Source organism: Thomasclavelia ramosa DSM 1402, assembly GCF_014131695.1.
Taxonomy (GTDB): domain Bacteria; phylum Bacillota_I; class Bacilli_A; order Erysipelotrichales; family Coprobacillaceae; genus Thomasclavelia; species Thomasclavelia ramosa.
Genome location: NZ_CP036346.1, coordinates 115,343 through 346,028 on the forward strand (window position 1 = coordinate 115,343; position 230,686 = coordinate 346,028).

The window sequence follows — 230,686 nt, forward strand, 5'->3', positions numbered from 1 at the left end:
TATAGCGTATGGTATGTTTTTTGTATATCAAGCAAAAGAAATTCAATTTATAGATATACTAATATATGGATTTTCTGGATTAATTCTACTAGCAAATAAAGGCTCAGCATATGCTTTTATATTAGTTATTCCTATTCTCGCAAAATACTTTAATCCTGGTGGAGATAGGATAGCCAAAAAGACAAAAATAGTTATTTTTTTAATAGTAGTGATATGCATCTTGATACTAAACTATCACTCATTTACAAATAATAATCAAGTTACTGCAATTGAATCGGTTTCTAGTGCAGGAATTGTTCCGTGGGCTGGAACGCCATCATATACGTTAAATGCAATAATTGGGGATATCCCTGCAACTTTTTCTCTATTTTTGAATACATTTCTTCAAAAAGGGATGTGGTATATCAATACTGCCATTGGAAGTGAGTTGGGTTGGCTAAATATTTTAATGCCAAATTGGATAATTAATATTTGGGGAATAATATTAATTATTAGCACATTTTCTGAAAAATCAAATAATGATGTATTTACCCACGAACATAAGATACTTTATTTTTTCATTGCTGTGACAATAATTTTAATTGTAATGCTAGCTATGGCATTAGCTTGGACACCAAATGGGTATAGTACGATTGAAGGTGTGCAAGGGAGATATTTTATACCGATTATTTTTTTATTACTAATCTGTTTTCAAAATAGTAAACTATACATGAACGAACGTATTACTAAAGTTGTATTAATGATTATTGTTATTTTACCTATTCTTACTATAGGAAATTTAATATTACTAGTATTGTAGATTGAAATAATAGTGATTATTTCAATCTTTTTCTTTTGTTTATTATTAGAGTTAGATATGATAAAATAGAAAGGAATTATTTATGAGGTACATATGAAAAAAATAAAAACAATAGAAAAAAAGTATATAGTAGGCGTTGTTCTAATTTTTTTAGGCTGTCTAATTGTAACATCAATAATATGGGGCAATCGTACTTTTTCAGTAAAAACATTAAATCAGATTATATTTCATTTAAAAGTTCCTATGGAAGGCACAGACAATGGAATTTATTTAGACTGGTTCATTTGGGCGGTACCTATTAGTATTGTTGCAGGATCATTAATAGTTGCTCTTATTTTTAATATTCATAGATTATGTAAGCGAAATAATGAAAAAATATCTCAGTCAATAAAAAAACATTTTATCAAAGGAGGTATTTTATGTATAATAATTTCTTTAATCTTTGCAATTTATAATTATGATATATATGGCTATATTAATAACGTAGTACAGGAAACAGATATATATGAAAAATATTATGTTGATCCAAGCACTGCTAAAATTAGCTTTAATAATGGCAAGCGTAATATTATTCATTTATATTTAGAATCAGTGGAGAATACATATGCCAATACTACCTTTGGTGGTGCAGAGGAAATTAACTATATACCTGAGCTGTCACAATTAGCAAAAAATAATATTAATTTTTCTAACAATGACAACATTGGAGGAAGTAGAACTATTGATGGAACTCAATGGACTATTGCCTCTCAAGTATCGCAAAATATGGGTATTCCTTTAAAATTATCAATAAAAAGTCAAAAGTATGATAATGATACAGCTTTTTTGCCTGGTGGGTATTCATTAGGTGAAGTATTGGAAGCGAACGGATATATAAATGAATTCATGTGTGGTTCTGATGCAAACTTTGGTGGAACTTCAAATTTCTATAAACAACATGGCAATTATATAATCAGAGACTATAATAGTTTTAAGGAAAACCAAGAAATACCAGAAGATTATTTCGTTTTTTGGGGTATTGAAGATGCTAAACTATTTGAGTTTGCTAAAAAAGATATTACTAAGTTAGCGAGTGGAGAAAAACCATTTAATATGGAAATTACAACTATTGATACTCATACACCAGATGGCTATTTATGTGATCAATGTAAAAATACTCACAAAAATCAATATGCCAATGTGATTGAATGCCAGTCAAAACAAATTAATGACTTTATTAATTGGTGTAAAACGCAAGAATGGTATGAAAATACAACAATAGTGATTACTGGTGATCATAATAGCATGTCAGAAAAGTTTTTTGTGGGAATTGATACTGATTATGTTAGAACACCATATAATTGCTTTATTAACAGTGTTGTAGAACCTGTCAATAATAAGAATAGATTATTCAGCACAATTGATATGTATCCAACAATGTTAGTGGCGATGGGGGCAAGTATTGAAGGAAATAGATTGGGATTAGGAACTAATTTATTTTCTGATAAAAAAACAATAATGGAAGAGATAGGGTTTAATGAACTGAATAATGAAGTTCAAAAAACGTCTCGATTTTATGACTACACTATATTAGGATTAGAGAAGTAGGAGGGCAATCAGATGAAAACAGGTATTGTTGTCTTAAACTATAACGATGCAATTGAGACAATTGATTTTGTGGAAAAAATCAGTACTTTTAATGCTGTAGATATTATTTGTGTGGTTGATAATTGCTCAACTGATGATTCAGTAAAACAACTAAAGAAATTGAAAAATATTGAATTAATTGCGTTAGATACCAATGAAGGATATGCTGCTGGTAATAATGCAGGATTAAAGTATCTTTATGAACAAGAGTGCGATAATTATATTATTTCTAATCCTGATATTATTATTGATAAACGAAACCTAATGGATTTTATTGCACATATGAATGCAGATACTAACTATCATTTATTCGGTCCAACTATTGAAGAACAAGGGACAATAAATCGTGGTTGGAAACAAAGAACGATTGCGTATGATATTCATGATAATTATCCTATTGTAAATAGGTTGTTCAAAAATAAGATTAAATATCGAAATTCATATTATAAAGGAGCAACAACTCCTGTAGATTGTATTTCGGGATGTTTTTTTGGAATAAAAAAAGCCTTAATAGATAGAATAGGTTTCTTAGACGAAGGAACGTTTCTTTTCTATGAAGAAGATATTTTATGTGCAAAAGCTAAGAATGCTGGATTGCATGCTTGTGTTTTAAATAATGTTAAGGTGATTCATAATCATTCAATAACAATTGATAAAAATATTAATCATTATCGTAAGCTAAGAGTTTTAAAAGATTCTCAAATGTATTACCATAAAACATGTTTTAAACATTCTGCTCATAAGCTAAAGAGGTTGCAAAGAACCGCTAATTGGGCTTGTAGCTTTGCTCGGCTAAGGACAAAAAAAGATATTATTAGTCAACATAATGGTCCAAAACAAAAAATATCTATATTATCATTACATTTACAGGTTGGAGGAATTGAAAAGGCAATTTGCTCACTTGCTAATATGTTAGTGGATAATTATGATGTTGAAATTATAAATGTATATAAATTGTGTGAGCCATCTTTTTATATTGATGAACGTGTTAATGTTAGCTATTTATCAACAGACTTAAAACCAAATAAAGAAGAATTTAAGTATGCTCTAAAAAATAAGCGATTTATTAAAATAATCAAGGAAGGGTACAAAGCTTTCAGAATAATTTTAAAGAAACGGAGCTTAATTAGGCAATGTGCGAAAGTAAATGATGCTGATATAATTATTTCAAGTACCCTCGCTTTTGATAAAGCATTTTCAAAACATCAGAAAAACAAATTATTAATTGCATGGGAGCATTGTCATCCAGATCGTGATCCAAAATATCCTAAAAAAGTATATCGTGCTGTTAAAAAGTTTGACTTATTTATTCCAGCCTCAAAATCAATCTATGAATTTTATAAAGAATACTTAACAGGACCTCAGTGTATTTATTTACCATTGTGTATCGATGAGATCCCAAGAAATCGTGTTTCTTTAAATACAAATCAGATTACAGTAATGGGACGACTATCCAAAGAAAAAGCCTATGATGATATGTTGAGGGTATTTAAAAAGGTATTGGAGCAAAATCCTGATGCTAAATTGAATATTTTGGGGGATGGTGAAGAAAGAGCTTCATTAAGTATATTGGCTGATCAATTAGCTATTAGTAATTCAGTAATTTTTCATGGAAATACAGTAGGTGAAGCTAAAAATGAGATTATGAATAATACAAGTGTGTTTGTTACAACATCACATTATGAAAGTTTTGGTCTAGTCTTATTGGAGGCAATGAGTTATGGTATTCCATGTGTGTCTTTCGATAGTGCGAAAGGTTCTTTAGATATTATTGAAGATGGGAAAGATGGTTTTATTATTAGAGATCGTAATCTTGATGAGATGGCAAATAAAATAGTTGAACTTTTAAACAAAACAACTAAAACATTGCAAAATAATGCTATAAGAAAAGCTAAACGTTTTTCTTATCAAAATGTAAAAAAGCAGTGGTTAAAAGAATTTAATAATTTCAATATTCACGATTTAAAAACTAGAGTAATTTTTACATCCTCTGCTGGTGGGCATTTTAGTGAGTTGTGTGAATTAAGTGAACTGATGGAGCGGTACAACTCATTTTTGATTACGGAAGATCATGAGATGATGAAGGAGTACAAAAAAACTAATAAATCTCGTTCTTGGTATATGCCAGCAGGAACTAAGGAGCATTTATTTAAGTTTTTGTGTAATTTCCCCATAAATATTTTTAAAAGTTTTAAGGCTTATTTAAAAGTTAAACCAGATGTTATTATTGCAACAGGGGCGCATACGACTGTACCAATCTGTTACATTGCGAAATTATTTGGCAAAAAAGTAATTTTTATCGAAACGTTTGCGAATATCACTACTAAAACTTTATCTGGAAAGCTTGTTTATCCAATTGCAGATTTATTTTTGGTTCAATGGGAAGAAATGTTGGAATTATATCCAAAAGCTAAATATCGAGGAGGTCTAAAATAATGAGAATATTTGTCATGTTTGGAACTCAAGATAAAAGATTTGATCGTCTCTTAAATGCAATTCTTAACTCTAACTTTGTTAATGAGAATGAAGTGCATGTTCAGCTGGGATATACAAAAGGTGATTATTCAGGAATTAATGGCCAAGAGTACTATACTGAAGATGAATTAAATCATCAAATTGAAATTGCGGATTTAATTATTACCCATGCTGGAGTAGGGGCGATAGTATCTGCACTTAAGCTAAAAAAAAGAGTTATTGTTGTACCTCGTCTTGGACAATATAAGGAACAAAATAATGATCATCAAGTACAAATTATGGAGAGGTTTGATAAGCAGGGGTATATTATACCATGTACTGATTTAAGTAAGCTTGACGAAACTGTTAATAATGCTTATAATTTCGAACCGAAAGAATATGTAGCAGATAAGCAGGGAATTATTGATGAAATAACAGATTTTATCAATACCCTTTAGGAGGTAATTTATGCACACTTTTGTGGTTTTAGCTTATAAAGAATCATCATATTTAGAAGAATGTATTAAATCTGTTTTGAATCAAAAATATCCTAGTAAAGTTGTTATAGCAACTTCTACCCCTAATCAATATATTGAAAATATTGCAGATAAATATTCATTAGCTATTAAAGTTAATCCCAATCCTGGAAAAGGAATAGGCTATGATTTTGATTTTGCTGTTTCATGTGGCGAAACAGAACTGACTACTGTTGCTCATCAGGATGATATTTATGATTACGAATATTCTGATTGCATAGTAAAAGCATACCTTAAAAATCCTAATTCGTTAATTGTATTTAGTGATTACTATGAAATTAGGGATAAAGGGAACGTATATAGCAATATTAATTTGAAAATAAAACGAATTCTTTTATTGCCGATGAGGAGTAAAAAGATATCATCCACAAAGTTCGGTAAACGATTATCATTGCGTTTCGGTAATTCAATATGCTGTCCAGCAGTAACTTTTGTTATTGATAATATTAAATCCAAAGATATTTTTAAATGTGACTTTGTTTGTGATGTTGATTGGTTTGCATGGGAAAAGCTGTCATTAAAAGATGGTAAATTTACTTTTGTGAATAATCCGTTAATGGGACATCGTGTTCATGAAGAATCTACGACTACAGAAATCATTAATGATCGAATTAGAACAAAGGAAGATCTAGTAATGTTTCAAAAATTCTGGCCTAAGTTTATATCAAATCTAATTAATAAGTTTTATGTAAAAGCAGAAAATAGCAATAGTTAAGAAAATATAAGATTTAAATTTAAAAAATAGTAGATTAAATCGAAAAAAGTATTTATAATAAAATCTGTATATGTATAAATAAAAAAGGAGAAAGTCTATGCTAAAAAAATTATTAACGGTTGGTTTAGCACTAACAATGATGTTTGCTGTAACAGCGTGTAGTTCTAAGGATTCTGATTCAGACAAACCAAATGATAATAATACTTCTGATAACACAAAACAAGAGAGACCCTTTACGGAATCAAATGGATTAATTAAGTACTTTACTATTAATGATGAAAAGATATGTTTGCCTGAAACAGTCGGCGAGTATGTTAAATATTTAGAAAAAATTGGAACTAAAGTAGAATTGGGTGATACTGGTAAATCAGTTGATGAGGCGCCTAAGGTAGATGCTGGTGGTATTTCATCTATGGTAGCTTACTTAAAAGTTTATTTAGATGATTCTGATTGGCAATGGTTTGGAATTCGTTATAAAAATGATACAGATAAAAAGCAATCAGTTGCGGACTGTAAAGTAACGCAAATTACTTTAGATTATGATACAATTACGGAAGAAGAGAATCATTACGGTATAAAGACAACAGTATTTATTACTAAGGATGACCAAGAAATACCAATGAATGGGAAAACAACAAGCAGTAATTTGTTAAAATGGATTGGTAGCCCGCAACAAAATACAGATGGACATTGGCATTATACAGATTACCAAGGATACAAATATGAGTTTGTTACAGAAAATCAAAAGGGTATTTTAACTAGATTAGCAATAACATATCCAACAAATTAATTCTTATATAAGAGACTTAACTAGAAATAAAGGTTCTTACCCTAAGCCGGATAAGAACTGAAATAAATAGTAAGTCTCTTTTTTTGCTTTAAATAATTATATTTCCCAAATTGATTGAACAAATATTATAACATTGTTTGTTTTACTAAATAAAGCATGCCATAATTATTATGTGATTAGTAGCAGTAAAATTTTATCGATTGGAAGTGATAGTAATAAGATTAAAATAAATTCATAAGTTAAGCAGGGAAAGGGAAAAAATATGAAAAAACTTATAAAAATTTTAATGGTATCAATGATCTGCTTGGGTTTAACAGCTTGTGGTGAAAAGAAAGCAGCTAAAGCAGAAACTACTGATGATGTTGCTAAGATTGCCGAAGATAATGATTTAAATGATGAAGGCTTTGACAATTCAGGTTTGTTTTGGAAATTTAGTTTTGCTGGAATGGAGTTTAGTGTGGCATTTAATGTTGGAGATGATCCAAAGTTCTACTATGTAACTAATACATTAACGCTTGCTAATATTGATCGTATTAAAATAAATCCAGATAAAGATATAGGGAGTCAATGGATATATCTACGACCAGTAAATGGAGAATTTGTTGTAGATGAAGAAGATATTAAAACTTATAATGATAAGGGAAGAAAAGAAGCTTATGAAGCATATCAAAAAAAATTTGAAAAATTGGGATTAACTTCTGAGTTATTAGCTAAATGGACAATAATTCAATTTAACCAAAATACTCGAACTGATTTGATAAAAAATATACAAAAAGATGCTGATACAGTCCTCACGAAAATTAAAGAAAATGGCTATAATTATGAAAAGGATAATAAGGGAAGACAGATAATAAGTTCAACCGAAGCTTATAAGATTGTCATTTCTAATAAAAAATGTATGGTAATTGATGCTGCTTTCGATCTTGAAGCAAAAACTGGATATATGTATCTTCCAGAACAAGGAACTTGTGGTTACTCAATAAATGGGGCAACACAATTTATTTATCAGTATTCTGATAATACATTCTTAAAAGGCGAGCCGACACTTGAACAATATGCTGAAATGAAGAATATAAAAAATTGGTATGATGAATTTTTAAACCAATTCTCCACTAAGACAGAAATCTTACAATTAATTAAATAACCTTTATGTGTCTAAGTTATTTAATCAAAATATTACAATTAGCCATCTATTTTGTTAAATAGATGGTTTTTATTTGAATATAGTAAAATAGAATAAATTAAAACTAAGTTATGAATACTTTGAAAAATCTAGTAATTTTACTAGTGGATTGATATAATTAATTAGAAAGGGGCTAAGATTATTATGAATAGTTATGCTAAAATAAAAGAGGCACAAAGCAGCTATACATCAACTGAAAAGGTTATTGCTAAGTATATTTTGGAAAATGCTGCTGATGTTTTAAAGTGTTCAGCGCAATCTCTGGGGGAGAAAACGGGTACCTCTGCTGCTGCAATTATTAGATTTTCAAAAAAATTAGGTTATAACGGTTTTAGTGAATTGAAAATGAGTTTAGCGCAGTCTAAACGTGCTCCTGAAGAAAAAATAGATTTTATTATTGATGAAAATGACGATATCGTAACTTTAGCTGATAAATGTTGTCGTTTAAATATGAATACTGTTTTAAAGACATACCAGTTGATCGATACTAATCAATTAGACAATGCAATCAAAAAATTGATTGCTGCTAATACAATATATTTATTTGGTGTCGGTGGCTCGGCGATTGTCGCACAAGATGTGGAACAAAAGTTAACAAGAATTGGAAAAAAGGTAATCTATAATAAAGACTTACATGTTCAACTAACATTTAGTGAAAGTATGAATAAAGAGGATGCAGCATTATTTATTAGTTATTCGGGTACTACAAAGGGACTTGTTGAAATTGCTAAAATGATAAAAAACAAAAATGTACCAATTATATCAATTACTCAATTTAAGCCTAATCCACTTTCGAAATTAAGTGATATTATTTTACAAGTTCCTAATGAAGAAAAGGAAATAAGAATGGGAGCTATTTCATCAAGAATCTCATCACTAGTAATGACAGATTTATTATATTATGGTGTATTTAAAAATGATCTAACAGGAAATAAAGATAAGCTTATTGAAACAAAAAGAATTGTTTCTAAAATATAGGCTTTTCTTTTTTTGTTTATAGTGAAATAATATTTTAAATAATTTAACATTTATATTGAAATAATATTTCAATAGATATATAATAAATATGGAAGGAGTGGAATGGATGAAATTAAGTCAATTAGATACAGAACAAATTAACAGCAATTCTTTGCACATTGATGAAATGACAACAGAGGAAATTTTAACGGTTATTAATCAAGAAGATCAAAAAGTAGCAATTGCGGTAAAGGACGTCATACCACAAATTGCAAAAGCTGTTGACTGTATCTATGAAAAAATGTGTATGGGTGGTAGATTGATTTATATGGGTGCCGGAACATCAGGACGTTTAGGGGTGCTAGATGCATCGGAATGCCCGCCAACATATGGAGTTGATCCTACTCTTGTCCAAGGTCTAATCGCTGGTGGTAAGGAAGCATTTACAACCGCAATTGAAGGTGCTGAAGATTCTAAAGAAATAGCAGTTGATGATTTAAAAAAAATAGAACTTAGTCCATTGGATGTTGTTTGTGGAATAGCTGCTTCGGGAAGAACACCATATGTTGTTGGCGCTCTAGCGTATGCGCGCAAACTAGGATGTTCAACAATATCAATATGTTGTGTTAAAAACGGAGCAATATCTCAACATGCCCATTTCCCAATCGAAGCAGTTGTTGGCCCTGAAGTTATTACAGGGTCGACGAGAATGAAGGCTGGTACAGCACAAAAACTAATCCTTAATATGTTATCAACATCTGTAATGATAAAAAAAGGAAAAGTTTATAAAAATTTGATGGTTGATGTACAGCCAACAAATGAAAAACTAAGAATTCGAGCTATAAATATTGTTCAGCAAGCTATTAGTGTTGATGAGGGAACTGCAAAAGAATTATTAATTGAAGCAGATAACAATGTAAAAATAGCAATTTTAAAGGGTCTAACTAATATGAGTAAAGAAGAATGCCTAAAAGCATTGAAAGATAGTGATGAAAATATTAGTCAAACTATAAGAACGATAACTAAAGGAGAATAAGTATATGAATAAGTATGTAGTCAAAAACAATACCAAAAAAGAATATAAAAATATATTTGGCAAAACAGATTATGATATCCCAATGTTTGGATTTAAAAGTGCTTTATTCATTCTAATGACGACTATGTTGTCATTATTGATTTGTATAAACATATTAAATTATTTAAAAATAGATTTTCGTATTCCTAATGCTTTAATTTCTGGTATTGTTTGTGGCTTTAGCGTAGCTTATTCACAATTTTTTATTGAGCGAAAAAAAGGAGTATGCAAAAACTTTTGGATTGTTGGAACTATATTTAGTTTGATTGCTTTTATGGTTATATTCATGATTAAATAGGAGGAAAATAAGATGTTTACAAAAATATCTAATTTGATAGAAGGAAAACTAGCAGGACCACTTGAAAAACTTTCTAATCAAAGACATTTACGGGCTATCCGTGATGGAATTATAGCAACCTTGCCATTAATTATTGTTAGTTCATTATTAATGGTTGTAGCATTTTCATATAATCAAATGCCCGCAGATTGGGGCATTACCCAATTTATTAAAAATAACGCAGTAGCAATTTTATTGCCATATAGAATGTCAATGTATATTATGACGCTATATGCAGTGTTTGGAATAGGTTATTCACTTGCTAAATCATATAATTTGGATGGCTTGAGTGGTGCGATTTTAGCTGAATTAACTTTTTTATTGACAATTGTACCAGTTTCGATGCCAGATATTACAGAGTCAATTAGTGCATTAGCTAGTAAAAATGCCGAATTAAATGCTTTTTTACAAGGTTTGCCTTCAGGCTATGTTATTCCAGCAGAAAATCTTGGTTCGGCGGGAATGTTTATTGGAATTATCTCGGCTTTTATCGGGGTAGAAATTTATCGTTTTACACAAGTTAAAGGTTTGAAAATCTCAATGCCGGCGGCAGTACCCCCTGCAGTAGCAAGATCTTTTGAATCGTTAACTCCTACGGTTATTATTATTTTAGGAGTTTCTACAATTACAATGTGGTTAGGTATCAATGTGCATACTATCGTTGGTAACTTAATCAAGCCATTGATAAATGCAACAGATACCTTACCATCAACATTACTAATCATATTTTTAATTATGTTTTTCTGGTCATTTGGTATTCATGGAGATTCGATTGTTTCTTCGCTAGCAAGACCAATCTGGTTAATTTTATTAGATCAAAATACAGCTGCAATTGCAGCTGGTAAAGCGGCTACTCATATTGGTGTAGAACCATTCTTACAATGGTTTGTTCATATCGGTGGTTCAGGAGCAACATTGGGATTAGCAATACTATTCTGTGTAAAAGCAAAATCTAAATATGGTAAAACATTAGGAAGAACAACGATTTTACCGTCAATATTTAATATCAATGAGCCGATGATTTTTGGGGCTCCAATCGTTTTAAACCCAATGCTACTAATTCCATTTATTATTATTCCGCTAATTTGTGCAACTATTGCCTGGATTGCAACTTCTATGCATTTAGTCAATTGTGCTGTTACAATAGCTCCATGGACATTACCAGGACCAATTGGTGCATACTTGGCTTGCGGTGGTGACTGGCGAGCTGCGGTATTAAATATTATCTTAATTATTATATCAGTGATTATTTATTATCCGTTCTTTAAAATGTACGATAATGAATTATTAGCAGAGGAAAAATCTAAAGAAGCAGTAAGTGCATAGAAAATAGGGAGTTATTTATGTTGTATATCGGTATTGATGGTGGTGGAACTAAAACAAAGATGGCACTCTTTGATGATGCAGGAAGAAAATTAAAAGAAATAATAAAGCCATCAGTACATGTTTTAACACAACCAAGAGAAATATGTATTCAAATTTTAAAAGATGGTGTGATGGGATTAGATGCAAATTTTCAAGCAAAAGTGATTGCAGGGCTGGCTGGATATGGAGAACAAAAAGAAGTTAGAAATAAAATTGCGACTATTTGTAAGGAAGCATTTGGAAATCGAGAATTCTCCTTATACAGTGATGTTAGGATTGCTATTACTGGAGCTTTAGGTGGTGGTGATGGGATTGTAGTTGTAGCTGGAACAGGTTCAATCGCATTATCATCTAAAAATAACCATATTACTAGATGTGGAGGATGGGGCTACCAGCTAGGTGATGAAGGAAGTGCTTATTGGATTGCCAAGCGCATGTTAGCCCTCTATTGCCAACAAGTTGATGGTCGACTAGAAAAGACACAGTTATACTATTTAATTAAAGAAAAATGTAAACTAGAAAATGATTACGATATTATCACTTTTATTAATAAACTTAATCATGATCGAACATCAATTGCTTCATTAGCAAAACTAAACGGTATAGCAGCTAAAGATAATGATAAATATGCTTTACAAATATATAAAGAGGCAGCTTATGAAATTGCTGTTCTAATTAAAGCATTGGCCAAAAACTTTACTTCTCCCTTTAAAGTATCGTATATTGGTGGAGTTTTTGAATATGGAGAAGATTATGTATTAAAGCCATTGAATAATTATCTCCAGCCACTATCATGTCAGCTTGTTGCCCCTTTATACAGTCCAGAATATGGAGCATACTTGTTAGGTAAAAAATAAAGGTGATTTTTATCACCTTTATTTTTAGAAGGAGGAGGACAAATGAATATAAAAAGAAAAATACTATGGGGTGGAGCTACTGCAAGTAGTCAATATGAAGGTGGCTATAATTTGGGTGGTAAAGGTTTAGATACTCAGGACTGTCGACCTTATTTAAAAAGAACGTCTAATGCTACAACTTCAACAAGGTTATTGACACAAGATATAATTGATGAAGCAAAATCATGTAAAGAAATTGGTAATTATCCATTCCGCCAAGGATCAGATGGCTATCATCACATTGATGAAGATATTCAGTTATTGAAAGAATTAGGAATTGATATTTATCGTTTTTCTATCAGCTGGGCAAGATTGTATCCACATGGTGATGAAGAAATGCCAAATGAAGAAGGAATACGTTTTTATGACCATATTTTTAAAAAGGTTCATCAAGCAGGAATGAAGATTTTTCTAACCATGAATCATTATGCTGTACCATTGTATTTAGTTGAAACCTATGGTGGTTGGACAAACAATATATTAGTCGATTTTTACTTAAGATTCGCTAAAACTGTATTTGAACATTGGGGAGAATATATTGATTATTATTTACCATTCAATGAAATAAATGCTGGTTATTTTAGTCCATATAATGGAGTTGGTTTAGTAAAAGAGAAAGATCGACCATACGATCAAAGTCTAGTATTTCAATCATTGCATCATCAATTCGTTGCTAGTGCTAAGGTTATTGAATTAGGGCATAAAATAAGTTCTCAAAGTCAATCTGGCTGTATGGTAGCTTGTTTTTGTTACTATCCGTTAACACCGCGCCCAGAAGACAATCTTAAAGCAGTGAGAGATGAACAAATTCATCAATGGTTCGCAGTAGATGTTTTGGCTAATGGCTATTATCCTAGTTATATGAATCGTTTTTTTCAAGAAAATAAGATTAATATCATAATAACTGAGGAAGAACGTAAGCTGCTAAGAGATAATACCTGTGATTTTGTAAGCTTTTCATATTATTCTAGTGCCGTCGCAACGGTTGAAGAGAGCAGTGAGCAAACAGCAGGTAACTTAGTTGTTTCAACTAAAAATCCTTATTTGAAAGCAAGTGACTGGGGTTGGCAAATTGATCCAATTGGATTACGAATCATGTTAAATAAAATGTATGATCGCACCCGCAAGCCCGTATTTATTTCTGAAAATGGTTTTGGGGCTCATGATAAGTTTGAAGAAGATGGCTCTATTCATGATCAATATAGAATAGATTATCTAAACCAGCATTTCCAACAAATTGATGAAGCCATCAGAGATGGTGTTGATGTCATTGGCTATATTATGTGGGGAATCATTGATATAGTCTCAGCAGGCAGTTGTGAAATGGAAAAACGTTATGGTGTAATTTATGTTGATGGTGATAATGAGGGTAAAGGAAGTTATCAAAGATATAAGAAAGATAGTTTTGCCTGGTATCAAAATTATATAAAACAGTATAAAAATAATTAAGATAAGAAAGATAGGTTCGTTTCATTAATATCCTATCTTTTTATCTTGTTTTACGTAATAAACCGTATCTTTACGACAAAAATATCGTGAATTTTCATAAGTAATAGTATAATGATTATGTGAATTTATGGGAGAGTAAAGATAAAATGAAGAAAATAAAAGACTATATTTTAGCTCATAAGATCAAGGTAACGATCATAATTATTATTTTATTAGGTATTATTGGTGCATTGGGGAAAGAGCAACCGAAATTAATACTTAAACAGAATACTGTTAATCTAGAATATGGAGAAAATTTTAATTATTTAGATTATGTTGATAAGAATAAATTTGATGAAGAAGATATTTCATATAGCTGTGATGGTTTTGATGAAGATAATCCAGCAGTAGGTAAATATACTATCACTTATAAATATGGTAATAGTAAAAAGAAATTAACGCTTAATATCAAAGATACGACAGCACCGCAATTAATCCAAACAAAAGAAATTGATATTATTGAAAATGATGAAATAGATTATCGTGATTATTTAGAAATAAAAGAACTATCAAAATATGAGCTTGAAATTGATGATAGTGGTGTAAGTTATTTAGCAGCTGGAAATTATAATGCTAGTATTAAGGCAAGTGATAAATACGGAAATACATCTACCTTGATCATGCCAGTAAGTATTAAGGCATTAGAATTAGAGCTTTCAACTACTACATTAAATCTAGAAGAAAATCAAAATAATACTATAAATATAAAAACAAATAGTACTCAACCGGTAGTTTATACATCTAGTGATGAAACGATTGCGACAGTTGATCAAAGTGGAAATATTAAAGCATTAAAATCAGGAACGGTAAAAATAACAGCAGCAATTAAAAATAAATCAGTTACATGTAATGTGACCGTAAAAGGAAAACCGGTAGAAACATCCTCTATTCGAACTCCTGTGGCAGATGATAATATTTCTACAACTGTTTATATTACTAAGACAGGAGACTGCTATCATTCAAGTGGTTGTGGCTATTTATCACGTAGTAAAATAGCTATCTCAAAATCTACTGCAATAAATACAGGATATCGCCCTTGCAGTAGATGTCATCCATAGTGTAACATGATCTCATGAAAGTGAGATCGTTTTATATTTTAAAAATAATAAAAGACACTTAAAAAGTGTCTTTCAGACTATGAATTTAAAGATTTTCCTTTATCTTCATGGACTTGAAGGGCATAGTTTACTAGATCATCTATAGATAAATCTAATTTTTTTAATATTTTTTTAGCTTCCTTTTGGGCACTTTCACTAATAATATTATCATCATTTTTGTCGACATAGATAAAACCAATAATCGTTTTATCGATATTACTATTATCGGCAGGTAAGACAATATATGAAATAGAAGTAACAACCTTCTTTTCTAAATAAGCACAAAATTGAATGCGGTCTTTATCCTTTTCTGTCTTAGTAATATTTACAGCTGTGAAATCATCGGTTAAATAAGAAATATCATATCCAGCATCTTGAAGCTTTTTAGTTACTTTACCCATGGCATCATTAGTGCAGCCAATCATTAAAAAGCATAATCCGATTATTAATAAAGATTTTTTAAACTGTTTCATAAATCTCCTTTCCCAAGCTAATAAAATAATTATACAAAAAAGTATAATAAAATACAAAAAAATAAATTTTTTTGCATTTTTTCGATAATTAGATAAAATAAAAATATAGGAGGTGATTATATGGATGAGGATTTAATTTTTCAAGTATTAGCAATCGTGTCTGAAATACCTTGGGGGAAAGTTGCCAGCTATAAACAAATAGCATCGTTGGCAGGACGACCCAAGAATGCGCGATTAGTGGGAAAAATTTTAAGTCATGCTTCTATGTATGGAGATTATCCATGTCATCGAGTTGTAAATAGCGCAGGAAGACTTGTACCTGAATGGTACGAACAACGTGATTTACTTTTAGAAGAAGATGTATGTTTTAAAGATAATGGCAATGTTGATATGAAAAAATGTAAATGGCAGTTAGATTAAATCTAATTGTTTTTTTGTAAGAAATTGCCTTATCAAACTATAAAAATGAAGGAAATTAGCAATGTTAAGATAATGTAAAGATGTTTTTTTTAAAAAACTTTTTTTGTCGTGAAAATATCTACGAAATATCTACAAATTTTCAATTATTTATTGTATAATGGGGCAAATGAGGTGATTCCATGAATACAGTTTCAGTCGAAAAAAATGCCATTGAAGAAGTCGCTAAGTTAGTTAGCGATAGTCGAGTTGTGGCTTTTCCAACTGAGACTGTTTTTGGGTTAGGAGTTAAGTTTGGCTCACATCAGGCATTGGATGCACTATATGAATTAAAGCACCGCGATAAAGGAAAAGCAATTTCTATGATGATTAGTAAGGCAGAGGATATTGAAAAATATGCTTATGTTGATGAAACTGCAAAAAAACTTATTGCGGCTTTTATGCCGGGAATGATCACTATCATTTTAAAGAAACGCCCACATATTGATGATTATTTTACGGCTTCACTAGATACTATTGGAATCAGGATACCAGATGATCCATTTGTTTTATCATTATTAGATAAAACAGGACCAATGTTAGTAACTAGCGCCAATCTTTCTGGAGAAAATAGTCTTGTTGACGACAAAGCAGTAATGAAAGTATTTCATGGAAAGATTCCTTTAATTGTTAAAGGTGAAAGCATCAGTAAGGAGGCAAGTACAATTGTTGACTTAAGTAAGGGTAAAGTGGAAATATTAAGATTAGGTGATATTTCTAAGGAACAAATAGCGGAGGTAATTGAATGAAAATTGCAATGGCTTGTGACCATGGTGGCTTAAGACTAAAAAATGTTTTAAAAGATTATTTAGAAGCTAATGGTTACATAGTAGAAGATTTCGGAACATACAGCGAAGATAGTTGTGATTATCCTGATTATGCAGGAAAAGCAGCTAAAGCGGTTGCTAGTGGATCGTGCGACAGAGGGGTTGTCGTATGTGGAACTGGTATCGGTGTAAGTATTACTGCTAATAAAGTGAAAGGAATTCGCTGTGCGTTATGCCACGATGTATTTAGCGCCAAAGCAACTCGAGCACATAATGATACTAACATGATTGCTATGGGGCAACGAGTTATTGGTGAAGGTTTAGCTTTAGAAATTTTAACAGCCTGGTTAGAAGGCAAATATGAAGGTGGTCGACATGACCAGCGGATTGCAAAAATGATGGCTTACGAGGGGGAAGAGTAAAATGAAAGACATCGCAGTATTTGAAAGTGTAGAGAGAGAATTAAATCGTCAAAGAAACAATATTGAGTTAATTGCTTCTGAAAACTTTGTTTCACCAGAAATCTTAGAATTGGCAGGAACTGTATTAACTAATAAATATGCAGAAGGTTATCCAGGAAAAAGATATTATGGTGGATGTAAATTTGTTGATGAAGTGGAAACACTAGCTAAAGAAAGACTATGTAAGATTTATGGTGCTGAGTATGCTAATGTTCAGCCTCATAGTGGAGCGCAAGCAAACACAGCGGTATATATGGCGTTATTAAATCATGGTGATAAGGTATTAGGAATGTCTCTTGCTGATGGTGGACATTTAACACATGGACATCCATTAAACTATTCAGGAATCAATTATGAATTCCACAGTTACGGGGTAACTAAAGAAACTGAAACTATTGATTATGAAGATTTTAAGAAAAAATGCCAAGAGGTCAAACCAAAATTAGTAGTAGCTGGTGCTAGTGCATATTCTAGAACGATTGATTTTGAATACATGGCAAAATGCGCGCATGAAGTTGGGGCGATGTTTATGGTTGATATGGCACATATCGCAGGGTTAGTGGCAGCGGGACTGCATCCATCACCATTTCCTCATGCTGATATTGTAACAACAACGACTCACAAAACTTTACGTGGACCTCGTGGTGGGGTAATTATGTGTAAAGAAAAATATGCAGCTGATATTGATCGTGCGGTGTTCCCAGGAATGCAAGGTGGTCCATTGATGCATATTATTGCTGCTAAAGCCGCTTGTTTTTATGAAGCAATGCAACCAGAATTTAAAGAATATGCAGCTCAAGTAATTAAAAATGCTAAAGCATTAGAAACAGCATTAAAAGAAGAGGGATTCAGATTAGTTGCTGATGGAACTGATAATCATCTGATTTTAATTGATGTAAAAGCAAGTTGCGGTATTTCAGGTAAAAAAGCAGAACGTTTATTAGATGAAATTAATATTACTGCAAATAAAAATGCTATCCCATTTGATACAGAAAAACCATTTAAAGCAAGTGGTATTCGGGTTGGGACCCCTGCAATGACTACTAAAGGATTTACAGAAGAAGATTTTAGAGAAGTAGGTAAGATTATTGCTTATCGCTTAAAAAATGAAGAAACTGATGAAATCAAAGAAGAATGCTTAAAGAGAGTTAGAGCATTAACTGATAAAGTAGAAATGTATCATGATATAAAATACATTTAAGGAGTGAATTTATATGGCAACGACCATCCTCAATCATGCATTAATTGATCATAAATTAACAATTATGCGTGATAAAGATACGAAAACAATCGTATTTAAAGATAACCTAGACGAAATTGCAATGTTAATGGCTTATGAGGTAACTAAAGAATTACCATTAGTTGATAAGGAAATCGTCACACCAATTTGTCCAATGATTGGAAAAGAATTGAAAAAACAAATTATTCTTGTTCCAATCTTAAGAGCGGGGATTGGTTTAGTCGATGGTTTTAGAAGAATTATACCGACTGCTAAGATTGGTCATATAGGAATGGCTCGGAACGAGGAAACTTTAATTCCCGAAGAGTATTATGCTAAATTTCCTAGTGGTTTAGAAGATTCTATCGTAATCATTGTTGATCCGATGTTAGCAACTGGTGGTAGTGCTAGTGCAGCGATTACAAATATTAAAGCCCGTGGTGCTAAAGATATTCGTTTAGTCTGTTTAGTAGGTGCCCCTGAAGGTGTTAAAGTAATTGAAGAAGATCATCCTGATGTTGAATTGATTTTAGCGACGCTTGATGAAAAACTTAATGAAAAAGGCTATATTGTGCCTGGTTTAGGTGATGCCGGTGATCGTTTATTTGGTACTGATTAATATTTGAGATACTTCAAAAGTGGTTAAAACGTCTAATTATGAAATTAATTATAGTGTTTAGTACTGAAATACTTGTTCTATAAATAAATTATCATAGTGTTAAATAATTATTACAAATTTTTATAAGAAGTTTACATAACCAAAAGACTATAGTAGAATACAAGAGGGATTATGGATCAAGATAAGAAGAAAATGTTAAAAGATTTATTCTTTTGCCTACAATTGGGTTTTCAGGTAATTGGAGCATTTCTATTAGCTGTGATTGTTGGGCTGCGCTTAGATAAGTATTTTAATACCCATCCCACGATTCTACTAATTTTATTGTTTTTAGCCTTTGGCTACGTTATTAAAATACTTTTAGGAGCAGGTAAAGAATGAACGAAAAAGATGTTTTAAAACAATCCGTAAAAGTATTTATTGGCGGATTAGTTATCTTTTCTATCGTAGGATTTGTCCTAAAACAAATTAGTTTTCCACTAGGATTTATCTTAGGATATGCGGTCAGCGTTTTATCATTCTATATTATCATTGTAATGAGTGATGTGATCTTAAAAATGGGTCAGGCGATTCGATTTGTTGTAATGATGTTTATAGCTAAGATGTTATTGTATATTGCAGGTTTCATGCTAGCAATCAAATTTGATGATATCTTTAATTTGATCAGTGTTTTCTTTGGATATTTTGTGACCAAGATTACGATCAATATTTTAGGATATATAAAACGCTAAATATTTTAAGGAGGTGAAATGGGTGACAATTCAAGTAGAATTAATTTATTCACTAGTCATTATGGTTTGTTTAGGCGTGTTCTTTGTCTATGCTGGAAAAAAAGTAGCATTGGCGGATCCAACTGTCAAACCAAAAGGAATTGTATTGGTTGTTGAAACGGGAGTTAAAGCTATTGATGATTATATGAAATCAATCATGCCTAAGAAATTTGCCAAGAACTATTATCCATATTTTGCAATGGTATTTTGTTACATATTGGTCAGTAACTTATCAAGTTTGATTGGGTTTGAATCACCAACCTCAAACTACTCTATTACCTTTGCGATGACATTTATTACTTTTATATTGATTCAATATAATGCGTTGAAGAAAAAGGGATTTTTTAAATATGTGTGGGATACTGTGTGGCCCCCAACTAATATTTTAAGTGTCTTATCACCATTAATTTCAATTTCAATGCGTTTATTTGGAAATATTTTGAGTGGATCTATTTTAATGACGTTGATTTATCAATTTACAGCATGGATTTCATTCCATGTAATCAACTTTAACTTTTTAGGTCCAATTATTGCCCCTGTATTCCATTGTTATTTTGATATTTTTGCAGGGTGTATCCAAACATTAGTTTTCGTAACTTTATCATCAATCTTAATTATGATGGAAAACGAAGACGACGAGTAAGCTCTAATCTAGGTATCCTAGTTAGATATAAATTACAAAAAAATATATAGAAAATATTGGAGGAAATTTAAATTATGACAGATGTAGGTTTAATTGCAATTGGTGCAGGTATTGCAGTATGTGCTGGTTTAGGAACAGGTATCGGAGAAGGAATTTGTGCGAGTAAGGCGGTAGAAGCTTTAGGTAGAAATCCTGAAATGGAAGGTAAAATTAGAACGTTAATGATTCTAGGGATTGCATTAACTGAAACTGCAGCTATCTATGGTTTATTAATTTCATTAATTTTATTATTTGTATACTAATATTAGCTAAGGAGGAATACGTATGCCAGATATAGCATCGAAATTATTCCCTAATGTAACTACAATTATTATTCAATTACTTTCAACAGGAGTTTTGCTTCTTGTCTTTAAAAAGTATTTATGGGTTCCCGTTCAAAATTATTTTGCTAAACGGGCAGAATTTATTGAAGGAACTGTAGACGAAGCTAAAGATATGAATGAAAAAGCTAGAGCACTGATGGAAGAAAGTGAAGAACAAGCACGCCAAGCGGCAGTTCAATATCGTGAAATTGTTAATTTAGCTAAAGAAGATGCTTTAAAAACAAAGGCAACGATTCAAGAACAAGCTAATCAGGAATATAAAGCTAAACTTGATCAAGCACGTCGTGAGATTGAGGCTGAAAAAGCGCAGGCAAAAGCAGCGATGAAACAAGAAATTGTTGAGGTTGCGATTGATGTAGCGACTAAAGTTATGAACAAAGAAATGGATACAAAGACTAACAAAGCTTTGGTTGAAGACTTTGTTGAAGAAGTGGTTAACTAATGGATGCAGTAGCAGTAAGATATGCAGAATCACTATTTGATTTAGCTAAAGAGATGAATCAAGTTGAAGCATATTCTAAAGATATTGATTTAATTAGAACTGTTTTTGAAAGTGATCCAAGTTTTGTTCCGTTCTTTAGTCATGTTTTAATAGAAGATGAAGCTAAATGTGCATTATTAGATAAGAGTTTTAAAGGACAGGTTAATGATTATGTCGTTAATTTTCTAAAACTTTTAGTTAGAAAAAGAAGAATGCGTTACGTTATGGAAATAATTGAAGCATTTAAAGCGTTAACGAATGAGCATTTTGGAATCTTAGAAGGTATTTTATATGCTAACTATGATATCAGTGTGCAAGAAGTTAAAGAAGTGGAAGATGCTTTAAGTAAAAAGGAAAATAAAACGATTCGTTTAAGAGTAGTTAATGATCCATCACTGATTGGTGGAATTAAAGTCGAAATAAATAATCGTGTTTTTGATGGCTCTATCAAAAACAAAGTTGCATTATTGAAAAAAGAACTATTAAGAAAGTAGGTGAAAATAGTGGGGCTTAGACCAGATGAAATTAGTGCTTTAATTAAAGAACAAATTAAGCACTTTGATGATGTAATCGAACTTAAAGACGTTGGAACAGTCATGACTGTTGGCGATGGTGTTAGTTTAATTCATGGTTTAGATAATGCCATGCTAGGTGAATTACTTGCCTTCCCTAATGATGTTTATGGAATGGTAATGAACTTAGATGAAGATTGCGTCGGAGCCGTACTACTTGGATCTGAAAGTACGATTAAAGAAGGAGACGAAGTTAAACGTACTGGAAAGATTATGGAAATACCAGTTGGGGATGAGATGTTAGGTCGAGTTGTAAATCCTTTAGGACAAGCAATTGATGGTAATGGAGAAATCATTACAGCACATACTCGCCCAATTGAAAGAGTTGCCAGCGGGGTTATGACAAGAAAGTCAGTTGACCAACCGTTACAAACAGGAATTACTTCGATTGATGCAATTATTCCAATCGGTCGGGGTCAACGTGAGTTGATTATTGGAGATCGTCAAACAGGAAAGACTGCGATTGCAATCGATACTATTTTAAATCAAAAAGATCAAGATATTTATTGTGTTTACGTAGCAATTGGACAAAAGAATTCAACTGTTGCCCAAATTGTTGAAAAGTTACGTAAAGGTGGCGCAATGGAATATACAACAGTTGTGTCAGCATCTGCTAGTGAACTTGCACCAGTGCAATATATTGCACCGTATGCAGGATGTGCAATTGCTGAAGAATGGTTAGATCAAGGTAAAGATGTTTTAATTGTTTATGATGATCTATCTAAGCATGCCGTTGCTTATCGTACGGTATCATTATTATTAAAAAGACCACCAGGGCGTGAAGCTTATCCTGGAGATGTCTTCTATTTACATTCGAGATTATTAGAAAGAGCATGCCGCTTAAATGAAGAGAATGGTGGGGGTTCAATCACAGCCTTACCAATTATTGAAACACAAGCAGGTGATATCTCAGCATATATTCCAACTAACGTAATTTCAATTACAGATGGACAAATTTTCTTACAACAAGAATTATTCAATGCTGGATTTAGACCAGCAATTGATACTGGACTTTCGGTAAGTCGGGTTGGTTCAGCTGCACAAATCAAAGCAATGAAGCAAGTATCAGGTTCATTAAAACTTGAATTAGCGCAGTATGCTGAAATGCAAGCATTTGCTCAATTTGGTTCAGACTTAGATGCTGCTACGAAAGCAACTTTAGATCATGGTGCAAAAGTGCGTGAGGTTTTAAAACAAGCACAATATTCACCACGAACTGTATCAACGCAAGTAATTACATTATTTGCTTTAAAATATGGATTTACTAAGACATTAGAAGTGGAACAGGTGTCTGCTTTTATGGATCAGTTAGTTGAACATATCAATATGACGCAAAGAGATATTATTGATGAAATCAATGAACAAAAAGCAATTTCTGCTGATTTAGAAAAACGCATGAAAGATGTTATGAGTGCTTTTGTAACACAATTCGAAAAAACTCAAACAAAGGGGTAGTTAACTATGCCTGGAGGAATGCAAGAAATTAAGCGGAGAATTAAATCAGTTGAATCGACTAAAAAAATTACTAAAGCAATGGAATTAGTCGCAACTTCTAAACTTCGTAAAACAAGAAATCAATTAGAACAGTCGAAACCTTATTATACTAATGTTGCTCAAACTGTAGCGGAGATCTTAGCTAATTGTAAGGGTAATAATGATAGTATCTATTTAGTTGAAAATAAAGATATTGAAAAAGAAGTATTTATTGTTATTGCTTCAAGTCTAGGACTATGTGGTGGATATAATGCCAATATCTTTAAAGAAATTAAAGGTGCAATCAAACCAGGTGATTATGTTTATAGTATTGGTTCAAAGGCAACTAGTTATTTATTAAAAAATCATCAAGGGGTAACGGATCATAAGTTTGATGATTTAAATACAACTTTTGATTTTAAAGATGTAACTAAGTTAGTTGCTGAATTAACTAAAATGTATCGTGAAAAAGAAATTAGTAAAATTAAGATCGTTTATACGGAGTTTGTTAATAACTTAACATTTAGACCAAGAATTGTTACGTTATTACCTGTTGATCCAAGTGATTTTGACCATATTGAAATCTCAAAGAAATCAACATTATTTGAACCAAGTCCAGAGGAAGTATTAGATAGTTTGATTCCAATGTATCTTCAAGCAGTGATTTATGGTTATATCATTGAATCAGCTACAAGTGAAAATGCCGCACGAAGAACATCAATGGAAAATGCTAATGATAATGCCGATGAACTTACAGAACAATTATTATTAAAATACAATCAAGCTCGTCAAACTGCGATTACTAATGAAATTAGTGAAATCGTAGCAGGAGCTAATGCACAATAAGGAGGTGCCGTATGTCACAAAATATTGGTAAAATAATTAGTGCCAAAGGGCCAGTAATTGATATCCAATTTGATGGTGATAACAATTTACCAGCATTAAATACGGCGATTGAAATCCAAAATGGTGATGAACTTCTAGTAGTTGAAGTCGCTCAACATATCGGAGATGATGTAGTTCGTTGTGTTGCAATGGGACCAACTGATGGGGTAAAACGAGGAATGGATGCTCTTAATACGGGAAATCCAATTTCTGTACCTGTCGGAAATGAAACTCTAGGAAGAATGTTCAACGTTTTAGGACAACCAATCGATGGTAAAGAAGCATTAGGTGATAGCACTAAGAAAATGCCAATTCACCGATCTGCACCGACATATGCCGAACAAAGAACAGAAACTGAAATTCTTGAAACGGGAATTAAAGTAGTTGATTTGATCTGCCCATTTATCAAAGGTGGAAAGATTGGATTATTCGGTGGTGCCGGAGTAGGTAAAACAGTATTGATTCAAGAATTCATTAATAACATTGCTACAGAACATGGTGGTTTATCAGTTTTTGCTGGAGTTGGTGAACGTAGCCGTGAAGGTAATGATTTATATTATGAAATGAAGGAAAGTGGTGTTTTATCTAAAACAACACTAGTATTTGGACAGATGAATGAACCCCCAGGAGCTCGTTTAAGAGTTGCTTTAACGGGTCTTACTATGGCAGAAGAATTCCGTGATGAACAAGGTCAGGATGTCTTATTATTCATCGATAATATTTTCCGTTTTACTCAAGCTGGATCTGAAGTATCTGCCTTACTTGGACGGGTACCATCACAAGCTGGGTATCAGCCAACTTTAGCAACCGAAATGGGTGCTTTACAAGAACGGATTACATCAACTAAAAAAGGATCTATTACTTCAGTTCAAGCGGTATATGTACCTGCTGATGACTTAACTGATCCTGCTCCAGCAACAACATTTGCTCATCTTGATGCTAAAGTAGTATTAGATCGTTCAATTGCGGCTTTAGGAATTTATCCTGCCGTAGATCCATTAAATTCTTCATCAAGAGCCCTTGATCCATTAGTTGTAGGGACTGAACACTATGAGGTAGCCCATGGGGTTCAACAAATCTTACAACGGTTCCAAGAATTACAAGATATTATTGCTATTTTAGGAATGGATGAGTTAGGTGAAGAAGATAAATTAACAGTAGCTCGGGCTCGTCGTGTCCGTAACTACTTATCACAACCATTTACAGTAGCTAGTCAGTTTACTGGTATGGATGGTAAATATGTCCGTGTTGCTGATACAATCAAAGGATTTAAAGAAATCCTGGAAGGTAAGCATGATGATTTACCAGAGCAAGCATTCCACAATGTAGGTACAATTGAAGAAGCTATTGAAAAAGCGAAGACATTAGCAAATGACTAAATTTAAGCTTAAGATAGTAACACCAAGTGGTATCTACCAAGAAGTGGAAGTTAATCAGTTAAATCTTCGCACAACAGCAGGACAGGTAGGAATCTTGGCTCATCATATGCCTTTAGCAAGCGGGATTGAAATCTCGGAGATGAGTTATATCATTGATAAACAACGTCATATATTTGCCATCGGTGGTGGATTTATATATGTTAATGATGATGAAACAAAAATAATTGCTAATTCAATTGAATCTAAAGAGGAAATTGATTTGAACCGTGCTAAAGAAGCTAAACGTCGGGCGGAACAAAGAATTAAGGAAGTAACCGAAAAAACTGACTTATTGCGGGCTGAAATTGCACTTAAAAAGGCAATTACTAGAATAAATGTTAAAGAATTATAATTATAAAAGTCTGACTTAGGTTAGACTTTTTAATATAAACGGTATTTAATTAATTATAAATTATATTTGATTGATAAATTAAACTGATTAAGTTACAATAATATCAAGAAAGTGATTAATATGTATACAGTAATTATTGGGGATACTAAGAACTAGTATTAACAGCAAGGTCGATTGCATGTTATAATAAGATTGCAGAAGATAGTGATTTTGCCGAATATTATCTGATTGGGACACTTTATAGTGTCCTTATAACAATTTTATTTTATATTATTTTGTTTAAAATATAATACAAAAGGTTTATAAAATGATTCAGGTGAGAGCCTGGATTTTTTTATAAATATGTTGAATATCCTAGTTTTATTAATTTAATTATTCTTTTTAAAGAAATTTATTATAATTATATTTTTATCAAAAATATTTAGTATATTAAACAATAAATTTTATTTTATAAAATTAGGATTGCTTTTTAAAAACTAATGATTTATAATTTAGATATTGCAAAAGGAGTTATCTATTTTGCGGGAATCTTTTGACCACTCTTAGGAGTTAAAGCCATACGGACAGCTAGGTCAAAGGCCGGACCGGCAACTTTGTTGCCTTATTGATAGAACGAAAGTTCGAATTTTATAAGTTGATGCTAAATTCCTTAGCATTGAGTTGGTGACTATACAACCGTGTGCTTAGGCACATCACACTTGTGAAACAATCAATAAGAGTAGTAAAAGTAATTCTTGCTATATAGACTCTGACGCTAATAATATAGGATATTTTTTGATGTTCTAATAATATGTCGTATTGATACTCAAGTGGGATTGTACCTGCTTGAGTTTTTTTTATGGAGAAGGGGAAACTGGTATGAATGAGAAATTAAAATTATATGGTTTTAATAACCTAACTAAATCATTAAGTTTTAATATTTACGATGTTTGCTATGCTAAAGGTCAGAGGGAACAAAAAGATTATATTGCTTACATTGATGAGCAGTATAATTCAAAGCGATTGACTGATATTCTTTATGAAGTAGCTAATATGATTGGAGCCCATGTATTAAATGTTTCAAAACAAGATTATGATCCCCAAGGCGCCAGTGTAACAATGTTATTAGCGGAAGAAGAGATGTTAGAAAGTCGTCAAGGAAAAATGGAAGAAGTTGATGATCGAGTTATTTTAGGGCATTTAGATAAGAGTCATATTACTGTTCATACGTATCCTGAATATCATCCAGAAACAAGTATTGCGACATTTAGGGTAGATATTGATGTGGCTACTTGTGGAGAAATATCACCGTTGTCAACGTTAGATTTTTTAATTAGCAGCTTTGACTCTGATATCATTACAATGGATTATCGGGTCCGCGGTTTTACTCGGGATATTAAGGGAAAGAAACTTTTTATGGATAGCCCAATGACTTCGATTCAACAGTTTATTGATGTTAAAACATTACTTAACTATGATGCTACAGATATTAATGTATATCAGGCTAATTTGTACCATACGAAGATGTTAATCAAAGAAATTGATTTACAAAATTACTTATTTAAAACAGATATCTATGAATTGCCGCCAAAGGTAAGACTTGAGATAACGAATAATTTACGACAAGAAATGATTGAGATTTACAGTGGAAGTAATATTTTTTAGGAGGCAATATGAAAGTAGATCAAAGTAGAATGCCTATTTATGAAGCTTTACAGCAAATGAAAAGAGAACGTTTAGTTCCCTTTGATGTTCCTGGCCATAAACATGGTAAAGGAAATCCAGAATTGACAGATTTTTTAGGTGAAAAGTGTATGAGTATCGATGTTAATTCAATGAAGCCATTGGATAATTTATGTCATCCAGTTTCGGTAATCAAAGAAGCAGAAGAATTAGCAGCTGATGCTTTTAGTGCCGCTCATGCTTTTTTTATGGTAGGCGGAACGACTTCAGCAGTTCAAAGTATGATTATGGCAAGTGTAAAAGCAGGAGAAAAAATTATTATGCCACGTAATGTCCATCGTAGTGCCATTAATGCGATGATCTTGACTGGGGCGGTTCCGATTTATGTAAATCCTGATGTTGATAAACGATTAGGAATATCTCTAGGTATGTCACTTGATCAAGTAGAGCAAGTAATCAAAGATAATCCCGATGCAAAAGCAATCTTAGTAAATAATCCTACGTATTATGGGATATGTTCAAATTTAAAAGCGATTGTTGCATTGGCACATAAGCATAATATGCTTGCTTTGGTAGATGAAGCACATGGAACACACTTTTATTTCAATGATGATTTACCGATGTCAGCGATGGAGGCTGGAGCAGACATGGCGAGTGTCAGTATGCATAAATCAGGTGGAAGCTTGACGCAAAGCTCTTTCTTACTGTTAGGAGAAAATGTAAATGCTGATTATGTACGTCAGGTTGTTAATTTGACACAAACAACAAGCGGTTCGTATTTATTGATGGCAAGTCTAGATATGTCACGTAAAAATTTAGCTATACATGGTAATGAGATTTTTAACAGGGTTCGTCGCCTTGCGGGATACGCACGCACAGAAATCAATCAAATTGGTGATTATTATGCTTATTGTAAGGAATTGATCAATGGGGATAGTGTTTATGATTTTGATGTAACGAAATTATCAATATTTACACTTGATATCGGATTGGCTGGAATCGAAGTATATGATTTATTAAGAGATGAGTATGGGATTCAAATTGAATTTGGTGATATTGGAAATATTCTTGCTTATATCTCAGTCGGTGATAGTGAAGCAAATATTGAGCGTTTAATCGGAGCACTTTTGGAAATACGCCGGCGGTTTAAGAAGGATCGGACAGGAATGTTTGATCATGAATATATTAATCCTGAAGTAGTTATTTCTCCTCAAGCAGCTTTTTATGGAGAAAAAGAATCGTTGCCGCTTTATCAAAGTATTGATCGAGTCTGCAGTGAATTTGTTATGTGTTATCCTCCGGGAATTCCAATTTTAGCACCGGGTGAAAGGATCACGAAAGAAATTCTAGATTATATTCAATATGCTAAAGAAAAAGGGTGCTTTATGACTGGTCCTGAAGATATGGCAATAAATAAACTTAATGTTTTAAAGGGGAGATGAAATAAATGGAATTATGGTTTACGGAGAGACATACAAATGGTGTGAATTTTTCGATTAAAGTAGATTGTCAGTTATTTAGTGGTCAAAGTGAATTCCAGAAAATTGATATTTTTGACTCAAAAGAATTTGGACGATTTTTAGCGCTAGACGGTTATATGATGCTAACGGAAAAAGATGAGTTCATTTATCATGAAATGATTGTTCATGTTCCTATGGCAGTTCATCCTGAAGTCAAAAAAGTATTAGTAATTGGAGCAGGAGACGGGGGTGTAATTAGAGAATTATGCCGTTATGAAACGATTGAAAAGATTGATATGGTTGAAATAGATGAGTTAGTTGTTGAAGTAAGTAAAAAATATTTACCGATGACAGCATGTTGTTTTGATGATCCGCGATTACAAATCTATTATCAAGATGGGTTAAAGTTTGTTAGAGGTAAAGAAAATGAATATGATTTGATCATTGTTGATTCAACAGATCCTTTTGGACCGGGGGAAGGACTGTTTACAAAGGAATTTTATGGTAACTGTTATAAAGCATTAAATGATACAGGAATTATGGTTAATCAACATGAAAGTCCTTTTTATCAAGAAGATGCTGTTGCAATGCAACGGGCTCATAAACGAATTGTTGAAAGTTTTCCGATTTCTCGAGTCTATCAAGCGCATATTCCTACCTATCCTTCAGGGCATTGGTTATTTGGTTTTGCTTCAAAAAAATATCATCCCATCAAAGATTTTCAAAAAACAAAATGGAATGCTCGAGGGATGAAAACAAAGTATTATAATACCGGCATTCATGTAGGTTCGTTTGCATTACCAAATTATGTAGAGGAGTTATTAAGAGATGTGGAATAAAAATATACAGACGTTTATTGGACTAGAGGCATCGTTTGATGAAGCTGAGTGTGTAATCTTTGGAGCCCCAATGGATAGTACCACCTCATATCGACCGGGAACTCGTTTTGCTTCATCTTCAATGCGCCAAGAGTCATTTGGTCTAGAGACATACAGTCCCTATCAGGATAAAGATTTAGAAGATATTAAAGTTTTTGATGGTGGTGATCTTGAATTACCATTTGGAAATCCCCGCAAAGCATTAGATATAATCAAAGTAACAACAAAAACAATTATTAAAGCAAATAAATTACCATGTATGATTGGTGGCGAACATCTTGTTACGTTAGGAGCTTTTGAGGCAGTATTTGAGAAATATCCAGAGATACGTGTTATTCATTTCGATGCTCATACCGATCTACGTGATGAGTATTTAGGTGAAAAACTTTCCCATGCTTCTGTGATTAGACGAATATATGATTTAATTGGTGATAATAAAATATATCAATTTGGAATTCGTAGTGGTGAACGAGAAGAGTTTTGCTTTGCTAGAGAACATACTAATTTAAATAAATTTAATTTTACAGGACTATCAAAAGCAATTGAGGCATGCCGCGGGTATCCGGTGTATTTTACAATTGATCTAGATGTCTTGGATCCCAGTGTATTTCCAGGAACAGGAACGCCCGAAGCAGGAGGCGTGACTTTTATGGAACTATTAGAGGCGATGATTGTTGTAAGTGAGCTAAATGTAGTAGCTATGGATATTAATGAATTATCACCTGTTTATGATCAAAGTGGAGGATCAACGGCAGTCGCTTGCAAAGTATTAAGGGAATTATTATTAGCAATGAATAAAGGAGAAAATAAATGAAAAGAACGTTAATTATTGGTTGTGGTGGAGTTGCAACAGTAGCGATTCACAAATGTTGTCAAAACAGTGAGATATTTGAAGAAATTATGATTGCGTCAAGAACAAAAAGTAAATGTGATAAACTAAAAGCGCAGTTAGATGGGAAAACAAAAACAATTATTCATACAGCACAAGTTGATGCTGATAATGTTGAAGAGCTAGTTGCTTTAATGAAAGATTTCCAACCAGAGGTAGTTTTGAATCTTGCATTACCATACCAAGATTTAAAAATTATGGATGCTTGTTTGGAAGCTGGTTGTCATTATGTAGACACCGCTAACTATGAGCCGGAAGATACAGCAAAATTTGAGTATAGCTGGCAATGGGCATACCGTGAAAAATTTGAACAGGCGGGATTAACAGCGATTCTTGGATGTGGTTTTGATCCTGGGGTAACTGGTGTATTTAGTGCTTACGCTTTAAAGCATGAATTTGATGAAATTAATTATATTGATATTTTAGACTGTAATGGTGGGGATCATGGATATCCATTTGCAACAAATTTTAATCCAGAAATTAATATTCGCGAAGTATCTGCCAACGGAAGTTATTGGGAAGATGGACATTGGGTAGAGACAAAACCAATGGAAATTAAACGTGAATATGATTTTGCCCAAGTTGGTAAAAAAGATATGTATTTGTTGCATCACGAAGAGCTGGAGTCATTGGGTTTAAATATTCCGGGAATCAAACGAATTAGATTCTTTATGACTTTTGGCGAAAGCTATTTAACACATCTAAAGTGCTTAGAAAATGTAGGAATGACATCGATTGAACCAATTGAATATGAAGGTAAACAGATTATTCCATTGCAATTTTTAAAAGCAGTTCTACCAGATCCTGCCAGCTTAGGACCACGAACAGTTGGCAAAACAAATATTGGATGCATTTATCAAGGGAAAAAAGACGGTCAAGAAAAAAAATATTATTTATATAATGTATGCGACCATCAAGAATGTTATAAGGAAGTTGGGTCTCAAGCCGTTAGTTATACTACAGGAGTTCCGGCAATGATTGGAACGATGCTGTTATTACAAGGTCAATGGAAGAGAGCCGGTGTTTATAATGTTGAAGAATTTGACCCGGATCCATTTATGGAAGCATTAAATAAATGGGGATTGCCATGGATTGAAGATCATAATCCGGTATTAGTAGATTAATGAAGACACCATATTATTTAATTGATGAACAATTATTAGAAAAAAATTTAAAAATACTTTATACGGTTAAAGAACGAACTGGTTGTAAAATTCTATTGGCTCAAAAATGTTTTTCAATGTTCAGTGTTTACCCTCTAATAGCTGAATATTTAGATGGGACAACTGCTAGTGGACTATATGAAGCTAAGCTTGGCTATGAAGAGATGCATAAAGAAAATCATGTTTTTAGTACCGCCTATCGTGATGATGAAATTGAAGAAATCATGAATATATGTGACCATGTAGTCTTTAATTCATTTAATCAGTGGCAAAAATATCAAAATCTAGCAAAACAAACAAGTACTTCATGTGGAATTAGAATCAATCCTGAATGTTCAACTCAAATAGGTCATGAAATCTATGATCCTTGCGCAAAGTTTTCACGAATGGGGGTAACATTAGAAAACTTTAAGGAAGAACTGCTTGAGGGAATAGAGGGACTGCATTTTCATACTCTATGTGAACAAAACAGCGATGATTTAATAACTACTATTAGGGCTGTTGAAGAAAAATTTGGTAAGTATTTAGGACAAATGAAATGGTTGAATTTTGGTGGTGGTCATCATATTACTCGTAAAGACTATGATCTTGAAAAATTAATAAAAATTATTAATGAAATAAAAGAAAAATATCAAGTACAAGTATATTTAGAGCCAGGTGAAGCTGTGGCTTTAAATGCTGGGTTTCTAGTTTCCAGTGTTCTAGATATTATCCACAATGGTATGGCTATCGCAATTATGGATACTTCAGCAGCTTGTCATATGCCAGATGTATTAGAGATGCCGTATCGACCAGAAATTATCGATAGTGCACTACCAAATGTTAAAACATACACATATCGCTTAGGAGGACCAACTTGTTTAGCTGGAGATATTATTGGTGATTATTCATTTGACCAGCCTTTACAGGTAGGACAACAGTTATGGTTTAAAGATATGGCAATTTATTCAATGGTAAAAAATAATACTTTTAATGGGATGAACTTACCTAGTATTGTTTTAAAACAAAAAGAAAAACTTAAAATAATCAAAGAATTCAATTATTGTGATTTTAAAAATCGGTTGTCATAAAAAATTAGGCTGTTAGCCTAATTTTTATCTTTAATAAGATCATCAAATAAATATTCTAACATATTTAAGACACCCTCATGTCGATTATTTTTGAAAGTAAGATAGGTAGCTTTTTTCTTTAATGAGGAAAGACCATTTTTCATAATAATCCCAATACCGGCATTGTTTAATAATTCTTCATCATTACCACTATCTCCAAAAGCTAAGACATTTTCTAAATTTAAATTATTTAACTGACATAAATATTTTACAGCATAACATTTATTGACTTCTGCTTTAACAACTTCAACACAGTAACGGTTGGTGTAATAATATTGATATAGTCCAGGAAATTTTGTTTGTGCAGCAGCTTCAAAAAGCTTTAATTTTCTAGGTGAAGAAAGTAAACAAATTTTTCCAAGTTTATTCCAAGGTACTACAGCAGTATTTTTATAAAAAGTGAGGTCGGGATAACGTTTAGTAAATATTCGAATCAAGGGGATTAAAAAGTATAGCCAATTATTTAAAATCATTTGATATTTATGATCAAAATTAGCACGTATATTTAACCGGTAATAAAGGGATAATTGAAGTAGTTCGTTAATTTCTATTTGTTCTAAAAAAGAAAAAGATCTACACTTATTGTGAGTAAGATCATAAATCTCTATTCCATTACAGCAAATCACATAGCCATGATATTTTTCCAGCTGTAATTGTTCAATGTATGGCTTTAATTCATAAAAGAAGCGACCTGTTGCAAGAACAAGAGTATAACCATTTTCTTGTAATTTAATTAAATAAGTGATTGTAGCTGATGATATTTCTTTTTTATGGTTAAACAGTGTGCCATCAAGATCACAAACAATCATTTTTATTTTATTTAACTGCTTTTTTGTTATTTTCATTATTCTCGATCCCTTTGTTATTTAATGATTCCATTTTAGCTAATATTTCTTAAATCATCAAGATAAGGATTATAAATATTATGTTAAGACAAAAACAGCGCTTTATTTTTGTATAATTGAGCGTATAATAGAGAAATAAGTTTGAAATTATATAAGAATATGGTAAACTAAACAAAGTCTATATAAAAGTTATGCTAGTCTAACAATTGAGATAGGAGTGATTTAATGGAAATATTATTAGAACCAATTCAAGAATCCCTGATGACAGTACCAGTATTATTTTTGGCCTGCTTATTAGTAGAATACATATCTAATCGTGATGTTGTCAATAAGGTAATGGAGTTTGGAAAAGTCGGTCCTTTTATCGGAGCGATTTTAGGAAGTATCCCTCAGTGTGGTTTTTCAGTTATTGCGGCCCGATTATATTCGATGCGTTACTTGACAATGGGAACTTTATTATCAATCTTTATTGCCACAAGTGATGAAGCTTTGGCTATTTTAGTAGTACATCCTGATTTATGGGAAATGTTAGTTGTTTTAATTGTTTTAAAAATTGTTTTAGGTACAGTTACCGGTTATGTAGTAGATCGTTTGAATCATCGAAGTCATGATGATTATGAATATTTACAAGTAGAGCCTTGTGATTGTGGTTGTCAAAATGGTATTTGGTTACCGGCTTTACGACATACACTCAATATTTTTATCTTTATTTTATTAACAAATATCGTCTTTACATTAATTATTGCGGGGATTGGTGAAGAAACAGTAACCAACCTTTTAAAAACAAATTGGATATTCCAGCCAATCATTGCGGGAGTTATTGGTTTTATCCCTAATTGTGCTGGTTCAGTTATACTGACACAATTATATGTGTCCGGTGGTTTAAGTTTTGGTGCATTACTGACAGGTTTAACGACAAGTGCCGGTGTAGGAACATTAGCTTTAATAAAATATAATGAGAATAAAAAAGACACATTTAAAATATTATTTATTTCGTATGTTATTGCTTTAGTGGTTGGTTATATAGCCTCATTAGTAATGCTATAGATTAAGAGGTTCTTAATTAGTAAGAACCCTTTTTGGTTACAAAATAAATTATTTATAGTTGAAAAAGAATCTATTTAAAAGATAGTGGTTATAGTATGTTATTAAATAATACTATAACCTTTTATTATACTATCATGGATTTAGAAAGATTCGTTACCACTTATTAATTTGTAAGAAATTTTATGACTAAAGAATTGTTATCCTGGTTTAATTTTATAATAAATGAGTACAATAAATTAATAGAGCATATCAAATGACAATTTTAGTAATAAATACTATTATGGTTTTGTAAGGAGGAACTAACAATGAGACAAGATGATGATTTGAAAAAGGTTGTATTAGTAGGGACTGGTTTTGTAGGAATGTCAATGGCATATTCTATTTTAAATACTGGTGGTATTGATGAACTTGTATTAATAGATGTGGATCAAGAAAAAGCAATTGGAGAGGCAATGGATATTAGCCACGGTCTACCATATAGTAAAAGTAGTTTAAAGGTTAAAGCTGGTGGTTATGATGAATGTAAAGATGCTGATATTGTTGTAATTACTGCTGGAGCTGCTCAAAAACCAAATCAAACAAGATTGGAATTAGCTAGTGTTAATGCAAAAATTATGAAATCTATTACTGAGCAAATTATGGCTAGTGGATTTGATGGAATTATTATCGTTGCAAGTAATCCTGTTGATTTGATGAGTTATGTAGTCCAAAAAGTATCAGGATTACCAACAAGCCGTGTAATTGGTAGTGGGACTATTTTAGATACAGCTAGATTACGTTATTTATTAAGTGAGTATTTGAACATTTCCTCAACAAATATTCATGCGTATATATTAGGTGAACATGGTGATTCTTCATTTGTACCATGGATGAATACTTATATTGGCTGCAAGAGTATGATGGAATATATTGTGGAAATGAATATCGATATGAACGAGATGCATAAAATTTATAAAGAAGTACAACAAGCTGCATATGAGATAATTAAACGTAAAAATGCAACTTATTATGGTATAGGTCTATCTTTAAATCGTTTAATTACAGCAATTTTAAGTGATGAAAATGCCGTATTAACAGTTTCTGCATATCAACAAGGTGAATATAAGCAAGAAGGGCTATATATCGGGGTACCTGCAATCATTAATCGTCAAGGGATTAGTAAGATCATGACACTGCATTTAAATAATGTAGATCAACATAAATTTGATCGTAGCTGTGAAACTTTAAAAGAGATGATTGATGGTGAATTAGAGGCAATTATTAATAGCTAATCTATGATATAATGAGGAAGAGTGGGTGAAATAATGAAGAAATTACTCAGTATTTTCCTAATTATGTTATGTTTTAGTGGCTGTAAACAAAATAATGATTCTGAATTAATCAAAACTGAAGCAGTTGAAGCTCAACAAACGGCATTTGTTGAAAAAGAAGGCGAAGTACTTGTTCCGGAATCTTTGCGAACAGTTCAATTACCAATCGTTGGTGATAGTCGTGTAATTGTGATTGACGCAGGACATCAACGACGTGGCGATAGCAACAAAGAGCCAATTGGACCTGGAGCTAGTCAAACAAAAGCTAAAGTAACAACAGGAGCAACGGGAATAAGTACAGGTAATTTAGAATCAGCAATTAATCTTGAAGTTGCATTAAAGTTACAAAAAAAATTAGAAGATTCGGGTTATCAAGTAATTATGGTTCGGACAAGTCAAGATGTGAATATTTCTAATCAACAGCGTGCGGAGATTGCTAATAAAAATAATGCTGGAGCATTTATTCGACTGCACTGTAATAGTGATGACAGTAGTAGTATTCATGGAACTTTAACTATGGCACCATCGGAATCTAATCCATATTGTAGTCAAATTGCTACAGCTTCTCAACGATTGTCAAAAACGGTTGTAAATAGTATTTGTAATCAAACAGGCAGCAAAAATCGTGGCGTTATTATTACTGATGTGATGAGTGGAATAAACTGGTGTCAAGTACCTGTAACAATAGTAGAAATGGGATTTATGTCTAATCCAGATGAGGATAGGTTATTAGGAGACAGTACTTATCAAGATAAAATTGTTACGGGAATTGTTTTAGGAATAAATGAATATTTTAAAAACTAGAGTTGAAAGTATTAGGAAAGTTCCGAAACTTTCAGCTTTTTTGTATAATATTTTTTTAATATAGTAATAAAATTTAGTTTAAAATAGAACTAATTGGAGAATGTATGATAAAGTTATTAAGAATTCTAAATGATGTAAAAAACTTATGATTATTTATATCAAAATGTAATTAAACAGTATCAAATCATTTGCAGTGAACTAGATATTTTGCTTTTCCTATACAATAATTCCGTGCTTGATAGTGCTAATAATATTGTTGAGCAGCAGGGGATGATTAAAATTTGTCACATAATATTTTATAATGTTTTTTAAGTTTTACTAAAAGTTATTAATTTTTTATGCTAAAATGTAGTAATGTGAGGTGTAGACATGGAAGACTTTATTCGCCCAAATCATAATCCGGAGCCAAAGTTGAAGCCAAAGAAAACAAAACATATTAGAGAAACCCTATTCATTGTTTGTATGATTGTTTGTTTGGCAGTTGGTTTTGTATCTGGTTATGTAGCAAAAAAAACAGTTCCGACTAACAGTACTAGCAAAAATGCAGAATCAATTATTGATGAAGCTTATGAAATATTAGATGAAGCTTGGTTAAATCCTAATGATAAGGATGTTGACATCAAAGGGAATACTATTACCGCCTTAGTAGAATCGCTGGGGGATATGCATTCTTCATATTTTACATATGAAGAATCTAAGACATATAACCAAAGCGTTGATGGGAACTATGAAGGTATTGGTGTAGCACAGCGAACTGTTAGTGAAGGTACAATGGTAATGCAGGTGTATAAAAATTCGCCAGCAGAAAAAAGTGGTTTACAAGTTGGAGATATTATTACAGGCGTTGACGGGAATAGTGTTGCTGGTAAGAGTGCTGATGAAATTTCTGATTTAATTCGTGGTGAAGCGAATACTAAAGTTAAGTTGACAATTATACGTAATACTGAACAACAAGAAGTTGAAGTAGAGCGAGCCAATGTAGATAGTGCGGTAACTAGTGAAATAAGAGATAATGATGGTAAAAAATTTGGTTATGTAAAAATTAATACTTTTGGAAGTACTACAGCTGATGATATTGAAGCAGCTTTACAGACTTTTACTGCTGAAAAAATTGATACTTTGGTCTTAGATCTGCGAGATAATGGCGGAGGATATCTTACAGCTGCCACTGATGTATTAAGTTTATTTATGAAAGAAGATAAACTGCTTTTCCAAATGGAAACTAAAAACGGTGCAATCGAGAAATATAAGGCTAAAGATTGTCAAAAATATAATTTTATAAATGGATATATTCTTGTAAATGGAAATACTGCATCAGCATCAGAAGTTGTTGCAGGAGCATTACAAGAAAAAATGAATTATAAATTAGTCGGGGATCAAACTTATGGTAAGGGAACGGCGCAGACGCAAAAACAGCTCAGTGACGGATCAGTCTTAAAATATACTTATGCAAAATGGTTATTACCAAGTGGTACATGGATAAATGGAAAAGGATTGACACCTGATTATTCTGTAAGTAATACGGATACAAGTGGTATTTATACCAAAGCACTGGAAACTGATATGGGATATGATAGTGTTGGTACAGCAATTGCCTCAATGCAAAAAATGTTAAGTATTTTAGGTTATGACTGTGGACGTAATGATGGATATTTTTCACAACAGTCAGTGGAAGCCTTAAAACAATTTGAACAAGCTAATAATTTAACTGTTGATGGTATTTATACTAATAGTGATCGGCAGAAATTAGAGGCTGCGGTAATCATGTATGCTAATAGTGAAAATAATGATTATCAGTATAAAAAATTAATGGAATTGATAAAATAACTATGCCTGGCATAGTTATTTTCATCATGGGCATAATTCTTTTAACTTCGCTGTTTTCTTGGTATAATAGAAAGGACTTATAGGAGGTGTTACAATGCAAAAATTTAAGCTTGTTTCTCCGTTTTCTCCAATGGGAGATCAAGAGGAAGCAATTAAACAATTAGTTGCAGGAATTAAAGAAGGAAAAAAAGAACAGGTCTTACTGGGAGGGACCGGTACTGGGAAAACCTTCACTGTTTCTAATGTTATTGCTGCTGTGAATAAACCGACACTTGTCTTGGCTCACAATAAAACATTGGCAGGACAATTATATTCGGAATTAAAAGAATTTTTTCCTGAAAATAGAGTTGAATATTTTATTTCAAACTTCGATTTCTATCAACCGGAAGCTTATATTCCTGGGCGAGATTTATATATTGATAAAAATGCTAAAACAAACTATGAAATTGAGATGCTGCGCAGTGCGGCAATGAATTCGTTAATAGAACGGGAAGATGTCATTGTTGTTGCTTCAGTTGCTTCAATTTATGGATTAGGAAATCCTGAACAGTACAAAGAAATGATCTTTTCACTGCGGGTCGATCAAGACATTGATCGTAAAGAGTTACTAACATATTTAGTTGATCGGCAATATCAACGCAATGATATTGAACAGACTAAAGGAACATTTAGAGTTCGTGGGGATGTCATTGAAATAGTTCCAGGACATACTGAAAGCTGGTTAATTAGAATTGAATTATTTGGTGATACAGTTGAAAGAATCAGTGAAGTGGATCCTCTGACTGGGCATGTCTTGGGCGTATACAATACATATACGATCTATCCAGCTTATGGATATGTAACGAAAAAAGAACAAATTTTAAAGGCTTGTGATACGATTACGGCAGAATTAGAGAATCGTTTAGAAACATTCAAAGCAGAAACTAAATTACTAGAACATGAACGTTTGGAACAACGAACGCGCCATGATGTTGAGATGCTGCGGGAAGTGGGGATGTGTCCTGGAATTGAAAACTATTCACGGCATATTGATGGTCGTGATGAAGGACAACGCCCTTATACGTTGATTGATTATTTTCCTAAAGATTTTTTAATGATCGTCGATGAAAGTCACGTTATGTTGCCTCAGGTTCGAGGAATGTATAATGGGGATCGTTCACGTAAAGAGACATTAGTTGAATATGGTTTTAGATTACCAAGCGCGCTTGATAACCGCCCATTACGCTTCGAAGAGTTTGAAAAAATTATAAATCAAGTCATTTATGTATCAGCAACACCTGGGGATTATGAGTTAGAACATGTTGAAAATAAAGTAGTTGAACAAATTATTAGGCCAACTGGACTACTTGATCCGGTTATTGAAGTACGACCAACAAAGGATCAAATTGATGATATTATCAGTGAAATCAAAATTCGTCAAGATCGTAATGAGAGAGTTCTAATAACAACATTGACTAAACGAATGGCTGAGGATTTAAGTGCTTATTTGAAAGAACTTGGAATCAAGGTAGCTTATCTACATAGTGACACAAAGACTTTGGAACGAACCGAGATACTAAGGGATCTACGACTTGGCAAGTATGATGTTTTAGTCGGAATTAATTTATTACGAGAAGGTTTAGATTTACCAGAAGTAAGTTTAGTATGTATTCTTGATGCTGATAAAGAAGGGTTCTTAAGAAGTAACCGTTCATTGATTCAAACGATTGGTCGGGCTGCCCGTAACAGTAATGGTGAAGTAATCATGTATGGTGATAAGATTACTGATTCAATGGCTTATGCGATTGAAGAAACTAATCGTCGTCGTAAGATCCAAGATGCTTATAATAAAGAACATAATATTACCCCAACAACTATTCATAAGGAAATTCGTGATGCAATTCGTGGTCAAGAGGTCATCGATGATGCTGCAAGTCTAGTTAAAAAAGGTAAGAAAGCAAGCAAGAAAGATAAACAAGTTATGATTCAAGAATTAGAAAAACAAATGAAAGATGCAGCGAAGGTACTTGACTTTGAACGTGCGATGGAACTTCGCGATATCATCATGGAGCTTCAAGGTGAAAAATAGGTATACTTTCAGTCCACTTGCTAAAAAGATCTTTAAGGATATAGACGAGCACCATGGTAGAGCTTTTCTAGTTGGAGGAATCGTTCGGGATATGTTGATCTACAATAGGGTTGATTATCATGATGTAGATGTTGAGGTATATGGGCTTAGTGTCGATGAATTGGAAGAATTATTAGCTAATTATGGCAATGTCAATAGTATTGGTAAATCATTCGGAATTTTAAAATTAGATGTTTTACCAAATTTTGATTTTGCTTTGCCGAGAACGGAAATAAAGACAGGTGAGAGTCATCAGGATTTTGATGTTACAGTAAATCAAAATTTAGATTTAAAAGTTGCGGCATCACGACGTGATCTAACAATCAATGCGTTGATGTATGAAATAAAGACAGGAAAAATCTATGATTTTTTTCATGGTCAAGAAGATATTGAAAAAAGAACATTACGAATGGTTAGTGAAACAACTTTTATTGAAGATCCGTTAAGAGTCTTGAGAACAGCACAATTTGCTTCACGTCTTGATTTCTGTATTGAGACGGCGACTAAATTAATGTGTAAAAAAATGGTTCAAAATAAAAGTTTGGATAAACTAAGTAAAGAGCGGGTATTTCAAGAATATAGTAAGCTCCTCTTAAGCCAGCAGCCTTCAATTGGGTTAACTTTTTTAAAGGAGATCAAGGCTTTGTGGCCATGTTTAGATGTATTATCGAAAACTATGCAACGGCTTGATTACCACCCTGAAGGAGATGTATGGCGGCATACTTTATTAGTAACTGATTTAGCGGCTTTATGCTGCCATAAAACAAGTAATCCATTAGGTTTTATGTGGAGTGCTTTATTACATGATATTGGTAAAGCTACAGTAACAACTAAAGACGGTCATGCTCCGGGTCATAATGAAGCGGGGGTAAAGATTTTTAATCAAGAAGTAAAAGCATTTATCCCAGATAAACAGTTACAAAAATATATTAAAACAATGATTTTCTATCATATGCATTTAATGAATATGGTCAGAAATGAAGCAAAGGATTATAGCTATTTTAAAATTCTTAAAGGAATTGATGGAATAGTTACGATTGAAGACTTAATTTTAATCACAAAATGTGATAAACTTGGTAGATACAAAGATGAACATGAAAATATTAATCGCTTTGATTATGTTATGAAAGAAAAGATGGCACGGCTATCAACCAAAGCTCAGTTGCCATTAGTTGACGGATATGATTTAAAGGCGTTAGGGATTGAACCGTCATCCAAGTATAGCGAGCTATTAGATTGGGCTTATGATCTTCAATTACGGGGGCACAGTAAAGCAGCAATCTTAAAGATGGTAGAAGGTAGGTAAAATATGGAACATGATAAACTAGTCATTAAAGGGGCTAGAGAGAATAACTTAAAAAATATTGATATCGAGATTCCAAAAAATAAATTAGTTATTATGACGGGATTATCTGGTTCAGGAAAAACATCGCTGGCATTTGATACAATCTATGCCGAAGGACAGCGGCGTTATGTGGAATCGTTAAGTGCTTATGCACGCCAGTTCTTAGGAAACATGGAAAAACCGGATGTTGATAGTATTGAAGGTTTGTCACCGGCAATTGCAATTGATCAAAAAACAACATCAAATAATCCGCGTTCAACGGTAGGGACGGTTACTGAAATTTTTGACTATTTAAGATTACTTTATGCGCGTATTGGTAAGGCATACTGTCCAGAGCATGGAATCGTGATTGAATCGCAGACAATCAAACAAATGGCTGATACAATTGATAAATATCCAGATGGTAGTAAATTACAAGTATTAGCACGAGTAGTAAAGAATCAAAAAGGTACTTTTAAGGATTTATTTGAGGATTTATTGAAAGATGGTTATATTCGAGTTCAAGTTGATGGTGAAGTTAAACTATTAGATGAAGGAATTGAACTTGATAAAAATAAGAAACATAACATTGATGTCGTAATTGACCGAATTATCAAAAAAGAAGGTTATCGTAGTCGTTTGATTGATTCACTTGAAGTAGGTTTAAAACTAACAGGTGGAGAAGTAGTTGTAGCTAATTTAAGTGATGGCAGTGAAGCTTTATTTTCTGAGCATTTAGCTTGTCCAGAGTGTGGTTTTAGTGTTCCTAAACTAGAACCAAGATTATTCTCATTTAATAATCCACTAGGAGCTTGTCCGGATTGTCGCGGTTTGGGAATAAAAAATGAAGTTGATGATGATTTATTGATTCCTAATTGGGATTTGAGCATAAATCAAGGTGGAATTAGATATTTTAAAACTTCAGTAGGAACTGACCGAATTGAATGGCAGCGCTTTTTGATCCTATGTAAAACATATAAGATTGATTTAGATAAACCATTGAAAGACTTTACTAAAAAAGAATTAAGAATTATCTTAGAAGGCTCAGATAAACCAATTTCTTATGAGATTGTTTCTAGTAGTGGTAATGTTTCTAAAACTAATCGTCCTATTGAAGGTGTTAAAACATTGATTAAACGTCGTTTTGAAGAAACGACTTCTTCTTGGTCAAAAGAATGGTATGCTTCATTTATGGCTGAACATACGTGTCCAACTTGTGGAGGACGCAGATTAAATGATCAGGTTTTAAGCGTACGAGTAGGTGGCTTAAATATCAGTGAATTTACCGATATGTCAATTGAAAAAGCTTTAAAATTCGTTGATGAATTAAAATTAAATGAATATGAAGCGAAGATTGCTAATCTTGTTTTAAAAGAAATTAAAGACCGTTTAGGTTTCTTAAATGATGTTGGATTAGGATATTTAACATTATCTCGTAAAGCGGGTGGATTATCTGGTGGAGAAGCACAAAGAATTCGTTTAGCGACACAAATTGGTTCAAGATTAACTGGGGTTTTATATGTTCTAGATGAACCCTCTATTGGACTCCATCAGCGGGATAATGATAAGTTAATTGCCACTTTACAAAATATTCGTGATTTAGGTAATAGTGTTCTAGTTGTTGAACATGATGAAGACACGATGCGAGCAAGTGATTTTATTGTTGATATTGGACCGGGTGCAGGAGTGCATGGTGGTGAAGTAATTGTAGCTGGAACGCCACAAGAAGTAATGGATTGTAAAAAGTCAATTACGGGGCAGTATTTATCAGGTCGTTTAAAGATTGATGTGCCTAAAAAACGCCGTAAAGGAAATGGTAATTTTATTCAAGTAAAAGGTGCTGCTGCAAATAACTTAAAGAATATCAATGTTAAGTTTCCATTAGGATGTATGTCTGTGGTTACAGGGGTTTCTGGTAGTGGTAAAAGTACTCTTGTAAATGAAATCATGGGTAAAGCAATGATGGCAAGAATTTATCGCTCGAAAGAAAAGCCCGGTAAACATAAGGATATTTTAGGATTAGAAAATATTGATAAAGTTATTGAGGTGAGCCAAGATCCAATTGGGAGAACACCACGTTCCAATCCGGTAACTTATACAGGAGTGTTTGATGATATCCGTGATTTATTTGCCCAAACAAATGAGGCTAAAATGCGTGGCTACGATAAAGGACGTTTTAGTTTCAATGTTAAAGGTGGACGGTGTGAAGCTTGTCAAGGTGATGGGTTAAAACGTATTTCAATGCACTTTTTACCAGATGTTTATGTTCCTTGTGAACAATGTGGCGGTAAACGCTATAATGAAGAAACATTGCAAGTTACTTATAAAGATAAGAATATTTATGATGTTTTAGAGATGACTATTGAAGATGCAGTGGAGTTCTTTGGAAACTTGCCAAAGATCAAAACTAAATTACAGACTTTAAATGATGTTGGACTAGGCTATATTAAGCTTGGTCAAAGTGCAACAACTTTATCTGGTGGGGAAGCTCAGCGGGTTAAGCTAGCAAGTGAATTACAAAAAAAAGCAACTGGGAAAACAGTTTATATTTTAGATGAACCAACAACTGGTCTACATAGCAATGATGTTGCTAAATTAATAGAGGTATTACAAAGAATTGTTGATCAAGGGGATACAGTCATTATAATTGAACATAATCTTGACGTTATTAAGGTAGCTGATTATATTGTTGATTTAGGTCCTGAAGGTGGCGATGGTGGTGGTACGATCGTTGTAGCTGGAACACCAGAAAAAGTCGCTAAATGTGAAGCAAGTTATACTGGAAGTTTTTTAAAGAAGATGTTATAGGGAGGAAACAATGATGCCAAAGTCAATTACAGTAGGTGAATTATTAAACAATGAGCATTATGTTCAGGTAACTGGAGATGAGAAATCTTTAGAGCGGCCAATTTATGTGGCTGAGATCAATCGACCTGGATTTGAATTAGCAGGATTTTTTAAACACAGCGATTTTCGACGAATTATAATTTTTGGAGATAAAGAGTCTGCATTTATTAATGAGATGTCGGAAGAAAGACAACGTGAAATATTCCCTTTCTTAATTAACGATGAAGTACCATGTATCATTGTTGCTAAAGGAAATGAATGTCCAGCAATCTTAATTGAGATTGCTCGAAAAAAAGATTTTCCAATTTTTATTACCGAATCAGCAACAGGACGTGTTTCAATTGAATTAACAAATATTCTTGACGAAGCACTGGCACCGGAAACACTGATTCATGGAGTCTTTTTGAATATTTACGGTAAAGGTGTTATTATCAAAGGTGATAGTGGTATCGGTAAATCTGAGATTGCTCTAGAATTAGTAAAAAGAGGACATTTATTAGTTGCCGATGATGCTGTTGAATTATATCATTTAGGACAAAGTATTGTGGGGAAAGCCCCAGAAGTATTAACTAATTTATTAGAAATTCGTGGAATTGGTGTTATTGATGTATCAAAGATGTTTGGAATTAGCTCAATTCTCGATAAAGATAAAGTTGATTTAATTATTCAATTAGATCGTTGGGTACCATCTCGTGAATATACACGAGTAGGGGTTGAAGAAAATGATTCAACTGAAGAAATCTTAGGTGTTAAGATTCCTAAAATTGTTGTACCTGTATCAAGTGGACGTAGTATGTCAGTAATTATCGAAGCTGCCGTAATGAATATGCGTTTACGTGAATACGGTGTTGATTCTAGCAAAGAATTCGTTGATCGTATTTTGAAGAATATCGATAAGAATAAGGGGTAAGTTATGACTTTTTTTCCAGATGGTAAGACATTCGTTCAAATCGGTTCTTTTTCCATTGCTTGGTATGCAATTTGTATTATTACCGGAGCTTTTATTGCATATAAACTAGGACAATATAATTTCAAAAAAATCGGTTATAATAAAGAGATTCTTTCAGACTATTTCTTTGGTTTAATGATTACTGGAGTTTTAGGAGCTCGATTATGGTATGTAATCTTTATGTGGAACGAATTATATGCTGAAAATCCACTTGAGATCATTATGTTTCGTCATGGTGGTTTAGCGATTCAAGGTGGGATTTTTGTTGGCTTGATTTTTAGCTGGTGGTATTTTAAGAAACATAAAATTGATTTCATGGTTGCAGCTGATGCAATTATGCCAGGTGTTTTAATTGCTCAGGCACTGGGACGGTGGGGAAACTTTTTCAACCAGGAAGCATATGGTGGAATGGTTAGTCTAGATTTCCTTAAATCATTGCATTTACCAAACTTTATTATTGAAGGAATGCATATCAATGGATATTACTATCATCCAACCTTTTTATATGAGTCTATTGCTAATATCGTAGGATTTTTATTAATCTATTTTGTGATTAGGAAGATCCAAACAAAACAAGGTGAACAATTCTTTAGTTATTTTATTTGGTATGGAATCTTTAGATTCTTTATTGAAGGACTTCGTACTGATAGCTTATATGTAATGGGTCTACGGACGGCACAATTAGTTTCCATTGTTTTTGTAATCGTTGGAATTGCAGGATATATATATTGTAAAAAATATGGTAAACCGGCGATAAAAGCGTAATCTAAATTAGGTAGTTAAAGTGAATAGCACTGAGCTGCCTTTTTTTTAATTTAATAAAGTGTGTCTATTTCTATTAGTTATAACATAGATATATTATGTTTTTATTACTATTTATAGAAACTGAATTGTTTCTCTAGTATAATATAGGGGAAATTAGTAATTTAAATAGATTTTATTATAGGTGGGAGGAAAACAAAATGAAATTAAAATATGATGTTGGAGATAAACCATTATGGGCTCAATTATTCGATATTCTTTTAGATAGAATTGTTTCAAAAGAATATAATGCTGGTGATAAAATGCCAACAGATCTAGAAATAATGCAGGAATTTGATGTTTCTCGAATGACTGTTCGTCAAGCTATGAATAAATTGATTAATGAAGGCTATATAGAGCGACGAAGAGGAAAAGGGACGATTGTTTTAGAAAAGGAAAACAAAGTAGAGACTATTCTAAAATCTTCATTTAATGGTGTGTTAGAAAAAAATGATATAAAGAATCGTCGGGTTTTAAATGTTGAAATGGTAAATGCTGGTCAAGAAATTGCAGATTTTTTTAATATTACAACTAAAGATAAAGTATTACGATTAGTTAGAGAAATCCGTATTAATAATATGGTTGTTTCAATTCACGAGACTTTTTTAAATCCTATTGTCCCTTTAGATGAACAGGGAGATTATAGTGGTTCTCTGTATGAAAAACTTATGGGTGCAGGGTATGGAATTAGTAATGTAAAGGAAAAAATAAGTGCTAGCTTAATGAATCAAAAACAGAAAGAACTATTTGAAATTAAAGGTGATGAAGCAATGATTAATAGGCAAAGGCGAGGATTTTGTCATGACTTTCCAGTTGAATTTACTAATTCTATGTATCTTTCACAAGGGTATGAATTAATTATTGATTTATGTGAGTAGGGATGTGTCATTTTGACACATTTTTTATTTTAGCTAAATATATTGACATAATAAATAAAGTATATTATCATAATGGTATAAAGTTATAACATTTGTTGAAGAGGAGGAAGAGAAATGGACAAGTTCAGCAAGTTTTTGGAAGAAAAGCTAATGCCAATTGGGCAGAAAATTAATAACATTAGATTTCTTCAAGTTATTAGAATGGCAATGATGCCGTTAATACCATTTATTATTGCCGGGTCATTTACATTAATTGTATTAAATTTCCCATTTATTGATAAGGTTTTACCAGCGGGCTTTTTAGAAATGGTGGGAAATGTTTTATCACCATTATCAGGGACAACTTTAAGTTTAGTGGCAATGTTTTTAGCATTTTTAATGGGGTATAACTATGCTAAAACAGAAGAACAAAAATGTGAGGAAGTATACGCGGGAATTACAACTTTAGTAGCTTTTTTGATTGTTTCACCATTATCAATAACAGTGGGTGAAGAAGTTATCGGAGGAGTTATTCCAACTACTTATATGGGTTCACAAGGAATGTTTGTGGCATTGATTTTATGTTACTTGGTGGCCAAAGTTTATTGCAAGATTTTAAGTAGTAAACTAAAAATAAGGTTACCGGATAGTGTACCACCAATGGTATCAAGTTCTTTTGAATCGTTAATTCCTGTAATTATTACATTAGTTTTAGTTTGCAGTATCAATTATTGTTTTACTTTAACATCATTTGGCAATATTCATGCTCTAGTCAATGAAATTATTCAAAAACCACTTTTATTAATTGGTACTGGATTACCAGCGTTATTGATTTCTCAAGGTCTTGCTCAGTTGCTTTGGTTTTTTGGATTACATGGAGATCAAATTGTTGGTTCCGTAATGGATCCAATTCTTCAAACAGCAGGAATGGAAAATTTGAGCGCTTATACTGCTGGTGATGCTGTTCCATATATAATTACTGATCAATTTAGAGCATTATTTGTTATGATTGCTTTTATGTCATTAGTTATTGCAATCTTAATCGTATCAAAAAGCAACCGATTAAAAGGAGTTGGAAAGGTAGCAGTTTTACCAGCAACTTTTTGTATTTCAGAACCCGTAGTATTTGGAGCACCAGTGGTCATGAATGCAATGCTATTTATTCCATGGGTTTTATCAAGACCAGTGTTTGGTCTGATAACCTGGCTATTTATGAAATTTGGATTATGTCCATATCCAACGGGAGTAGCAATACCATGGACAACACCACCAGTTTTATCAGGATTTTTAGCAACTAACTCGATCATGGGAGCAGTTGTACAAATAATTTGTCTAGCAATAGGAGTTTTGATGTTCATTCCATTTGTTAAAATGATTGACAAAACGTATCATCAAGAAGAAATTAAAACGAAGGAGCAATAAAATGAAAAAGTTATATAGATTACCAGAAGGATTTAAATTTGGAAGTTCTGCTTCCGCTTGGCAAACAGAGGGATGGACAGGGAAAAAAGAACATCAACGTAATTTTGTCGATATGATGTATTTAGCTGAACCAGAAAGATGGTTTAATGGAGTTGGAACAATCAAGTCTACAGACTTTTATAATCGTTATGAAGAAGATATTAAATTAATGAAAGAATTAGGAATTCAAGTATATCGGACTTCAATAGATTGGTCACGCTTTATTACAGATTATGAAACTAATGAAGTTGATCAAGATGCATTAAGATTTTATGAAAAGGTAATTGATTGTTTAATTGAAAATGGAATTGAGCCAATGCTTTGTTTAGAACACTGGGAAATTCCTGAGTATGTTATTAATAAGTATGGGACATGGGATAATCGTAAGGTTATGGAATTGTTTGTAGGTTATAGTAAAAAAGTAATGGCGGCTTTTCATGATAAGATTAAATATTGGTGGACTATTAATGAACCTGCGGTAGTTCCTAACGAAGCATATTTATTTGGAAATATTTGGCCTTATGAAGAGAATACTAAAAAATCAGTACAAATGAATTATCATCGTGTTCTTGCAACTTCTTTATTAGTCGAGCACCATGCAAAAATGGGTTATCAGGGAAAAGTAGGAATAATCTTAAATCCGTCACCATCTTATCCAAAAAGTATGAATAATCCTAAAGATATTGAAGCAGCAAAAATTTGTGATATGTTTAATTATAAACAATATACTGACCCTTTGATAAATGGAAAGTTTGATGAAGCATATTTTGAATTATTAAAAAAACATGAGTGTATGTTTGAATATGTTAAAGGTGATTTTGAAAAGATTGATGATAATAAAATAGAAGTTGTTGGAATCAACTATTATCAGCCGTTACGGGTTCGACAAAGAGAAACGGCATGGAATCCAGATAAACCATTTATTCCAACTGCATATTATGAAACATATAGTCCACGAGGAATTAAAATGAATTTTTCAAGAGGATGGGAAATTTATCCTAAAGGAATTTATGATATGCTGAAGATCATTCAAAATGATTATCGAAATATTGAATGTTGGATTACTGAAAATGGTATGGGAGTAATGGATGAAGATAAGTTTAAGGATGCTAGCGGGCAAATTCAGGACAGCTATCGAATTGAATTTTTAAGTGACCATATGGCTTGGATGTTAAAAGCAATTGACGAAGGTTGTGATTGTCGGGGCTTTTTGAATTGGACGTTTACAGATAATCTTTCACCTGTTAATGCATTTAGAAATCGTTATGGGTTTGTGGAAATTGATATGGAAAATAATCGGAATCGGAGAATTAAAAAATCAGGCGATTGGGTAAAAGAATTAATGAGAACACGATGTTTTGAAGCTGAAGATACAGAACCTGAGTATAAATAAGATTGAGTAGGAGGCAAAAAGCAAATGAGTAATTATGATAATAGCCCCTATATCAAAATAAATGGCTATGACAACGATGCATATTCTGGATATGCGCAGATTGATAAGAAAATTAAAGAATCTTTAGGAAATAAAAAGATAGTTGTTGTAGATTGTTATTTGGGAATTAATGATCGTGAATTATTAAATGTATTGATAAAAAAATTGACTCCAGCACACGTAATTTTAAGTGAAGATATCTTTTATGATGGTAAAAAATTGACAGAAATGATGCAGGTGAATCTAACTGAAGATCGTGTTAGGGGAGTAATGTATTATGGAACTATTAGAGATTATGTTGATGAAGCTAAGCTGGCTAAGATACAAAAGTTTGTTAAAAATAAAGAAGGAATAGTTCTTGTATACGGTTTTGGGGCAAGTCTAATTACTAAAGGTGATTTATTAATATATGCAGACCTAACACGATGGGAAATTCAATTAAGATATCGGGCTGGATTACCTAATTTTAAACAAAGTAATTATGATGAAGATCCTCTAATAAAAAATAAGCGTGGTTATTTTATTGAGTGGCGAATTGCCGATAAGCATAAACGAGAGATTTTTGAAGATATTGATTTATATCTAGACACTAATTGCAGTAATAAACCTAAAATGATTACTGGTATTGCGTTTCGAAATGCATTAAGAAGTGTTTGCAATCAACCATTTCGTCTAGTACCATATTTTGATCCAGGGGTTTGGGGAGGACAATGGATGAAAGAGGTTTGTAATTTAGATAAAAGTAAATCTAATTATGCTTGGAGTTTTGATGGGGTTCCAGAGGAGAATAGTATTAATTTGAAGTTTGGCGATATTGTTATTGCAACCCCAGCTTTAAATGTTGTTATGTATCAAGCTATAGAGCTTTTAGGAGCAAAAAATTATGCTCGTTTTGGGGCAGAGTTTCCAATTAGATTTGATCTTCTTGATACAATGGGTGGAGGAAATTTAAGCTTACAAGTACACCCAACAACTGAATATATCAAGAGCCATTTTGGAATGCCTTATACGCAAGATGAAAGCTACTATATCCTTGATTGTGATGGAGGTGGAGTATATTTAGGTTTAAAAGAGAATATTAATTCAGACGAATTTATTAACGATTTAGAAAGAGCTAATGAGGGTAATCAAAGTTTTGATGCCGATAAGTATATTAATTTTTTTCCAGCAAAAAAGCATGATCATTTCTTAATTCCAGCAGGAACAATTCATTGTTCTTCGGCTAATTGTGTAGTCTTGGAAGTAAGTGCTACACCATATATTTTTACTTTTAAATTATGGGATTGGGATCGTGTAGGATTAGATGGTAAACCACGCCCGATTCATGTTGAAGATGGAAAGAAGGTAATTGATTATCAAAGAACAACTACTTGGGTAGAATCCAATTTGGTAAATAATTTTACAGAAATTGAAAAGAGTGATGAATATACAGAAGTTAAAACCGGATTACATGAATTAGAATTTATTGAAACACGAGTTATTACAACTAAACAAAAGATTTATCAACAAACTAATAAAAGTGTGGTAATGATGAATTTAGTTGCTGGGGAAAGTGCAGTAATTAAAAGTCCTAAAAATAAGTTTGAGCCATATACAGTGCATTATGCGGAAACTTTTATTGTACCAGCTCAAGTAGGTGAGTTTACTATTGAACCGTTTGATAAAAATGAAATAAAAGTATTAAAAGCATATGTTAGAAACTGATTTAATTAAAGAAATAGAATTCAAAATGATATGTCCCTTGTTTACTTAAGCGGAGCATATTAAAATAGAATTCTATTTTTTTAATTATTTCTCTTTAAATTGACAAAAAAAGTAGTAAATATCGTATAAATAAGTAATTATTCTTGTTGACAGATAGTCTTTATCATGATTATTATAAGTATCATGGTCTTAATTATAAAAAGAATTTTTGATCGAACGATTTAGTTATAATAAATTATGTTGGAATAACGGAGGGATTATGAAGACTAGAGTTTTTGGGATTTTACAAAGGATTGGTCGCAGTTTTATGCTGCCGATTGCAGTATTGCCAATTGCGGGTTTATTTCTGGGAATTGGTAGTTCATTGACTAATGAAACAACTATTTCTTCACTACATTTAGAGGGAGTTTTAGGAAACGGGACTTTTTTACATGACTTTTTAATAATCTTAACTAAAGTGGGGAGTGGCCTTTTTAACAATCTACCACTTATTTTTGCTGCTGCAGTAGCGTTGGGAATGGCGAAAAAGGCGAAAGAAGTAGCCGTTTTATCTTCAATTATTGCTTTTTTTGTTATGCATACAACAATTAGCGGGATGCTTTCATTAAATGGAAGTATTTTAGATAATCAAATAATTAATCCTGATGTTTTAGATGGAACGATTACAGCGGTTTGTGGGATCATGTCATTGGAAATGGGGGTATTTGGTGGAATAATCGTCGGTCTTGGCGTTAGTTATATACATAATCGCTTTTATCAAATTGAATTACCAAGAGCGTTATCTTTTTTTGAAGGAGAACGGTTTATTCCGATAATTTCAACAATAACTTTTTTGTTTGTGGGAATCGTAATGTTTTATGTTTGGCCATTCTTTCAAAATGGTATATATGAATTAGGTAAACTTATCTCAACCTCAGGCTATTTTGGAACCTTTGTTTACGGTGTAATTAAACGGTTACTGGTTCCTTTTGGCTTACATCATGTATTTTATTTACCATTTTGGCAAACTGCAATTGGAGGTTCAATGGTCGTCAATGGGGCGGTAATTTATGGTGGTCAGAATATTTTCTTCGCACAGTTAGCTGATCCAAATATTGTGCATTTTAGTAGCGAGGCTACAAAATATTTTACTGGTGAATTTATTTTTATGATTTTTGGTTTACCGGGAGCAGCATTGGCAATGTATCAGACTGCTAAGCCGGAAAATAAAAAAGCGATTGGAAGTTTGTTGTTCTCAGCGGCTTTAACAAGCATCTTAACGGGAATAACGGAACCAATCGAATTTACTTTTTTGTTTGCTGCTCCACTGTTATTTGGGGTACAAGTTATCTTAGCAGGAAGTGCTTATATGGTTGCTCATATTTTTAATATTGCCGTGGGATTGACCTTTTCTGGAGGTTTATTTGACTTTATTGTTTTTGGTGTATTGCAAGGTAATAGTAAGACTAGCTGGGTATTGCTTATCCCTATTGGAATAATTTATTTCATGCTCTATTATTTTAGTTTTAAATATCTAATTAAAAAATTTGATTTGAAGACTCCAGGTAGAGAGATAGATAATATGAAGTTATCTATCTTTAAGAACCCTAAAGCAAGTCATCGAAAATTGTTAAATAAAGGAATTGAAATTGACAAACAGTCACAATTGATTGTTCGAGGGCTAGGTGGTCGTGATAATTTTACTGACTTAGATTGTTGTATTACCAGATTACGAGCAACAGTTAGTGATAATCAATTAGTAAATGAAGGTTTATTGAAACAATCAGGGGCAGCGGCAGTTGTTATGCAAGGAAATGGAGTTCAGATAATTTATGGTCCTAAAGCATCATCGATCAAATCAAAGCTGGACGAGTATTTAATAAATATTCCTGATGAATTAGATGATTATCAACTGGAAAAAGAGACTGATCATACTAATCTTGAATTAGGCAATATTGTTGATGGTGAGGTTTTGCCAATTGAACAGGCTCCAGATCAAATTTTTTCACATAAGCTGTTAGGTGATGGGGTTATGATCAAGCCATTTCACGGTTTGATCGTTGCCCCTTGTGATGGTGAGATAACAATGATCTATCCAACAAAACATGCAATTGGAATGAAATTAGATAACGGATATGAATTGTTGATTCATTTTGGAACTGATACAGTTAATTTAAATGGAACTGGTTTTGAAATATTAGTTAAATTAAATCAAAGAGTGCAAAAAGGTGATTTAATTTGGAATGCAGATTTAGAGTATATTAAAGAAAATGCTTTAGATGAAAGTATTTTGTTAATATTTACAAATCTATCAAATGATTTAAAGATTGAAAAAGAATATGGTAAAATAAAGAGCGGGAGTACAATTATGAAGATTTGCAACTAGGAGAGGGAAAATAAATATGTATAAGATCATTAAAGTATTAAATAATAATACTATTTTAGCTTGTAATGAGACTGAAGAAGTTATTATTATGTATAAAGGAATTGGATTTTCAAAGAAAGTGGATGATTATTTTGAAGTACCACGGAATGCTAAAAAATTTCTTATGCAAAAGGGATATAAAGCTAAAAGTGGTTCAAATGATATAATCAATTATATTGATCCAGTTTATTTAGAAATAGCATCAGAGATTATTAGACTGATAATAGAGAAATTTGGAAAAATTGATAATGATATCTTATTACCATTAGCGGATCATATCTATTTTGCAATAAAGCGAATGGATGAAAATATAATGCCTTTAAATCCATTTATCAATGATATTCGTTTGCTGTTTCCTGATGAATATGAGGTTGCATTAGAAGGACGGGAAGTAATTAATAAGTTTATATCACGAATGATCAATGATGATGAAGTTGGCTTTATTACACTACATATTCATTCAGCAATTTCTTCTAATCAAGTTGCTGAGTCAATGGAGGCAACACGAATTATTCATGAAAGTATTATTAAATTAGAAAATGATCTTAATATTGTTATTGATATTCAATCAGTTTCATATGCTCGATTAATGAATCATATTAAATTTTTAATTTTAAGATTAAATAAAAATGAAGAATTGCAGATGGATATAAGTGAATTTACTAAAGATAAGTTTCCTTTTGCATATGAACAGGCAAGTAACATGTGTGAAGCATTATCAAAGGTTTTAAAAAAGAAATTACCAGAGACAGAAGTAGGATATCTGGCATTACATTTGGAAAGAATATTGTCAAGTATTTAAAAATATATTATTTTGAAATAATAATTTTTAAATGATTTCTTGACAGAAAAGGCTTACAATGATAATATTGTTTCATAAATTGAATATTTTATAGTGTGTAACTGATAAAGCAGGCATTAACTATTTAAAAAAAGAACAAAGATGGTATTTTTGTATCTTTTAATAATAGTTTGCCTGTTTTTTTGCGTTATAAAGTATTTAAAAGAAAGGGAGGAATTTATAATGGTAGGAATTATTCTTGCTAGTCATGGTGAGTTTGCTAACGGGATTCTACAATCCGGGGCAATGATCTTTGGAGATCAAGTCGATGTAAAAGCAGTTACTTTGCAACCAAGTGAAGGACCTGATGATCTTAAAGCAAAAATGGAAGCGGCAATAGCTACTTTTGAAAATCAAGACGAAGTACTATTTTTAGTTGATTTATGGGGTGGTACACCATTTAATCAGGCTAATGGATTAATTGCTGGTCATGAAGATAAGTGGGCAATCGTTACGGGTTTAAATTTACCAATGCTGATTGAGACTTATGCTTCTAGAATGTCGATGGAAACAGCGCATGAAATTGCTAAACATGTTACTGAAGTTGCTAGAGAAGGGGTAAAAGTAAAACCTGAAGAATTAGAACCAGAAACGAAAGTAGCGGCTCAAGCTATTAATACACAGTCACAAGGAGCTATTCCTGAGGGAACTGTATTAGGGGATGGACATATTAAATATGTTCTGGCACGAATTGACACGCGTTTATTGCATGGTCAAGTTGCAACTACTTGGACTAAAACAACACAACCAAATCGAATCATCGTTGTTTCTGATGCTGTTTCAAAAGATAAATTACGGAAACAGATGATTGAACAAGCCGCGCCACCAGGAGTTAAGGCTAATGTTGTTCCAATTGATAAAATGATTCAAGTGGCTAAAGATCCACGTTTTGGTAATACCAAAGCAATGTTATTATTTGAAACACCTCAAGATGCATTACGGGCAATCGAAGGCGGTGTAGATATTAAAGAATTAAATATTGGTTCAATGGCTCATTCAATTGGTAAAGTGGTAGTAAATAAAGCTATTGCAATGGGGCCGGAAGATATTGAAACAATTGAAAAAATTAAAGCTAAAGGAATTACTTTTAATGTTCGTAAAGTACCAAGTGATTCAAATGAAAATATTGATACGCTTTTAAAGAAAGCAAAAGCAGAATTGAAAAATGTTTAAAAATAAAATGTAGGGAGGAATTATAATGTCTTTAATTACAATAATCTTAATTATTATAATTGCCTTACTAGCGGGGATGGAAGGAATTCTGGATGAGTTCCAATTTCACCAACCGTTAGTGGCATGTACTTTAATCGGTTTAGTAAGTGGTCACTTAACTGAAGGGATTATTCTAGGTGGTTCGCTTCAAATGATTGCATTAGGGTGGGCCAATGTAGGAGCTGCTGTAGCACCAGATGCAGCATTAGCTTCTGTAGCTTCATCAATTATTATGGTATTAGGTTTAGAAGGTGGAGCAACTGATGTGCAAACAGCTATTTCTACTGCAATCGCAGTTGCAATCCCTTTATCAGTAGCAGGTTTATTCTTAACAATGATCTGTCGTACTCTTACAATCCCAATTGTTCACTTTATGGATGGGGCAGCCGAACAAGGAAATATGCGTGCAATCGACATGTGGCAAATTTTAGCAATCTTATTACAAGGAATTCGAATTGCAATTCCTGCTGCAGCACTTTGTGTTGTTCCTGCGGCAGTTGTAACTGATGCATTAAATCAAATGCCACCATGGCTATCTGGCGGAATGACTGTTGGTGGTGGAATGGTAGCGGCAGTTGGTTATGCAATGGTAATCAATATGATGTCTACTAAAGAAACATGGCCATTCTTTGCATTAGGTTTTGTTCTTGCTGCAATCGGTGAATTAACATTGATCGCATTAGGAGCAATTGGTGTTGCTTTAGCAATCATCTATTTAGGATTAAAAGAAAACAGTGGCTCTAATGGTGGCGGTTCAACAGGTTCTGGAGATCCATTAGGCGATATCTTAAATGACTATTAAAATCTTGAAGGAGGAAAGAAATTATGGCAGAAAAAATTAAATTATCAAAAAAAGATCGTATGTCTGTTGCTTGGCGTCATCAGTTCCTTCAAGGTTCTTGGAACTATGAACGTATGCAAAATGGTGGTTGGTGTTATTCAATTATCCCAGCAATCAAAAAATTATATCCAAATAAGGAAGATAAAGTAGCGGCTTTAAAAAGACATATGGAATTTTACAATACTCATCCATATGTATCAGCGCCAGTCATGGGTGTTACATTAGCATTAGAAGAGGAACGTGCTAATGGAGCAGAAATCAATGATACTGCAATCCAAGGTGTAAAAGTTGGGATGATGGGTCCTTTAGCTGGGGTTGGAGATCCTGTCTTCTGGTTTACTCTTAGACCAATTTTAGGAGCATTAGGTGCTTCTCTAGCATTAAGTGGTAATATTATTGGTCCATTAATCTTTTTCTTTGCATGGAATATCATTCGTATCGCATTTTTGTGGTATACACAAGAATTTGGATATAAAGTTGGTACTTCAATTGCACAAGACTTATCTGGTGGATTATTAGGTAAAATTACTCAAGGTGCTTCAATTCTTGGGATGTTCATTATCGGATCATTAGTACAACGTTGGGTAAGTATTACTTTTACTCCGGTTGTATCAACTGTTACGCAGTCAAAGGGCGCATATATTGATTGGAATAGTTTGCCTTCTGGTGTAGACGGGATCAAATCAGCATTAGAACAGTTTGCATCATTAGGATCTAATGGTTTAAATGTTGAGAAAGTTACGACCCTACAACAAAATTTAGATCAACTTATTCCAGGTTTATCAGCATTATTATTAACATTATTATGCTGTTGGCTATTGAAAAAGAAAGTATCACCAATCGTTATTATCGTTGCTTTATTCATTATCGGAATTCTTGCACGTCTTGGTGGAATAATGTAATATAATAAAGAAAATACATGGCAGCTGTAAAGGAGGAAATATATGGTACAATCTTTAAATACTAAAGTAGATTTAACAGTCAAAGCAACTTCTTATCTTGGTCTTGCTAATTACGGAGAAGTCATGGTAGGCGATAAAGCATTTGAATTCTATAATGAAAAAAATATTAGAGATTATATTCAAATTCCATGGGAAGAAGTTAATTGTGTAATGGCTTCAGTTATGTTTAAAGGAAAATGGATTCCTCGCTTTGCCGTTGTTACCAAAAATAATGGGAATTTTACTTTCTCATCACGCGATAATAAAGCATTATTACGTGCTATTAATAAATATATTCCCTCAGAAAATTTAGTTCGATCACTTAGTTTTTTTCAAGTAATCAAGCGAGGGTTGAAATCATTGTTTAGAAAAAAATCTAGACAATAAGAAAAAGAGTCAGTTAACTAAAATTAGTTGATTGGCTCTTTTATTCAAATTACTTTTAAATAATGTAATTAGAGATGGCAAAATAAGATTACTTTTTTATACAATATAATTTAGTTTAGTTAGAGTTTATAAAACTGATATACTATATAGTAGTGAGGTGATAGGCTATGTTTCATATTCTTGTTGTTGATGACGATAAAAATACTCGCCAATTGATCAAGGCTGTTTTAGAAACAGAAAATTATATTGTTATAGGTGCAACTGATGGCGAAGATGCTTTAAAGGTTTTGGATAGAAGTCATATTGATTTGGTAATTTTAGATGTAATGATGCCCAAAATGGATGGTTATGAGTTTACTGAAATATTACGTAGAGTACAAAATGAACTACCTATTTTAATGGTTTCAGCAAAACAATTACCTGCTGATCGAAATAAGGGATTTATAGTTGGAACAGATGATTTTATGACCAAGCCGTTTGACGAAGAGGAATTACTCTTACGTGTTAAGGCATTATTACGGCGGGCTAAGATTGTAAATGAGCATCGAATTATAATTGGTGAAGTTATTTTAGATTATGATTCACTAACAGTGAAGCGAAAAAATACCTGTCAGGAATTACCCCAAAAAGAATTTATGCTTTTATATAAGCTGCTTTCATATCCGGGTAAAATTTTCACGCGAATACAATTAATGGATGAAATATGGGGTGTTGATAGCGATACTGGATGGGAAACTGTCACGGTTCATGTCGCTCGATTGCGAAAACGATTTGAAGATTGGCCAGAGTTTGAAATTATCTCAGTTAGAGGACTTGGCTATAAGGCGGTAAGAAATGATGAATCGTAAAAAAGCACCGCCACGAGCATTACTAACTTTAATATTTACGATTGTAGTATTTATAATTTTAGTAGTTACTATGATAATCGTTGGATGTGTAATATTTTTCTTAACACAAATCGGTGTATTAGGAATATCACAAACTGCATCGGCTCCAATTCATTTTCAAATTATTATCTTTGCAATGACAAGTATTGTTATTGGGACAATAGTTGCAGCACTTGGGAGTCACTTTCCACTCAGACCATTAAATACATTAATTGAAGCAATGAATCAGTTAGCTCATGGAAAATATGATATTCGCATTAATTTAGGGAAGCACCGTATTTCACAGGAATTAACAGACAGTTTTAATACAATGGCTGAGGAACTAGAAAATACTGAAATGTTACGAACTAATTTTATTAATGATTTTTCACATGAATTTAAGACACCGATTGTATCAATTAAAGGATTTGCCAAATTATTACAAAAAGATAATCTTGATCAAAAAACGCATGATAAATATTTACAAATTATTGAAACTGAATCTAGTCGTTTAGCAGATATGGCTACTAATGTATTAAATCTAAATAAGATTGAAAAACAGACAATACTAAGTAATATTACTAGTTTCAATTTATCGGAGCAAATTCGTAATTGTCTTCTTTTATTAGAAAAGAAATGGTCTAATAAAAATTTGAATCTAATTATTGATTTTGATGAACATCAAATAGCTGGGAATCAAGAGTTATTGTATCAAGTATGGATTAATTTACTTGATAATGCAATTAAGTTTGCCCCAAGAGATGGTAAATTAGGAATTAAAATTATTCATAATCAAAGTGATTATCAAATCTTAATTAGCAATAATGGACCTAAAATTACTGATGAAGAGAAAAAATATCTTTATAATAAATTTTATCAAGGAGATACTTCACATGCTACTGAGGGAACAGGAATCGGGCTTGCTATCGTTAAGAAAATTGTTAGTCTTCATAGTGGTACTATCGATGTTGATAGCAATAAAAATGAAACAACTTTTATTGTAACATTGCCTCTCAATTTGTAATACAAATACATATGCAAAGAACTAACGAGATTAAAGTTAGTTCTTTTAGTTTAGTTTTGGTTTATTTTTATTGTTTAAGATGGACTTATAAAGCGAAAGGAGATTTTGAATGATAAAAATATTTAAAAACTTTACTAAAAAAGATTGGAGCTTAATTATTATCTGTCTAGCATTTATTATTTTACAAGTATGGTTAGATCTTAAACTCCCAGATTATATGTCAAAAATAACAATGCTAGTCCAAACAACAGGAAGTACAATGGATGAAATAATTGAGTCAGGTGTAAAGATGTTAGGATGTGCATTAGGAAGTTTAGCTTCATCGGTAGTTGTAGCAATCTTTGCAGCAAGGGTAGCTACAAATTTTGCTGCTAATTTAAGAGAGCGATTGTTTGATAAAGTACAAGCTTTTTCAATGGAAGAAATTGGTAGTTTCTCAACAGCAAGTCTGATTACACGTTCAACTAATGATATTTCACAAATTCAAACACTTGTTGTAATGGGATTACAAGCTATTATTAAGGCACCGATTATGGCTGTTTGGGCAATTTTCAAGATTGCTGGTAAAAGCTGGCAATGGACAGCTTCAACGGGTGTAGCTGTAATCGTTTTATTAGTTATTGTAGGAAGTTGCATGATTTTTGCATTACCAAAATTTAAAAAATTACAACAGTTGACAGATGATTTGAATCGGGTTACTCGTGAAAATTTAACGGGAATAAGTGTTGTTCGGGCTTATAATGCTGAGAATTATCAAGAGAATAAATTTGAAAATGCCAATCAGGAGTTAACCTCAGCAAACTTGTTTGCAAACCGAGTTATGGCAATCATGAGTCCAGGAATTCAAGGAATCATGAGTGGTCTGACATTGGCCATTTATTGGATTGGAGCCATCCTGATTGAAAATGCTGCTATGATGGATAAACTAAACTTATTTTCAGATATGGTGGTATTTTCTACATATGCAATGCAAGTAGTTATGGCTTTTATGATGCTTGTTATGATTTTTATAATGTTTCCAAGAGCATCGGTTTCATCAAAGCGAATCATGGAAGTATTAGAAACAGTACCAATAATTAATGATGGTACAGTAACTGTCGCTAAACCGGGTATTAAAGGACAAATTGAATTTAAAAATGTCAGTTTTAAATATCCTGATGCTGAAGATTATGTTTTACAAAATATTACTTTTACTGTTGCTCAAGGAGAAACAGTTGCTTTTATCGGTTCAACTGGATGCGGTAAAAGTACAGTGATTAATCTAGTTCCACGTTTTTATGATGTAACAGAAGGTGAAGTACTCGTAGATGGGATTAATGTTAAAGCTTATACACAATATGCCTTACATAACAAAATCGGTTATGTATCCCAAAAAGCAGTTCTTTTTAGTGGAACTATTGAATCTAATGTTGCCTATGGTGATAATGGTAGAAATAATAATCTTCAAAACAATGTCATTGATGCCATTTATACAGCTCAAGCTTCTGATTTTGTTGAGGCTTCACCACGCCGATATAATAGCTATGTTGCCCAAGGCGGTTCTAATTACTCAGGTGGGCAAAAGCAACGGATTTCTATTGCCCGGGCAATATGTCGTCAACCCGAAATTATGATTTTTGATGATTCGTTTTCTGCACTAGACTATAAAACAGATCAAAAACTTCGAGAAGCTTTAAAGAAAGATTGTTGCGATGCTACCAAATTGATCGTTGCTCAACGAATTGGTACGATTCGAGATGCTGATAAAATTATTGTTCTTGATGAAGGGGTTATTGTAGGGATGGGAACACATGAAGACTTAATGAAGAATTGTCAAGTTTACCAACAAATAGCTCGTTCACAGTTATCAAAGGAGGAATTAGAATAATGGCAGAAGGAAAGTATTTAGAGAAAAATGATTTAAAAGCTCCTGGGGTTAATATGGGTAGTAAAGAAAAATCTAAAGATTTTAAGGAAACATGGTTAAAATTGTTAAAATATTGTAGAAAGTATTGGATTGTAATGGTTATGGCAATTATCAGTGCCATATTTGGAACAATATTAACCTTGATAGGTCCAGACAGATTATCAGAATTAACAGATTTAATTACAAATGGAATAATGACGGGAATTGATATGACAAGGATTGGTAAAATTGGTCTTACATTAGTCGGATTTTATGTTACTAGTGCTTTTTTTTCTTTATTTCAGGGATTTGTCATGACAACAGTAACTCAGTGGGTTACTAAAAATTTAAGAAGAGATATTTCGCGTAAAATTAATCGCTTGCCAATTAGTTTTTATAATCATACTTCAACTGGTGATATATTATCGAGAGTTACCAACGATATTGATATGATTGGACAATCATTAAATCAGAGTGTTGGAACATTAGTTTCATCAGTCACTTTATTAGCTGGTTCACTTATAATGATGTTAAAAACTAATCTCATTATGACTTTTACTGCAGTTCTAGCAACGGTTATAGGTTTTGCTTTAATGCTGGTAATTATGTCTAAATCGCAAAAATATTTTGCTCGCCAGCAAAAACATCTTGGTGAAATCAATGGATATGTTGAAGAAATTTATACTGGTCATACGATTGTTAAGGCTTATAATGGTGAAGTTAAGGCAAAAGAAGCTTTTACAAGACAGAATAATAATTTACGTAATAGTGGTTTTAAGGCCCAATGCTTATCTGGATTAATGATGCCAATCATGAGTTTTATTGGTAACTTTGGATACGTAGCAGTATGCATTATTGGCGCTGCATTAGCAATGAGTGGAGATATATCATTTGGAGTAATTGTAGCATTTATGATGTATATTAGATATTTTACTCAGCCATTATCACAGTTAGCTCAAGCAGCTCAATCATTACAGTCAGCGGCTGCAGCAGGAGAGCGTGTATTTGAATTTTTAGAAGCTCAAGAAATGGCTGATGAGAGTCATAAAGTAAAACGCTTGTCCAAAGCCAAAGGTGGAGTAGAATTTAGACATGTTCATTTTGGTTATGATAGCAATAAGATTATTATTAATGATTTTTCTGCTCGTGCTGAACCTGGTCAAAAGATTGCTATTGTTGGGCCAACTGGAGCTGGTAAAACAACGATAATCAACTTATTGATGCGTTTTTACGAAGTTGATCGTGGCGAAATTAGAATTGATAATATTCCAACTAAAGATTTACGTCGAGAAGATGTCCACGGACAATTCTGTATGGTTCTTCAAGATACGTGGCTTTTTGAAGGAACAGTGCGTGAGAATTTGGTTTATAATACTAAAAATATATCTAATCAGATAATTGAAGAAGCATGTAAAGCAGTAGGCTTAGATCATTTTATCAGAACACTTCCATATGGTTATGATACGGTACTTAATGATCAAGTAAATTTATCACAAGGACAAAAACAACAGTTGACGATTGCTCGAGCGATGATTGCTGATAAACCAATGTTGATTCTTGATGAAGCTACTAGTTCAGTAGATACTAGAACAGAGTTACAGATTCAAAAGGCCATGGATGAATTAATGGAGGGACGAACTTCCTTTGTTATTGCGCATCGTCTTTCAACAATTAAAAACGCAGATTTAATTCTAGTAATGAAAGATGGTGATATTATTGAAAGTGGAAATCATGAAGATTTATTAAGTCGTGGTGGTTTCTATGCAGAGCTTTATAATAGTCAGTTTGATAAAGCTGTATAAATTATTGATTTTCTTATAAATTTAGTGTTAAGAATAATTATATAATAGAATGATTTGATAGAAATATTATAAAAAATATAATGAAAACGAAGGAAAAATTCCCTTCGTTTTCATTATATTTTTTTTTACTCTGCTTCAATTAAACCAAAACGAACAAAAGCATTATACAAACCGTCTTGGTCGACATCATCAGTTATATAATCAGCCATAGCTTTGATTTCATCGCCACCACTTCCCATAGCAACACCAATATGGCAATAATCAAGCATTGGAATATCTATTTTAGCATCACCAAAGGCATATGTATCCTCAATATCTGCACCTAGATACTCTAATAAAGCATCAATAGCATGAGCTTTAGTAATATCTTTAACGCCTAAATCACCAAATAGAGCAATTTCCCCTGCACCGCCCCATGTACCAGCTTTTAAATCAGGAAATTCTTCAATTGAATCAAGATGATCTTGATAACTTTCAAGAATAAAACTAACTTTATTCAAATCATCACGATATAATTCACCATCAAAAATCATTTCTGGAAAAACATCTCGAACTTTAATTTGATCACTATGTTCTTTACCTTTACGTTTACTATATTCTTGAATTACTGGTTCTCCCCGAGTTTCAAAGTTTTCACTCGCAAATAAACCATTATTACTTTCAAGATAGAATTCAAGTCCTCGACTTTTTAACCAGTCTACGATATGTTTACATTGCTCAGCAGTAATTAACTGATGCATAACAACCGTATCCCCATCTTCTACATAACTGCCATTCCCACCAATCATGCCATCAAGACCAATATCCCATAAATAAGGGTATACCTCAGCTTTACTTCGTCCAGTACATATATACACACGATGTCCATTTTTACGTGCTTGTTTAATTGCTTTGTCTGCTGAAGCTGGCAATTTGTTTTCATAATCAACTAAAGTTCCATCAACATCAATAAAGATAATTTTTGAATCTGCCATTTTTATTTTCCTCTTTTCTATATGATATGACTATATCTTTATTATAAAAGATATAGTCATATTTACAATTCCTCAAAGAGAAGAAGAAACTATTTTATCTATAAATTATAGAAATTAGCTAAATGAAAAGATAAGTTTCTATCATTTTAATTGTAAAAGTAAAAATAATTTTTATAAATACCAAAAGTATAAATAAACTATAATAAAATAAGAAGTGATAATAACACACTTCTTACTAATAGTAATGAATTTAAAGGGTAACTTAACCTTAAATTATTTTATATTTGTTGCCATTGGTTTAATTGCTTTATATGCCAGGAGGGTAACGACCGCCCCAATAAGTGCCTCAACGATACCATTAGTAGTCACAACACCAAATAACATTGCCAGCAATGAACTATAGGCAATATTAACTGCATCAGCATAAGCAGTGCCAAAGAAAAAGTAAATTCCGCCTAGGACAAGTACAGTATTTGTAATCGTTCCAATTAAAGCACCAATCACTGCTGCAGCATTTTCATTATTAAACTTGTTTTTTATAAATTCAAAGATTACTCCAGCAAGATAGCCAAGTAATATTCTTGGAACAAGAGCAATTATAACGCTTCGCCAATCCCCGCTAATGTTTCCCACTGTAACGAATGGTGAAAAACAAAATGATGTAATTCCCGGCTGAATCGTTGCACGAATTAAACTAGTTAGTCCAAAGACCAAACCAAGTTGGGCTCCTGCCTTTTTTCCTAATGTAATCCCAGCAATGATTACAGGAATGTGCATTGTCGTAGCACTTAAAGGACCGATTGGGATATAACCAAGCGGTGTTACGACAAGGATGATTTCAATAGCAAGAAACATTGCCATGAAAGTCATGTACTGTGTTTTTTTAGATCTCATTTTTTCCTCCTACTATCACTCTTTTTAGATGTGATGTTTATTATGAGTGTCTCGCCATATCTTCCCATTTTTCTAAGAGTCATGATGATCTCTTGAAAATATCTTCTTGATACGGTTTGACGATAAGATTATAGTACAATTTATTATTGCTGCCAACTGTAATAATAATTATTTATGTAATTCTTTGTATGATTTTAAACCGTAGGCGCTGTCGGCTTTTTTTACCGCACGATTGACTGCTTTAGCCATTAAATCAGTTGCAAGAATCCCAATGGCATCTGGCATTACTTCAACTTCATTAGTACTTAATACAAAAATAGTATCGCCATCACTCATCGTGTGGACAGGCTGAATAGCACGGGCATAACCGTTGTGGGCAATCCCTGCAATCTTTGTACATTGAGCTTTGTCTAATTTGGCATTTGTAATAATACAACCAATGGTAGTATTACCACTTGGTAATTGGCGAAGTTTTTCAATTTGTTGAAAAATCACCTCGTCTGCAGGAATGATACTATTGTGTTCTGAATCATAAATTCCAGCTAACTGCTCATTAGTTTTATAGTCAACAATATTTCCACAGGCATTAACTGCTACAATTGCTCCAACTTGAAGATTATCGATCTGGATGGCTGCAGTACCTAAGCCGCCTTTCATTGCATATTGTGGACCCATGATTTTACCAACACTAGCACCACATCCGGCACCATAGTTACCCTCTTTAAGCGGTTCATTTTTTTCGCTATTAAGGCAAGCTTGATATCCCATTGCTTTATCTGGACGAATTTTAGGATCACCAACTGTTAAATCAAATAAAGATGCACCACAAACAATAGGGACATGGGCGACCTTCATATCAAAACCACAGTTATGTTCTTCTAAATATTGCATTACACCACTAGCCGCATCTAGTCCAAAGGCACTGCCGCCACTTAGCATTACAGCATTGATCTGTTGGACCATGTTGATTGGATTTAGCAGGTCTGTTTCTCTAGTTGCTGGGCCGCCACCTCTTACATCAACACCGGCTGTAGCACCATCTTTGCAGATGATTACAGTGCAGCCGGTTCCAGCTTTTTGATTTTCGACTTGGCCGATTTGAATGCCTTTAATTTCTGTTATATTAATTTTTTTCATGTTATCACCCCAATTTATTGTACAACATAATTACTATTATTTCCTTATATTTTGAAGATGACAATAATAGTTGCTAAAAATGTAAATTATAGTTTCTCGAAAATTTTTAAATATATAGTAAAATGATACTAAAATAAAGGAGGATGGAAAATGATTGGAGATAAAATTATTTTATATCGTAAACGTAAAGGATTAACACAAGAGGAGCTTGCTGATCTGCTTGAAGTAAGTCGCCAAACAGTAACTAAATGGGAGAGTGGTAGTGTGCTGCCAAATCTCGATTATATCATGGGATTATCAGTGATATTTGGGATAACGATTGATAACTTAGTTAAGGATAATGACTGTGCTAAGCAGGAAATAGAAAGTAAAATTAGTAATTATAACTGGATTGATTTTATGTTAAAGGCAAAAAAAGCAACCTATGCTAAAAAGGAGGGGAAAACTGTTTCCAGTCGACCTAACAGCCATGATTATCAATATCAAGAAAATGAATATTTATATATTGATACGTTTGTAGGCAGTGAATTTTTTGGTGGTGAAGAATGTGTCTATAAAGACAATATTCCACTTTATGTAATGAATTATTATGGTAAAGTGCTTGATGAGGCTTTTAGTGGTGATTTTTTGAAGGAAGCACTATTATTAGTTGATCGAATTTCTCCTTTTAGAGGTCCGGCGTTGTATACTAATGGTAATTATACATATCATTGTAGTTATGATGGTGATTATGAATTTTTTAATGGTAAAGAGGAAATATACTATAATAATATTAAAGTATACGAGTGTTTATTCCATGGCAGAAGTGTTAAATAATTAAATGACATCAATCGGTTAATTAATACTGGAATAAGAAAATGATTTTAGAATATTAATTAGATGTTTAAAACAGGTATCAGTAGTGGCAGAGAGGAATTTGCCCATGATATTTTAAAAGGTTTTGTTTCAGTTAAATCAGGATTTCTTTCCAATAAGCAGGAGTATTTAGATTTATCTAATATTCATATTTCAAAAGACTAAAAAAATAGGGGAACTAGAAAGACTTTTTAGCAATAAAAATATTTAAATGAGGAACCCTATAATTGTCAACTTAACTGAAAATTATAATTAAAAGATGTAACGTTTAAAAATTTATCCGTTACATCTTTTATATTCATTTTATTTAACTTGTTCACCAATCCATTGCCAAACTTTTTCACCATGTTCATCACAGTCGGCTTCATTATTATCAAAATAGATCCATGACCAGTGACCATTATATTGGTATGGGTCACCATCATTTAAATCATTATATTTACCAGAAGTATCGATGACCGAATCAAATGTGGCAACGTGTAGATTAGTTGCACCAAGATTTTTTAATCGGTTAATAGTAGGAATTTCAAATTTTTCTGGAATAATACTAGGATCATCATTAGAATAAATAAAATATAGAGGTAGATCTTTAATTTCAGAAAGTTGTTGGTCACTAATAACATCATCAGGCAGGGCTTCACAAATTGGTATTGCTGCAGCAAAATAATCTGGATAATCTAAAATTAAACGCATAGTCATATATCCACCTGCAGAACATCCTGCAAGAACGACTTTAGTAGCTCCGCATCGAGACTGATAATCTTTAATTAATTCCATAAGTGCATTAGTATAATAAGAAGGACCATGAGTTACTAATAAGTCATCATTCCATTCACCGCCATTACCATCAGCATCCATCCAAAAAGTTGGACATTGAGGAACTAAAACATATGCATTGCCAACAGCATTTTGGAAATCATCATTAAAATAAGCACTTACTTTATTTGATAAAGAGGTTACTTGTGGATTAGTATTCTCTGTTCCCCCTTCACCAGAACCATGTAACCACACAAATAATGTATTAGAAGGTTCTTTAGGGTTAAAATGACCATAATTTAATTCAATTCCATCACTAGCCTTAAATTTTTCTAATTCTAAAGCGTCAGCAGCAGTAATTTTTTTAGTATATTCTGTACTAACATCAAGTTTAGTAACTTTTTTATCGTCTACCGTTATTTCACCGTTTTTTGCTAATGAAATATTTAAATAATACGGATCACTCCATGTATTATAATGTGTTGTAGCAGAGTATAATAATGGCGAACCATCATTTGGGCTTACATATAACTCAATCGCAATATATTTAGACTCTCCATCAATTTTTTGCCCATCTTTATCACAAGAATAGGCATCATCAACAACACGCTCCAAAGTTTTTTTCAACAACTGGGAGTGCCTCATCTTCCCAATCAGTTACTTGTTTTGTTTCAGATACCATAAAATCATTTTTGTCAACATCATCAACAGCTTTGTCTAATGTCAAAATAGTTTTATTGACGCCACATCCCCAATCATATCCGGCAATATAAATTTCATAAGTTGCATCAACAACTTCTGTGCTTTGAGAACATCCGGTAATGCTACAAGCAATAAATAAGGCAAGTAATAATTTTGATAATCTTTTCATTCTCTCTTCTCCTTTCACCTTGCCTATATCTTAAGCTTATTTATAAAATTTAAATATGAAAAAAATGACCACATTAGGGTCATTTTCTAACTTTATTACGATATACTTGGGGTGTTTCATGATATTTGAGTTTAAATTCACGATTAAAAGATTTAGTACTAGAGAAGCCATTTTTCATCGCAATCTCAGTAATGGTTAAATTAGTATGAACCAAATCGTTAGTACAGTGTTCTAAACGTTGTGCAGTTAAGTATTGTTTGACCGTAATATTTAAGTGTTTTTTGAACAATCTTGCTAAATAACCATAAGAGAAGTTAAATTGGTTCGCGATTGAGGAAACATCTAGTGCTTGAGAATAATGTTCATCTAAATAAAAGAGAATTTTCATAAATTCTTGGAGTTTTTGATCAGATTGAAGAAAGTAACCAACTTTTCTAATCTTTTTTTGATACTTTAATAAAATACTAATAATTAAATATAAATAACCATTAATAGTAAGTAATTTAAATTCAGTAGTTTGTTGATACTCTAAACTCAAATTAGTTAAAAGAACGACCAGTTTTTGTTCAATTTCTGGGACTATATGATTAGAAAAATAGATATTATCAAATGCAGGATAGCATTTTTTTAGAAAATCATACTTAATTTGAATAACAATACTTTTAAAACAATCCTCTGATTCAATAATTTTAGTCGTATGTATAGCTTGTGAATTAATGATAGCTAAACCATTACGAGCAATTGAATAAGTTTCCCCATTACTCCAAAGTTCAATTGATGCGGTAAGTGGAATAATAAACTCTAAACTACGATGCCAATGTTTTGGAGGGATTAAATTAGGATCATCTTTAGCTAAAGTTACCTCAATAACTTTTAGCGGAAGTTCATCAGTAGTAATTTTTTCATAAATTATATGCGTATTATTATCTAATAATTCTTTTCCATTCAACATCCTACCACTCCTTTTATATTATAATAACATAAAAAAATTAATTTTATTAATCCAATTCATTTATTTTAATATATAAAATAGCTAAGATATTTAAACCTTAGCTATCATCTCTAATGCATATTTTTTAGCATTTTCTAAATCATTTGTATCTGGATGTGATAGAGCTGCATCAAAGTTATCAATACTAACTTGAAGCTGTTTATCTTCAGGATGCTCTTGAATCATTTTAACATAGCGATCACGTATTGATAAAGGCATCTTACCGGGACAGAAAAAGTGTCCTAATATCTTATTATTAGTATTTACAACATTATCAAATCGTTCTGCCAGTTTATCATAGTATTCAGTAGAACCACCAAATCCAGCTGTTGCAAAAAAAGCGATTTTTTCATTTGAAAGAGTAGTAAGAAAATTTTGAATCTTTTGACTACAGTTACCCTTATCGGTCCAGCTTCCAATAAAAATCAGATCTGCGTCACTGAATGTTTGAGGTTCACCGAAGTAAACAACCTCTTCGTTAATACAAGCTTCTTTAATTACATTAGCTACTTTTTTGGTATTACCTGTATGACTATCAAATACAATTGCAATTTTCATTTTAATCACCTCGTCATAAGTATAGACTTATATTCATAAATAATAAAGCATAATCTTTATCACATTTAATTACGTGTGATATACTATGATGTGTAAAGGAGATTTTATGGATACAGCAATAATATTTGATTTAGATGGAACAGTTTTATATACAGATGAATTAATTAAAAGAACTTTTATTAAAGTATTTGAAAAGTATCAGCCTGGGTATACTTTGAGTGAAGATGAATTATTATCTTTTTTAGGACCATCTTTAAAAGAAACGTTTTCGAAGTACTTTCCAGATGAAATGTTTAATGAATTGTTGAATTATTATCATAGTTATAACCATAGTCATCACGAGGATTTTGTCTATGTTTATCCGACAGTAGTAGAAACATTAGAATATTTAAAAAATAGAGGTTATCCTTTAGGAATCGTTACGACTAAATTAAAAGTTGCTGCTGATGTAGGACTCAACACTTTTGATTTAAAAAAATATTTTGATGTAGTAATTGGATTAGACGATGTTAAGGTCACTAAGCCGGATCCAGAAGGAATAATCAAGGCAATGGAATTATTGGGTGTTAAAAAAGCTGTATATATCGGTGATAATATAACTGATATTCAAGCTGGGAAAAATGCTGGTATTAAAACAATTGGTGTAAAATGGTCACCTAAAGGTTATCAACATTTATTAGAATTAGAACCAGATTTAATGATCGACGAGATGAAGGAAATCATTCCATATATAGAAGGAGCGTGTTAAGATGAAAGATTTAATTATTATTGGAGCTGGTCCTGCTGGATTAAGTGCATGTTTATATGCAACTAGGGCAGGGGCAGAGGTGTTGATGCTGGATGCTGGAGCACCTGGAGGAAAGTTGAATGTCAGTGCTGAAATCGAAAACTGGCCTGGACAAAAAAAGAAGACTGGCCCTGAGTTAGCTTATGAAATGTATGAACATGCATTATCATTTGGCGGTGAACAGGCATATGGTGAAGTAACTAAAGTAATTGATTACGGTGATTATAAAGAAGTTATAACAACGGATCAGTCATATGAAGCAAAAAATGTCTTGATTGCTACTGGAACTAAGGAACGTAAAATGGGAATTCCGATGGAAGAAGAATTAACCGGGCATGGTGTTTCTTATTGTGCTGTTTGTGATGGACCATTTTTTAAAGGTGATGAAGTAGCAGTTGTTGGTGGGGGTAATTCGGCATTAGAAGAAGCTATTTATTTAACTAAATTTGCTAAAAAAGTACATTTAATTGTTCGGCGGGATGTTTTTAGGGCTGATAAAATAATTCAAGATCATGTTCAAGCTAATGATAAAATTGAAATTCATTTTCTAAAAAAACCTCATCATCTTATTGCAAAAGATAATAAGGTTGCGGCGATTGCATTAGAAGATAGTAAGACTGGTGAAGTTAGTGAATTAGCAGTTAAGGGTGTCTTTCCATTTGTAGGATTAGATCCAATTACTGATTTTGTTAAAGACTTAGGAATTACTGATGAGCGTGGCTATATCATTACAAATGAATTGATGGAAACATCTGTCAAAGGTATTTATGCTGCTGGTGATGTTCGTCAAAAAGTACTTCGCCAAGTTGTGACAGCTACCAATGATGGTGCAATTGTTGGTCAACAAGTTGGTCAAGGCTTAAATAATTAATAATTTTTGCAGGTCTTAATAAAGGCTTGCATTTTTTTATTTATACTTTTATTTTTATGATAACAAATTGAAAAATCGCGTTCAATACTGATGTTATTGACATTAATAACTTGAATACTTTTTTCAATAACTTCATTTTCAATAATTTTCATAGGCATTAAGGCGATACCATGACCATTTAAAACTGCCTGTTTAACAGATTCCCAACTATGACATTGCCAAGCAGGCTCCAAAAAAATATTATTATTTTTTAAGCATTCATCAAGTTGATTTCTTGTCCCACTACCTTGTTCACGATCAATAAAAGGATGTAAACTCAATTCAGTTAGGCTCATTACTTTAACGTTATTTAGAGGGTAATCTTGGGCACAAACAAAAACAACTCGATCTTTGATAACGGGTTCGACAATTAAATCTTGATTGATGATCGTACCTTCAACTAAAGCAATATCTAAAGTATTATTTAATAATTTTTCTTCAATAACATTAGTATTATCAATATAAACTTGAAAAGTAATATCTTGATATTTATCTTTTAATTTCTTTAAAATAGGTGAAATAAGAGTACTGCCGATTGTCAAAGTTGCACCAATCTTTAATGGGAATTGTTTGGTTTTAGTAAAGATATGTTCAATTTCATCATATAGATTCAATATCTGGTTGGCTTTAACTAGTAATGTTTGACCCTCTTCACTGATAAATAGTGTCTTTGAATAACGTTCAAATAATTTAACCTGATACTCATCTTCAATTTCTTGGATTTTTTGAGAAATAGTTGGCTGGGAGATGTATAATAATTTGGCCGCTTTTGACATTGATTTAGTTTTAGCAACCGTTTTAAAAATGGCTAAATGTTTTCGTGTAATCATTTTGAGACCTCCTGTGCTATTGGAAAAACCAATAGATATCATTAGATATTAATATTATTATAATAACATAGAAAGTGTTATAATCAAAATGTAAGCGTAGGCATTAGGAGGAAAAACGATGGGATATAAAGTAGGTTTTAAAGATGTAAATGATATTTTGGCGACGCTATCACAAGAATATGATATCTATGGACCAAAACGCTTTGAAAAACAAGGGCGTTATTCAGATACTGATATTATTCGCTATGATAAAATTAGTAAAATTGAAGAAGTAGTGTTTGATCAAAAATCTGATTTTCCAGCTAAAGAAGTAATTACCCCAATTACTCAATCTTTATTCTATTTTACAGAAGATGAATATCGTGAAAGTAAAGTAACTGATAAAAAGATATTGATTTTTATGAGACCTTGCGATGTTAATGCAATGGAACATCAAAATAAAATATATTTAGGAAATGGCGGGTACAGTGATCTTTATTATCAACGACTTCAAGAAAAAGTTAAGATAATTTTAATGGAGTGTACAAGTGGCTGGGACACTTGTTTTTGTGTTAGTATGCAAGCTAATAAAACGGACAATTATAGTCTGGCAATTCGTCATTTAGATAATGAGGTATTAATAGAAGTTAAAGAAAGTGAATTTGAAAAATATTTTATGGAAGCCCCTAAAGATGATTTTGAAGTTTCATTTATTGAGGAAAATGAAGTAAAAGTAACAGTTCCTGAAATCAAGGACAAGGAAACGTTATTAAAATTAAAACAACATTCAATGTGGCAAACATTTAATTCACGCTGTATTTCATGTGGTGCTTGCACGATAGCATGTGCTACTTGTACATGTTTTACGACAACAGACTTAATTTATAATGAAAATGCTAGTATTGGAGAACGCCGAAGAACTGCAGCTTCATGCCAGGTCGATGGTTTTAGTGATATGGCAGGAGGTCATGCCTTTAGGCCAACGGCTGGGGATCGAATGCGATATAAGATTCTTCATAAATTTCATGATTATAAAGCACGTTTTAATGATTATCATATGTGTGTTGGTTGTGGGCGCTGTACATCAAGATGCCCTGAATATATTTCAGTAACGGCAACAGTTGAGAAGATGGCTACGGCAGTGGCGGAAATTGAAGTGAAAGGAGATAACCATGAATAATCCAATCAAACCAATTCCAAGTACAATTCTTGAGATAAAACGAGAAAGTAATTTAGAGTATACGTTTAAAGTTGCTACAAATATTAAACCGGAACATGGACAGTTTCTCCAATTATCAATTCCTAAAATTGGTGAAGCACCAATCTCTGTTTCAGCCCAGGGTGAGGGCTGGTTAGATTTTACGATTCGTTCGGTTGGAAAAGTAACTGATGAAATTTTTAATAAGAAACCTGGTGATGTTCTCTTTATTAGGGGACCATATGGTAAAGGCTGGCCTTTAGAAGAAACCTTTAAAGGAAAACATTTAGTTGTAATAACTGGTGGTACAGGATTAGCACCAGTAAGAAGTATGCTAAATGAGTGCTTTGAAAATGATGGATATGTAAAAAGTTTAACTTTAATTGTTGGGTTTAAAAATGAGGCTGGAATTATTTTTAAAGAGGAACTAAATAAATGGCAAGAAAAATTTAATACTTTCTATACTTTAGATAAAGACCAAATTGAAGGATGGAACGTTGGTTTTGTAACCGATTTAGTTGAAAAAATTCCTTTTGATAGTTTTATGGGTAATTATGAAGTTATTATTGTCGGGCCACCGATGATGATGAAATTTACCGGAGAAAAGGTTGCTGGTTTAGGGGTACCTGATGAAAAAATTTGGGTATCTTTTGAAAGAAAAATGTCATGTGCAGTTGGGAAATGTGGACATTGCCGAATTGATGAAACATATGTTTGTTTAGATGGACCAGTATTTAATTATACAAAGGCTAAATATTTAGTAGATTAGGAGTAGCTGAAGATGAATCATGATATTGATATAAAAAAATTAAGAATAAATTGTTTTAGACAGTCTAAAGTGGCTGGTGAATTCATGTTACAGATGCGGGTGCCAGGATCAATGATTGCGGCTAAATATTTGCAAGTAGTTCAAGACATCGCAGAAAACTGGGGAAACGGAACATTTCATATTGGAATGCGACAAACTTTGAATATTCCCGGAATAAAATATGAATACATTGGTGAAGTAAACAAGTATATTAAAGATTATATTAAAGAAGTAGAAGTCGAAATGTGTGATGTTGATATGGATGTTACTGATTATGGCTATCCTACTATTGGAGCTCGTAATGTTATGAGCTGTATTGGTAATACTCATTGTATCAAAGCAAATGTGAATACGTATCAGTTAGCAAGAAAAATTGAAAAAATTATTTTTCCTAGTCACTATCATATTAAAGTATCAGTATCGGGATGCCCTAATGATTGTGGAAAAGGTCATTTTAATGATTTTGGAATCATGGGGATCGCGAAGATGGAGTATCATCCAGAAAGATGTATTGGCTGTGGTGCTTGTGTGCGAGCTTGTCAACATCATGCGACTAGAGTACTTTCACTAAATGCTGATAATAAAGTAGATAAAGATACTTGTTGTTGTGTTGGATGTGGAGAGTGTGTTATTGCTTGTCCAACTGGTGCCTGGACACGTAAACCAACTAAATTTTATCGTGTTACTCTAGGTGGACGTAGTGGAAAACAGTATCCAAGAATGGGGAAAATTTTCTTAAATTGGATTACCGAAGATGCATTACTACAAGTGTTTAGCAATTGGCAAAAGTTTTCTGCCTGGGTGATGGATAACAAACCTGAATATATTCATGGTGGACACTTAATTGATATTGCTGGATATCCTAAGTTTAAAGAATTGATTTTAGATGGCGTTGAATTAAATCCTGAGTGTCTTGTGGCAGAAGAATTGTATTGGACTGAAAGTGAACAACGTGCCAATATCCATTTAAAACCGCTTGAACAACATAAAAAAGCAGGACCACAAAATTAAAACCACGATTTCGTGGTTTTTTAAAGGTTTATGGAGTTCGCAGTAATTGGTGTTAGCCACAAGCAATTAGCATTGGATAAACGTTCCTTATTTAGTTTTACAGATACTCAAAAATTAGAATTTTCAAGTTTATTATTAACCTATGGTATTGAACAAGTTCTTATTTTATCAACTTGTAATCGAAGTGAAGTTTATTTGATGTATCAAACAGATATTGATTTCTTACCATCTATTTATTTAAATTATTTTAATCAAGCTGAGGCGCCATTATATGTTAAAACTGGTGATGAAGCTTTTAGGCATCTATTAAAAGTAACCTGTGGATTAGAATCGATGCTGATCCGTGAAGATCAAATATTAGGACAAGTTAAGCAGGCATATGATTTTACTTGTAGAATGTCTTTAGGGGGAAAAGAGTTATCTTTGATTTTTCAAGAAACTCTTAATTTTGTCAAAAAGATGAAGCACAAATATCAGCAGCCGTCAATCTCATTGACTCATTTAGCCGTTGAACATTTAAAAAAAGTATCAAACTTATATAATCAAAAAATTATGATTTGTGGTGCCGGTGAAATTGCGACATCATTTATCCCATATTTATATGATAATAATGAATTAATTTTTTCTAATCGAAATAGTGGCAAACTTGTTAAATTAAAACAACAGTATCCTAAAATAAAAATTATTCCCTTTAATCAAAGAAAGATCTTGTTGGATCAAGTTAATATTTTAATAAGTGCTACAGCGAGCCCGCATCTAATCTTTAATCGTGATGATTTTATAAGTTCACAATTAATAGCGATTGATTTGACGATTCCTCGTGATATTGATAAAACTGCTTCTATTCAATGTATTGATTTAGATACATTAAACCATGAGGTTGCAGTCAATAATCAATTACGAAGTAAAGATGTAGAAAAAATAAATTCAGAAATTGATATTAAGATCAGGGAAGTAAGAACAAAGCTTGATAGTATCAAATATGATTATGTGATACAATCTTTACAGGCAAAAAGTATGCAGTTAGCTAATCAAACTTATGAAATTTTGGTTAATAAACTATCTTTAACTGCTCGTGAGCGCCATATATTAGAAAAAACATTAAAAGCATCATTTATGCAAATAATGAAAGATCCGATACATTGTGTAAAAACTAATCAAATCAATGATCTTGAAGTAATAAATAAACTATTTAGTCTTAAAGAGGATAATGAAGAATGAAAATAATTGTTGGTAGCAGAGGCTCAAGTCTTGCGTTAAAACAAACTGAATATGTAATTGAAAAACTCCAAAGGGCATATCCAGAAAATGAATACGAAATTAAAGTCATTCATACCATTGGTGATAAAATGCAACATATTGCTTTGGACAAAATAAACGATAAAGGTGTTTTTGTTAAAGAAATCGAAAAAGAACTATTAGAGCATACAATTGATCTTGCTGTCCATAGTTTAAAGGATATGCCAAGTGATAATCCTGCTGGTTTAGTATACGCTAAAACGTTAGCTCCTAGTGATTATCGTGATTGCTTAGTATTAAAGAATTGTTCTTCATTAGCAAGGCTGCCTCAGCATGCAACGATTGCAACAGGAAGCAAGCGGAGAAAATATCAACTATTAAAACTCCGCCCTGATTTAAAAATCGTTGATATTCGTGGAAATGTTAATACTCGTCTGCAAAAGATGGCAAATCAAGAAATCGATGGTCTAGTACTTGCAAGTGCTGGGCTAAAACGTTTAGGCTTGGAAGATTTAATTAGTGAGTATTTAGATGAGACAAAAATGATTCCTGCCTGCGGTCAAGGCATATTAGCAATTCAAGTTCGTCAAGATAGTGAATTATTGACGATGATCAATAATATAAGTGATGAAATTACAACAACACGAATGGAACTGGAACGTTTATTTTTAAAAACAGTAAATGGCAGTTGTCATATTCCCGTTGGCGGTTATGCAAAAATTATTGGAGATCAGGTACATTTTTACGGATTGTTAGGGAATGAAGATGGAACGGTTTTAAAAAACATTGATAAGAAATTTAGTTTAAAAGATGCAAGCGAGGAAGTAACAGCACTTGCTGAAATGTTAATGAGGGAAGTTTATGAACGGTAGAGTCTATTTAGTCGGTGGTGGTCCAGGAGCAATCGATTTATATACAGTTAAGGCGCTCGAATGTATAAAAAGTGCTGACTGTATAATTTATGATCGGCTAATTGATCCCGCAATATTAAATTATTGTAAGGAAACATGTGAGAAAATCTATGTGGGTAAAGCTTCAAATAACCATACTTTAGCTCAGGATAATATTAATCTTCTGTTAATTGAAAAAGCTCGACAATATGCACAAGTCGTTCGATTAAAAGGTGGCGATGTCTATGTTTTTGGTCGTGGTGGCGAAGAGGCCTTGGCTTTATTCAAAGCAGGAATTGACTTTGAAGTTGTTCCGGGTTTAACTTCAGCTGTTGCTGGTTTATGTTATGCAGGTATTCCAATAACACATCGTGGGGTATCTTCTGGATTTATGGTAGTAACAGCTCACCATAAAAATAATCAAGCTTATGAATGGGATTATCAACAGTTTCTAGATGATAGCTTAACGTATATATTTATGATGGGACAACAAAAACTAGAACAAATCGTTACAAATCTTTTGGTGGCAGGAAAAGATAAGACTACTCCAATTGCTTTAATTTCCAACGCAACTCGAACAGAGCAGCGAAGTATTTATGGAACACTAGAAAATATTATCGATAAATTTAAAGATAGTTATTTGTGCTCGCCTATGTTGATTGTTGTTGGTGCAGTAGTAGCACTTCATCATGAATTAGATTTTTTTCAAAGAAAAATACTACTAAACAAAAAGATACTGGTTGCATGTGTTAGTGATCAAGAATTACCAATCAGTAAGTATTTCAAAGAACAGGGGGCGGCAGTTAAACAGGTTCAGTTAGGGAAGGTCAATTACCTGAATTCTCAGCAAAAATTAGATTTAAATCATAAATTAATTGTTTTTACCAGCCAAAATGGTATTAGAGGATTTTTTAATTATTTAAAGATGCAAAGGGTTGATCATCGTAGTTTGACAACAGTTCGTTTTGCTTGTATTGGTGAAAAGACAGCCAACTTGTTACAACTATATGGATATTATAGTGATTTAATTAGTCCTAAAGCAAATAGTGAAGATTTTAATAATTATTTAAAAAATAAACGGATGGATAGTGAAGAAATGATTATTGTTCGTGCTAAGGAACATAGTAAGATAAAAAAACGAGCAGAAGATCATGAATTAATTGTTTATGAAAATAAAGAATTAATAATTGTTGAAGAAGAGTCATATCATTTAGCCTGTTTTACTTGTGCTTCATCAGTTGAACGTTTAGCAAAATATCCAAGTACTTTTAAGATTGCTTTGTCAATTGGACCAATGACGACTCAGGCGCTTAAAAAATATTATCCGCATGTGAAGATTATTGAAGCTAAAGATAATAGTTATGAAGGAATGATTGCGATTATAAAGGAGAATATTAATGTTTTATAGAGGAAGAAGATTACGTAATAAAAAGGTACCAAGAAATTTGATCAAAGAAAATCGTTTATCAGTGGAGCAATTAATCAGCCCAATATTTGTGGTTGCAGGAAATAATATTAAAAAAGAGATATCTTCATTAGAGGGAATATACCATTATTCTATTGACCGTCTTAATGAGATAATTAAAGAATTACAGAGAGCTGGAATTAATGCGTGCATTCTTTTTGGAATTCCCGAACATAAAGATGAATTAGGGACTGAAGCATACAATGATGATGGAATCATCCAAAGAGCAATTAGAGAAATCAAAAAAATTGCTCCAGAAATGTATGTGATCGGTGATGTTTGTATGTGTGAATATACAGATCATGGACATTGCGGGATTTTGGATCGTGATGGTTGTGTGATTAATGATGAAACTTTATTATATTTAGGCAAGATTGCAGTAAGCTATGCTAAAAGTGGGGTAGATATGGTAGCTCCAAGTGCAATGATGGATGGTGAAATTCTTGCTATAAGAAAAGCACTTGATGAAACGGGATTTAAAGATTTACCAATCATGGGTTACAGTGCTAAATATGCTTCCTCTTATTATGGACCATTCAGAGCGGCTGCTAATAGTGCTCCTTCATTTGGAAACCGTTCAAGTTACCAAATGGATATAGCTAATGGTAATGAAGCGATGCGAGAAATACAAGCTGATATAGATGAAGGTGCTGATATTATTATGGTAAAGCCGGCATTAGCTTTTCTCGATGTAATCAAGGAGGCAAAACTTAGTTTTAATATGCCAATCTGCGCTTATAATGTCAGTGGTGAATATGCAATGCTTAAAATGGCAGTTAAGCAGGGAATAATGAAAGAAGCAGTAATAGAGGAATCGTTATTAGCAATAAAACGAGCTGGTGCTGATATGATTATCACTTACTTTGCACTTGAATTAGCTCAAAAATGGCAAGGTGATCATCATGACTAATCAAGAAATATTTGAAGAAGCTTGTCAATATATTCCAGGTGGTGTAAACTCACCAGTCCGAGCTTTTAAATCAGTTGGTGAGATTCCAGTTTTTGCAAAAAAAGGTGATAAGGCGCATTTGTTTGGTGAAGATGGAGTTGAATATATTGATTATATTTGTTCTTGGGGACCACTTATTTTAGGGCATAATCATCCAGTCGTTCAAAATGCAATTATTGAAGCGAGTCAGTTAGGAACAAGCTTTGGACTACCAACTAAGTTAGAAGTAGCAATGGCTAAATTGATTGTTGACAGCTATCAAGGAATTGAAATGGTAAGAATGGTTAATTCAGGAACAGAAGCTACAATGAGTGCTTTAAGAGTAGCTCGAGGCTTTACTGGTCGGAATAAAATTATTAAATTTGAGGGCAATTATCACGGACATAGTGATGGTTTATTAGTTAAGACTGGTTCAGGAGCATTAACTTTTAATCTTCCAACTAGTCCGGGAATTCCCCAGGAAATAATTTCTCAAACAATAATCTGCAAATATAATGATTTAAGCTCTGTAATAGCAGCAGTAGAACAAAATAAAAAAGATATTGCCGCAATTATTTTAGAGCCTGTTGCAGCCAATATGGGAATAGTTCCAGCGACTAAAGAGTTTTTAACCGGATTACGTACATTATGTGATCAAAATGGAATTGTTTTGATCTTTGATGAAGTAATTACAGGGTTCCGTGTCTCTTATCATAGCTGTCCAGATTATTTAGGAGTTATTCCCGATATGGTTTGTTTTGGTAAAATTATTGGAGGTGGGCTGCCAGTTGGAGCATACGGCGGAAAAAAAGAAATTATGAGTTTAGTTTCACCTCAAGGGCCGGTTTATCAAGCAGGAACGCTATCAGGTAATCCATTAGCTATGTCTGTTGGTTTAGCACAATTAAGCTATTTAAATAATCATCCTGATGTTTATGAATATATAAACAAAGCAGCAAATTATTTAGAAAATGGAATTAAAACTATTTTATCTACATTATCATTAGATTATCAGGTGCATCGTTGTCAAAGTTTATTGACGCTATTTTTTACCAATAAACCAATTACTACTTTTGAAGATGTTCAGACTTGTAATACTGAAATGTATGCTTTGTTTTTTAGAGAAATGTTAAGACAGGGAATTTTAATTGCTCCTAGTCAATTTGAAGCATGGTTTGTAAGTGCTGCTCATAGCCAAATTGATCTCGACAATACTTTAAATGCAATAAAAAAAGCACTGGTGAAATGTCATGATGCCTTGGTTGATTAATTTTAAAGATAAAACAGTTGTTATAGTTGGCGGTGGTGCGGTTGCTAGTCGTAAAGCATTGCAGTTTCTTAAAGAAGGGGCTAAAGTAAAGATAATTGCTTCTCGCATTGATAGAAAGCTCGAGGCTTTAGAGGTAGAAAAGTATCTGACAGATTATCAGCCTAAATATCTTCAAAATGCTTTTTTTGTTTATATTGCAACTGATGATCGTGAATTAAATAACCAGATAATTAGAGATGCTGATGAATTAGGAGTATTGTGTGCTTGTGCTACTTCAAGTATGGCATCTTTAAAGGCCATGAAGGTAGTAGAAACGGAAAATCTGCTTTTAGGTATATCAACAAAGGGGCAGTATCCAGCTTTTACTAAAAAATTAGCTTATGAATTAGAACAATATGATGATTATTTATCTGCTTTAAGTAATATTCGTAGGCTGGTTCTTTTAAATAATTTGGTAAATAAACATGATCGAAAACAGTTTTTTAAGCAGCTGATGTATTTTGAAAAAACAGAATTAGATATGTTACTAATGTTTATTTTAGAAAAAGAAGGACGTCTATTAATTTTTACAGCACAGTGTATGAATGTGATTGATTACTTTGCTGAACAAGTATCTGCGATGTCTCTATGTTTAAAGGAAATAGATTTTCAAGATAAATTAAAAATATTAATGATGTTAAAAATAAAATGGCAGATTCAGCCAATGGTCATTTCATATGGAAAGATCTATGATAAAATATCTAAAATGTGTTCACCAAAAGAAGTAGCAGCACCACTTTTTAACAGTGAGATTCTTTTAGAACAACTTTATTCTAATAAAGTAAAACGCTTATTTATAATTCATCCACGGAGTAATAGTAAACTATTTGATATTCTTAGTAGGTATGGTTCAGTATGTGCGTTTAATACTAAAATAATAGGTGAATATGAACAAATCATTCCTTTTGTATTGTTGCCAGGATATCATTATCAAAATGACATTTTGAAGGCAATAGAAAATGTTAAAGGACAGTTAACCCCAGTATTATTAGAGGATAAACAAGTTGTAGCACTACTAACAAAAGAAATTTCAAGACGTTTTGGATTAGAAAAGGTTGCTATATAGTTAGTAATCTTTTCTTTTTGGGAATAATTAGGTTAAAATATATACAAAGGAATGATTAGATGAAAGATTTTGGAGAATTAAAACAAAAAATACAAGAGTGTCGCTATTGTCAAAGACAATTTGGATATGAACCTCATCCTGTTGTCTGGGGCAAACCTAATGCTAAGATCATGCAGATTAGTCAAGCCCCTTCATTAAATGTCCACAATACTTTAAAACCATTTAATGATTTAAGTGGGAAAAAACTTCGTGAGAAGTGGTATGATATAGATGATGAAACATTTTATGATCAAAATAATTTCTATATTGCTTCTTTGGCTCACTGTTATCCTGGTAAATCTAAAAGCGGTGGGGATCGTTTGCCGCCAAAATGCTGTAGTGAAAAGTGGTTAAGGCAAGAAATTGACATAGTTGATAACCAAATTTATATCATCATTGGTAGTTATGCCGCTAAGAAAATATTTCCTAATCAAAACTTTGTTGATTTGATTTTTAATGATCAAGTTTTTAATGGGAAACCTGCATATGTTCTTCCGCATCCTTCACCATTGAATCGGCGCTGGTTTAAAACATATCCAGAATTCGAAGCTAAACGAGTTAAAGAAATCAGGGCAGTAATAAAGAGTTTAGTTTAGATAGGGCTATTTCGATTGAAAATAGCTTTTTATTTTAGTAAAATGGTAGCAGTATGAAAAGAGGTAAGAAAAATGAGTCAAGAAGAAATATTAAGTTATATTAATGATAGTCTTGTAATTAATGGTTCTTTTTATTCAAATCAGAATCTTCCTAATCAAATTAGTAATGCAATTTATACTTTTGGTGATTATAATGTTTTTGAAATCCTTGCATTTATTGATGCTACCAAAGAACAAGATGGCAGCCGAGGAATGATCATCACTCCAGCACAAATATATTTTAAGTTTGGTCAGGCTGGGATAATTGAATATCAAAAGATTATTTCTTTAGGATTGGAAAAACATCGTAATGATTCAATAATCAAAGCTATTATCAAATTAGAGGAGATAACATATACTTTTAGTAACCAGATAATCGACCCTGAAGTATTCGTTACAATGTTATCAAAAATTACTGGTATTGAAATAGAGATGATCATGGATACTCATGAAAAAGTAGAGTATTATACGAGGATTGTATTAAATGATCTTGAAAATGATGAATATGAAGATATTGTATTAACTCCAACTCAAAACAATAGTATCAAAGAGTTTTATAAGGAATTAGAGATGGTTCAGCAATTAGCTGATGAAGATTATCAATATGAATTAGAAAATATTTGTAATCGAGCACTTGAATTTTTTGATGTATTAGGGTTAGATAGTGATGAAATTGATGGTTTATTAGAATGTCAAAATCAATTTAATCAAAAAAATATTGAAGAAGAACAAAAGATAGATAATGCTCAGCAGTTTTATAATGATATGATGAATAAGTATCAACAAGGTGATAGTGAGATGTTCAACCGAGTTAAGAGTATAATGTCATCAATGGGAATAGATGAAAATGATTTAGCAGGGAAAAGTCCAGAAGAAATCGAGGATTTTTTATGTGGTAAATTTGGTATTTCAAAAAGTATGCTTGAAAAACTAGCAGGAAGGTTTAATAAAGGTACAGTGAAACACTGATTTAATAGCAGTGTTTCACTGTTTTCATAAAAAGACCTCTTTAACAAGCAAATGCTCATTAAAGAGGAATAATTAAGTTTATTTAGTTTTAGGTTTATTATTACTGTTTTTATTAGCGATAGTACGAACAACTTCACCTAAATCGGCACCAGTTAGATCTTTTAAAACTTCAAACCCATTAGCAGCAACATCACTAACAATTTTACTAACTTTACTTCCGCCATCACCGCTACCGTTATCAATAACAGTAATCTTGTCGATTTGTTCCATTGGTTTGGCAATTTGTGCCATAATTTCTGGGAGACGTTCAACTACCATTGACATCATTGCGGCCTCACCATATTTTTCCATGGCTTCGGCTAAACGGTCTTTGGCCTCGGCTTCGGCAATTCCCTTAGCTTTTAAAGCTTCGGCTTCAGCTTCCCCTTGTGCTCGAATAGCTTCGGCTTCAGCTTTAGCTTCTAATAATTTGGCGTCAGCGCGTGCCTGAGCTTCGATTTTTAATGCTTGAGCTCGAGCTTCGGCTTCTTTAATCGATTTTATTTTATTTGCTTCAGCTTGAACCTCAGTTTCATATTTTTTAGCGTCAGCTGGTTTTTTTACAGATGCCACTAATTGTTCTTCAACTACTTGTGCTTCTTTTTTTGCTAATTCAACATTACGATCAGCAACGATTTTATTATTTTCAATTTCTTGAAGCTTGTATGAAACATCGGCATTGGCTTTGATTTTATCTTGTTCGGCACGATATTGTTCCATTCGAATTGTTTTATCACGATCACTTTGAGCAATTTCAGCTTCAGCTTCTAATTTAGCTTTTTGCCCCTCGCGTACTGCAGCAGCAGTTTTAACTTCGGTATCTCTTGCTCTTTCAGCGCTAGCAATATCAGCATCTGCTTTTGATTGGGCGATTTGAGGGATTGCCCGGTTTTCTAAATATCCCCCTTGAGTAGCAATTTTTAATACTGTATATGATAACAAACGTAATCCCATGTTATCTAATTCTCGTGTAATACTGTCTTCAATTGAGTTTTCGAATGCGACACGATCTTCATTAATTTGTTCTACGGTTAATGTAGAAACAATTCCCCGAAGTTTACCTTCCAAGATTTGTTCAACTACAGTTTTAATATTTTGAGTAGTACGATCAGCATTACCACTGCAAAATTGCTCGACTGCAATTAATACTTTCTCTGGATTATTGTCAACTTTAACAACTGCAGTACCAGCAATATCAACAAAAATTCCTTGTTTTGAAGGTGCTTCAGTGATATCAGTGGTCATTGAAACAGCTTCTAATGAAATGATACAAGATGTTTCAAGAAATGGTACTTGAATACCCCCTTTACCCGTTAGAACACGTTTCTTTAATCCGGTGATAACTAAAGCTTTGTCAGCAGGAACTCTTTTCCAGCATGTCAATAAAATAATAATAAGTAGTAGAACAATAGCTACAGCAATAACAATAGTCATGTGTTCTGTAAAGAAATTATCTGAAATCATTTTTTCTCCCCTTTTCTAAAGTGTTATGGTTTTAAGATAATCACTTTGATAATTTTGAATATTTTCAATGGTTACATCGTGAGTATAATTATCAGAGTAATATACTTTGATTTGGCGATTTGTATAATCAAGGTAACCATAATATCCCTTATTAGAATCTCTTTCTTTGATGACCATAATGTCATCATATGGCAGTTTTAAATAAGCTTGATAATAATAATGTTTAAATAAAATTTCCGCATTTGTTTCTAAAAAATCAATACTATCAACATTCATATAGATATCAATATCTGATAAATTAGTGAAGACATCTAATGCCGGATCTTCAAAATTATAAAATGCAATAGTCTCTATAGTTAATTCTTCCTCATCAATAATGGAGCAATAATAAGTATCATTAGGAACGATTAAAACATTATTTGTATAGCCATTGTCAAGATACTTGATATACAAATAATACTCAGAATCATTCCTGATTTCTAATAAATCATCATTACCTCTTGTAACACTAATTAAATCAAGATAATTTAAGCCATCTTCAACATAATTTAAATATGTGATAGCAACATTGTAATTTTCATTATTTTCAATATTATCCAGATAGCTCAAATCGTTTGAACTAGGTTCTTGCAAAACGGCATCATTGACTAGATAATTTAAATTATTATATAAATAGGTATTATTAGTAGATTCATTATCTTGATTAGAGGCAATAAAATAAATTAACCCAAAGACGACAACTATTATAATTAAAACAATTAGCCTTTTATGATTACTGCTTTTATCATAATCACGACTTTGGTGCTGGTATTTTTTTGCGGCTTGTTTAACTTCTGCCGTAGTTTTTTTGGAATGATTACGCAATTTCTCTTTACGCAACTTGTTTTGTTGTTCTTGGGTCTTTCTTTTTTGACTTTGTAGTTTCGCTTCCTGTTTTTTTTGAAGAACTCGTGCTTCTTCTTTTTCTCTGATTGCTTTTTGCTCATTAGCGATTTGTTTATCAAATTTAGACTTGTACTGGTTCATTAAGCTGTCAAAATCAGTACTTTGCTGCGGTTCGATTGCTTGGCTGCCATGCTGGTAAAAATTTAAGTATTGATCAATTAAAGTGTCGATCTTATCCTTTTTATCCATAGCCTCACCCCTCTGTATTTAATTAAATTGTATCATATAACTACATCTTTCGACTATTAATATTTCTTAAAATTAGTATCAGTTCAAATAATTATATATATGAGTTACAAAGCATAAATATACTTGCAAAAATGTCGATAATTATTGTTAAAACTTTTTAAATAAAGTACACTTATCAGTGTATTTTTGGTAAAATGTTCATAGAAAGAGAAGTGAAGATTATGGATCAAGTAGAAATAGTAATTGTAACTGGGATGTCAGGTGCAGGGAAGACTAGCGCGATGGCCTGTTTTGAAAATCTGGCATACCGTTGTATTGATAATTATCCGGTTGCCTTATTGACTGAATTTGCGGAATTAGTGCAGGATAATCCCAAATACCAAAGAGTAGCGATGGCAGTAAGTTTGGATGATGCACTTAAAGCAATTAGATTATTATCAAATTTAGATTGGATTCATCTAACTGTCGTATTTTTAGATTGTGATGATGAAGTTCTAGTTAAAAGATATAAAGAAACAAGAAGGTCTCATCCTTTGTTGATTTCAAATAAAGCGTCTTCTTTAATTGAAGCAATAGAGTTTGAACGACGTTTAGCAGAGCCGATTTCACGATTAGCACATTTAGTAATTGATACAACAAAATTAAAAGGAGCAAGATTCCAAAATTTATTAGAAGATTATTTTAGTAAAGGGAAAATTGACCCATTTAGAATAACCTTTGAATCATTTGGATATAAACATGGGGTACCCAAAGATGCAGATTTATTATTTGATGTCAGATTCTTACCAAACCCTTTTTACATTGAAGAATTACGTCATTTAACAGGAAATGATCAAGCTGTTTATGATTATGTAATTGATAAAGAGGAAACAAAAGTCTTTATTGAAAAGATGACTGTTTTATTTGATTATTTATTAAAAGAATATGAAAAAGAAGGTAAGATGCATTTAATTATTGGAATTGGCTGTACTGGAGGACAACATCGTTCAGTTTCGTTAACTAATTATTTTGCTGATCACTACAGTAAAGTTTATCAAGTTCATCGGTTACACCGTGATGCAGATCATTAAGGATTAAGATGGTATCTTTTTCAAGAGTTGTCAAAGAAGAAGTAGTTTTTAATGATTTTGAATCATGTTGTCAAAGAGCAATGTTATGTGCAGTAATTAAGATCAATGGGACATTATCGCTATCAAATCATGGTCTTTCTTTAACGATTAGAACAGAGAATGCTAAGATTGCATCAAAAATACATAAAATGTTAAAAGAAGAGTATGATCCTCAGATCGAATTTCTTGTTTCAAGAAAAATGAAACTAAAGAAAAATAATGTTTATATTTTAAAGGTTACTAAAGCAAGGGAAATTTTAGATGATTTATCATTGATGGATGGTTTGGGGTTTAATCAGATTCCTAATCCCAAGATTATTGAAAAGGAATGTTGTACAAGAGCTTATTTAGCAGGGGCATTTTTATCATGTGGAAGTGTTAATAATCCTGAAACATCAAATTATCATTTAGAAATGAGTTTTAATGAAGAAGAATTTGCTCAGTTTATTGCTGATTTAATTAATCGGTTTGAGTTAAATGCAAAGATTATTAAACGTCGTAATAAGTATGTAGTTTATTTAAAGTCTTCAGAAAAGATTGGTGATTTTTTACGGGCAATCGGAGCGAGCCAGTCAGTAATGAATTTTGAAAGTACTCGAATTGATCGCAGCATGTCAAATACTGTAAATCGCTGGAATAATTGTGATATTGCTAATGAAATGAAATCAATGGCAACAGCAAATAAACAATTAGAAGATATTGAGACGGTAGATATGTTTCTTGGTTTAGACATGCTTGATGAAAAAACACGTGCTGTTGCTTTAATTAGAAAAAAATATCCTGAATTAACATTAAATGAGCTGACTGAAGTTTATTATGAAGAAACTGGACAAACAATAAGTAAGTCCGGCTTGCATCATCGATTTAAGAAAATAAGTGAAGAGGCTAAACGATTGATCCAAATGGAGAGTGATTAAAATGGATAAAATTGAAGTTAAGTTTGGTCATCGTATTAAAGAATTGCGCTTGAAGCAAAATATTTCTCAAGAAGAATTGGCTTTTCGTTGCGGGTTATCAAAGAACTATATATCAGATGTTGAACGTGGAACAAGAAATGTTTCATTGAAATCAATTGAAAAAATAGCTAATGGTTTTGCGGTAAACCTAAAAGAATTATTTGATTTTAAATGATAAACGTGTATTATATCTATATATAAAGGAGTTGATTTGATGCCACTGTATTATGTGATTTTGATAATTTTAATCATTATTGTTATCTTAAGTTTGATTTTAAATCTACTTACTAATCCGATTGTTTGGATAATTATTGCGATATTAGTTGTTTGGTCAGCGATAAAAAGATATCTTTATACTAAACAGTTAGAAGAATATAACAAAGAATTTCAAAGAAAAACTGAAGAAAAGAAAAAGGCTTATTATAGCCAAGAAGAGTATCGTCGTGGTAGTGATGATATAATTGATGTCGATTATCAAGAATTTGATGAAGATGATAAATAATCATCTTCATTTTTTGTCTGCAATAAAACCCCCAGCTAGGCTGGGGGTCTCAAAAAGCTTTAGCGGAGTGATAATGAAAAACCTCACGTGATATAATATAAATGCGGCTACCAACTGCAAAAATAAGATATCACTGAGGAAATGACAAATGAATAAACAGTATTCAGATGACTTACATAGTTTATCACACACAAAATGGAGTTGCAAATATCATATTGTATTTGCACCAAAATATAGAAGAAGAGCATTTTATGAAGCAAGAAGGGTAGAGGTAGGAGCAATACTAAGACAATTATGTGAATGGAAAGGCGTAAATATAATAGAAGCGGAAGTATGCATAGATCATGTACATATGTTAGTAGAAATACCGCCCAAATATAGTGTTTCAGGGTTTATGGGGTTTTTAAAGGGAAAAAGCAGTCAAATGATATATGAAAGATGGGCAAATGCAAGATATAAGTACAGACATGGAGAGTTCTGGTGTCGAGGATATTATGTAGATACAGTAGGAAAGAATGCGAAAAGAATAAAAAATTATATAGCGAATCAATTAAAAGAAGATCAGGAAAGAGAACAGCTGACACTGGATTTGGAATACCCGTTTAAAAAAGGAAAAGGGAAAAACTAAATAAATACAGAGTGCACGCGGTAGCCGTAGGCATAAGGAATGTCTTGAGACATGCGCTCTGAGAGCAGGGCTATGCCCGCAAATGTAAAACCACCGGCTTAGCCGGTGGATATTTATTAAAAAGGTGGATCGTTAATCCACCTTAAAGTTATGAAGTTCTTTTTTTATTAAGATTACTGCAATGACACTGGCAATTCCTTCGGCAATAACAAATGAAAGCCAAATTCCATTAAGCCCTATTACTTTCAATAAAATATAGGCTAAAGGTAAAGTAATAATAAATTGTCGCAATAGTGAAATCGTCAATGATTGACGTCCCTTACCTAAAGATTCAAAAACTCCGGAGATAACGACTCCCATTGTAGAAAGAATAAAACATGGTGAAATCACTCGAAGACCAATAATACCAATTTCTAATAATTGTTCAGTTGCATTAAACCATGATAGGACTAATTCTGGCAATCCCATAAAAATAATTGTTCCACAACATAAGATCACCGCAGTAGAGATAATTGAAACTTTGATAATCTTTTTAACACGATCAAAATGCCTAGCTCCATAATTATAACTAATTAATGGTCGCATTCCCTGAATCAATCCATTAGCTGGCATGTAAATAAATGATTGAAGCTTGAAATATATCCCAAAGAAAGCGATTGCCGTTTGTGATACTGTCGCTAACAAACTATTAAGTAAAGCAACTAAGATAGATGGTAATGATGTCATCACCCCTGATGGGATTGCAATTGAATAGATATTTTTAATAATTTGTGCATTTGGTTTAAAATTTTTTAAAGATACTTTGATACGTGAAGTTTTTCTAAATAAGATAATTGCTAGTAAACAGGCAGTCATCTGACCGATGATTGTCGCAATTGCAGCTCCAGCAACCCCAAACTCTAAGTAACCGTTTATTCCAAAAATTAAAATAGGGTCGAGGATAATATTGACAATTGCTCCAATTCCTTGTAAAAACATTGGAATCATCATATTCCCAGTAGCTTGAAACATTTTTTCAATAGTAATATGAATAATAGAACCAAAGGTAAAGGTAATCACGATTGACCCGTATGTAATTGCATAATCTAAAACAGTTGGGTTAGTAGTAAACATCAAAAAGAACGGTTTCATTAAAAAGATACCAATAAAAACAAATAATAAAGAGTGAAGAATAGCTAAAAAAATCCCATGATCACTAATATAATTAGCTTGTTTTTCATCACTGGCACCTAAACTTTTAGCAATCAATGCGTTAATTGCTACCCCGAGACCTACTGAAAAAGCTAATGACAGGTTTTGAAGTGGAAATGCTAATGATAAGGCGGTTAATGCTTCCTCTCCCAATTTAGCAACAAAAATACTATCAATAATATTGTACATTGATTGAATTAACATTGAAATCATCGGGGGAATTGCCATTTTCATTAATAATGGGAAGATGGGCTTGTGAGCCATCATATCATATTCTTGATTCATAAGTTCTCCTTCCTTCGCAAAAAAAGCTATAACCTCCCGTTTATAACTCAGAAACGTGGAAAAGCTATAGCTTATTATTTAAGCGGTTTATTAAGTTTGCACATCAAGCATAACGTAATTTTATCATGATGTCAATTAGATAATTTTATCTTTTTAAGACTTGATCAAAGCGTTGATACAATCAAGATAGAAATGGGTAATCTGAGTCGTTGCTCTGTTCATGGTACTGTAAAACCATTTGACCAATTTCTTTACCAAAAATATCATTGATCATTTTATAGGATTCTAGAGAGTATTTATGATTTTTTTCAGCAGTTGTTAAAGGACCTGTTTTAAGCAGAATACTTGTAGGAATATTAATTTTTCAATATTGTGAAGTATGGAAGAAATTATTTAATCTGGTATCAGACATATTTAACTCATGAGCAACTTTCATTGCTAATTTTTGAACTCAAATGCAATGTTCTTTGGTATGTTAACCTTTAGCTTGAAGTATTGTCATGATTGTATTTAACATAGTGATTAGCTTTTTATGATAATATAACTCATTATTGCTGTACAATTAAAAACAGTAGCTTCAATAATTTGAAAAGGATATTGTATTGTGATTGGGGAATTATTAAAATATCACTAGGGATCGATAGTTTGTTTTTTCAACCAGATAATATTACGTAAGTTTCTGTGGCGTCTCGAGTATCTAAAGCACCAAAGACACTATGCAGGATTCGGTAACGAACTGCCTTAATGCTATTTGCACAAAAAGTAATCTAGAACCATTTTCTTTAACTATTAGTTAATCCTTTCATTGAATTGTCCTTTTGATTATTTAATTAATTGTATAAAAAGAATATTATGGTGTTGATTTATATTGGTTAGATAAAATCGTTATTATGGGTAGCCCCAAGATTATACCTTTTATTTTAAGTGAAATATCGTTATAATTAGAGTTAGGTGAAATTATGAAAAAAATTAAAGAAATAGTCGTTGTTGAAGGTAAAACAGACACAGCCTTATTAAAAGAATTATTTGAAGTAGATACGATTGAGACACACGGATTAGCATTGGATCAACAAACATTAGAATTAATTCAAGAAGCAAGTAAAAGTCGAGGAATTATTGTTTTGACAGACCCTGATTTTCCAGGGAAAAAAATTCGTGATCAAATTCAAGCAGTTGTCCCTAACTGTCAACATGCTTTTGTTGCTAAAAAGGATGCTAGAGGTAAGAAGAAATTAGGTATTGCTGAAGCTAATAAAGAAGCTGTGATAGAAGCATTAGAAAATGTAGTTTCTTTTGATGTTAATCGAGAAAGCATTACTTGGAGTGAATTTGTTGCTTTAGATATTATTGGTAATAAGCAAAGAAGATTGATGGTGTATGAGGCATTTAATTTGGGTTATGGGAATGTCAAAACACTTTTTAAACGATTAAATATGGTTGGAATCACTAAAGAACAGGTGTTAGGGAGGTTAAATGATGGATCTAGGTAAACATAATGGTTATACATTTAAAGTAAGTAATGAATTTAAAGGGGAATATCTAGTCCCGATTATTGATAATTTAAAAGTGAAGTATCGTGATTTTTATGATGACTATGATGAAGTATATCATTGTAATCAGCTAGTACATATTTTAAAAGATGACCCTAATGTTAATGTTGATTATCATGTTATGTATAAGTATGATCAATGTGTTGGTTTAGCGATGGTAACAACGGGGAATATTGATTCTTCAAAATATTTTGATAAACCAGTCTTTGAACAAGGGGCTAATGCAATTGTTCTTAATTATTTCCATATTTCACCAAAGGCACGAGGAAATGGGAATTATTGGTTAAGAAATGTAATTATTCCTCATTATCAAGATAAAGAAGATTTGTATTTAAAGTCATCACATTCTAAAGCATTTAGTCTTTATCAACGTTTGGGTGAGGAGATTGGATCGTATCAAACACTAAGTGATAATGGTGAATTTAAAAGAGCAGGAAAGATTTTTAAAATCAAGGTGAATCAGTAATGAAGGAAATCGCAACTCCCTCGACAACAAAATATATTTTAGAAAAATATCATTTGAATGCGTTAAAGAAATATGGTCAAAATTTTTTAATTGATGTAAATATAATAAATAAGATCGTGACTAGTGCAAAGATTGATCAAACAACGGCGGTTATTGAAGTAGGACCGGGAATTGGCGCATTAACACAAGTATTAGGGCGTTATAGTGGAAAAGTTACTAGTTTTGAAATTGATGAGCGTTTTATGCCTGTGTATCAGGAGTTTTTAAATCAAGATAATATTGAAATTATCTTTGGTGATTTTATGGAACAGGATATTAAACCGATTGTTGATCAGTTAAAGCAAAGATATCAAAAAGTATGTTTAGTTGCTAATCTTCCATATTATATTACAACGGCAATAATTGAAAAAGTTGTGTTAGGAAATTTTGGAATCGATGAAATGATTGTTATGGTTCAAAAAGAAGTAGCTTTAAAAATGACGGGTATTTATAAAAATCCATTATTATTGATGATTAAAGATATGGGGACAATTGAATACTTATTTACTGTTAATAAAAATGTATTTATGCCTGCTCCGCATGTTGATTCAGCAATTTTAAAAATTGAGTTAAAAAAAGCACCGGATTTGAAATTATATGAAGTATTAAATATTTGTTTTAAACAGCGACGAAAAACGATTTTAAATAATTTAAAGCAAAGTTATGAGGAAGCTGAAGAAATTTTATTGCAGACGGGAATTGAAAATCGAAAAAGAAGTGAAGAATTAGAATTAGCGGATTTTAAAAATATCACCAAAATGATTTAATTACATATAATATCATGGTGATATAAATGAAAATTGGTGATATTGTCTGTCGAAAAAAATATGGCAAAGATATCTGTTTTAAAATTACCGATATTCAAGATGATGTTTATTATTTGACTGGAATTGAATATCGGTTAGTAGCTGATAGTGATGAGAGTGATTTGGAATTAAGTGATTTTAGTAGTGAGAAAAGTGATATAATAGTAGAAAGTCGACCATGTTTAAAAGGTAGTGTGCTGCATATTGATGGAGATAAACATTATCTTGACATGTGTTTGAAAAAATATGAAGAATTTAATATCAATGTTCATGGCTATTTTATGAAAGAAAATGAAATTAAAGATCAAATTATTCCTTTATTAGAAAAACATCGCCCTAATTTATTGGTGATAACCGGTCATGATGCAATGAAGAAAAATGGTAATCGCAAAGATATTAATAGTTATTTGCATACTAAAGATTTTGTAGAAGCAATTCGTCGAGCACGTTTGTATGAGGATGACAAAGATAGTTTGATTATTTTTGCTGGAGCGTGTCAATCGTACTATGAGCTTTTATTAGCTAGTGGAGCTAATTTTGCTTCTAGTCCAAGCAGAAAAAATATTCATGCGCTTGATCCGGTTTTTGTAGTAAGTCAGATTGCTAATGCGAGTATCAAAAATTATGTTGACTTAGAGAAAATTGTGGCTAAAACTTCAAATAAGCATTTAGGCGTTGGAGGGATCGACACAAGAGGAGTAGCACGAAAAATATATCCGACAAGTAGGTGAAGTAATGAAAGTAAAAGCATACGCAAAAATAAATTTAGCACTTGATGTAATCGGAAAAAGAGAAGATGGATATCATGAATTAGAAATGATCATGGCTCCAATTACTTTACATGATTTAATCTATATTAATACTATTGCTAGCGGAATTGAAATTGATTCAAATAGCAAAATCATGCCCACGGATGAACGAAATATTATGTATAAGGTTGTTGCTTTAATGAAAGAACGTTATAACATCAAAAAAGGGGTTAAGATCTTTGTTTATAAGCATATTCCTACTCAAGCTGGTTTAGCGGGAGGAAGTGCTGATGGTGCGGCGGTAATTAAAGCAATGAATAAATTATTTTATTTAAATCTGAGCAATGAGGAAATGGCTGCATTAGGAAAAGAAGTTGGGGCAGATATTCCTTTTTGTATTTATCAAAAAATTGCTTTAGTTAGTGGTGTTGGTGAAAAATTAGAATTTATAAAGAATTCTTTTGAATGTAAAGTATTATTAGTTAAACCTAAACGAGGGGTATCAACGAAAAAATCATTCACTAGTTTAGATTTAAGTAAAGCTAGCCATCAAGACTGTCGATTAATGGCGACAGGAATTGAAGATGGTAATTATCAAATAGTCATCGATAATCTTCAAAATACTTTAGAAGAGCCGTCAATCAAGATGGTACCAGAGATTGCTAAGATTAAAGAGGAAATGATGAAAATTGGATTTGATGGAGCTTTAATGTCTGGAAGTGGATCGTGTGTTTTTGGCTTGACACGTAATAATATTATTTTAGAAAAGGGAATGAAGTATTTTAAGGGAAAATATTATTTTGTAAGGAAAACAGAAATATTGAATGATGAGGAAATTGATTAAATCAATTTCTTTTCAATTTTACGACATATTTTATCTTTTTTTCCTTTAACAAATGTAAATTTTTTGTTATTATGTTGTTGTTAATGAAGAGGTGTGAAAATGAAAACTTATGCGGTAGTTATGGCGGCTGGTAAAGGTACCAGAATGAAGTCAGATAAACCAAAGGTTGTCCATGAGGTTTTATACAAGCCGATGATCAATCATATTGTTGATGAATTGAAACAAGTTGGTGTTGATGAAATCTACGTAATTGTTGGTCACAAAGCAGAAGAAGTTGAAAAACTGTTAGACGGGGTAAATATTATTTATCAGAAAGAACAGTTAGGAACTGGACATGCATTAATGCAATGTAAAGATGCTTTGGCAGGTAAAGCAGGAACAACTGTGGTGTTAAATGGTGATGCTCCACTAATTACTAGTGAAACATTAAAAGATTTAATTGCTTATCATAACGATAACCAATTAAAAGGAACGATCATGACATGTGATTGTGATTTAGATAAAAAATTTGGTCGTGTAATTAGAAATAATGATCAAGTAACGGGGATTGTCGAATTTAAAGACTGTACTCCAGAGCAAGTTCAAATTAGTGAGATGAACTGCGGAGAATATTGTTTTGATAACATTGCAGTATTTGAAGCGTTAGAAAAAGTAACTAATGATAATGCTCAAAATGAATATTATATCACTGATGTAATAGAAATCATGAATAATGATAAACTTAAAGTCGGTGGATATAAAATTGCTGATTTAGCTGAAGTTGGGGGAATCAACGATCGGGTTGAACTTGCGGAAGCAACTAAATCATTACAATTAAAAATAAATAAACAACATTTATTAAATGGTGTTAACATTATTGATATTAATAATACTTATATTGGAGTTGATGTAACGATTGGTGCTGATACGACAATCGAACCAGGATGTATTATTAAAGGTAAGTCAAGTATTGGCAGCAATTGCCATATTGGGCCTTATTGCGAATTTGATAATGTTGAAATTAAGGATAATGTTGAAATTAAATTCTCAGTTATCTCTGATTCGATTATCGAAAATGGTGTAGATATTGGACCATTTGCTCGTCTAAGAACTAACTGCCATATTTTAGAAGATGCTCATATGGGTAACTTCGTTGAAATGAAAAAAGCAGTCTTTGGAAAAGGAAGTAAAGCATCACATTTAACTTATGTTGGTGATGCAACTGTCGGAAGTAATGTAAACATGGGATGTGGAACAATTACTTCAAATTATGACGGTAAAAATAAATTCCAAACTATTATTGGTGACAATGCCTTCATTGGATGTAATAGTAATTTAGTTGCTCCAGTAACGGTCGGTGCTAATGCCTATGTTGCAGCGGGCTCAACTATTACAGATCAAGTTGAAGATTCCGCTTTTGCAATTGCTCGGGCTCGCCAAGTTAATAAAGATGGATATGCCAAAGTATTAGAAGAAAAAAGAAATCAAAAAGGAAAATAGGAGAAGAAAATGAAAAATAAAATAACTGTCTTTGCATTATCAGCTAGTGGTGAATTAGCTAACGATATCGCAGAAAAATTAGGAACAAAAGTAGGAAAAAGTAAAGTGCATCATTTTGCTGATGGAGAAATCTTAGTTGAAATTGATGAATCAGTACGTGGTAAGGATGTCTTTATTGTCCAGTCTACTTCTAATCCGGTCACTGAAAACTTAATGGAAATCTTAGTTTTAGCTGATGCTTTAAAAAGAGCTTCTGCTAAAGAAATTACAGCAATCATTCCATATTTTGGATATGCTCGTCAAGATCGTAAGGCTAAACCAAGACAACCAATTACGTCTAAATTAGTAGCTGACTTATTAACTGTAGCTGGTGTAACTAGAGTTGTAACAGTTGACTTGCATGCAGCTCAAATTCAAGGGTTCTTTGATATTCCAGTTGATGAAATGCAGGCATTGCCACTTATCTCAAACTACTTTAAGAAGAAAGATATGGAAGATATTTGCGTGGTTTCTCCTGACCATGGTGGTGCCACTAGAGCTCGTAAATTAGCAGTAGCTTTAGATGCCCCAGTTGCAATTATTGATAAAAGAAGACCTAAACCAAACGTGGCTGAAATCATGGGTGTTTTAGGGGATGTATCCGGGAAGAACTGTATTATGGTTGATGACATGATCGATACTGGAGGAACCATTGTTGCTGGTATTGAGATGTTAAAAGAAAAAGGTGCTAAATCAGTTCATGTTGCTTGTACGCACCCAGTATTCTCTGGACCTGCAGTTGAAAGATTACAAAATTCATCTGCTGATGAAGTTGTTGTAACAGATACAATCAAATTACCTGAAGATAAAATGTTCCCTAAATTAAAGACAGTTTCTGTAGCAGGTTTACTTGCTAAAACAATCGAAAACATTGAAAACTGTTTACCAGTTTCTGATGTCTTTGAAATGTTTGATTTTGATAAATAATATTTTGTGTTTCTTAATGAAACTAGAGTCGTCTATTTGGATAAATTTAAAGGATATAATTTTTAAGATTATATCCTTTTATCTTTTTTTAGTTACAAATTATTTTAGAAAAGATGATATTTATGCCCAGAAGGAAGATGATAAAAGTAAGAAATTCCTAGACCAATTACAGCGATTAAAAATAAAATTAAGTAAAAATCAGTATAAGAATAAGTATCAAGTATTTTTCCACCAAGACCTTGACCAACAATTGAAGAAAAACTATTGAATGTAGAAACCCATGCAAGAGCACTCATCTGTAAATCAGAATCAACTATAGAAACAACGATTTTCATATTGAGCATAATAAAGATTACGGTTGATACAGCCTTAGTACCGATAGATATAATCACATGTATGATATTATAAGGAATAAAACAATATGTACCAAACTGAATGATTAATAAGATAAAAACAATTATTAACATATGACGATTTGAAATGTTATTCATAAAACGATGAGAATAATAAATAATTGGTAATTCTGAAATAGTAATCAATAAAATAATTGTAGAAACCTTATCAACTGAAATCCCTTGATGCTGAAACATTGCTGGTAAATAGGTCGTATTTAGGTTAGTTATCGCATAGAATAAGCAAACTATAATCAAATAGACGATAAAGTTTTTATTCCATAAGCCTAGGTGTTGTGTAGTCGTTTCACCATGAATATCAGAATTTTTATGTTCGTTTCTAGTACCGATAATACCTAGAAGACAAATTCCTAGGCTAATAGAAAAAAAGAAATACATACTTTCAGGTGAAATGTATTGATATATAAGACCACCGATTTGTGAACCAATAGCATATCCAATTGTTCCCCAGATTCTAATTTTTCCATATTGATATTTAGATAAGGTGGCCATTCTTTCAATAACTGGCTTAGTGCTGTTAAAGAGCCCTAAAGTAAGACTGTACAATAAAGTAATACTAAAAAGATGTTTTGCAAAAATTAGAGCTATTCCTAAAATTGCGGCAATAATTAAAACAACACTATTTACCCATTTTAAGTTAAAGTGATCATTTAGATAGCCTACTAGAGGCTGTAAAATTACTGAAACAATGTATGAAGATGCTACTACCAGACTAACTTGTGAAGCACTATATCCACGATCTAGCAGATAAACAGAAATCAGGCCTGATAATAACGCCAGTGATAAAAAATAGAATAAATACATTAATAAATAACTTAAGTAACTATCTCGATACTGCATTTAAATTGCCCCCTTTAATAATATAATCAAAATATCACAGCTATGAACGTGATTAAATATTTAAATATTATTTAGACATAATGTTCACAATTAATAGTCAATATTTATTAAAATTTGTAAATAATATTCTCATTCTATATAATGAAGATATTAGGAGGTAATGATGATGTTGTTAAAAGAACAAATGAAAGCCTACCCCTTTTCACATAATGAACGGGTAATTATTGATTATATTCTAGATAAACAGATTAATATTAAAGACTATTCTGTTAAAATGATTGCTGATGCAACATTTACATCACCATCAACTTTGATTAGAATTTCGAAGAAGCTGGGTTTTCAAGGCTGGGTTGAATTTAAAGACGCCTATTTAGAAGAAGCAAATTATTTAAATAGCCATTTTTGTAATATTGATTCTAATTTACCGTTCAGTAACCAAGATTCTATTATGACAATAGCTAGTAAAATCGTAAATTTACACATTGAAAGTGCTAAAGATACTTTGTCTTTGTTCCAACATGATTCATTACAAAAAGCAGTACGAATTTTACACCAAAGTAAAGAGATACGGGTATTTGCAATGTCAAATCTAAATTTTGCTGGAGAAGAATTTGTATTTAAATTAAATCGAATTCATAAAAAAGCCTATATTCACCCTATACAAGATAATCTATTTCATGATGCTGCAATGTCTTCACCTGATGAATGTGCTATTTGTATCTCTTATTCAGGTGAGTCTTCTAATATTGTGAAGACCGCTCAGATATTAAAAGAAAATAACTGTCCAATTATAGCTATTACGAGTATTGGGAATAATAGTCTTTCAGATTTAGCTACGGTTACTTTGCGTGTTACGACAAGGGAAAAATCATTTTCAAAAATTGCTGGATTTTCATCATTAGAATCTATCAGTATAGTTTTAAACACCCTATATGCTTGTTTATTTTCATTAAATTACCATGATAATCTGACTTATAAACTTGATATTGCTAAAAAAATAGAAAATGCTCCTATTATTAATAATGAAATTATAGCTGAGAAAGATGATGAGTAAAGTTAACACGATTAGATATCTAATTCTCTTATTGACATTCTAAGTATATCTGTTATGATATCAAAGAGCCGACGGATACATATTCCGCTTAAGTAATTAAGTGTCGGGGAATATGTAATGTTGAAAACACATTCTTTTAAGGATGTGTTTTTTATTTCAAATAAAACTATACATAAAACGAATAGTATAAATAAAATATAAGTATTAGACATAGTAATGCAATTGATTATAATGAAAGTGTAATCAAAGGAGGATAATTATTATGGATAAAAAAATACTTAGATTTGCCTTATTATCAGCATCATTATTAGTGGGGAGTGCTGCAGCGATTAATGCTAATATTCCGGCCATGGCACAACATTTTGATCAAGTACCATTATCAATGGTAGAAATGTTAACGACGGTACCGTCATTATTTTTGATGATTTCCGTTTTAACAAGTTCTTTAATTGCTAAAAGAGTTGGGTATAAGCAAACAATTACTATTGGGCTGGGAATTGTTATGATTGCAGGGATAGTACCGTTATTAATTGATAATTTTATGATTATTTTGATTAGTCGTGCAATGTTGGGATTTGGTGTTGGTCTGTTTAATTCACTATTGGTATCGATGATCAATTATTTTTATGATGCTAAAGAGCGTTCATCAATGTATGGATTACAATCAGCATTTGAAGGGGCAGGAGGAATTGCGATTACTTTTATCGCTGGTCAGTTATTAAAGATTAATTGGCAGGCTCCGTTTATTGCTTATATGATTGCAATACCTGTTTTCTTTATTTATTTTAAGTTCGTCCCTCAGGTAAAAACAGCCGATGTGATTAAGGCTAATGGTGGGGATAAAATAAAAAAAGAAAGCCATAAAAGTGCCGGCTTTTTGCCAGTGGTTTATTATGTTGGATTAATTTTTATGGCTGCAATGTTATATATGATCATGGGTATTAAGATTGCTTCTTTAATGACTGGTGAGGGATATGGAACAGCGAGTGATGCTAGTTTAGTAATTATTTTATTATCATTAGGTGGAATTAGCGCAGGACTATTATTTGGAAAAATCTTAAAGGTTTTTAATCAGCTTACTACATCGATTGGATTAATTATTTTAGCATTAGCAATGGTAATTTTAGGATTAAGTCAAAATTTAGTTATAACGTTTGTTGGTGGATATTTAACGGGGTTTGGTTTTAAAATTTTTATGCCAAGTTTGATTGATAAAATTAATAATTCAAATATTCCAAATACTACGTTAGCTACTTCATTATTATTGGTTGGATTCAATTTAGGGGTGTTTATCTCTCCTTATGGCAGTATTGTAATCCAAAGTCTTATGAGAACTGAAGCTTTACCAGCTTTATTTATTGCTAATGCTATAGGATTTATCAGTTTAAGTACAATTACATTAATTATTACCCTTATAAAAAATAAAAAAACAGTTAATATCGTTCAAAAAGTTTTAGAATAATAGTATTATAGATAAATAACTCGTATAATAAAAAGTGGTGATAAAGATGGATCTAAGAGTTCTAGAATATTTTTTGGCAGTAGTTGAATCAGGTAATGTTTCTAAAGCAGCCCAAAAACTACACTTGACACAACCGACGCTAACAAGACAATTACAGCAGTTAGAAGAAATTTATGGCACACGTTTGTTTATTCGTGGGAGTAGACAAATTACTTTAACTAATAGTGGCATAATTTTAAAACGTCGTGCGAAGGAAATGCTAGATTTGCAAGATAAAACAGCAGCAGAAATTAGAAAAAGTGAGTATGATATTTCGGGAGAAATTACCATAGGATGTGGTGAATCGAGTGGAAATAAGTTTTTACCAGTAGTTTTAAAGGAGTTCTCAAAACGTTATCCCAAAATTAAATATAATATTTATACGGCTGGTAGTAATCAAAATAAGGAAAAGATCAACGAGGGTTTAATTGATGTAGCAATTGTTTTAGAACCAATCGATAAAGACTATTACCAATACCTGGAGTTGCCTTATTTAGATAAATGGTGCTTGGTAATGAAAAAAGATGATTTATTGAAAGAATATGAAACAATTGAAAATCACGTAGTATCTAATTTAGTTTTTGGAATTGCAAATCGATTAGAAGTTAAAGAAACTTTCAAAAACTGGTTAGGTAAAGAGATAAATGCACAAACGATTTTAAATTATGATATTAATTCAAATTTAGCTTTATTAGTAGAAAGTGGTCTTTGCTATGGAATCTCGATTGATGGAGTTTTCAAAAGTAATGCTTATCCAAATTTAACGTACCGACTATTAGAACCAGAAATTGTTTCACAATCGTGTTTGATTTGGAAAAAAGGGGTAGTGACTAATCAAGCATTAGAGAAATTTATTGTTTGTGCGAAGGAATTGATTTCATCAAATCAGTAATAATATAAAAGACATATTCTTTAATAGGATATGTTTTTTATATTTTGTTGCATTATTGAAAAGCGATGATTAGTTAATGAAATCATTGTTTTTTGCACTAAAAGTAATAAATGTTGCATTACTGCAACGAAATTTATAATTGTCGAAAATCATTCCATGTGCTAAATTTTTAATATGGGTTAGTTAAGGCTAACTAAAAAAGAGAAAGGAAAAATGGACAGTAAAATGGGAAAAAATTTAAATAAAGCACTCATATCGGTGCTTTCATTGGGAATGATTGTTTCAATGTGCTCGATAACGGTTAATGCGGTTGAAACGGATAATGTGGCTAATTGGGTTACGATGTATGGAGATAATGGTAATAATAGTATTACTCCAGATACAGTCAATGATGCTGAAAGACTGATCAATGGTGATATTATTGCAACAGGAACTTTTGATGGCAATAAGGTAACAGGTATTGAACAGGCTAAAGGAAAGAGTGATGGTGCTGTTATGCTATATGACAAAAATGGCCAAATAAAGTGGGAAACTTTAATAGGTGGGAGTGCAGCAGATAGTTTTAATGCTGTAACTGAAGCTAATGATGGCAGTTATGTTGCAGTAGGGGTAAGCCAGTCTAATGATGGTAATTTAGCCAATCTTAATAAGGGGGGAAAAGATGGAATAATCGCTAAGCTAGATTCAAATGGAACTTTAATTAAGGTTGTTACTGTTGGGGGTAGTGATGCGGATGAATTGAAGGCTATTCAACCAGCTGGCGATGGTGGATTTATTGTTGCAGGTTATTCACATTCTACTGATTTAGATATGAACGGTTTGAATAAGATTGAAACTGATCGCGATGCAATTATTGTAAAGATTGACCAAGATTTAAATATTGAATGGATTAATCGAGCTGGTGGAACTGGCGGTGATAAAGCAGTCAAGAAAATGGATGAATTTACTTCAGTAGTTGCTAACTATGGCGATGGTAGTTATTTAGCAGCTGGTTATTCGAGTTCTAGTGATGGAGATCTCGAAGGATTAGCTCATGGTGGTAAAGATGCATTTGTTGTTAAGTTTAATGAAAATGGAACAAAAGAATGGGTAAAAGCTTTTGGTGGAACTGGAGATGATGTTTTTAATCATATAATTAGAGCTCATAATAAAAAAGTATCTACTGATAAAACAGAAATATCAAGCAGTGATATTGATAATGGGTATGTATTAACAGGAACGACTAACTCAAATAGTGGTATTGTTGGAAATGAAGAGGAAAATAATGTTGCATTTACCTTAAAGATTGATTCAAATGGACAAGTTGAATGGACTACAAGCCTTGCTAATAATAGTAAGACAACAGGAGATTATCTTTTAGCGATTAGTGATGGTTTTTTAGCGGTTGGAACCTTTGATACTAATGATCAAGATTTTACAGGGATAAAGACATACGGTAAAGAAGATATTTATATTGCCCACTATTCAAAGGATGGAACTTGTTTAAATATTTCAAGCTATGGTGGAGATGGAAAAGATAATCCAGAAGGAATTATTCCTGGAGCAAATGATGACTATATCGTCTATGGTAATACAAATTCTAATAGTGGCTTGTTTGAAGGAAAATTAAAAGGTAAGTATGATGGCTTTTTAGCTAGTTTAGCGGGAACAACACTAGAGCAATATGCAGAAGAAAAGTATTTAGTGCCGGTAGAAGCTTGGAAAGCTAATGAAGATAGTCTTTCAATGATGGCACCATTATTATATAAAGATGCATATGTTGAAAAAATTGGCTTTAAGTATGCTGTAACAATTTATTTTACTAACGCAACAATTATGGGAACTCAAGTTAGCGCTTCAACATTAGGGGAAGTTAGTTATGAAAAAAATGGTGAAATGATAGCGGTGTTGAAAGATGAGTACGATGAAGTAACACAAGTAAAAACAGTTACGCTTGAAGTTGATGATTTAGATACACCGGTCAAATTACATATCGATAAAGCAATGGGAGATATACGTTTATCTTTCTCTAGTAAAGATATGGTAGAAACTACCAATCCGCCATATTTTGCTCCAGTTGAAGTAGAACAGCCAGACTTTAAAACTAGTTGGAAAGTAAATATTGGTGGTAGTGATTATGATTATACTGATGATATGACAGTTTTGAAAAATGGAAATATTGTTGCTGTAGGGCAATCATACTCAAATGATGGTGATTTTCAAAATCTGTTAAAAGGTGGTTCAATAGCTTATATTAATCAATATGATCCAAAAGGAGAACTTTTAAAAACTCTTACTTTAGGAGGAACAGAGTACGACTCAATTGCATATGCAGCTAAGGTATGTGGCCTAGATGATGGTGGTTTTGTAGTTAGTGGTGGATATCAAGAAGGGGTGTATGTGGCTCCAACCGGTGATTTTGCACAGTTAGATACTGCTGGTACCGTTCATGGTCAAATGGATACTTTTATTGCTAAATATGACTCTAACAGTAAGCTGATCTGGATGAGTAATTTTAGTGGCTCAGCCAACGATCAAGTTAAACAAATTAAAGCTACGGATGATGGCGGTATTGCTGTTTTAATAGAAACAAATTCAAATGATGGCGATATGGAAAATCAAAATCGAGGATTATATGACTTAGTCATAGTTAAATATGATGCTCATGGTAAAAAAGTCTGGCAACGAGTTTTAGGTGGAAAAAATATTGAAACTTCAAGTTCGGGATTAGATATTCTAAGTGATGGCAGTTTTATTGTTGCTGGTAGTCTTTCTTCAAAAAGTGGTGATTTTGCAGATGTTGACTGGTATGGAGATATATTTGACTGCTTTGCTGCAAAAATTAGTGCTACTGGTGAATTATTGTGGACTAAAGCTTATGGTGGCGATCGCAATGATTATTGTAATAGTGTCTTAGCTACTAGTGATGGTGGATTCATTTTAATGGGTAACACTAAATCAACTACTGACACATTTGCTCCAATTGGAACAGGGTATGACAATGCATATGTTTTAAAATGTAATGAAACTGGTGAGACAGAATGGGTCAATGTGATCAAGAGTAGTGAAGCTAGTGAAATGATAAGTGCGATAGAACTTGAAGATCAATATGTATTTATTGGTCAATCAAGAGGAACAGACTATGATGTAACAGGTCTTAATAAGGGAAGTATGGATGTTTTTATTGCAAATTATGAAAAGAATGGTACTTTGAAAACAATCGAAAATATTGGTGGTTCAAAAGCTGATTATGCTTCAGAGATTATGGTATTAAATGATTATCAAATTTCATTACTGGTGTATAGTGAATCAAATGATGGAGATTTCAAGAATCTAAATCGTGGAAAGTTTGATGGAATGTTAATGACATATGATTATCGTCAAAAAGCTGATAATTCAACTACTGACAAGCCAAATCAAGATAATGTAAATAATCAAAATAATAGTAATGTGATCGAGACAACTAATTCATCAATAAAAAATAGTATTAATACTGGTGATGATTCAAAAATCATTGGTTATAGTTTATTGGGTGGGACAATGTTAATAATTTTATTATTAACTAGAAAAAAATATAATTAAAAAGTACTCTTGTTAGAGTACTTTTTTATGGAAAAAGGGTATATAAGATAATATGGGAGGTTGATAATAATTTCTATTTGATTGAGAAAAAACAGCCCCTTTAGCGTTGTGTTAATTGGAATTGTTTAGGTGTTATACCAGTTTTTTTACGGTAAAAATAGATAAAAGAATTAGCATTAGAAAAACCTAAAGTCTTAGCAATTTGAATAATTGTAGATTGTTCAGATAACAGCATACTATTAGCCATATTTAAGCGTAAATTACTAATATAGTCATGAATACTACAATGATATAAGTATTTGAAACCAGCTGTAAGTTTTTGCTCACTAATATAGTGAATCTTTGCCAGCTCCTTAATTGTTGGGGGATGCTGATAGTTAACAGTTAGATCATTGTGAATCTGCTGGATTATTTCTTGATCATCATTATTTAGTAAGATGTTTCGACCGCATTTTAGTTTAATTGTAATAGTTTTAGATTGGGGATATAGAATATTATTTTGAGGTAACAGAAAGTAGACGATCTTCATTAATTGAGCATCAAGATATAGTTGTGAGATTGCTTTATTTCTTAAAGTGTCAGATATTTCTTGCATTAATTGTAAAAGTTTAGAGGGGAGTGGTCGAAATATTTTATTTTTTTCAATTTTTTCTAGTGTTGTATAGGAATATCCATATGCCGATAATTTTTTTTCGAAAAAATCTTTTTTTATGATTATATCTGTAGAATGATAATGTTGATTTTTTTTCCAAACTTGTAATCCACTACGCTTTGAACCATTTAAATAAAAACTAGAAGGCTCTAAATGATTATTATGACTCTCTTTTAAATCATACTCAATTTCACCAGTTAGAAGCATTCCTAGCTGTAGATATGTTTCACTTATTTCAAATGATATTTCAATATCATAGGGTGCAGTAAAATCACCAACAAAAAGTTCATACATATCTGCAATATGCACATGAATAATGAATTCTTCAGGTTGTTGAGGATTTATATATAAGGAAAAGTTATCATACTGATAGTATTGGAAAGCTAGTTTATTAAAGAAAATATTATAGTACTCTGTCAAATTTCTACATATCATAATTATCACCAGTTAAATTATACATAAAATAAATGTAAAAATACATAATATTAGTGAAAATATTGTAAAAGAAATTAAGCCATGCTAGAATCACAACATAAGTTAGCTAAAACTAACTAAGAAGGGAGATATAAATGAAAAAAGTACTATCAACTATATTAGTGTTAAGTTTATTTATTTTAACTGGTTGTTCAGCTGCCACTAAAGATACAATAAGAACAGTTGAAACAGTAAAAGGAAAAATAGAGATTCCTAATGAGCCTAAACGTGTTGTAATAGATTATTTTGTTGGAGATGCACTTGCACTAGGAGTGGAGCCGGTTGGAACTACATATGTATACAAAGATTCTGTATTTGAAGAAGATTTGAAAGATGTACCTTCAATTAATGGTGATGATGCGTATGGGCAGTATAGTATGGAAGCAGTGACAAAATTAAAACCGGATTTAATTATTACATATTCTGAGGCTGATTATGATAATTTATCTAAGATTGCACCAACGGTACTAGTTGATTATTTAAATATGTCAACTGCCGAAAGAATCACTTGGATGGCTGATGTTTTAAATAAGAAAGAGGAGGGGAAAAAATTGCTTGCTGATTTCAATCAAGAAGTTGCTGGATATAAGCAGCAGTTACAGGATGCTAAAATATCTAACAAGACGATAACTTTGATGGAAACATATAGTAAAGAATTATTTGTATATGGAAATAAACAAGGTCGTGGTGGAGAAGTTTTATACGATTTATTAGAATTAAAAGCACCCGAAGTTGTTCAAAAAGAAATTATTAATGGTGAACAATATCGTTCTATTTCATTAGAAGCAATCAATGAGTATGCCGGTGATATGATAATGATTGGTGGCTGGCAAGAAGATCCTATGGATTTAGTTGGAAATAATAGTGTATGGAACTCAACTCCAGCTGTAAAAAACCAAAAGGTAATTACATATGATTCAAGTGCATATATCTATCAAGATATTTTATCAACAAAAGAACAGTTAAAAAACATTACTCAAAGTATTTTAGCACTGTATGAATAACCAACAAGTAAGAAAATGGCTGATAGTAGGACTATGTCTATTACCTATCATCATTTTCTTTTCATTAAAATTTGGTGCGGTGACAATAGGATGGGAAGATTTTTTTAAAATCATTTTAGGTAAAAAGAGTAATGGAAATGATTATGAAGTTATTATTAATCTTAGATTTCCTCGAATTTTAGCGACTGGAATCGTCGGTAGTGCATTTGCGATGGCTGGAGCAGCAATGCAAGGACTGACTAAAAATCATTTAGCTGATTCGGGAATTTTAGGAATCAATGCGGGTGCTTCCTTTATGTTAGCAATTTGCTTTGCTTTGGTCAGTCGCAGTAATTTTCTTTTAATGATGATGTATTCTTTTGTCGGAGCAGGATTAGGTTTATTTTTAACGATGACAATGGGAAAAGGGAAGTATACTAATAATTCTAAACGATTATTATTAGCTGGTGTTGCAGTCTCACTTTTCTTTACTTCGTTAAGCCAGTTTATAGCAATTTATTTTGGAATTGGTCAAGAATTAACATATTGGAATGTAGGCGGAACTGCTAATATTGGATATCAAGAACTTATTTTAGCGACATTATTATTTGTTTCTGGTCTATTTTTGCTTTTGAGGCAAGGGAAAAATATTACGATTATTTCAATGAGTGAAGAAACTGCTGTTGGTTTAGGGGTAAACGTTCCTCGTTGTAAAATACTAGTATGTTTAGCGGCACTGCTTTTAGCGGGAATGGCAGTTAGTATTGTTGGGTCAATTGGATTTATTGGTTTGATTGTTCCTTATTTGGTAAGACGATTAGTTAAAAAGGAGGATTATCAAATTATTTTGACTATGTCTGCGATATATGGAGCAGTCTTTTTAATTCTTATCGATCTTATTGCTAGAAATCTACAACCACCTTATGAAACACCACTAGGAATAATTATGGCACTGATTGGTGTTCCATTTTTCCTTTTTATGGAAAGGAGCATAAATAAAAAATGTTAAAGAAAAAAAGAATAATCATTTTTCTGATAATCATTTTATTAGTATCAAGCTTTTTGTCATTCACGATAGGTCAGATGAAAATTGAATTAAGTGAATTATTTGATCCATATACACAATTAGTAATCTTTCAATTTCGGTTACCGCGTTTGTTATGTGCCATTTTAGTAGGTGGTGGAATGGCTTTGGCAGGACATATTTTACAAACAGTATTACAAAATGATTTAGCTGATCCGGGTGTAATTGGAATAAACTCAGGAATTTCATTCTTTGTTTTGTTATATATTTTAGTTAGTGGAACAGATATATTTTTAGATTATGTTTGGATGCCTTTAGCTGGAATGATTGGTGCTGTAATAACGATTGGTTTACTAATGTTTTTGATTTATGAAAAAGAACGTGGAATAGATCCAATTCGGATGACTATATGTGGGGTAGCTCTTAATTTAGGATTCCAAGGGTTAATTCTATTCTTCTCAGCAAAGCTGAATCGTCAAAAGTTTTCGTATGTGCAATTATGGAATGCTGGTATTCTAACAGGAACAGACTGGCTAAAAATAGCTTTATTAATAACAATATTAGTGATTATTGGAGTAATATTGTGGAAATATCAAGATGTTCTAAATATTTTTTCGTTAGGAAAGGAAAGTGTAATAACCTTGGGGGTTGATTTAAAAAAACAAACAATTATTTTAATTAGTTTAGCCGGATTTTTAGCAGCTTTTACCATTGCTTTTGGAGGTTCTATTCCTTTTGTAGGTTTAATCGCACCGCATATTGCAAGAAGGTTAGTTGGTAGCAATCATCGTTATTCATTATGGGTCAGTATGTTAATGGGAAGCCTTATGGTTATTATCGGTGATAGTTTATCAAGAAGTCTGATGAGTACTGTTGAAATTCCAACAGGGATTATTTTATCATTGATTGGAGTGCCGTATTTTATTTATCTATTAAAAAAGGAGAGATCATGATGAAGGGAATTATTGAAGCTAGACAGTTAAGTACCGGTTATGGTAAAAAGATTGTTTTGAAAGATCAAAATATTGTAATTCCTAAAAATAAAATTACCGTTATTTTAGGACCAAACGGATGTGGGAAATCAACCATGTTAAAGACAATGGCTCGGGTATTACCATTAAAAGATGGTAAAATAATTCTTGATGGAAAAGATTTGAAAACTATGAAAACAGCTGAAATAGCTCAGAAAATAGGTTTTCTCTCACAAATTCTAAATACCCCTGAAGGAATAAGTGTTTATGAGTTAGTTAGTTATGGTCGTTATCCATATAAGAGGATATCATCGACTAAAGAAGATCAAAAGATTATTGAGTGGGCTTTGAAAGAAACCCAAACTTTTGAGATAAAGGATATGTTGGTTCATGATTTATCTGGGGGTCAAAAACAACGAGTGTGGATTGCGATGGTACTTGCTCAGCAGACAAATACAATTTTACTAGATGAACCAACAACATACTTAGATATTGGTCATCAATTAGAAGTATTAGAATTATTGAGTAAATTAAATAAGGAAGAACAACAGACAATTGTCATGGTTTTACATGATATTAATCATGCTTCACGTTATAGTGATTGGATCATTGCTATGAAAGAAGGCAAAGTTTTTAAAGAAGGAAGCCCAAAAGATATAATAACTTCAGAAGTGATTCAGGAACTTTATGGTGTTAAGACGCAAATTATTTTTGATAAAGAACATAATTGCCCAGTGTGTTTTTCATATGATCTTTAAGTAATAAGTAGTTAAAAATAGCTATGTTCATCATGAATATAGCTATTTTATCTTGTTTTAAAGGAATAAATACGATAATATGTTAGCATAAACTAACTTTGGAGGGGATTATGCAGCTAACAAAAGAAAAACTATCATATTTATTATTTTTATATAAACAAAGAGAAATGGATTACACAGTTACTCGGTTAGCGCAAGAGGTCGGAGTATCAAAATCAACGTTTAGCCGAGTATTGAATACCTTCTATCAGGAGGGGTTAACGACTGAAAAAGGGAAGGGAATTTTATCATGCCAGGGATGTAGAATGGCAAGGGAATATTTAAAAGATATTAATAAATTATCTGATTGGTTAAAATATACAGCTAATTTTGATGATGAAGAAGCGTATCAAGAGGCACTATCATTAGTTTTAACACTATCATCTAAAGCACGTGCTAAACTTGTTAACAACACTAGTAAAGAAAGATTATTTGAATTGATTGATAATGTAAAAGAAATTAGTGGAGATATGCTTAGTGCTAATCTTGATGATGGTCAATACCTGTTTGCTTTTACTGTTTATAAAGCTGATAAGATGGAAATATCAATGGCTAATGATGGTTTCTTTCATCCAGGAATATTGGATATAAAAATGGGACATGGAGGATTAGTTTTAAAGCCAAAAGAAGTTGAACGAGAATCGATGATGGGGAAAATGGTTCTTAAAGGGAAGCTGAGTTCTTTAAAATACCAAGTAGGAGAAGACTATCTCGAATGTCGTATGATCAAGGATGATTATATTATTCCTATTTCAAAATTACGTTTTCATTATTCAAAGGAAGAACGGATATTGCAAACGAGTGTAAAGATAAAGGTTAAACCAACGGTTGGTAAAATTCATATGCCCGAGAGTATTGCAATTATGAACGTTATTATAAAATAGTATTTCATCGATGAAACATCAAAAAATGCTGTATTTATAAAGAAAAAAGATATTTTTTGAAAAGATTGTTTCAATGGGGGCAACAAAATTAGTAGTTGTTTTAAGATTAGATGTATGTAAAATAATGGATGTAGTTAGTTTTAGCTAACATTAGCAGAGAATATATTCTCTATATTTTTTAACTAAATAGTTAGTCTTTTCTAACAAAGAAAAAGAGGGAGGAAGAAAATGAAAAAACTTTTAAAAGTAGTATTAGTTTTAATGCTGGCATTTGGAATTCAGATAGCCACATTAAGTAATGTAGATGCTGCTCAGGTAAGCGATTTACCAGATGGTAAATATACTATTCCAACAAAATTGAAGAATGCAAGTAATATTGCAAATGATTCAATGGCAGCTGGAGCATTAGCAGAAAATGGAGAATTATCAGTAGAGGAAGGAAAGTGGTATTTAACTGCTGAATTTAAAACATTAAATTTAATGGGCTTAGTTGGTAATGCAGGAAATATCCAATATTATGAAACTGATACAAAATCAGAAAAACATGCTGCTGAAGTTATTAGTTATCGCGAAGATGATCAAGGAAAGCAACAAGTAGAAAAAGTTAAAATACCTGTAGCGGTAAACAGTGAGGGTGTTTATATTGAAATGTTTGTTGACGCGATGGGTACGACAGTTGATGCGTATATTCAATACAGTACAGCGGATATTGTTATTCCTGAAGAACCAGAAGCACCTGAATATACATTAGCTGATGGTACTTATACTGTGACTAGCGATGTATTAAAAGCAAATGAAGATGTACAATCAATGGCTGCCCAAGCGGTCAAGAGCGCTACGGTTACTTCAAAAGATGGAACTTTATTAGTAACATTACAAATGGGTGCAGTTACTGTGTATGGTCAAACTGCATACGTTGATAAAATGGAAGTTGAGCAGGCTGATGGAACTTCTTATAAAGAAGTTGATATCACAGGACGTGATAGTGATGGAAATGTAAGTGAAATGCAATTTACATTAGCAAAAAATACAAAATTAACAAATGTAAAATTCTACTATGGTGGAAGTACTCATGGTTCTGAGGCGAGATTATCTTTAGGATTGGATAATCCAACACTAGTAGTACCAGAAAGTACAAGCAAATTTGCTAAAGATGGTACATATACAGTAGATGTTGCTTTATGGAATGCGACTCAAGATAAGGCTTCAATGGCAGCGGGTGCAATTGACAGTCAAGCTACAGTAGTAGTTAAAAATGGTGTAGCAACAATGTATATCACAACTAAAGAAATGACTATGGGAACAATTAAAGCATGGTTAGAGGAATTATACATTGGTTCATCAACTGATGATTATAAATCAAATCCAGCTGTTATTGTAAGTAAAAATGCTGATGGTAAAGCAACTATGTGGTCTTTCGTTTTACCAAATGAGGAAGAATTATTTGATGTTGTGGTAAATCCACATGTAGCTATGATGGGGAATAGTGATATTCCAGCAAGAATGAAAGTTGATTATAGCACATTAAAATTTGTATCTGATTCAATTGAAGCACCTAAGGTAGATGGTGAATCAAATAATAATACAAACGATACACCAAATACAACAACTCCAACGACTAACCAAACTACAGGAACATCAAGTAGTTCAGTGAAAACTGGAGATAATGCTAATATGGAATTAATGGGAGGATTATTAGTTTCATCATTAGTGGCTGCGGCATATTTAACAAGAAAAAGATTATGCAAATAAAAAAAGTATTATTAATATTGGTTGCCATCATAACGATGACAATTAATATTAAACCAGCTTTTGCCCTAGACGATGGAGCGTACTTAATTGGACGCTCCACGTCTTACGTTAATCCTCTAACTGGTAACACCGAAGATGGTGGTACTAATATTACATTAGGTGATAGCATGGTTTCAAGTATTGTAGAAGGCAATTTGTTATTAGAGCAAACTGGTGGTAAATATTATATTACTGTTGGTTTGGGATTAGCTTCAAATGTTTCAAATGTAAGATTTAAAATCATGAATAGTGGTGGTTCTTTTAATAGTGTTAGTGCTACTAAAACAGGAAGTAGTAGTGCTAATGGTGACACGGTAAATCATTATCGAATTCAAATTAATTCATTAAATGATTATATTAGTCCTATCATGTATGTCGCTCCAATGGGGCGTGATGTGCAATTTTTTATTAAATTAAATCAAGGATCTATTACTCCGGGAACAGGTGTATACACTAGTACCATGGTACCAGCCACTGCCGATAATGGAAATTCGGTAAATAATAATTCAACTACTAATAATAGCACCAGCAATAATACAAGTACGAATTCTAATCAAACTAGTGATACGACAACAAATGAAGAACAACCAGTGGTAGAAACGCCGGTAACTACAGTGGGGGAAGTGTCACGTGAAAGTTTATTTGATGGTATTTCTGGCTTATCTAGCCATGTAATTGATACAAATGGCAAAGTTAATGAAAAGAAGAAATTGACAGTTAAAAATTTATTAAAACAAAGTGAGCAAAAAAAGGATAGTAGTAATAATACGCTGTTGATTATTGGAATTGTAGCGGTTATAGCTGTCGTAGCAGGAGGGGGAGCATATTATTATGTTAAAAAAGTTAAAAAATAGTTTTCTTGTTCTTGTCCTTGCTTTGTCAATGATTGGTTGTGTAGATCAAAGTGGAAAAAGTGATAATAATAATTTGACGATTGCAGCAACTTCGGTAGCTGTTACGGAAATTTTAGAAGCTTTGGATGTTCCAGCTGATCAGGTAATTGGCATTCCGACGACTGAAAGTTATACAGTACCAAAGAAATATAAAAAAGCGACAGAACTAGGAACTGCAATGTCGCCAGATATGGAAGTATTGTCAACTTTAAAACCATCGCTAGTATTAAGCCCTAATTCATTGGAGGGTGATTTAGCTTCTAAATATGAAAAAATTGCTGTAAGTTCTAGTTTCTTAAATCTTAAAAGTGTAGCAGGTATGTTTAAAAGTATTGAGGAGTTAGGAAGCTTATTAGGTAAAGAGAAAAAAGCGAATAAATTAGTAGATGAATTTGTTAATTATATGGTTGAATTTAGAGCTAAATACCAAAACACAGCAAGTCCACGGGTTTTAATTTTGATGGGTTTGCCAGGTGGCAGCTACCTTGTTGCTACAGAATCTAGCTATGTTGGTGATTTAGTAAAATTAGCTGGTGGAACAAATGTTTATGGTAATGGTAATGGTCAGGATTTTGTCAATGTCAATGCTGAAGATATGTTACAACAAAATCCTGATATTATCTTGAGAACTAGTCATGCGATGCCAGAGGAAGTAATGAAGAATTTTGAAACCGAATTTGCTCAAAATGATATTTGGAGTAAATTCAGTGCAGTTCAAAATGGAAAAGTTTATAATTTAGATAATAATTATTTTGGGATGAGTGCTAATTTTAATTATCAAAAAGGCTTAGAAAATTTAGAAGGAATTTTATATGGAACTAATTAAAAAACATCCGCGAATATTTATAATCTTTTTAATATTAGTATTATTTATCTGTTTTTTTATCGCAATAAATCTTGGAAGTATTCAAGTTTCAATTGTTCAATTGTTTAAAGGGTTATTTATTGAATACGATGTCGATGTAGCAAGTGTATATAGTATTCGCTTTCCAAGAATTATCATCTCCATGTTAGTAGGTGGTGCATTAGCATTATCTGGACTTTTATTTCAAGTTGTTTTAAAGAATCCGTTAGCTGATCCGGGAATCATTGGAATTGCTAATGGGGCGAGTTTAGTTAGTGTACTAGTTGGTTTATTTTTGCCTCAACTATCTGCGATTGCTCCTTTACTATCATTCTTTGGAGGTTTAATAACATTTGCAATTATTTATAGTTTATCGTGGAAAGCTGGATTTAAAACAACTCGAATCATTTTGATTGGGGTGGCAATCAACTATACGATCAGTGCTCTTGTTACCCTCGCAAATAGTGCAACTGCTTCAATCACAAGTGGTGCTACGGGTACTATTTCCTTGTATACTTGGCAAGATGTTACGACCTTATTAATTTATTTGGTTCCTGTAATAATCATTACTTTATTTATGGCGAAGGGATGTAATCTATTAGGGTTAGAAGATCGAACCCTTACTTCGCTAGGAGTAAATGTGAATGTATATCGCTTTGGTTTATCATTATTAGCAGTTTTATTATGCAGTATTAGTGTAGCAGTAGTTGGGGTAATTGGCTTTATTGGTCTGCTAGTACCTCATATTTCAAGATTGTTAGTGGGAACTGAACATAAACATTTGATACCAATTAGTATATTGATAGGAGCGATTGTTTTGTTAGTTGCGGATACGGTAGGAAGAATTATTATGGCTCCCTATGAGATCTCGGCAGCCATTATTATGGCTATCATTGGTGGACCTTTATTTATTATCTTATTGAAACGGAGTATTGATGTTGATGGAAGTTAAAAAAATTAAATTTAGTTATCAAGATAAACCGTTTATTGAAGAACTTTCGGTAAAATTTAAAAAGAATAAGATTACATCGATCATTGGTCCTAATGGTAGTGGTAAATCGACTTTATTAATGCTTTTAAGTCGTATTTATAAAGCCAAAGATGGAACAATAACATTAAATGATAAAAATGTCTGGGACTATAAGATCAAGGAATTTGCTAAAAACGTTGCAGTAGTTCACCAAAAGAATCAGATTTATGGGGATTTAGATGTTAAGACAATTGTTGGTTATGGACGTTTACCATATTTAAGTTATCATCAAAATCTAAGCGAGGAAGATTATCAAATTATAGATTGGGCCATTGCAACAACTAATCTAAAAGAATACGAAAATCGTTTGTTAGCGAATTTGTCTGGTGGTCAGCAGCAGCGTGTTTGGTTGGCAATGGCTTTAGCTCAAAAAACACCTATTTTATTACTGGATGAGCCAACTACATATTTAGATGTTAAATATCAAATTGAAATACTTAATTTAATAAAAGAAATAAATAAAAAATATCAAATGACGATTATTATGGTTCATCATGATATTAATCAAGCAATCAATTATAGTGATGAAATCATTGCAATGAAAGATGGGAAAATCTTATTTCAAGGAGTTCCTGAGGAAGTAATAACTTCAGCATCATTAAAGTCTTTATATGATTATGATTTATCAGTGATTGATTATAATCATCAAAAAATAGTATTAAATTATCAATAGCTAACATAATTTACCGTTGTTAGAAGTTAATCTTAGATATTTATAATTTAATCTAGCGATATTTAATTACTATACTAAGGAATGTAGTCAGGATTGTTTAAATAGTTTTTCAATCCCTTCTCCAAATGACTACTCTTCATGATATTCTTTCCGGATATCAATAAATTTAGATAGAGTCCCACTATCTGTACTCAAAATGAAAAACAGCCATTAAACAATCTTTTATAGAAACTTCCTAAAGTAAATAGAGTTTGCTATATAGAAAAGTTAATTGGCTGTTTTTGTGTTAATTATTAACTAACAAATATTTCATTTAATTTTCCAATTGCCTGCTCATCGCCAAAAGCGAGAATATCTTGTCCGGCTTCAATTAGCGTATCTCCGTGAGGAATCATTAATTCATCATCATTGTAAATCGCAATTAAGAGAGCATTGTTTGGTAAAGAAATTTCAGAAATTTGTTTGCCGGCATATCGTGATTGATAATCAACTCGAATTCGCACGATTGAAAAATCACCTTTAGATAATTTCATTAAGGTCATAATTGATTGATAATTCATTTCATCAGCAATCATATGACCAATAATGTCAGCTTGATTGATTTTAGCATCAACTCCCATTCCAGAATTAAATAACCAGGCATTTTTAGGGTTATTAACACGAGCAATTATTCGTGGAACGTCATATTCAAATTTAGAAACCATGGCAGTAGTTAAATTGACTTCATCTAATCCAGTTACACAGACTAAGGCCTGACAAGTTCTAACGCCTGCTTTTTCAAGAACCTCAATATCTGTTCCATCGCCGATTACTAAACATTCTTCTGGTAGTCCGGCATTTTTATAGTTTTCAAGTGCTTTAGTTCTATTTTCAATAACACGGACCTCATGGTTATTTTTAAGTAGTAAACTTGTGATATAAGAACCAATTTGACCTCCACCTACTATAATTATTTTCATTTTTTTCACCTCTTAATACAAAATTTCTTTAAATTTTAATAATGATTCCTCTAGTACAGAAAAATAAATCGTATCATTATCTTTTATTTTAGTATCTTTTAAAGGCATCATTGTAATATCATGTCGTTCAATTGCGACAACTTCAAACTCACCATGAAGAGAAATTTCATCGACTGTTTTTCCTATTAAAGATAAGGATGCTTTAATTTTAATAATTTTTATTTCACTGTCTTCACCAATTTTTTTAACTACTTGAAGCCGATTACTGTCAAAATAATCTAAGATCCTTTCAACACCCAAATCAGTAATTGAAATTGTATGAATTCCCATTGAACGAAAAATCCGTGCCTTTGATTTATCATACATTCTGGCGATTACATTATTAACATGGTAAATATTATGAGCAATATTACTAACAACAGCATTAATAGCATCACTGCTTGAACAACTGATCAAAGCATCAGCAACTTTGATTCCGGCACTTTCTAGAACATCTTTATCGTACCCCATTCCCAATACTGTCCGTCCGGTAAAATTACCACCAAGATTATTAAAAGCCTCTTCACGATTGTCAATTATAGTGACATCATGATTTTGATTATTTAAATAATTTGCTAATCGGGTACCAAATTTTCCACACCCAACGATTATAATTTTCATAGGTTTCCATCCTCCTATTTGTCTTTATTTCTTAATATTTTCTTTCTTAATTCCTCAATTCCAAAAACAATAAAAGGAATTGGCAAAGCATATAGCCATTCTATTAACCCAATTGGCGCAGTATTGAAGATACCATTTAAAAAAGGAATATAGACTACGGCTAATAAAATAACAAACTCTACAACTAATCCTAAATTAATATAATGATTGGAGAAGATTCCGCGTTTAAATACTGATTCTTTTTCAGTTCGGTTGTTCATGACCATTCCCATCTGTGAAAAAACAACCCCAACTAGCATCATCGTCGTTGCTTCGTTATAGAGCGCAGTTCCTTCTGGAGCCAATGGATTATGAGGCCAACCATTCAAATAGTTTACAAGGAAATATCCTCCTAAGGCAAATAGCGTTATAATCAAGCCATACCAAATAAAACCTACTAAAATTACTTTTTTATTAAGTAATCTTTCATCGATTCGACGAGGTGGCTGATTCATAATATTATCTTCAGGATGTTCTGCCCCTAAACCAAGCGCAGGAATCATATCAGTTCCAATATCAATAGTTAAAATTTGCATGATTGTAAGGGGCATTGGGACTAAACCGCCACTAAGCAAATATAGAGCAGGGGCAGCAGCTTCTGGGGTGTTGCTATCAAAAATATAACGTAAGAATTTACGAATATTATTATAAACAGCACGACCTTCTTCGATTGCACGAACAATTGAGGCAAAATTATCATCTGTTAAAATCATGTCAGCAGCCTCTTTAGCAACATCGGTACCAGTTATTCCCATAGCAACACCAATATCCGCTTTTTTTAGAGCCGGAGAGTCATTAACACCATCACCAGTTACAGCTACAATATTTCCCATTTCTTGTAAAGCACAAACAATACGATATTTTTGATCTGGTGCCATTCGAGCAAAGACCACTTCGCCTTCTAAAACGTTTTTAAGTTCTTGATCATTCATTTTGCTTAATTCTGTTCCAGAAACTATTCGAGCGGTATCGCTTTTAATAATCCCAATTTTGCGAGCAATACTTTCTGCTGTTAAACCATAATCTCCGGTAATCATAACGATTTTAATTCCGGCACTATGGCATAATTCCACAGCTTCTTTGACTTCACTTCGTGGAGGGTCCTGCATTGCAATCAAGCCTAAAAAAGTTAGATCTTGTTCAATTAATTCAGGTGTATATTCGCGAATTGAACTAGGAAGTTTTTTATCATTATGAGCAATAGTACGATAGGCTACTGCTAAAACTCGCAACCCTTCACGAGCATACATATCGTTTGCTTTCATAATATTGATGCGGTCTTCTTCACTGATTGGACAGGCTTTACTGCCTTTAAAACAACGATTACATAATTCCATAACTTCTTTTGGAGACCCTTTTACAAATGCAATTCTCTGATTGCCTTCAAAAGAGTCTTTTAATTGATGGATCGTTGTCATTCGCTTCCGTCGAGATTCAAAAGGTAATTCTAAAATTCGTGGATATTGACTATTCAATTTATCAAGATCAATTTCAGCTTTTTTAGCTACAACTTCTAAACATGCTTCAGTAGGGTCACCTAAAACTGTATAACGTGGATTAACACTCTTATTTTGTGGTGGTACTAACTTAGCGTTTGAACAAAGTACCGCACCACTTAATAATAGTCTTAAAACATTACTTTTCTTTGCGGTAATTTCTTGTTCATCAACATAGATTTTTCCATTTGGAACATATCCTTCGCCGCTGACATCCATTTGACTATCAAGAGTCCAAAGATGATTAACCGTCATTTCATTTTGAGTTAAAGTACCAGTTTTATCAGAACAGATAACATTTGTACATCCTAAAGTTTCTACGGCTGATAGTTTCTTTACTAAAGCGTTATCTTTAGCCATTCGTTGAACAGATAAAGCAAGTGATAACGTAACAGCGGGTAAAAGACCTTCAGGAATAAAAGCAACAATCATTCCTAAAGAAAAAATAAATGACTCCAATAAGGGATCCTTAATTACAAATACAGCAATCAGCATAAACACGATTCCAACACTTAATGCAATAATTGCAATTTGTTTAGTTAGAACATTAAGTTCTTTTTGTAATGGAGATAAGCTTTTTTCAGTATTTTGAGTTAAATTAGCAATTTTCCCAAATTCACTATCCATTCCAGTTGCAACAACAACACAGTGGCAAGTACCAGAAGCAACAGTAGTACCGGTAAAGATCATATTTTCAGCTTCTAAGTATGAAACTTTTTCTTGCAGTGCCTCATAATTCTTTCTAATTGGATTACTTTCACCTGTCAAAGTTGATTGATCTACTTGGAAATCACTACAACGTAAGATTCTAGCATCCCCACAAATTCGGTCACCTTCTTCTAAAATCATTATATCACCAGGAACAATGTCCTCAGCAAATATTTTTACTTCTTTACCATCACGTACTACTCGGGCATAAGATGGCATCATCTTTTGCAACGCACTAGTTGCTTTTTCTGCTTTAAATTCTTGGAAGAAAGAAAAGAAGCCATTAATTAGATTGACACAGAAAATCGATATTCCTAATTCGACTGTTCCAGAAAGGATAGCTAGTAATCCTCCACCCCATAATAGTAATGCCATTAGACTAGTAAAATTAGAAATTAGTTTTTTAAACATTGAACTTTGTTTCTTTTTGGAAATCTCATTCTTACCATACTTTTTGAGACGATGTGATACCTGTTCTTCAGATAAACCGTCCATACTACTTTCCATTAAGGTATAGGCCTCAACCGGGGTCACATACATTATTTGATAATTATTCAATTCATTATCTTCATTAATATTCATACGACAATTCTCCTAATACTCATTCCCTAAAATTAAAAACCAAAAAATATATTTATAACGATACCCGTTATCCCTCCTCAAGGCCTGTCAAAATAAAAAAGACAGATTCTTTCTTGAATCTGTCTAAATCGTAATTTACTTAACTATCAAAATAGTTCTTTTAATCGTAAGCTTACATCGAATAAATAAAGCATTTTGCTTTATGACAGACTCCACCACTTATTCGATGCCAAAATAATAGCATAGGCAATAATAGGAGTCAACGAAACTAATCAAACGTAACCAAATCATAACAATTGTATTTTATACTCTTATCCATTAACATATTTATCCATATTTAATAGTTAATTTTAGGTATTTTTGATTAAATCTAACGATATTTACTTACTATACTGTTAATTGTAGTAAAGATAACAATTCTTTCTACAATAAATTACTCTTCATGATATCCTTTCCCTGATATCTAAATAAAAACAGATAGCTTTCCCTCTATCTGTATTACTTGAAACAAGCAGCTTTCCCTCTGCTTGTTTTTTTGTGATATTAGTATAAAAATGATTACTTTGTCAAAAATTAGGTTGTAAAATCAACTTGATTATTTTATTACGTTTCTCTACAAAAACATGGTATTTTTCTTAAAAAATTTATGTTTTATCGAAATTTGTATGTTAAAATATGTGGAAAAAGGAATATAGTAATAAAAAAATATCGATTTTATCATAGTTTTTTCTTTGCAGCTAGTGCCTTGGAGTTTAGATATTTGACAAATGTAATTGATTTTGTTAATATACAGCGGAGGTGAGATTTATGTACTTTGATACTCATTGTCACTTGAATAGTGATGAATTATATGAAGATCACGATGTGTTTGTTCAAAAAGCCCTAGATAACAATGTTACCAATATGGTTGTCGTAGGCTATGACTTAAAGTCGTCTCAAATTGCAATCGAATTAGCTAAACAATATGAGTTCGTATATGCTGCAGTTGGTATCGGACCAAACGATTGCTTAAACACAACAAAAGATCAAATGAACATCATCGACAAGTACTTAGAAGAACCTTGCGTAGTAGCACTCGGAGAAATTGGTCTCGATTATTATTGGGACAGTGTTCCTAAGGAAAAGCAGATGGAAGTATTTCAATGGCAGATGGACTTAGCTAAGAAGCACCAAAAGCCAGTTGTAATTCATTGTCGCGACGCCTATGAGGACACTTACGAAGTACTAAAACGGAATGGACATCCTGGAGTGATGCATTGTTATAGTGGCTCTGTTGAAATGGCAGAAAGATTTGTAAAACTTGGTTATTACATTTCTTTAGCGGGTCCGGTGACATTTAAGAATGCAAGAGTTCCAAAAGATGTGGCAGCAACTATTAACTTAGAGAATTTATTAATTGAAACTGACTGTCCTTATTTAACACCTCATCCATTTAGGGGAAAGTTAAATGAGCCTGCAAATGTTGTGTATATTGCCCAGGAAATAGCTAAGCTAAAGAACATGGAGATAGAAAACGTTGCAAGTGCGACAACGTTTAATGCCAAAAAACTTTTTGGTATTAAATAGGAGGAAAATTAATGAAAAAAATTAAAGAGGCTATTATTAATGCAGACCCCAGAATGAAAGGGTTACTTGTAGTAATGATTGCCTATATTGGAATTGTAGCGACAACATTAAATGCTGGAGCAACAAACCAAATTGATAACTACGTGGAAACAATTGATGTAAAAGTTCAAGATGGAAATCAAGACCAAAAGGACTATTTAATTAGACAAGCGTCAGTATCAAGTGTTCTTGATGATTTAAAAATCAGTGTAAATCCTCAAGATATTTTAAATTTAGATTTAAATTATATTGTAAATAAAGGTGATTTAATACAAATCACTCGAGTTAATCAAGCGGATATAGACGAGATGATTACAGTAGAATCAAATACGGTAAATACAACTGGATTAGAGTTATTTACTACGAAAGTTGCGCAACAAGGGCAAAACGGGCAAGTGAAAAACACTTACCGCGTAACTTATGAAAATGGTAACGAAGTAGGAAGAGAATTAATTGGTAGTCAGGTGGTATCACAAGCTACTGATACAATAATTGAAACAGGTGCAGTCCAAGAAGGAGCATTCTTTACTGGAAGACTGACTACTTATGGAGGCGACTGTGCTGGAGGAAATGGAACTTCATCAACCGGCATTAAATTAAGTCCGATTTCTGGAGTACAAGGATCAAACAGTCCTAAATTAACATATAATGGACGTTCATATTATTGCTTAGCTGCAGATCCTTCAATTCCTTTTGGAACAATTATTGAAATTACTAATCATAATTTAAGTATTGAATCAACTGCATATGGGATTGTTGTAGATCGTGGTGGTGCAATTAAAGGTAACAAGATTGATATCTTTAATGGGACTGAAGCTGGTAAATATTTTACTGGTGGAACATCAAAGAATACCCAATTTAAAATTATCTCAGTAGGAAGTGGAAAAAACTTCTGGAAATAAACTAGTCAAATTAATGACTAGTTTTTTTGTTAGGTGATACATGAACAAAAAATTATTGATATGTGTTTAGAATGATTAGATTTTATTGATTGTGAAGTAAAGCGTATTTTGCTTTTAGTAGATGAGAAAAGTTTAAAAGAGCGATTAACAAATGATATTGAAAAAGGGGTTCGCCTTGTTGATGTGGCTGTAAGAAGTATTGTGAGAATCCCTTTGTATCAAGTATTAAATAAATACGACAAATCATTAATTTAATCAATACATAAAGAAATACCGGTTTATTAAACCATAAATAAGATTAAAATCGTCATAATAAAAATACTAATAATAATACTTAAAGAGTTGATTGCTGAAGGAACTGGGGAACGACTTCCTAAACGATTTGAGAAAACTGGGGCAACAGCTGATATTGGCGAACATAAGCATAAAATAATCATTTTTTTAACAGTTAAATCAATTGGTAAAATAAAATATACAAATAAGGATAACCCCAAAGTAACTGCATAGCGGTTTAAAAGTATTTTTTTAATCAGTCTGATTTGTGATAAATCTAATTTTATTTCCAATAAAATTCCAATCATTAACATTGCTAAAAAAGCATTAGCATTACCAGCAATACTAGTAACTGTTAAAATTTGTGTAGGAATTGCAATATGAAATAAAGATAAGAAAAACAAAATGATGTAAGTGCAAAAAGGAATTGATGAAAATAATTTTTTAGCAACAGTTTTAAAGCTTTGTTTTTCTTCATTAGCTACAACTGTACTAGCAGCACTATAAGTACCTCCTAAACACATTAAAGCATTGCCGGTATCAAAAAGACAAACATAACCAATCAAGTTAGATGGAAAGAAACTTTGAACAAATGGTAAAGTAAAAGTTCCGATATTATAGCCAGATGAGTTGATCATCGATAGAGCTCTGGTCATGGGTGATTCTTTTTTTTGAATCAAGTAACCAGAAAGGTTAGTAATAACATTGCCTAAGAAGCCACAAGCAAGGGCTACTAATAGGATGGGGGTAATCTCAAGGTTATTAATTGATGAAAGTAATGAGCATGGAAGCGTTATATTCATAATGATTGTTGATAAAAAACTTCCGTGTTCACGGGTACAGACCCCTTTTGTCTTTAGTGCAAATCCTAACATAATAATTAAAATAAAGCCACCGGCCTTAATTAAAATATCAATCATACAATTCAACTCCTTTATTGGCTTTATCATAGCATTTACGACAAAATAATTTAAAATATTTTCAATTAGTGAAATAAGTTTTTAGTGTAACCATACAATTAGGTATTCATCACATATTTATTCGGTATTTTCTCGTTAAAATATCTTAAAAATAGAAAGGGATTTAAAAATGGAAAAAATTAAGAATTGGTTTTATAAACCAGCGTTTACGCTAATTTGTTATGCAATAGCTTTATTGATAATCTGTTATTTTGGGTATACTGTAAATATATCTTATCAATCTGTAGTCTCATATGTTGAAGCAGGAAGTATCTCGTGGGGCGCAAACTTTGGTGAGATCGTTGCTTATTTTATGTCAAATACATTTAGTTATTTCTTTTACGCAATGACATTTGTTTTCTTTGGTAAGGTAATTAGTATTATTAAACCTAGAGCCCCAAAGCAAGAGATTGTTGAAGAAATAAATGATAATGTTGATGATGAATTGATTGAAGCTTAAAGAAAAAAGCACTTCGGGATTTGAATGACCAAATCTGGGAGTGCTTTATTAATTCTTAAATAAGCTGACTGATTGTTTTAAATATTCTGGTGTAGATGACTAAATTAAAAATAATTTAAGAAACTGATGAAACGAGATAATTATTAAAATAGTGTTTTAAAGTAGGAATATCCTTATAATCATAATTTAATAGAGAGTTACTTTTATCAAGTGATGTATAACAAGAATCAATTTTAAGCTTTGAGTCAGTGAGTTTTTTTAATAATAAAGCATTCAGTTGTTCTTGACGAGTAGATGAATTAAAAATATCGTAGATTTCATCGAGTATAAGACCAAGACGCTTATGAAACTTAATTTGATTCATGATTAAAACTTCTTTATCCGTATAGATTCGATTTTACCATTTTTTAAAGCAGGTGATAAAATACCAGTATTATAATATTGCAGTTCTCGGTCATTGTTTTTATTGTATAGAACGTTTAGTGATCTCCTAGATTATAAATAATGATTAATAAGAAATGAATCAAAAAGCCTATTGTTGCTAAATGAGTCAAAGATTAATTAGCCGATATTTTTCTTTACTACAATGTAAAGTGTAAGGTTGACAAGTACCAGTTAAATGCAAATGAAGAGAATCTGTGTGTGAGTTATAATCAAAATTTATTTGGCTAGCAGCAATGAAATTTTCAATTATTTACTGCTAGCTTTGATAGTTGTTTAATTTATTTTCTAACAGCTATTTTTTTAATACAAAATATCTCTAATAATTGTTGGAGAATAGAATAATCAGATTAACGATAAAAACAGGTGTATTTGATTAAATTAACATTATTATCATTAATCACTTTTCTACTATGAATATCATAGGATATCTTTATCAAACCTTGGTGTCGTAGTAATATATTGCTTTTTGTCGTATGCCAAATCATGCAAACACCATTAAGTTGATACACAGCTTCCTCCTTAGATGAAATTAGTTAGGATGAGAAGTTTTGTTAAATTTAATATTTTTAGCTAATTTAATAAAAAAATGATTATCATTACGCTGATCGTAATGAGTAAGATATAAGCTTAAAATGAAACTACCAATTACAGCTACCAGCATATCGGTAATACTATCGTGAATGCCTGTTGAGTAATGATTAATTGCATCATAGTTAAAAAAGAACAATAGAGCATATTCATAAAATTCCCAAAATAAGGCAATCATCGCATTAAGGGCATTAATGAAAATAAACATCAAAAATTTTCTTTTTTCATTAGGTAAAAAGTGTTTATAAAAGATATAAGCTATCTCACAAAAAATAATTCCACTGAAAAAATGGGTGAACTTATCAAAATATGGAAGATGATAACCCCCTAAACAACTCCCCCACAAACTTGCAAAATAGACAAAAATGATATTGATAATATAAAATTCTTGAGGAACTTCTATTTTTAACAATTTCATTAATAAAGGCATAATGAATGGGGTAAGACAAGCAACGATTGTCATACTAAAATATTTTCCTCCCCAGTTAAGATAAAAAGCGTAAACTAGAGAAATAAGATAGATTAAAATACAGCTTTTATAAATAAAATTAGTTTTTTTATTTTTCATAATTATTCGACTCCTTATTATAGTATACCATAATTACTAAATTTATTTCCTGATGCCCAGAGCTAAATGGTTATTATGCATAAATTAGATGGGGTGAGTTTATGCATATATTTTCAGCAGTTCTCTATGCTGTATCCGCGAATATCGATGCTCTAAGCATCGGAATAGCTTATGGGATCAAAAAAACACATATTAATCATCAAAAAAATTTTATGATTGCATTTATTACAATGATCGGTACTTATGGTGCAATGCGCTTTGGACATTTTTTAACTAATTATATTTCTTTATCATTGGCAGACTTTTTAGGAAGCAGTCTGTTACTATTAATAGGAATCTATACTGTTGTTAAGTCATTGAAAGAGTGTGATGAAATCATTGTTACTAATCATTTATCAGCAGTAAAAAATATTTCTTTAAAAGAAACTTTAGTCTTATCATTGGTTTTAACCATTAATAATGTAGCTTTAGGAATTGGTGCAAGTATTACTGGAATGCCGGAGTTGATTACTTCTTTAACAACCTTTGTTTGTAGTTATGTTTTTATTGGAACTGGTCAAAAATTTAAGCGATTAAATTTTAAGGGAAAATACGCTGATATAATCTCAGGAATTATTTTAATTATCCTTGGTTTGTATGAATTGACAATCTAATGATTATTGTTTTAAAAATAGGAAATTTGTAGTACAATAGATTAGGATTAAGGAGGGAAATATAATGTACGATATTATAGTAGTCGGTGGTGGGCACGCAGGAATTGAGGCAGCGTTGGCACCAGCGAGAATGAATCAGAAAACAGTTTTAGTTACTTCTAACTTTGATAATGTTGGAAGCCTTCCTTGTAATACATCAATCGGGGGACCAGCTAAAGGAATTATTGTCCGGGAAATAGATGCATTAGGAGGACAAATGCCTAAAACTGCTGATAAAACCTACTTACAAATGAAAATGTTAAACACCGCTAAAGGTCCAGGGGTTCAATCTTTACGGGCTCAAGCTGATAAAAAAGTATATCCTCGATATATGCAAGAAGTATTAAAAAAACAGGAGAATCTTGATATCATTGAGGGAATGGTAGAGGATTTGATTGTTGAAGATAATTGTGTAAAAGGAGTTATTTTGGATAATGGCCAAACTATTGAAGGAAGGATGGTTATCTTAACAACTGGTACATATCTAAAAGCAGAGATTTTATGTGGTGATCAAAAGCATGCAAGTGGTCCTGATCAGCAGAAAGAATCAAAATATTTATCAGAAAAATTAGCTAATTTAGGGATGCGGATTCAACGGCTTAAGACGGGAACACCACCTCGAGTAGAGATTAATAGTGTTGATTACTCAAAGACAAGTTTACAGCCAGGAACTGATGCTAATTTGGCATTTAGTTATCAAACTAATGAGTTTATTCCTATTGAAGAACAAACACCATGTTATCTGACTTACACTAATGAAAAAACTCATCAGATTATTCGTGATAATCTACATCGTTCAAGTATGTACAGTGGTATTGTGAAAGGAATTGGACCACGCTATTGCCCATCGATTGAAGATAAGATTGTTAAATTTTCGGATAAACCACAACATCAAATCTTCTTGGAACCTGAATCAGCAGAGATGGATACGATTTATGTGCAAGGTTTTTCAACTTCATTACCACATGATGTTCAAGAAGAAATGATTCGGACTATCCCAGGATTAGAAAATTGTAAGATTTTAAAGTATGCTTATGCAATTGAGTATGATGCTATAGATCCACTACAATTATGGCCATCATTGGAAACAAAAATAATTAAAAATCTATTTACTGCTGGTCAAATTAATGGAACAAGTGGATATGAAGAAGCGGCAGGTCAAGGTTTGATTGCAGGAATTAATGCAACTTTAAAAAATCAAGGAAAAGAGCCATTGATTTTAAAACGCGATGAGGCTTATATTGGGGTAATGATTGATGATTTAGTGACTAAAGGAACTGATGAGCCATACCGAATGTTGACAAGTAGAGCTGAGTACCGTTTATTGATTCGTCATGATAATGCAGATGAAAGACTAATGAAGTATGGACATGATGTGGGATTAGTAAGTGATCAAATATACCAGGCTTATCTTGATAAAATGTCAGAAATTTTTGCAGAAATTGATCGTTTGGATACGATTCGTTTTACTCCTAAACATGAGATCAATGATGCTTTGGAGCATTTTGGTTCAGCACGTTTAACGGAAGGCATTAGTGCTAAAGAATTAATCAAAAGGCCAGAATTAACATATGAAAAAATCTTACCATATGTTGAAGCTCCAAAACTAAGTGAAGAACAACGTAAACGGGTGACTATTTTAATTAAATATAAGGGATATATTGATAAGGCTCGACGTCAGGCTGACAAGCAAGTCAAAATGGAAGAAAAGAAAATTCCGGCAGATATTGATTATGAAGATATTAGCAATTTAGCATTAGAAGCAAAGCAAAAGTTATCAAAAATTCGGCCACTAACGATTGGACAGGCATCACGTATTTCCGGAATCAATCCTGCGGATATATCCGTTTTATTAATCTATTTAAAACAGAAATATAATGAGGAATAGACATGAATGAATTAGAATTCATTAAACAATTAGAAACTAAAGGAATTACTTTAACCCCCCAACAAGTCAATCAATTTAAACAATATTTTAAGATATTGGTTGAATGGAATGAAAAAATGAATTTAACAGCAATTACTGATGAAGAAGGGGTTTATTTAAAACATTTTTATGATTCATTAACGATTGCTTTTGATTTTGATTTTACTGATCAAAATATTGTTGATGTGGGTGCTGGGGCAGGATTTCCTAGTGTACCATTAAAAATTGTATATCCTGAGTTAAAAATTACTATAGTTGATTCACTAACAAAAAGAATCACATTCTTAAATCATTTATTTAAAGAGTTAAATTTAAGTAATTGTCAAGCTATTAGCGCAAGAGCAGAAGATTATGCTAAAGATCATCGCCAAAAATGTGATATTGTTATGGCGCGCGCAGTAGCCCGTTTAAATATTCTTGATGAGCTGTGCTTACCTTTAGTGAAAGTAGGAGGATACTTTTTAGCCCTTAAAGGGTTAAAGGCTACGGAAGAATTAGAGGAAGCTGGTAAGGGCATTGTTTTGTTAGGTGGTCAAGTGGAAAAATCAATTGATTTTACTTTAACAAATGATAATCATCGAAGTAATATCATTATAAAAAAGGTAAGGGATACTCCAGCCAAATATCCACGAATGTTTGGAAAAATAAAAAAACAACCCCTATAGGAGAAGTTATGTTAGAGAAAGTATATAAACAAATTGATATTGAAAAAATTTCAGCGAATGAAAATCAACCAAGAACTGTTTTTGATGATGAAAAGATTGAGGAATTAGCAGCTTCAATCAAAGAGAATGGTTTGATCCAGCCGATTATTGTACGTAAATATAATCGTGGATATCAAATTGTTGCAGGAGAACGTCGTTATCGAGCAAGTAAGTTAGCAGGATTAAAAACAGTGCCTTGCGTTATTAAAGATATTGATGATAAACAAGTTGATACATTAGCGATCATTGAAAATATTCAGCGTGAAAACTTATCACCGATCGAGGAAGCCAATGCATATAAAACATTGATTGATACATATGATATGAATCAAACCGAATTAGCTAATAAAGTAGGGAAAAAACAGTCGACGATTGCTAATAAATTACGGTTATTAAAGTTATCAGATGATGTTAAACATGCTTTAAAATCAAAACAGATTACAGAGCGCCATGCCCGTGCAATGATTGGCTTGGAAGCTGATAAACAGCAAACGGTATTGCAAGAAGTCTTAAAAAAATCATTAAATGTAAAACAAACAGAGTCTTTGATTAGTAAACCAGTTAAAACAAAACCTAAAAATAAAAAAGGTCCAACTAAAGTATCTCGTAATTTTAAAATCGCAATCAATACAATCAATCAAGCTACAGAATTGATTCAAAAATCGGGAATTGAAGTTATTAGTGAAACTGAAGAAGCTGACGATGAATATATTATTACATTAAGGGTAAAAAAATAATGAAGATAAATGATTTAATATTAGCGATGATTGATTTTTATCAAGGGCACCCTAAACAAATTCAGCATTTGATTAAAGTCCACAGCTTTGCTAGAGTAATCGGAATTGATGAGGGGTTATCTACACAAGAACAAGAAAGATTGGAAGTTGCCGCAATTGTTCATGATATTGGAATTAAACCTGCTTGGGAAAAATATAATAGTTCTAATGGTAAGTATCAAGAAGAGTTAGGACCGGCAGAAGCGATTAAGCTGCTAAATCGTTTAAATTATGATGAAGCTTTAATAGAACGAGTTGCTTATCTTGTTGGTCATCATCATACTTATAGTGAAATAGATGGTTTAGATTATCAAATTTTGGTTGAAGCAGATTTTTTAGTTAATCTTTTTGAAAGCGAAAGTGAAGAAATGGCGATTAACAGTGCTTATCAAAAAATCTTTAAAACAAATATGGGAAAAAGAATTTGTAGGACAATGTTTATGAAGGGCTAGTAATAGTCCTTATTTTATAGATGGAGGATTATTATGATTCGAGTATATACAGCTCCAGGAAGTCAGTCATGTCGAAAAGTTATTGCCTGGTTAAAAGAGCATAATTTGAGTTTTATTGAAAAAAATATTTTTTCGTCTGATTTGCATGCTAATGAATTACGTGAAATTTTAGAGCGCTGTGAAAACGGAACAGATGATATTCTTTCTAAAAATAGTAAAATAATTAAATCAAATAAAATTGATTTTGATAATATGAAAATGGATGAATTAATCGCCTTCATTAAAGCCAATCCTTCAATTTTAAAAAGACCAATTCTAATGGATGAGCATCGTTTTCAAGTTGGATACAATGAAGAAGAAATAAGAACATTCATTCCTCGTCATCAAAGAGGATAGTTAGTCTAGATATTAAAATCTAGACTTTTTACTTTATGTAAAAAGAGCATGGTTATAATTTTTTTAAATATTTATAGAAACTGATTAAGGGAGATAATAAGAGGATTTTTGAAGAAATTAATTTGAAAGTATTATAATTTAGTAAAAAAGTAGTATAATTAATAGTTGATAAATGAAAATAAGTCTATAGGTATTATGAAGGATAATATTAAGAATTGAGGGTTATTTAAGGAGGCAGTCATGTTAATTCGTAGAGCAGAAAATAGAGATATTACTCAGATCAATAATTTGTTGAAACAAGTTTGTCTTGTGCATCATAAGGGAAGACCGGATTTATTTAAAAAAGGGGCAAGAAAATATAGTGATGATCAGCTTATGCAAATAATCAAAGATGATAATAGACCAATCTTCGTTGCAGTTGATAATAATGAAGTTGTTTTAGGCTATGTATTTTGTATTTTTGAACAATATTTAGATAGCAATATTTTAACAGATGTAAAAACATTATATATTGATGATCTATGTGTTGATGAAAATTCAAGAGGGCAACATATAGGTAAGCAGCTTTATGAATATTCCAAAGATTTTGCCCAAAAGAGCGGATGTTATAATTTAACACTCAATGTTTGGAGCTGTAATGCATCAGCGATGAAATTTTATGAATCATGTGGACTTAAACCACAGAAAGTTCATATGGAAACAATTTTTGATAAATCGTAATATGATAATTAGTAGTTTTTAAGAAAATGACATTAATTAAGAATAAAACATCCTCCTAATAAGGGGATGTTTTATTCTTAAAGAGATAACTTACAATATAGGAAGATTAATGATTCTTTAGAGCCTGCTTATATTTTTTTCCAATAGGAATGATAGTTTCATCAGATAACGTAATATTATCAGTATCTATTTTTTTAATCCGGTCATGATTAATGACATATGATCGATGTACTTGGATAAAACCCAAGGGTTCAAGTTTTTGTAAAGCCACTGATATTTTTTCTCTAACCTTAACCGTTGAATTTAATGTGTGAATTAAAAGATAATGAGCATATGATTCAACATAAGTAATATTTTTTACATTCATTCTAACTGTTTGATAACCACATTGAAATTCAAGCATTACCCCTAGGCCTTTATTGAGGTACTCAATCCGGTTGATTAATTCATCAAGATCGGCATTAATATTGGCACTTCGAATAAAGGCAAGTGGGTTAAATTCTAAAAGCTCAAACATAAATAAACCACTGTCAATTAGACAAACAATATTAGCGTTTGAAATACTTTTAATATTTTTAATGTTTTCAATGTCTTCAAGGTTTTTTACTTCTTTAATAAATAATGATAGATCATTACCCGTAAATGAATCTAAATAAGTTATTTGCTCTAAATGTGCATTAAGTTTTCGCTTTATTGTGTTGATATATTGATGAGAACATTCTAAAATAACTTTCATTTTTTATTACGTCCTTTTTCAATCGTATTAACATATTGATAAAAATCATTCTTATTCATCTTCAATGCTTTTCTAAGCATTAATTTATCAACAATTTCTACACCATTTGTTTCTAAAATCTTAAATGCAGATTCATAATCTCCTTTTTCCATTTGATCAATAGTACTTGGTAAAAATGCTAGAGTAGTTCCATCTTTCATTAGGAAAGTTATTTTAATTTGATAACCTTGTTGAGCATACATCATTAAAAATGGTACATATGATAAATTAACTTGTTCAATGTCCTTTGTTTTTAAAGTAATATCAGGGACTGCTTGTTTACCTGTAAGAATTCTAATAACTTCAGCAAATTGTTGGAAATATCCCTTAGTGTGGAAGTAGCGGACTTCATTATGATTGAATTCAATTATTTCACTAGAGCCGATGATTGGGGTTAAGAATAGCAAAACCGCAATAAAGATAAATATCATGATTAGAATATTAAGCTGATTATTTAGATGAAGATATTTAGAAATTAATCCATTATAGCCAACTACCGCAATAATTCCAAAAAATACTAAACCTAAATAGTTAAGGAACACTCCTTTTTTCGTCATTTTTTCACCAATTAAAATTTTGTCTTTCATTTTTAATTCCTCCTTACATCTATCATTATATGAATAATCATAAGATAGAAAATGAGTATGGCACGAATGTATTTTTTTATGGCATTAATGTTTTTAAGAAAAAAAGTGAGAGTATTATTTGATACGCTCACTTTTTGACGATTGTTTTAAGTTAATCATATTTACAACACTACGAATCATCGCACCAGTAGCTCCGGTTCCATCATTGTCAGCACTACCGGCGATATCAAGATGTAACCATTGTGTTCCTTCTTCGATAAAAGCTTCTAAAAAGTTCGCTGCAACACTAGCTCCGCCTCCAGGTTTACCAGCTGAGTTTTTGAAATCAGCACTAGTTGATTTTAATTTTTCAAAATATTCAGAATCAAGCGGAAGGCGCCAACCTTTTTCATCACTAATCTGTAACGCTTGGACAAATTCATCATAGTATTCATCACAATTACTGAAAACACCGGTATATACATCACCAAGTGCTGAAACACAAGCGCCGGTAAGGGTTGCAAGATCAATGATTTTCTTCACTCCAAGTTGTTGGACATATGTAATAGCATCACATAAAATTAATCGTCCCTCTGCATCAGTGCTAACGATTTCGACTGTTTTTTTAGAGAGGGTTGTAATAACATCTTGAGGTTTGTAAGCTTTGTCACTAACAAGATTTTCTGTTGTTGGAATGATTCCATAGACATTTGCTTTGGCCTGACTAGCTGCTAAGATTTGCATTACTCCTAAAACATCAGCACCACCACACATATCATATTTCATACCATAACTGTCACTTTTAAGATTATAACCACCGGAATCAAATGTTAAGCCTTTACCAATTACAGCAGTATAAGGATCGTCACTATTATTATATTTTAAACAAATCATATAAGCAGGAATATTGCTGCCTTGATTAACTGATAAAATTCCTCCAGCTTCCATTTTTTCTAAATTACTTTTATTTAAGATTGTGCATTCTAGTTGTGGATATTTTTGACTAAGCTTTATCGCTTCATCAACCAGGGTATCAGGTGTCATTAAATTTGATGGTGTATCGCTAAGCATCCGCGCATAATTAATTCCCTCACCATAAACTTTCCCTAATTGGATATCATTTTCAAGTTCAGCCTGGCTAAATATTATATCAAATTCATGAATTACTTTTGGCTCATGACCAATTTTATGTTCTTGATATGAATTTTGTAAATAACTTTCGATAAAAGCTCTTGTAATTGTATGAATATCAAGATGATCAGTGTTTATCCCTTCAAGATAAATAGTAGCATGTTCATCTAATTTAATTAAAGCAGCAATATCTCTTATTTGTTTGCTTGTTATTTTTTTTGAAGAACCTAAACCAATAAATGTAATTGTTTCAAATTTATATTTTCCTAAAGTATGAATTACAGTTAGTTCTTTAAACTTCTTATTAACAAGTTTATCAAGATTGTAATCTAGAACTTTATTTAATTGTGGATCAATTAGTTGATCTTCATAGATTGGATAAATTAAATTATTTTCTAAAGTTTCAATATTTATATTTTTTATTTGTTTCATGTATGTTACCTCCGTACTTATAAGATTATCATTTTTTCTTAATAAATGAAAGGTAAACTGCTTGTTTCTTGGTATCATTAAAATAATTACTAAAAGTTCTTTGTCAATATTTCCGCCTAAGTGGAAATATCCTGTCTTTAGATACAAATGAAGGTTTTGTATGATAAAAGCAGGAGTTGATAATATGATAAATAATACCGAGCAGGAAACAATATCAATCATACAATTAACCCAGCAAAGCAGTCTAGCTTATCAAAAGGTCTTAGCATATGTCAAAGATCAAAACTTTGTCAAGGCTAATGAATACTTAATTAAGGGTAACGAAACATTACTTGAAGCAAGTAAGATTCATGCTGGATGTTTAACAGTTTCAAGTGATTTAGATTTATTATTAGTGCATGCCGAAGATATGTTAATTTCAGTTCAGTTATATAAATCACTGATTAAAGAATTTATCGATATTTATAAGAAAATATAATTTTCCTACAATAACAGGAAATTAACAGACTTCTAGTTTTATTAGGGTATTATATAATGATATTGTAAATATGAAAGGGGATAGTTTTAATGCAAAAATTAATGGACAAGATGGAGAATGTTTTAGCACCATTAGCAACAAAGATAGGGAGTAATAAAATTTTAAAAGCAATATCAACAGCTTTTAATTTAATAATGCCACTAATTATTTTAGGAGCAATATTTACTCTGCTGAGTACTTTATCACTAGATGCATATCAACAATTTTTAGCTGACTCGGGGGTCGGAACAGTTTTAAGTTTAGTGGGTAAATTTACAACTGATATGTTAGCAGTATATGTATCTTTTACTGCTGCGTATGCCTTTATAAGAAATGAAGGCATGAATACAGATGCCATACCTGCCGGTTTGTTGTCAATTTTAGCTTTCTTTATTATGACACCACTAGCAAATATTGTCGTTGAAGAAACAACTACAAGTTATATTGCTTTTGACTATTTAGGTTCAAAGGGATTATTTACGGCCTTGATCGTAGGAATCTTAGTTGGCTATATTTATACGTTTGTTGTTAAACGTGGCTGGATCATCAAAATGCCCGAGGGTGTACCACCAACAGTTGCCAAATCGTTTAATGCATTAATTCCTGGCTTTGTTATAACGACAGTATTTCTAATCATTAACGGAGCTTTTGCTTCATTAACAGGGGTAACGTTTAGTGAATGGTTCTATGGTATTATTGCGACTCCATTATCAGCATTATCAGGTAGCCTAATTACTTATATGGTCTTAACTTTGTTAGCGTCTGTTTTTTGGTTCTTTGGTATTCATGGTGGTCAAGTAACGATACCATTCTCAATGATGCTATTTATGCAGGCTGGAGTTGAAAATCAAGCAGCCTTTGCATCAGGGGCACCAATGCAAAATATTATTACTGTTGGGTTGTTATATTTCTTAATGTTAGGTGGTATTGGTAATACGCTTGGATTATCTATTGATATGTTACTTGCTAAAAGTAATCGCTATAAAACGTTAGGACGGTTAGCAATTTTACCATCTTGTTGTAGTATCAATGAACCAATAGTTTTTGGATTACCGCTGATTTTAAATCCAATTATGGCTTTACCATATTTCTTAGTACCACAAATTAATATTTTAATTACTTATTTTGCAATGAAGAGTGGTCTGGTTTCATTACCAAGAATTGCAATGGGAGCGACAGGAACACCGGTATTATTAGATGGCTGGTTAATTTGCGGAGTATCAGGAATTATTTTAGAAATTGTTTTAATTATTGTATCTGCAATTTTATATTATCCATTTTTTAAAACACAAGATAACATCGCTCTTAAAGAAGAAGCACAGATCAAGGAATAAAATTAGGCTGGATTTCCAGCCTCTTTATCATACTTTATGATAAAATATAAACGGAGGTGCGGATGATGGATAAGAATCAAAAGATGATAATTTTGGAACTAATGAATCATGAAACTGTCAGTGGTTCAAATTTATCAAGCGTAATTAAAATGAGTACTCGTTCGGTTCGCACTATTATTAAGAATATTAATGAAGATATCTGCGGTGCTAAAATAGAATCAGGAAGTTTTGGTTATCGTTTAACAATTGAAACACCAGAAACTTTTTTAGCATATCTACAAAGAGATCAAAATGGTAAAGAGGAATCACGATTAGCTTATTTGTTTAATCGATTTATTGATTGTAATAATTATCTTAAAATCGATGATCTATGTGATGAACTTTATTTATCTCGAACACAATTAAAACAAAGTTTAAAAGAATTAAGAGAATATTTACATGATTTTGATCTTACAATTGCAACTAAAGCATATTATGGTATGTACTTAGAAGGTGATGAAATTAATAAACGACGTGCAATTGCTCATTTCGAAGAGTATCAAATGGACTTTGATATTCTTCAGCGAATTAGAGATATTGTAATTTCATCTATTGCAAATGCTGATTATGTAATTAGTGATGATGTATTAGATAACCTAGTTGCGCATTTATATATTGCTTATTATCGGGTCATGAAAAAAGAATATGCTAATATTGATTCTGAATGGCTTGAGGAAATTAAAGAAGAGAAAGAATATTCATTAGGTTGTGCAATTATGGAGTTGATGAATAAAATAATGGCAATGGAGTATCGAATTGAAGAGGTTGCCTATCTAACTATGCATCTTTGTGGTAAAAACAGTAAACAACTTTCTAATAATTATATAAATCAAGAAATCTTAGATATTGTAAAAGAAATGTTAATGATAATTGAAAAAGTTGCTAATATTCCATTTCAAGCAGATTTAAATCTCCAATTAGCATTATCTTTGCATTTGATTCCATTAGTAAAACGGATTCAGTACGGTACCTTTATGCATAATCCATTAAAGGATGAGATTAAAAGTAAGCTGATTATGGCTTATGAATTAGCGGTTAAAGCTTGTGTTGTAATCAATCAACGTTTTAACTGTACTTTATCAGAAGATGAAATAGCTTATTTTGCTTTACATATTAATTTGTCTCTAGAACAAAAAAAGTATAATTTTCATCGTAATAATATTTTGGTCGTTTGTTCTAGCGGGGTGGGGAGCGCGCGTCTATTAGAATATTTCTTTAAAGAAAATTTCAATGATTATATTGAACATCTTGAAGTATGCTCATTGCATGAGCTGGAAAACATTAGTTTAACTAAGTTTGATTGTATCTTTACGACAGTTCCTTTAGCAATTAAAGTAAATATTCCAATCTTTTTAATTAATAATCTTATTAATCAAAGGGATACAATTAAAATAACAAATAATTTAAAGCAGTTAAATCAGGCTAATATACTAGATTATTTTCCAGAACAGCTCTTTTTTACATATGAATCATTTAGTTCCAAAGAAGAGGCAATTCATGAAATAATTAATGAGTGCAAAAAAAGTTATGATCTACCTGCAGATTTTGAACAGTATGTGCTTCAAAGAGAGGCGTTGGCAACAACTGAATTCAATGATTTAATTGCTTTTCCGCATTCTAATAAACCGGTTTCTAATGCTACTTTTGTAGCTGTTACGATTTTAAAGAAACCATTATTATGGAAGAAACATAAAATTAGAATAATTTTATTATCTGCAATTGAAAATAAAGCAATTAAAGAATTAGATGACTTTTATAAAATAATTTCCAATATTATTAGCGATAGTACAATTCAGTGGAATTTAATCAATAATCCTAATTATCAGTATTTTAAAGAAATCATTGAAAGGTTAGAGAGGCTATGAAAAAAATTCTTTTGGTTTGTGGTGGTGGGATGTCGACTAGTCTTTTGGTAAAAAAAATGGAAGCAGCAGACATTTATAACGAATATCAAATTAAATGTAGTGATGTTGTCAGTGGCCAAGTTTTGCTGGTAGATTATGATATTATTTTATTGGCTCCACATATTGCATATTTACAAAATGAATTTGTGCCGCTCTGTCAAAAAGTTAATATTCCATTAATGCTGATTGATAGTTATGATTATACTAAGATGGCAGGTAAAATTGTGTTAGATAAAGCAATTATGTTATTAAATGAGTTTACTAAAGAACATCCGTTTAAAGTTTTATTATTACATAGTGTTGCTGGAGCAATGTCTGATTTGATTGTTCTAGATATGAAGAAAAAAGTAATTGGTGATGAAAAGGATTGGCAGATTGAATCGCTAACTACAGAGCAGTTTGAGGATAAAAATTATGACATTATTTTATTGGAGCCTCAAATTCGTTATGAAGAAGTAAATCTTGAGCGACGTTTAAAAGAGAATCTGACAATTATAACAGTTCCGCCTATTAGTTTATATGCTTCGTTTGACGGACGAAAAGTATTGGATTATATCAAACGAGTTTATAATCAGGAAATAGATAAAAAAAGAAAAAAAGTAAAGGAGAGTATTGAGAAATATGAAATTAATAATGAGAGCTGATGACCTCGGGTTTAGCGAGGGCGTAAATTATGGTATTTATAAAAGTGTAGTAGATGGTGTAATCACTAGTGTTGGAATGATGCCTAATATGGCAAGTGCTAAGCATGGGTATGAGTTGGTTAAAGATTTAGATATCGCATTAGGACAGCACAGTAATATTTGTGTTGGAAAACCGTTGAGTGATCCTAAATTGATTCCGTCGTTAGTCCAGAAAAATGGTAATTTTTGTTCCAGTAAAGAGATTCGGGCTCGTCAAGTAGATACGATCAATGTTGCTGAATGTGAAATTGAGCTGGAAGCTCAATTAGCGAAGTTTCGAGCAATCACAGGTAGAGACCCAGATTATTTTGAAGGTCATGCAGTATTTTCTAATAATTTCTTTATTGCTTTAAAAAATGTTGCTCAAAGAAATAATTTATTCTTTGAAAATCCTAGCTTGGATAAAGAGTGGGAAAAAGAATTTGGAATTACTGGATTAGGATTTATGAGCCTAGATGAACATGGATTGTATGATCCTCGTACATATATGGAAGAGCATTTAGATATTATTAAAAATAATCCTTGTGCAGTAGCTATTTTCCATCCTGGGTTTTTAGATCAGTATATTTTGGAACATTCGTCTTTTACTCTTATTAGACCTATGGAATGTGATTTTCTTTGTTCCGATTGGTTAAGTGAATGGTTAAATAAAAATAAGATAGAATTAGTAAATTTTAAAAATTATAAGTAAAAGTAGGTAATTTAAGATCTTCCTGCCCATTGGTTATTTAACTTGGGAGTCTTATACCTACTTTTTTATTCTGCTATTTCAATTGTAATACGAGTTAAGTATTCATCTTTGGAAGCTTCACAAATATCAAAAATAATATATTCTTCAAAAGCATATTTACCTAATTTAATTTTATGAAGCTCTGCATAATCGAGGATTCTTTGATATGAGTCACGGAGACCATCATAACTTCCATGATGATAGCCACATAAATAATTACCACCCTTTTTAACAAATATTTGTTCACTCAGATTATTAGTTGTTGTAAATAAATAAGAGTAGTTAGATAATTGATTTTTACGAATATTTTCGACATTCATCATTACCCCAACGAATTCGCCAGTAATAATATGATTATTTTCAATAAAAGATGTGTAATCATTCATAAAGTCAGCGAAGCCTTTAGAGGTAGTGTTTTCGAGATTAGCAGATAATAATAATTTAGTTTCTTTTAAATAAGTTACTTTGATTTCATCATAATTAGCATTTAAAGCATCAGTTGTAAATGTTTGAAAATTTTTGATCATTTCGTGAATCTGCTGCATTTCATTAATATACTCAAGCAATTTAGCTTCTTGTTGATTCAATAACTCTAAAAATAATTGGGGATTGCGCTGATCAAGATATATTTGAATATCTTTTAACGACATTCCGAGTTTTTTTAAAGCAATAATTACTTTAAATGTATCATATTGACGATACGAGTAATAGCGGTAACCTTTATCATTCACATATGCTGGTTTAAATAAATTAATCTCGTCATAATGAAAAAGAACATGTTTTTCAACACCGCATATTTTAGCAAAAGTTCCACATGTTAATAATTTTTCTTTCATTTAAATAACTCCTTGACTATAAGGTTACCTTATAGTTTATCATATGATATGTTGCTTCACAATACAATGAAAGGAGAAAAATATGAAATTAATCTTAAAGTATTTAAAAAACTACAAATTACTATTCTTTTTTAATGTAATTTCAGTTTTTGGATTTATTTTAGTTGAATTAGGAATTCCGACCATTGTAGCAACAATGATAGATGTTGGGGTTACTAATAAAGACGTTAGCTTCATCTATATGATGGGTGGCTGTATTGCCTTAGTTTCACTTATCGGTGTGGGTGGAACCATTGCCCTAGGATATTGTTGTTCAAAAATATCAACTGCAATTACTCGTGATATTAGAAATGATATCTTTGCTAAAGTACAACAATTTACAGCTAATGAATTTAATCAGATTGGGACATCATCAATGATTACAAGGACGAATAATGACGCTTTTCAAATTCAACAATTTGTTAACGTATTGCTTCGGACAGCTTTGATGACACCAATTATGTTTATTTTTAGTTTTATTATGACAGCGCGGGCTTCGTTACCGTTATCATATATTATTGCTGCTACAATTCCGTTGATTATCCTTGGGGTTGTCGTAGTAGCGAAGATTACTAAACCAATTTCAGAAAATCAACAAAGTTCATTAGATGACTTGAATCGTATTTCGAGAGAAAATCTTAGCGGGATTCGAGTAATTAGAGCTTTTAATAATGATCAATATGAACAAAAACGGTTTAAAGAAACAAATCATCGCTTTACTAAATATTCAAAAAAATTATTTAAAATTATGACCATGACACAGCCAATTTTCTTTATGCTGATGAATGTTGCTGGTTTGTCAATATATTGGGTAGCAGCTCATCTAATTTCTACTGGTTCTTTAGAAATTGGACAGCTTGTTGCTTTCATGGATTATTTATTCCATGCGATGTTTTCGATTATGCTTTTCTGTACGGTGTTTATGATGTATCCTCGGGCTGAAGTGTCAGCGAAACGAATTGAAGAAGTCTTCAATTTAGATCCAATAATTAAAAATAAACCTGCAGATAGCGATTTTGATGAAAAAGTAAGTATTGAGTTTGATCATGTAACTTTTGTTTATCCTGATGGTGAGGAGCCGGTTCTTCAGGATGTTTCTTTTAAAGCGAACAAAGGCGAAATGATTGCTTTTATTGGAAGTACTGGTTCTGGTAAAAGTACATTAGTGAATTTAGTACCAAGATTTTATGATGTTAGTAGTGGAAGTATTAAAATCAATGGGAAAGATATTCGTGATTATGATGTATTAGAATTACGAGATAAATTAGGTGTGATTCCTCAAAAAGCAGTATTATTTAGTGGGACAATTGCTGATAATATTCGTTTTGGGAAAAAGGATGCTAGTGATGAAGAAGTAGAATATGCTGCTAAAGTTGCGCAGGCTTATCCATTTATAATGGAAAAAGAAAATGGCTTTGATGAAGAAATCAGTGAAGGAGCGACAAATGTTTCGGGTGGTCAAAAACAACGATTAAGTATTGCTCGGGCATTAGTTCGTAAAGCTCAAATTTATATCTTTGATGATTCTTTTTCAGCATTGGATTTTAAAACAGATGCAATTTTAAGGAAAGAGTTAAAAAAAGAAATGACCGAATCAATCATGCTAGTTGTAGCTCAAAGAATTTCTAGTATTATGGAGGCAGATCAGATCATTGTTTTAAATGAAGGTAAGGTCGTAGGAAAAGGAACACATCATCAATTATTAAAGGAATGTCAAATTTATCATGAGATTGCAACTTCTCAATTAAGTGAGGAGGAATTAGCAAATGCATAAAAAATATAGTTTTAAAAAAAGTTTAAAGGGTTTAATACCATTTATTAAGCCGTATAAATGGCAATTTATTATTGCTATCCTAATGATTTTTGCTTTCAATATTTCAATGGTTTTAGCACCAACATTTGAAGGAATGATCACTACTCAATTAGCGAGCGATGTTGCTAAAAGCAGTAGTTTAACAAGTGTGGATATTAGCTTTGGGGCAATTATTAAAATTGTACTTAGTTTAGTAGTCATTTATATTATTAAAACAGTTGCTCAAATGATTTCAGTAGTTTATTTGACGAATGCAATTCAGCAAGCAATGGAAGATCTTCGAAATGCTTTACAAAATAAGATTCGTAAATTACCAGTAAGATATTTTGATAATCATCATTTTGGAGATGTTTTAAGTCGAATTACTAATGATGTTGATGCTATTTCTAACGCTCTACAACAAAGTTTTACGCAGATCGTCAGTGGAGTATTAACTGTTACTTTAGCGTTAACAATGATGTATATGATTAATCCTAAGATGGCAATTATTGGAACGATGATTATTCCATTATCGCTATTAGTAACTAAGCTAGTTGTAGGAAAAAGTCAAAAATTATTTAAAAAGCAACAAGATGCGCTTGGTGAATTAAATAGTACTGTAACTGAAATGTATACAGGATATAATGAAATTTTATTATATAATCAACAAGTGGAATCAGTTGAAAAATTTAAAAAAATTAATGAAAATTTAAAAGAAAATGCCTTTAAAGCACAATTCGTTTCGTCAACGATTGCACCTTTAAATGCATTAGTTACTTATTTAGCAATTGGGGCAGTTGCTGTAGTGGGAACTGCTGATGTAATTGCAGGAACATTTTTAGTTGGGCAGTTACAAGCTTTTATTCGTTATATTTGGCAAATTAATGATCCTTTATCGCAAATATCTAACTTATCATCACAAATTCAGTCTGCTTTTGCAGCACTAGGAAGGGTGATTGAGTTATTGGAAGAACCGGAAGAAGTACCGGAAGCTAATCCGCCTAAACATTTGAGCGAAGTGGCTGGAAATGTTGATTTTGAACATGTTAAGTTTGGTTATTATGAAGAAAACTTAATGAAAGATTTGAATGTTAATGTTAAAAGTGGTCAGATGGTTGCAATTGTTGGACCGACTGGAGCAGGAAAAACAACAATTATTAATTTACTATTACGTTTTTACGATGTTAAAGGTGGTAGTATTAAAATAGACGGCGTTGATATTCGTGATTTACCACGGGAAGAGTTACGTTCTATGTTTGGAATGGTTTTACAGGATACATGGCTATATTCTGGAACAATTTATGATAACATTCGTTATGGTCGTTTGGATGCTCGCAAAGATGAGATTATTAATGCTGCTAAAATGGCCAATGTTCATCATTTTATTAGAACTCTGCCAGATGGATATAATTCACATATAAATGAAGAAGCCAATAACATCTCGCAAGGGGAGAAACAATTATTAACGATTGCCCGAGCAATCTTAAAAGATCCTCAAATCTTGATTCTTGATGAGGCGACTTCATCGGTTGATACCCGTTTAGAAAAAATGCTGCAAGAAGCAATGCAGCGGGTTATGAAAGGGCGGACAAGTTTTGTTATTGCCCATCGTCTATCAACTATTAAGAGTGCTGACTTGATTTTAGTAATCAATAATGGTGATATCGTCGAACAAGGAACACACGAAGAATTATTAGCAAAACAAGGTGAGTATGAAAAATTGTATAATTCACAATTTGCTCATAATTCATAATCCAGAAGTATCTAAACTTAGATACTTCTTTTTCTTATTAGAAATACAAAGATAAGCTCTTAAAACCAATATGTCTTGGAGAGGTATATTGTGTTATACTATCACTGTGTAAGTGAAGGAATGTAGTATAACAATGGTAAAAATATTGATCGTAGAAGATGACAATGATATTAATAATATGATTCATGATCTATTAAGATTAAATTGTATCGAAAGTGTTAGTGCTTATTCTGGGACAGAGGCATTACTTTTATTAGATGAACATGTAGATTTAGTACTTTTGGATTTGATGTTACCGGGTCTTAGTGGTCAGGAAGTAATTAAGGAAATCAAAAAGAAGAAAGATTTACCGGTGATTATTTTAACTGCAATCGATAAAATGGATACAAAACTTGACCTATTTACTTTGGGAGCTGATGACTATTTGATCAAACCATTTGATAATAATGAACTTTTAGCAAGAGTAAAGATACAATTAAAGCATCGGCAAGTAGCTTTTTCATCAGCTCTAATTACTTATAAAGATATTATTCTTGATGAAAATAGTTATAAAGTGACTTGTAATGAGATAAAAATAAATTTATCTAAAATTGAGTTTAAACTATTAAAAATATTATTAGAAAGTCCAACTCGTGTTTTTACAAAAGATATTTTATTTGAAATGGTTTGGGACCACGAAGATTCAGGTGATGATAATACGCTAAATGTTCATATTAGTAAGATTCGTAGTAAGTTAAAACAAGCTAATCCAAATCAAGAGTATATAGAAACAGTCTGGGGAATTGGTTATAAAATAAAAGGATAACGGAATTAAGACTTATTTAAGAATTGATTAAGAGTTATTTAACTCTTTTTTTATACAGTAAAAGGGTAGGAGGGATAGTAAAAATAGGATGGGATGTATGATTGAAAGTCCAGCGTTTTATCCTAATTTATCAGCATATGATAATTTAAAGTATTACTGTATTTTAAAAGGAATTATTAATCGTCACAAGATTGAGGAAGTACTAGAAAAGGTTAAATTAAATAATACTGGTAAAAAGAAATTTAAACAGTTTTCATTAGGAATGAAGCAGCGTTTAGGAATTGCTTTAGCAATTTTAAATAATCTTGATTTTATAATTTTAGATGAACCAATCAATGGTTTAGATCCATTAGGAATTAGTGAGATTAGAGAAATGTTATTGCAATTACAACAAGAAAATATAACGATTTTGATTTCTAGTCATATTTTATCAGAACTGTATTTAGTAGCAAATAAGTTTGGAATTCTTGAAGGTGGTAAGATCGTTAAAGAATTATCAAAAGAACAGTTAGATAATGAGTGTAGTCATTGTTTATTACTTAAGGTAAATGATATAAAAAAAGCTAGTGTCTTATTAGAAGAAGAACTAAAGACAGCTAATTACAAAGTCTTAAATGATCAAGAAATTCGTCTATATGATTATTTAGATGCACAACACATTGTTAGTAAGGCAATAGTTGAAAAGGGAATTGAACTTTATGCAATTAGTGAAATTGGAGTATCGTTAGAAGAGTATTTTAAAAATATTATTAGGGATGGTGAATAGAATGTTGAATATCATTAAAGCTGATTTATTTAGGATTTTTAAAGGAAAAGGAATTTATGTTTGTCTTCTAGCAATCATCGCACTGTGCAGTGTTTCAATTTATTTAAGATCGCCAGGTCATATTGGAATAAGTGGCGGGTTAACGAGTAATTCAGAAGTAACTAAAGAAGATGATTTAGCAACTCCAGAAGATGTAAGAAAGGTAGCTGGTGAGAGTAATGAGCTATTAGATGAAGGGATGATGAAAGTTAATGGGAATCTGTACTATGTACTGATTTTTGTAGTCTTTGCAGTTATTTGTGTTGATTTAGCTAATCATACTGCTAAAAATGTTATCTCTACAGATGTTTCACGGACGACATACTATTTCGCTAAGCTCCTTTTGACATGGGGATTAGGGATAGCAATAATAGCAATCAGTACTTATTTAGGTTATTTTGGTAATATTATCTTTAATGCACCGAGTCATTATTCTAGCTTTTTAGATATAACAATAATTATGCTGCGACAGTTGCCGATCTTTTGTGGTATAATGAGCGTACTAGTGATGATTGCCGCAATAACACAAAAAACATCACGATATAATGCAATCGCAATCGTGTTAGTTATGGTATCACAGATGCTATTAATGACAATTATTACTGTTTTTAATATTGATGGTAGTATAATCATGCAATTTGAGTTTGAAACAATTCTTCGGGACATGGCAGTTATTGGACAGATAGAAATAAAGACATTGTTAACAGGAATTTTAACAGGAATTGGATTGATCATCGCTTCAAGTATGATAGGAGTAACGTATTTTAAACGATACAATATTAAATAATCAGGAGGTAGCTGAATGTTAGTAATAGTGATAATTTTGATCATTTTACTGCTTATTGCTACCTGTTATATTTTTAATTTAAAAAAAGTATTAGAAAAGCGGCTAATGATATTAATAAAATAAGTGGGCTTGATACTAATGCTTTGATTACAACAACTAACGGGAATCTTGAACTTAGAGAATTATTACAAGAAGTAAATGAAATGATGCTAACGTTTAGAAAATTAGAGATTGATATTGAAAAGAAAAATAATAGTTTGCAAAAAACAATTGTAAATATTTCTCATGATTTAAAAACGCCATTAACTTCGGCCTTGGCTATGTCGAATTGTTGCAAAAATATGAGCTAAGTGGAGAAGAACAGCATAAATATGAATCAATTATTATTGATAAGTTAAAACAGCTATCGTAATTGATAGAAGATTTTTTTACTTTTACTAAAATCATTTCCAATGAAGAAAAATTTGAATTAAAGTTATTAGATATTAATCGTATTTTTGAAGAAGAGTTAGTTTGTTATTATCAAGATTTTAATAGTCAAGGGCGGATGATCTATATTAAAGGTAATAAAAAAATAGAGATGCTTAGTAATGAACGGATCTTACGGAGAATTTTTGATAATTTAATTATTAATGCTTTGAAGCATAGCCGTGGAGATATTTATATTTCTATTAATACGGGAGCAGAAATTTGTTTTCAATTCAAAAATCGATTAGATGAGCCAATCATAGTTGAACAAATATTCGATGAGTTTTATACTTCTGATATTTCTCGTACAAAACAAAATACTGGCTTAGGATTAGCTATTGTTAAAGAATTTACTGAGATGGAAGTGTAACTGCTAAGATAAGTGAAAATAATTTAATAATCAGTTTGATTTGGAATAAAAAAACCACTTCTTAAATATTTTAAAAAGTGGTTTTAGTTTTTTATTTGATTAATTCTAAAGTTTGATCATCAAATTTTTCTTTTAAAGCAGTTTCCAATGCATTTAGATCTGATAATTCTTTACCATCACTGCCATATAAAGAAGCCCCATACCAATAATGTGACTTTTCATCTAAATAGGCAGAATCAACATCATCGACATAGATTGCGGCATAGTAAGTTTCAACGTCTTGTTGGCCACTGAATGATGAGGTATATGTTTCGTCAATTTTATATATAGCAATAACACTGTCGTTATCATCATCTTCCCCTTTGGCAAACCAAAGAGAATTAAATTCATGATTATAAGTAAAAGAATAACCATCTTTATAGCGATTCTTTATGTTTTTGTCAGCTTCTTTTTTTAATTGAGTAATAACTTTTTCTGGTATTTTACTGCTATCTTTAAATTTTTCAATTAGACCTTTAACAGTAAAAGTTTTAGAATCATTAGTTACTTTGATTTTATTTGCTTTAGCCAATTCTTCTGAGTATTTAATCGTTACAGTTATTTTATCACCATTAGATAGATCTCCAGAAAAATCATAGTCAGTATAAGTGCTGCTAACAAAGTTAGATAAATCAGAATTATTTTTGTCATAATCGATATTGCTTTCAACATCTTTTATATAACCACTTCCGTCTTTCCCGGTAAATTCAACAGTAATATTTTTACCTAGATCAATACTAGTATAATTAAAGAATGTATCATATATTTTATAACCACCAAAGCAAACAATAAGAGCAGCAGCAACACCAATCGTTATTTTTCCGTTTTTTGTTTTAAAGAAGTCTTTGATTTTTTGTGTATTGATAGTTGCCGGTTTAGTTTCAGAAGCATTAGGTTCAACCGTGTTAGTTTCAGTTTCTCCGTTTTCTTGTGTTAACTCATTATCAGCTATCGTAGAATCGTCTTCGACAGTTGTAGAATCTTCATGAACAGGTTCTTGAGCTGGAACAGCAGTTACAACTGGTTCATCAAAATTGAAATGAAACCCTTCAATATTAATAATTTTTTTAACAATTAATAATAAAACAATATTGATAATAAATACAAAAATTGATAAATACATAAAATATTTAAGGTTGCTTGCAGCGCTAGTTACGGAACTAAGTAATCGTGCTGAATCCATAGTCATAAGTGATGAATAATCACCACTAATTGCAACTCTAAGAATCTTACAAATAACATTGATTCCGGACATTGATAATAGTAATAATATTGAGTTGATACATGAAACGATGAATTCCCCTAGCATCACGTATTCTTGCTTATTTTTTTTGAAAAAATAAACTCCACTAAGAATGGCGGTTACAATGGCCAATATAATAAATAGATAAAATATAATTTGAATAATTGTAACCATTGATCCAATCGTTCCAGCTAATTCATTAATATCATTGATATTAACATTAGATGATGTTGTTGGACCGAATTTTGAGATTAAATACAATAATGTAACTATCCCTGACAAAACTGTCGATAAAATAAAAACAGTTTTCTTTTTAGCATATTTCATTAAAATATCCATAATAATTCCCTCCTATACTAATATATTATCAAAAAGATAACATATTACTAAAGATTTTGTAAATAAATAGGGAATCATGGGAATTGATAAAAAATACTATGTTATAATGATAAAAGAAGGAATAAATGAATCATAACAAAGTCATATGGAGGTGGATGAAATGAAATTTTATCAGTATATGTATTATAGTTTTTTGGGGTTGACTTTATTTTTATCACATTTATTATGTATTGTTGTGGCATATCAATATTGTTTGATTGAACATCATAAAACGACTAGTTTTCCACCGTACGTTGCCTTTTTTTCAGCGATTCCATTTTTAATAGGAATTATTGTTTGTTTAATAATAGCAATTAAATTTAAACAACATTATCAAGAAAATAAAAATAACTTATAAAAAAATCAGATGGTTCACTATAATCAACCATCTGATTTTTTTATTTAGTTGTTGAACCAAAACCGCCATTACGTTCATCAGTCGTATTGTCATCTTCAACAATACCGTATTGTAGGAAGATTCCTTGTCCAAAACCTTGACCAGCTTTTAATTCAACTGTTTTATCTTCATTACTGTCATTAGTTATTTTAATAAAAATATGACCTTCGTTGTCACTATTGAAATAATCACTATCAATGATTCCAACTGTATTGTTTAATTGTAAACGATATTTAAAACCAAGTCCGCTTCTTGGAAAGATAGCAAGAACCCACCCATCGTTGATAGAAACTCTAATTCCAGTAGGAATTTTAATTGTTTCATGAGGTTTTAAAATGAAATCGATAGGGGTATAAAAGTCATAACCCGCAGAACCGATAGTAGCGCGCTTAGGTAATTTAATTGAAGCATATATATCATTAATGGCTGCCTCATCATATTTAGGAAAACTGTCCTTGAAATCAATTATAAATTGTTCTTTAGATACTTTATGAAATTTTGCTATTGCCTGCATAATATCTCCTTTTAATTAAAATTATAGCAACATTATACACTAATTATTGCATTAAAGGAATTGTAATTGATACTGTGAAAGTACTTTCTTCATCAAGGACTGTAAAAGTACCATCGTGAATCTTGATCATTTGTTGGACACTTTTAAGACCGATTTGATTACTTTCAATATAGTTAGCACTATGTTTTTTTGTATTTTTAATCGTTAAGCCTAGATTTTCAATATCTTCATCGATCAATAAAGTGATATAAACGGGCTGTTTAATATCTGCGTATTTTAAGACATTGGAAAAAACATTATTAATAATTCGTTTGACTAAATTAATATTACCGCGAATAAAGTAATCAGAATGCTTAATGTTTTTGATTACTTCAAAACCATTTTCTTCTAAGACACCAATATTTTCTAAAATATATTCGTAAATTACGCCGAGTGACATCTTAGATAATTCAGTATCTTGATCTTTACTAAAGACGAGAAAGTATTCAAACATTTTATTTGCTAGTTCATTAATTTGATTTACTTTATCAATTGAATTTTTCAAATATAAATTATATTGATCTTCATTTTTAAATTTCTTTAGTCTAATAATATCTAAATATCCCATTAAAGAAGTTAAAGGAGTTCGCAAATCATGAGAAAGTGCTGTAACTAATTCATAATTAGCTTTGCGATTAGCTTCTTCAGTAGCAAAGTTGTCTTTTAAGGTTAGGCGAAGATTATCAATTTGATTAGATAATTCTGCAATTTCATCATTACTATTAATTTTGATTGTATGGTCTAAATCACCTTGTGACATAATTGTAACTTCATTTTTTAATGTTGTCATATAATTTACTTTACGTCGAATAAATAAAAAGGTTGGAAGTAAAAAGGTAAATAAGGCAATGACAATTGAGGCAACGATGTAAGGAACGACTAATTTAGCTAAAGCATATGAGTAAACATACATTTCAATGGTTCCATCTTTTAACTCAATTTCTGTACTATAATCGTCACCGTTATAAATTGCTTCAGTATCATATACTGTTGAACCGATGATAAAATTGTCAAGCATGGTAGCAAAAGAACCAGTAATGGCAAGGTTATCAGCCTTATTATATAGATTGACACTATAAATATCGCTAGTACCTAAGATCTTATCTAGAGTATCGACATCAGTAATTGATACATTTTGATCAATAATTTGATTTTCAATATTATTTGCATAAGCTTCAGTATTTTCAGAGATGACTCCTAAGTTTTGGGTAAATTCAAAGAAACTTTCTTTACCGGCATAAAGTAGACAAAAAGTTGCCACCCCTAAGGTTCCACAAATAATGATAATGGCACTAATTTGAATACTTAATTTATTAAAGAAATTTTTAATCACAACGATAACCCTTACCCCAAATTGTTTTAATTATTTTTGGATTTTGAGGATCACTCTCTATTTTTTTACGAAGATTTCGAATATGAACCATAATTGTGTTATTAGCACTATAATAATAAGGTTCATTCCAAATACTCTCATACAATGTTTGCGTTGAAAAAATTCTTTTACGATTACTTAATAAAAGATAAAGAATTTGGTATTCTAGGTAAGTTAATTCAATTTGTTCTCCGTTTAGATACACTGCTTCACTGTTAGGATTAATAGTAATATTATTGTAAACAATGTTGTCATCATTATTTTCTTCTTTTTCCATTTTACCTTGATAAACATAGTATCGACGCAACAATGCCTTCACTCTTGTCGTTAATTCATTATAAGAGAATGGTTTTGATAAATAATCATCCCCACCACTAGAAAAACCAAGTGTTTTGTCACTTTCTTGACCTTTTGCTGTTAAAAATAAGATTGGGGCGTTAGATTTTTTTCTAATTTCAACACAGGCTTGGTAACCATTGATTATAGGCATCATAATATCGAGAATATATAAATCGATATCATCACTAACCATATCAATTGCTTCTTGGCCATCTTTAGCCTCAATCACATCATAACCTTCACTTGAGAGCAAAACATTTAATACTTCTCTAATTTCAGGATTGTCATCGACAATTAAAATTTTATTGTTCGTCATATATTCACCAACTTTCGTATTTATTATACATCATAATGGAAATTAAGAAGATAGTAAAATGAAAATTAAGAAATATTTAGATGTTCTTTAGGTGATTCTTAAGGAATATATACGATAATGTGAGCAGGAGAATGATAGTAATGAAAAAAAAGCAGTTTTACCCAATTATATTTTTAACATGTTTAACCTTAGTGATGATCATAGTCATCACGCCTTCTTCTAGTATCTTTGGAGCTAATACTGATTGGCTATCGCAACATGTCAATCTAGCTGATTATATTCGGAAGACGATGTTAGAGACAAAATCATTTTTCCCCGATTTTGCATTTAATATCGGCGGTGGTCAAAATATTTATAATATATCTTATTATGGATTGTTTCGACCTGACATATTAATTGGCTGTCTTATTCCTGGAATAGCAATGAAAGATATTATAATTACCTATATGATAATAAATTTAGTTTTAAGTGTTAACCTGACCTATATATGGTTGAAACGCAAACAGTTTAGCACAACGCTATGTATAGTTGGAGCTGTATTATTATTATCTTCTTCTGTATTATTCCAAAGTCACCGCCAAATCATGTTTGTTGATTATATGCCTGGAGTGCTTTTGGCATTGATCGCGGTAGATACATATATTAAAAATCAAAAGCAAGGGTTATTAATTGGAGCAGTGGTTCTAATAATTGCAAATAGTTATTTTTTTGCAATTTCAGCTTTACTAACAATTTTTACATATTATTGTTTTGAAATGTATCGATTGAAAAACCTAATTACTTTTAAAAAGTTATGTTTATTTATTCAGCCGTTATTGATCGGAGTGCTTATTTGTGGAATTCTTTTAATTCCAACTGCCTATGTTATGCTGGAAAACCATCAAAGTAGTGGCGGCTCACTTGATTTGATGTCGTTAGTAGTGCCACGAGGTGATTTTAAAGCCCTATTGTATAATGCTTATGGTTGTGGATTAGGCTTTGTTGCATGGGCAGGTTTAGTTCTAAGCTTAAAATTAAAAGAAACGAGAAAATTATCGATCTGGCTATTATTGTTATTATTTATCCCGATCTTTAGTTTTGTCTTAAATGGTTTTTTATATCCTCGGGCCAAGATTTTGCTTCCTTTTACACCATTGATTATTTATGTAGTAATTCAAACAATCAATGAGTATAAACAATCACAAATTAAATTGGATTTAAAATTAATTGTGCTACTTATTTTACCAATTGTCTTATTTTATAAAGAGCCATTAGTTATTTTAGATATTATAATTTGTTTGGTTGGGATATTATTGTATCTAAGAATAACTGAACGAACTTTATATTTATTGTTGGTAATGCCTTTAATAATTAGCTATGTTAATAATCAAAAAGAGAGTTTTGTTACAAAAGACACTTATCAACAAGTTTCGAATTTAAAAAATATTAAAGTAGAAAAAGATGGTCGATATGATATTTTTAAACAGTCATTGAACACTGTCAATCAAGTTAGTAATAACGAGCTTAGAAGTTCAATCTATAGTTCCGTTAGTAATAGGCTCTATAATCATTTTTATTACGATATTATTAAAAATCCTATTAGTATTAAAAATCGTGTCGCTTGTCTATCAAATTCAAATATTTTCTTTCAAGGAATGATGGGAGTGAAGACGCTCTATAGTGAAAATGTAGTACCGATGGGATATCAAGCAATTGGTAATAATCTATATCAAAATGATAAAGTATTGCCGCTTGTTTATGCAACTAGTAATAGCTATGATGTTGTGCAGTTTGATCGTCTAGATTACCCACAAACATTAGACACTATTTATAATAATGTGGTTGTTGCAGGCGGTCAGAGTAATTATCAAAGTAAGGCAGCTACGGTTGCACTAGAAACAGTTGTAAAAGAAAAAAGCGATAATTTACAAATAACTAAATTAAATGATGGCTATCGTATTAACACTAAAAAGACGGGTAAATTAGAATTAGGGATCAATCAAGATTTAACTAATAAGATTTTAATTGTGGAATTTGATTTAGCTAAAGTTAAATTAATTAAGCGTAAAGATACGAGTATTACGATTAATGGGGTAAAAAATAAGTTATCTAGTTCAAGTGCTGCTTATCCAAATCATAATACGCATTTTACATATGTTTTAAGTCAAAATGAATTGCTTGACCAACTTAGTATTAGTTTCAGTAATGGACGTTATGATTTAAAGAATATAAAAGTTTCTACGATTGACTATGATGTAATCAAAAACCGTAATCAAGAAATTGATGCATTAGTTGGCTCGTATAATCAAGATGGCAATCTTGTAGAAGGAACAATCAATGTTAGTAATGATGGCTATTTAGTTACTTCATTACCGTATCAAAATGGCTATACGGTATTAATTGATGGCAAAGAAGTTGCTAAGGAGTGTGTAAATAAAGCATTTTTAGGAGCAAAGATTTCTAAAGGACAACACCAGATTAGAATTATATTTAAAGCTCCAATGAAAAATGTTGGTTATGTTTGTAGTGGTGTGGGTTTTATATGGTTAGTATTTCAAGGGAGAAGGAAAAAGAATGAAAAAGGATTTGAAAGAATTAATTAGTTATGTATTTGTAGGTGGATGCACAACGCTAATTAACTTTGTAATTTATTGGTTTGTGATTACAATGATGGATCAGGGCTGGCTTTTTGCAAATGTAATCTCTTGGGTTGGTGCTGTTATCTTCGCTTTTTGGGCTAATAAACATTTTGTTTTTAAAAGTGCTAATGAAACTGGAAAAGAAGCTTATCAATTCTTTATTTTAAGATTAGGGACATTATTAGTTGAAAGCGGATTATTATTTATTTTTATTCAGTTATTATCTGCAAATGAGATGTTATCAAAAGTAGTAGTTAGTGTAATTACAGTAGTTTCAAATTATGGGCTATGCAAGTTTAAGATTTTTGCTGCCAAAGGAGGACATGAATATGGACAAAATTAGTGTAATCGTACCTTGTTATAATGAAGAGGAAGTACTTCCATTATTCCATAAGGAAGTGACTAAAGAACTTGAAACGATTGAAAATATTGATTATGAAATCTTATTTATTGATGATGGTAGTCATGATCATACAATTGATTTATTAAAGATGATCTGTGCTAAAGATCACCATTGTGACTATTATTCATTTTCTCGCAACTTTGGAAAAGAAGCAGCGATGTTCGCTGGCTTGGAAAAATCAACCGGTGATTATTGTGTAATCATGGATGCAGATCTTCAACATCCCCCAAAATTGCTGGCACCGATGTATCAGGCAGTAAGTCAAGAAGGTTACGATTGTTGTGCTGGAAAAAGAATGGATCGTGAGGGTGAAGGTAGATTAAGAAATTTCTTAAGTAAGTCATTTTATAAGGTGATGCAAAAATTATCAAAATTGGATATGAGTGATGGTGCAGGAGATTTTAGAATGATGAGTCGTCTTATGGTTGATTCAATTTTAGAAATTAGAGAGTATAATCGTTATATGAAAGGTTTATTTTCATATGTTGGTTTTGAGACAAAGTGGTTACCATTTAATAATGTAGAAAGGGCTGCTGGTTCTACTAAATGGAATTTTAAAAGCTTATTTTCTTATGCTTTAGAAGGAATTTTCTCATTTTCTACTGCTCCACTAAAGATAGCAGGAATATTTGGTGTTATCCTATTTGTTGGTTCAATTATTTTATCGTTATATACAGCGATTTCAACATTGATGTTTGGAAATAGCGTAGGTGGATATACTACGATTGTCTGTTTAATTTTATTTTTAAGTGGAACACAAATGTTATTAATTGCAATATTAGGAGAATATGTGTCTAAAGATTATATGGAAAATAAAGCTCGACCAATTTATATTGTTAAAGATACAAACCGCAGAAAACGGTATAATTAGAGTGTGATTTGGCACTCTTTTTGACTTAAGAGATAAAAAAAACTATAATAAATACATTAGAAAAGATATCTTATAGTTTAGAAATTGGAACAAGGCATCTTATTGAGGAGAAAGAAATGAAGAAATTTGGAAATGTAGTATTAACAATTGTCATGTTATGTTTGATTATGCTCCTATGTGTTAATCTATCAATTAAGACAATGTCAACTAAAGCAATTACAAATGCTGTCGTTGTTCAAGAGGCAAGTAACGGGATTGAAGAAGTACTTAATCAAGCATTTCCTGATGTAAGTAATGAAAATATCAAGAAAGTTGAGGAAGCAGTAAAAAATAATAGTGCTTTAAATGATGTGACGAGCGATTTATTAGATCAAATTACAGCAGCTGTAGCAAATGGTAGTGATGTTGATACTGCTGCGATTGCTGCACAATTATCTAAAGCTGTTGATGAAAATATTCCTGCAATCGAAGAAGCAATTGGTAAAAAAATCACTACAGAGCAGCGTGAACAAATTCAAAGTAAGATTACTGATGAAAATGGTGCCTTACAAAATAAAATTGTAAGTACCGTTGAAAAGGTCCAAAAAACAACACCAGGAACACAAAAATTTATTAAAACTTATAAAACTTTAAGTGATACTCCAACGAGAATTATTTGTGTGGTGGGAATTATTTTAACAGCAGTTTTACTTGGTTTGATTAATAAATCATTTTATAAATGGACTTTATTTAGTGGAATCGCTGCTGTTATTTCAGGTATTGTAGTTGGTTTATTTATGCCATTAGTTGTTAGTGCAATGGAGTTTACTATTGGAAATCGTCTATTAGGAATGAGCATTGATATTCCGGTAGGGAGTTTACGTTTAGATGGTGCTATTTGTGCTGGTGCTGGAATTATCTTGATTGTTGCATATATCATTTTAAATAAGAAATATGCTACATTTGAACGTCATTATTATTAAGATATAGATTAGGAATTCAGGGGAAGGTAGCAGTATCTTCTCTTTTTTATGTAATTTATTTTGGTTTGATATTAAGATATAACTATTAGAACTGGTAGTTATTCTTATAATGATGAAATAAATTTCTCATAATTTTTATGTAAATAGGGCAATATATTAAAAGAAAAATTCGTTTTAATAGAAAACGATTTTTTTATATCCAAATAGTTTTTACAATGGAGTCAAGGAGGAAAAGAAAATGATTAGAATTATGTTAGCATGTGCTGGAGGGATGTCTACCAGCTTATTAATGAACAAGATGAAAGAGGAAGCCGATAATAGAGGACTGGAAGTCAGTGTTGAAGCGATTGGTGAAAAAACATTGGAACAGCATTTAGGCGAATTTGATGTATTACTGTTAGGACCGCAAGTTCGTTATGTTATTCCTAATGTTAAGAAAATATTAGCAGGGAAGATTCCGTTTGATGTTATTGATATGCGTGATTACGGATTGATGAATGGAGAGAAAGTATTAGCTGCAGCGCTTAAAATGTACGATGATTTTTATAATAAATAGGGGTGAATGAGATGAAAATATTGTTAGTATGTAATGCTGGTATGTCAACGAGTATACTTGTTCGAGAGATGGAAAAAGCGGCAAAAGAACAACAGCTTGAATTAGAAGTCACAGCAATGGGGTTTACGCAGGCGGAAAAAGTTTTATTAGATTGGGATATTGTTATGTTGGGGCCACAAGTTAGGCACCAGTTAACAGGTCTGCAAAAAGCCGCTGAGGGTAAAGTTCCCGTAGAAGTAATTAATATGCGTGATTATGGAATGATGAATGGTGCCAATGTGCTAAAACGAGCGCTTGAAATCATTAACGAATAGCTTGTCTCTAGGAGATAATTTTATGGATGAATTTTTAAGCGAGCTTTATGTAGAGTATTTAAAAAAATGGATCTTACTACAAACTAGTAAGGATTATAAATTGTATTTCAATGATAATGATTCCAATATTATACTTATTGAAGCTGAAAATAGTTTAAGTCGTGTAACCTTTAATCGTTTTAATATTATTGAGCTTTGTGTCATGAATAATAATGACAATAAATTAGAATTTTATATTCATTTTCAAATGCAAAATTTAGGACACGCTAAAAGACTTTTTGAAGAGATGATAGAATGTATTTATAACACGATCAAACAACCTGTTTTAAAAATTTTATTATCATGCTCTAGCGGTTTGACGACTAGTTATTTTGCTGAAAAACTTAGCCAAACGGCAGAATTATTAGAATTGAATTATCAATTTCAAGCAGTTGGCTGGGAAAAGGTCTTGGCAGCAGCATTGGATTTTGATGTTCTGCTCTTAGCTCCACAAATATCTTACCAATGTGCAAGGATACAAAAAATACTACCTAATAAATTAGTTTTAAAAATTCCAACGCTAATATTTGCAAGCTATGATTGTTTAAAATTATTTGAGTTTATCAAAGAATCACTATTATTAGATAAGGTAAATAACAATAAAACAATAATAAAATTATCACCGTAAATTATTAATAAAAACACTAATAATCTTACCTTATATTTATTAGTATATCAGGATAATAATAAGAATTTTATTGATTACCATCTATATGGGAAAGAGTTATTGATGATTTATGAAAAGCGGATTATTAAGGATAGTATTATAATTCAAGGTATTTATGATGTTTTAAATATAGTACTGTTACATTTTTTAGAAATTGATTGTATAGCGATTTCTATATTTGGAGTGTTTGATAATGGCTATGTCTATTCATCCTTTATTGAGGGGGATAAGTGGTATAAACTTTAAACAAATTTTAAAATGCAAATACAATAAACATATTGTAAAATATTAATCATTAGTATTTTTATTTTAGCTACAGGGTTTAAATGTGGGAATAGGGACAGTTATTAACAGGTTGTAATAACTTTGCTGGTGAAGTAAAATTTTTATCATTACCACTTGCTGAACGTGTACATTTGAGTCGTATTCCTGAAGGAACACAAAAAACGCTTAGCTTTATTGATACAAGCTATCATGAGTATTCTTTCATCACCAGTAATTGTAATTTATAATGATTTGTTGCTTAATTATGAACTATTAAAAACAGGTAATAAAATCGTTTGGTCAAGAGCTACAGTACCTTAATTTTAAAATCATTAAAGTTGAACAAACTTAAGAATATGTTTTATTAGAATTATTAGCTTTAAGAATTAAAAATAGTGATAATAAAAGAAACTAAGTATTAAATTTAGTTTTTTAGCATCATATTAAAACATAAATAATACTGTTTTTTGGTATTGTTTATTGTAAAATAAAAGTGGTGAATAAAGATGAATATATTAATGAAATTAAAGAATAGTAAAGTTCTATCGAATAATGAAAAAATCATTGCAGACTATATTTTAGAGCATCCAGATCGTATTTTAAAAATGACTGCAAAAGATTTAAGCACAGTTTGTTATGTCTCAACAGCAACGATTTATCGCTTATGTGATAAGCTTGAATTATCAGGGTTTGCTGATCTGAAGCTAAAAATCACTAGTTCTTTAGAAGAGTATTTAAAAAGTACAGAGAATTTTGACTTTAATTTTCCTGTTAAGCAATTTCAGACACATTATGAAATTATTCATAAGCTAAAAGAAGATTATGAACAAACCTTAAGTTCTACTGCTAACTTATTTAGTTTAGACCAGCTTAAGCGAGTCGTTTCAACAATGAAAAAGGCTCAAGTCATTGATGTATATACATCAGCTGGAAATATTTACTTTGCACAAAACTTTCAATTTCAAATGCAGGAAATTGGTGTGAGTATAAATGTGCCGATTGATGAATATCAACAACGACTTCAGGCTGCTTCTAGTGATAACTCACATCTAGCGATTATTGTTTCATATAGCGGTAGAGGAATTATTTCAGATATCTTATTTAGAATCTTGAAGGAACGGAAAACACCAATTATTTTAATTTCCTCATATAATTATCCTATAAAAGAAGTGAAACCAGATCATCACCTATATATTAGCTCTGGTGAAAATCATTATAAAAAAATTTCATCTTTTTCAACTAGATTATCAATTTTATATATTTTTGATATTTTATATACCTGTTACTTTGAATTAAATTATGAAGAGAATCTTGAACGAAAGTTAGATTACTATCGTTTGATTGATAAAACAAATATTAGATAAAAAACTGGATCAATGCCACTCATCGTAGCTGATCCAGTTTTCATATGGGAACATATGTCCTAAGTTATGGCAGACTTTCTTTTGAGAGGAGTAACAATCTGCTAATTCTAATTTTTGTTTGGTAAGATCATCATCAAAGGTTGGTTTCATTGGCAAGATAGGGTTAGTTTTTCGATAATAAAGACCAAAATATTTTAAATTATTAGTAATTGCTAGATCTTTAGCAATACTTGTAACAATTGCACTTGTCATCTTGTGATGCTGATGGCCGTATTCACCTTTAGGATTGTGAGTAACAACGAGATTAAAATGTTGTTTCGATAAAAGATAATTTAAATCGTCTTCAATTTTTTGATATGATGATTTCCAATTATCCCGCTTACCATTTGTCTTATCAGGATAATTTAAAATAAGTCCGGTATTCTGTGTTTTTTTCATCACCTCTTTAAATTCTTTAGAACGTATTTCGTTATCACCATTAGTTAGGCAGACAACCAAGTATTTATCTTTTAGTAAATGCATTCCACCCCAAATAGTTTCATCATCAGGATGAGCTACGATCATAACATTTTGATAATCACTTAATTGGACTTGATCAAAAATATCTTGATGTTCGATTTTATTTATTTTTGCGTTTGCGTTAGTACATCCTGTTAGGAGGACTAAACAGATTATTAGTAGTTTCTTCATACTTGAATTGTACCACTTTATTCAATTAATAAAATTAAACCTTTCTTAATATTGCTTAAGAGAAACTAAATAAATAAAAAGTTTGACAGTTAAGGGCAAACTTGGTAAAATCTTCTTGCTTACCGGAGGGTATAAGAAATTATGCTGGATAAGGTAGTGGGTCAAACCACTATTTTATCCAGCTTTTTTTAGGAGGAAAATATGAATGATGAATTATTAAATGGAAGTGTTTTTAAAAGTTTGATGCTCTTTGCAATTCCCTTCATGTTATCAAACTTATTACAAGTATTATACGGAGCTGCTGATTTATTTGTGGTGGGGCATTTCGCTACAACAAGTGATGTTTCAGCAGTTTCTATCGGTAGTCAAACAATGGCGATGCTAACTAACCTGATCCTTGGGTTTACAACAGGGATCACAGTATTATTAGGACAATTTTTTGGAGCTAAAAAGGAAAAAGAATTAGCTGCAACAGTGGGTTCTTCAGTTGTGTTGTTTACTATGATTGCTGTGACTATTTCAATTATATTATTTTTGACTAATCATCAGATTGTAGGATTAATGCATACACCTAACGATGCAATCAGTGCAACTAGAAGTTATTTATATATTTGTAGTTTAGGAACTGTTTTTATTGTAGGATATAATGCAGTTAGTGCTATTTTAAGAGGTTTAGGTGATAGTAAGACACCTCTTTTATTTGTTGCAATTGCGTGTGTAATAAATGTTATTGTAGATTTTATTTTGGTAGATAGCTATCAAATGGGAGCAGTGGGAGCTGCTATTGCAACGGTATTAGCACAAGCAGGAGCTTTTATTTTTTCATTGATCTATCTAAAATATAAAGGATTAGGTTTTAAGTTTAATCGCCAAGATATTAGTTTTAATCTTCCGATGATTGCGAAAATCACAAAAGTTGGGTTACCAATCGGCTTGCAAAGTGCTTTAGTTGGTATTTCTTTTTTGTTGATTACGGTAATCGTCAATGGTATGGGGTTAGTTGCTAGTGCTTCTGTTGGAGTTGTTGAAAAATTGATTGAATTTTTAATGTTACCAGCAATTGCCTTAGGTAATGCTGTTGCAACGATGACAGCTCAAAATTTTGGGGCCGAGCAGTATTCACGAGCGTATAAATCAATGCGTTATGGGATTGCTTTTTGTCTTTCGATTTCATTGATTGTGACAGTTGTTTGTCAATTTGATGGAAGTATTTTCACACGAATTTTTTCTAGTGACCAGGCAGTAATTAAAAATGCGGCTTTATATTTACAAACATATTCTTTTGATTGTTTATGTACAAGTTTTATCTTTTGTTATAATGGTTATTTAAATGGTGGTGGATATACTGTTTTTACGATGCTTCATAGTTTGCTGGCAACCTTTATTTTAAGAATTCCATTAACTTTAGTAATTAGTAAATTGAGCGGAATTACTTTATTTCATATGGGGATTGCATCGCCTATTGCTTCTATGGCATCGATTATCATGTGTGTCATTTATATTCGTTATTTAAATAAGAAATTATTATTTTAATTTTTTTGCTTATCTTTACAAAATATACTATATGAGGTGAGAGAAATGATAAAAAGAGATAGCTATTTAATTTATAGGAGAATGAAGTACAAAGGAAAATATAAGCGAACGGTATGTTATTACTTGTAGTTATCATTTTGAATTTTTTATAAGGAAATTATGAGGATTTTATGATCTCAATATAGTAATGGTCTGTTTTTTACAAATGTGTTAGATATATGAAAAAGCTAAGTTAGAATATTTGAATAAAATCATGAAAAAGATTGTCAACGACAATCTAAAATAATTAGGAAAATTATTAGATAGAATTAATTTCTTCATTTGAAATGACTTTTATATCAGCAGATTGATATATAATTAATCCAATAATGACGATAATACAACCAATCAATTTGTTAAGGGTGAAGACGTGATAGATATAATAGTCTAGTATCATTCCACTAAGTAATTGAGAGATAAAAGTAATTAGAGTTAGCTTGATTGGAGTAACTTTGGAAACGACGATGTTTAAAATTAGAACATTAAAGACACCAATTATTCCTCCAACTAACATTATTAGATCTATCTTTGTAAATGAAATGTTTTTGAATGCTGGTAACAGGGTAAAAAATAAGAGAATTGAACTAGTAAGCAAACCAGTAAAGTAATTAAAGAAAGTGCTTTGATAAGGACCGATTTTTTTTGCTAAATATCCATTTATGGAACGGCTTAAAACAATAGTCATACCGCTAGCTATTGCACATATTATTGCAATCATTTAACCATCACTCCAATTCCAATTGTGACAATTATTAAACTTAACCATTTAAGTGGTGTTAGTTTTCTTTTTAATGACCCTAGCCAGCCTTTAGATTCTAGGATGATAGAAATAATCATTTGACCCAGTAAGCCTAATGCTGTTAACAAAGCTGCACCGATATTATTGACAGCGATAATATTAAAAATTACAGTTAGTACACCAATTACTCCGCCGGTGTATAAAATAAAGGGTAAATGATGTTTAAAGGAAATTTCTTGCTTTTTTAAAAACATGATCAAGGTAAAAGTAATTAAACCAATCAAATGAATAATAACGGTTGCTAGATAAACACCACAGTGGGCAGATAGTTGACCATTAAAAATATTCATGGTCGATACGATTAAACCACATAAAAAAGATAATAATAAATACATAGTTAACACCTCCAAATTTATTATAAAGAAAAGATATTGCTTTTAAATACGACATATGTCATATTTAAGGTGGTGATATATATGAAAAATCGAGAGTATTATATCAATTTGCTTAAAGTTGAGCAGATGATGAGTGATGATAATTATCAGTATCTTGAATTATGTGAGTTTTCTAAGGCTGAACATCTATTACATCAAGGGCAGATATTAGAATATTTATATATTCTTGTATCTGGAAGAATTAAAAGCTGTCGAACGACTGCGAATGGAACAACAGTTTTATCAGCTTTTTCTAATCCAATCACAGTTACTGGAGAAGTTGAATTTCTAAATCATCATGAAGTCACTAATGATGTTTACGCACTCAAAAATACAGTTTGTTTTAGAATATCAGTGGCGCAATATGAAGATATTTTATTACATGATTTAATATTTATGCGTTATTTAGCACGAACACTTTCAAATCGGCTATATCATGCTAATCATAATACTGCTATTTCAATTAATTATCCAGTTGAAAATCGTTTAGCTTCATATCTTATTTCGAGTGCTCAACAATTGATCATTAAGGATAATTTTGTTCAAGTAGCAGAAATGATCGGGTGCAGTTATCGTCAGTTACAGCGAGTCTTAAATGACTTTTGTCAGTGTGGGTATCTTTGTAAGGTTAAACGAGGCAATTACTTGATTACGGATGAAAGTGCATTAAAAGCATTAGGTCAGGATTTGTATTATATATAAAAACTAGGGTGGCTATGGCCATCCTAGTTATCGTCATGAAGAATAATTGTATTAAAAGCAAGTGTTGGGCCTACTGCAATTACACGTTGATTTGCAGAACCTTTCCAATGTAATTGAGGATCTAATTGGGTAATTTCAAAGCGCCCATCAACGATTACATCAATATTTTTGATAAAATCAATCGTTTTAATATCATCAAATTGGAAACCGGTATATAGCCAAATTGTTTTATCAGGATAACGTTCTTTAATTTCTTTAATCAATTGACCAACTTCATTAATTGAGGAAGGGTGGAGCGGATCACCACCACTGAAAGTAATTCCAGAAATGTAATCTTTATCAAGTTCTGTAAAGATTTCAGCTTTAGCTTCAGCATCAAAAGGAATACCGCTAGTGACATCCCATGTTTGAGGGTTGTGACATCCCGGACATCGATGGGTACATCCTGAAAGCCAAAGAACTACTCGGAGCCCTTCACCATTTAACATATCATCTTTTGTTATATTATGATAATTCATTACATTGATTTCCGATCTGCAATTTCTGCCATTTTTGCATCATTTAAACGCGTATCCCCTTTAACTCGTGAATATGATAAATAACCGTTCATCCGATCTATCTTTGTTAAGTTTTTACTTCCACATTTTGGGCAAACATCCATATTTAATTCTTCATGGCCACAATCATCGCAATAGGATAATGATAGATTTACACCTTCATAAAAGCCTAATCTCATTGCACGTTTAAGTAAGGTTTTAAAAGCTTGCATGTTGTAATCGATTGGATATTTGACATATTGAATCTTACCGCCATTACATAAGTCCCAAAAACGTTTTTCTTTATCTTGTTTTTCAATAGGACTAATTTCTTCAGAAACATGACAATGGAAAGAGTTGCTGACATAATCACGGTCACTAACGTTTTCAATTACACCATGTTTTTTTCGGAATTGTTGCACTTGAAGACCACAGAGGTTTTCTGCTGGGGTCCCATAAATAGCATATAAACGACCATCTTCCTCTTTGAATTTTTCAACCATTTGATTAATATGTTCCATTGTTTTTAAAGCAAATGAACCATCTTCAACTAATGATTTTTTATGTGCTAACTGTTCTAATTCATTTAAAGCAGTTATTCCAAAAGAAGCAGTAGCAGATTTTAAAATAGGTTTGATTTTATCATGTAGACCAAGATGCCCACCATAGAAGCCTCCTTCACAATAAGCAAGAGGATTAACAGAGGCTTTCATCTCACCAAGATAATCATATGTTCGTAAATGTAACTTTCTAATTAAGTTTAAATAATAATCTAATACATCAAAGAAAGGTTTACTTTCTTGTTTTGCTTTAGCATAAATAAGAGGCAAGTGGAGACTGATCGCTCCAATATTAAAGCGTCCTACAAATACGGGAGTATCATTTTCATCAGCAGGATGCATTCCTCCTCGACGATACCAAGGTGATAAAAAGGCCCGGCATCCCATTGGAGAGATGATTTCTCCATATTTTTTGTAGATTGAAGCTACATATCCTTCACCTGATAAGCTGAGCCAGTCAGGATACATTGTTTTGCTTGAACATAATACTGCTGCTTCAAATAATTCTTCAAGTTCTTTACCCTCGCCATGGAGTTCTTCATCATATAAGAAAACAATCTTAGGAAATAAAACCGGTTTTTTATTTCCTTTTTTTCCTTGTCCACGTCGACGAACATGAAGCATTTCAATTGAAGCCATTTTCGCAAATTTGCCAGTTCCTGTTCCTGTCGTCATTGTAATAAAAGGGTAGTCACCTCGGCTGGATGAAACTGAATTAAATTTATATTCCCATCCTTGGAACCCTTGTCTAAATTCATTTAAAACATCACCCTCAGCTACTTTTGAAGCAGTTTCTGGATCTAATCCTAAACTTAGATATTTTTCATAAAATAAATCAAAAGTCTTGATGGCATATGGTTCTAATAATAAATCAACGCTAGGAACAGTAAAACCACCATATTGTTGACTAGCTGCTGATAAAGTAATATCACCAATTACATCGAAAGCTACGTCTAGAGTTTTAGGTTCATTATACCAAAGATTTCCCATTTCAAATCCACCTTCAAGAACGCTTTTAACATCAAAAAGGCAGCAGTTCATTGTATCACGGCGGGCAGACATATCATGAATATAGATATAACCATCACGAATAGCTTGTAGTTCTTCAGTCGTAAGGAAGAATTTTTTATATAACTCTTTATTTAATTCATTAAAAATCAAACTTCGTTTGGTCGATACTAAAGCACTATCAGTATTACTGTTTTCTTTATCTCCAATATACATGATTGATTGTGATTTTTTATAGACCTCATCTAACATTGCCACGAAGTCTTGTTTGTAGTTCCGGTAATCACGATAGCTTTTTGCTACTTTAGGGTTGATTGCATCTAAAGCACCTTCAACAACATTGTGCATTTGAGAGATAGTAATTTCATTGCTATTGAAATCTTTAACTCGGGCTTCAACAAAATCACAAATTTGTGCTTCTTCACCTTCTTTGAATTTATATAAACAGCGTGTCGCAGATTTATTGATTGCTGTTACAACTTTTTGTATATTAAAAAGCTCTTTAGTATTATCTTTCTTGATTACGTACATTCTTTTGTCCTCCATAATAAGTTTCGTAAATTAGTATATTAGAGAATTATCGACTTGAAAAGTAAAATGCTCTATTAGTAGTAAACAAATATTTTTTGTTGATATTTTAGGAAAATAGCAATTATTTTTGTTAGATGATGATAGTACTAGATGTATCAAAATAGATAATTTACTAATTTTCTAAAATTGAAAAAAACTAGAGAAATTAATATAAATATCAGTTATAATTAATATTTGTGTGCATTGCCAATTGAATATTTTAATGAGGTGATGATGCGTATTATTTTTATAAAAAAAGTTTTAGTGTTAACATAATAAAAGAGATTTTTAGGAGGGAACAGAATGAAAGTTATTAAAAGAGATGGGCAAAGCGTTGAGTTTGATGCTTCAAAAATTGAAAAAGCAATTTTAAAAGCAATGCAGTGCGGAAGCGGGATCGTTGATTCTAAATGTGCTCATGATATTGCTGTAGAGATAGAAAACTGGCATCAATTCAGTGATAATAATATTTCGATATATCGAATTGAGGGACAAGTTTTTGAAAAATTAATTGAAAAAGGACAAATCTTAACTGCTAAAGCATATGAAGGATATCGTAAAGTTCGGGAGTTTCAAAGAGAAACAAATACGATTGACAAAGAGATATATGGAATTGTAAACCAAACTAATAAAGAAGCAATGGAAGAAAATTCAAATAAAGATGCTACAGTTTTAGCAACTCAAAGAGATTTGATTGCTGGTGAATTTTCAAAAGATTATTGTCGGCGGCTATTATTACCACCTAAAATTGTTCAGGCACATGATGATGGAATCATTCATTTCCATGATATGGATTACTATATCCAAAAAATGCATAATTGCGATCTTGTCAATTTAAAGGATATGTTTGCTAAAGGAACAGTTATTAATGATAAGTTGATTGAAACACCTAAATCATTACAAACAGCTTGTACTGTGGCAACTCAAATCGTACAACAAGTAGCTAATGGTCAATATGGTGGACAAACTATCTCATTAGCTCATTTATCACCATATGTGCGTTTAAGTTATGAGAAGCACCAACGAAATGTTCGTAATGAAGGTCGTTTGATTGGAATTGACTATAGTGAAGAACAAATTATTAAGATTGCTAAATCACGCCTACAAGATGAAATTAAAGCCGGAATTCAAACGATTCAATATCAAATTAATACTTTCTCAACTACTAATGGACAAGCACCATTTTTATCAGTGTTTATGTATTTAAGAGAAGAACCTGAATATATTGAAGAAACAGCAATGCTAATTGAAGAAACATTAAAACAACGATTTATTGGAATGAAAAATCCTGTTGGGGCTTATGTGACACCAGCTTTCCCAAAACTTTTATATGTTCTTGATGATAATAATGTACCGCAAGATAGTAAGTATCGTTATTTAACGGATTTAGCAGTTAAATGTGTCTCAAAGAGAATGATGCCAGATTTTATTTCTGCTAAGATCATGCGTGAAAACTATGAGGGACAAGTATTCCCTTGCATGGGATGCCGTAGTTTCTTATCACCATGGAAAGATGAAAATGGTGAATACAAGTGGTATGGTCGTTTTAATCAAGGAGTAGTGACATTGAATCTTGCTGATGCTGGTCTGTCAGCTAATCATAAATTAGATAACTTTTGGAAAATCTTAGATGAACGTTTAGAATTATGTAAAGAGGCCTTGATGTTACGTCATGAAAGTTTAAAAGGAACACTAGCAGATGTTAGCCCGATTCATTGGCGTTATGGAGCTTTAGCTCGTTTAGAGTCAGGGAAACCAATTGATAAGCTTTTGGAAAATGGGTATTCAACAATTTCCTTAGGGTATATTGGTTTATATGAATGTGTTGTAGCTTTAATTGGTCAAACTCATACTTCTAAAGAAGGAAATGAGTTAGCAACAAAGATCATGGAACGTTTAAGAAGTGCTTGTGACAGCTGGAAAGAAGAAACAGGATTAGGTTTTGGTTTATATGGAACTCCAGCAGAATCAACTACATATACATTCGCTAGAGCATTAAAGAAACGTTTTGGAATTGTTGAAGGAATTACTGATAAGGATTATTTAACAAATTCATACCATGTTAATGTTAAAGAACATATTGATGCTTTTGATAAACTGCAAGTTGAAGCAAAATTCCAAAAAGTATCTTCTGGCGGAGCAATCAGTTATGTTGAAGTCACTAATATGTCAGAAAATTTAGATGCTTTATCAGCGTTGATTGACTATATGTATAACACAATTCAATATGCAGAGATTAATACAAAATCAGATTATTGTCAGGAATGCGGATTTGACGGCGAAATCTTACTAGATGAAAATCGGGAATGGTATTGTCCAAATTGTGGAAATCGTAATCATAAAACTTTAAATGTTTGTCGTCGTACTTGTGGTTATTTAGGTGATAATTTCTGGAATCAAGGTAGAACACAAGAAATTGCTGAACGTTTTGTTCACTTAGATAATCATCTTTATGGTGAGTAACGATGAGATATGCTCAAATTCGAAAAACGGATATTGCTAACGGAGAAGGAATTAGGGTATCTTTATATGTTCAAGGTTGTAAACGACATTGTCCAAACTGTTTTAATCCCGAAACTTGGGATTTTACTGGCGGGAATAAATTTGATTTAAAAACTGAAAATATTTTAATTAAATTAGTAAATCAGCCGCATATCGTAGGAATCACGATTCTTGGTGGTGAACCATTAGAGTTGGAAAATCGCCAGGATGTTTCCATTTTATTAAAACATCTTAAGGAACAATGTCCTAATAAGACAATCTGGTTATATTCTTCTTTCTTATATGAAGAAATCAAAGATTTTGATGTTGAGATTTTATCATATTTAGATGTTTTAATTGATGGACCGTTTGTTGAAGCATTGAAGGATCGTAAATTAAGATTCCGTGGATCCTCAAATCAACGATTAATAGATGTAAAAAAATCATTAGCTAATGATGAGGTTATTTTATATCAAGATAGCCGTTATTATAAAAATGATAAAGAGGTATGACCATATCATACCTTTTTTACATAAGTAATATTTTTAAGTGTTGAAGACATATCTACGAGATATTTAAATAGATGATTTCAAGAAAAAATGAAACTCAAATTTTTCTTTCTAGTAATTAGAATCAAGATATCTTATAATATAAGGAAAGGTTAAGGGATATTTTATGAGTAATATAAGGATTCAATTATTAAATGTAATCAATAGAGAATCATCAAATTCAATGAATTTTATTATCGCACAGTATATTTTAGAAAATCTTGATAGGCGAAAGGTAATTACTACTAAAGAATTAGCTGATAATTGTAATGTATCAAAGTCTTCAATTAGCCGCTTCTGTCGTAAAATCGGGTATGAGGATTTTATGGAGCTTCAATATGCGATTGCAACATATAACTCATTTATTGCAGAAAGATTTTCTCATATTGATGGTGTTACAACCAAAGATTATGTTGTGAACTATTTCGAACGTTCTAAAGAAATAATTAATTATTTAAATCAAAATATGGATACGGACACTCTCGAAGAGTTAGTTAAAGATATTCATGACTATAAGAGAGTAGTTTTAATGGGACATGTTCAATCTAGTTTTCCGGCTATTTCCCTTCAATATTATTTAACGATTTTACATAAATTCATTTATTCAACACAGGATCCAAATGAACAAAGAGAAATGCTGGAGACTTTAGATGATCAAAATCTGATTATTATTTTTAGTGCCGGGGGAAGATTTTTAGAAAGAGTGCTGGATCGTTTGAGTGTTATGGATAGAGAAAATGGTCCTAAAATATATATGATAACTGCAAATAAGTTAAAACATTTTCCTTTTGTTCATAAATATATTGAATTATCTGAAGAATTTAGTTATTCATCGTCCGTTATATTAGAGATGTATTCTAATCTTATTTCGCTTATTTATCATAAAAAATATACTGATAATTATTATTGATGATAAAGTAAGAGATTTAAGCAAGAGTAGTTAAATGTGTTTCATAAATAACAAAATCCAAGGCTTAAAAGCCTTGATTTTATTTTCCTGTTCATATGAGAATCAGTGGAATAGTCTAAGAAAATATAAGTCTTTTAAAAGAGAGTGAGGATATAATAGTATGACGATCAAGCGCTCAATAGCTAAGGACTTGATCAACATATTCTTATCTCTTTTTTAATAAATGACAAATAGTTATTAAAGGTAAGCTTTTGTTTCATGTTTTGAAACAGTGTGCCAGCTTGTGAAAAATCACAGATTAAGTGATTTTTTTTATTATACTAACAGTGTGATAAGACAGGTACAGGAGGACAAAATATGAATTATCCATTTAAAATGTATTGGGGAAGTGCCAGTGCAGACTTTCAATATGAAGGTGGATTTAATGAAGGAAAAAGAGGACTCATTACACATGACATTGTGACTGATGGTTCGTACACAACCCCTAGAAGGCTTACATACAGATTGCCGGATGGAACGTTAGGTTCAGTTGCATATAGAGAATCATTTCCAGAAGGTGCAGTAGGGTGTATTCACGATCATGTTTATTATCCTAGTCATAATGCGGTTGATTTTTATCATCACTATAAAGAGGATATTAAGTTATTAGCAGAAATGGGATTATCAATGATGAGATTTGGAATCTGCTGGACAAGAATTTATCCTACTGGTGAGGAAAAAACTCCGAATGAAGAAGGTTTACAGTTTTATGAAGATGTCATTGATGAATGTTTAAAATACAATATTGAACCAATGATTACAATTTGCCATGATGAGCTTCCTTTATATCTTGCTAATAAATATGATGGCTGGTCTAATCGAATAATGATTGATTTGTATGAAAAGTTATGTAATGCGTTATTTGAAAGGTTTAAAGGAAAAGTCAAATACTGGCTTACGTTTAATGAACTTAATGTACTTCAAGGATTCTCGCATCTGGGTACAAGAAATTCAGATGCTCAAACTACTTGGCAGGCAATTCATCATTTGTTTATCGCCAGTGCCAGGGCTAAAATTTTAGCAAAAAAAATTATGCCAAAAGCAATGTTAGGAGCAATGTATGCAACTAGTCCATCGTATCCTAAAACGTGTCATCCTGATGATCAACTTGCATGGATGAAACAAAGGAGAAGACTATTCTATTTTTCAGATGTAATGCTTAGAGGTTATTATCCAAGCTTTGCACGAAGTTTCTGGGATGAATATAAGGTGACTATAAGAATGGAAGAAAATGATGAAGAAATCTTAAAAGAAGGAACCTTAGACTTTTATTCATTTAGCTGTTATAGATCAACAACGATTGGGAAAGACGATAAATTAGGAATCATCGCATTACCATTCGGTGAAAATCCATATTTAAAATCTACACCCTGGGGATGGCCTATTGATCCAGTTAGTATACGATATGTGTTAAATGAAGTGTATGATCGTTATCAAAAACCAATTTTTATTGTCGAAAATGGTTTGGGCGAAGTCGATAAACCGGATGAAAATAATTTTGTAAACGATACATATAGAATCAATTATCTAAATGACCATTTCTTAGAAATAAAAAAGGCGGTAGAAATTGATAGGGTACCAGTTTTAGGATATACCATGTGGGGAGGCATCGATCTAGTATCACTAAGCACTGGTGAGATGAAAAAACGTTATGGCTGGGTCTATGTGGATATGGACGATAAAGGAAATGGCTCTAAAAAGAGATATCCCAAAGCATCATTTTACTGGATGAAAGAGTTTATTAAATCAAATGGAAATATTTTAAAAGAAAATAATCAGGGGGAATGATCATGACTTATACAGAATTAGGAAAACAAATCATTGCGTATGTAGGTGGTAAAGATAATGTAAAAAATATCATGCACTGTATGACTCGCTTACGCATGAATTTAAAAGATAATACTAAAGTAGAAATTGAAAAACTAGAGGCTTTAAAAGATGTATTAAAAGTGCAGTTTAAAAATGAACAATTACAGGTAGTAATTGGACCACAGGTAAGTGAAATTTATCAGACGATTGAAAAAGATTTCAATTTTTCTGAAGCAGATAATTTAGAAGAAAAAGAGAAACAAGGAATTGTCAAAAGCTTTTTAAATATATTATCAAGTGTATTTGTGCCAGTTATTCCTGCAATTGCTAGTGCTGGTATGTTGAAAGCAATCATTGCATTAATTAAAGCATTTGAGATTATTCCTCAAGATAATGGTGTCTTTATCGTATTTAATATGATGGCAGATGTTGCATTTTATTTCTTACCAATCTTGTTGGCAGCATCAGCATCAAAGATTTTTAATACGAATCGAATGATTTCAATTGTATTAGCAGCTACTCTCATTCATCCGACTTTTACAACTCTTGTTGCTGATACAGAAGCATCATTATCATTCTTTGGTTTACCAGTACCTTTGATTAATTATGCTAGTTCAGTTGTACCGGTAATTTTGTCAGTATGGATTTTATCTTATATATATCGTTATGTAGATAAAATAATGCCAAATGCACTAAAAGTAATTTTTACTCCAACAATTTCACTTTTAATTATGGCTCCATTAATGCTGGTTGTGTTAGGGCCTCTAGGTAACTATGTTGGTGTACTTATTTCATATTGTGTGGGAGGACTATTTACATTTAATCGCTTTATTGGGGGATTTATCTTATCATTCATTAGACCATTGTTAGTAATTACAGGTATGCATCAGGCATTTACCCCTGTTATTTTTCAAAATTTGGCAGAACGCGGAGGAGATTTCTTGCTTCCTACAATGATGATGTCTACAATGGGTCAATTTGGTGCAGTTGCCGCAATGATTTTTAAAACAAGAAATAAAGAAAAAAGAACAATTAGAACTTCTGCAAGTATATCAGCTGTCTTAGGAATCACAGAACCAGCTTTATATACAGTTCTTATCCACAATAGAAAAGCATTAATATCAGCTTGTTTAGGTGGAGCACTGGGTGGTGCATTTATTTCGATGACCGGTTTTGAACTGCCAGCATTTGCTTCTAGTAGTATTGTTAGTTTACCAATTTATTTACAGGTAAATGTTACAAATGTAATTATTGCTTTCTTGATTAGTATTATATCGTCTTTTGTTATTGCAATGCTTCTTGTGAAAACTGAAAAAGACGAGATTGTTGAAACAAATGGTATAATTTCTCCAATAGCAGGAAAATTAATTTCACTAAGTGATGTTAATGATGAAACTTTTTCAAAGGAAGTAATGGGAAAGGGGTTTGCAATTATTCCGGCAGAAGGAAAAGTTATTGCACCGTTTAATGGTACAGTAAACGCAGTATTTCCAACTAATCATGCAATCGGAATCACATCGGAATCAGGAGTAGAGCTTTTAATTCATGTAGGTATTGATACTGTGGAATTAGGGGGGGAAGTATTTTGAAGCAATGGTAAAACAAGGCGCAAAAGTTAATAAAGGTGATGTCCTGCTAGCATTTGATTTAAATGAAATTAGTAAACATTACGATTCAACTACCTCAGTAATCTTTTTAAATAAACCGGATGCTCGCTTAAATTCGGATATCAATAAGGATGTTATGTTAGGCCAAACACTAAATATTGATTTTAACTAAAACTAAATAAACACATCTAGATAAAAAGCAGGTAAAGAGTTGTTCTGAACTGCTCCCTCCTAGGTGACAAGTCATTAATTTACTTGTCTACTTAGAAGGGAGCATATCATTCATCAGTTTACCTATTTTTTCTTTTATAATAATATAAATAAAATCACTTCATAAATATATAGGAAAAGTTTGGAAATGAGACTAAATCTATAGTATAAAAATTATAACTCATAATAATAAAGATTGTTTAAAAAGAAAATTTTGATATAATGCATAGAAGTAACTAAATATTAAGAGGTGCAAGATTGATAGGGCAATTAAAAATTGGTTAGAATAATTAAAAAATATGTTTAATTAGCGAACTGCTCAATTGCTTTATTTTATATCAATTAATCAAATAAATTTAGATTTATTAAGAGACAAAAGATAGATTAATGTACCTTATTAGTTAAATATGTGCTATACTGTTTTTGTTGAAAATTTTATTAGGGAGTAGAAAAATGATCGGTTATTATAGTTATACGGTTATTCTTACATATTTGTCATTGATATTTGCAATGGCAGGGATTCATTTATCTTTTAATGGGATGTATCAATGGGCATTTATTTGCTTAATTATGTGTGGTATTTGTGATACTTTTGATGGTATGGTAGCACGTAGTAAGAAAAATCGTACAGATGAAGAAAAGCGTTTTGGAATCCAGATAGATTCTTTATGTGATTTAGTGGCGTTTGGAGTTTTTCCGGCTATTTTAGGGTATAATGTTGGATTAAGTTCAATTGGATGGCTAGCAATAGAGATATTTTATGTTCTAGCTGCGGTTATTAGACTTGCATATTTTAATGTTAAAGAAGAGACAAGACAAAAAGAAACAACAGAAAAGAGAAAGTATTATCAAGGCTTGCCAGTGACAACATCATCATTTATTTTGCCGATGGCATATGCTTTGCGATATGTTATTTTTCAGTTGGATTATCTTTATGGTGCTTTGATGTTGATTACAGGGATTTTATTTATTGTTGATTTTAAAGTTCCTAAAGTACAGTCAAAAGGCTTAGCGGCTTTAGGGGTATTAGTTATTGTAGAGTTGATTCAAATCGTGGTGACAAAATGATAGTCGTTGATCGTTTAGGGAATGTTCAAACTAACGGTGAGGGCCAAAATAACTTATTAAAGAAACTTTATGGCACATTTCTTGGTAGATGTGCTTTAAAAATCCTTGTATGCAAGTTTGTTAGTGATTTAGGTGGCTGGTATATGAATTCTAGTTTATCAAAACGAAGAATTGCACCGTTTATTAAAGAAAATAAAATAGATATGTCGCAGTATGAACAAAGAGAGTTTAAGAGTTATAATGACTTTTTTACTCGTAAAATAGTTGATGGAAAACGCCCTTTTTTAGCTGATGATAATGTTTTGATTAGCCCAGCTGATTCTAAGTTATCATGTTATAAAATTGATCAAGATAGCCGTTTTATGATTAAAGATACAAGGTATTCATTGGGGGAATTATTAGAAGACGATGAGTTAGCTAAGGAATATATGAATGGTTATTGGATGATTTTTAGATTGACAGTAGATGATTATCATCGTTATAGTTTTATTGATGATGGGAAAATTATAGGAAATAAATATATTAAAGGTAGATTTCATACAGTTAATCCTATTGCTAATGATTATTATCCGATTTATAAGCAGAATAGTCGCAGCTATACGATAATTGAATCTAAAAATTTTGGTAAAATGATTCAAATGGAAGTTGGTGCGATGATGGTTGGTAGAATCGTTAACCATGATAAGAAACAATGTTTTAAAGGTGAAGAAAAAGGTTACTTTGAATTTGGCGGTTCAACAGTAATTATTTTATTAAAAGAAAATCAAGTTGTTATTGATAACGATATAATTGAAAATAGTATGAATGATAAAGAGACCGTAGTTAAACTAGGTGAAACTATTGGGAAGAAATATTAATGAGGGAGGCTAAATAATGACAAAGATAATTGCGATTACAAACCAAAAAGGTGGCGTTGGTAAGACTACGACGAGTATTAATTTAGCGGCCGCTCTAGCAAATGCTAAAAATCGGGTTCTTCTTGTGGACATGGATCCACAGGCTAACGCAACTCAAGGGATTGGAATTGACCGCGATCATATTGAATTATCAACATACAATATAATTGTTGAAGAGTGTAATATTAATGATGTTATCGTTCCTTCATATATTGCTAAATTAGATGTAGCACCAGGTAGTATTGATCTAGCAGGGGCGGATCTTGAATTAGCGAACGTAAAAAAAGGTCGTGAACAACGCTTAAAAAAAGCGCTTGATAAAATAAAGGATAGATACGATTATATTATTATTGATTGTCCACCAGCATTAGGTTTATTAAATACAAATGCACTTACTGCGTGTAATTCGGTTTTAATACCAGTTCAGTGTGAGTATTATGCATTAGAAGGATTGACACAATTATTAAATACTGTTTTATTAACTCAAAGTGTTTTCAACCCACAATTAACAATTGAAGGAGTATTACTAACAATGCTTGATCAAAGAACCAATTTAGGGGTTGAAGTATCACAGGAAGTACGCAAATATTTTAAAGAAAAAGTTTATAAAACAGCGATTCCAAGAAATATTAAATTATCAGAGGCCCCTTCTGAAGGACTAGCTATTTTTGATTATGATAATAATTCTGAAGGAGCTCGCGCTTATCGAGATTTTGCAAAGGAAGTGTGTAAACGAAATGCCAAATAATACAACAAAAAGTGCCCCAGCAAAGATGGCGGCTAAAAAAACAGCAACTAAGAAAACAGTAACTACAACTAAAAAGCCTGCTGCTCGTAAGCCGGCAACAACTAAAAATAAAAAGTTAGGTAAAGGGTTAGATGCTATTTTTGGTGGAGATATTAGTACTTTGATTGATGATATTGAAAAAAATACACCTGAATCAAAACAGATAACAGTTTCTTTAGAAGAAATTCGTCCTAATCCTTATCAGCCTCGTAAATTATTTGATGAAGAAAAGCTACAAGAACTTGCAATTTCGATTAAAGAACACGGTGTTTTTCAACCGGTGATTTTAAAGAAATCAATCCAGGGATATGAAATTGTGGCTGGTGAAAGAAGATGTCGGGCGGCTAAAATTGCGGGATTAGTAGAAATACCTGCAATTATTGTAGATTTTACAGATCAACAAATGATGGAAATTGCATTATTGGAAAATATTCAAAGAGAGAATTTAAATTCTATTGAAGAAGCTAAAGCCTACCAAATGATGATGGAGAGATTGAATCTTAAGCAAGATGAATTAGCTAAAAGAATTGGTAAATCAAGAAGTTATATTGCAAATACGTTAAGATTATTACAATTACCTGAAATGATTCAAAATTATGTACTTGAAGGAAAAATTACAATGGGGCATGCTCGTTGTTTAATTACTCTTCCTCAAGAAAAAGCCGAAAGTTTAGCTGCTCGTTGTATTGAAGAAGGCTTATCAGTTCGTGATGTTGAAAACATTGTTAAGGGAATTGAATTAGGCAATAGTCGTAAAGATCGTCCTAAAGTTGAAAAACCAAAGGAATATGTCTATGTTGAAGGGTTATTAAGAAAGAAATTTAGAACTAAGATCAAGGTTGATGAAAAGGCTGTAACAATCAAATATACTGATACTAAAGATTTAAATCGGATTTTAGAGTTAATGGGAGTAATTGAGGAAAGTTAAGCTTCGATATCATTAAGTTAAGTATTTGATGACACGTGAGGAGTTCATAAAAACATGAGCCCCTCTTTTTCTGTGTTTGAAAGAATACTATCAAAATTAGTTAATTTGGTTATACTTATAATTAAGAATTCTAAAAGTAGTAAAGTATTTATAGGGGGTTAATATGAAGACAGGAATCTATTATTTTTCAGCAACCGGCAATAGTTTGACAACAGCAAAACTATTAGCAGCATCTCTTGATGGGCAATGTGATGTTATATCGCTTGCAGCACTTCACAATAAACAAGATATCGAAGTTGATTATGAGCGAGTGGGGTTTGTTTTTCCAATATACTATGGGGATATGCCATATCTTATAAGGGATACTATTAGAAAAATGAAATTTAAGCAGAATACTTATATTTTTATATTCACAACATATAGAGGACATCCCGGAGATGTAGCAAAAAGATTTGATAATCTTTTACAAGAAAAAAATTTAAGTTTAGCACTAAGTAAGGGAATCCCAATGCCTGGTAATAGTTATTTGAGTACTGTTGAACAAATAAAAGACACATTAGCTAATCAAAAGACAAATATCAAAAAACTTGTAAAATCAATAATAGAACAAGATAAGATAGATTATTCATTATTACCTGAAGTTGAAAATTCTGCAGTATATAAAGCTTGTAATATGCGTGGAATTAAAGTTGACGAGAAGTGTATCGGGTGCCAAACATGTATAAAAGTTTGTCCAATGAATAATATTGAGTTGATTGAAGGAAAAATTAAAATTAAAGATAATTGTATGACCTGTTTAGCGTGTTTTCATTGGTGTCCAACAGCAGCGATATATATGTCTAAAGAAAAAGAAATTGAAAGAAGAGAGAAATATCATCATCCAGATGTCCGTTTAACAGATATTATCAAGCAAAAGTATAATGAATTTGTAGAGTAAGCTTCTTATTGTTGATATTTAAAATAGCTGTTTATTATATTTAAGCACAATAATTTATTTGGTGAGTATAGCTATTTAGTGCCATTTTCTTAAAAAGTATTAATTATTGCATGAATGGTTGACAGTGCCCTAGGTCGTTAGAGTATAGTGAATATATAGACTAGGGGGAATTTGAAATGATTGAAGTAAATGGTTTAACAAAAATTTATGATGGCTTTAGAGCTGTTGATAATGTTGATTTAGTTGCTAAAGGGGGAAAAGTCACAATCTTACTTGGACCAAATGGGGCTGGTAAATCAACAACGATCAAAAGTATTGCTAATCTTTTGAAATTTGATGGAGAGATTAAAATTTGTGGTTATCCTAATGATAGTATTGAGGCTAAACGTTGTTTTGGATATGTTCCAGAAACACCGATTTTGTATGATCTGCTTACTATTGATGAGCATATTGATTTTATTGGAAATGCGTATCGAGTAGACAATTATCACGAGATTGCGAATAAATATCTTGAATTATTTAAATTAACAGGGAAAAGGAAAAGCATGGCTAAAGAGTTATCCAAAGGGATGACACAGAAGCTGAGTATGTTATTAGCACTTTTAATCCAGCCACAAGCTTTATTAGTCGATGAACCGATGGTGGGATTAGATCCAGCTAGTATTGAAGATGTTTTAAAAATTTTTACGTTGCTAAAGGAAGAAGGTTGTGCAGTTTTTGTTAGTACCCATATCATTGATATTATTAAGGATATTTATGATGAAGCTTATATTATGAATAAAGGTAAAATTATTAAACACGTTTTACGTGATGAATTAGAAGATGAATCGTTAAAACAATATTTCTTTGAGTTAACGGATGGTGAGTAAGATGAAACCGTTATTAAAACTATGGTTATTAAAAATCAAAGGGACAATCAGAAACTTATTTAAACGTAAAGCAAGTGGAGTATTTGTTATTATTATGATTCTATTCTATGGTGCAATGATCGTTAGTTTATTCAATGTGGATGCAGGTCAAATTATGGCTGTTAATAATATAGATTTGCACATGGGAATTTTATTATTAATTGGTTTTCAAGCAATTATGCTATTTGCAACATTGATGCAGTCAAAAAAAGCTTTATTTACAGGTGAGGATGCATTCTATCTTTTTACAGGTCCTTTTACTAGAAGACAAGTAATGAGCTATTTAACTTTCCAAACAATTATTCAGGCCTTTCTACTTGCTTTGATTAGTTTAGTATTTTTAGCTGCATTTAGCGGTGGTGCCGGATTTAATTTTATTTTTATTGTGCTAGCTTACTTAGCATCTGTTATCACTGTTTTGTTTTTCTTATTATTAACAGATTATCTTTATGTTTTATCAATTGGGGATAAGAAATATCGTAAGTATTCGAAAATCATTCCTGGTATTATTATTGCTTTTGTTGTAATTATCGTTTTGGTTTTATATCTTCAAACGGGTAATTATCATACTTTGTTTATGGATTTTGTGCAATCAAATTTATTTTATGTAGTTCCTATTTTTGGGTGGATGAAGTTAGCTTTGATTGCTTATGTTGAGCATAACTATTTGTTAGTAACATTAGGATATCTTTTGTTGTGTGGAGCTGTAATCTTAGTATATGTTTTATTTATTGGTTATCGAGGTAATTTTTATGAACAGGCTTTACAAGATTCTCTAGATTTATCAAAACGAATGAAAGCGGCCAAAGCCGGAGATCAGGAGGCTTTAAGAAATAAGAAAGTAAAGCTTGGGATTAAGGGGGAGTTTCGCCAAGGGGCTTATGCTGTAATGTCAAAAAATATTTTATTAATGCGTAAAACTAATAGTTTTATTAGTGTTAGTGATTTGATTTCAATTGGAATATATATTGCAGTAACAATAGCAGTTGACGTTGGGTTTGGAATGTTTATTTATATGATGGTAATTTGGATTTTTTCTTCTTTACAAAATTCAGATTTATCTAAAGAATTAAAAAATTATCAAATTTATTTAATTCCTGATAAGCCGTTTAGTAAATTGATTGCGGTAATCATTCCAACATTTATAAAGATATTTGTTGTTGCAGCTGTTTCTTTTATTGCAATGGGCCTATATTATCATCAAAGTCTAATGATGATCATTGTCTATCTATTAAATGTTATTGGTTATACTAGTATCTTTATTAGTGGAAGTGTACTATCTGTTAGACTTTTAAAGAGTCGAACTTCACCAATGATGGAGAATTTTATGCGAATGATAGTGATGTTGATTGGTGCGATTCCAAGTGCTGTAATCACTACTGCCATCTTGTTGAATAGCGGCACTACCGTGGCGATGATGGCAGCTAGCTATGTTGCACTATTTGTAAACTTTGCAATATCGTTTTTGATTTTATATGGATGTCGTAATATGATGAATGGACGAGAATTAAAAAGTGAATAAATAATATGGGTATTGATTAGTTTTGATCAATACCTTTTTAATTTTGATATTACAGATATATTAACTATTTACTGTTATTAAAATTGTATATAATGAAGTATTCATAAAACGTAGTTGAATAAGTGCTACGTTTTATTTTTAGATAAAGTAAAACTTGGAAAATAAGCTTCTTTTCAGTTTTTGAAAATCCCTTGCCTTAAAGTATAGTAGAAGATTTATAATAAGTGAGAAAATTGGGGGATTTATTATGGAAAAAAAGAGAATTGATATTTTGAACGGAAGTATTTGGGATAAAATACTGGCATTTGCATTACCGTTGGCAGCAACAAGTGTGTTGCAGCAGTTATTTAATTCTGCAGATGTTGCTGTTGTAGGACATTTTTCAGGAAGTAATGCTTTGGCAGCGGTTGGGAGTACTAGCCCGATTACTAATTTATTTATTACAATATTTGTTGGTTTATCAATCGGAGCAAATGTTGTTATTTCGCGGTTTTTAGGGGCTCAAAATGAAAAAGATACTAGTAAAGCAGTGCATACTTCAATATTACTTTCGATTATTAGTGGGATTGTCATTGCTTTAATTGGTGAAGTTATTGCAGTCTGGCTATTGAAAATTATGTCAACACCAAAAGAAGTACTCGATCAAGCTGCTTTGTTTTTACGAATTACGTTTATTGGAATGATTTTTTTAACGATTTATAATTTTGAAGCAGCAATACTAAGGGCCGGTGGAGATACAAAACGACCACTATACTGCTTATTGATTTCTGGTGTTGTAAATGTTACTTTAGGACTATTTTTCGTTGTTGTTTGTAAATTAGATGTTGCAGGAGTAGCATTAGCAACACTGATTGCAGATGCAACTAGTGCTTTATTATTATTTTATATCTTAACTAAAGAACAGGGACCATTGAAATTATCGTTAGAAAAACTAAAAATAGATAAGACTATTACTAAAGATATCTTATTTACTGGGATTCCTGCAGCTATTCAAGGGATGTTATTTAATGTTTCTAATATTATTATTCAATCAGGAATAAACAGTTTAGGAGCTGATGTTGTTGCGGCTTCAACAGTTGGTTTGAATTTTGAAATTTATGTATACTATTTAATAACTGGATTTTCACAAGCTAGTATTACATTCAATAGTCAAAATTATGGAGCAGGCAACTATAAAAGATGTATCAAATCTACTCGAGGCTGTATGATCTTAGGGACTATTTTTACAGTCTCATTAAGTATGATATTTATTGTTTTTGATCGGTTCTTTGCAGGTATATTTACCTCAAATCCTAAAATTGTCGAGTTGGCGACAATCAGAATGACATATATATTAATTTTTGAAGTTTTAAATATGACAATAGAAATTATGTCAGGTAGTCTAAGGGGGTTAGGCAGTCCTATGATTTCAACATTATTATGTGTTATTTTTACTTGCGGGGTTCGGTTAGGTTATATGTTTTTAGTCTTCCCGCATTTCAATACATATAATATGTTATTGATTATTTATCCAATTAGCTGGGCTTTAACAGCTTCATCAATTATAATTGCATATTTTGTTACTAAGAAAAAGAAATTTAATAATTTAGTGGGAGTTTAATTAAACTCCTTTTTATTTAGGTCTAAAGGTACTTATAAATTGTTATTTATGGTTTTAAAATAGAACTTTAGATACTAAATAAGGGGAATAAACAAAACCTCTAAATATTTATGATATAAATAAATGGGGTGATAAAATGGAAAAACTAATTGCTTTTAATAAGTTTGATAATGAAGATGCTTTTTTGCTTGGTTGTAATTTAGTTGAAAAAGTAAAAAAAGAAAACTTAAAAAATATTAGAATCAGAATTGTTTTAAATCAAGATATTGTTTTTCAATATTTGATGAATGGCAAAAAAGGTGATCAATGGTTAAATCGTAAACAAAACACAGTAGAACTATTTAAATTGCCAACTTATCAAATTTGGCAAGAGAATGAACGAAGTCATTGTTATCAGCAATACACTAATGATGAAAGATATGTGATATGTGGTGGTGCTTATCCTATTATTGTTGGTAAAGGGATGATTGGAAGTGTTATTGTATCTGGATTAGCTCATAATGAGGATCACCAAATAATTGTTGATGTTTTATCAAAATATCATGATGAGAAAAATAAAATATAAATATTATGAATAATAGAAAGGAGTAGTATCTGAAAATGATTAATAATAGATTAGTTTTAGCTTATATTGGGAATGGCAAAAGTGCTAATCGTTACCATTTACCTTTTGTCTTACAAAGATCAGATAAGTTTATTGTTAAAAAGATATTTGATATTAGGATTAGACATGATTTATGGAAAACTATTGATGGAGTTGAGTATGTTGAGGATGTTAATAAGATATTGAATGATCCTAAAATAGATATGGTCGTTATTTGTACAGCTCATCACTTACACTATGATTATGCAAAAATGGTCTTAAATGCTGGAAAGCATTGTTTAGTTGAGAAACCATTCATGGAAAATAGTGCACAGGCTAAAGAGATTTTTGCTCTTGCTGATGAGAAAGGGCTGTATTGCTCAGCATATCAAAATAGGCGCTATGACAGTGATTTTTTAACGGTACAAAAAGTAATAGAGAGTGGGAAATTAGGAGATTTATTAGAATTAGAAATGCATTTTGATTATTATCGTCCGGAGGTTCCAGAAAAAATCAATCATTTTGATCCTGCAATGTCATATTTATATGGGCATGGTTGCCATACATTAGATCAGGTTATTAGTTATTTTGGAAAACCTGATACAATTAATTATGATGTTCGTCAATTATTAGGAGAGGGGCGTTTTAATGATTATTTTGATCTAGATATGTATTATGGAACGTTGAAAGTGTCTGTTAAATCAAGTTATTTTAGAGTTAAAGAAAGACCTAGTTTTGTTGTATATGGTAAGAAGGGAATGTTTATTAAACAGAGCAAGGATCGTCAAGAAGAACATTTAAAATTATTTTATATGCCGACGAATAAAGATTTTGGAGTTGATACACCGGAGCATTATGGTACCCTTATCTATTATGATCAAGATGGTTTTTATCACGAAGAAAAAGTGGTTAGTGTAACAGGGGACTATGCCCGAGTGTATGATGGTATCTATGATTGTATTGTTAAGCATCAGCCTCAGATTATTACTCATGAACAAACATTATTACAAATGGAAATATTGGAAACAGGTATTTCAAAGTTAAAATAATAATTTATTTGTTTTTAGGTTGTAAAGATTACTCAGTCGAGTAATCTTTTTTATTTTATACGATTTTAATAGTACATTACAATTTGTGTAAAACTAATTGAGTATCTAATTATTTACTAAAGATTTGAAAACTTAAATAGGACTAAAAGTACGAAATATTTTACTGATAAATCTAAATAATTGAACTTTTATTCCTGTATCTAGACAATTTATTATTTATGATTATTTTTTTGCTAAGATGAATATGGCTTGAAAAAACTTAATTATCTGCTAGCGAAGATTAAGTACAATGTTTTTAAAAGAGGAGAAGAATTTTATGGATAAATTTCAAGATATATTGATGAAAGTAGGCGTTTTTGCTGCTGAAAATCGTTATCTTTCATCAATCAAGAATGCATTTCAGACTTTTGTTCCATTTACTATTATTGGAGCAATTGGTGTATTATGGTCAAATGTTATTTGTAATGATACCACGGGATTAGGGGCCTTAGTACCAGCGGTAATGAATTTAAGTTTTTTAAATCCAGCTTTTAATGCACTAAATTTTGCGACAATTGGATGTATCAGTGTTGCAATCACATTTTTAGTTGGTGGTGAAATTGGAACAAGTCGAAAAAGCAGTCCAATGTTTTGTGGTTTATTAGCAGTCGTTTCATTATTAACTGTAACTCAAACATCATTAGATATTAAAGCGGGAGGTGAATTAATTCAAACTGTGAGTGGAATCTTTACTAGTTCATTAGGGAGTCAAGGACTATTTACAGGAATGATCGTAGCGATAGTGGCAGTAGAATTATTTTGTGGATTATTTAAACTTGATAAGTTAAAAATCAAATTACCAGATCAAGTACCACCACAAATTGCTAAATCATTTGAATATTTAGTACCTGCATTTATTGAAATTTTGATTATTTCTTTAGTTGGTTTGGGGGTAAATGCGGTATCGGGAGTCTACATTAATGATGTTATTTTTAATGTTATTCAAAAGCCATTACTATATATAGGTGGTTCTTTACCGGGTGTACTAACATTTATGTTTATTAGTTTAGTATTTTGGTCAATTGGATTACATGGTGATAACATGATTGGTGGTGTTTTCAATCCTATTTTAACAACTTTAGCTGTTGAAAATCTTGATGCAATTAAAGCAGGGTTGGAGCCAAGTAATATTGTCAATAATACATTTCATCGGGCTTTCTTCGCCACTGGTGGAACAGGATGTATGTTAGGTTTGACGATAGCTATGTTAATAGTTTGTAAACGTCCAGAAAATAAATCAATTGCACGAATTGCTTTAGTACCTGAATTATTTAATATTGGTGAAGTTAGTATGTTTGGGGTTCCTATTGTAATGAATCCAACTTTAATCATCCCATTTATTTTAGCACCGCTAGTTACTGTTATTTTTGGTTATGTTCTTACAATGCTTCATATTTGTCCAATTATGTATGTCGATTTACCGTGGACAATGCCACCGTTGTTAATTGCATTTTTAGGATCTGGGGGTAATTTTATGGCGCCAATTTGTCAATTAGCAGGAATCATTTTATCTGCATTGATCTATTTACCTTTTGTTAAGCTATATGAAAAACAACAGGCACAAATTGAACAAACAGCATAGATGCTTAATAAGCATTACTACTAATAAAAACTAAGTATTAGACTTTATTTAAAGTCATCTTATAATAAAGGTATAGAGATATACCTTTATTATTGTTTAGGAGGAAATGTATGAGTAAGAAATTAGTTGCGTATTTTAGTGCTAGTGGTGTTACAAAAAAAGTCGCACTTAGACTGGCTCAAGAAGAATTAGCGGAATTATTTGAAATTTGTCCAAAGATCGAGTATACAAGTGCTGATTTAAATTGGATGGATGATAATAGTCGCAGTTCTTTAGAAATGAAGGCGCAAAGCTGTAGACCAGAGATTTTAAACAAATTGGATAATCTTGATCAATATGAGATAATCTATCTAGGTTTTCCAATCTGGTGGTATGTTGAACCTCGAATTATTGATACCTTTTTGGAAAGTTATAATTTTTCTAAAAAACAAATTGTACCTTTCGCTACATCTGGAGGTAGCGGTATCAGTAATGTTGTAGAAAATTTAAAAGCTCATTATCCGGAGCTTAATTTTGCTGATGGCAGATTATTAAATAATTATATTGATTAACGAAAGTGGTAGAAAAATCTACTGCTTTTGTTTTTCATAAGATGAAACAAATAAGAAATTAATAATCAATAGTGCTAACATTAAAATAAATTAGAATACGGAGGTCGATAAAATGACAAAACAATTTCCTGAAGGATTTTTATGGGGTGGTGCCACTGCTGCTAATCAATTTGAAGGTGGTTGGAAAGAAGGTGGAAAAGGTATTTCGGTAAGTGACGTGGCATTATTTACGGATCCTAAAAGTTTAAAAGAGTTAACTGATGTACATGGATTATGTGATATTACTGATGAAATGATTGATCAGGCATTAGCAACGGATGATGAAGTTTATTATCCCAAACGACATGCTAGTGATTTTTATCATCACTGGAAAGAAGATATTAAATTATTAGGGGAAATGGGATTTAAGGTTTATCGTTTGTCAATTGCCTGGAGTCGGATATTTCCCAATGGTGATGAATTAGTACCTAATGAAGCGGGATTAAAATTCTATGATGACATATTTGACGAGTGTGCAAAGTATGGAATTGAACCATTAGTAACAATGTCACACTATGAACCACCACTAGAGTTTGCAAGAAAGTATAATGGCTGGTATGATCGTCGAGCAATAGATTTTTTTGTTAGATATGTTGATGTAATAACTAGACGTTATAAAAATAAAGTTAAATATTGGCTTACATTTAATGAGATAGATTCAATTATTAGACATCCATTTATGACTGGTGGTTTGATTGAATCAAGATTTAAACCGGAAGAATTTGAAGAAGTATGTTTTCAGGCTATGCACCATCAATTTGTTGCTAGTGCTTTAGCGACTAAGGTCACTCATGATAATATTCCTGATGCAAAAGTGGGGTGTATGTTGACTAAATTAACGTATTATCCATATACATGCAAACCTGAAGATGTTTTAGAAGCACAACAAAGAATGCGCTCAATTTACTGTTTCTCTGATACCCAAGTTCATGGTGAGTATCCAGCATATTTATTAAGTATGTATAAAAATAAGGGCTTCAATATTAATATGACAGAAGAAGATTTAAGAATTATGAAAGAATATCCAGTTGATTTTATTTCATTTAGTTATTATTCATCTAGCTGTGTGGCTAAAGATGATACTGGATTAAATAAAACTGCAGGTAATACTGTAACTGCAATTAAAAATCCTCATATTCCTAGTTCTGATTGGGGTTGGCAAATTGATCCAATTGGTTTAAGAGTATCATTAGTTGATCTATACGATCGTTATCGTAAACCGTTATTTATTGTAGAAAATGGCTTGGGGGCTAAAGATGAATTGATTGATGGCAAGGTACATGATGATTATCGAATTGATTATTTAAAACAACATTGTCAAGCAATGTATGAAGCCATTCATGAAGATGGTGTTGAGCTAATGGGTTATACCACATGGGGATGTATTGATTTGGTATCTAATTCAACAAACCAAATGTCTAAACGTTATGGTTTTGTGTATGTTGATGTGGATGATTATGGTAATGGTTCATATAAACGTTATAAAAAAGATTCGTTTGACTGGTATAAACAAGTTATTGCGACAAATGGGGCATCTATACTAGAGGACTAAGTCCTCTTTTTATTATTTTATGATTCAAGTTGTTTATAAAAAATGATTACAATTAAAGATAAGCATCATGATAATGGATTCAAAGAGGTATAACTGAAGGTATGAGGATTGGACTCAAATTAGGAAAAGTAATCGGCTTAGAATAAGATATTTTAAAACAGGTAATTGTGAAGGATAGTAAATAAATTTAGATTGAGTTGGCTGTTAGAGAGAAAGTTTTAATAGTTTTTATTTATTAAATTTTGAACGAAATTTTCAAAAAGTAAAACTAAATATTGAATATCTTGACGTTTTTCAACCAAAGCAATTTTCTACGGTAGAACTAAAATTTGTTAGCGGTTACAATCATTCTATAAATTAAATTTTGTGCACAATAAAATTTTAATTGATAAAAGGAGAAAGAGTTATGAGTATGACTGATCGTCTTACCGAGGGGCTATTAAAGGTCGCTTCAAAAATTTCTAATCAACGTCATATGACAGCGATTAAAAATGCATTTACTGCTTTGCTGCCAATTATTATTACGGGAGCATTTTGTACGCTGTTTAGTAATGTTGTGTGTAGTACAACTACTACAGGAATCAGCTTAGCTAAAATTGATGGATTTGCTTGGCTTGAAGAATTGACACCATTATTTACCGCAGCTAATTACGCTACTTTAAATTTCTTTACGATTGGTACAGTAGTGTTAATAGCAATTGAAATGGCTAAACAATTAGGACATAAAGAGACAGTGGCACCAGTTGTTGCAATTTCTGCATATGTATCTTTGTGCGATTCGTTTACTAAAGTTGCAGTTGAGGGAGTAACTGATTTAGTTGAAGTAGTCAATGTATTGCCGCGTGAGTTTACTAATGCACAAGGATTATTTTTAGGAATGATCGTAGCTATTGTTTCAATGGAAATATATTGTCGCTTAGCAGATAGTGGAAAATTAGCAATTAAAATGCCCGAATCAGTGCCATCAAATGTTTCATCAGCATTTAATGCATTATTTCCGGCAGTACTTACAATTTTGATTATTTCGGCCTTTGGACTTTTATTTACAAAAGTAACAGGGAATTCAATTTACAATATGATTTCAACATGGATTCAAGCGCCGTTAAGAGGTATTTTGACAGGATTACCGGGATATTTATTAATATTCTTCCTTTCAACTTGTTTCTGGGTTATTGGTATCCATGGTACTCAAGTATTAAAACCGGTTTATCAAGCAACCATGTTAGAAGCTGTTATCGCAAATACTGATGCTGCAGCTAATGGTCAAACCCCACAATTTATTTTAAATGAAACATTTATTAGTTGTTTTACAACAATGGGTGGAGCAGGCTGTACGATTGGACTATTATTTGCTATGCTGCTGGCATCAAAACGTTCCGACCATCGAACAATTGCTAAACTATCTTTAGCCCCTGGGCTATTTAATATTAATGAAACAATGACTTTTGGATTGCCAATTGTATTAAATCCAATTTTTATGATTCCATTTATTTTAACACCTGTCATTACCGCAACATTTGCATATTTTATGACAGTAATTGGTTTCTGTGGAAAAATGATTTATGCAGTTCCGTGGACTACTCCACCATTACTAATTGCCTGGTTAGGTTCGGGAGGAAGTATTGGGGCAGTTATTACTCAAGCCCTTTGTGTAGTATTATCATTTATCGTTTATTTACCATTTGTTTTTGCTGCAAATAAGCAAGAAAATTAATCAAGGAGAATAGAGATGGCAACAAAAGTAATCAAACAGAACAATCGGGGATTGACTCTACGACAACAAAATATTTTAAGGATGAAAGAGGAGCTCAATAAACCAGATGAAAAAGCATTACATCCTTTCACTAAATATAAAATCATCACATATTTTTTAGTTATTTTATTTCCACCTATTGCGATGTATCGTGTTTGGAAAAAGGATTCTACTTTTGATATCACAGAAAAAATTGGGCAAACTTTGACTTGTGTGCTCTATGTTTGCTATCTAATTCAATTAATTTTTTAAATCTCCAGTTAAAACTGGGGATTTTTAATTAGTAATTTTTAGAAAATGAAAAAAATGTTGCTTCGTCAATAAAAATATTATAATGAAGAAAAATAAGATACGCGAGGATAGAGAGATGATTATTGATAAAATGAATACCCTAGAAAATCTTACTAATCAAGAAAAAGCAGTTGTCGACTACATTATTGCTAATCCTAAAGCTTTATTGGAAATGAGTGTTAATGAGTTAGCTAATGCAAGTTATACTAGTGCATCGACAATTACAAGATTATGTAAAAAATTAGGTACTAAAGGATATGCTGATATGAAATTTATTTATGTATCAGAATATCCTGAAATGATGAAATTAAAGGATTCATTAAAAGTAGTACCATTCAGTCGAAATAGTGGAATTGACGATATTATTCATACTATGCCGTTAATTTATTCACGTGCTATTGATCATACTCGCAGCATGCTCGATCGTAATACGGTTATTCGCGTAAGCAACTTAATGAAGCGAGCACAAGTAATTGATTTATACGGTGATGGAATCAATTTTGAAATTGCTCGTAATATTTGTTACAAACTTGACGAAATCGGAATTTCAGCAAATGCTTATAACAGTATCCAGTGGAATCACTGTAAAAGATTGCAGCAAGATAAAATTCCTTCATTTTCAATCTTATTATCACATACTGGTAAAAATCCGAGTATGGTTGATGCTGCGAAACGTTTAAAACAATATAATATCCCTAGTTTATCAATAACCGGGAATGTTGATAAGCGGTTATTGAATCTAACAGATTATAATTTTCAAATTATGATAACAGAAAATACCTTTGAATTTTCAACAGTAATTTTTACTATGTCATCACTATATATTTTAGATATCTTAGTAGCATCTTTAATTGTTCATAATTACGATAAAATAGAACGGCATCTTGAAGAATTGATTGGGCAGCGCTATGATTGGCAAAATGACTAATGGTTGATAATTTCAAAAAAGCTTAAAACAAATTATAATATTTGATAATTCTAACCGAAACAATATATCGATATGGGCAACTGCTGATTAAAAACTTATAATAAAATTATATAGGAGGAGTTATGATGAGAAAATTTCCAGAAGGTTTTTTATGGGGCGGTGCAACTGCAGCTAATCAAGTAGAAGGTGGCTGGAAAGAAGGTGGAAAAGGTATTTCGGTTTCTGATTGTGCCCGTCATCACCTTGATGTTGATGTTGAAAATTATAAAGCTCATAATCATATTACTAGTAAAGATATTGAAGAAGCATTAGCAAGTGATGACGATAGTTTGTATCCAAAACGGCATGGGAGTCAGTTTTATTATCATTATAAAGAAGATATTAAAATGTTTGCAGAAATGGGGTTTAAAGTTTACCGGATGTCGATTGCCTGGTCGCGAATTTTCCCTAATGGTGATGATGAACAACCAAATGAAGCGGGCTTAAAATTTTATGATGATGTATTTGATGAGTGTGCAAAGTATGGAATTGAACCACTTGTAACAATGTCACATTATGAACCCCCATTAAATTTAGTATTAAAATATAATGGCTGGTATAATCGTAAATTAGTTGGATTCTTTGAAACGTTCGTAAAAACAATTTGTGAACGTTATAAAAATAAAGTTAAATATTGGCTTACTTTTAATGAAGTGGATAGTATGATTCGTCATCCTTATACTACTGGTGGTTTGATTGAAGATCGTTTTCCAGGAATTAAATGGAATCAGGTAATTTTTCAAGCAATGCACCATCAATTTGTAGCTAGTGCGTTAGCAACAAAAATTTGTCATGAAATTATTTCTGATTCAATGGTAGGGTGTATGTTGACTAAACTGACATACTACCCTTATAGTTGCAAACCAGAAGATGTCTTACAAGCCCAACAAGATATGAGAGGTACATATTGTTATAGTGATACTCAAGTATTTGGTGAATATCCTGCTTATTTATTAGCAAAATTTAAAAATGAGGGAGTAGAAATTGTAAAAGAACCTGGTGATGATGAAGTGATGAAAAAGTATCCTGTTGATTTTGTATCATTTAGTTACTATATGTCATCATGTTCAGCTGCTAGTAGCGAAGGTTTAGATACAGCAGTTGGAAATACTGTCACAGCAGTTAAAAATCCTTACTTGCCTTCAAGTGAATGGGGCTGGCAAATTGATCCAATTGGTTTAAGAATTTCAATGGTTGATTTATATGACCGTTATCGTAAACCGTTATTTATTGTAGAAAATGGTTTGGGTGCAAAGGATGTAGTTTTACCTGATGGAACTATTGATGACCAATATCGGATTGATTATTTCGATTGTCATTTTAAAGAAATGCTTAATGCTATTGAAATTGATGGAGTCGAATGTTTAGGATATACTTCTTGGGGATGTATTGATATTGTTTCAGAATCGACAAAGCAAATGAGTAAAAGATATGGCTTTATTTATGTAGATGCTGATGATTACGGTAAGGGAACATACAAACGAATTCCTAAAAAAAGTTTTTATTGGTATAAAAAGGTAATTGAAACTAATGGAGCATGTTTATTTGAGGACTAAGGTCCTCTTTTTTGTGGATTATAAAAAACTTAATTAGATTACATTGACTTTCCCCTTAGGGCAAGGTGTAAGATGAACATAGAGATTAGTAGGAGGTACTAATTTATGTTATCAATTGGGGAGTTTTCAAAGATATGCCAAGTTTCGACTAAAACATTACGATATTATGCTGAAATTGGGCTAATTTTACCCGATGAGATCAATCTGGAAAATGGTTATCGATATTATTCTATTGATCAGTTAGAAACAATGTTATTTATTAATCGCTTAAAATCATATAATTTTTCACTAGAAGAAATTAAAGAAATTCTTGAAACAGAAGAAGCACAGGATGAAAAATTATGTAAAGCTTTAATGAAAAAGAAAAAGGAGATTGATTTAAAAATCCAAAATTATCAAAATTCTTTAGCGCAGCTGCATGAGGATATCACAACTCTCCAACAAGGAAAATCAATTATGTCGTATCTAGATAAAATTGATGTGCAGCTAGTAGAAATACCGCCTATGAATTTACTGAATATTCGTAAAATGATTCAAGAAGATGAATTTGCTGAAGCATACAGTAATAGTTTTGGACAATTGTTTAGAGAAATTATGACCGATAAGTTAACAGTAACCGCGCCACCGATGGTACTTTTCCACAGCTCAGAATTTACTTTACAAGGGTTAGATACAGAATTTGCCATTCCTGTACAAGAAACAAATAATAGAACTAGAGAATTTGTACCGGGAACATGTCTTAAAACGGTTGTTCATGGCTCTTATTCTAATTTGTCTTCGGTATATATTAAACAATGTGAATGGGCGGAAAAAATAGGTTATAAAAATGATGCCCCTTTGTATGAAGTATATGTAAATGATCCATCACAGGTTACAAGTGACAAAGAACTTATTACTGAAGTTTATTATCCAGTAAGTAAGCTTAAAGTTTGATGAAAATAAAGGAGAACTAGATGAACCAAGAGAAAATAATGCAGTTAGAAGAAATCATTAATACAAAATATGATAATATTACAGGAATTATTGGATTAAAAAATGGTGTAACAAAATATGAAAATTATTTTAATGGGGGTAACGTAAATAGTACGGTACATGTTGCTTCTGTTACTAAAAGTATTATTTCAATTTTAATCGGGATAGCTTTAGATAAAGGTTATATAGAAAAAATTGATCAAAAGATTATAGATTTTTTTCCGAATTATGTAATAAAAAACAATAATTTGGCAATTCAAAAAATTACTATTAGAGATATGATGACGATGACTGTACCTTACAAATATCAAGAAGATTCTTATATTAAATATTTTACAAGTAAAGACTGGGTTACTTTTTCCCTTAATTTACTAGGTGATTGTGGTGAAATTGGAAAATTTCAGTATGCTCCATTAATTGGGCCAGATATATTATCAGGTATTTTAGTTAATACTACAGGAAGATCAGTATTTGATTTTGCTACTGAATATTTATTTACACCACTTGGAATTGAAGTTAAAGATAAAATCACTTTTAGCAGTGAGGAGGAACAAGTAGCTTTTCTTAAAGCTAAAGATATTAACGGCTGGGTGATAGATTCATGTGGCATTAATGCAGCAGGATGGGGACTTACGTTATCAACTGGGGCGATGGCTAAAATTGGGCAATTATATCTAAATCAAGGACGATGGAATAAGCAACAAATTGTTTCAAAGCAATGGGTTATTGATTCAATAAAAAAACAAAGTTATAATGATGAACTTAATTTAGCATATGGATATTTATGGTGGCTGCATCAAGATGGTTTTATGGCAATGGGTGATGGGGGAAATGTTATTTATGTAAATATCATGAAAAAAACAGTAATATCGATTACTGCTACGTTTAAACCAGATGTTAATGATCGAATTGAATTTATTAAAGAATATCTAGAACCGCTATTTGATGAATAATTAAATAAGAACAGATAACTTTAAAGTTATCTGTTCTTTAAATAGGGGAATATAATGGACAAAATAAAAATTAGAGGTTTGATTCAAAATAATCTTAAAAATATTGATTTAGATATTTCCAAACATAAAATTGTAATCTTTACTGGGGTATCAGGGCCGGGAAAGTCTAGTATTGTTTTTGATACGATTGCCACAGAGTCAGGTCGTCAGCTAAATGAAACTTTTGCGGCTTTTATAAGGGGAAAATTGCCACAATATGCTAAACCAAATCTTCAAAGTATTGAAAATTTGTCACCAGCGGTTATTATCGAGCAATCTTCTTTGGGTGGGAATATTCGTTCAACAGCTGGAACAATTAGTGATTTGTATACTGATTTACGCATTTTATTTTCTCGTATTGGTAAGCCTTATTTTGGCAGTGCCTCGTGTTTTTCTTTTAATGATCCCGCCCAGTATGTTCGGGATTAGGAGAAGTAATGACAATTGAGGAGGTTCTTGACTTCTTTGATAATGCTAAAATTACTAAGAAGCTTCAACAATTAGTCGATGTGGGATTATCGTATATGACCTTAGGTCAGTCTTTAACAGCTTTATCTGGTGGTGAGATCCAAAGGATCAAGTTAGCTCAAGCTTTGAATAAAAAAGGGAATATATATATTAGATGAGCCGACGACAGGATTGCACCCGTGCGATATAACGAAATTGATGAAATTATTTAATTCGCTTGTCGATAGCGGTAATACAGTTATTATAATTGAACATAATCTTGATGTAATTAAACAGGCTGACTGGATCATTGATATTGGTCCTGAAGGTGGTAAAAATGGAGGCAAAGTTGTATTTCAGGGAACCCCCAAGGAAATGATTACAACTTCTTAGTCCCTTACAGCAAAGAGTATACGGGAAACGACGGAGTTATTAGAGAAAAAATAAGCTGTTCTTAAGATAGTTTATTTTATTTTAAATTTTTGTATTAAGATATAATTTTAGGGTTTCCTTTTTTTAGGTGAATAATGTAAATTATTTGGTTATTATCAGACTTTTTGTCGATAATCTCACAATTGAAGAAGTGATATTATTGTGATATAATTTTCAAGTATCTTACAAAGAATGGAGGTCTGGAAATGGAATATCAAGATAGACTGTTTAATCAGAAAAATAGAGCATCTATGGATAAAATCATTAATAATTTACCAGGTGGGATTATTGTTTTTGAAATGCAGGAAAATAAGATTAAAACATTATTTTCAAATGACGGAACTTATCAGTTATTTGGATATAGTAAAGAAGCTTTTAAAACGGTTTTCCATAGTGATGTTTTTGAAATTGTTTATCAACCTGATCTAGCACCTCTACAAGAAGAATTTTATGAAGCTACTAAGAATAGAGAATCATTTGAGCATGGCTGCCGTTGTTTTCGTAATGATGGGACATTGATGTGGACATATTTTAGAGTGAACTATATTGGCACTGAAGATGGCCGAAATGTGTTTGTTGGATTGATTACCGATAGTTCTAAAGAACGCCTGCTAGAAGAAAAATCGCGAATTAATGAGGAAATGTATCATATTGCATTTAATCAAAGTAATGTATTTTTATTAGAATATGATCATCGTAGTAAACAGGTTTCTTGTTCAAGTGAAAGTAGTGCAGCGTATTTTGATTCAGCTGCTTTTTCAAATATCCCAGAATCATTGATTGATAGTGATTTGATTCACGAACGTTCATTTGATGATTTTTATCATTTTTATCATCAGATTATTGGTGGCGTAAAAACAGGGGAAGTTAAATTAAAAATGCGTGCACTTAATAGTGATAAATATATTTGGATTCATGTTAAATTCACTAATATTTTTGATGATGACAATCAGCCGATCAAAGCCGTTGGAGTTTACCAAAATATTGATGAGCAAGTGCGACTTGAGTCACGTTATCTTCAAGAAATTAAATATCGTCAAAAATTAATGCAACGCTCAATTACAAATCTTGAAGTTAATTTAACTACTGATGAAGTGATTAAAGCACACAATGTTACATATAATCTTTTAGGATTAGATGAAAAAGCAAGTTATAGTGAATTTATTAAAAAGATGGTTACATTAGTTGCTGATGAAGATAAACACTTATTTTTAGATACTTTTGGATTGGATAATGTACGTCAAGCTTACCATGATGGTAAAGATGATCTGAGAATTAGTTTTTTATTTTATCGTCCAACGAAAAAGCGTTATGGTTGGGTATCTACGCATATGATGTTTTTATATAATGAAGAAACTAATCAGTTGATGGGCTTTTTTTATGCTAACGATATTGATGATGATAAACGTAAGACGATTGAATTGACACGGCAGGCGCGGACTGATGCTTTAACCGGATTAATTAATCGTCGTGAATTGGAACGGGTAATTACATCAGAGATTCAGTTAGTTGAACCAGGTAACTATGGAGCCTTATTTATGATTGATGTAGATAATTTTAAATTAGTTAATGATGCAAATGGACATAGTGCTGGTGATGAAACGTTACGTTTTGTTGCTAATCGATTAAAGTCATTATTCCGTGGTGATGATGTTGTCGGTCGTTTTGGGGGCGATGAATTCATGGTCTATATGAAAGAAGTAGGAGCTAAAAAAGATGTTATTTCTAAGGCAAAACAGGTTAGTGAGGCACTAGCAACGACTTGTCCAGGAAGTAAAATTGATATTTCATGTTCAGTTGGTGTCACTTTTGTCGAGACTCCTCGAGTGATATTTGATGAAATTTATCATCAAGCTGACAGTGCTGCTTACGAAGCTAAAAAGAATGGAAAAAAGAGCTATCATATTTTTGAATAAAATGCCTGCGGGCATTTTTCTTTTAAGGAGGAAATTAAGGTGAATGGTAATAAAGTTAAAGTCATGGCACAAGGTGCGATGTTGGCATCATTATTTGGTGTACTAGGAGTTATTAATCTTTATACTGGGAGTATCTTTGATATTGTTTTAGCTTATGTTATGGTTATTGGGCTTGTATATTATACTTATTTATATGACTATCGAGCAGGATTGAGTGTTTTAGCAGTTACTTTTGTAATTTTATTTTTAGTTGGTGAATTATTTTTTACATTTTATGTTACTTTTACTTTAGTGATGGGGATATTTTATGGGTATTGTCTAAAACATGAAAAGCAGAAATGTTTTTCTAAATATGGCTTAATGATCATTTCAGCAATAAAAAACTTTTTAATTTTCTTTCTATTGGGAGGATTATTAGGAATCAATGTTTATCAAGAGGGACTTGAGATGTATAGAGAGATTATTTCGTTAATACCAATGTTAAAAAATATTCTAACACCGGAAGTATCATTTGCATTGCTGTGGATATTTCTATTTATTAGTGAATCTTACATCGTTCGCGTGTATTCAAATATAATCGTAAGCAAATTGATGAAAAGAAAGTAAAATTAATGTATAATGATATTATTCTAGAGGTGGTGAGCTAAATGACAGTAAAGATGACACGAATAAAGAATGTAGTGATTGCTTTATTATTGATTGAATTTATATTTGCTTTGATGGGATATGTATTTCTTTCTAGTAATACATCTTTAGTTCTGGCTACATATATATTTATAAAGAATGTTATTGTTCTAGGATTTATCTTTTATTCATCAAGTTTGGCTAATGAAAATAATTTAAGTGTTAGTGAAGCGTTAAATAATGAAGCTAAAAATGCCTTTATTTTTGGTGGAATCGGCCTGATTAAATATGATGAAAACCGGAATATTTCTTGGATCAGTGATTTATTTACTGAGATGAAATTAAATATTGTTGGTAAAAAATTATTAGAATGGCAACCGTTATTAGCTTCTTTATTTGAAGATGATGATATTAAGGTGATTGATATCAATTCTCGTAAATTTGAGGTTTATAATAGTAAGGAAAGCCGTTTATTATATTTAAAAGATGTAAGTGATTATGTAGGGATTAGTAAAGAGTTTGAAGATCAGCAGGTTTGTGTTGCGTATATTACGGTTGATAACTATGAAGAGTCGATTGAACAGGCTGATGAACAAACAGCTGCTTCAATTCAATCAACGACACGCCAGATCGTATTAGATTGGGCAAAAGAAAATGGAATTGTTTTGAAACGCTATAAAAGTGATGGTTATATTGCAATGTTTAACGAAAGGACTTATCGTAAACAGGTTGAAGATAAGTTTAAGATCTTGGATTATTTTAAAGAACAAGCAGAGCAGTTAGGACAAATGATGACATTATCTATTGGAATTGGACGAGGAAGTAATATTCTCCGTGAACTTGATGAGCTGGCTTTTTCTGCGCTTTCGCTGGCTTATTCTCGAGGCGGAGATCAGGCTACAGTTAAATCAAATGATGAACCAATTCGTTTCTTTGGTGGAAATAGTGAAAGCTATGAAAAATCAAATAAAATTCGTGCCCGTGTAATTGCTCAATCATTAGCGGGATTGATTCGTCAGGCTAATAATGTTTTAATTATGGGGCATAAACAATCGGATTTTGATTCTTTTGGTGCTTCAATCGCAATGTATTCAATTTGTAAAGCCTATGGGAAAAAGGCACACATCATTATTGATTATGATTCATTGGAAGAAAAGACTGGGGTAATTGCTCGGAGCCTGCGTGATGATGAACGTTATCGTGGAGTTTTTATTACACCGGCTAGAATTAATGAATTTAATCACAGTAAAACCTTGCTGGTGAATGTTGATAATCATAAACCGTCATTAGCAATCGATGCTAATGCACTTGATATAATTAAAAATAAAGTTGTAATTGATCATCATCGTCGTGGTGAGGAATTTATTGAATTACCATTGCTGACGTATTTAGAGCCGGCAGCTTCGTCAACTGTTGAGTTGATTGTAGAATTATTTGATTATCAAAAAGAAAATGTTTGTGTGACTGAACGTGAAGCGACAATCATGTATGCGGGAATGTTGATCGATACTAATTATTTTAGGACACGTGTAGGAACTAGAACATTTCAGGCTGCAGCTAAATTAAAAGAGATGCAGGCGAATGTATCAGAAGCTTATAAATATCTAGAAGATGATTATGATACGACTCTAACAAAATTGTCAATTACGCAAACAGCATATCGTTATGGTGAAAATATCTTGATTGCTTTTGGACGTCAAGATAAAATATATAGTAGAACATTGTTAGCAAAGGCTGGTAATGAGCTATTAGGTATTAGTGGAGTTAAGGCGGTATTTACAGTAGGTCGTACAGGTAAAGAAGAGGTATCTATCAGTGCACGAAGTACCCGTGATGTTAATGTGCAGTTAATTATGGAAAAATTAGGTGGAGGCGGTCATTTTTCTATGGCAGCTTGCCAATTAAAGTATGAAGATGTAACGATTGCAATTAATTTGTTAGAGGAAGCAATCAACGAATATTTAGATGAAAGGACGAATGAATAATGAAAGTTATTTTATTACAAGATGTAAAAAAAGTTGGTAAAAAAGGAGAAGTTGTTAAAGTAGCCGATGGGTATGGACAAAACTTCTTAATTAAAAACAAGTTAGCAGTTTTAGAAACAAATACAAGTCGTAAAATTGTTGAGAGTCAAAAAGAAGCAGAGCACCAACAAGATTTAGAAAATCAAGCAAAAGCTAAAGAATTAGCTAAAGAAATTGAAAGCATTACTTTAGAATTTACTTTAAAATCAGGTAAAGATGGTAAAACTTTTGGTAGCGTTTCTACTAAACAAGTAGTTGAACAATTAAGAGAAAAGTATGGTATTAAAATTGATAAAAGAAAATTTATTGATGCTCATCCAATTGGAGCATTAGGATATACTAAATTAAAAGTAGATTTATATAAAGGAATTATTGCAACAATCAATGTTCATTTAAAAGAACGATAGGAGAAATGTATGGCCAATCGAGAATATCCTCATGACATAGAGGCAGAAAGATCATTATTAGGTTCAATGCTTATTTCAAAAGATAAGTGTATTGATATCTTGAATAAAACAGTTGAAGATGATTTTTATGATGACAGTCATCAAGCAATCTTTAAGGCAATGGCTGCAATCAATGAAGAAGGCACTCCAGTAGATGTTACCACGGTAACATCTTATCTTATGGATCATAGCCAGCTAGATAAAATAGGTGGTGTTGATTATTTGCTTAGATTAAGTGAATCTGTACCAACTGTAGCGCATAGTGAATATTATTTGAAGATATTACATAATAAAGCAACATTGCGAAGAATTATTCGCGAGACAACTCAAATTGCTGAAAATGCTTATGGTGATGTTGAAAATATTGATGCTTTTATTGATGAAACTGAAAAAACGATTTTAAAAGTAACTCAAGATCGAAGTGCTGGTGAATTTAGAGATATTCGAGGGGTTATTAAAAGTGTTACGGATCGTTTAAATTTACTCCAAAAAATTGATGGAAATATATCTGGGGTAAAATCTGGGTTCCGTGATCTTGATAAGATTACATCTGGTTTTCAAAAGGGAGATCTAATTATTTTGGCTGCACGTCCAGCGATGGGGAAAACAGCCTTTGCCTTGAATCTAGCCCATAATGCAGCGTATAAAGCTGAGGAACCGGTTGCTATTTTTTCCCTGGAAATGCCTGCTGAACAGCTTGTTCAGAGGGTTATCTGTTCAATGGGGGGAATAGAAGGTTCTTCTATGAGAACAGGTGAAATTTTAAAAACAAATGCAAATAAATATTATGCCGCAGCAGAACGAGTATCTAAATGTAATATGTACATAGATGATAGTCCGGGTATTAAAATCAATGATATTGTTGCAAAAAGTCGTAAATTAAAAAGTGAGCATGGCTTAAGGATGATTGTAATCGATTATTTGCAATTGATTACAACTGCTTCTAAAAATAAAGAAAATCGACAACAAGAAGTATCTGAGATTTCAAGAACGCTAAAGGCATTAGCCAGAGAACTTGAAGTACCAGTTATTTCATTATCACAATTATCACGTTCAGTTGAACAACGACCTAATAAACGGCCGATGATGTCTGACTTAAGAGAGTCTGGGGCAATCGAGCAGGATGCCGATATTGTTTCGTTTATTTATCGTGAAGATTATTATAAAGATCCTGGAGAAGAATCAGAAGATAATGGATTAACAGAAATCATTATTGCAAAACATCGTAATGGGGCAACAGGTGAAGTTAATCTTGCTTTTGAAAAGAATTATAGCCGTTTTTCTGATTTGGCTCAAATGGGTCCAGACGGAACAAGTGAAGGCGTGCGTGATCTTAGAAGTTAAGGAGGAATTAGATGTATCATCAATACCGTGAAGGTTGGATTGAAGTAATTAGTGGATGTATGTTTGCAGGAAAAACAGAAGAGTTGATTCGACGCATCAATGTATTAAGCTATGCTAAGAAGAATATTATTGTGTTTAAGCCTAAAATAGATAATCGTTATTCTGATAGTGAGATAGTTTCTCATTCTGGTGCTAAAGTACCTTGTTTAGTAGTTGAAAAAGCCCAGGATATCTTAAAGAAAATTGAAGCTGATACCGAAGTAGTAGCAATAGATGAAGTGCAGTTTTTTGATAAAGATATCGTTGAAGTTTGTGAATATTTAGCTGATAAGGGAATTCGCGTAATGGTTGCAGGCTTAGATAAAGATTTTAGAGGTGAGTCATTTGGCGTGATGCCTGAATTATTGACTCGGGCAGAGTTTGTCACAAAGTTAACAGCGGTTTGTGCTAAATGTGGGGCCCCGGCGACAAGAACACAACGTCTAGTTAATGGTAAACCAGCAGGATTTGAAGACCCTATCGTGATGGTTGGGGCTGATGAAAGTTATGAACCAAGATGTCGTCATTGCCATCAAGTTCCTAATAAACCGCATAAATTCTAATTATGAGAGATTTTTATAGTTTGGGTTATAAAAATATAAAGAAGCAGGTTTTAATTTGGTTTTAGTGCTGTCAAGTAGACACACTGGTTAAATTCAACCTTCTTTTAAAAAGTACGGCCTAAAGCAAAATAAAGACAAGTTACGTTAGTAACTTGTCTTCGTTTTTATGATTAAAGGGAGGGTAGTTTTCTTACTACACTAATATCATAAAATAGCTAGGTGAACTGAATGTGAACTAAATAATAATATTAGAAATATTTAAAAGTTTTAAAATGTAAATAAAAGACGATGAATTCAAACAAAATTTATTTTGCTTATTTAGTATGTTTATTATATAATATGAGAGGTTTGGAGGTATAAATCATGAATGAGAGTATGTTAGATCGTTTAAAAACAATGGAGAATAGATATGAAGAATTAGGACATATGCTGATGGATCCAGATATCGGTAGCGATATTAAGAAAATGACGGAAGTTACAAAAGAACAGTCATCACTTCAAGCAGCATATGATTTATATCAAGAGTATAAAGAAGTAGAAGCTGGGATCAGCGATGCTAAAGAATTAGCTAAAGAAAGTGATCCTGAAATTAAAGAAATGGCTAAAATGGAGTTAGCGGAGTTGGAAACACGCTTACCTGAGATTATAAGCAAGTTAGAAATTGAATTAATTCCAAAGGATCCCAATGATAATAAAGATGTAATTATGGAGATTCGTGGTGCTGCTGGCGGTGATGAAGGAAATATCTTTGCAGGAGATTTATATCGGATGTATGTAAAATATGCAGAGTCTCAAGGTTGGAAAGTTGAAGTAATGGAAGCTGTTGATGCCGAAGCAGGTGGCTATTCATTAATTTCTTTCATGGTAAAGGGTGAAGATGTTTATGGTAAATTAAAATTTGAATCTGGATCTCACCGAGTACAACGGGTTCCTAAAACCGAAACGCAAGGACGTGTCCACACTTCAACAGCAACTGTTCTAGTAATGCCGGAAATGGAAGAAGTAGATGTTGAAATTAATAAAAGTGATTTAAGAATTGATACATATCGTGCTAGCGGTGCAGGAGGTCAACATATTAATAAGACTGATTCTGCAGTAAGGATTACCCATCTTCCAACTGGAATTGTGGCAGCTAGTCAAGATGGACGTTCACAACACGATAATAAAGATAAAGCAATGAAAGCTTTAGTTTCACGAATTTATGATTTTTATCAGCAACAACATGACGAACAAGTTGGTAGTGAAAGAAAGAGTAAAGTTGGGTCTGGTGATCGTGCTGAAAAAATCAGAACATATAATTATCCTCAAAATCGAGTAACTGATCATCGTATCGGTTTAACGATCCAACAATTAGATCGTATTGTTGATGGAAAATTAGATGATATTATTACAGCTTTGATTAATGAAGACCAACGTTTAAAAATGGAAGGTCAACATTAATGGCAACTGTAAAAGAGCTGATTAAATTAGCAGAAAGCAGATTAGATGATGCTAGTAAAGATGTTAATGTTGCTAAAGTGCTGTTTTATCACCTTGCTGATAAACAACCGCATGAGTTATATTTAATGTATGATGAAGAAGTCAGTTCAGAACTAGAAGCCAAGTTCTTGGCAGGTATGGAAGAATATTATCAAGGAAAACCAATTCAGTATATAAAAGGCGTAGAAAACTTTTTTGGACGTGATTTCAAAGTTAATGAAGACGTTTTGATTCCACGTTATGAGACTGAGGAATTAGTGGAAAATATTTTATATCGTATTGATGACTATTTTGCTGAATATCAAAGCATTACTCTTTGTGATGTTGGAACGGGTAGTGGGGCGATTGCAACTAGTCTTGCTTTAGAAGAACCGCGTCTAAAAGTTTTCGCAACTGATATTTCTTTAAAAGCAGTTACAGTCGCTAAAGATAATGCAAAGAATCTGGGTGCTAATATTGAATTTATGGTTGGAGATATGTTAGAGCCATTATTAGAAAATGAAATAAAGGTTGATATTTTTGTTTCTAATCCCCCATATATTCCTCAAGAACAAGAAATCGAAGCAATGGTTAAAGATAATGAACCACATGTGGCTTTATTTGGTGGTAATGATGGGCTATATTTTTATCGTAAAATATTTCAGGGAGTCGAGCCATTATTGCAGGAACGGGCTTTATTAGCATTTGAAATGGGATTTGATCAACGGGAGCTTATGGAAGCAGCTCTTCAAGAATATTTTCCTAACGATCCCCATGAAATCATTAAGGATATTAATGGAAAAGATCGTATGTTATTTATTTATCGTAATCTTAAATAAGCACCGAAAGGTGCTTTTGTTGTATAATGAAATAAAGGTGGGATATGATGATCATTAATAAGTTAAACGATATTATCAATAATAGTCAAACGAGTGATCCTAGATATATGATCTCTAGCTTTATTAAACAAAATATTCTTATAATTAATTCCTTAACTATTAAGGAAGTAGCTGATGGAAGTCATGTTTCTAAAGCCATGGTCTCGAAGTTCGTTAAAGAATTAGGTTATGATAACTTTGCTGAGTTAAAAGAAAGTTGTTCGATGTATGTCGGAAGTCTTGGATTAAAGGATCGATATTTTCAGTTAGATAGTGATTTTAGAAGTAATAGTTCAGATTTAGTTGTGCGAATGAATAATTTATTAACCAATACAGTACATCAGATCAATTATAATGATCTAGATATGCTCGTAGAAGATATTAGAAATTGTTCTTGCCTATTTTTGTTAGGTCATGGAGAGGCAAAAGGACTATGTTCAATGATCCAAATTGAATTGGATGCACTTCAAATACCGATTATTGTAGTAGATGTTGATTTTAGAAAAGAATATCGAATTGGTGATCACGCTGTATTTTTAATTATCAGTGTTAATGGTAATACACTAATGTATAATCACCGAACAATTACTAAAATATTAAAGCAAAAACAAAAGACTTGGTTAATAACTTGCAATCAAGAAATTGCTTTTGCTGGGAAAAAAATTTATGTTCCCTCTGTTGATTCTACATTGAATAAGATAAATATCCGCTTTGTGACAGATTTGATTATTGCCAGATTGCAACAAAACCAAGAGTAAATATTTTAGTTCACAGTTTGTGAACTATTAAGTATTTATTCTTTTTTTATAGTAAGGTAAGGATATAGTAAAAAGGAGGAATGAAAGATGGCTTTTTCAAAAGATTTTTTATGGGGTGGAGCAACTGCTGCTAACCAATGTGAAGGTGGATATAATGAAGGGGGACGTGGTCTTGCTAATGTTGATGTAGTACCTCATGGTAAAGACCGTTTTCCTGTTTGCTTAGGAATGAAAGAAATGCTAGATTTTGAAGAGGGATACTATTATCCCGCTCAAGTTGGAATTGATTTTTATCATCATTATCAAGAAGACATTAAACTATTTGCTGAAATGGGGTTTAAAACATTTAGACTATCGATAGGGTGGACTCGTATTTTTCCTAACGGTGATGAAAATGAACCGAATGAAGAAGGCCTAAAGTTTTATGAAAATGTTTTTAATGAATGTCATAAATATGGAATAGAGCCCTTAGTAACGATTACTCATTTTGATATGCCTATTCATTTAATTAAGAAGTACGGCGGATGGAAAAATCGTGAATTAATTGAAATGTATAAAAAATTAGTTACTGTTCTTTTTACAAGATATAAAGGTCTAGTAAAATATTGGTTAACTTTTAATGAAATCAATATGATCTTACATATGCCATTTATGGGGGCAGGACTGATGTTTAAAGAAGGCGAAGATCAAAAAGAAGCTAAATATATTGCGGCTCATAATGAATTAGTAGCAAGCGCTTGGGCTACCAAGATTGCTCATGAAATTGATTCTAATAATATGGTAGGATGTATGCTGGCTGGAGGCGAATATTATGCATATAGTTGCCATCCTGCAGATGTTTGGGCTTCTATTAATAAAAATCGGGAAAATATAATGTTTATTGATGTTCAAGCACGTGGATATTATCCAAACTATGCTTTAAAAATGTTTGAACGTGAAGGTATCAATATTGGTATTACCACAGAAGATAAAGAAATTTTAAAGAATAATCCAGTTGACTTTATTTCTTTTAGTTATTATTCATCACGTTGTATTTCAACACAAGGAAATGTTGAAAAAACTTCTGGAAATGCTTTTGAGGGAACTAAAAACCCATATTTAAAAACTAGTGAATGGGGTTGGGCAATCGATCCGTTAGGATTAAGAATCACATTAAATACTTTATATGATCGTTATCAAAAACCACTATTTATCGTTGAAAATGGTCTTGGTGCCAAAGATACAATTGGAGCTGATGGTTCAGTAAATGATGATTATCGAATTGAATATTTAAGAGAACATATAATAGAGATGGATAAGGCAATTAATGAAGATGGAGTTGAATTATTAGGCTATACACCTTGGGGATGTATTGATTTAGTGTCTGCTTCAACTGGTGAAATGTCAAAACGCTATGGATTTATCTATGTTGATCGAGATGATCAAGGGAACGGTTCATTAAAACGTTCAAAGAAAAAAAGTTTTGCCTGGTATAAAAAAGTTATTGCTTCAAATGGAACTGATTTAGATTAATTAAAAGCATTGACTCATAAAAGTCAATGTTTTTAATTTTCTAAAATTTTCTGTTTTATGTATGTTTCAATCTTAGGTAGTGGAATATTTAGAAGAAGTGATATTTCTTCATGAAAAATATTTTTGGCTGCTTTAAAATATTTTAGTTCATAATTTTGAGTCTGTTTTTTTTGGTGACGAATATAGATTGTTTTAATTAGCTTGATCCACTCAACTTCATCATATTTATCTAGTGACTTTTGGTAAAGCTCTTGTCGATATCGTTCACTAGTTATGTTTAAAGTACGAATATATGGAATTCGTTCAACAATTTCCTCCATTTCAGAAGCTGTTATAACCTTTCGGACAAGTTCGGTGATATTCGTAATGATTGTTTCATTGGTTTGCCAAGTTGTTAAAATGCAAGTGTGATTGTGAATAGCGATAATTTGATAAAGATGATTGTTTTTATGAATAATATAGTCATTAATTTTATACATAAATGCTCCTTAATTTTCTTTCAAAGTTTCTAAAATAAATGGTAAAATTTGTTCTGGCTTTAAATTGAGTGTATGACAAAATTCATCATAAAGCATTTTTTCTGCGGTTTGTAAAAAATGCTGATCTTGAACATGAAATTTTTTTCCGGCTTTTTCTTGTTTTTGTTTATTTAAATACAAAGTTTTGGTCAATTTAACTAATTGTTCATGATTCCCATGATTAATAATATCATTATATTTTTGTTTTCGAATATTTTTATCATTGATCCAGATTGTTTCATTATCTGGCATCGTCTTAATTAATTCATAAATATCTTTCTTAGATAATACTTTTCGCATTTTTGATAAAGCTTCTTCATTATCTGTTGGGACAAGAATAGTTATATGATCATCCAATGGGGTTAAAAAATAATATTGCTTATCGATATTGTTAAGTTTGCGAGTAACAATATCCTTGATCTTACAAACACCTTCACGTCCATATAAAACGGTATCGCCAATTTTGTACATATAAATTCCTCCATATAATAAAAAAGTGTAGCTGCAACTGGACTTACGTTCCGCAAACTACACGTTGAGATAATATAATTATATCATTTAAAAAAATAATTTCATGTATCAATTTTAAAATCATTATCATAAATAGATTTTAAATTCAATAGTTTTTTTAATTTTTAGGTACCTATTTATGGTACTTAGTAAGTATTTTTGTAATCGCTTTCAATGAGAAAGGGTGATAAACTAAATATATCGAGGAGGAAAGAGATATGAAGAGATTAAAGAGATTATTAGCGATGGTCGTAAGTTTCGCATTAGTAGCAACAACATATTGCACCCCATTATTTGCTGTTGATGCTCCAGATACTTATAGCTGTCAATTATATGGGGAAGTGACAGATGCGGGTGAGGTCGTATCAAAAATGGTAATTGACTATGGTGCTGCTAAAAAGGTTACAGGTGTAGGGTTAGATACATTTACTGTTCATGCTAAAGCATCAACAGAAGATATTCGTCAAGGTACACAAGATACTAGCTATGGTGATTATGATCTTGACCGTAAAATTGTTAAAGTAGAAGTTGAAGGACAATATGTAAACATCTATTTTAATCAAAGTGAAGGGGCCACTTTAGCTTATTTAAGTTCAGGTAGAAATTATCCGGCTGAATTAACTTATACGGTTACACAAAATAAGCCAGTTACTTTAACAGCTGCAGATGGTACAGTTATTAACGATTCATATACCGGTAATTATACTTGTGATAATACTGTAATAAATGCAGAAACTGCTAAATTTGAATCAGTTAAAGTAAAGGATGGAATTAATTATCAATATTATGATGCAGGTAGTGCAGATTCATTGATTGTTTGGTTCCATGGTAATGGTGAAGGTGATTATTTATCTTCTGGCAACAATGTTGCACAAATGTTAGCTAATCGTGGTACAGTTGCTTGGGCTACAGATGAGACTCAAAATATTTTTGGAGGGGCTCATGTTATGGCTTTCCAAGCACCAGATACTTGGTATTATGCACAAAATGATGGTTTATTAGAAAAAGCGTATAATGAAATTAATGAAGTAATCAAAGCTAAAAATATCGATCCTGATAAAGTGTTTGTTTCAGGATGTTCAGCTGGTGGTTATATGACAACAAGAATGTTGATTGCTTATCCAGATTTATTTGCTGCTGCAATGATCAACTGTCCTGCATTAGATGTAGCAGATGCTCGTGGTGGAGAAACTCCAACTGATGCAGAATTAGCAAGTATTAAAAATTCTGATACTGCAATTTGGTTAGTTCAAGGGAAAACAGATAGCAGTGTTAAACCAGAAGATTGCTCAATCCGTTTATTTAATGCTTTAACAGATGGACAAGAATTAATTACTTCAGAACATAAACAAGATTTAAATTCTGATTTTACAACTTCTGAAACTAAAGATGGAAAATATAAATTATCTTTATATGAAACAGTAGCAGTAACAGATCCTAGTACAGGAGCAAGTTCTAATAAATTAGAATTTGCAGAAGATTATGATCAAGATGGTGTAGCAACATTAGTTCAATATAGTGATCACTGGTCTTGGATCTATACATTAAATAACAATCCTAAAGATGCTAAAGGTGTTAGTATTATGAATTGGGCTGCTGAATATGGAAAAACAGCAGAACAACCAACACCTGCACCAGTACCAGAAACACCAGCTGATACACCTAAAACTTCAGTTAAGACTGGTGATAGTGTGAGCCTTGGATTATACGCAATAACTACATTAGCAGGACTTTGTGGAATTGCATTATTAAAAAAGAGATATAATTAAAAGTAGTGAACTTAGTTGAGAAACTAAGTTCTTTTTTGATTAAATTGTTAAATTAGACTAACTTATTATTGAAAAGATGAAAAGTAAATGTTAAAGTATGTTAGATGAATATAACATAAGGAGAACGATATGAAATATCTATATTTTATGCTAGGAATAATATTTACAGGGATTGGAATGATTGGCGTAGTTTTACCAGTTTTACCAACAACTCCTTTTCTTTTAGTGGCAATGTTCTTTTTTACTAAAAGTTCTTCACGGGCTAAAGTCTGGTTTGAAGGGACAAAAATTTATCAAAATCATTTAAATGACTTTGTAACTAAAAGAGCTATGACATTGAAAACCAAAGTGATGTTGTTATCGTTTGCAAGTACGATGTTATTAATTGCATTTTTAATGATGGATAATATTTATGGAAGGATAACAATTGTTTTATTAGTAATATTTAAGTATTATTATTTTGCATTTCGAATTAAAACAATTAAAGAAGTGAGCAATGATTAATAAAAGATTAGTTAGTTATTTAAAAGAGGATAAAAAATATATTTATTTACAAGTTTTGATGCAGTGGCTGGCATTGATTGGTCAAGTAGTAATTATTGCAATTATAGCTAATATGATCAATGAACTTTACCAGGGGCATCAAGTAAATAATTTTAGTATTAAAGTCATAATCATAATTGTATTAATTTTGATTAAAGGTTATTTTGGTAAATTAGTATCATCTTTTTCTTTTAAAGCTGCAAAAAATATTAAAGGAAAATTAAGATGTGATATTTATCAGAAAGTATTATTATTAAATAATCATTATAGTGATGTAATCAGTACGGCTTCATTAACGCAATTAATGAGCGAAGGAGTTGAACAATTAGAGATTTATTTTGGTAAATATTTGCCACAATTTTTCTATAGTATGTTAGCACCACTGACACTGTTCATTATTTTGGGACGAGTAGAATTCAAAGCAGCCCTAGTATTGTTTGTTTGTGTTCCTTTAATTCCGGTATCGATCGTCTTAGTTCAAAAGTTTGCTAAAAGATTATTAAATAAGTATTGGGGTCTTTACGGGAATCTTGCTGAACGCTTTTTAGATAATGTTCGCGGCTTGACAACATTGAAAGGGTATCAAGGGGATCAAGCTAAACATCTTGAAATGAATGAAGAAGCACAACGATTTAGAAATATTACGATGAAGGTTTTGGTAATGCAGCTAAATTCTATCAGCATTATGGATCTTGTTGCTTATGGTGGTGCAGCACTAGGAATTATTATTTCACTATACAGTTATCAAGGTGGAGCAATTGATTTAGGGCAAACATTTATGATGATCATGTTATCAGCAGAGTTTTTCATTCCGTTAAGACTGCTAGGATCATTTTTCCATATCGCTATGAATGGTAATGCCGCAAGTGAGAAAATTTTTAGGTTATTAGATACACCGGTAAATGATCATAAAGAATTAGAAATTACTGAGATTGAAAAAATTGAAATTACTAGACTGTCGTTTGGATATGATGAAGAAATAGTATTGAAGGATGTTAGTTTAGAAATTGATGAACCTGGTATTTATGGTGTGGTTGGAAGCTCAGGGAGTGGTAAAAGTACGATTGCTAAATTATTAATGGGTTATTATGATAATTATCAAGGTGTTTTAAGCTACAATGGAAATCAAGTCAATCAAGTCAAACATCAAAGTTTAATGAAACAAATAACAATGGTTGAACATAATCCTTATATTTTTGCAGGAACTGTCCGCAGTAACTTAAGTGATGGGAATGATAACTGTGATGATAGTATAATGATTGAGGTATTAAAGAAAGTTAATTTATGGAATTATTTTGATGGAGTTAATGGTTTGGATAGTGAAATTGAAGAGCGTGGAAATAATTTGTCTGGTGGACAAAAACAACGTTTAAGTATTGCCCGAGCATTATTGCATGATACTAGTGTTTATATTTTTGATGAAGCGACATCTAATATTGATATTGAAAGTGAAGAAATAATTATGAAAGTAATTGAGCAGATGCGTGATGAAAAAATTGTTATTTTAATTTCACATCGTTTAGCAAGTGTCGAAAATTGTAAATGTAACTATGTCTTTAGTCAAGGGAGATTAATTGGCTGGGGAAATCATAAAGAATTGATGAGAAATAATCCAGAATATATAGAGTTAGTTAATACCCAAAAAGAAATTGAGAATTATGGAGGCCAGGCAAATGCAAAAACGGAGTAATTTAAAAGTAGTAATCAGTTTGATTGCTTTAGTCAAATCAATGCTCTTAATCATGCTTGGAGCAATTATTTTAGGTGTTATTGGCTACTTGGCTGCTATTTTTCTAACGGTAATAGCAGGAGAAATCATGATTAAAGTAATTAAGCATGAGACTTTTACTAGTTTATTATATTTATTGATTGCTTGTGGAATATTAAGGGGCTTTCTACGTTATGGGGAACAATGGTGTAATCATTTTATCGCATTTAAATTATTAGCGATGATCCGAGATATTGTTTTTGCGAAACTTAGAAAATTAGCACCAGCAAAACTTGATGGTAAAGATCAAGGAAACTTGGTAGCCATGATTACTAGCGATGTAGAACTTTTAGAAGTGTTTTATGCACATACAATTTCCCCAGTGATGATTGCTTTAATTGTTTCGATTATTATGATTATCTATATTGGATATTATCATTTTGCTTTAGGTCTTTTAGCAAGCACTGCTTACCTATTTATTGGTGTAATTATTCCTTTAATTGTTGGTAAGAAGTCGGGAAATATGGGGTTAAATTATCGGAATGATTATGGTAAGTATACTAGTTATGTACTAGAGTCTGTCCATGGTCTAAGAATTATTGATCAATTTTCCCGTGGTAATAAACGCCTAAAAGAAATAGATAAAAAAAGTGAGTTATTAAATGAGCAAAATAAAGAATTAAAAGATCTTGAGGGTCAATATCGAATGATTGGAGATATTTGTGTTAGTTTATTTTCACTAGCAATGTTTATCTTAGGATATTATTTATATCGCCAAGGATCAATTGAATTTAATGGCGTTTTAATTAGTACGATTGCTTTAATGGCATCATTTGGACCAGTCTTGGCTTTATCTTCATTAGCACATAATCTAGTTATTACTTTTGCAAGTGGAAATCGTGTTCTTGACTTATTAGCTGAAGAACCTCAAGTTGAAACTGTAATCAATGGATATCAGGGGAATTTAGGAACGATTGAAATAAATAATTTATCATTCAAATATGAAGCTGAAACGATTTTAGATAAAATCAATTTAAGTATTAAACCTGGTGAAATCATTGGAATTGAAGGACGAAGTGGAAGTGGTAAAACAACGCTATTGAAATTATTGATGCGTTTCTATGATCCTACTGACGGAGAAATTCTGATTAATGGTCATGACATCAAAACATGGCAAAGTGATTCTTTAGCGAAATTAATTAGTTATGTTACCCAAGATACATATGTTTTTAATGATAGTATTATCAATAATATTAAATTAGGGATGGAAACTAGCGATGAGGCTGTGATTGAAGCTTGTAAGAAAGCCAATCTTCATGAATTTATTATTAGTTTAAAAGATGGTTATGAAACAATGATCGGGAGCCTTTATCAGTCTTTATCAGGGGGACAGCTGCAAAGATTATCTCTAGCTAGAGCTTTTTTACATGATGCACCATTGATTCTATTGGATGAACCAACTAGTAATCTTGATAGCTTAAATGAAGCTTTAGTATTAAAATCACTAAGTGATAATCATCAAGGGAAAACCATTATTATGGTTAGTCACCGACCTTCATCATTAAAAATCTGTGATCGAATTATTAAAATAGAACAGGGGAGACAGAGTTAATGACGATTGATCAAGAAAAAGAATTAATTAGTATAATGATTAAAATCTATGAAGATGGTAATAAAGTCGATTTAAGTGATTTAAAAAATTATGCTTTTAAGCGAATTGAATTTTGCCCTCGTAAAGAGGAAAAGACATTTTGTTCATCATGCCCGATTCATTGCTATCAAAAAACATATCGGCAGCAAATTCGAGAAGTTATGAAATATTCAGGAAAAAGAATTATCTTCAAACATCCAATCATTGCCTTCAAACATGTAATAAATACGCTAAAATATAAAATAATGAGCTAAAATAAACCGATTGTACTAGGTAATGATATTATGATATGATATCTAGAGGAATCGGGGTGGCTTGATGGAAAATCTAGAAACACAACGCTTGATAATTAGAGAGTTGGAAATAAAAGATGCTATGCGTTTGAGTGAATATCGTGATAAAAGGGAAGTTGCTTTCTATCAATCATGGTGGCGGTACCCTTACCAGAAAGCCTTAAAAAGAGTAGAGTATTGTGTTAAACATCCTTTTGATGGAAGTCGTGGTAATTATCAATTAGGTGTAGTATTAAAAGAAAATAATATTTTGATAGGTGATTATTTTTTAGAGGTCTTAGAATCTAATTCTATTACGATCGGTTATACTTTTGATAGTGATTATTGGCAACATGGCTATGCAATTGAATCGATGCGAGCACTTTTATTGGAGTTAAAAAATAGATATAATTTTAAAATTGTTTTTGCTCATGTTTATGATGACAACATAAGATCTATTCGTTTGCTTAAAAATCTTGGATTTGTTCAATATGAAACATCTAAGATCATGGGGGATATTGGATTTAAATTAAGATTATAACAACTGGTGTAAAACTAGTTGTTTTTTTGTTTGTAAATCTATAAGTTTTTATTTTATTTTAAAATAAATAAAAAGTGACAAATTATTCTACTGTAAGTATCTATAATCGATATTACGAGGTGAATGAAATGGATTTGACAGTAGCAAAAACAAAAACAAAAATAAAGAATACTGGAATGACTTATGTTTCAATCTTTGGATTAACCCTCCTTCTAGGTTTAGTAAAAATATATGACACATCACTGTGTTTTGTTCTCCCCATGCTAGTAGTATCATTTATGTGCGGCTATCGACATATCATTATGTACATGACCGCTTTATTATTGGTATCATACATATCTTATGATAACTATATGCTATTATTAGTTTCGATTACTAGCGTGATAATTATGCAAGTGATGATGTACTTAAAATTTGTCAAAAGTAAGTATTTAGCCCTAGTAGTTACTTTGGTAAGTTTACTCTTTCTTTACATTTATCAATATAATTATATTGAAGTATTAGTTATATTATCCTTTACACTATTACATAGTCTACTGTACCTAGAAGTAGTGCCTCTCTTTATCCATAACACGATTGAAGTATATACCAATAAACGGATGATGATTCTTTCAACAATGATAATGTTAGCCATCATTTCATTAGTTGAGCTCAATCAAGTCTATATGATGATATTACTAAGGTTCTATTTATTACTAAGTGTCTATTATTTAGGAATTAATAGTACCATGCCTACGATTCTATATATATCAATCATATTAATGTTTATTAATCCCTTATTAAAAGAGGAAATACTATCATTAATCCTTCCTTTTAGTATTTTCTTTATGTATAAGCCGGAAAATAAATTAGTCTGTTCAACCGTTTATCTTGTAAGTCATCTAGTTCTCCCTTTCTTTATTACATATGATTATTACTATCATAGTTTTATTATTGTAGTAAGCGCAACGTTGTTTTTATTTGTACCTACCTTTAAACATAAGCCTAAATTACTTAGTGATGATTTTAAAAATATCACAAGTCGAAACAAATTAATTCAACGTGCTACCACATTCGCCTCTTTATTTAAACAATTAACAGATATCTTTCAAGAAGCAAATCGTAATGTAAATGTCGGTGAGTTTGTTGGCTATGTTTATGAGGATGTATGTTCCAAATGTCCTAGTCGGGATTTATGTTTTTATCGTGATGGGAGTGTAAGTCGATTAGGAAAATTGATTAATAAAGGATTTAAGACTAACTACACAAAAGAAGATATTAACTATATTAATAGTAATTGCATTAGTCCAAATCGCTTCTTAAAGAGTATCAGTGAATATAAGGATAGTTATGAAAAGATAAAAAGAGTTAATCAGGAAAATTCGCATTTAAAGAAAGATTTGTTTTATGAATTTTCGTTATTGAGTGAGGTGTTTGATAATTTTAGCAATTCTTTAGAACAAACGCCATTAAATGATGATAGTTTAAAAGAGCATTTATTAGGCTATCAATTTAATATTACATATTTATACCGTCATCAAATCGGTAATAATGTTTATACTTTAGAATTAGGATTAATGGATATTAGTGAGGAGGAGGTTGTTAATGAACTAGTTCCAATAGTAGAGTCATATTTAAATGAAACATTAGAAATAGTTTCTCTAAAGGATTCAATGCATCATCTTGGTTACACGTCATTAGTTTTAAAACATCAACAAAATTATTCATTGCAGTATGGTTTTCAGCAATATGCTTTAGAGCCTCTTAATTGTGGTGATTCGTTTAGCGCGTTCCATCAAGATAATCTTCATTATTTAGCATTGAGTGATGGAATGGGTCAAGGCAAGATGGCTGCTAATGAAAGTAAGTTGACATTAGAAGTACTATCAAAATTAATTTTAAATGGAATTGGATTAAAAGATACAATTGATTCAATTAATGCTTTATTAAAAATAAAAAATCGTAACGACATGTTTACGACTTTAGATCTATGTAATATTAATCTTGCTAATGCCCGAATGAAGTTAATCAAATATGGTGCTAATCCAAGTTATCATATTCGTAGTGGAATGGTTGAAAAAATTGCAACTAATTCATTACCAGTTGGAGTTGTTTCTAAATTAAAAATGGTTAGTTATGAGATGCCGCTAAAAAATAATGATTTAATTATTATGTCAAGTGATGGCACAGGAAATGATTTTGAACAGATCGTTAATGATAATGTTCACTTATATTGTGATCAGCACCCACAAGAAATAGCTACTTTTTTAATGGATCAAGTATTAGAGAAAAATAATTTAGATGATATAAGTATTATAGTTATTAAAGTGGTAAATAATTAATTTAGTGGACTTCATTAGTTTGAATGAATCAGCGATATGTACCCATAATTTTGGACATGTTTATTTATGAACTAGGCAATACATATGGATGTTTCCTTGTATCTTACAGGAGATATCCGTTTTGTTTTTCTTGAATTCTTTGGTTGTTGTAATGATCTATATATTCATCTATAACAACTGCAAATTCTTCAAAACATTTAAATTCATTTTCATAATACATTTTATTCTTTAATTTTCAAAAAAAATTAAACTAGGAAACATCAGTTGTACCAAAATTTCTATCTATGGTATTGTCAACAATCTTACTGAATAATCCTAAGTTGTACATAATGTGATGGACACGTTTATGATTTATCTGGTAAGCACAGTTAAGAAGTTCTCGATAGACCCTACACACTCCATAACGACTTTTATTTTGTTTGAATATTTTTTACTGTTTAAGCTAATTCTCTGTTTCTTTTTCTATTTTCATGGTAATACACTGCTAAATAATAAAGGCTATTTTTAGTATTATTAAAGCAAAATTTTAAAATATCTATATTTCAAAAAGTATAAAAAGATAGTGAGAATTTAGCTGAAATTTCTATTAGATGAGGTTAATTTATGGAATTGTGAATAAAATTAGTTATTTTAGAATAAATGTGTTATACTGCAAAAAACGATTAAGAGAGAGAAATAGATGAAATTTAGTGAATTAGAATTAATTGAACCATTATTAAATGCAGTAAAAGAAATGAAATATGATATCCCCTCACCGATTCAAGAACAGGCAATTCCAGCAATTATTTCGGGAAGAGATATTTTTGGATGTGCCAAGACTGGAACAGGGAAAACAGCAGCTTTTGCTTTACCGATTTTACAAAAATTATATTTACGTGATGAAAGCGAAAAGTATCCACGAACTATTAAAGCACTGATTTTGGCTCCGACTCGTGAATTAGCAATTCAAATCAATGAGACTTTTGAGGCAATGAATCCGCAGGTTAATTTAAAATCAGCAGTTATCTTTGGTGGGGTTCGTCAGGGTAGTCAGGTTACTAAAATTAATCGTGGGATCGACGTGCTGATTGCCACGCCAGGAAGACTGATTGATCTTTATAATCAAGGATTGGTGGATTTAAAACATGTAGAATACTTAGTTTTAGATGAAGCAGATCGTATGTTGGATATGGGATTTATTAAAGATATTCGTAAGATCTTAAGATTTATTCCTCGTCGTCATCAAACTATGTTATTTTCAGCAACCTTACCTGATGAAATTAAACACCTGGTTAGTGATCTACTGAATGACCCGCTTAAAATCATGATAAGCAGTGGTAATGTTACAGTAGAAAAAATTAATCAATCGCTATACTTTGTTGATAAAGTAAATAAAGCTAAGTTATTGATCAAGTTATTAGAAAATCCTCAAATATATAATGCAATTGTTTTTGTTAGGACAAAAAGAAATGTGGATACTTTATGTAAGAAACTAATTAAGGCGCAAATAACTTGTGAGGGAATCCATGGTGATAAATCTCAAAATGCACGTGTTCGAGCATTAAATAACTTCAAAAATGATAAAGTTCGAGTTCTTGTTGCTAGTGATATTGCTGCTCGAGGGATCGATATTGATGAATTAACACATGTTATTAATTTTGATTTACCTGATCAAGCAGAAAATTATGTTCATCGGATCGGCCGAACTGCTCGTGCTGGAGCATCGGGAGAAGCAATTACATTTTGTAGTTTTCAAGAAAAGGCATTATTAAAAGATATTCAAAAATTTATTAACCAAGATATTCCGGTGGTGGATAACCCTTATTACCCAATGAAAGATTTATCAATACCAGAAAAGAAACATAAAAGTAAAAAAAAGGGTGAAACACAAAAATCACGTGATAAAGCTAAGCACTTGAAACAAGGACAAAAAAAGTCATCAGTAAGAACAAATAACATAAAAAAGAATAGTAAGACAAAAAGAAGTAATTTTAAAAGAAGGCGTCCTTAAAAATGACGTCTTTTACTAATTGATTAGTGAAAAAGTCACGAAAATGATATGTTAAATTAATAATTATTTGATATAATGGTAAAGATATTGAGGTGATTAAATGGATAGTTTTAAAGATTTGCTGAAAATGCAGGAGCTGTATATCCTTGGGGTATCAGGGGGCTGTGATTCGATGGCATTATTAGACATGATGAATCAAGCTGGTTACCAAATAATCGTATGTCACGTCAATTATCATTTACGCGAAGATAGTGACCTAGATCAACAGACAGTTGAAGCATATTGTCACCGATATGATTTGCCTTGTTATGTTCGAGAAATTGATAAACAAGTTTACGGACCGGATAATTTCCAAGATCAAGCTCGGCGGCTACGCTATCAATTTTATTTAGAAATTGGAATGAAATATCAAACCCAAAAGGTGGTTTTGGCCCACCATCAAAATGATGTTATTGAAAATATTGTAATGCAGTTACAGCGCCATAACACTAAGGGATATCTGGGAATCCAAGAAATCAGTGAAGTATTTGGAGTAACTGTAATTAGACCGTGCTTAGCGGTACGAAAACAGTTTTTAAGAGACTATTGTCATGGTCATAATGTTGAATATCGTGATGATTATACAAATTTTCAAACTGAGTTTACTCGTGATTATGTTCGAAATGTTACTTTGAAAGATTATGATGAAGAAAAAATAGAGAAATTACTTAAGTGGGCACAAGAACATAATCAAAGATATGCTAGTAAGCTAAAACAATTACAAATTTATCTTGATTTATATCATCAAAAAAATAAAATTGATTATACTTGTATTCCTAAAGAGCTGTTAGATGGATTTATTTATGAAATTTTAAAAGAAGTTGTTTATCCCCCTTTGATCAGCAATGCTTTGATTAAAGAAATTATTAAACAAATAAAAAGTAATAAGCCAAATATTAATATGGATTTGCCTGTTAATATTAGGTTCATAAAAGAGTATGATAATATATGTGTTTCTAATTTGAAAAATAACCATAGCTATTGTTTAAAATATGAACATTTAGTTTATGATAAGCATGAGCACTTTTATTTAAGTGAAGTAGGTCATTTAAATGAAGGCGTCTATGTGAGTAAAGAAGATTTCCCAATTACGATTAGATCGGCACGTCCTGGTGATGTTATTGTTACTGCTGGTGGAACAAAAAAGGTTTCGCGATTGTTTATTGACAATAAAATTCCTAAAAGTAAGCGGGATACTTGGCCAATTGTTGAAAATAGCCAAGGAATGATAATTCTTGTGCCACATCTTGCAAAAAATATTGGGTATTTATATTCAAAACCCAATATATATGTGGTAAAATTAGAAACATATACGACTAGGAGTGAGATAATGCATAAGGATATAAAAGAAATTTTGATCAGTGGAGATCAAATTAGTGCTAAATGTAAAGAATTAGGGGCAATCATTGATAAAGACTATGAGGGGAAAGAAGTCCTATTAGTTGGTTTATTAAAAGGTTCAGTCCCTTTTATGGCGGAGTTATCAAAATATTTAAATACTGATGTTACTTTCGACTATATGAATGTAAGTAGTTATGAGGGTGTTGAATCCAAGACATTAGTTGTTAAGCAAGATTTAAAGGAAGATGTCAGTGGTAAAAATGTCTTGATCGTTGAAGATATTTTAGATACTGGAAAGACGTTATTTAATGTTAAAGAGATGCTATTAAAACGTAAAGCCAATAGTGTTAAAATTGTCACTATGTTAGATAAAGAAGAGGGTCGGGTTTTTGAAATGAAGGCCGATTATGTGGGATTTAAAATCCCTAATGCTTTTGTAGTAGGCTATGGACTTGACTTTAATGAAAGATATCGTCAATTGCCATATGTTGGAATATTAAAAGAAGATTGTTATAAGTAAGGAGAGTATATGAGTAATAAGAATGGATTATTAAAATCGATTCTTCCATGGGTAGTTCTATTATTCTTAATCGGTGGACTTGTTACCTATATGAATCAGGGTAATAGTAAAGAGATTAAGTATAGTGAATTCGTGGAAGTAGTCCAAGACGAAAAAATTAAGGAAGTAGAAATTGTTCCTTCAAGTTTAGTCGTTGATGTAAGTGGGAAGTATACAAAGAAAGTAGATGGTAAATCAACAGAGTATGAATTTACAACTACGATTCCTAATACTGAAGCTGAAATGCAATCATTAACTGGATTGTTAAATGAAAAGGGTATTGAAACTACGATTGTTGATGCTAATGATCGTGGTGTATTTATGAAGGTCATTATTAGTATTTTACCATATGTATTATTACTTGGAGGAATGTTCTTTATCTTCAAGATGATGGGTCAAGGTGGCGGAAATGCTAAAGCCTTTGATTTTGGTAACTCTAGAGCTAAGTTAGAAAAAAACCAAACAACTAGATTTGCTGACGTAGCTGGTGCTGATGAAGAAAAAGAGGAATTAAAAGAATTAGTAGCATTCTTGAAAAATCCGAAAAAGTTCGCTCAAATGGGGGCTCGTATTCCAAAAGGGGTATTACTTGTGGGGCCACCAGGTACTGGTAAAACTTTATTAGCAAGAGCCGTTTCTGGTGAGGCTAGTGTGCCTTATTATTCAATTTCTGGTTCAGAATTCGTAGAAATGTTCGTTGGTGTCGGTGCTGGTCGTGTTCGTGATATGTTCAAAAAGGCCAAACAAACTGCGCCATGTATTATCTTTATCGATGAAATTGATGCTGTTGGGCGTCAAAGAGGTACTGGTATGGGTGGTGGACACGATGAACGTGAACAAACTCTTAACCAATTGTTAGTTGAGATGGATGGATTTAGTGGTAATGAAGGGATCATCATTTTAGCGGCAACAAACCGTGCTGATGTATTAGATCCAGCATTATTACGACCAGGTCGTTTTGACCGTCAAATTCAGGTAGCTAATCCTGATAAGAATGCTCGTACTGAAATCTTAAAAGTTCATGCGCGGAACAAAAAATTTGCTCCCGATGTAGATTTTAGTAATATAGCACAAAGAACTCCTGGATTCTCAGGGGCTGAACTAGAAAATGTTTTAAATGAAGCTGCTTTATTAGCAGTTCGTGAAGATCACAAAGTAATCTCAATGGATGATATTGATGAAGCAGTTGACCGTGTTATGGGTGGACCTGCGAAAAAATCTCGTAAATATAGTGAAAAAGAACGCCGTCTAGTTGCATACCATGAAGCTGGACATGCTGTGTTAGGTTTAACTTTAGAAGCTGCCAACAAAGTTCAAAAAGTAACTATTGTGCCACGTGGCCAAGCTGGGGGTTATAACTTAATGACGCCTAAAGAAGAAACATATTTCCAAACTAAGACTCAATTAGAAGCTAATATTGCTGGATTTATGGGTGGTCGTGTAGCTGAAGAAATTTTCTTTGGTGATGTAAGTTCCGGTGCTCATAACGATATTGAACAAGCAACTAGAATTGCAAGAATGATGGTTACTGAATTGGGAATGTCAGAACTTGGTCCAATCAAATATGATTCTGAACAAGGAAATGTTTTCTTGGGACGCGACTATACACAACACAATAATTCTCATTCTGGGCAAATTGCTTATGAAATTGATGTTCAAGTTCGTAAGATCATCGATGAATGCTATGCACAGGCAAAAGAAATTATTGAGGCTAATAAAGATAAATTAGTAATTATTGCTGATGCTTTATTAGAATATGAAACATTAGCTGGTGAACAAATTGAAGCATTATTTAATACAGGTAAGATGTTAGATCGTCATGATGGAACAGTTGATAGTAGCTCTAATGATGATTCATCAAATGATTCTAATGCTTCAAGTACAACAACACCATCGTTTGATGATGCTGATGATCTATTAGATGATATGAAATAAAAGCGGTATCCGCTTTTTTTCATATGTGAGGTAAATGATGAACAACAAGAAAAGAAAAATATTTATCTATTTTATTATTTTGTGTATGATAATACCAATGATATTATCATCATTGATGGTATTTTTATAAGGAGAATATATGAAAGATTATTTAGTTAGAGGTTTAGTTAATAGTAAAAACTGTCGTGTTTTTGCTTGTAAAACGACTAATTTAGTAGATGAGGCTCGCAAACATCATAATTTATGGCCTACTGCTTCTGCAGCAATCGGGAGAATGATGTCAGCTACTTTGATGATGGCAAAAATGAACAAGAATCAAGAGAAAATGACAGTTGTGATCAATGGTGGCGGTCCAATTGGAACTATGATGACGGTTACTAATGGTGATGGAAATATTAAAGGATTCGTTGCTAACCCAGAAGTGCATTATACTTATAATGATACTGGTAAATTAGCAGTTGGTGTAGCAGTTGGACATGAAGGAACTTTACAAGTAATTCGTGATATGGGTTTAAAAGAACCGTTTACGGGATCAGTTCCACTACAAACTGGGGAAATAGGTGATGATTTTGGTTACTACTTTGCAGTTAGTGAACAAACTCCTTCAGTTGTATCGGTTGGGGTACTAGTAAATGATACTAATGAAGTGCTTGCTTCAGGTGGATTTATTATTCAATTATTACCTGAGGCTATTGAAGAAGATATTGATTATATCGAAAAAGTTGTCGCTCAATGTCCGCCGGTATCTAAGTTGATCAATGAAGGGAAAAGTCCTGAAGAGATATTAAAGCAGCTATTTGATGATGTGGAGATTACTGAAAAACAAGATTTGTTTTTCAAATGTGATTGTTCAAAAGAAAAAATGGGTAAGGCTTTGATTACAGTTGGTAAGGATGAGTTACAAGCGATGATTGATGAGGATCATGGTTGTGAATTAAGTTGCCAGTTTTGTAATAAAAAATATCAATTTAGTGAAGAAGAATTAAAAGAAATTAAAAATAGATTATAGTAGAATAGTGAAAACTATTCTATTTTTTGTAATTTTATGTGATTATTTTGCTACAAATGTACTATTATGGTATTTTTTAGGTAAATTTTGTGCTATGATAATGGTATAGACAAATAAAGTGAGGGAAAATCAAATGAAAAAACTATTAAGTGTAATGTTACTGGCATTGCTATTAACAGGATGTGGTGGAGAAGAAAAAACCACTACTATTTGTAAAGGAAATATTGATGAAATGACAGCAGCTGAAGTTACGATCGAAGCAACTGGTGATAAAACTGATGTCATGAAAAGTACAGTTACTTATGATTTTACTGGTTATGTAACTGAAAGTACACCAATTGATACTTATTGGCTTCCTAAAGTGAAATCTATTAATGTTGATTATGATTCATTAAAAGGTGGTTCAGCTAAATATACTGTAGATGGTGAAAAAATTATTCTTAAAATTGAATTAGATTATGGTGAAGCTGATTTTGATGAACTTAAAAAAGCTAAATTAGTTACAACTACTGATAGTGATAAGAAAATCGTGTATATTTCTTTAGAAGAAACAATTAAAGAACAAGAAAAAGGTGGACTTACTTGTAAAGAAAAATAAAAAGAAAGGCGGGGGAAGCCTTTCTTTTTTTGTTGGAAACCAACATATTTAGGAATATAACTAACTCGATAACTTACGTCTATTTCGGGGAGGAAAATAGCGGGGAAGGGTAAGTTATCTATAAATAGTATGGCTATGAAGAAATATTTTATACATTTATATTTCTTTTTTTTTAATTTATTGATAAGATACTTTTGAGGAGTGACATAATGTTTAAAATAGGAAATGTAGAAATAGAAAATCCAGTAGTAATGGCACCAATGGCAGGGATTACTAATATGGCTTTTCGTAAAATTATTAAAGATTTTGGTGCCGGACTTGTCTATTCGGAAATGGTTAGTGATAAAGCGCTATGTTATGGAAATGCTAAAACAATAGAAATGTTACAAGTAGATGATGGCGAACATCCAGTTAGTATTCAGCTATTTGGCGGTGAAGTAGAAACAATGGTTCAAGCAGCCAAATATATCGATAAACATTCTAATTGTGACATTATTGATATTAATATGGGATGTCCAGTAAATAAGGTTTTAAAGGCCGATGCTGGTAGTAAATTATTATTATATCCTGATAAAATTTATGAGATTGTTAAAGGTGTCGTTGATAATGTAACTAAACCTGTTACAGTAAAAATACGTAGTGGTTTTGATAAAGAACATATTAATGCAATTGAGGTTGCTCAACTAATTGAGAAGGCTGGTGCTAGTGCTATTGCAATTCATGGTAGAACTCGTTCGCAAATGTATGAAGGTCATGCTGATTGGGAAATAATTCGTCAAGTCAAAGAAGCTGTGAAAATCCCAGTAATTGGCAATGGCGATATCAAGAGTGTTGAGGATGCTAAAAGAATGCTTGAAGAAACAAAAGTTGATGCAGTTATGATTGGTCGTGCGGCCTTAGGAAATCCATGGTTGATTAAACAGGTTGTAGAGTCTTTAAAAACTGGTGAAACAATTAGTGAACCTACTTATCAAGAAAAAATTACGCAGTGTTTAGCACACGCACGACGTTTAATGGAAATTGAACCAGAAAAGGTTGCTATGTTTCAAATGCGTGGCCATGCGCCATGGTATATCAAGGGATTAAAGTCTTCAGCTCGTGTGAAAAATGAATTATCTAAGATTAATACTTTTGAAGAACTTGAAATTATTTTGAAAGAGTATCAAGAATATTTAGATCAGTTGGACTAAGAGTTGCAACAAGTTTATATTTTGGTATAATTGAAATAATAATTAAAGGGGGATTTGAGTAGTGATTATTAGTGGTAAAGAAATATCTGTAAAAATAAAGGATCAATTAAAGGAAGAAGTAAGTAAGATAAAAGAAACATATCCACGTCTACCTAAGTTGGTTGTAATACTAGTAGGGGATAATCAAGCTAGTCAGACATATGTTAGGAACAAAGAAAGAGGTTGTCAGTATATTGGGATTGAATCAGAAATCTTGAGACATGATGCATCTTTTAGTGAAATCGAATTATTACAAGAAATTAATGATTTAAATAATGATGATACTGTTGATGGAATTTTAGTGCAATTACCATTGCCACAGCATATTAATGAAGAAAAAGTTTTAGATGCGATTGTTCCTAGTAAAGATGTTGATGGTTTTCATCCCGAAAATGTGGCTAAATTATTTTTAGGACAACATAGTTTGGTTCCTTGTACACCAAAAGGGATGATGGTTTTATTAGAAGAAATTAATTATGATTTGGCGGGTAAAGAAGTAGTAATTGTTGGGCGCAGTAATATTGTTGGTAAGCCGGTAGCCTTATTGTGCTTACAAAAAAATGCAACTGTTACAATTGCACATAGTCAGACAAAAGATTTAAAGGCAGTTTGTTCACGTGCTGATGTACTTATTGCAGCAATAGGGAAACCGAAATTCTTTAATCACGAGTATGTTAAAGATGGTGCAGTAGTATTAGATGTAGGAATTAATCGTGATGAAAATAACAAATTATGCGGTGATGTTGATTTTGATGATGTTAAAGACAAAGTGTCAGCAATTACTCCAGTTCCAGGGGGAATTGGA

The 230,686-nt window shown here is 31.8% G+C and carries 221 protein-coding genes and 1 pseudogene (2 of these 222 cut by a window edge); 184 read left to right on the forward strand and 38 right to left on the reverse strand.

Features of this window, described 5'->3' with window-relative positions:
- The 14 genes from EYR00_RS00490 to EYR00_RS00555 all read left to right on the forward strand — a co-directional run.
- Positions 1 to 799 carry the 3' portion of a DUF2142 domain-containing protein gene (locus EYR00_RS00490; protein ID WP_003535340.1) on the forward strand. 779 nt of this gene lie to the left of the window's left edge, so only the last 799 of its 1,578 coding nucleotides appear in the window; its start codon lies off the left edge, out of view; its stop codon occupies positions 797 to 799.
- A 93-nt stretch (positions 800 to 892) separates the two neighbouring features.
- Positions 893 to 2,386, forward strand: coding sequence for an LTA synthase family protein (locus EYR00_RS00495; protein ID WP_003535338.1), 1,494 nt, complete (start codon positions 893 to 895; stop codon positions 2,384 to 2,386).
- Between the two features lie 12 nt (positions 2,387 to 2,398).
- A complete protein-coding gene (gene pssD / locus EYR00_RS00500; protein WP_003535336.1) occupies positions 2,399 to 4,861 on the forward strand; it encodes a PssD/Cps14F family polysaccharide biosynthesis glycosyltransferase in 2,463 nt (820 codons plus the stop codon).
- Positions 4,861 to 5,337, forward strand: coding sequence for a PssE/Cps14G family polysaccharide biosynthesis glycosyltransferase (gene pssE / locus EYR00_RS00505; protein ID WP_003535334.1), 477 nt, complete (start codon positions 4,861 to 4,863; stop codon positions 5,335 to 5,337). The genes pssD and pssE overlap by 1 nt, the downstream gene beginning before the upstream one ends.
- Before the next feature lie 10 nt (positions 5,338 to 5,347).
- Positions 5,348 to 6,130 carry a glycosyltransferase gene (locus EYR00_RS00510; protein WP_003535332.1) on the forward strand — a complete coding sequence of 261 codons (783 nt, stop codon included), beginning with the start codon at positions 5,348 to 5,350 and terminating at the stop codon, positions 6,128 to 6,130.
- 97 nt (positions 6,131 to 6,227) lie between these two features.
- Positions 6,228 to 6,920: a hypothetical protein gene (locus EYR00_RS00515; protein WP_003535330.1), complete on the forward strand. Its 693-nt coding sequence runs from the start codon at positions 6,228 to 6,230 to the stop codon at positions 6,918 to 6,920.
- A 262-nt stretch (positions 6,921 to 7,182) separates the two neighbouring features.
- Complete coding sequence (locus EYR00_RS00520) at positions 7,183 to 8,064, forward strand: LptM family lipoprotein (RefSeq protein ID WP_003535328.1); 882 nt, start codon at positions 7,183 to 7,185, stop codon at positions 8,062 to 8,064.
- 183 nt (positions 8,065 to 8,247) lie between these two features.
- Complete coding sequence (locus EYR00_RS00525) at positions 8,248 to 9,081, forward strand: MurR/RpiR family transcriptional regulator (RefSeq protein ID WP_003535326.1); 834 nt, start codon at positions 8,248 to 8,250, stop codon at positions 9,079 to 9,081.
- Positions 9,082 to 9,187: 106 nt separating this feature from the next.
- The gene (gene murQ / locus EYR00_RS00530; protein WP_008792478.1) at positions 9,188 to 10,096 is read left to right on the forward strand and encodes an N-acetylmuramic acid 6-phosphate etherase; all 909 of its coding nucleotides are present in this window, start codon (positions 9,188 to 9,190) and stop codon (positions 10,094 to 10,096) included.
- Between the two features lie 4 nt (positions 10,097 to 10,100).
- Positions 10,101 to 10,433, forward strand: coding sequence for a hypothetical protein (locus EYR00_RS00535; protein ID WP_003535322.1), 333 nt, complete (start codon positions 10,101 to 10,103; stop codon positions 10,431 to 10,433).
- A 12-nt stretch (positions 10,434 to 10,445) separates the two neighbouring features.
- Positions 10,446 to 11,798 carry a PTS sugar transporter subunit IIC gene (locus tag EYR00_RS00540; RefSeq protein ID WP_003535320.1) on the forward strand — a complete coding sequence of 451 codons (1,353 nt, stop codon included), beginning with the start codon at positions 10,446 to 10,448 and terminating at the stop codon, positions 11,796 to 11,798.
- 17 nt (positions 11,799 to 11,815) lie between these two features.
- Positions 11,816 to 12,694 carry an N-acetylglucosamine kinase gene (locus EYR00_RS00545; RefSeq protein ID WP_003535318.1) on the forward strand — a complete coding sequence of 293 codons (879 nt, stop codon included), beginning with the start codon at positions 11,816 to 11,818 and terminating at the stop codon, positions 12,692 to 12,694.
- A gap of 42 nt (positions 12,695 to 12,736) precedes the next feature.
- Positions 12,737 to 14,182, forward strand: a complete 1,446-nt coding sequence (locus EYR00_RS00550) for a glycoside hydrolase family 1 protein (protein WP_003535316.1) — start codon at positions 12,737 to 12,739, stop codon at positions 14,180 to 14,182.
- Between the two features lie 146 nt (positions 14,183 to 14,328).
- Positions 14,329 to 15,279 carry an Ig-like domain-containing protein gene (locus EYR00_RS00555; protein WP_009008472.1) on the forward strand — a complete coding sequence of 317 codons (951 nt, stop codon included), beginning with the start codon at positions 14,329 to 14,331 and terminating at the stop codon, positions 15,277 to 15,279.
- Positions 15,280 to 15,356: 77 nt separating this feature from the next.
- Here EYR00_RS00555 and EYR00_RS00560 read toward each other — a convergent pair whose 3' ends face one another.
- Positions 15,357 to 15,791, reverse strand: coding sequence for a hypothetical protein (locus EYR00_RS00560; protein WP_003535312.1), 435 nt, complete (start codon positions 15,789 to 15,791; stop codon positions 15,357 to 15,359).
- 120 nt (positions 15,792 to 15,911) lie between these two features.
- On the opposite strand from EYR00_RS00560, the gene EYR00_RS00565 reads away from it, so the two are divergent.
- The 21 genes from EYR00_RS00565 (at position 15,912) to nspC (ending at position 33,409) form a co-directional block, all read left to right on the forward strand.
- Positions 15,912 to 16,211, forward strand: a complete 300-nt coding sequence (locus EYR00_RS00565; RefSeq protein ID WP_003535310.1) for an MGMT family protein — start codon at positions 15,912 to 15,914, stop codon at positions 16,209 to 16,211.
- A gap of 179 nt (positions 16,212 to 16,390) precedes the next feature.
- Positions 16,391 to 16,996 carry an L-threonylcarbamoyladenylate synthase gene (locus EYR00_RS00570; protein ID WP_003535308.1) on the forward strand — a complete coding sequence of 202 codons (606 nt, stop codon included), beginning with the start codon at positions 16,391 to 16,393 and terminating at the stop codon, positions 16,994 to 16,996.
- Positions 16,993 to 17,436 carry a ribose 5-phosphate isomerase B gene (gene rpiB, locus EYR00_RS00575; RefSeq protein WP_003535306.1) on the forward strand — a complete coding sequence of 148 codons (444 nt, stop codon included), beginning with the start codon at positions 16,993 to 16,995 and terminating at the stop codon, positions 17,434 to 17,436. Before EYR00_RS00570 ends, rpiB begins: the two co-directional genes overlap by 4 nt.
- 1 nt (position 17,437) lies before the next feature.
- Positions 17,438 to 18,676, forward strand: a complete 1,239-nt coding sequence (locus EYR00_RS00580) for a serine hydroxymethyltransferase (RefSeq protein ID WP_003535304.1) — start codon at positions 17,438 to 17,440, stop codon at positions 18,674 to 18,676.
- 13 nt (positions 18,677 to 18,689) lie between these two features.
- Positions 18,690 to 19,313 carry a uracil phosphoribosyltransferase gene (upp, locus tag EYR00_RS00585; protein WP_003535302.1) on the forward strand — a complete coding sequence of 208 codons (624 nt, stop codon included), beginning with the start codon at positions 18,690 to 18,692 and terminating at the stop codon, positions 19,311 to 19,313.
- 171 nt (positions 19,314 to 19,484) lie between these two features.
- Positions 19,485 to 19,691 carry an AtpZ/AtpI family protein gene (locus EYR00_RS00590; protein ID WP_003535299.1) on the forward strand — a complete coding sequence of 69 codons (207 nt, stop codon included), beginning with the start codon at positions 19,485 to 19,487 and terminating at the stop codon, positions 19,689 to 19,691.
- Complete coding sequence (locus EYR00_RS00595; protein WP_003535298.1) at positions 19,688 to 20,041, forward strand: ATP synthase subunit I; 354 nt, start codon at positions 19,688 to 19,690, stop codon at positions 20,039 to 20,041. The genes EYR00_RS00590 and EYR00_RS00595 overlap by 4 nt, the downstream gene beginning before the upstream one ends.
- A 22-nt stretch (positions 20,042 to 20,063) precedes the next feature.
- A complete protein-coding gene (locus EYR00_RS00600) occupies positions 20,064 to 20,723 on the forward strand; it encodes a F0F1 ATP synthase subunit A (RefSeq protein WP_008792470.1) in 660 nt (219 codons plus the stop codon).
- Between the two features lie 74 nt (positions 20,724 to 20,797).
- Positions 20,798 to 21,025, forward strand: a complete 228-nt coding sequence (atpE, locus tag EYR00_RS00605; protein WP_003535296.1) for an ATP synthase F0 subunit C — start codon at positions 20,798 to 20,800, stop codon at positions 21,023 to 21,025.
- Positions 21,026 to 21,047: 22 nt separating this feature from the next.
- Positions 21,048 to 21,548, forward strand: a complete 501-nt coding sequence (gene atpF, locus EYR00_RS00610) for a F0F1 ATP synthase subunit B (protein WP_003535295.1) — start codon at positions 21,048 to 21,050, stop codon at positions 21,546 to 21,548.
- A complete protein-coding gene (locus tag EYR00_RS00615; protein WP_003535294.1) occupies positions 21,548 to 22,081 on the forward strand; it encodes a F0F1 ATP synthase subunit delta in 534 nt (177 codons plus the stop codon). Before atpF ends, EYR00_RS00615 begins: the two co-directional genes overlap by 1 nt.
- A gap of 9 nt (positions 22,082 to 22,090) precedes the next feature.
- Positions 22,091 to 23,614 (forward strand): F0F1 ATP synthase subunit alpha, encoded by a 1,524-nt coding sequence (gene atpA, locus EYR00_RS00620; RefSeq protein WP_008792468.1) that lies wholly within the window; start codon positions 22,091 to 22,093, stop codon positions 23,612 to 23,614.
- A gap of 6 nt (positions 23,615 to 23,620) precedes the next feature.
- Entirely contained in the window at positions 23,621 to 24,478 is an 858-nt protein-coding gene (gene atpG, locus EYR00_RS00625; RefSeq protein ID WP_003535292.1) for an ATP synthase F1 subunit gamma, read from the forward strand.
- An 11-nt stretch (positions 24,479 to 24,489) separates the two neighbouring features.
- Entirely contained in the window at positions 24,490 to 25,896 is a 1,407-nt protein-coding gene (gene atpD / locus EYR00_RS00630; protein WP_003535291.1) for a F0F1 ATP synthase subunit beta, read from the forward strand.
- Complete coding sequence (atpC, locus tag EYR00_RS00635) at positions 25,889 to 26,287, forward strand: ATP synthase F1 subunit epsilon (protein WP_003535290.1); 399 nt, start codon at positions 25,889 to 25,891, stop codon at positions 26,285 to 26,287. The genes atpD and atpC overlap by 8 nt, the downstream gene beginning before the upstream one ends.
- A gap of 858 nt (positions 26,288 to 27,145) precedes the next feature.
- Positions 27,146 to 27,931 (forward strand): adenosylmethionine decarboxylase, encoded by a 786-nt coding sequence (gene speD, locus EYR00_RS00640; RefSeq protein WP_008792466.1) that lies wholly within the window; start codon positions 27,146 to 27,148, stop codon positions 27,929 to 27,931.
- Between the two features lie 8 nt (positions 27,932 to 27,939).
- The gene (locus EYR00_RS00645) at positions 27,940 to 29,391 is read left to right on the forward strand and encodes an aminotransferase class I/II-fold pyridoxal phosphate-dependent enzyme (RefSeq protein WP_003535288.1); all 1,452 of its coding nucleotides are present in this window, start codon (positions 27,940 to 27,942) and stop codon (positions 29,389 to 29,391) included.
- A gap of 5 nt (positions 29,392 to 29,396) precedes the next feature.
- Positions 29,397 to 30,248: a polyamine aminopropyltransferase gene (gene speE / locus EYR00_RS00650; RefSeq protein WP_003535286.1), complete on the forward strand. Its 852-nt coding sequence runs from the start codon at positions 29,397 to 29,399 to the stop codon at positions 30,246 to 30,248.
- Positions 30,238 to 31,101, forward strand: coding sequence for an agmatinase (speB, locus tag EYR00_RS00655; protein ID WP_003535283.1), 864 nt, complete (start codon positions 30,238 to 30,240; stop codon positions 31,099 to 31,101). The genes speE and speB overlap by 11 nt, the downstream gene beginning before the upstream one ends.
- On the forward strand, positions 31,098 to 32,300 hold the full coding sequence (locus EYR00_RS00660; RefSeq protein WP_003535281.1) for a saccharopine dehydrogenase family protein: 1,203 nt from the start codon (positions 31,098 to 31,100) through the stop codon (positions 32,298 to 32,300). Before speB ends, EYR00_RS00660 begins: the two co-directional genes overlap by 4 nt.
- Positions 32,300 to 33,409, forward strand: a complete 1,110-nt coding sequence (nspC, locus tag EYR00_RS00665) for a carboxynorspermidine decarboxylase (protein WP_003535279.1) — start codon at positions 32,300 to 32,302, stop codon at positions 33,407 to 33,409. The genes EYR00_RS00660 and nspC overlap by 1 nt, the downstream gene beginning before the upstream one ends.
- A gap of 17 nt (positions 33,410 to 33,426) precedes the next feature.
- Here the strand turns inward: nspC and EYR00_RS00670 are convergent, their stop codons facing one another.
- Positions 33,427 to 34,293 (reverse strand): Cof-type HAD-IIB family hydrolase, encoded by an 867-nt coding sequence (locus tag EYR00_RS00670; RefSeq protein ID WP_003535277.1) that lies wholly within the window; start codon positions 34,291 to 34,293, stop codon positions 33,427 to 33,429.
- Positions 34,294 to 34,518: 225 nt separating this feature from the next.
- On the opposite strand from EYR00_RS00670, the gene EYR00_RS00675 reads away from it, so the two are divergent.
- From EYR00_RS00675 to EYR00_RS00785, 23 genes are all read left to right on the forward strand, one after another.
- Positions 34,519 to 35,340 carry a putative manganese transporter gene (locus tag EYR00_RS00675; protein WP_003535275.1) on the forward strand — a complete coding sequence of 274 codons (822 nt, stop codon included), beginning with the start codon at positions 34,519 to 34,521 and terminating at the stop codon, positions 35,338 to 35,340.
- A 305-nt stretch (positions 35,341 to 35,645) separates the two neighbouring features.
- Positions 35,646 to 36,611 (forward strand): L-lactate dehydrogenase, encoded by a 966-nt coding sequence (locus tag EYR00_RS00680; RefSeq protein WP_003535272.1) that lies wholly within the window; start codon positions 35,646 to 35,648, stop codon positions 36,609 to 36,611.
- A 33-nt stretch (positions 36,612 to 36,644) separates the two neighbouring features.
- On the forward strand, positions 36,645 to 37,454 hold the full coding sequence (locus EYR00_RS00685; protein ID WP_008792462.1) for an N-acetylmuramoyl-L-alanine amidase family protein: 810 nt from the start codon (positions 36,645 to 36,647) through the stop codon (positions 37,452 to 37,454).
- A 369-nt stretch (positions 37,455 to 37,823) separates the two neighbouring features.
- The gene (locus EYR00_RS00690; RefSeq protein WP_003535268.1) at positions 37,824 to 39,281 is read left to right on the forward strand and encodes a S41 family peptidase; all 1,458 of its coding nucleotides are present in this window, start codon (positions 37,824 to 37,826) and stop codon (positions 39,279 to 39,281) included.
- 94 nt (positions 39,282 to 39,375) lie between these two features.
- Positions 39,376 to 41,349: an excinuclease ABC subunit UvrB gene (uvrB, locus tag EYR00_RS00695; protein WP_003535266.1), complete on the forward strand. Its 1,974-nt coding sequence runs from the start codon at positions 39,376 to 39,378 to the stop codon at positions 41,347 to 41,349.
- Positions 41,339 to 42,694, forward strand: a complete 1,356-nt coding sequence (locus EYR00_RS00700; protein ID WP_003535263.1) for a CCA tRNA nucleotidyltransferase — start codon at positions 41,339 to 41,341, stop codon at positions 42,692 to 42,694. Before uvrB ends, EYR00_RS00700 begins: the two co-directional genes overlap by 11 nt.
- Before the next feature lie 3 nt (positions 42,695 to 42,697).
- Positions 42,698 to 45,520: an excinuclease ABC subunit UvrA gene (gene uvrA, locus EYR00_RS00705; RefSeq protein ID WP_003535262.1), complete on the forward strand. Its 2,823-nt coding sequence runs from the start codon at positions 42,698 to 42,700 to the stop codon at positions 45,518 to 45,520.
- A 13-nt stretch (positions 45,521 to 45,533) separates the two neighbouring features.
- On the forward strand, positions 45,534 to 46,469 hold the full coding sequence (gene hprK, locus EYR00_RS00710; RefSeq protein ID WP_008792461.1) for an HPr(Ser) kinase/phosphatase: 936 nt from the start codon (positions 45,534 to 45,536) through the stop codon (positions 46,467 to 46,469).
- Between the two features lie 3 nt (positions 46,470 to 46,472).
- Entirely contained in the window at positions 46,473 to 47,273 is an 801-nt protein-coding gene (gene lgt, locus EYR00_RS00715) for a prolipoprotein diacylglyceryl transferase (protein WP_003535258.1), read from the forward strand.
- Positions 47,274 to 47,470: 197 nt separating this feature from the next.
- Positions 47,471 to 48,187: a GntR family transcriptional regulator gene (locus EYR00_RS00720; protein WP_003535256.1), complete on the forward strand. Its 717-nt coding sequence runs from the start codon at positions 47,471 to 47,473 to the stop codon at positions 48,185 to 48,187.
- A gap of 114 nt (positions 48,188 to 48,301) precedes the next feature.
- On the forward strand, positions 48,302 to 49,588 hold the full coding sequence (locus EYR00_RS00725) for a PTS sugar transporter subunit IIC (RefSeq protein WP_003535254.1): 1,287 nt from the start codon (positions 48,302 to 48,304) through the stop codon (positions 49,586 to 49,588).
- 1 nt (position 49,589) lies between these two features.
- Positions 49,590 to 51,020 carry a glycoside hydrolase family 1 protein gene (locus EYR00_RS00730; RefSeq protein ID WP_003535252.1) on the forward strand — a complete coding sequence of 477 codons (1,431 nt, stop codon included), beginning with the start codon at positions 49,590 to 49,592 and terminating at the stop codon, positions 51,018 to 51,020.
- 24 nt (positions 51,021 to 51,044) lie between these two features.
- Positions 51,045 to 52,763 carry a class I mannose-6-phosphate isomerase gene (locus EYR00_RS00735; protein ID WP_003535249.1) on the forward strand — a complete coding sequence of 573 codons (1,719 nt, stop codon included), beginning with the start codon at positions 51,045 to 51,047 and terminating at the stop codon, positions 52,761 to 52,763.
- 259 nt (positions 52,764 to 53,022) lie between these two features.
- Entirely contained in the window at positions 53,023 to 55,128 is a 2,106-nt protein-coding gene (locus tag EYR00_RS00740) for a PTS sugar transporter subunit IIABC (protein ID WP_003535247.1), read from the forward strand.
- A gap of 16 nt (positions 55,129 to 55,144) precedes the next feature.
- Positions 55,145 to 55,969 (forward strand): PRD domain-containing protein, encoded by an 825-nt coding sequence (locus tag EYR00_RS00745; RefSeq protein WP_003535245.1) that lies wholly within the window; start codon positions 55,145 to 55,147, stop codon positions 55,967 to 55,969.
- Between the two features lie 222 nt (positions 55,970 to 56,191).
- Positions 56,192 to 57,181 carry a mannose/fructose/sorbose PTS transporter subunit IIA gene (locus EYR00_RS00750; protein WP_008792459.1) on the forward strand — a complete coding sequence of 330 codons (990 nt, stop codon included), beginning with the start codon at positions 56,192 to 56,194 and terminating at the stop codon, positions 57,179 to 57,181.
- A gap of 25 nt (positions 57,182 to 57,206) precedes the next feature.
- The gene (locus EYR00_RS00755) at positions 57,207 to 58,022 is read left to right on the forward strand and encodes a PTS mannose/fructose/sorbose transporter subunit IIC (RefSeq protein ID WP_003535242.1); all 816 of its coding nucleotides are present in this window, start codon (positions 57,207 to 57,209) and stop codon (positions 58,020 to 58,022) included.
- Positions 58,023 to 58,045: 23 nt separating this feature from the next.
- Positions 58,046 to 58,963 (forward strand): PTS system mannose/fructose/sorbose family transporter subunit IID, encoded by a 918-nt coding sequence (locus tag EYR00_RS00760; RefSeq protein WP_003535241.1) that lies wholly within the window; start codon positions 58,046 to 58,048, stop codon positions 58,961 to 58,963.
- A 42-nt stretch (positions 58,964 to 59,005) separates the two neighbouring features.
- Positions 59,006 to 59,389, forward strand: coding sequence for a DUF956 family protein (locus EYR00_RS00765; protein ID WP_003535240.1), 384 nt, complete (start codon positions 59,006 to 59,008; stop codon positions 59,387 to 59,389).
- Between the two features lie 167 nt (positions 59,390 to 59,556).
- Complete coding sequence (locus tag EYR00_RS00770) at positions 59,557 to 60,237, forward strand: response regulator transcription factor (RefSeq protein ID WP_003535239.1); 681 nt, start codon at positions 59,557 to 59,559, stop codon at positions 60,235 to 60,237.
- Positions 60,224 to 61,279: a sensor histidine kinase gene (locus tag EYR00_RS00775; protein WP_003535238.1), complete on the forward strand. Its 1,056-nt coding sequence runs from the start codon at positions 60,224 to 60,226 to the stop codon at positions 61,277 to 61,279. The genes EYR00_RS00770 and EYR00_RS00775 overlap by 14 nt, the downstream gene beginning before the upstream one ends.
- Positions 61,280 to 61,388: 109 nt before the next feature.
- Complete coding sequence (locus EYR00_RS00780) at positions 61,389 to 63,146, forward strand: ABC transporter ATP-binding protein (RefSeq protein WP_003535237.1); 1,758 nt, start codon at positions 61,389 to 61,391, stop codon at positions 63,144 to 63,146.
- Positions 63,146 to 64,966, forward strand: coding sequence for an ABC transporter ATP-binding protein (locus tag EYR00_RS00785; RefSeq protein ID WP_003535236.1), 1,821 nt, complete (start codon positions 63,146 to 63,148; stop codon positions 64,964 to 64,966). The genes EYR00_RS00780 and EYR00_RS00785 overlap by 1 nt, the downstream gene beginning before the upstream one ends.
- Positions 64,967 to 65,091: 125 nt before the next feature.
- Here EYR00_RS00785 and EYR00_RS00790 read toward each other — a convergent pair whose 3' ends face one another.
- The 3 genes from EYR00_RS00790 to EYR00_RS00800 form a co-directional block, all read right to left on the reverse strand.
- Positions 65,092 to 65,940 carry a Cof-type HAD-IIB family hydrolase gene (locus tag EYR00_RS00790; protein ID WP_003535235.1) on the reverse strand — a complete coding sequence of 283 codons (849 nt, stop codon included), beginning with the start codon at positions 65,938 to 65,940 and terminating at the stop codon, positions 65,092 to 65,094.
- Positions 65,941 to 66,213: 273 nt separating this feature from the next.
- Positions 66,214 to 66,834 (reverse strand): ECF transporter S component, encoded by a 621-nt coding sequence (locus EYR00_RS00795; protein ID WP_003535234.1) that lies wholly within the window; start codon positions 66,832 to 66,834, stop codon positions 66,214 to 66,216.
- A 168-nt stretch (positions 66,835 to 67,002) separates the two neighbouring features.
- Positions 67,003 to 67,971 (reverse strand): P1 family peptidase, encoded by a 969-nt coding sequence (locus EYR00_RS00800; RefSeq protein ID WP_003535233.1) that lies wholly within the window; start codon positions 67,969 to 67,971, stop codon positions 67,003 to 67,005.
- A gap of 150 nt (positions 67,972 to 68,121) precedes the next feature.
- Between EYR00_RS00800 and EYR00_RS00805 the strand changes: the two genes are divergently transcribed.
- Positions 68,122 to 68,787, forward strand: a complete 666-nt coding sequence (locus EYR00_RS00805; protein ID WP_003535232.1) for a DUF5680 domain-containing protein — start codon at positions 68,122 to 68,124, stop codon at positions 68,785 to 68,787.
- A gap of 342 nt (positions 68,788 to 69,129) precedes the next feature.
- Here EYR00_RS00805 and EYR00_RS00810 read toward each other — a convergent pair whose 3' ends face one another.
- The 4 genes from EYR00_RS00810 to bilS form a co-directional block, all read right to left on the reverse strand.
- Positions 69,130 to 70,212, reverse strand: coding sequence for a carboxylesterase family protein (locus tag EYR00_RS00810; RefSeq protein ID WP_232254045.1), 1,083 nt, complete (start codon positions 70,210 to 70,212; stop codon positions 69,130 to 69,132).
- Positions 70,181 to 70,453, reverse strand: a complete 273-nt coding sequence (locus EYR00_RS15695; protein ID WP_232254044.1) for a hypothetical protein — start codon at positions 70,451 to 70,453, stop codon at positions 70,181 to 70,183. Before EYR00_RS15695 ends, EYR00_RS00810 begins: the two co-directional genes overlap by 32 nt.
- Positions 70,454 to 70,532: 79 nt before the next feature.
- Positions 70,533 to 71,405 carry an AraC family transcriptional regulator gene (locus EYR00_RS00815; RefSeq protein WP_003535226.1) on the reverse strand — a complete coding sequence of 291 codons (873 nt, stop codon included), beginning with the start codon at positions 71,403 to 71,405 and terminating at the stop codon, positions 70,533 to 70,535.
- A 90-nt stretch (positions 71,406 to 71,495) separates the two neighbouring features.
- On the reverse strand, positions 71,496 to 72,002 hold the full coding sequence (gene bilS / locus EYR00_RS00820) for a flavodoxin family protein BilS (RefSeq protein WP_003535225.1): 507 nt from the start codon (positions 72,000 to 72,002) through the stop codon (positions 71,496 to 71,498).
- A 106-nt stretch (positions 72,003 to 72,108) separates the two neighbouring features.
- Between bilS and ppaX the strand changes: the two genes are divergently transcribed.
- Entirely contained in the window at positions 72,109 to 72,750 is a 642-nt protein-coding gene (ppaX, locus tag EYR00_RS00825; RefSeq protein ID WP_008792452.1) for a pyrophosphatase PpaX, read from the forward strand.
- Position 72,751: 1 nt separating this feature from the next.
- Positions 72,752 to 73,660, forward strand: coding sequence for a thioredoxin-disulfide reductase (gene trxB / locus EYR00_RS00830; RefSeq protein WP_003535221.1), 909 nt, complete (start codon positions 72,752 to 72,754; stop codon positions 73,658 to 73,660).
- Here trxB and EYR00_RS00835 read toward each other — a convergent pair.
- Complete coding sequence (locus tag EYR00_RS00835; protein ID WP_008792451.1) at positions 73,657 to 74,529, reverse strand: LysR family transcriptional regulator; 873 nt, start codon at positions 74,527 to 74,529, stop codon at positions 73,657 to 73,659. The two genes, trxB and EYR00_RS00835, sit on opposite strands and share 4 nt — an antisense overlap.
- A gap of 118 nt (positions 74,530 to 74,647) precedes the next feature.
- Between EYR00_RS00835 and asrA the strand changes: the two genes are divergently transcribed.
- The 11 genes from asrA (at position 74,648) to EYR00_RS00890 (ending at position 86,065) form a co-directional block, all read left to right on the forward strand.
- Entirely contained in the window at positions 74,648 to 75,688 is a 1,041-nt protein-coding gene (gene asrA / locus EYR00_RS00840; RefSeq protein ID WP_003535217.1) for an anaerobic sulfite reductase subunit AsrA, read from the forward strand.
- Positions 75,681 to 76,475, forward strand: a complete 795-nt coding sequence (gene asrB / locus EYR00_RS00845; RefSeq protein ID WP_003535215.1) for an anaerobic sulfite reductase subunit AsrB — start codon at positions 75,681 to 75,683, stop codon at positions 76,473 to 76,475. Before asrA ends, asrB begins: the two co-directional genes overlap by 8 nt.
- A 12-nt stretch (positions 76,476 to 76,487) precedes the next feature.
- The gene (asrC, locus tag EYR00_RS00850; protein WP_003535213.1) at positions 76,488 to 77,525 is read left to right on the forward strand and encodes a sulfite reductase subunit C; all 1,038 of its coding nucleotides are present in this window, start codon (positions 76,488 to 76,490) and stop codon (positions 77,523 to 77,525) included.
- A 30-nt stretch (positions 77,526 to 77,555) separates the two neighbouring features.
- Complete coding sequence (locus tag EYR00_RS00855; RefSeq protein WP_003535211.1) at positions 77,556 to 78,746, forward strand: glutamyl-tRNA reductase; 1,191 nt, start codon at positions 77,556 to 77,558, stop codon at positions 78,744 to 78,746.
- On the forward strand, positions 78,743 to 79,636 hold the full coding sequence (gene hemC, locus EYR00_RS00860; RefSeq protein ID WP_003535209.1) for a hydroxymethylbilane synthase: 894 nt from the start codon (positions 78,743 to 78,745) through the stop codon (positions 79,634 to 79,636). Before EYR00_RS00855 ends, hemC begins: the two co-directional genes overlap by 4 nt.
- Positions 79,626 to 81,062 (forward strand): uroporphyrinogen-III C-methyltransferase, encoded by a 1,437-nt coding sequence (gene cobA, locus EYR00_RS00865; protein ID WP_003535208.1) that lies wholly within the window; start codon positions 79,626 to 79,628, stop codon positions 81,060 to 81,062. The genes hemC and cobA overlap by 11 nt, the downstream gene beginning before the upstream one ends.
- On the forward strand, positions 81,052 to 82,029 hold the full coding sequence (gene hemB, locus EYR00_RS00870; RefSeq protein WP_003535206.1) for a porphobilinogen synthase: 978 nt from the start codon (positions 81,052 to 81,054) through the stop codon (positions 82,027 to 82,029). The genes cobA and hemB overlap by 11 nt, the downstream gene beginning before the upstream one ends.
- Positions 82,022 to 83,317: a glutamate-1-semialdehyde 2,1-aminomutase gene (gene hemL, locus EYR00_RS00875; RefSeq protein ID WP_003535204.1), complete on the forward strand. Its 1,296-nt coding sequence runs from the start codon at positions 82,022 to 82,024 to the stop codon at positions 83,315 to 83,317. Before hemB ends, hemL begins: the two co-directional genes overlap by 8 nt.
- Entirely contained in the window at positions 83,298 to 84,422 is a 1,125-nt protein-coding gene (locus EYR00_RS00880; RefSeq protein WP_003535202.1) for a precorrin-2 dehydrogenase/sirohydrochlorin ferrochelatase family protein, read from the forward strand. Before hemL ends, EYR00_RS00880 begins: the two co-directional genes overlap by 20 nt.
- 59 nt (positions 84,423 to 84,481) lie before the next feature.
- Positions 84,482 to 85,057 (forward strand): uracil-DNA glycosylase family protein, encoded by a 576-nt coding sequence (locus tag EYR00_RS00885; RefSeq protein WP_003535200.1) that lies wholly within the window; start codon positions 84,482 to 84,484, stop codon positions 85,055 to 85,057.
- Between the two features lie 72 nt (positions 85,058 to 85,129).
- On the forward strand, positions 85,130 to 86,065 hold the full coding sequence (locus tag EYR00_RS00890; RefSeq protein WP_003535197.1) for a hypothetical protein: 936 nt from the start codon (positions 85,130 to 85,132) through the stop codon (positions 86,063 to 86,065).
- A 78-nt stretch (positions 86,066 to 86,143) separates the two neighbouring features.
- On the opposite strand, the gene EYR00_RS00895 is transcribed toward EYR00_RS00890, so the two are convergent.
- Together EYR00_RS00895 and EYR00_RS00900 are read right to left on the reverse strand one after the other, a co-directional pair.
- On the reverse strand, positions 86,144 to 87,568 hold the full coding sequence (locus EYR00_RS00895) for an SPFH domain-containing protein (protein WP_003535196.1): 1,425 nt from the start codon (positions 87,566 to 87,568) through the stop codon (positions 86,144 to 86,146).
- 15 nt (positions 87,569 to 87,583) lie between these two features.
- The gene (locus EYR00_RS00900; protein WP_003535195.1) at positions 87,584 to 88,702 is read right to left on the reverse strand and encodes a hypothetical protein; all 1,119 of its coding nucleotides are present in this window, start codon (positions 88,700 to 88,702) and stop codon (positions 87,584 to 87,586) included.
- Positions 88,703 to 88,923: 221 nt separating this feature from the next.
- On the opposite strand from EYR00_RS00900, the gene rapZ reads away from it, so the two are divergent.
- The 5 genes from rapZ to tnpA all read left to right on the forward strand — a co-directional run bounded on the left by rapZ (position 88,924) and on the right by tnpA (position 91,897).
- Positions 88,924 to 89,772, forward strand: a complete 849-nt coding sequence (gene rapZ, locus EYR00_RS00905) for an RNase adapter RapZ (RefSeq protein ID WP_009299336.1) — start codon at positions 88,924 to 88,926, stop codon at positions 89,770 to 89,772.
- Positions 89,773 to 89,780: 8 nt separating this feature from the next.
- On the forward strand, positions 89,781 to 90,728 hold the full coding sequence (whiA, locus tag EYR00_RS00910; RefSeq protein ID WP_003535193.1) for a DNA-binding protein WhiA: 948 nt from the start codon (positions 89,781 to 89,783) through the stop codon (positions 90,726 to 90,728).
- 1 nt (position 90,729) lies between these two features.
- Entirely contained in the window at positions 90,730 to 90,942 is a 213-nt protein-coding gene (locus EYR00_RS00915) for a helix-turn-helix domain-containing protein (protein ID WP_008792445.1), read from the forward strand.
- Positions 90,943 to 90,981: 39 nt separating this feature from the next.
- Positions 90,982 to 91,269 (forward strand): hypothetical protein, encoded by a 288-nt coding sequence (locus EYR00_RS00920; RefSeq protein WP_003535191.1) that lies wholly within the window; start codon positions 90,982 to 90,984, stop codon positions 91,267 to 91,269.
- A 148-nt stretch (positions 91,270 to 91,417) separates the two neighbouring features.
- Entirely contained in the window at positions 91,418 to 91,897 is a 480-nt protein-coding gene (gene tnpA, locus EYR00_RS00925; RefSeq protein WP_003535190.1) for an IS200/IS605 family transposase, read from the forward strand.
- Positions 91,898 to 92,029: 132 nt separating this feature from the next.
- Here the strand turns inward: tnpA and EYR00_RS00930 are convergent, their stop codons facing one another.
- Positions 92,030 to 93,373, reverse strand: a complete 1,344-nt coding sequence (locus tag EYR00_RS00930) for an MATE family efflux transporter (protein WP_003535189.1) — start codon at positions 93,371 to 93,373, stop codon at positions 92,030 to 92,032.
- A 959-nt stretch (positions 93,374 to 94,332) separates the two neighbouring features.
- On the opposite strand from EYR00_RS00930, the gene rnmV reads away from it, so the two are divergent.
- The 7 genes from rnmV (at position 94,333) to EYR00_RS00965 (ending at position 100,272) form a co-directional block, all read left to right on the forward strand.
- Complete coding sequence (rnmV, locus tag EYR00_RS00935; RefSeq protein ID WP_008792443.1) at positions 94,333 to 94,863, forward strand: ribonuclease M5; 531 nt, start codon at positions 94,333 to 94,335, stop codon at positions 94,861 to 94,863.
- Entirely contained in the window at positions 94,850 to 95,389 is a 540-nt protein-coding gene (locus tag EYR00_RS00940) for a hypothetical protein (RefSeq protein ID WP_050754559.1), read from the forward strand. Before rnmV ends, EYR00_RS00940 begins: the two co-directional genes overlap by 14 nt.
- Complete coding sequence (rsmA, locus tag EYR00_RS00945) at positions 95,389 to 96,195, forward strand: 16S rRNA (adenine(1518)-N(6)/adenine(1519)-N(6))-dimethyltransferase RsmA (protein ID WP_003535184.1); 807 nt, start codon at positions 95,389 to 95,391, stop codon at positions 96,193 to 96,195. The genes EYR00_RS00940 and rsmA overlap by 1 nt, the downstream gene beginning before the upstream one ends.
- Positions 96,196 to 96,221: 26 nt before the next feature.
- On the forward strand, positions 96,222 to 96,965 hold the full coding sequence (locus tag EYR00_RS00950; RefSeq protein WP_003535182.1) for a sporulation peptidase YabG: 744 nt from the start codon (positions 96,222 to 96,224) through the stop codon (positions 96,963 to 96,965).
- Between the two features lie 4 nt (positions 96,966 to 96,969).
- A complete protein-coding gene (ispE, locus tag EYR00_RS00955; protein ID WP_003535180.1) occupies positions 96,970 to 97,827 on the forward strand; it encodes a 4-(cytidine 5'-diphospho)-2-C-methyl-D-erythritol kinase in 858 nt (285 codons plus the stop codon).
- A 99-nt stretch (positions 97,828 to 97,926) separates the two neighbouring features.
- Positions 97,927 to 99,306: a bifunctional UDP-N-acetylglucosamine diphosphorylase/glucosamine-1-phosphate N-acetyltransferase GlmU gene (glmU, locus tag EYR00_RS00960; RefSeq protein WP_003535179.1), complete on the forward strand. Its 1,380-nt coding sequence runs from the start codon at positions 97,927 to 97,929 to the stop codon at positions 99,304 to 99,306.
- Between the two features lie 9 nt (positions 99,307 to 99,315).
- Positions 99,316 to 100,272, forward strand: coding sequence for a ribose-phosphate diphosphokinase (locus tag EYR00_RS00965; RefSeq protein WP_003535177.1), 957 nt, complete (start codon positions 99,316 to 99,318; stop codon positions 100,270 to 100,272).
- 104 nt (positions 100,273 to 100,376) lie between these two features.
- Here EYR00_RS00965 and EYR00_RS00970 read toward each other — a convergent pair whose 3' ends face one another.
- Positions 100,377 to 101,525 (reverse strand): MFS transporter, encoded by a 1,149-nt coding sequence (locus tag EYR00_RS00970; protein WP_040434110.1) that lies wholly within the window; start codon positions 101,523 to 101,525, stop codon positions 100,377 to 100,379.
- A 163-nt stretch (positions 101,526 to 101,688) separates the two neighbouring features.
- Here EYR00_RS00970 and EYR00_RS00975 point away from each other — a divergent pair, with 163 nt between their 5' ends.
- The 4 genes from EYR00_RS00975 (at position 101,689) to EYR00_RS00990 (ending at position 108,533) form a co-directional block, all read left to right on the forward strand.
- Positions 101,689 to 102,579, forward strand: coding sequence for a MurR/RpiR family transcriptional regulator (locus tag EYR00_RS00975; RefSeq protein ID WP_008792439.1), 891 nt, complete (start codon positions 101,689 to 101,691; stop codon positions 102,577 to 102,579).
- 262 nt (positions 102,580 to 102,841) lie between these two features.
- Positions 102,842 to 104,041, forward strand: coding sequence for an MFS transporter (locus EYR00_RS00980; RefSeq protein WP_003535171.1), 1,200 nt, complete (start codon positions 102,842 to 102,844; stop codon positions 104,039 to 104,041).
- Positions 104,042 to 104,087: 46 nt separating this feature from the next.
- A complete protein-coding gene (locus EYR00_RS00985) occupies positions 104,088 to 104,972 on the forward strand; it encodes a LysR family transcriptional regulator (RefSeq protein ID WP_003535169.1) in 885 nt (294 codons plus the stop codon).
- 213 nt (positions 104,973 to 105,185) lie between these two features.
- Positions 105,186 to 108,533: a hypothetical protein gene (locus EYR00_RS00990; RefSeq protein WP_003535167.1), complete on the forward strand. Its 3,348-nt coding sequence runs from the start codon at positions 105,186 to 105,188 to the stop codon at positions 108,531 to 108,533.
- A 100-nt stretch (positions 108,534 to 108,633) separates the two neighbouring features.
- On the opposite strand, the gene EYR00_RS00995 is transcribed toward EYR00_RS00990, so the two are convergent.
- The gene (locus EYR00_RS00995) at positions 108,634 to 109,620 is read right to left on the reverse strand and encodes a helix-turn-helix transcriptional regulator (protein ID WP_003535165.1); all 987 of its coding nucleotides are present in this window, start codon (positions 109,618 to 109,620) and stop codon (positions 108,634 to 108,636) included.
- 134 nt (positions 109,621 to 109,754) lie between these two features.
- Here EYR00_RS00995 and EYR00_RS01000 point away from each other — a divergent pair, with 134 nt between their 5' ends.
- The 10 genes from EYR00_RS01000 to EYR00_RS01045 all read left to right on the forward strand — a co-directional run bounded on the left by EYR00_RS01000 (position 109,755) and on the right by EYR00_RS01045 (position 119,549).
- Positions 109,755 to 110,663 carry an ABC transporter substrate-binding protein gene (locus EYR00_RS01000; RefSeq protein WP_003535163.1) on the forward strand — a complete coding sequence of 303 codons (909 nt, stop codon included), beginning with the start codon at positions 109,755 to 109,757 and terminating at the stop codon, positions 110,661 to 110,663.
- Complete coding sequence (locus EYR00_RS01005) at positions 110,656 to 111,651, forward strand: FecCD family ABC transporter permease (RefSeq protein ID WP_003535162.1); 996 nt, start codon at positions 110,656 to 110,658, stop codon at positions 111,649 to 111,651. The genes EYR00_RS01000 and EYR00_RS01005 overlap by 8 nt, the downstream gene beginning before the upstream one ends.
- Positions 111,645 to 112,619 carry a FecCD family ABC transporter permease gene (locus EYR00_RS01010; protein WP_003535160.1) on the forward strand — a complete coding sequence of 325 codons (975 nt, stop codon included), beginning with the start codon at positions 111,645 to 111,647 and terminating at the stop codon, positions 112,617 to 112,619. Before EYR00_RS01005 ends, EYR00_RS01010 begins: the two co-directional genes overlap by 7 nt.
- Positions 112,619 to 113,395 (forward strand): ABC transporter ATP-binding protein, encoded by a 777-nt coding sequence (locus tag EYR00_RS01015; RefSeq protein ID WP_008792433.1) that lies wholly within the window; start codon positions 112,619 to 112,621, stop codon positions 113,393 to 113,395. The genes EYR00_RS01010 and EYR00_RS01015 overlap by 1 nt, the downstream gene beginning before the upstream one ends.
- A gap of 110 nt (positions 113,396 to 113,505) precedes the next feature.
- Positions 113,506 to 114,318, forward strand: a complete 813-nt coding sequence (locus EYR00_RS01020; protein ID WP_003535157.1) for a hypothetical protein — start codon at positions 113,506 to 113,508, stop codon at positions 114,316 to 114,318.
- Between the two features lie 228 nt (positions 114,319 to 114,546).
- Positions 114,547 to 116,070, forward strand: coding sequence for an NEAT domain-containing protein (locus EYR00_RS01025; RefSeq protein ID WP_003535155.1), 1,524 nt, complete (start codon positions 114,547 to 114,549; stop codon positions 116,068 to 116,070).
- Positions 116,061 to 116,963 (forward strand): heme-binding Shp domain-containing protein, encoded by a 903-nt coding sequence (locus EYR00_RS01030; protein WP_003535153.1) that lies wholly within the window; start codon positions 116,061 to 116,063, stop codon positions 116,961 to 116,963. Before EYR00_RS01025 ends, EYR00_RS01030 begins: the two co-directional genes overlap by 10 nt.
- Positions 116,941 to 117,828 (forward strand): heme ABC transporter substrate-binding protein IsdE, encoded by an 888-nt coding sequence (gene isdE, locus EYR00_RS01035; protein WP_003535151.1) that lies wholly within the window; start codon positions 116,941 to 116,943, stop codon positions 117,826 to 117,828. The genes EYR00_RS01030 and isdE overlap by 23 nt, the downstream gene beginning before the upstream one ends.
- Positions 117,815 to 118,798, forward strand: a complete 984-nt coding sequence (locus EYR00_RS01040) for a FecCD family ABC transporter permease (protein ID WP_003535149.1) — start codon at positions 117,815 to 117,817, stop codon at positions 118,796 to 118,798. The genes isdE and EYR00_RS01040 overlap by 14 nt, the downstream gene beginning before the upstream one ends.
- Positions 118,788 to 119,549: an ABC transporter ATP-binding protein gene (locus EYR00_RS01045; RefSeq protein ID WP_003535148.1), complete on the forward strand. Its 762-nt coding sequence runs from the start codon at positions 118,788 to 118,790 to the stop codon at positions 119,547 to 119,549. The genes EYR00_RS01040 and EYR00_RS01045 overlap by 11 nt, the downstream gene beginning before the upstream one ends.
- 293 nt (positions 119,550 to 119,842) lie before the next feature.
- Here the strand turns inward: EYR00_RS01045 and EYR00_RS01050 are convergent, their stop codons facing one another.
- Genes EYR00_RS01050 through EYR00_RS01060 form a run of 3 tightly spaced genes read right to left on the reverse strand, consistent with a single transcriptional unit; the run spans position 119,843 to position 123,993 of the window.
- The gene (locus EYR00_RS01050) at positions 119,843 to 120,508 is read right to left on the reverse strand and encodes a potassium channel family protein (RefSeq protein WP_003535145.1); all 666 of its coding nucleotides are present in this window, start codon (positions 120,506 to 120,508) and stop codon (positions 119,843 to 119,845) included.
- A gap of 12 nt (positions 120,509 to 120,520) precedes the next feature.
- Complete coding sequence (locus EYR00_RS01055; RefSeq protein ID WP_003535143.1) at positions 120,521 to 121,168, reverse strand: potassium channel family protein; 648 nt, start codon at positions 121,166 to 121,168, stop codon at positions 120,521 to 120,523.
- A 14-nt stretch (positions 121,169 to 121,182) separates the two neighbouring features.
- Positions 121,183 to 123,993: a cation-translocating P-type ATPase gene (locus EYR00_RS01060; RefSeq protein WP_003535141.1), complete on the reverse strand. Its 2,811-nt coding sequence runs from the start codon at positions 123,991 to 123,993 to the stop codon at positions 121,183 to 121,185.
- Positions 123,994 to 124,800: 807 nt separating this feature from the next.
- Between EYR00_RS01060 and EYR00_RS01065 the strand changes: the two genes are divergently transcribed.
- Both EYR00_RS01065 and EYR00_RS01070 read left to right on the forward strand, forming a co-directional pair.
- Complete coding sequence (locus tag EYR00_RS01065) at positions 124,801 to 125,559, forward strand: TatD family hydrolase (RefSeq protein ID WP_003535140.1); 759 nt, start codon at positions 124,801 to 124,803, stop codon at positions 125,557 to 125,559.
- An 11-nt stretch (positions 125,560 to 125,570) separates the two neighbouring features.
- A complete protein-coding gene (locus EYR00_RS01070) occupies positions 125,571 to 126,500 on the forward strand; it encodes a G5 domain-containing protein (protein WP_003535138.1) in 930 nt (309 codons plus the stop codon).
- Between the two features lie 281 nt (positions 126,501 to 126,781).
- Here the strand turns inward: EYR00_RS01070 and EYR00_RS01075 are convergent, their stop codons facing one another.
- Positions 126,782 to 127,693, reverse strand: coding sequence for an AEC family transporter (locus EYR00_RS01075; RefSeq protein WP_003535135.1), 912 nt, complete (start codon positions 127,691 to 127,693; stop codon positions 126,782 to 126,784).
- Between the two features lie 169 nt (positions 127,694 to 127,862).
- Between EYR00_RS01075 and EYR00_RS01080 the strand changes: the two genes are divergently transcribed.
- Positions 127,863 to 128,192 (forward strand): hypothetical protein, encoded by a 330-nt coding sequence (locus tag EYR00_RS01080; protein ID WP_003535133.1) that lies wholly within the window; start codon positions 127,863 to 127,865, stop codon positions 128,190 to 128,192.
- Positions 128,193 to 128,307: 115 nt separating this feature from the next.
- On the opposite strand, the gene EYR00_RS01085 is transcribed toward EYR00_RS01080, so the two are convergent.
- Both EYR00_RS01085 and EYR00_RS01090 read right to left on the reverse strand, forming a co-directional pair.
- Complete coding sequence (locus EYR00_RS01085; protein ID WP_003535132.1) at positions 128,308 to 128,556, reverse strand: hypothetical protein; 249 nt, start codon at positions 128,554 to 128,556, stop codon at positions 128,308 to 128,310.
- A 609-nt stretch (positions 128,557 to 129,165) separates the two neighbouring features.
- Complete coding sequence (locus EYR00_RS01090; RefSeq protein WP_003535130.1) at positions 129,166 to 129,792, reverse strand: DUF2238 domain-containing protein; 627 nt, start codon at positions 129,790 to 129,792, stop codon at positions 129,166 to 129,168.
- A 101-nt stretch (positions 129,793 to 129,893) separates the two neighbouring features.
- Here EYR00_RS01090 and EYR00_RS01095 point away from each other — a divergent pair, with 101 nt between their 5' ends.
- From EYR00_RS01095 to EYR00_RS01125, 7 genes are all read left to right on the forward strand, one after another.
- A complete protein-coding gene (locus EYR00_RS01095) occupies positions 129,894 to 130,445 on the forward strand; it encodes a manganese efflux pump (protein WP_003535128.1) in 552 nt (183 codons plus the stop codon).
- 64 nt (positions 130,446 to 130,509) lie between these two features.
- Positions 130,510 to 132,372 carry a tRNA uridine-5-carboxymethylaminomethyl(34) synthesis enzyme MnmG gene (gene mnmG, locus EYR00_RS01100; protein ID WP_003535126.1) on the forward strand — a complete coding sequence of 621 codons (1,863 nt, stop codon included), beginning with the start codon at positions 130,510 to 130,512 and terminating at the stop codon, positions 132,370 to 132,372.
- Between the two features lie 2 nt (positions 132,373 to 132,374).
- Positions 132,375 to 133,076, forward strand: coding sequence for a 16S rRNA (guanine(527)-N(7))-methyltransferase RsmG (gene rsmG, locus EYR00_RS01105; RefSeq protein ID WP_003535124.1), 702 nt, complete (start codon positions 132,375 to 132,377; stop codon positions 133,074 to 133,076).
- A gap of 8 nt (positions 133,077 to 133,084) precedes the next feature.
- A complete protein-coding gene (gene noc / locus EYR00_RS01110) occupies positions 133,085 to 133,852 on the forward strand; it encodes a nucleoid occlusion protein (RefSeq protein WP_003535123.1) in 768 nt (255 codons plus the stop codon).
- On the forward strand, positions 133,852 to 134,343 hold the full coding sequence (locus tag EYR00_RS01115) for an HD domain-containing protein (protein ID WP_003535122.1): 492 nt from the start codon (positions 133,852 to 133,854) through the stop codon (positions 134,341 to 134,343). Before noc ends, EYR00_RS01115 begins: the two co-directional genes overlap by 1 nt.
- 33 nt (positions 134,344 to 134,376) lie before the next feature.
- Positions 134,377 to 134,739 (forward strand): transcriptional regulator Spx, encoded by a 363-nt coding sequence (spx, locus tag EYR00_RS01120; RefSeq protein WP_003535121.1) that lies wholly within the window; start codon positions 134,377 to 134,379, stop codon positions 134,737 to 134,739.
- Between the two features lie 240 nt (positions 134,740 to 134,979).
- Entirely contained in the window at positions 134,980 to 135,459 is a 480-nt protein-coding gene (locus EYR00_RS01125; protein ID WP_003535119.1) for a GNAT family N-acetyltransferase, read from the forward strand.
- A 106-nt stretch (positions 135,460 to 135,565) separates the two neighbouring features.
- On the opposite strand, the gene EYR00_RS01130 is transcribed toward EYR00_RS01125, so the two are convergent.
- The 3 genes from EYR00_RS01130 to EYR00_RS01140 all read right to left on the reverse strand — a co-directional run bounded on the left by EYR00_RS01130 (position 135,566) and on the right by EYR00_RS01140 (position 138,363).
- A complete protein-coding gene (locus EYR00_RS01130; protein ID WP_003535117.1) occupies positions 135,566 to 136,195 on the reverse strand; it encodes a LytR/AlgR family response regulator transcription factor in 630 nt (209 codons plus the stop codon).
- Positions 136,192 to 136,821: a hypothetical protein gene (locus EYR00_RS01135; RefSeq protein WP_003535116.1), complete on the reverse strand. Its 630-nt coding sequence runs from the start codon at positions 136,819 to 136,821 to the stop codon at positions 136,192 to 136,194. The genes EYR00_RS01130 and EYR00_RS01135 overlap by 4 nt, the downstream gene beginning before the upstream one ends.
- A gap of 114 nt (positions 136,822 to 136,935) precedes the next feature.
- Positions 136,936 to 138,363, reverse strand: a complete 1,428-nt coding sequence (locus EYR00_RS01140) for a leucyl aminopeptidase family protein (protein WP_022008112.1) — start codon at positions 138,361 to 138,363, stop codon at positions 136,936 to 136,938.
- A gap of 160 nt (positions 138,364 to 138,523) precedes the next feature.
- On the opposite strand from EYR00_RS01140, the gene EYR00_RS01145 reads away from it, so the two are divergent.
- The 5 genes from EYR00_RS01145 (at position 138,524) to EYR00_RS01165 (ending at position 143,531) form a co-directional block, all read left to right on the forward strand.
- Entirely contained in the window at positions 138,524 to 138,841 is a 318-nt protein-coding gene (locus tag EYR00_RS01145) for a PTS lactose/cellobiose transporter subunit IIA (RefSeq protein ID WP_003535114.1), read from the forward strand.
- Between the two features lie 89 nt (positions 138,842 to 138,930).
- Positions 138,931 to 140,214, forward strand: coding sequence for a PTS sugar transporter subunit IIC (locus EYR00_RS01150; RefSeq protein WP_003535113.1), 1,284 nt, complete (start codon positions 138,931 to 138,933; stop codon positions 140,212 to 140,214).
- A gap of 65 nt (positions 140,215 to 140,279) precedes the next feature.
- Positions 140,280 to 142,118, forward strand: a complete 1,839-nt coding sequence (locus tag EYR00_RS01155) for a BglG family transcription antiterminator (RefSeq protein ID WP_008792418.1) — start codon at positions 140,280 to 140,282, stop codon at positions 142,116 to 142,118.
- The gene (locus tag EYR00_RS01160; protein ID WP_003535110.1) at positions 142,115 to 142,801 is read left to right on the forward strand and encodes a hypothetical protein; all 687 of its coding nucleotides are present in this window, start codon (positions 142,115 to 142,117) and stop codon (positions 142,799 to 142,801) included. Before EYR00_RS01155 ends, EYR00_RS01160 begins: the two co-directional genes overlap by 4 nt.
- Positions 142,779 to 143,531 carry a ChbG/HpnK family deacetylase gene (locus EYR00_RS01165; protein ID WP_003535107.1) on the forward strand — a complete coding sequence of 251 codons (753 nt, stop codon included), beginning with the start codon at positions 142,779 to 142,781 and terminating at the stop codon, positions 143,529 to 143,531. Before EYR00_RS01160 ends, EYR00_RS01165 begins: the two co-directional genes overlap by 23 nt.
- A gap of 65 nt (positions 143,532 to 143,596) precedes the next feature.
- Here the strand turns inward: EYR00_RS01165 and EYR00_RS01170 are convergent, their stop codons facing one another.
- Entirely contained in the window at positions 143,597 to 144,406 is an 810-nt protein-coding gene (locus EYR00_RS01170; RefSeq protein ID WP_003535106.1) for a MerR family transcriptional regulator, read from the reverse strand.
- An 82-nt stretch (positions 144,407 to 144,488) separates the two neighbouring features.
- On the opposite strand from EYR00_RS01170, the gene EYR00_RS01175 reads away from it, so the two are divergent.
- The 7 genes and pseudogenes from EYR00_RS01175 (at position 144,489) to EYR00_RS01205 (ending at position 151,225) form a co-directional block, all read left to right on the forward strand.
- Complete coding sequence (locus EYR00_RS01175; protein WP_003535104.1) at positions 144,489 to 146,219, forward strand: ABC transporter ATP-binding protein; 1,731 nt, start codon at positions 144,489 to 144,491, stop codon at positions 146,217 to 146,219.
- On the forward strand, positions 146,212 to 147,990 hold the full coding sequence (locus EYR00_RS01180; protein ID WP_003535102.1) for an ABC transporter ATP-binding protein: 1,779 nt from the start codon (positions 146,212 to 146,214) through the stop codon (positions 147,988 to 147,990). The genes EYR00_RS01175 and EYR00_RS01180 overlap by 8 nt, the downstream gene beginning before the upstream one ends.
- A 133-nt stretch (positions 147,991 to 148,123) precedes the next feature.
- Positions 148,124 to 148,795: a response regulator transcription factor gene (locus EYR00_RS01185; protein ID WP_003535101.1), complete on the forward strand. Its 672-nt coding sequence runs from the start codon at positions 148,124 to 148,126 to the stop codon at positions 148,793 to 148,795.
- A 79-nt stretch (positions 148,796 to 148,874) separates the two neighbouring features.
- Positions 148,875 to 149,561: pseudogene (locus tag EYR00_RS01190) on the forward strand (ATP-binding cassette domain-containing protein); the annotation flags it as partial.
- A gap of 1 nt (position 149,562) precedes the next feature.
- Complete coding sequence (locus tag EYR00_RS01195) at positions 149,563 to 150,387, forward strand: hypothetical protein (RefSeq protein WP_008792413.1); 825 nt, start codon at positions 149,563 to 149,565, stop codon at positions 150,385 to 150,387.
- 143 nt (positions 150,388 to 150,530) lie between these two features.
- A complete protein-coding gene (locus EYR00_RS01200; RefSeq protein WP_003535094.1) occupies positions 150,531 to 150,737 on the forward strand; it encodes a HAMP domain-containing histidine kinase in 207 nt (68 codons plus the stop codon).
- Between the two features lie 62 nt (positions 150,738 to 150,799).
- Positions 150,800 to 151,225, forward strand: a complete 426-nt coding sequence (locus EYR00_RS01205; RefSeq protein ID WP_003535092.1) for a sensor histidine kinase — start codon at positions 150,800 to 150,802, stop codon at positions 151,223 to 151,225.
- A 91-nt stretch (positions 151,226 to 151,316) separates the two neighbouring features.
- Here EYR00_RS01205 and EYR00_RS01210 read toward each other — a convergent pair whose 3' ends face one another.
- Entirely contained in the window at positions 151,317 to 152,846 is a 1,530-nt protein-coding gene (locus EYR00_RS01210; protein WP_003535090.1) for an MATE family efflux transporter, read from the reverse strand.
- Positions 152,847 to 153,006: 160 nt separating this feature from the next.
- Between EYR00_RS01210 and EYR00_RS01215 the strand changes: the two genes are divergently transcribed.
- On the forward strand, positions 153,007 to 153,243 hold the full coding sequence (locus EYR00_RS01215) for a hypothetical protein (protein WP_008792410.1): 237 nt from the start codon (positions 153,007 to 153,009) through the stop codon (positions 153,241 to 153,243).
- Positions 153,244 to 153,283: 40 nt separating this feature from the next.
- Here the strand turns inward: EYR00_RS01215 and EYR00_RS01220 are convergent, their stop codons facing one another.
- The 3 genes from EYR00_RS01220 to EYR00_RS01230 are packed head-to-tail and all read right to left on the reverse strand — an operon-like array spanning position 153,284 to position 155,862.
- Positions 153,284 to 153,796 carry a dUTP diphosphatase gene (locus EYR00_RS01220; RefSeq protein ID WP_003535086.1) on the reverse strand — a complete coding sequence of 171 codons (513 nt, stop codon included), beginning with the start codon at positions 153,794 to 153,796 and terminating at the stop codon, positions 153,284 to 153,286.
- A 43-nt stretch (positions 153,797 to 153,839) separates the two neighbouring features.
- Positions 153,840 to 155,168 (reverse strand): HAMP domain-containing sensor histidine kinase, encoded by a 1,329-nt coding sequence (locus EYR00_RS01225; protein ID WP_003535084.1) that lies wholly within the window; start codon positions 155,166 to 155,168, stop codon positions 153,840 to 153,842.
- Positions 155,161 to 155,862: a response regulator transcription factor gene (locus EYR00_RS01230; RefSeq protein ID WP_003535081.1), complete on the reverse strand. Its 702-nt coding sequence runs from the start codon at positions 155,860 to 155,862 to the stop codon at positions 155,161 to 155,163. Before EYR00_RS01230 ends, EYR00_RS01225 begins: the two co-directional genes overlap by 8 nt.
- A 140-nt stretch (positions 155,863 to 156,002) precedes the next feature.
- Between EYR00_RS01230 and EYR00_RS01235 the strand changes: the two genes are divergently transcribed.
- The 9 genes from EYR00_RS01235 to EYR00_RS01275 all read left to right on the forward strand — a co-directional run bounded on the left by EYR00_RS01235 (position 156,003) and on the right by EYR00_RS01275 (position 163,920).
- Complete coding sequence (locus EYR00_RS01235) at positions 156,003 to 158,444, forward strand: YfhO family protein (protein ID WP_040434108.1); 2,442 nt, start codon at positions 156,003 to 156,005, stop codon at positions 158,442 to 158,444.
- A complete protein-coding gene (locus EYR00_RS01240; RefSeq protein WP_003535077.1) occupies positions 158,416 to 158,823 on the forward strand; it encodes a GtrA family protein in 408 nt (135 codons plus the stop codon). The genes EYR00_RS01235 and EYR00_RS01240 overlap by 29 nt, the downstream gene beginning before the upstream one ends.
- Complete coding sequence (locus EYR00_RS01245) at positions 158,810 to 159,754, forward strand: glycosyltransferase family 2 protein (RefSeq protein ID WP_008792407.1); 945 nt, start codon at positions 158,810 to 158,812, stop codon at positions 159,752 to 159,754. The genes EYR00_RS01240 and EYR00_RS01245 overlap by 14 nt, the downstream gene beginning before the upstream one ends.
- A 116-nt stretch (positions 159,755 to 159,870) precedes the next feature.
- Positions 159,871 to 160,716, forward strand: coding sequence for a hypothetical protein (locus tag EYR00_RS01250; protein WP_003535073.1), 846 nt, complete (start codon positions 159,871 to 159,873; stop codon positions 160,714 to 160,716).
- Positions 160,717 to 160,954: 238 nt separating this feature from the next.
- On the forward strand, positions 160,955 to 161,272 hold the full coding sequence (locus EYR00_RS01255) for a PTS sugar transporter subunit IIB (protein WP_003535071.1): 318 nt from the start codon (positions 160,955 to 160,957) through the stop codon (positions 161,270 to 161,272).
- 11 nt (positions 161,273 to 161,283) lie between these two features.
- Positions 161,284 to 161,586, forward strand: coding sequence for a PTS sugar transporter subunit IIB (locus EYR00_RS01260; RefSeq protein ID WP_008792406.1), 303 nt, complete (start codon positions 161,284 to 161,286; stop codon positions 161,584 to 161,586).
- Between the two features lie 22 nt (positions 161,587 to 161,608).
- On the forward strand, positions 161,609 to 162,253 hold the full coding sequence (locus EYR00_RS01265) for a PTS sugar transporter subunit IIB (protein ID WP_003535068.1): 645 nt from the start codon (positions 161,609 to 161,611) through the stop codon (positions 162,251 to 162,253).
- 102 nt (positions 162,254 to 162,355) lie between these two features.
- Positions 162,356 to 162,538 carry a hypothetical protein gene (locus EYR00_RS01270; protein ID WP_003535066.1) on the forward strand — a complete coding sequence of 61 codons (183 nt, stop codon included), beginning with the start codon at positions 162,356 to 162,358 and terminating at the stop codon, positions 162,536 to 162,538.
- A gap of 524 nt (positions 162,539 to 163,062) precedes the next feature.
- On the forward strand, positions 163,063 to 163,920 hold the full coding sequence (locus EYR00_RS01275; protein WP_003535064.1) for a MurR/RpiR family transcriptional regulator: 858 nt from the start codon (positions 163,063 to 163,065) through the stop codon (positions 163,918 to 163,920).
- Positions 163,921 to 163,929: 9 nt separating this feature from the next.
- On the opposite strand, the gene EYR00_RS01280 is transcribed toward EYR00_RS01275, so the two are convergent.
- A complete protein-coding gene (locus EYR00_RS01280; RefSeq protein WP_003535061.1) occupies positions 163,930 to 164,610 on the reverse strand; it encodes a PIG-L family deacetylase in 681 nt (226 codons plus the stop codon).
- A 201-nt stretch (positions 164,611 to 164,811) separates the two neighbouring features.
- On the opposite strand from EYR00_RS01280, the gene EYR00_RS01285 reads away from it, so the two are divergent.
- The gene (locus EYR00_RS01285; RefSeq protein WP_003535060.1) at positions 164,812 to 166,143 is read left to right on the forward strand and encodes an MATE family efflux transporter; all 1,332 of its coding nucleotides are present in this window, start codon (positions 164,812 to 164,814) and stop codon (positions 166,141 to 166,143) included.
- 298 nt (positions 166,144 to 166,441) lie between these two features.
- Here EYR00_RS01285 and EYR00_RS01290 read toward each other — a convergent pair whose 3' ends face one another.
- Entirely contained in the window at positions 166,442 to 166,900 is a 459-nt protein-coding gene (locus EYR00_RS01290; protein ID WP_003535059.1) for a DMT family transporter, read from the reverse strand.
- Positions 166,897 to 167,316: a DMT family transporter gene (locus tag EYR00_RS01295; protein WP_040434107.1), complete on the reverse strand. Its 420-nt coding sequence runs from the start codon at positions 167,314 to 167,316 to the stop codon at positions 166,897 to 166,899. Before EYR00_RS01295 ends, EYR00_RS01290 begins: the two co-directional genes overlap by 4 nt.
- Positions 167,317 to 167,397: 81 nt before the next feature.
- Here EYR00_RS01295 and EYR00_RS01300 point away from each other — a divergent pair, with 81 nt between their 5' ends.
- The gene (locus EYR00_RS01300; protein WP_003535057.1) at positions 167,398 to 168,057 is read left to right on the forward strand and encodes a cyclic nucleotide-binding domain-containing protein; all 660 of its coding nucleotides are present in this window, start codon (positions 167,398 to 167,400) and stop codon (positions 168,055 to 168,057) included.
- Between the two features lie 23 nt (positions 168,058 to 168,080).
- Here EYR00_RS01300 and nrdG (EYR00_RS01305) read toward each other — a convergent pair whose 3' ends face one another.
- Complete coding sequence (gene nrdG, locus EYR00_RS01305) at positions 168,081 to 168,575, reverse strand: anaerobic ribonucleoside-triphosphate reductase activating protein (RefSeq protein WP_003535056.1); 495 nt, start codon at positions 168,573 to 168,575, stop codon at positions 168,081 to 168,083.
- Positions 168,575 to 170,692, reverse strand: a complete 2,118-nt coding sequence (nrdD, locus tag EYR00_RS01310) for an anaerobic ribonucleoside-triphosphate reductase (RefSeq protein WP_009299370.1) — start codon at positions 170,690 to 170,692, stop codon at positions 168,575 to 168,577. The genes nrdG (EYR00_RS01305) and nrdD (EYR00_RS01310) overlap by 1 nt, the downstream gene beginning before the upstream one ends.
- A 342-nt stretch (positions 170,693 to 171,034) precedes the next feature.
- Between nrdD (EYR00_RS01310) and nrdD (EYR00_RS01315) the strand changes: the two genes are divergently transcribed.
- The 38 genes from nrdD (EYR00_RS01315) (at position 171,035) to EYR00_RS01490 (ending at position 211,348) form a co-directional block, all read left to right on the forward strand.
- Complete coding sequence (nrdD, locus tag EYR00_RS01315; protein WP_003535054.1) at positions 171,035 to 173,194, forward strand: anaerobic ribonucleoside-triphosphate reductase; 2,160 nt, start codon at positions 171,035 to 171,037, stop codon at positions 173,192 to 173,194.
- 2 nt (positions 173,195 to 173,196) lie between these two features.
- Positions 173,197 to 173,724, forward strand: coding sequence for an anaerobic ribonucleoside-triphosphate reductase activating protein (gene nrdG / locus EYR00_RS01320; RefSeq protein ID WP_003535053.1), 528 nt, complete (start codon positions 173,197 to 173,199; stop codon positions 173,722 to 173,724).
- Positions 173,725 to 173,887: 163 nt separating this feature from the next.
- Positions 173,888 to 174,670, forward strand: coding sequence for a MurR/RpiR family transcriptional regulator (locus EYR00_RS01325; protein WP_003535052.1), 783 nt, complete (start codon positions 173,888 to 173,890; stop codon positions 174,668 to 174,670).
- Between the two features lie 357 nt (positions 174,671 to 175,027).
- Entirely contained in the window at positions 175,028 to 176,497 is a 1,470-nt protein-coding gene (locus tag EYR00_RS01330) for a glycoside hydrolase family 1 protein (RefSeq protein ID WP_003535051.1), read from the forward strand.
- 2 nt (positions 176,498 to 176,499) lie between these two features.
- Positions 176,500 to 178,107 (forward strand): glucose PTS transporter subunit IIA, encoded by a 1,608-nt coding sequence (locus tag EYR00_RS01335; protein WP_232254041.1) that lies wholly within the window; start codon positions 176,500 to 176,502, stop codon positions 178,105 to 178,107.
- Positions 178,108 to 178,111: 4 nt separating this feature from the next.
- Positions 178,112 to 178,297: a PTS sugar transporter subunit IIA gene (locus EYR00_RS15700; protein WP_003535049.1), complete on the forward strand. Its 186-nt coding sequence runs from the start codon at positions 178,112 to 178,114 to the stop codon at positions 178,295 to 178,297.
- 491 nt (positions 178,298 to 178,788) lie between these two features.
- A complete protein-coding gene (locus EYR00_RS01340) occupies positions 178,789 to 179,403 on the forward strand; it encodes a CDP-alcohol phosphatidyltransferase family protein (protein ID WP_008792395.1) in 615 nt (204 codons plus the stop codon).
- Positions 179,400 to 180,260 (forward strand): phosphatidylserine decarboxylase, encoded by an 861-nt coding sequence (locus tag EYR00_RS01345; protein WP_003535047.1) that lies wholly within the window; start codon positions 179,400 to 179,402, stop codon positions 180,258 to 180,260. The genes EYR00_RS01340 and EYR00_RS01345 overlap by 4 nt, the downstream gene beginning before the upstream one ends.
- Before the next feature lie 16 nt (positions 180,261 to 180,276).
- Positions 180,277 to 181,047: a ParA family protein gene (locus EYR00_RS01350; RefSeq protein ID WP_003535046.1), complete on the forward strand. Its 771-nt coding sequence runs from the start codon at positions 180,277 to 180,279 to the stop codon at positions 181,045 to 181,047.
- Positions 181,037 to 182,014 carry a ParB/RepB/Spo0J family partition protein gene (locus EYR00_RS01355; protein ID WP_003535045.1) on the forward strand — a complete coding sequence of 326 codons (978 nt, stop codon included), beginning with the start codon at positions 181,037 to 181,039 and terminating at the stop codon, positions 182,012 to 182,014. The genes EYR00_RS01350 and EYR00_RS01355 overlap by 11 nt, the downstream gene beginning before the upstream one ends.
- 163 nt (positions 182,015 to 182,177) lie before the next feature.
- Positions 182,178 to 182,951 (forward strand): EFR1 family ferrodoxin, encoded by a 774-nt coding sequence (locus EYR00_RS01360; protein ID WP_003535044.1) that lies wholly within the window; start codon positions 182,178 to 182,180, stop codon positions 182,949 to 182,951.
- 176 nt (positions 182,952 to 183,127) lie between these two features.
- Positions 183,128 to 183,820 (forward strand): ABC transporter ATP-binding protein, encoded by a 693-nt coding sequence (locus EYR00_RS01365; protein ID WP_003535043.1) that lies wholly within the window; start codon positions 183,128 to 183,130, stop codon positions 183,818 to 183,820.
- Between the two features lies 1 nt (position 183,821).
- Complete coding sequence (locus EYR00_RS01370; protein WP_224209052.1) at positions 183,822 to 185,381, forward strand: putative ABC exporter domain-containing protein; 1,560 nt, start codon at positions 183,822 to 183,824, stop codon at positions 185,379 to 185,381.
- A 247-nt stretch (positions 185,382 to 185,628) separates the two neighbouring features.
- Positions 185,629 to 186,981, forward strand: coding sequence for an MATE family efflux transporter (locus tag EYR00_RS01375; protein WP_003535040.1), 1,353 nt, complete (start codon positions 185,629 to 185,631; stop codon positions 186,979 to 186,981).
- Between the two features lie 136 nt (positions 186,982 to 187,117).
- Complete coding sequence (locus EYR00_RS01380; protein WP_003535038.1) at positions 187,118 to 187,546, forward strand: heme-binding protein; 429 nt, start codon at positions 187,118 to 187,120, stop codon at positions 187,544 to 187,546.
- Positions 187,547 to 187,581: 35 nt separating this feature from the next.
- Complete coding sequence (locus EYR00_RS01385) at positions 187,582 to 188,613, forward strand: Gfo/Idh/MocA family oxidoreductase (protein WP_003535036.1); 1,032 nt, start codon at positions 187,582 to 187,584, stop codon at positions 188,611 to 188,613.
- Positions 188,614 to 188,929: 316 nt separating this feature from the next.
- Positions 188,930 to 190,234 carry a PTS sugar transporter subunit IIC gene (locus tag EYR00_RS01390; RefSeq protein WP_008792391.1) on the forward strand — a complete coding sequence of 435 codons (1,305 nt, stop codon included), beginning with the start codon at positions 188,930 to 188,932 and terminating at the stop codon, positions 190,232 to 190,234.
- 110 nt (positions 190,235 to 190,344) lie between these two features.
- On the forward strand, positions 190,345 to 190,785 hold the full coding sequence (locus EYR00_RS01395; protein ID WP_003535032.1) for a flavodoxin: 441 nt from the start codon (positions 190,345 to 190,347) through the stop codon (positions 190,783 to 190,785).
- 112 nt (positions 190,786 to 190,897) lie between these two features.
- The gene (locus EYR00_RS01400) at positions 190,898 to 192,376 is read left to right on the forward strand and encodes a 6-phospho-beta-glucosidase (RefSeq protein ID WP_003535030.1); all 1,479 of its coding nucleotides are present in this window, start codon (positions 190,898 to 190,900) and stop codon (positions 192,374 to 192,376) included.
- Between the two features lie 406 nt (positions 192,377 to 192,782).
- Complete coding sequence (locus EYR00_RS01405; protein ID WP_003535028.1) at positions 192,783 to 194,090, forward strand: PTS sugar transporter subunit IIC; 1,308 nt, start codon at positions 192,783 to 192,785, stop codon at positions 194,088 to 194,090.
- A 15-nt stretch (positions 194,091 to 194,105) separates the two neighbouring features.
- Positions 194,106 to 194,381, forward strand: coding sequence for a hypothetical protein (locus tag EYR00_RS01410; protein ID WP_003535026.1), 276 nt, complete (start codon positions 194,106 to 194,108; stop codon positions 194,379 to 194,381).
- Positions 194,382 to 194,496: 115 nt separating this feature from the next.
- The gene (locus tag EYR00_RS01415; protein WP_008792388.1) at positions 194,497 to 195,348 is read left to right on the forward strand and encodes a MurR/RpiR family transcriptional regulator; all 852 of its coding nucleotides are present in this window, start codon (positions 194,497 to 194,499) and stop codon (positions 195,346 to 195,348) included.
- Positions 195,349 to 195,470: 122 nt separating this feature from the next.
- Positions 195,471 to 196,943 carry a family 1 glycosylhydrolase gene (locus tag EYR00_RS01420; protein WP_003535023.1) on the forward strand — a complete coding sequence of 491 codons (1,473 nt, stop codon included), beginning with the start codon at positions 195,471 to 195,473 and terminating at the stop codon, positions 196,941 to 196,943.
- 105 nt (positions 196,944 to 197,048) lie between these two features.
- Positions 197,049 to 197,876, forward strand: coding sequence for a MerR family transcriptional regulator (locus EYR00_RS01425; RefSeq protein ID WP_003535022.1), 828 nt, complete (start codon positions 197,049 to 197,051; stop codon positions 197,874 to 197,876).
- A gap of 20 nt (positions 197,877 to 197,896) precedes the next feature.
- On the forward strand, positions 197,897 to 198,868 hold the full coding sequence (locus EYR00_RS01430) for a serine hydrolase domain-containing protein (RefSeq protein ID WP_003535021.1): 972 nt from the start codon (positions 197,897 to 197,899) through the stop codon (positions 198,866 to 198,868).
- A gap of 54 nt (positions 198,869 to 198,922) precedes the next feature.
- A complete protein-coding gene (locus tag EYR00_RS01435; RefSeq protein WP_003535019.1) occupies positions 198,923 to 199,336 on the forward strand; it encodes a P-loop NTPase family protein in 414 nt (137 codons plus the stop codon).
- Positions 199,337 to 199,344: 8 nt separating this feature from the next.
- Positions 199,345 to 199,533 carry an ATP-binding cassette domain-containing protein gene (locus EYR00_RS15510; protein ID WP_003535017.1) on the forward strand — a complete coding sequence of 63 codons (189 nt, stop codon included), beginning with the start codon at positions 199,345 to 199,347 and terminating at the stop codon, positions 199,531 to 199,533.
- Positions 199,534 to 199,573: 40 nt separating this feature from the next.
- Entirely contained in the window at positions 199,574 to 199,747 is a 174-nt protein-coding gene (locus EYR00_RS15515; protein ID WP_003535015.1) for a hypothetical protein, read from the forward strand.
- Between the two features lie 245 nt (positions 199,748 to 199,992).
- A complete protein-coding gene (locus EYR00_RS01445) occupies positions 199,993 to 201,702 on the forward strand; it encodes a bifunctional diguanylate cyclase/phosphodiesterase (protein WP_003535014.1) in 1,710 nt (569 codons plus the stop codon).
- A 39-nt stretch (positions 201,703 to 201,741) separates the two neighbouring features.
- Complete coding sequence (locus tag EYR00_RS01450) at positions 201,742 to 202,308, forward strand: DUF2232 domain-containing protein (RefSeq protein WP_003535012.1); 567 nt, start codon at positions 201,742 to 201,744, stop codon at positions 202,306 to 202,308.
- 41 nt (positions 202,309 to 202,349) lie between these two features.
- Positions 202,350 to 204,311: a GGDEF domain-containing protein gene (locus EYR00_RS01455; RefSeq protein ID WP_003535009.1), complete on the forward strand. Its 1,962-nt coding sequence runs from the start codon at positions 202,350 to 202,352 to the stop codon at positions 204,309 to 204,311.
- On the forward strand, positions 204,311 to 204,757 hold the full coding sequence (rplI, locus tag EYR00_RS01460; protein ID WP_003535008.1) for a 50S ribosomal protein L9: 447 nt from the start codon (positions 204,311 to 204,313) through the stop codon (positions 204,755 to 204,757). The genes EYR00_RS01455 and rplI overlap by 1 nt, the downstream gene beginning before the upstream one ends.
- A 9-nt stretch (positions 204,758 to 204,766) precedes the next feature.
- The gene (dnaB, locus tag EYR00_RS01465; RefSeq protein WP_003535006.1) at positions 204,767 to 206,140 is read left to right on the forward strand and encodes a replicative DNA helicase; all 1,374 of its coding nucleotides are present in this window, start codon (positions 204,767 to 204,769) and stop codon (positions 206,138 to 206,140) included.
- A gap of 11 nt (positions 206,141 to 206,151) precedes the next feature.
- Positions 206,152 to 206,742: a thymidine kinase gene (locus EYR00_RS01470; RefSeq protein WP_003535004.1), complete on the forward strand. Its 591-nt coding sequence runs from the start codon at positions 206,152 to 206,154 to the stop codon at positions 206,740 to 206,742.
- A 363-nt stretch (positions 206,743 to 207,105) separates the two neighbouring features.
- Positions 207,106 to 208,182: a peptide chain release factor 1 gene (gene prfA / locus EYR00_RS01475; RefSeq protein ID WP_003535002.1), complete on the forward strand. Its 1,077-nt coding sequence runs from the start codon at positions 207,106 to 207,108 to the stop codon at positions 208,180 to 208,182.
- Positions 208,182 to 209,039, forward strand: a complete 858-nt coding sequence (gene prmC, locus EYR00_RS01480; protein WP_003535000.1) for a peptide chain release factor N(5)-glutamine methyltransferase — start codon at positions 208,182 to 208,184, stop codon at positions 209,037 to 209,039. Before prfA ends, prmC begins: the two co-directional genes overlap by 1 nt.
- Before the next feature lie 47 nt (positions 209,040 to 209,086).
- Positions 209,087 to 209,836 carry a MurR/RpiR family transcriptional regulator gene (locus tag EYR00_RS01485; RefSeq protein ID WP_020994147.1) on the forward strand — a complete coding sequence of 250 codons (750 nt, stop codon included), beginning with the start codon at positions 209,087 to 209,089 and terminating at the stop codon, positions 209,834 to 209,836.
- Between the two features lie 87 nt (positions 209,837 to 209,923).
- On the forward strand, positions 209,924 to 211,348 hold the full coding sequence (locus tag EYR00_RS01490) for a 6-phospho-beta-glucosidase (protein ID WP_003534996.1): 1,425 nt from the start codon (positions 209,924 to 209,926) through the stop codon (positions 211,346 to 211,348).
- 32 nt (positions 211,349 to 211,380) lie between these two features.
- Here EYR00_RS01490 and EYR00_RS01495 read toward each other — a convergent pair whose 3' ends face one another.
- Entirely contained in the window at positions 211,381 to 211,827 is a 447-nt protein-coding gene (locus EYR00_RS01495; RefSeq protein ID WP_003534994.1) for a hypothetical protein, read from the reverse strand.
- A 9-nt stretch (positions 211,828 to 211,836) separates the two neighbouring features.
- Positions 211,837 to 212,337 carry a CarD family transcriptional regulator gene (locus EYR00_RS01500; protein WP_003534992.1) on the reverse strand — a complete coding sequence of 167 codons (501 nt, stop codon included), beginning with the start codon at positions 212,335 to 212,337 and terminating at the stop codon, positions 211,837 to 211,839.
- A 257-nt stretch (positions 212,338 to 212,594) separates the two neighbouring features.
- Between EYR00_RS01500 and EYR00_RS01505 the strand changes: the two genes are divergently transcribed.
- The 7 genes from EYR00_RS01505 to EYR00_RS01535 all read left to right on the forward strand — a co-directional run bounded on the left by EYR00_RS01505 (position 212,595) and on the right by EYR00_RS01535 (position 221,181).
- On the forward strand, positions 212,595 to 214,145 hold the full coding sequence (locus tag EYR00_RS01505) for a prolyl oligopeptidase family serine peptidase (RefSeq protein ID WP_003534990.1): 1,551 nt from the start codon (positions 212,595 to 212,597) through the stop codon (positions 214,143 to 214,145).
- Positions 214,146 to 214,274: 129 nt separating this feature from the next.
- On the forward strand, positions 214,275 to 214,649 hold the full coding sequence (locus EYR00_RS01510; protein ID WP_003534988.1) for a YbaN family protein: 375 nt from the start codon (positions 214,275 to 214,277) through the stop codon (positions 214,647 to 214,649).
- Positions 214,642 to 216,378, forward strand: a complete 1,737-nt coding sequence (locus tag EYR00_RS01515) for an ABC transporter ATP-binding protein/permease (RefSeq protein WP_003534986.1) — start codon at positions 214,642 to 214,644, stop codon at positions 216,376 to 216,378. Before EYR00_RS01510 ends, EYR00_RS01515 begins: the two co-directional genes overlap by 8 nt.
- Positions 216,362 to 218,008, forward strand: coding sequence for an amino acid ABC transporter ATP-binding/permease protein (locus tag EYR00_RS01520; RefSeq protein WP_003534984.1), 1,647 nt, complete (start codon positions 216,362 to 216,364; stop codon positions 218,006 to 218,008). Before EYR00_RS01515 ends, EYR00_RS01520 begins: the two co-directional genes overlap by 17 nt.
- On the forward strand, positions 218,008 to 218,301 hold the full coding sequence (locus tag EYR00_RS01525) for a nitrous oxide-stimulated promoter family protein (RefSeq protein ID WP_003534983.1): 294 nt from the start codon (positions 218,008 to 218,010) through the stop codon (positions 218,299 to 218,301). Before EYR00_RS01520 ends, EYR00_RS01525 begins: the two co-directional genes overlap by 1 nt.
- Positions 218,302 to 218,365: 64 nt before the next feature.
- On the forward strand, positions 218,366 to 218,860 hold the full coding sequence (locus EYR00_RS01530; protein WP_003534981.1) for a GNAT family N-acetyltransferase: 495 nt from the start codon (positions 218,366 to 218,368) through the stop codon (positions 218,858 to 218,860).
- Positions 218,861 to 218,988: 128 nt separating this feature from the next.
- Entirely contained in the window at positions 218,989 to 221,181 is a 2,193-nt protein-coding gene (locus EYR00_RS01535; RefSeq protein WP_003534978.1) for a PP2C family serine/threonine-protein phosphatase, read from the forward strand.
- A 103-nt stretch (positions 221,182 to 221,284) separates the two neighbouring features.
- On the opposite strand, the gene EYR00_RS16010 is transcribed toward EYR00_RS01535, so the two are convergent.
- Both EYR00_RS16010 and EYR00_RS16015 read right to left on the reverse strand, forming a co-directional pair.
- Positions 221,285 to 221,401 (reverse strand): IS3 family transposase, encoded by a 117-nt coding sequence (locus tag EYR00_RS16010; RefSeq protein ID WP_081446363.1) that lies wholly within the window; start codon positions 221,399 to 221,401, stop codon positions 221,285 to 221,287.
- A 30-nt stretch (positions 221,402 to 221,431) separates the two neighbouring features.
- Entirely contained in the window at positions 221,432 to 221,608 is a 177-nt protein-coding gene (locus tag EYR00_RS16015) for an IS3 family transposase (protein ID WP_081446362.1), read from the reverse strand.
- Positions 221,609 to 221,860: 252 nt separating this feature from the next.
- Between EYR00_RS16015 and EYR00_RS01550 the strand changes: the two genes are divergently transcribed.
- The 7 genes from EYR00_RS01550 to folD all read left to right on the forward strand — a co-directional run.
- On the forward strand, positions 221,861 to 223,171 hold the full coding sequence (locus EYR00_RS01550; RefSeq protein ID WP_003534976.1) for a DEAD/DEAH box helicase: 1,311 nt from the start codon (positions 221,861 to 221,863) through the stop codon (positions 223,169 to 223,171).
- A 100-nt stretch (positions 223,172 to 223,271) separates the two neighbouring features.
- Complete coding sequence (gene hpt / locus EYR00_RS15965; RefSeq protein WP_003534974.1) at positions 223,272 to 225,071, forward strand: hypoxanthine phosphoribosyltransferase; 1,800 nt, start codon at positions 223,272 to 223,274, stop codon at positions 225,069 to 225,071.
- A 9-nt stretch (positions 225,072 to 225,080) separates the two neighbouring features.
- Positions 225,081 to 227,045, forward strand: coding sequence for an ATP-dependent zinc metalloprotease FtsH (ftsH, locus tag EYR00_RS01560; RefSeq protein WP_003534973.1), 1,965 nt, complete (start codon positions 225,081 to 225,083; stop codon positions 227,043 to 227,045).
- Positions 227,046 to 227,184: 139 nt separating this feature from the next.
- Positions 227,185 to 228,054 (forward strand): Hsp33 family molecular chaperone HslO, encoded by an 870-nt coding sequence (gene hslO / locus EYR00_RS01565; protein ID WP_003534972.1) that lies wholly within the window; start codon positions 227,185 to 227,187, stop codon positions 228,052 to 228,054.
- A 133-nt stretch (positions 228,055 to 228,187) separates the two neighbouring features.
- Positions 228,188 to 228,652 (forward strand): DUF1307 domain-containing protein, encoded by a 465-nt coding sequence (locus tag EYR00_RS01570; protein ID WP_008792379.1) that lies wholly within the window; start codon positions 228,188 to 228,190, stop codon positions 228,650 to 228,652.
- Positions 228,653 to 228,861: 209 nt separating this feature from the next.
- A complete protein-coding gene (gene dusB, locus EYR00_RS01575) occupies positions 228,862 to 229,842 on the forward strand; it encodes a tRNA dihydrouridine synthase DusB (protein WP_003534970.1) in 981 nt (326 codons plus the stop codon).
- A 61-nt stretch (positions 229,843 to 229,903) separates the two neighbouring features.
- Positions 229,904 to 230,686 carry the 5' portion of a bifunctional methylenetetrahydrofolate dehydrogenase/methenyltetrahydrofolate cyclohydrolase FolD gene (gene folD / locus EYR00_RS01580; RefSeq protein ID WP_003534969.1) on the forward strand. The gene runs 66 nt beyond the window's last position, so the window shows 783 of its 849 coding nt (coding positions 1-783); the start codon lies at positions 229,904 to 229,906; its stop codon lies beyond the right edge, outside the window.

Excerpts from the sequence above, each read along its gene's own strand:
- EYR00_RS00495 (WP_003535338.1), top strand. The coding sequence starts at position 893 with ATGAAAAAAATAAAAACAATAGAAAAAAAGTATATAGTAGGCGTTGTT.
- pssD (WP_003535336.1), top strand. The coding sequence starts at position 2,399 with ATGAAAACAGGTATTGTTGTCTTAAACTATAACGATGCAATTGAGACA.
- pssE (WP_003535334.1), top strand. The coding sequence starts at position 4,861 with ATGAGAATATTTGTCATGTTTGGAACTCAAGATAAAAGATTTGATCGT.
- EYR00_RS00510 (WP_003535332.1), top strand. The coding sequence starts at position 5,348 with ATGCACACTTTTGTGGTTTTAGCTTATAAAGAATCATCATATTTAGAA.
- EYR00_RS00515 (WP_003535330.1), top strand. The coding sequence starts at position 6,228 with ATGCTAAAAAAATTATTAACGGTTGGTTTAGCACTAACAATGATGTTT.
- EYR00_RS00520 (WP_003535328.1), top strand. The coding sequence starts at position 7,183 with ATGAAAAAACTTATAAAAATTTTAATGGTATCAATGATCTGCTTGGGT.
- EYR00_RS00525 (WP_003535326.1), top strand. The coding sequence starts at position 8,248 with ATGAATAGTTATGCTAAAATAAAAGAGGCACAAAGCAGCTATACATCA.
- murQ (WP_008792478.1), top strand. The coding sequence starts at position 9,188 with ATGAAATTAAGTCAATTAGATACAGAACAAATTAACAGCAATTCTTTG.
- EYR00_RS00535 (WP_003535322.1), top strand. The coding sequence starts at position 10,101 with ATGAATAAGTATGTAGTCAAAAACAATACCAAAAAAGAATATAAAAAT.
- EYR00_RS00540 (WP_003535320.1), top strand. The coding sequence starts at position 10,446 with ATGTTTACAAAAATATCTAATTTGATAGAAGGAAAACTAGCAGGACCA.
- EYR00_RS00545 (WP_003535318.1), top strand. The coding sequence starts at position 11,816 with ATGTTGTATATCGGTATTGATGGTGGTGGAACTAAAACAAAGATGGCA.
- EYR00_RS00550 (WP_003535316.1), top strand. The coding sequence starts at position 12,737 with ATGAATATAAAAAGAAAAATACTATGGGGTGGAGCTACTGCAAGTAGT.
- EYR00_RS00555 (WP_009008472.1), top strand. The coding sequence starts at position 14,329 with ATGAAGAAAATAAAAGACTATATTTTAGCTCATAAGATCAAGGTAACG.
- EYR00_RS00560 (WP_003535312.1), bottom strand. The coding sequence starts at position 15,791 with ATGAAACAGTTTAAAAAATCTTTATTAATAATCGGATTATGCTTTTTA.
- EYR00_RS00565 (WP_003535310.1), top strand. The coding sequence starts at position 15,912 with ATGGATGAGGATTTAATTTTTCAAGTATTAGCAATCGTGTCTGAAATA.
- EYR00_RS00570 (WP_003535308.1), top strand. The coding sequence starts at position 16,391 with ATGAATACAGTTTCAGTCGAAAAAAATGCCATTGAAGAAGTCGCTAAG.
- rpiB (WP_003535306.1), top strand. The coding sequence starts at position 16,993 with ATGAAAATTGCAATGGCTTGTGACCATGGTGGCTTAAGACTAAAAAAT.
- EYR00_RS00580 (WP_003535304.1), top strand. The coding sequence starts at position 17,438 with ATGAAAGACATCGCAGTATTTGAAAGTGTAGAGAGAGAATTAAATCGT.
- upp (WP_003535302.1), top strand. The coding sequence starts at position 18,690 with ATGGCAACGACCATCCTCAATCATGCATTAATTGATCATAAATTAACA.
- EYR00_RS00590 (WP_003535299.1), top strand. The coding sequence starts at position 19,485 with ATGGATCAAGATAAGAAGAAAATGTTAAAAGATTTATTCTTTTGCCTA.
- EYR00_RS00595 (WP_003535298.1), top strand. The coding sequence starts at position 19,688 with ATGAACGAAAAAGATGTTTTAAAACAATCCGTAAAAGTATTTATTGGC.
- atpE (WP_003535296.1), top strand. The coding sequence starts at position 20,798 with ATGACAGATGTAGGTTTAATTGCAATTGGTGCAGGTATTGCAGTATGT.
- atpF (WP_003535295.1), top strand. The coding sequence starts at position 21,048 with ATGCCAGATATAGCATCGAAATTATTCCCTAATGTAACTACAATTATT.
- EYR00_RS00615 (WP_003535294.1), top strand. The coding sequence starts at position 21,548 with ATGGATGCAGTAGCAGTAAGATATGCAGAATCACTATTTGATTTAGCT.
- atpG (WP_003535292.1), top strand. The coding sequence starts at position 23,621 with ATGCCTGGAGGAATGCAAGAAATTAAGCGGAGAATTAAATCAGTTGAA.
- atpD (WP_003535291.1), top strand. The coding sequence starts at position 24,490 with ATGTCACAAAATATTGGTAAAATAATTAGTGCCAAAGGGCCAGTAATT.
- atpC (WP_003535290.1), top strand. The coding sequence starts at position 25,889 with ATGACTAAATTTAAGCTTAAGATAGTAACACCAAGTGGTATCTACCAA.
- speD (WP_008792466.1), top strand. The coding sequence starts at position 27,146 with ATGAATGAGAAATTAAAATTATATGGTTTTAATAACCTAACTAAATCA.
- EYR00_RS00645 (WP_003535288.1), top strand. The coding sequence starts at position 27,940 with ATGAAAGTAGATCAAAGTAGAATGCCTATTTATGAAGCTTTACAGCAA.
- speE (WP_003535286.1), top strand. The coding sequence starts at position 29,397 with ATGGAATTATGGTTTACGGAGAGACATACAAATGGTGTGAATTTTTCG.
- speB (WP_003535283.1), top strand. The coding sequence starts at position 30,238 with ATGTGGAATAAAAATATACAGACGTTTATTGGACTAGAGGCATCGTTT.
- EYR00_RS00660 (WP_003535281.1), top strand. The coding sequence starts at position 31,098 with ATGAAAAGAACGTTAATTATTGGTTGTGGTGGAGTTGCAACAGTAGCG.
- nspC (WP_003535279.1), top strand. The coding sequence starts at position 32,300 with ATGAAGACACCATATTATTTAATTGATGAACAATTATTAGAAAAAAAT.
- EYR00_RS00670 (WP_003535277.1), bottom strand. The coding sequence starts at position 34,293 with ATGAAAATAACAAAAAAGCAGTTAAATAAAATAAAAATGATTGTTTGT.
- EYR00_RS00675 (WP_003535275.1), top strand. The coding sequence starts at position 34,519 with ATGGAAATATTATTAGAACCAATTCAAGAATCCCTGATGACAGTACCA.
- EYR00_RS00680 (WP_003535272.1), top strand. The coding sequence starts at position 35,646 with ATGAGACAAGATGATGATTTGAAAAAGGTTGTATTAGTAGGGACTGGT.
- EYR00_RS00685 (WP_008792462.1), top strand. The coding sequence starts at position 36,645 with ATGAAGAAATTACTCAGTATTTTCCTAATTATGTTATGTTTTAGTGGC.
- EYR00_RS00690 (WP_003535268.1), top strand. The coding sequence starts at position 37,824 with ATGGAAGACTTTATTCGCCCAAATCATAATCCGGAGCCAAAGTTGAAG.
- uvrB (WP_003535266.1), top strand. The coding sequence starts at position 39,376 with ATGCAAAAATTTAAGCTTGTTTCTCCGTTTTCTCCAATGGGAGATCAA.
- uvrA (WP_003535262.1), top strand. The coding sequence starts at position 42,698 with ATGGAACATGATAAACTAGTCATTAAAGGGGCTAGAGAGAATAACTTA.
- hprK (WP_008792461.1), top strand. The coding sequence starts at position 45,534 with ATGCCAAAGTCAATTACAGTAGGTGAATTATTAAACAATGAGCATTAT.
- lgt (WP_003535258.1), top strand. The coding sequence starts at position 46,473 with ATGACTTTTTTTCCAGATGGTAAGACATTCGTTCAAATCGGTTCTTTT.
- EYR00_RS00720 (WP_003535256.1), top strand. The coding sequence starts at position 47,471 with ATGAAATTAAAATATGATGTTGGAGATAAACCATTATGGGCTCAATTA.
- EYR00_RS00725 (WP_003535254.1), top strand. The coding sequence starts at position 48,302 with ATGGACAAGTTCAGCAAGTTTTTGGAAGAAAAGCTAATGCCAATTGGG.
- EYR00_RS00730 (WP_003535252.1), top strand. The coding sequence starts at position 49,590 with ATGAAAAAGTTATATAGATTACCAGAAGGATTTAAATTTGGAAGTTCT.
- EYR00_RS00735 (WP_003535249.1), top strand. The coding sequence starts at position 51,045 with ATGAGTAATTATGATAATAGCCCCTATATCAAAATAAATGGCTATGAC.
- EYR00_RS00740 (WP_003535247.1), top strand. The coding sequence starts at position 53,023 with ATGAAGACTAGAGTTTTTGGGATTTTACAAAGGATTGGTCGCAGTTTT.
- EYR00_RS00745 (WP_003535245.1), top strand. The coding sequence starts at position 55,145 with ATGTATAAGATCATTAAAGTATTAAATAATAATACTATTTTAGCTTGT.
- EYR00_RS00750 (WP_008792459.1), top strand. The coding sequence starts at position 56,192 with ATGGTAGGAATTATTCTTGCTAGTCATGGTGAGTTTGCTAACGGGATT.
- EYR00_RS00755 (WP_003535242.1), top strand. The coding sequence starts at position 57,207 with ATGTCTTTAATTACAATAATCTTAATTATTATAATTGCCTTACTAGCG.
- EYR00_RS00760 (WP_003535241.1), top strand. The coding sequence starts at position 58,046 with ATGGCAGAAAAAATTAAATTATCAAAAAAAGATCGTATGTCTGTTGCT.
- EYR00_RS00765 (WP_003535240.1), top strand. The coding sequence starts at position 59,006 with ATGGTACAATCTTTAAATACTAAAGTAGATTTAACAGTCAAAGCAACT.
- EYR00_RS00770 (WP_003535239.1), top strand. The coding sequence starts at position 59,557 with ATGTTTCATATTCTTGTTGTTGATGACGATAAAAATACTCGCCAATTG.
- EYR00_RS00775 (WP_003535238.1), top strand. The coding sequence starts at position 60,224 with ATGATGAATCGTAAAAAAGCACCGCCACGAGCATTACTAACTTTAATA.
- EYR00_RS00780 (WP_003535237.1), top strand. The coding sequence starts at position 61,389 with ATGATAAAAATATTTAAAAACTTTACTAAAAAAGATTGGAGCTTAATT.
- EYR00_RS00785 (WP_003535236.1), top strand. The coding sequence starts at position 63,146 with ATGGCAGAAGGAAAGTATTTAGAGAAAAATGATTTAAAAGCTCCTGGG.
- EYR00_RS00790 (WP_003535235.1), bottom strand. The coding sequence starts at position 65,940 with ATGGCAGATTCAAAAATTATCTTTATTGATGTTGATGGAACTTTAGTT.
- EYR00_RS00795 (WP_003535234.1), bottom strand. The coding sequence starts at position 66,834 with ATGAGATCTAAAAAAACACAGTACATGACTTTCATGGCAATGTTTCTT.
- EYR00_RS00800 (WP_003535233.1), bottom strand. The coding sequence starts at position 67,971 with ATGAAAAAAATTAATATAACAGAAATTAAAGGCATTCAAATCGGCCAA.
- EYR00_RS00805 (WP_003535232.1), top strand. The coding sequence starts at position 68,122 with ATGATTGGAGATAAAATTATTTTATATCGTAAACGTAAAGGATTAACA.
- EYR00_RS15695 (WP_232254044.1), bottom strand. The coding sequence starts at position 70,453 with ATGAAAAGATTATCAAAATTATTACTTGCCTTATTTATTGCTTGTAGC.
- EYR00_RS00815 (WP_003535226.1), bottom strand. The coding sequence starts at position 71,405 with ATGTTGAATGGAAAAGAATTATTAGATAATAATACGCATATAATTTAT.
- bilS (WP_003535225.1), bottom strand. The coding sequence starts at position 72,002 with ATGAAAATTGCAATTGTATTTGATAGTCATACAGGTAATACCAAAAAA.
- ppaX (WP_008792452.1), top strand. The coding sequence starts at position 72,109 with ATGGATACAGCAATAATATTTGATTTAGATGGAACAGTTTTATATACA.
- trxB (WP_003535221.1), top strand. The coding sequence starts at position 72,752 with ATGAAAGATTTAATTATTATTGGAGCTGGTCCTGCTGGATTAAGTGCA.
- EYR00_RS00835 (WP_008792451.1), bottom strand. The coding sequence starts at position 74,529 with ATGATTACACGAAAACATTTAGCCATTTTTAAAACGGTTGCTAAAACT.
- asrA (WP_003535217.1), top strand. The coding sequence starts at position 74,648 with ATGGGATATAAAGTAGGTTTTAAAGATGTAAATGATATTTTGGCGACG.
- asrB (WP_003535215.1), top strand. The coding sequence starts at position 75,681 with ATGAATAATCCAATCAAACCAATTCCAAGTACAATTCTTGAGATAAAA.
- asrC (WP_003535213.1), top strand. The coding sequence starts at position 76,488 with ATGAATCATGATATTGATATAAAAAAATTAAGAATAAATTGTTTTAGA.
- EYR00_RS00855 (WP_003535211.1), top strand. The coding sequence starts at position 77,556 with ATGGAGTTCGCAGTAATTGGTGTTAGCCACAAGCAATTAGCATTGGAT.
- hemC (WP_003535209.1), top strand. The coding sequence starts at position 78,743 with ATGAAAATAATTGTTGGTAGCAGAGGCTCAAGTCTTGCGTTAAAACAA.
- cobA (WP_003535208.1), top strand. The coding sequence starts at position 79,626 with ATGAACGGTAGAGTCTATTTAGTCGGTGGTGGTCCAGGAGCAATCGAT.
- hemB (WP_003535206.1), top strand. The coding sequence starts at position 81,052 with ATGTTTTATAGAGGAAGAAGATTACGTAATAAAAAGGTACCAAGAAAT.
- hemL (WP_003535204.1), top strand. The coding sequence starts at position 82,022 with ATGACTAATCAAGAAATATTTGAAGAAGCTTGTCAATATATTCCAGGT.
- EYR00_RS00880 (WP_003535202.1), top strand. The coding sequence starts at position 83,298 with ATGATGCCTTGGTTGATTAATTTTAAAGATAAAACAGTTGTTATAGTT.
- EYR00_RS00885 (WP_003535200.1), top strand. The coding sequence starts at position 84,482 with ATGAAAGATTTTGGAGAATTAAAACAAAAAATACAAGAGTGTCGCTAT.
- EYR00_RS00890 (WP_003535197.1), top strand. The coding sequence starts at position 85,130 with ATGAGTCAAGAAGAAATATTAAGTTATATTAATGATAGTCTTGTAATT.
- EYR00_RS00895 (WP_003535196.1), bottom strand. The coding sequence starts at position 87,568 with ATGATTTCAGATAATTTCTTTACAGAACACATGACTATTGTTATTGCT.
- EYR00_RS00900 (WP_003535195.1), bottom strand. The coding sequence starts at position 88,702 with ATGGATAAAAAGGATAAGATCGACACTTTAATTGATCAATACTTAAAT.
- rapZ (WP_009299336.1), top strand. The coding sequence starts at position 88,924 with ATGGATCAAGTAGAAATAGTAATTGTAACTGGGATGTCAGGTGCAGGG.
- whiA (WP_003535193.1), top strand. The coding sequence starts at position 89,781 with ATGGTATCTTTTTCAAGAGTTGTCAAAGAAGAAGTAGTTTTTAATGAT.
- EYR00_RS00915 (WP_008792445.1), top strand. The coding sequence starts at position 90,730 with ATGGATAAAATTGAAGTTAAGTTTGGTCATCGTATTAAAGAATTGCGC.
- EYR00_RS00920 (WP_003535191.1), top strand. The coding sequence starts at position 90,982 with ATGCCACTGTATTATGTGATTTTGATAATTTTAATCATTATTGTTATC.
- tnpA (WP_003535190.1), top strand. The coding sequence starts at position 91,418 with ATGAATAAACAGTATTCAGATGACTTACATAGTTTATCACACACAAAA.
- EYR00_RS00930 (WP_003535189.1), bottom strand. The coding sequence starts at position 93,373 with ATGAATCAAGAATATGATATGATGGCTCACAAGCCCATCTTCCCATTA.
- rnmV (WP_008792443.1), top strand. The coding sequence starts at position 94,333 with ATGAAAAAAATTAAAGAAATAGTCGTTGTTGAAGGTAAAACAGACACA.
- EYR00_RS00940 (WP_050754559.1), top strand. The coding sequence starts at position 94,850 with ATGGATCTAGGTAAACATAATGGTTATACATTTAAAGTAAGTAATGAA.
- rsmA (WP_003535184.1), top strand. The coding sequence starts at position 95,389 with ATGAAGGAAATCGCAACTCCCTCGACAACAAAATATATTTTAGAAAAA.
- EYR00_RS00950 (WP_003535182.1), top strand. The coding sequence starts at position 96,222 with ATGAAAATTGGTGATATTGTCTGTCGAAAAAAATATGGCAAAGATATC.
- ispE (WP_003535180.1), top strand. The coding sequence starts at position 96,970 with ATGAAAGTAAAAGCATACGCAAAAATAAATTTAGCACTTGATGTAATC.
- glmU (WP_003535179.1), top strand. The coding sequence starts at position 97,927 with ATGAAAACTTATGCGGTAGTTATGGCGGCTGGTAAAGGTACCAGAATG.
- EYR00_RS00965 (WP_003535177.1), top strand. The coding sequence starts at position 99,316 with ATGAAAAATAAAATAACTGTCTTTGCATTATCAGCTAGTGGTGAATTA.
- EYR00_RS00970 (WP_040434110.1), bottom strand. The coding sequence starts at position 101,525 with ATGCAGTATCGAGATAGTTACTTAAGTTATTTATTAATGTATTTATTC.
- EYR00_RS00975 (WP_008792439.1), top strand. The coding sequence starts at position 101,689 with ATGATGTTGTTAAAAGAACAAATGAAAGCCTACCCCTTTTCACATAAT.
- EYR00_RS00980 (WP_003535171.1), top strand. The coding sequence starts at position 102,842 with ATGGATAAAAAAATACTTAGATTTGCCTTATTATCAGCATCATTATTA.
- EYR00_RS00985 (WP_003535169.1), top strand. The coding sequence starts at position 104,088 with ATGGATCTAAGAGTTCTAGAATATTTTTTGGCAGTAGTTGAATCAGGT.
- EYR00_RS00990 (WP_003535167.1), top strand. The coding sequence starts at position 105,186 with ATGGACAGTAAAATGGGAAAAAATTTAAATAAAGCACTCATATCGGTG.
- EYR00_RS00995 (WP_003535165.1), bottom strand. The coding sequence starts at position 109,620 with ATGATATGTAGAAATTTGACAGAGTACTATAATATTTTCTTTAATAAA.
- EYR00_RS01000 (WP_003535163.1), top strand. The coding sequence starts at position 109,755 with ATGAAAAAAGTACTATCAACTATATTAGTGTTAAGTTTATTTATTTTA.
- EYR00_RS01005 (WP_003535162.1), top strand. The coding sequence starts at position 110,656 with ATGAATAACCAACAAGTAAGAAAATGGCTGATAGTAGGACTATGTCTA.
- EYR00_RS01010 (WP_003535160.1), top strand. The coding sequence starts at position 111,645 with ATGTTAAAGAAAAAAAGAATAATCATTTTTCTGATAATCATTTTATTA.
- EYR00_RS01015 (WP_008792433.1), top strand. The coding sequence starts at position 112,619 with ATGAAGGGAATTATTGAAGCTAGACAGTTAAGTACCGGTTATGGTAAA.
- EYR00_RS01020 (WP_003535157.1), top strand. The coding sequence starts at position 113,506 with ATGCAGCTAACAAAAGAAAAACTATCATATTTATTATTTTTATATAAA.
- EYR00_RS01025 (WP_003535155.1), top strand. The coding sequence starts at position 114,547 with ATGAAAAAACTTTTAAAAGTAGTATTAGTTTTAATGCTGGCATTTGGA.
- EYR00_RS01030 (WP_003535153.1), top strand. The coding sequence starts at position 116,061 with ATGCAAATAAAAAAAGTATTATTAATATTGGTTGCCATCATAACGATG.
- isdE (WP_003535151.1), top strand. The coding sequence starts at position 116,941 with ATGTTAAAAAAGTTAAAAAATAGTTTTCTTGTTCTTGTCCTTGCTTTG.
- EYR00_RS01040 (WP_003535149.1), top strand. The coding sequence starts at position 117,815 with ATGGAACTAATTAAAAAACATCCGCGAATATTTATAATCTTTTTAATA.
- EYR00_RS01045 (WP_003535148.1), top strand. The coding sequence starts at position 118,788 with ATGGAAGTTAAAAAAATTAAATTTAGTTATCAAGATAAACCGTTTATT.
- EYR00_RS01050 (WP_003535145.1), bottom strand. The coding sequence starts at position 120,508 with ATGAAAATAATTATAGTAGGTGGAGGTCAAATTGGTTCTTATATCACA.
- EYR00_RS01055 (WP_003535143.1), bottom strand. The coding sequence starts at position 121,168 with ATGAAAATTATAATCGTTGGGTGTGGAAAATTTGGTACCCGATTAGCA.
- EYR00_RS01060 (WP_003535141.1), bottom strand. The coding sequence starts at position 123,993 with ATGAATATTAATGAAGATAATGAATTGAATAATTATCAAATAATGTAT.
- EYR00_RS01065 (WP_003535140.1), top strand. The coding sequence starts at position 124,801 with ATGTACTTTGATACTCATTGTCACTTGAATAGTGATGAATTATATGAA.
- EYR00_RS01070 (WP_003535138.1), top strand. The coding sequence starts at position 125,571 with ATGAAAAAAATTAAAGAGGCTATTATTAATGCAGACCCCAGAATGAAA.
- EYR00_RS01075 (WP_003535135.1), bottom strand. The coding sequence starts at position 127,693 with ATGATTGATATTTTAATTAAGGCCGGTGGCTTTATTTTAATTATTATG.
- EYR00_RS01080 (WP_003535133.1), top strand. The coding sequence starts at position 127,863 with ATGGAAAAAATTAAGAATTGGTTTTATAAACCAGCGTTTACGCTAATT.
- EYR00_RS01085 (WP_003535132.1), bottom strand. The coding sequence starts at position 128,556 with ATGAATCAAATTAAGTTTCATAAGCGTCTTGGTCTTATACTCGATGAA.
- EYR00_RS01090 (WP_003535130.1), bottom strand. The coding sequence starts at position 129,792 with ATGAAAAATAAAAAAACTAATTTTATTTATAAAAGCTGTATTTTAATC.
- EYR00_RS01095 (WP_003535128.1), top strand. The coding sequence starts at position 129,894 with ATGCATATATTTTCAGCAGTTCTCTATGCTGTATCCGCGAATATCGAT.
- mnmG (WP_003535126.1), top strand. The coding sequence starts at position 130,510 with ATGTACGATATTATAGTAGTCGGTGGTGGGCACGCAGGAATTGAGGCA.
- rsmG (WP_003535124.1), top strand. The coding sequence starts at position 132,375 with ATGAATGAATTAGAATTCATTAAACAATTAGAAACTAAAGGAATTACT.
- noc (WP_003535123.1), top strand. The coding sequence starts at position 133,085 with ATGTTAGAGAAAGTATATAAACAAATTGATATTGAAAAAATTTCAGCG.
- EYR00_RS01115 (WP_003535122.1), top strand. The coding sequence starts at position 133,852 with ATGAAGATAAATGATTTAATATTAGCGATGATTGATTTTTATCAAGGG.
- spx (WP_003535121.1), top strand. The coding sequence starts at position 134,377 with ATGATTCGAGTATATACAGCTCCAGGAAGTCAGTCATGTCGAAAAGTT.
- EYR00_RS01125 (WP_003535119.1), top strand. The coding sequence starts at position 134,980 with ATGTTAATTCGTAGAGCAGAAAATAGAGATATTACTCAGATCAATAAT.
- EYR00_RS01130 (WP_003535117.1), bottom strand. The coding sequence starts at position 136,195 with ATGAAAGTTATTTTAGAATGTTCTCATCAATATATCAACACAATAAAG.
- EYR00_RS01135 (WP_003535116.1), bottom strand. The coding sequence starts at position 136,821 with ATGAAAGACAAAATTTTAATTGGTGAAAAAATGACGAAAAAAGGAGTG.
- EYR00_RS01140 (WP_022008112.1), bottom strand. The coding sequence starts at position 138,363 with ATGAAACAAATAAAAAATATAAATATTGAAACTTTAGAAAATAATTTA.
- EYR00_RS01145 (WP_003535114.1), top strand. The coding sequence starts at position 138,524 with ATGATAAAAGCAGGAGTTGATAATATGATAAATAATACCGAGCAGGAA.
- EYR00_RS01150 (WP_003535113.1), top strand. The coding sequence starts at position 138,931 with ATGCAAAAATTAATGGACAAGATGGAGAATGTTTTAGCACCATTAGCA.
- EYR00_RS01155 (WP_008792418.1), top strand. The coding sequence starts at position 140,280 with ATGGATAAGAATCAAAAGATGATAATTTTGGAACTAATGAATCATGAA.
- EYR00_RS01160 (WP_003535110.1), top strand. The coding sequence starts at position 142,115 with ATGAAAAAAATTCTTTTGGTTTGTGGTGGTGGGATGTCGACTAGTCTT.
- EYR00_RS01165 (WP_003535107.1), top strand. The coding sequence starts at position 142,779 with ATGAAATTAATAATGAGAGCTGATGACCTCGGGTTTAGCGAGGGCGTA.
- EYR00_RS01170 (WP_003535106.1), bottom strand. The coding sequence starts at position 144,406 with ATGAAAGAAAAATTATTAACATGTGGAACTTTTGCTAAAATATGCGGT.
- EYR00_RS01175 (WP_003535104.1), top strand. The coding sequence starts at position 144,489 with ATGAAATTAATCTTAAAGTATTTAAAAAACTACAAATTACTATTCTTT.
- EYR00_RS01180 (WP_003535102.1), top strand. The coding sequence starts at position 146,212 with ATGCATAAAAAATATAGTTTTAAAAAAAGTTTAAAGGGTTTAATACCA.
- EYR00_RS01185 (WP_003535101.1), top strand. The coding sequence starts at position 148,124 with ATGGTAAAAATATTGATCGTAGAAGATGACAATGATATTAATAATATG.
- EYR00_RS01195 (WP_008792413.1), top strand. The coding sequence starts at position 149,563 with ATGTTGAATATCATTAAAGCTGATTTATTTAGGATTTTTAAAGGAAAA.
- EYR00_RS01210 (WP_003535090.1), bottom strand. The coding sequence starts at position 152,846 with ATGGATATTTTAATGAAATATGCTAAAAAGAAAACTGTTTTTATTTTA.
- EYR00_RS01215 (WP_008792410.1), top strand. The coding sequence starts at position 153,007 with ATGAAATTTTATCAGTATATGTATTATAGTTTTTTGGGGTTGACTTTA.
- EYR00_RS01220 (WP_003535086.1), bottom strand. The coding sequence starts at position 153,796 with ATGCAGGCAATAGCAAAATTTCATAAAGTATCTAAAGAACAATTTATA.
- EYR00_RS01230 (WP_003535081.1), bottom strand. The coding sequence starts at position 155,862 with ATGACGAACAATAAAATTTTAATTGTCGATGACAATCCTGAAATTAGA.
- EYR00_RS01235 (WP_040434108.1), top strand. The coding sequence starts at position 156,003 with ATGAAAAAAAAGCAGTTTTACCCAATTATATTTTTAACATGTTTAACC.
- EYR00_RS01240 (WP_003535077.1), top strand. The coding sequence starts at position 158,416 with ATGAAAAAGGATTTGAAAGAATTAATTAGTTATGTATTTGTAGGTGGA.
- EYR00_RS01245 (WP_008792407.1), top strand. The coding sequence starts at position 158,810 with ATGGACAAAATTAGTGTAATCGTACCTTGTTATAATGAAGAGGAAGTA.
- EYR00_RS01250 (WP_003535073.1), top strand. The coding sequence starts at position 159,871 with ATGAAGAAATTTGGAAATGTAGTATTAACAATTGTCATGTTATGTTTG.
- EYR00_RS01255 (WP_003535071.1), top strand. The coding sequence starts at position 160,955 with ATGATTAGAATTATGTTAGCATGTGCTGGAGGGATGTCTACCAGCTTA.
- EYR00_RS01260 (WP_008792406.1), top strand. The coding sequence starts at position 161,284 with ATGAAAATATTGTTAGTATGTAATGCTGGTATGTCAACGAGTATACTT.
- EYR00_RS01265 (WP_003535068.1), top strand. The coding sequence starts at position 161,609 with ATGGATGAATTTTTAAGCGAGCTTTATGTAGAGTATTTAAAAAAATGG.
- EYR00_RS01270 (WP_003535066.1), top strand. The coding sequence starts at position 162,356 with ATGATTTATGAAAAGCGGATTATTAAGGATAGTATTATAATTCAAGGT.
- EYR00_RS01275 (WP_003535064.1), top strand. The coding sequence starts at position 163,063 with ATGAATATATTAATGAAATTAAAGAATAGTAAAGTTCTATCGAATAAT.
- EYR00_RS01280 (WP_003535061.1), bottom strand. The coding sequence starts at position 164,610 with ATGAAGAAACTACTAATAATCTGTTTAGTCCTCCTAACAGGATGTACT.
- EYR00_RS01285 (WP_003535060.1), top strand. The coding sequence starts at position 164,812 with ATGAATGATGAATTATTAAATGGAAGTGTTTTTAAAAGTTTGATGCTC.
- EYR00_RS01290 (WP_003535059.1), bottom strand. The coding sequence starts at position 166,900 with ATGATTGCAATAATATGTGCAATAGCTAGCGGTATGACTATTGTTTTA.
- EYR00_RS01295 (WP_040434107.1), bottom strand. The coding sequence starts at position 167,316 with ATGTATTTATTATTATCTTTTTTATGTGGTTTAATCGTATCGACCATG.
- EYR00_RS01300 (WP_003535057.1), top strand. The coding sequence starts at position 167,398 with ATGAAAAATCGAGAGTATTATATCAATTTGCTTAAAGTTGAGCAGATG.
- nrdG (WP_003535056.1), bottom strand. The coding sequence starts at position 168,575 with ATGAATTATCATAATATAACAAAAGATGATATGTTAAATGGTGAAGGG.
- nrdD (WP_009299370.1), bottom strand. The coding sequence starts at position 170,692 with ATGTACGTAATCAAGAAAGATAATACTAAAGAGCTTTTTAATATACAA.
- nrdD (WP_003535054.1), top strand. The coding sequence starts at position 171,035 with ATGAAAGTTATTAAAAGAGATGGGCAAAGCGTTGAGTTTGATGCTTCA.
- nrdG (WP_003535053.1), top strand. The coding sequence starts at position 173,197 with ATGAGATATGCTCAAATTCGAAAAACGGATATTGCTAACGGAGAAGGA.
- EYR00_RS01325 (WP_003535052.1), top strand. The coding sequence starts at position 173,888 with ATGAGTAATATAAGGATTCAATTATTAAATGTAATCAATAGAGAATCA.
- EYR00_RS01330 (WP_003535051.1), top strand. The coding sequence starts at position 175,028 with ATGAATTATCCATTTAAAATGTATTGGGGAAGTGCCAGTGCAGACTTT.
- EYR00_RS01335 (WP_232254041.1), top strand. The coding sequence starts at position 176,500 with ATGACTTATACAGAATTAGGAAAACAAATCATTGCGTATGTAGGTGGT.
- EYR00_RS15700 (WP_003535049.1), top strand. The coding sequence starts at position 178,112 with ATGGTAAAACAAGGCGCAAAAGTTAATAAAGGTGATGTCCTGCTAGCA.
- EYR00_RS01340 (WP_008792395.1), top strand. The coding sequence starts at position 178,789 with ATGATCGGTTATTATAGTTATACGGTTATTCTTACATATTTGTCATTG.
- EYR00_RS01345 (WP_003535047.1), top strand. The coding sequence starts at position 179,400 with ATGATAGTCGTTGATCGTTTAGGGAATGTTCAAACTAACGGTGAGGGC.
- EYR00_RS01350 (WP_003535046.1), top strand. The coding sequence starts at position 180,277 with ATGACAAAGATAATTGCGATTACAAACCAAAAAGGTGGCGTTGGTAAG.
- EYR00_RS01355 (WP_003535045.1), top strand. The coding sequence starts at position 181,037 with ATGCCAAATAATACAACAAAAAGTGCCCCAGCAAAGATGGCGGCTAAA.
- EYR00_RS01360 (WP_003535044.1), top strand. The coding sequence starts at position 182,178 with ATGAAGACAGGAATCTATTATTTTTCAGCAACCGGCAATAGTTTGACA.
- EYR00_RS01365 (WP_003535043.1), top strand. The coding sequence starts at position 183,128 with ATGATTGAAGTAAATGGTTTAACAAAAATTTATGATGGCTTTAGAGCT.
- EYR00_RS01370 (WP_224209052.1), top strand. The coding sequence starts at position 183,822 with ATGAAACCGTTATTAAAACTATGGTTATTAAAAATCAAAGGGACAATC.
- EYR00_RS01375 (WP_003535040.1), top strand. The coding sequence starts at position 185,629 with ATGGAAAAAAAGAGAATTGATATTTTGAACGGAAGTATTTGGGATAAA.
- EYR00_RS01380 (WP_003535038.1), top strand. The coding sequence starts at position 187,118 with ATGGAAAAACTAATTGCTTTTAATAAGTTTGATAATGAAGATGCTTTT.
- EYR00_RS01385 (WP_003535036.1), top strand. The coding sequence starts at position 187,582 with ATGATTAATAATAGATTAGTTTTAGCTTATATTGGGAATGGCAAAAGT.
- EYR00_RS01390 (WP_008792391.1), top strand. The coding sequence starts at position 188,930 with ATGGATAAATTTCAAGATATATTGATGAAAGTAGGCGTTTTTGCTGCT.
- EYR00_RS01395 (WP_003535032.1), top strand. The coding sequence starts at position 190,345 with ATGAGTAAGAAATTAGTTGCGTATTTTAGTGCTAGTGGTGTTACAAAA.
- EYR00_RS01400 (WP_003535030.1), top strand. The coding sequence starts at position 190,898 with ATGACAAAACAATTTCCTGAAGGATTTTTATGGGGTGGTGCCACTGCT.
- EYR00_RS01405 (WP_003535028.1), top strand. The coding sequence starts at position 192,783 with ATGAGTATGACTGATCGTCTTACCGAGGGGCTATTAAAGGTCGCTTCA.
- EYR00_RS01410 (WP_003535026.1), top strand. The coding sequence starts at position 194,106 with ATGGCAACAAAAGTAATCAAACAGAACAATCGGGGATTGACTCTACGA.
- EYR00_RS01415 (WP_008792388.1), top strand. The coding sequence starts at position 194,497 with ATGATTATTGATAAAATGAATACCCTAGAAAATCTTACTAATCAAGAA.
- EYR00_RS01420 (WP_003535023.1), top strand. The coding sequence starts at position 195,471 with ATGATGAGAAAATTTCCAGAAGGTTTTTTATGGGGCGGTGCAACTGCA.
- EYR00_RS01425 (WP_003535022.1), top strand. The coding sequence starts at position 197,049 with ATGTTATCAATTGGGGAGTTTTCAAAGATATGCCAAGTTTCGACTAAA.
- EYR00_RS01430 (WP_003535021.1), top strand. The coding sequence starts at position 197,897 with ATGAACCAAGAGAAAATAATGCAGTTAGAAGAAATCATTAATACAAAA.
- EYR00_RS01435 (WP_003535019.1), top strand. The coding sequence starts at position 198,923 with ATGGACAAAATAAAAATTAGAGGTTTGATTCAAAATAATCTTAAAAAT.
- EYR00_RS15510 (WP_003535017.1), top strand. The coding sequence starts at position 199,345 with ATGACAATTGAGGAGGTTCTTGACTTCTTTGATAATGCTAAAATTACT.
- EYR00_RS15515 (WP_003535015.1), top strand. The coding sequence starts at position 199,574 with ATGAAATTATTTAATTCGCTTGTCGATAGCGGTAATACAGTTATTATA.
- EYR00_RS01445 (WP_003535014.1), top strand. The coding sequence starts at position 199,993 with ATGGAATATCAAGATAGACTGTTTAATCAGAAAAATAGAGCATCTATG.
- EYR00_RS01455 (WP_003535009.1), top strand. The coding sequence starts at position 202,350 with ATGACAGTAAAGATGACACGAATAAAGAATGTAGTGATTGCTTTATTA.
- rplI (WP_003535008.1), top strand. The coding sequence starts at position 204,311 with ATGAAAGTTATTTTATTACAAGATGTAAAAAAAGTTGGTAAAAAAGGA.
- dnaB (WP_003535006.1), top strand. The coding sequence starts at position 204,767 with ATGGCCAATCGAGAATATCCTCATGACATAGAGGCAGAAAGATCATTA.
- EYR00_RS01470 (WP_003535004.1), top strand. The coding sequence starts at position 206,152 with ATGTATCATCAATACCGTGAAGGTTGGATTGAAGTAATTAGTGGATGT.
- prfA (WP_003535002.1), top strand. The coding sequence starts at position 207,106 with ATGAATGAGAGTATGTTAGATCGTTTAAAAACAATGGAGAATAGATAT.
- prmC (WP_003535000.1), top strand. The coding sequence starts at position 208,182 with ATGGCAACTGTAAAAGAGCTGATTAAATTAGCAGAAAGCAGATTAGAT.
- EYR00_RS01485 (WP_020994147.1), top strand. The coding sequence starts at position 209,087 with ATGATCATTAATAAGTTAAACGATATTATCAATAATAGTCAAACGAGT.
- EYR00_RS01490 (WP_003534996.1), top strand. The coding sequence starts at position 209,924 with ATGGCTTTTTCAAAAGATTTTTTATGGGGTGGAGCAACTGCTGCTAAC.
- EYR00_RS01495 (WP_003534994.1), bottom strand. The coding sequence starts at position 211,827 with ATGTATAAAATTAATGACTATATTATTCATAAAAACAATCATCTTTAT.
- EYR00_RS01500 (WP_003534992.1), bottom strand. The coding sequence starts at position 212,337 with ATGTACAAAATTGGCGATACCGTTTTATATGGACGTGAAGGTGTTTGT.
- EYR00_RS01505 (WP_003534990.1), top strand. The coding sequence starts at position 212,595 with ATGAAGAGATTAAAGAGATTATTAGCGATGGTCGTAAGTTTCGCATTA.
- EYR00_RS01510 (WP_003534988.1), top strand. The coding sequence starts at position 214,275 with ATGAAATATCTATATTTTATGCTAGGAATAATATTTACAGGGATTGGA.
- EYR00_RS01515 (WP_003534986.1), top strand. The coding sequence starts at position 214,642 with ATGATTAATAAAAGATTAGTTAGTTATTTAAAAGAGGATAAAAAATAT.
- EYR00_RS01520 (WP_003534984.1), top strand. The coding sequence starts at position 216,362 with ATGCAAAAACGGAGTAATTTAAAAGTAGTAATCAGTTTGATTGCTTTA.
- EYR00_RS01525 (WP_003534983.1), top strand. The coding sequence starts at position 218,008 with ATGACGATTGATCAAGAAAAAGAATTAATTAGTATAATGATTAAAATC.
- EYR00_RS01530 (WP_003534981.1), top strand. The coding sequence starts at position 218,366 with ATGGAAAATCTAGAAACACAACGCTTGATAATTAGAGAGTTGGAAATA.
- EYR00_RS01535 (WP_003534978.1), top strand. The coding sequence starts at position 218,989 with ATGGATTTGACAGTAGCAAAAACAAAAACAAAAATAAAGAATACTGGA.
- EYR00_RS16010 (WP_081446363.1), bottom strand. The coding sequence starts at position 221,401 with ATGTATTATGAAAATGAATTTAAATGTTTTGAAGAATTTGCAGTTGTT.
- EYR00_RS01550 (WP_003534976.1), top strand. The coding sequence starts at position 221,861 with ATGAAATTTAGTGAATTAGAATTAATTGAACCATTATTAAATGCAGTA.
- hpt (WP_003534974.1), top strand. The coding sequence starts at position 223,272 with ATGGATAGTTTTAAAGATTTGCTGAAAATGCAGGAGCTGTATATCCTT.
- ftsH (WP_003534973.1), top strand. The coding sequence starts at position 225,081 with ATGAGTAATAAGAATGGATTATTAAAATCGATTCTTCCATGGGTAGTT.
- hslO (WP_003534972.1), top strand. The coding sequence starts at position 227,185 with ATGAAAGATTATTTAGTTAGAGGTTTAGTTAATAGTAAAAACTGTCGT.
- EYR00_RS01570 (WP_008792379.1), top strand. The coding sequence starts at position 228,188 with ATGAAAAAACTATTAAGTGTAATGTTACTGGCATTGCTATTAACAGGA.
- dusB (WP_003534970.1), top strand. The coding sequence starts at position 228,862 with ATGTTTAAAATAGGAAATGTAGAAATAGAAAATCCAGTAGTAATGGCA.